Genomic DNA, 230,686 nt, shown 5'->3' with positions numbered 1-230,686 from the left:
GTAGAGATGAGAAAGATGACGAGAAAGCTCGGGGAGCTCGCCGCCGCGGTGACGGTCGGTGCACTGGCTCTGAGCGGCTGTGGTGCGTCGAACTCGAACTCCGACAGCGGCTCCGACGGAACCAGCAGCGCCACCAACGATCTCGCGTCGAAGTACGCGAACTGTTCGCTGACGCAGGGCAAGGCACCCGCGGGCAGCCTCGGCGCCGGCAGCGACACCAACGTCACCATCGGTGCGTTCAGCGGATGGGACGAGTCGACGGCCACCGCCTACCTGATGAAGAACATCCTGCAACGCAACGGCTACACCGCCGACGTCAAAACCCTCGACGCGGCAGCCGCTTTCACCGCGGCGTCCAAGGGCGACGTCGACGTGCTGACCGACGTGTGGTTGCCGAGCACGCACAAGACCTACATCGACCGCTACGGCGATCAGCTCGAACCGCTCGGCTGCTGGTACGACAACGCGAAACTGACCATCGCCGTCAACGATTCGTCGCCCGCGCAGTCGATCGGCGACCTGAAATCGATGGCGTCGCAGTACAACAACACCCTCGTCGGCATCGAGCCCGGCGCCGGTGAGACCGCGATCGTCAAGGACAAGGTGATCCCGGCGTACGGTCTGCAGGATCTCACCTTCACCACCTCATCGACCGCGGCGATGCTCGCCTCGATCCGCAAGGCCGAAGCCGACAACACCAACGTCGCGGTCACCCTGTGGAAGCCGCATTGGGCGTACTCCGCGTTCAAGATCCGCGACCTGCAGGACCCGAAGGGTGCGCTCGGCGGCAAGGAGGGCCTGTGGAACTTCGCGACCAAGGGCTTCGGTGAGAAGGACCCCAAGGCCGCGCAACTGTTCAAGAACCTCGTCCTTCCCGACGCCGACCTGTCGGAGCTGGAGAATCTGATGACCCAGAAGTACGGCGGCACCAATCCCGACGGTGCGGTGACCGAATGGTTGTCCACGCATCCGCAGTTCGAGAGCCAGATCGTGGCCGGCCAACTCGGCTGAGCACACCGACCGATCGACGAGCACGCCCCCGGCCCGGGGTCGGGGGCGTGCTCGTGCCCAATCCGCAACCTGTCTGCCAGGCAATCCTCACGATGTCGTCAGCCGCCCACCAGACCAGAGGCGCACCGTAGATGCTGGTGAGCCACTCCCGGGCCCACCGACGTTCCACCGGCGTCTGCGGAGGTTGATCATGAGTGTGGTTGTCGGACTTCATCTCCAATCCGATCACGTGCGCGTTGCGGTCATCCGCGACCCGGTTCCCGGCGGCCGAACGGCCTCCGCCGACCGATCTGTCGGTTCGGTCCGGATCGACTCGCAGTACACCTTTCCGGCCGCGCTTCGCTGGCCCGCGCACACAGCCGCCGCCCTGCCCGATCGGCGTCACGTCGATGCCACCTACCGCCACTTCGTCGACCACCTCGGTGATCCACGCGCGCTGAGCGCACCCGGCGGTCCGGACCGGCTCGCCGACGACCTCGCCGCCCGGCTGCTCGTCGTCGTGGTCGCTCAGATCGAGGCCGCTGTCGGCGAACATGTCACTCGGCTGCTCATCGCGCACCCGACCTATTGGACCGTCCCGCAGGTGTCGCTGTTCCATCGCGGTCTCGTCGACGCCGGACTCGCCGACCATTGGGCGCTGCTGCTCGTCCCCGACACCGACGCCGCACTGGAATGGGTGGATCACTGCGACGGTCTCGACCGGGCGCACGGCGTGACCATCTGCGACCTGCGCGACGACAGCGCCGTCGTCGGCTATGCGCGCCGGCCACGCTCGGGACACCTGACGACCATCACCGCGCACCGCTTTCCCGGATTGGGGGTGTGCCACCTCGACGACCGCCTCGAGCATCGTGTCCTGGCCAAGGCCGCCCATGCCGGACATCCAGTACCGCCGCATCCGGCGCTGCTCGCCCAGGTGCGAGCGCACTGCGCGGAAGTCCGAACCACGTTGCGCACCATGTCGACCCGGATGGAAGTTGTCACACCGGGCATTCGCGGACTCGAACAGCACGGTGTGACGCTCACCCTCGACGACCTCTACGGCCTCGCCCGCCCGCAGGCGGCCGAGATCGTTCGTGCCCTGCAGCGCTGCGGTGACACCGATCCCGACCACGTCGTACTCATCGGCGCCGCCCCGACGTTCCCGCTGCTCGCCGACAGTGTTGCCGCCCGGTTCGACTGTCCCGTCGTCATCCCCGCCGACGCCGAGTTCGTCTGTGCGCGAGGCGCAGCGCTGCTTGCCGCCACCTCACCGGTGGTGGCACCGATGACGCAGGCGTGAGGAAGCGCCCCCCTCGCCTGAGCCGGGTTCCCGCCGCAGATGTGCGTCACCCAGTAGCGTTGGCGTCGTGCAGAACACGGTGCATCTGATTGCGTACGCGGATCGGTTCGGCGGCAGCCTCGCCGGACTCACCGCACTCTTGCGAGGCCCCTTCGACGGTGTGTTCGGCGGCGTCCATGTGCTGCCGTTCTTCACCCCATTCGACGGTGCCGACGCCGGATTCGATCCCGTCGACCACACCCGCGTCGACCCCCGTCTGGGGAGCTGGGCCGACATCACCGAGCTCGCGACCACACACGAGGTGATGGCCGATCAGATCATCAACCACGTGTCGGCGGACTCGGCGCAGTTCCGTGACGTCGTAGCCCACGGCGATGAGTCAGACTATGCGCCAATGTTTCTCACGCTGTCGTCGGTGTTCCCGAACGGTGTCACCGAGGACCAGCTGACGGCCATCTACCGGCCGCGGCCCGGGTTGCCGTTCACGGCCATCGCGCTCGGCGGGCGTGTGCGGTACGTGTGGACCACCTTCACCGCCGCCCAGATCGACATCGACGTGCGGTCGGCGCCGGGCCGGGCTTACCTCGACTCGATCCTCGACGCGGCCACCGATGCCGGAGTGAGCGCGCTACGTCTCGACGCCGTCGGATACGCGATCAAAACACCGGGCACCTCGTGTTTCATGACACCCGAGACCATCGCCTTCATCGACGAGTTCGCGGCGAAAGCGCACACGCGCGGCGTCGAGGTCCTCGTCGAGGTGCACTCGCATTTCGCGCGGCAGATCGCCATCGCGCGCTCGGTCGACCGCGTCTACGACTTCGCTCTGCCCGCATTGGTGTTGCACACCCTCTACACCGCCGATGCGCGTGCACTGGTGCGATGGCTGCAGATCCGCCCCGACAATGCCGTCACCGTGCTCGACACCCACGACGGCATCGGGGTCATCGACGTCGGGCCCGACCCGGTCGAGGGTCCCGGCCTGCTCACCCCCGAGGAAGTCGACGAGCTCGTCGAGGAAATCCACCGGCGCACCGGCAGCACGAGTCGCCTCGCCACGGGCACGTCGGCAGCAAATGTCGATATCTACCAGGTCAATTCGACGTTCTACGATGCTCTCGGGCGTGACGACGAGCGCTATCTGAGCGCCCGCGCGCTGCAGTTGTTCGTGCCGGGCATCCCGCAGGTCTACTACGTCGGGCTGCTGGCCGGCGGCAACGACATGGAGTTGCTCGACCGGACCGGCGTCGGCCGCGACATCAATCGCCACCACTACACGCATGCCGAGATCGCCGAGGACCTGCGCCGCCCGGTGGTCGGCGCGCTGCTGGCGTTGTGCCGGTTCCGCAACACCCATCCGGCGTTCGACGGGCCGTGTGAGACCACACTCGCCGACGGGCATCTGCGGTTGCTGCGGCGCGGGCGGGCAGTGGCGCAGGCATGGGCGCGCGCCGACGTCGATCTCGCGACCGGTGTCACCGAGTTGGCGTGGGGTGACGGCGAGCGCGAGTGGTCGGCGCCCGCGGCCGAGCTCGCGAGCAGGTGGGGCGTGTCGTCCGAGGTGAGCTGACGGCGACCGTCGGCCGTTCCGAAAGTGTCGTACCCCTGCCCTATCGTCATCGGTGAAGGGAACGTTCCCTTCGCGACCGGAGGGAGAAACGATGCGCACCAATGATTTCGATGCATCCATCGACGACGCCTGGCAGGAGTTCCGCACCGAACTCGCTGCATTCCTCCGTGAGCTGACCGCCGCCGATCTCACCTGGATCGAACAGGACCCCAGCATCCCGGAGGGCCCGCACGGGCGGATCGACATCCGGTACACGCGGGCGCATCGGGTGCGGCTCACCCTGGACCCGTTCACCTTGCACACCTCCGTCGACTGCTACCGGGTCCAGGTCGGGCAGCTGCGCGCACTCGGCTGGCGCCGGCTGGCGGACGGTTCCTACATTCTCGAGGGTGGACATGCCCGCGCCGACGAGATGGCCGCTGCCATCGTCGACACCTTCCGTCAGGTGTGGGAGACGGTGCATCCGACATTCCTGCGCGCGCCCTTCCTCGCCGACGAACCACCACGCGTCGAGCCCACACTGCGCGCCGGGGTCGTCCCGCACGGTCCGGAACATCTGCGGACTCTCGTCGTCTCCATGCTCGAGGAGGTCACCGGTCAGCACATCGAGGTCGACGACGACGGAGACGTCGTGTTGCCCACCGAGCCACCGTCGTGGTTGCGGGTGCACGAGGATCTGCCGCGGTTGGTGGCGTTCGCGATGCTCACCGATTCCGTCTCCGATCCCCTCGTCGCGGCACCCTACATCGCAGCGCAACCGACCTCGCGCGACGGTATCCGGGTGATGCTGCGTCAACGGCAGGTGTTCGCGCACCGCGTCATCGACGTCACCGTGTTCTCCGGCGACAACCTGCGGGCCGGCCTGGCCGACTGGTTCGGCTTCATCGACGACGACGCCCCGCGCATCGTCGCACGCGTGCGCGCAGGCTCCGATACCGTTGGTGTGGAAGCGAATTCGCCGGTCGAAGCCGAGGATGCGGATCCGTTGCCGGACACCCTGCTGGCAGTGCTGCAACTCGACACCGACAACGCTGTGCTCAGTCCTCGCGAGATCGCCAAGATCTGCGGGTACGACCGCGCGGAGATGCTGCAGTTGATCCGCACGTGTGAGGAGCAGTATCTGTCGTGGGCGCAGTCCGCCGAGGAGGCCGACGATCCGGAGGAGGCGCAGGCGTGCCGCCACGAGGAGGGTGACCACCGACAAGTTCCGTGCCGCGCTGCGGGTGGTGGTCCTGCCCGACGACGAGCCGCGGCCCCGGATGCGTCCGGCTGGATGAGCCGTAGGCCTCTCCTTATTCTCATTTAGCGGATAAGTGAGGGTATGGTGGGCACATGCTCTCAGTTATTTCGTTCAGATAGGTGAACGTCGCGAATGTGGCCGGCCATCGACTACGAGTACCTTGACTGGACACCGACAATTCCGGCCGAGTTGCTCACGCGTGCGCAGCGGGACCGTCATCGCGGACCCTACCGCGCCGCCGTCGTGCCGCTCATCGCCGACAAGACTCCGGCTGTCCCGGCGCCGCTGGCGACACTGGTATCCGAGGCAAGTGCGATGATCGCCCGTTTCGACGCCGAGTTCGGCAGCGAGATAGCGTCGTTCGCCACCATCCTGCTCCGCTCCGAGTCTGCCTCGTCATCCCAGATCGAAAACCTCTCGTCCGGCGCAAAACAGATAGCCCTCGCACAGCTCGGGAGCACCGAGAAGCGCAACGCGACCGCCATCGTCGGCAACGTCGCTGCGATGAGCGCGGCGATAGCGCTGGCCGACCGATTGGACGCCGACACCATTCTTGCCATGCATCGCGCACTGCTCGAGAACCACGATCCGGCGATCGCCGGCGCCTGGCGCACCGATCAGGTATGGATCGGTGGCTCGGGAGTGGGTCCACACGGCGCCGACTTCGTAGCACCCGCCGCGCGATACGTGCCCCAACTCATCGATGATCTGTTGACTTTCGCGCGCCGCACAGATCTGCCGCCACTGCTCGCCACCGCAATCGCACATGCCCAGTTCGAGACGATCCACCCCTTTCCGGACGGGAACGGACGCACCGGTCGGGCGCTGGTGCAGTCCATGTTTCGCCACCACGGAATGACCCACACCGTCACGATTCCGGTCTCGGCAGGACTACTCGCCGACACCGGACACTATTTCGCCACCCTCGATGCGTATCGCGGAGGCGATGTCGTCCCCATCATCGAGACGATGGCCAACGCAGCGATGTCTGCGATCGCGCAAGCAACCGACCTGGTGTCGGAGCTTCGGCGAATCCGCAGTCACTGGAGCGATATCGTCCGGGTTCGTGGTGGGTCCTCGGCTCAACGGCTTCTCGATGTTGTTCTGCGCCAACCGGTCGTGGACACCAAGACGGTGGCCGGCGAGCTCGGCATCTTGCCGGCAAATGCCGGCCGGGCCATCGCCCCGCTCGTGGAGGCCGGTGTCCTGGTGGAATTCACCGGCTTCCGGCGTAACCGGATGTGGCAAGCCGTCGAGGTGACAGCAGCACTCGATGACTTCGCGGCGCGGGCGATGCGACGCCGCCTGCCGTAAAGCTGCAAGTACCTTGCGGCGACCACTACTCCCTCTTCGTCAGCGACGACTCCTTGTGTGCGGCTTTTGCTCCGGTCTTGTCGGATTCGACGATCCAGTAGGGCTCGTCATCGGACGCGTTGAACTTCTGGCCCTCGAATGTGAACGGGGAGGTGCGTTTCTCGCGAGCCGTACCGTGAGTGGTGCCCTGCGAGGTGTTCCATTCGACGGTGTCGTTGGTGGTGATGGACATGAGCCGAGGATGGTCCGCTCATCGGGCGCCGTCACCGGAGAGGCTGAGGTTGATGCGCAGTCGACACCCCGGCGAGCACGTGGTCACGCGCCGGTCACGTCAGGTGCGAAGTCCGCGGCCACCTCGGCGGCGCGGTGCAGCTGGTCGGGGTCGGCGCTGGTGGGAATCAGCTGGACCTCGTCGGTTCCGATGTCGGCGAACGCCGACAGCACTGTCCGCAACTCGTCCTCGGTCCCGGCCCAGCCGGTGGTCGGGGCCATCGCGTCGACGAACTCCGACGGTATCCAGTTCATGTAGCGACGCAGGTGTCGGTGGATCTGCGCACGCGGCACGTCACCGTCGCCGAAGGCGAACCAGAACGAGGTGGCCAGGTGCGGCGCCGGCCGCCCGGCGTCGGCCCACGCGGCGCGTGCGATGTCGAAGAGTTCGCGTTGCCGCGTGAGATCGAGGTCGAGGGTCACCCCGGCGACGCCGGACGCCCAGGCGGCGGCGCTGCGGATGGTGGCCGGACCCGTTGTCCCGACGTGTAATTCGGGACCGCCGGCCTGGACGGGCGACGGCCCGACCGGTCGGGTGGCGCCGGTGAGGTTCTCACCCGCCCACACCCGGCGCATGATCTGGGCACGTTCACCGAGGACGCGCAAACGTTGGGTGGCGAGGTCGGCGCCGACGGCGCGATAGTCCTCGTGGCGGCCGCCGATACCCAGGCCCACGGTGAGCCGGCCGCCGCTGAGCATGTCGCCGGTGGCCAGAGCCTTGGCCAGCATCACCGGATCGTGCAACTGCGGGACGACGACCGTGGTCACCAGCCGCACGCGGCGCGTCCAGGCGGCGAGTGCGCCGAGCAGCGTCAGGGTGTCGGGGTTGTCGAAAGCGATTCGCTCACCCCAGCACAGTGACGAGAACGGTCCGTCGTCGATGGCCGTGGCCCAGGACCGCAAGACGTCGGCGTCCAGGTCGGGCTCCATCACGGGCAGCGTCATTCCGATGCGCACGAGAGGGATCGTGACACGGCCGACTCGCCTGCTCGCCTGTTTTCAGTCATTGCCGTGGGTAGCGATCGACCGCTACCTGGGGTTTTGCCGAATCTCTATTTCGAAATGACTGAAAACAGGCGAGGGCAACCGAAGATGGGGTGCGGCGGCGCCTGTTGAGGCCGAAGGACGCCGATGTGAGACAGTCCTCGATATGGATTCGTGGACCGCTGCCGCCCTGGACACCGCCGACACGTGCTGGACCGGCATGGTCGCTGTGCTCGAGGAACTCACCGACTCCGAGGTCCACCGACGGCTCGCCGTCGACGGGTCGAACTCGCCGTATGCGGTGGCCCACCACTGCGTGGAGATGACGCGATGGTGGCTCGGAACCTTCGGATGCGGTCTCGCTCTGCCGCGGGATCGGGCCGCGGAGTTCGAGGCGACCGGCTCGCTCCCCGAGCTTCTCGCACGTATCCGAAGCACCCGCACCGACATGGTGACGTGGACCGAACAGATCCTTCGTGACGGCATCGCCGCTCGGGATGCGACGGGTACGACCTCCAACGTCGACCTCGCGACCGTCTCACCGCAGTGGGTGATCCTGCACGTGGTGCACGAACTCGCCCAGCATCTCGGTCAGATGCAGGTCACCCGGGATGTGTTGCGGGCCTCAGGCCGTCGGCCCTGAGGCTCCTCGCCTTACTCGGCGTGCTCGTCCAACTTCCCGGACAGACGCAGGACCCCTCGCAACAGCGCACTGTGGTCCAGGCCTCCGTCGCCGTTGGCGCGGGCTGAGGCCATCAGCGTCGCCACGAGTGACCCGACCGGGGTGACCACACCGGCATCGCGGGCTGCGGCCGTGACGATCCCGAGGTCCTTGTGGTGCAACTCGATCCGACCGCCCGGCGCGAAGTCACGCTCGATCATGCGGTGCGCCTTGTGGTCGAGGACGGTGGAGCCGGCCAGTCCGCCGGCGAGAACATTAACGGCGGCGGAGGTGTCGACGTCGTGGGCTTCGAGGAAGACCACCGCCTCGGCGAGTGCCTGGATGTTCGCGGCGACGATGAGCTGGTTGGCCGCCTTCACGATCTGACCGCTGCCACTCGGCCCGACGTGGGCGATGGTGTCACCGACCGCGTCGAGGACCGGCAGTGCGCGCTGGTAGGTGTCGTCGTTGCCGCCGACCATGATCGACAGGCTGCCGGCGACCGCGCCCTCCTGCCCGCCCGACACCGGGGCGTCGAGGAACGAACAGCCTTGTGCTGCCGCTGTTTCGGCCATGCGGATCGCGGTCGCGGGATCGATGGTGGAGAAGTCGATGACCACGGTGCCCGGCGCGGCGTGGGCGAGGACTCCGTCGGGGCCGGTGAGGACCTCCTCGACGTCGGCGGACGCCGGGACGTTGAGTGCGACGAACTCGGCGCCGATGACGGCCGCGGCGATCGACTCGGCGGCGTCACCGCCGGCTGCGATGAGGTCGGCGGCCTTGGCCGGGGTCCGGTTGTAGCCGACGACGGTGTGACCGGCACGGACCAGGTTGATGGCCATCGGGCTACCCATCACGCCGAGTCCGATGAATCCTATTGTCGCCATGGGGTTTCCTCCATCATTTGCTCCCTCACCAGACCCTCTCTGCGTCACCGAAATGCGGGAAAGTCCGGTACCCAGTCGAAGGTATCGGAACGGGTGGGTGTGTACTCCAGGCTGATCCATCCCGCATAGCCGCGGGCGGCGAGCGCGGCCAGTGGTCGGGACAGATCCAGACTCCCGGTGCCGGGTTCACCGCGGCCCGGGACGTCGGCGATCTGAATATGGCCGATCCGGTCGGCGACGGTGTCGATCACGTCGTCGAGGTTCTCTCCGTTGACCGCAAGGTGGTACAGGTCTGCCAGCAGTGCCGCGTTGTCAACGCCGTGGTCGCGGGCGAGTCTGTCGCAGACGTCGATCGCGTGCGCCGCCCGCGTCAGCGGATAGGAGGGTATGCCACTGAGCGGTTCGAGGAGGATGCCGGCGCCGACGGTCGCGGCCGCGCGGGCGGCGAACGCGAGATTCTCGGCGGCGAGATCGTCCTGGACCGCGACGGCCAGATCGTCGATGCGGTTGCCGTACAGCGCATTGAAGCCGACGACACCGAGCCGAGATCCGATACCGGTCGCGACATCGACGCTGTCGCGGAACTCGGCGCCGGCGGCCGGGTGCGACAGCAGTCCACGGTCACCTGCCGACAGATCCCCGGCGGCGAAGTTCAGATGTGTCAGGCGCACTCCGGCATCCTCGACCGCGGTGACGAAGGCGTCGACGTCACGGTCGGCGGGGACGGCGGCGGCGAACGGCCACCAGTACTCGACGGCGTCGAATCCGGCGTCGCGCGCGGCCTGCGGCCGGTGCAGCAGCGGCAGGTCGGTGAGCAGGATCGAGCAGTTCACCGTGATCCGTGAGGTGTCCACCACCTCATCTTCCCGTGTCCGGCGCCAGGGCGTGGACGGGGCCCGGCGAGACTGTGCGCAGCCGCGGATCAGCAGATGCGTGGCAGTTGCTCGCCGAGGTCGCGTTCGATGACCCGCGTGGTACCGAAGGCGGTGCGGCCCAGAACTATTCCCGGGTGTGCGGCGACCACCCGACCGATGACGGTCGCGCCCTGCCCCTCCCGGCGGGCGTGCATGGCGGCGACCACCGCGTCGGCGTCGTCGGCGGCGACCACGGCGATCATCTTGCCCTAGTTGGCGATCTGCAGCGGATCGAGTCCGAGGAAACCGCACGCCGATGCGACCGCTTCGGGGACCGGGATCCGGGATTCGTCGAGTTCGATGCCGACGCCGGCGGCTGCGGCTGCGGCGAGTTCGGTGGTCGCGGCGACCACCCCGCCGCGTGTCGGATCACGCAGCGCGTGCACGTCACCGGCGGCCAGCGCGTCACGGACGAGATAACACAGGGCGGCACTGTCGGATACGACAGGTGACCCGCAGTCGATGGCCCTCCCGGACGCTGAGGATCGCGACGCCGTGCTCACCGATCGGCCCCGACACGATGACCACATCGTCGGGCCGGATGCGTTCCGGCGACACGTCGACGCCGGCGGGGACGACCCCGACACCCGCGGTGTTCACGAACAACTGATCGGCCGATCCGCGACCGACGACCTTGGTGTCGCCGGTCTCGACCCGCACGCCCGCGAGACGTGCGGCGGCGCCCATCGCCTCCACCACCGGCCCGAGTACCGAGAGTTCGAGTCCTTCCTCGAGGATGAACCCGGCACTGAGCGCCACCGGCATGGCCCCGCTGCAGGCGAGGTCGTTGACGGTGCCGTTGACCGCGAGGTCGCCGATGCAGCCGCCGGGAAAGAAGAGTGGTTGCACCACATAGGAATCCGTCGTGAAGGCGATCCGGCCGCCGTCGACGGGCAGCACCGCCGAGTCGCGGGCGGGACCGTGACGTCCGCCGAAGGCGGGCACGAAGTGGTTCTCGATGAGTTCTTCGGAGAGGATGCCGCCGCCACCGTGGCCGAGTACGATCCGCTCGGTGTCGCGCAACGGCAGTGGGCGCGACCAGGATTCGGGGTCGATGGTTGCCGGCGACTCAGACATGCGCCGCACCCGTCGCGGCGAGCGACAGCCGCCGGAAGTGATAGTAGGCGGCACACGCTCCCTCACTGGACACCATCGTCGCCCCCAGCGGTGTGCGCGGTATGCACAGCGTGCCGAACGCCGGGCACTCGTTCGGTTTGAGCAAGCCCTGCAGCACCTCTCCGGCGTGGCAGTCGGCCGACTCGTCGACCGTCACCTCGCCGACGCCGAAGCGCACCTCGGCGTCGAACTGTGCGTATCGGCGCGACAGCTTCCAGCCGGACTGCGGGATCATCCCGATGCCACGCCATTGCCGGTCGGTCACCTCGAACACATCGGCCAGGATCTCTTGGGCCACAACGTTACCGGCCGGACTGACCGCACGCTGGTAGGCGTTGTGCAACGCGGGGGTTCCCGATTCGAGGAGGTCGACGGCCTGGCGCACACCTTCGAGCAGATTGAGGGGTTCGAATCCGGTGACGAGGTCACGAGAAACTCTTCGCCGGCCCTCGGCGTCACCGCACCCGTCGACGACGGGCCTGCCCGTACTCACGAAAGAGGTTGACCATGGGCCGTTTTCATCGACATGACACCGAGCACATGCACGCGGATGGAACGGAGCACTCGCACGGGGTCGGCACGGTGCATTCACATGATCCGCATACACATGAACACAGCTACGACCTCGCTGCGGTGGAGACGACGCAGCGCGCGTCCGGCGAAGTGAGCGGCAGTGAGTTCGGGGACATGAGCGCATATGACACCGGTTCGGAACGGATCGACGTCCTCGAGGCCATCTTCACCGAAAACGACCGTCGGGCCGACATCAATCGCAGCCTGTTCACCGAGAACGGCGTGGTGGCGGTGAATCTGATGAGCTCACCCGGATCGGGAAAGACCTCGATCCTCAAGGCGACACTCGACGCTCTCGACGGGGAGGTGCCGGTAGGGATCATCGAGGGCGACATCGCCACCGATCTCGACGCGGCTCAGCTCGCCGGCCGCGGAGCGCAGGTCTCCCTACTCAACACCAACAATGGCTTGGGCGGGGAGTGTCATCTCGATGCACCCATGGTGAACCGGGCGTTGCAAGGCCTCGATCTCTCGCAGATTGATATGGTGGTCATCGAGAGTGTCGGAAACCTGGTGTATCCGGCGGAATTCGATATGGGTGAGCACGCGAACGCCATGGTTTACGCCGTCACCGATGGCGAGGGCAAGCCCTTCAAGTACCCCGTCGTGTTCCGGTCGGTCGACGTGGTCCTGCTCAACAAGTTCGATCTGCTCCCGCATCTTGATGTCTCACCCGATGCGTACCGCGACGCGATACGACAGGTCAATCCGGCCGCGCGCGTGATTCCGGTGAGCGCGAAGACCGGGGAGGGCATGGACGCATGGATCGAGTGGCTTCCAACGATATCGAGCCCAACGTGACATGGGGGTTGAATGGGGGATGCCCCGCAACACGGTGTGTTGCGGGGCATCCCGGTAAGTAATGTTCGGCGGTGTCCTACTCTCCCACACTGATTAGGGTGCAGTACCATTGGCGCTGGTGGGCTTAGCTTCCGGGTTCGGAATGGGACCGGGCGTTTCCCCACCGCTATAGCCGCCGAAACTCTGTGAAACTCGCACCAGACGAGTCTATTTTTATCTCTTCTGGTGTTGTTTCAGAAGTACATAGTGGATGCGATACATCTTCTACTCTATGCGAGTACGAAAGAATATAAGGATGTTGTTGTAAGTCCTCGGCCGATTAGTACCAGTCACCTACACCCATTACTGGGCTTCCAGTTCTGGCCTATCAACCCCATGGTCTGTGGGGGGCCTTAACCACTCAAAGGTGGTGAGAAACCTCATCTTGGAACAGGCTTCCCGCTTAGATGCTTTCAGCGGTTATCCCTTCCGAACGTAGCCAACCAGCAATGCTCCTGGCGGAACAACTGGCACACCAGAGGTTCGTCCGTCCCGGTCCTCTCGTACTAGGGACAGGTTTCCTCAAGTTTCTAACGCGCGCGGCGGATAGAGACCGAACTGTCTCACGACGTTCTAAACCCAGCTCGCGTGCCGCTTTAATGGGCGAACAGCCCAACCCTTGGGACCTACTCCAGCCCCAGGATGCGACGAGCCGACATCGAGGTGCCAAACCATCCCGTCGATATGGACTCTTGGGGAAGATCAGCCTGTTATCCCCGGGGTACCTTTTATCCGTTGAGCGACACCACTTCCACACGTTGGTGCCGGATCACTAGTCCCGACTTTCGTCCCTGCTCGACATGTACGTCTCACAGTCAAGCTCCCTTGTGCACTTACACTCACCACCTGATTGCCAACCAGGCTGAGGGAACCTTTGGGCGCCTCCGTTACCTTTTAGGAGGCAACCGCCCCAGTTAAACTACCCACCAGGCACTGTCCCTGAACCCGATCAGGGTCCGAGGTTAGAAGTCCAATACGATCAGAGTGGTATTTCAACAACGACTCCACAACCACTGGCGTGGCCACTTCACAGTCTCCCACCTATCCTACACAAACCGAACCGAACACCAATACCAAGCTATAGTGAAGGTCCCGGGGTCTTTTCGTCCTGCCGCGCGTAACGAGCATCTTTACTCGTACTGCAATTTCGCCGAGTCTGTGGTTGAGACAGCAGAGAAGTCGTTACGCCATTCGTGCAGGTCGGAACTTACCCGACAAGGAATTTCGCTACCTTAGGATGGTTATAGTTACCACCGCCGTTTACTGGGGCTTAAATTCTCAGCTTCACACCCCGAAGGGCATTAACCGGTCCTCTTAACCTTCCAGCACCGGGCAGGCGTCAGTCCGTATACATCGTCTTACGACTTCGCACGGACCTGTGTTTTTAGTAAACAGTCGCTTCTCTCTGGTCTCTGCGACCCACACCAGCTCAAACAGTAAATGTCGTCACCAGGATGGGTCCCCCTTCTCCCGAAGTTACGGGGGCATTTTGCCGAGTTCCTTAACCACAGTTCTCTCGATCGCCTTAGTATTCTCTACCTGACCACCTGTGTTGGTTTGGGGTACGGGCCGTGTACCAACTCACTAGAGGCTTTTCTCGGCAGCATAGGATCATGGAATTCACCACAACGGTTACGCATCACCTCTCAGACTATATGGGGCACGGATTTACCAATGCCCCGTCCTACAGGCTTACACCAGGACAACCATCGCCTGGCCCCACTACCTTCCTGCGTCACCCCATCGCTTGCCTACTACCACCCAAGGTCCCATGCAGCCCCCTCACGTACTCCGAAGAGTATCGATCAGGATTTGGATGGTTAGTACAGATGATTCAGCATGGACGCGGATACACGGGTACGGGAATATCAACCCGTTGTCCATCGACTACGCCTGTCGGCCTCGCCTTAGGTCCCGACTCACCCTGGGCGGATTAGCCTAGCCCAGGAACCCTTGGTCATCCGGCGGCAGAGTTTCTCACTCTGCTTTCGCTACTCATGCCTGCATTCTCACTCCCACACCCTCCACACCTAGATCACTCCGGCGCTTCCACGGATGCAGGACGCTCCCCTACCCACCCACACACCTAGACACACCCCCGCAAGGGCAAGCCAGACTAACGTGTGAGTGCCGCGGCTTCGGCGGTGTACTTGAGCCCCGCTACATTGTCGGCGCAGGATCACTTGACCAGTGAGCTATTACGCACTCTTTCAAGGGTGGCTGCTTCTAAGCCAACCTCCTGGTTGTCTTCGCGACCCCACATCCTTTTCCACTTAGTACACGCTTAGGGGCCTTAGCCGGCGATCTGGGCTGTTTCCCTCTCGACTACGAACCTTATCGCCCGCAGTCTCACTGCAGTGCTCTCACTTACCGGCATTCGGAGTTTGGCTGACGTCAGTAACCTAGTAGGGCCCATCGGCCATCCAGTAGCTCTACCTCCGGCAAGAAACACACCACGCTGCACCTAAATGCATTTCGGGGAGAACCAGCTATCACGGAGTTTGATTGGCCTTTCACCCCTACCCACAACTCATCCCCTCCATTTTCAACTGAAGTGGGTTCGGGCCTCCACGCGGTCTTACCCGCGCTTCACCCTGGCCATGGGTAGATCACTCCGCTTCGGGTCTAGACCCGGCGACTACCGTCGCAAGACAAATGTCTCCGACATTGCGCCCTATTCAGACTCGCTTTCGCTACGGCTACCCCACACGGGTTAACCTCGCCACCGAGCACTAACTCGCAGGCTCATTCTTCAAAAGGCACGCCATCACCCACGATTCACCAAAGAATCCACAGGCTTTGACGGATTGTAAGCGTCCGGTTTCAGGTACTCTTTCACTCCCCTCCCGGGGTACTTTTCACCTTTCCCTCACGGTACTAGTCCGCTATCGGTCACCAGGAAGTATTCAGGCTTACCGGGTGGTCCCGGCAGATTCACAGCAGATTCCACGAGCCCGCTGCTACTTGGGGACACCATCACGCAAGACCACACGCTTTCAGCTACCGGACTCTCACCGCCTACGGCAGACCATTCCAGGCCACTTCACCTAGCATGCAGCTTTCTCACTCACGCCCCGACAGGTAGATCGAGGAAGACAGACCCCACAACACCACACACACAACCCCTACCCGGTATCACATGCGCATGGTTTAGCCATCCTCCGCTTTCGCTCGCCACTACTCACGGAATCACAATTGTTTTCTCTTCCTATGGGTACTGAGATGTTTCACTTCCCCACGTTCCCCCCACACAGCCTATACATTCAGCTGGTGGTAACACGACATCACTCGTGCTGGGTTTCCCCATTCGGACACCCTCGGATCACAGCTCGTTTGACAACTCCCCGAGGACTATCGCGGCCTACCACGTCCTTCATCGGCCCCTGGTGCCAAGGCATCCACCGAACGCCCTCAAACACTTACAACAACACCTAAACCCACAGACGCCCCCAAAACAACAGAGCCGCCCACCAGTTTAGCCATTTGCCTTACAAACATTTTCTTTCAACTCGAACAAAACACACAAACCAAAAACATTGATTCGATATGCATTGCAAAAATAAAGATGCTCGCATCCACTATGCACTTCTCAAACAACACACACCCACAACATCACCGCATCTCCGCGCCCCACCACAGGACACCTCACCAACACGACAACCATTGCAAGCACCAAGACAACACACGAGTGTGTTCCCTCAGAACCCCGACAGTGTATTAGCAGCACCGCACCAGTCACCCAGCACGATCACCCGCAACCAACCGCACATACGATCAGCCACATGGCGTGTTTGATGTTTCACCCTATGAACACACACCCACCCAACGGACAGACGCCGCCGGCCTGGGAATGTTGCATGCTCCTTAGAAAGGAGGTGATCCAGCCGCACCTTCCGGTACGGCTACCTTGTTACGACTTCGTCCCAATCGCCGATCCCACCTTCGACAGCTCCCTCCCACAAGGGGTTAGGCCACCGGCTTCGGGTGTTACCGACTTTCATGACGTGACGGGCGGTGTGTACAAGGCCCGGGAACGTATTCACCGCAGCGTTGCTGATCTGCGATTACTAGCGACTCCGACTTCACGGGGTCGAGTTGCAGACCCCGATCCGAACTGAGACCGGCTTTAAGGGATTCGCTCCACCTCACGGTATCGCAGCCCTCTGTACCGGCCATTGTAGCATGTGTGAAGCCCTGGACATAAGGGGCATGATGACTTGACGTCATCCCCACCTTCCTCCGAGTTGACCCCGGCAGTCTCCTGCAAGTCCCCGGCATAACCCGCTGGCAATACAGGACAAGGGTTGCGCTCGTTGCGGGACTTAACCCAACATCTCACGACACGAGCTGACGACAGCCATGCACCACCTGTACACCAACCACAAGGGAACCAACATCTCTGCTGGCGTCTGGTGTATGTCAAACCCAGGTAAGGTTCTTCGCGTTGCATCGAATTAATCCACATGCTCCGCCGCTTGTGCGGGCCCCCGTCAATTCCTTTGAGTTTTAGCCTTGCGGCCGTACTCCCCAGGCGGGGTACTTAATGCGTTAGCTACGGCACGGATCCCGTGAAATGGAACCCACACCTAGTACCCACCGTTTACGGCGTGGACTACCAGGGTATCTAATCCTGTTCGCTACCCACGCTTTCGCTCCTCAGCGTCAGTTACTACCCAGAGACCCGCCTTCGCCACCGGTGTTCCTCCTGATATCTGCGCATTTCACCGCTACACCAGGAATTCCAGTCTCCCCTGTAGTACTCAAGTCTGCCCGTATCGCCTGCACGCCTGCAGTTAAGCTGCAGAATTTCACAGACGACGCGACAAACCGCCTACGAGCTCTTTACGCCCAGTAATTCCGGACAACGCTCGCACCCTACGTATTACCGCGGCTGCTGGCACGTAGTTGGCCGGTGCTTCTTCTGCAGGTACCGTCACCCGAAAGCTTCGTCCCTGCTGAAAGAGGTTTACAACCCGAAGGCCGTCATCCCTCACGCGGCGTCGCTGCATCAGGCTTGCGCCCATTGTGCAATATTCCCCACTGCTGCCTCCCGTAGGAGTCTGGGCCGTGTCTCAGTCCCAGTGTGGCCGATCACCCTCTCAGGTCGGCTACCCGTCGTCGCCTTGGTAGGCCATTACCCCACCAACAAGCTGATAGGCCGCGGGCCCATCCCCAACCGCAAAAGCTTTCCACCACAGAACATGCATCCCATGGTCATATCCGGTATTAGACCCAGTTTCCCAGGCTTATCCCAAAGTCAGGGGCAGATCACCCACGTGTTACTCACCCGTTCGCCACTCGAGCACCCTGCAAGCAGGGCCTTTCCGTTCGACTTGCATGTGTTAAGCACGCCGCCAGCGTTCGTCCTGAGCCAGGATCAAACTCTCCATGAAAAAACATCGAAACCAAACAGTTTCAACACAAACCAGGAAAGCAAAACCTGACAAAAACAATCCAAAAAACTGGCAAAAAAATCCACACCACACCCCACAACAAGGGTGCAATGCACAAACTCTAATGCCACAAAACAAATGTCATCAAACAATCCACCAATACACTATCGAGTTCTCAAAGAACACACACCCACCAACACCACCCCACACAAGGGCGAACTCCAGCGAGTTGTCGTTCAGGATTCGCCACCCAATCACGGGCAACTCGTCCAGTGTGCCAGATCCTCGCGGTGTTCGCAACTCGCTGGTCGCGGCCGTTTGGTTCTGGCGACCCCGGGCCCTCGTCCTGGCACATGACTGTGCCCTGATCGATTTCTCGGGGGCGGTCAACGTCTACCCGGTTTCCTCTCCCCTACCGAACTCCTCTCGGAGCCCTCCGGGGCGGCGCCGCGGCGCGCTGACTTGGAATAAGTTACGCATCACGCTGCGAAGTTCCAAATCGGCTGGTCAACGGCCTGGCGGCTCGGCGTTCACGACTCTGCTGCGGTCGGATTGGTTGTTGATCCCGAACGGTTCGGGCGCTGAGCGATTCGGTACGGACGTACCCGTCGTCGAGCGACGAGTGCATCCGCACGGAACAGTTCAGTCCGAGCCGGTCAGTCCGAGCCGGCCGGAGCGGGCGGCGTGTGTCCGACCGTCGGCGGTGTGGTCGCACTGCCACTTGGATACCCGGGCGTCAGCGGCGATTGCGGTCCTCCCAAGTCGATGGCGCCGGGATATCCGGTAGCAGGGCCGGTGGCCGGCATCGGCACGTTCTCGAAGTCGGTGTGTTCCCACTTCCATCGAGCGATGCGGGGTCCCACCCAGAACGAGTAGATGCCCAGGGTGACCATGCACAGGAGGAGCCACTTGACCCAGTTACCGAACAGACCCCATGCCGATCCGGTGAAGACGAGTCGGCGGCCGTCGATGTACGAGTGCTTGGCGCGCCAACGTTCTCGGAGTACCAACGCAAACGGGTAGCCGAAGCCGATTCGCTCGATGTCCCTCCGAGCGGACGACACGCAGAGCGGACAAGGAATCCCGTTGCGATTGGCTCGCAGTGGGGCTCGGCCGGCGTCCCACGCGATAGCGTATGAAGGACCAGCGTCCGGTTCGCCCGGATGCACTGGTCAACCGGGAGCACAGTCGCCTCGAGACCGCGGGCCGCTCTTGGTCGTCATCCCGGTCGTGCGTACGCGCGACCGGACATCCACAGAGAGGTGGACACCATGCTCTGGACAATCATCAGCGCAATCGTCGTCGGTCTGATCGTCGGCGCACTCGCGCGACTGCTCATGCCGGGCAAGCAGGACATCGGCGTGATCATGACCATCGTGCTCGGCATCGTTGGGTCACTGGTCGGATCGTGGCTGACCTACCAGCTTGGCTACAACAACAGCAACGGGGGCTGGGAGGTCATCCCGTTCATCGTGGGCATCGTCGTGGCGATCGTGTTGATCGCCGGCTACCTGGCGATCCGCGGGCGTGCAGTGCGGCAATAGCTCCCACAGACCAGTAGGCGTCCACAGCGCTGGACGTCCGACAACACAGATGACCGCGTCCGGCCGACGAGGCTGACGCGGTCATCTGTCTGTCCTGAGGTGTTTGACGTGGGCTTGTTGCCCCACGCACAACTACTTGAAGACGTCGAGCTTGCCGAACTTGTCGGCGAGCAGGTAGTACACCGCCAGGCGAGGATTGGACTTGCCGTCCTTCATGCCGGCCAGGACGTCGGCGATGGCCTTGTCGAGTTCGGCGTCACTCTGGGTGAGTCCGAGCTTCTTCTTCAGGAAGTTCTCGCGGACCGTCTTGAGTTCCGCGGGGTCACTGGCCGAGACCAGCGCGGCGTCGCGGTTACGCAGCGCGAGGGCGTAGGTCGACGCCATCTTGTCGATCACCGCGGTATCGGCGTTCGGTGCGTAAGCGAGAACGGTGTCACGTGCATCGGACATCGGGAGCCTCCATTGGTTGATGTCGGATTTCTTCACGGCCGTGGGTCACGTTACGCGCGTGAGCCTCCCCGGGAGGCCGACTCGAAATGAATTCTCACCTGCGTGCGTAGCATCGACGGTGATGCTGTACATCGGTACCTCCAGCTGGCAATACCGGGATTGGCGCGGACATTTCTATCCGCGTCGAATCACGCAGCGAGAGTGGTTGGCATACTTCGCTTCCCAGTTCTGCAGCGTCGAGGTCAACAACACCTTCTACCGACTGCCCGACAGGGCGACATTCGAGTCGTGGCGCGACCAGCTGCCGCCCGGATTCCGCATGTCGGTCAAGATGAGCCGCTATCTGACCCACGTGAAGCGCCTCAAGGAGCCTGCGGAACCGATTCAGCGTTTTCTCGATCGCGCTGCGGGCCTGGGCTCCCGGCTCGGACCGGTGCTCTTGCAGCTACCGCCGAACCTGCACGCCGAGCCGACCCAACTCGACGAGGTCCTGGGCCTCATCGGGAACCGAGCGCGCATCGTCGTCGAACCTCGCCACGACTCGTGGTGGTGCGACGAGGTTCGTGACGTGCTGAGGAAACACGACGCCGCGCTGTGCTGGGCGGATCGGCGCAGCATCACTCTCACACCGCTCTGGGCAACAACCGATTTCGGGTATCTGCGCCTGCACGAAGGTCGGTCGTCGCGGTCGGTCGCCTACGGGCAGGGCGCCATCGACTCCTGGCTGCGGCGAATCGCGGAGAACTTCGACGACTCCCACGATGTGTACGTGTACTACAACAACGACACCGGCGGCGCGGCAGTCGACAACGCGCTGACCATGATCCGCTACTCCCTCAGCTGTCGCTACTCCCTCAGCTGTGCGCGGGGCTCACTTCGAGGAGGTGCGGCGCAAACGGGTGTTGACGAATTCGCCCATCCCCCACCGGCCGAGCTCACGCCCGAAGCCGGACCGCTTGACCCCGCCGAAGGGCAGACCCGGCAGCGTCGTCCCGTGTTCGTTGACATAGGCCATGCCGACGTCGAGCCGGTCGGCGACCTGCGCGGCCTTCTCGAGATCGGTGCCCCAGACCGAACCACTGAGCCCGAACTCGACATCGTTGGCCAGGGTCACCGCCTCGTCCACCGACCGGTAGCGGTAAACCATCGCGACCGGGCCGAAGATCTCCTCGGAGTAGGCGTCCATGTCGGGGGTGATGTCGGTGAGCACGGCGGGCTGCAGGAATGCACCATCCCGATCGAGCGGAGTGCCCCCGGTGCGCAGCGTCGCGCCCTGGCTGACCGCGGTCTGCACTTGTTCGGCGACGGTATCGCGCGCCTCGACCGACGACAGCGGCCCGACACGGGTATCGGTATCGGTCGGATCACCGACCACCGCGTCATCGAATGCCGTGACCAGCCCGTTGACGAAGTCGTCGTAGAGCGCATCGGGCACGATGAATCGCTTGGGCGAATTACATGCCTGTCCGGTATTCGACAGTCGCGCACGGGAGGCCACCTTGATGGTGCGGCCCAGGTCGGCGGTGTCGAGGAGGATGAACGGGTCTGATCCGCCGAGTTCGAGGACCGATTTCTTCAGGTTCTTCGCCGCCACCTCGGCCACGGCCGCACCGGCCTTCTCGCTCCCGGTCAGGGAGACACCGCGAATCGCGTTGTGCTCCAGGAGCTTCGCCACCTGGTCACTGTTGGCGCAGGCGTTGATGTAGGCATCGTCGAGAACCCCCGCCTCGTGCAGGATCTCGGCCATAAGTGCCGAGGAGGCCGCGCAGATCGAGGCGTGCTTGAGGATGATGCTGTTGCCCAGCATCAGGTTCGGCGCGACGAAACGCGCCACCTGGTAGTAGGGATAGTTCCAGGGCATCACACCCACGAGCGGGCCGATCGGCTTGTGCTGCACCAGGGATTCGGCGGCACCCTGCGGGTCCAGTGGTTCGTCGACGAGCAGGTCGGGGCCGTGCTCGGCGTACCAGCGGTAGATGTCGGCGGCGAGTTGGACCTCTCCTGCGGCTTCCTTGGTGACCTTGCCCATCTCGGTCGTGATGGCAGCGGCGAGTTCGTCGGACCGCTTCTCGTACAGATCCGCGGTGCGGGCCAACGCTTCTGCGCGATCGCTGACGGGCACGTCGCGCCAGCGTTCGTATCCGCCGAGGCTGCGTCGGGCGAGTTCGTCGATCTGATCATCGGAGAGCATCGCGAACTCGCGTTCGGTGATTCCCGTTGTCGGGTTGGTCGTCACATATGCACTCATGACCCGACGCTACGCGCGCCGACCGCGACCCTGTGGGCGATATGTCCGCTTTGTGGTTGCCGTGGCCCGCAGGGGCCGGAGGGGCGCGCGTCGACGATGCACAGATTTCTCCGTGTCCACAGGTCGGGTGCCTCATCGGTCACCGGGGCGCGCAGCGGTCGGCACTCCGCCTACCGTGCGAAGCGAGCCGGCCGGAGTCGGCGCCGCCACCGATGAAGGGAAACCGCATGTACGACAGCATCTTCGGGGAGTCCGAACGACACGGCCACGGCGACATCCCTTCACCGCCGCCACCCGAGGCGGTCATCGACGGGGCCGAACGAACGAGGAGCGCAGCGCACCTGCGGGCGCTGGTGATCGGGTCGCTCGAGGTCCTCGGTTCACTCGACGAGGAGACCGGCCCAATCTTCGAGTTCGATCCCGAGGGCGTGCTGACCATCCCCACCGAACCCTTCTCCCTCCGACTCATGGTCGATCCGTCGGTGCCGGTGATCGAACTGTCGGCGACGCTCGCCGACGGCATCCGCCCCTCGAGTGCTGTGGGCGAACTGATCTGCCGCCCGCTGTCGAATCCGTTCGTGAGCCTGACGCTGCACGAACAGACCGTCCGGGCGCGATTGTCGCTGGAGTCCACGGTCTTCCACATCGAGAACTTCGAGTCCGCGCTGGGTAATTGGGCGGTATTCCTGCGAGAGGAGGCACCCGCGTTGGCAGAGGCGCTCGCGGCGTACTCGACCCCACACTCGGATCGGGTCGCGTCGGCCCCACCCATGCCCCGGGCCTCATGACAAAATGGTCGGTCATGGACCACCGGGCGTTGACGGCCTTGCCGAAGGCCGAGTTGCACGTGCACATCGAGGGCACGCTCGAACCCGAGATGGTGTTCGCGCTCGCCCAACGTAACTCGGTGACACTGCCGTACGCCGACGTCGCCGCACTGCGGGCGGCACACGCGTTCACCGATCTGCCGCACTTTCTCGATCTGTACTACGCGTGCATGGCCGTGTTGCGAACCGAGCAGGACTTCGCCGACCTCGCGCAGGCCTACATACGCACGGCGGCGTCGCAGGGTGTGCGCCACGCCGAGGTCTTCTTCGATCCGCAGGCTCACATCGTGCGCAGGGTGCCGGTGGACGTCGTGGTCACCGGGTTGCGGCGCGGGCTGGACGCCGGCGAGGCCGAGACCGGCCTGCACGCCGACCTCATCGCGTGCTTCCTGCGCGACCGCCCGGTCCGGGAGGCGCACGAGACACTCGACGCGCTGACCCCGCATCTCGGTTCGATCATCGGGGTGGGCCTCGACTCGGCCGAAGTGGGTTTCCCGCCCGGCCAGTTCGCTCCGGTCTTCGACCGCGCCCGTGAGGCCGGACTGCATGTGGTCGCGCACGCCGGGGAGGAAGGACCTCCGGACTACATCTGGGAGGCGCTGGACACGCTCGGCATCGAACGAGTCGATCACGGCATCCGCGCCCTGGAGAGTCCCGAACTCGTTCGGCGCCTGTGCGCCGATCGCATGCCGTTGACCGCCTGTCCGCTGTCGAACGTGCGCTTGCGGTGCGTGCCGACACTTGCCGAGCATCCGCTGCCGCGAATGCTGGCCGAAGGTCTGACCGTCACGATCAATTCCGACGATCCGGCGTATTTCGGCGGGTATGCCGGAGATACGTTCATCGCAATCGCCGATGCATTGGATCTCTCGAACGCCGATCTGATCACCCTGGCTCGCAACTCTTTTGCCGCCTCGTTCATCAGCGAGGAGGACCGGAATCGCTGGTCGGACGAGCTGGCGGACCCGCCGGCCTGACGCGTCCTACCCTGGAGGTCATGCATGTGGTGATCTATGGCGCGGGCGCGATCGGTGGGGTCATCGGCGCACACCTGCATGCGAACCGAACCCCGACGACGTTGGTCGCGCGGGGTGCGCATCTGGCGGCGATGCGCGAGCACGGACTCGTCCTCGACACCGCCGACGGACGTCAGGTGCATCGGATTCCGGTGGCCGCCAACGCCGGTGAGATCGAATGGACCGACGACACGGTGGTGTTGCTGTGTGTCAAGAGTCAGCAGACCGCCGACGCCCTCGACGACCTTCGGGCGCATGCGCCTGCGGACACACCGATCGCGTCGGCGCAGAACGGGGTTGCCAATGAGCCGGCGATTCTGCGTCGGTTCGCCCGGACGTACTCGGTGTGCGTGATGCTGCCGGCGTTGCACCTCGAACCGGGCGTGGTGGTGCAGGGGTCGGCGGCGCGTCCCGGCATCCTCGATGTGGGCCGCTTTCCGGCCGGCACCGATGAGGTGTCCGAGCAGATGGCGGAGCGTTTCCGCGCGGCCGGATTCCCCTCCGAACCCCGCGCGCAGATCATGGCGTGGAAGTACCGCAAATTGATCATGAACCTCGTGAACGGGATCGACGCCTGCTATCGCAATGACGGTGCAGCACATCGGGAGTTGGTGACACGCGCACGCGCCGAGGGCGAGGCGGCACTCGCTGCGGCGGGGATCGAGGCGGTCAGTGTCGAGACCGATCGCGAGCGCCGCGCCGACCACATCGTGCGCCGCGAGACCGGGGAGGACAGCTATGGAAGCTCGACGTGGCAGAGCATCGCGCGTGGTGTCGGCAACGTCGAAATCGATTACCTGGCAGGAGAGATCGTCCTGCTGGGGCGCCTGCACGGTGTGGCGACCGCGGTCAACGAACTCGTGCAGGCGGCCACGACGCGACTGGCCCGCGAACGCCTGCCGGCCGGAAGCCTGGACCCGGTGGAGGCGTTGGCGGGGCTACCCCCAGGCTAAGCCCCGGACTGAGCCGTGCCCGTCGACGAGTGCAGGTGATCGAACTCGTTGACCGACAGGATCTCCCGATATCCGTCGGGCTCGGCAAGCACCCGGGTGACCGAGGTGTAGTGCGGTTGGACGAACACCAATTGCGCCAGTCCGAGCACGTGGGTGAGGTAGGCGTTGATGACCCCGCCGTGGCACACGACGACCACTCTGGATTGCGGCTGCCGACTTCGAGCTCACCCCCTCGATATCCGGCTGGTCTCGGGCACCGTCGACCACGGGAACGGCATCGCGCTCGCATCCGAGGACATCGACGACGGCTACCTCCTGGCGTGTCAGGCAACGCCTCGATCGCCCGAGGTGGAGATCGAGATCGAGTAATCGGCGTCAGCCGTTGTAGGCCCAGACCGAAACCCAGTCGACCTGCAGGTGCCCGGAGCTGGTGCCGTTGCCGTTGGTCTCGGCCTGCAGTTGCCAGCGCATCGGGCCCGACGGCACCCAGGCGGTGGTGTCGAGGACGACGGTGTTGTCGAGCAGGTAGCGGATGCGGCCGGGACTCCATTCCATCGTGTAGGTGTGCCAGTTGGTGAACGTGGCCCCGATGTCGGTGGCGACGGCCTGACAGCTGACACACGACCCGAGACCGGAGTAGTGGTGATAGCCCTTGGCGGTGCCCGCGAGGGATCCCTCGGGGAAGTCGAACTCACCGCCGGCGGGCCATTGTTCGGACTGTGGCCAGAGCAGGAAGGCCACATAGTATTCGGAGAGTCCCGGACGGTCGACGCGCATTCGCACGGAATAGCGGCCGTAGGTCTGGTACTGGCTCGATCCGGTGATCAGCGGCGACGGATTCGCACCGGCGGGTTTTCCGTCGACCTGATGGAGAAAGAAATCGAGCATGCCGCCGTCAACCGAGAGCACCGCGTCGGGGCGATAGGGGCGTTTCTGGTAGGTGTCGAGATAGCATTGGGGATAGGTGCGCCATTTCTGGCCCTGCGCGCCGGTGTAGACGATCTTGTCGGGCTCACACGAATTGGCCCACGAGCCGAGTGCCGCGTTCTTGGTGAATTCGTCGGCGAAGATGTGGCGCCATCCGGGGAGGCTCGCCGTGGGGGCCGCCTGGCCGGAGGGACTGGTGACCGCTGCCGGGGTGGTCGGCGTGGTCGTGGGTGGCGTGGTCGTGGGTGGCGTGGTGGTGGCAGGAGTGGTTGTGGTCGGCGTGGTGGTGGGTGCAGCCGCGGCCGAGGTGAGTGTCCATCGTTGTGCCGTCGTCCCTGCGCAGGTCCGCAGCGAGACCGCGCCGTTTGCGGCGGTCAGACAGTAGTTGCCGTAGTTGGGTCGTAGCGAGTCGTTGGCGCCTTGACCCCAGACCTGGGACGGCGAGGTCGAGCAGGTCGCGATCTCGAGGTTGCGGCCGTTGGCGATGACCGCCCCGACCGGTTGCAGGCAGAGACCCTGCACACGGGCCCGGCCGTCGGCGCCAACCGTCCACCGCTGGTTGGCCCCGTCGTGGCATTGGTAGAGCAGTACCCGGTTGCCGGGGCGGGCCGCGGCATCGGAGTTGTCGAGGCATTGGCCGTTCAGCACGGATTTGACCGCGAATGTCGAATCAGCGGCCGATGCGGGTCCGTTGGCGAGCACCATTCCCGCAATGCCGAGAATGCTGCAGACAACAACGCACACCGCTTTTCGCACTGGTCCGCTCCTGATTCCTTGTTTCATACCTGATGATTATTTGGCATTGCTGCCGTGGGAATGATTGCATTTGGGAAAACAGTACGAAACCGACAGAATGCGCGAGCCGCCCCGGCGACGCGTGTGTCGTGCTGCCGGTGGGCCGAGGCGGTGTCGGCGAGAGCCCGTCGGACCCATGCCCTACCGTGGTGGCGTGACTGGGGCACGTCAGCCGCTCCGTGCGGGACAGATCATCGTCGGCGACACCGGGTATCGCTACCGGATCGACGGGCTCCTCGACGGCGGCGGCTTCGGCCACGTCTATCGCGCATCACGGCTGGCGTCGTCGAGCGATCGGGTGACGCGCAAGGTCTGCGTCAAGGTGTGTGCGAGCGCCGCGGACTGGCACGGTGAGGCGCACATGGGGCATCTGCTCGCCGGCCGGCGGGAGGTGGTCGCGCTGCTCGACGCCTTCGCCTTCGGTTCCGGTCCCGGACGCATGACGCGCTATGTCATCGTCACCGAGTGGGTGCGCGAGGGTACGGTCGGCGATCTCGTGGCCGACGGTGTGTGGGCGGGATGGCGTCCGGCACGGGTCCGTCGTGAGATCCGCGGCCTGCTCGGTCTGATCACCGTGATGCACGCGGCCGGCGTCACCCACCGCGACATCAAGCCCGACAACGTCTTCCTGCGCGACGGCCGGCTCGCTCTCGGAGATTTCGGGATCGCCAAACATGCACTGACACCGCGGCATTCACCGCTGGACGCCTACACACCGGCATACATGCCCGCCGATGTCGACGACTACCGTCACTGGGCGACGTGGTTCGACATCTATCAGCTCGGCCTGCTCACCTGCACCCTGTTGACCGGGGCGGACTGGACCAACGACGACGTCTCCCGCATCCGCGACCTCGACGCGCCCGAGGATCTCAAGTGCTGGATCTGGCACGCGACCGCGGCCAAGGGCACCCGCTACGTCGACGGCACGCAGGCCCTGCGCGCACTGACGGATCTGCACAAGGTCGACATGAGTCCCGCGCGGGGACCGGCACGGCTGGCCGGGCACCGCGTGGTGATCACCGGCCGGTTCAGTACCGGCACCCAGCAGGAGCTGACCACGTTGATCGAGGAATCCGGGGCGGCCGTGCAGTCGATGGTCGGCGACGACACCACCGTGCTCGTGCGCGCCCATCAGATCGACGGCGGCCTCGGGGCACACGAGGGCCGCAAGTTGTTCGCCGCACGGGAACGCAAACGGCGCGGCCAGGCACTGCACGTGATCGACGAGGACCGGCTGTGCCGGCTGATCGGGCTCACCCCCGTCTGAGCCCCCGTCTGTCTCCTCCTGCCTGTGTCCTGTAACGCGCAACGGTGTAGGGCCGATCACACCGGCACCGAACTGTGTCGGGTCGGGCTGAACGATGGGTCGCGCTGAACAACGGGTGACGCGATGGCGACGGGCATTCGACATCGTGGTGCCGGCAGGACGGTTGGCCCTGGGTCCTACGAATGGGGGGATCCTCGTGCGCGATGCGGCACTCGGTGGTGGGGAACCGTAACCTCGCAACCAGGTCTCGATGCAATCAGGGTCACGATGCAGTCCGGGTCATGATGCAGCCAGATCACGATGCGGCCGGGCGTCGAGCAGCCGGATCGTCGAGCGCCGGCCGGACGAGGGTTTTCACCCGGATGAGAGGTGTGCCATGGGTGCAGACGACATGCGTGCAGACGACATGCGCGGGAACGTCGACTTCGACACGGCCGTCAGCGATGCCTGGGCCCGATACCGTCACCTGCTCGCCGCACTTCTGGCCGACCTCGACGACGGAGCGACACTCGTCGTCGAACAGAACCTCGAGATCCCCGAGGGATCGCACGGCGTGCTGAACTTCTGCGCCCACGAGGACCGCATCGTGTGCACGATCGTCGAGGGTGACCTGCATCCACATCCCGACGTGCTGCGCGAGAACATCGCCGATCTCGAACTCCTCGGCTGGGATCGCGACGACGGTGACGGATCGTTGACCTCCGAGGCCGATCGAGCCCAGGTCGACGCTCTCGCCGCGCTGGCCGCCACCACCCTGATCGAGATCTGGGGAGTCGGACATCCGGCCTTCCTGACCGGGGACGCGCCGGCCCGTCACGAGCCGGCGCTCGAGGTGATCGCCCTGCCCGCACGGCACAGTGACCTACGGGCGATGGTGCTCGAGGCGCTCGAGACCATGTCGGGGCATCCGGTGGTGGTCGACGACGACGGCGACATCCCGTTGCCGACCGGTGAGGTGAAGTCGTGGCTGCGAATCCTGCCCACGCGCCCGACACTGGAGTTCTTCGGCACCGTCGTCGAGCACGTCACGGATCGGCCTGCGGCCTACCGCTTCGTGGCGACCGAGACGCTGCCCTACACCGGGATCAAGCTCGTCGTGCACGACACCTGCATCGTCGCCGTGCTGACGGTGGAGGCCACCGCGTTCTCCCGGCACAACGTCGCGGCCGGTATCGGCCAGTGGTTACAGTTCGTCGAGGAGGTGCGCCCGGAGATCGTCGCGGCGCTCACCCACGACGCCTGCGGGCCGGATCTCTGAGGCCGTCCCGACCTACCGCGCCCACTGCAGGGTGTCGGCCCACTTGAGTGCCGCGGTCTCGGAGTAGGCGCCGAGTCCGTGCTGGTCGTTGTAGGTCTGGTAATCGATCTCGGCGCCGTTGGCGCGGGCACGGTCGACCCATGCCGAGGTCAGTGGAGCCGGCGCGACCACGTCGAGCGTGCCCTGCTGGATGAGCATCGGAGCGCGGTAGCCGGTGTCGGGGACGGCGGAGAGCTCGTGCACCACGCCGATCAGCGGCCCCTCGGCCAGTGGTTTGGTCACCATCTGGCCGACGTTGTACTGCCGCGTCGACGGACTGAACTCCGGATAGCACTGTGTCGCAGCATCTTCGACGAGTTTCTTACCCAGCGACGTGAGGTAGGAGTCGACGTCGACGTCGGGGCGCGCGGCCTTCACACCGGCAAGCACGTAGGACACGTACGTCACGTAGTCGGGAATCGCGACGGGCGGGACGCCGGGCGCGACGACCTTCAGTAGCTGAGAGGTGTCGACGGGCACCGAGCTGGCGGCCACACCCACGTTGTGGAGTTCGGGTGCGTAGGTGGGTGCGAGATGTCCGGCCCAGACGGCGCTCTGGCCGCCCTGGGAACCACCGGAGGTGAGATAGTCGGTGCCGGCTCGGGTGTCGGTGTACTGCGCGACGACGGTCCGCGCGGCGCGTACCGAGTCGATCACGTTCTTGCCCTGCATCTCTCCGTCGGCGTAGGGGTGTACGCCCGGTCCGCCGACGCCCGCGTATTCGGTGGCGGTGATGACGTAGCCGTCGTCGAGCCAGGGGCCCATCCAGTCGCGCCAGCGTTCCTTGCCGTCGACGCGGACGCCCATCCGGTCGGTGACCGTGCAGCCGTCGCCGAGTCCGGCGGTACCGTGCGCCCAGGCGAAGATGCGGTAGTCGCCGCCGTGCGAGTTCTTCTCGGGGATCGAGACGGTGGCGCGGACCGGGATCAGCGTGCCCTGCGCGTTCTCCGACAGGTAGGTCATCGCGATCACCTGGCGGGCGCCGGTCATGCGGGCGTCCTTCTCGTCGGTGATGTCGGTGGAACTGAGCACCGTGCCCGCGCCGGCCTTGGACGTGAGACTCGGCGTCGCCTGTGCAGTTGGTGACCCGGGCAGAGGCGACCACAACAGGCCGACCACCCCGATCAGTAGTGCACCCAGCACCAGTCCTCGTCGACGCACTGCAGCGGTCCCCTCTCCCTCATCGGCTGCGGGCTGCGGCCCCGCAGCACACCGGACTTCCCCAATGTCGGTTAGGTTAACCTAAGCGGCCGAGGGTCCGGTCGGGCGGGATCGTCGAGGGCAGGTTGTTGCAGATGAGAGCGCTTCCCCGGCCGGTCGGGGGTGACTGCGCCCCCTCGATCCGGCACCCTGGGTGCTGTGCCGGACGACCTGCTGATCGCGCGTAACCCCGAGGAGGGCACATCGCTGCCCTACCTCGTGCGACTGCCCTTGGGCGCCGACGGGATCGTGTTGAAGACCCGGGAGACGTGGCCGCGCACCACCAAGGTGTATTGCCAGCGGGTCGCCGAGTGGCCGGAGGACCCCGAGATCGTCGAATGCCTGGCGGTGCGTTCGATCAGCCGTCGCGGCGCGGCCATCGATCTGGTGCTCGAACGCGGACGGGAGAACCGCTCGCAGTTCGTGCTCACCCGCGCCCGCGGACGCGAGATGGTGTTCTGGCAGTCGCGACGCACCGCCAAACAGGCCCGACCGAACGTGACGGTTCCCAAGGCGCGAGCGCACGGTCGCGTGGTCGACATCGTCGTCGACACCCGAGAACGCTACGGCTACAAGTTCTCTGCGCAACAGGCGCAGACCAGCAAGCGGGGCCTACCGGTCGGCGACTACGCGGTCTTCGACGGCGACGACCTGGTGGCCACCGCCGAACGCAAGAGCATCGAGGACCTCGCGTCGAGCCTGTTGTCGGGAAAGATGACCTACCTGCTGGCCGATCTCGCCGCACAGCCGCGCGGGGCGGTCATCGTCGACTCCGGGTACTCGAAACTGTTCAAACTCGACCACGCCCCGGCCTCCTCGGTGGCCGACGCCGTCGCCGAGGCGCAGGCCCGGTTCCCGACGGTGCCGATCGTGTTCTGCGAGACACGCGCACTCGCACAGGAATGGCTGTACCGCTGGTTCGGCGCCTGCCTGGCCGAGTGGGATCTCGACCGGGCGGGAAAGAGTTCGCCGACGCAGCTCAGCGGTGGGGATGCGGGTGCGCCGGCGTCGATCGAATGAATCCCGGTCGGACATTTGCCGCAAACCGGTTCGATTGATCGCCGCGCGCCGCGCACGCGGCTAGATTGGCCACAGATCCTCGCCGCTTCTTTCATCCCGAAGTGGCCGCAAACCGTTGCTGCGCAACCGTCATCGCGTAGATTGACTGCCAGCCACGATGGCCCGACGCCGCGCGGCTCGCATGATCGAGGGGGACATGGTGAACACTCCGAATCCGCCCTACGGGCAGCCCGGCCCGTACGGGCAACAGCAGCCGGGCCAACCCCGGTACGGCCAGCCCCAGCACGGGCAGCCGCCCGGCCCGGGTCAACCGTCGTACGGCCAACAGCCCCACTACGGGCAAACCCCGTACGGGCAACCCGGCCCGGGATACGGCGCTCCCCCGGCAGGCTCACCCCGGTACGGTGCTCCCCCATCTGCTCCGCCCCAGCCACCCCACTACAGTCGGCCACCGGCGCCACAGCCCCCGAATCCTGCCCCACTGCAGAAGAATCCGGCTCCGGGTGCCTATCATCCGGGCGGTGGGCAGGGCGCGCCGCCGGTGCAAGCGGGTCAGCAGCAGGGTGTCGCCATCGACGCGAAGTTCTTCCCGTTGATGTGGTTGCTGTTCTTCATCAAGCCGAAGATCGTCGTCGACGGCCACGAGCTTCCCGGCACGTGGGGCCGCAACGAGATCCCGCTGCCGCCGGGACAGCATCACGTACACGTCCACGTTCCGTACTTCCTGCCCCCGCGGATCGGGCCCGCCGATTTCCCGGTGCTCGTGCAGCCCGGACAGGGCGTCGAGCTGGAGTATCGCGCGCCGGTGTGGGCGTACTCCCGCGGTTCGCTCGGCCCTGCGCCACAGCAGTACAACGGCGTCGGTCTGGCGATCGCGATCTCGGTCATCCCGGTCGTGCTGATCGTGCTCATCGTCATCCTGAACGTGGCGATCGCCACGAGTTGATCGCGCCCGCAGACACACACGAACAACCCCGCCCGGCGTCCTCGGGCGGGGTTGTTCGTGTCGCGCACGGGTCAGCGCGCAGAGCGCTGTCTCACTGCCACACCCAGAGCCACCGACGCGAACGCGGGTCGTAGCGACGGACGCGGCGGCGACGCTGGACCGGGGCGGGGTTGTTGTTGCGACGGGGTTCGGCCATGATCGGCTCCTCTTTCGTTGACACTTCCGAGATCCGCTGTGTGCGTTTCTCTCTGACATGTTCCACGATGCACGGTCAGGCTTGACGCACGATGCCCGTCGCCTTGGGAGTTGCTGTTCTCGCGAAATGTGGCGTGGGTCACCGTGATCGGAGTGTCGGCGAGCCGACGCGCGGATCTTGACGACATCTTGGCGCCGGAATGCCTGTTGCTGAGCCATAGAGCCGGGTAAACCGAAGAGGTGAGCTTATTCGAGCTGCTGCCCTCTCTGAAAGGCGTTCTGGTGTCCCGATCTTTCGATCCCACGCTCTGGCCGGTCCCCATTCACTCGTCGGGGACGGATCTCTTCATCGGTGAGACCGACCTGCGCGCCGAATCACTGCGTCACACAACGGGATTCTTCATCGACGCGACGGGTGAGCCGCGCTGCCCGTCGACCGACGGGTGCGATGCAGCTCACCCGGTTCTGGTCACCAGGATCACTGCAGCGCACGTCGCGGGTGGACGCGCGGTGGTGCGTGTCGATGCAGCGTTGCCGCTGACCACGGCGATCGCCGACGTGGCGTTCGTCGGCGTCGGCCTGGCCGGAGCGACCATGGCCGACATCACCGTCGTCGACGCCGCTGGGCATCGGCGGACGGTGCATGCCGAGTTGCCGGCCGGCGTCATCGCCACCGGGACACTGGTGATCGCGTTGCGTCCGGTCCCCGACCGGGCAGCCGTCGTCGCCCGATAGCCGGCCGACCGGGACCGCCGTCAGACCGCCGAATCTGGGAACGCGATGACCGACAGGAAGCGGATCGGCAGTTCGATGAGGGCGACCGGCCCGTGCGGGGCCTCCCCGTCGAGCTGCATGGAATCGCCGGGCGCGAGGCGATACACGCTGCGCCCGTGCGCGTAGTCCATGACGCCGTCGAGCATGTAGAGGAACTCGGTGCCGGGGTGCTGGAACAGCGGCTGGGTGATCGAGTCCTCGTTGAGCGTCACGAGAAGGCATTCGAGACGTTTGTGCTCGCCGCGCAACGACCCGAGCAACTCATACTCGTGGCCCTCCTTGGACCCCGAGCGCACGATCCGCGAACCCTCCCCCGCCTTGACGTACACCGCCGATCGCTCGACGTCGGCGCCGCGGAACAGCGAGGTCACGGCGACGTCGAAGGCCGTCGCCAGCCGCGCGAGAGTGCTGAGACTGCACGAGGTCTGGGCGTTCTCGATCTTCGAGAGCATCGCCTTGGAGATGCCGACGCGTACCGCCATGTCGCCGACGGTCAGACCCTGCTGCTGACGCAGGCGCCGGACGTTGGCGGCGATCGCGGTCTCGAGCTCGAGTTCCTCGACGGACTGGTCGGTGGGCCGGTCACGGGCGATGCCGGACTGGTTACGGATCAGCGGTTCGTCACCGGCACCTGCCGTCTGTACCGCCACTGCCTGATCGATCCCGGTCGATTCGTCGGACTCCGCCACCGGCACAGCATATCGGGAGACGTCGTCCACTGTGGGGAACCGTGGCAGCTCGGCGATGAGTCCCGACCGCCGGTCCTCGGGCAGCTCGGAGATGCGGACCCCGCCGTTCAGGGCGCACATGCCGCGCCCCGCACGACAGGCCTCACCGCATCTCCCCCGCGCCCACGTAGGGGAAGCGGGTCTTGAGCAGGTCGCCCTCGGCGAACCGGGACAACCGGAAGTCCGACTCCGGGATACGCGGATCGTTGCTGCGACCGTCGACGACGAGGTCGGCGACGAGCCGTCCGACCGCCGGTGAGATCTTGAACCCGTGCCCGCTGAAGCCCGCGGCGATCACCAGTCCGTCGAGCGGACCGGTGGAGATGATCGGATTCCAGTCCGGGGTGACGTCGTAGCACCCGGCGTAGCTGCTGGTGATGGCCGCGTCGGTGAACTGCGGGAAGCGGGTGCCGACCTTGTCGACCGTCAGATCCAGGAACGACTCGTCGGCACGATTGAGGTAATTGTCGGGGTCGGCGATCTCCAGCTCGGCGAGATCGCTGTTACCGAACAAGATCTCACCGCGCACGTCGGGCCGCACGTACTGCAGCGAGACGAGGTCGGAGAACACCGGCACCTTGCCGAGGTCCATCCCGGGGTGGATCATCACGATCTGCTCGCGGTGGACCTCGATGGGGACCTCGATGCCGTGGGCGGCGAGGAACTGTCGGGTCCATGCGCCGGTCGCAACGACGACGGTTTCGGCCGAGATCGTCGATCCGTCAACCAGTCTCACGCCGGTGACGGCGTCGCCGTCGACGATGAGGCCGGCGACGGGCGTGCTCTGGCGAATGCGGATGCCACCGGCGCGCGCCGATGCGGCGAAGGCCTGCGCGGTCTGATACGCATCGCCGTACCCGCCGCGTTCCTCCCAGCCGAACGCCGCGAACGGCTCGAGATCGGCGGCCGGCCACATCGCGGCGACCTCATCGACACCGATCTCCTCGGTCTGTACGCCGACCTCACGTTGCGCGGCAAGGCTTTTGCGGAGATTACCCACATTGGCCTCGCCGACGCCGACGACGTAGCCGGTCTGACGGAACCCGATGTCGGTGCCGAAGATCTCCTCGGCCTTCTCGAACACCTCGAGCCCGACGGCCGCCATCGCCGCCAGCGAACTGACGCCGTAGTGGCAGCGGACGATGCCCGATGACTTGCCCGTCATGCCCGCGCCCACGGTATCGCGTTCGCAGACAACCACATCGGTGACGCCGCGTTGCGCCAGCGCCCACGCGGTGGCCGCGCCCTCCAGGCCGCCACCGATGATGACGATGGATGCGGTCTCGGTACTCACAACACCGCCCCTGCTCCGGGAATCCAGCTGGTGCCGGCCAGCGGGACGCGCGCCATCGCTGCGGCCTCGATCGAGATCGCCACCAGGTCTTCGGGTTCGAGGTGCTGCAGGTGTGCCTTGCCGCAGGCGCGGGCGATGGTCTGGGCTTCCATCGTCGTCACCCGCAGGAAGTTGGCCAGGCGCTTGCCGCCGACGATCGGATCGAACCGGGCGGACAGTTCGGGATCCTGGGTGCTGATGCCGGCCGGGTCGCGGCCGTCCTGGAAGTCGTCGTAGAAGCCGGCCGCCGAGCCGATCTTCTCGTACTCGTCGGCATACCGGGGATCGTTGTCGCCCAGGGCGATCAGCGCGGCGGTACCGATGGCGACGGCGTCGGCACCGAGCGCCATGGCCTTGGCCACGTCGGCACCGTTGCGAATCCCACCGGACACGATGAGCTGGACCTCGCGGTGCACGCCGAGCTCCTGAAGTGCTTGCACGGCTTGCGGAATCGCGGCGAGCGTCGGGATGCCGACGTGTTCGATGAACACTTCCTGGGTGGCCGCGGTGCCACCCTGCATGCCGTCGACGACCACCACGTCGGCACCGGAGTGCACGGCGAGCTTGACGTCGTAGTAGGTGCGAGTGGCGCCGACCTTGACGTAGATCGGCTTCTCCCAGTCGGTGATCTCGCGCAACTCGTTGATCTTGATGGCGAGGTCGTCGGGGCCGGTCCAGTCGGGGTGGCGGCAGGCGCTGCGCTGATCGATACCCTCCGGCAGGGTGCGCATGTGAGCGACCCGCTCGGAGATCTTCTGCCCCAGCAGCATTCCGCCGCCGCCGGGCTTGGCGCCCTGCCCGAGGACGATCTCGATGGCGTCGGCCTTGCGCAGGTCGTCGGGGTTCATGCCATAGCGCGACGGCAGGTACTGGTAGACCAGGTTCTTCGACTGGCCGCGCTCCTCCGGTGTCATTCCGCCATCGCCGGTGGTGGTGGAGGTACCGACCTCCGACGCACCGCGCCCGAGTGCCTCCTTGGCGCCGGCCGACAGCGCGCCGAAGCTCATGCCCGCGATGGTGACCGGGGTGTCGAGGTGCAAGGGATACTTAGCATTTCGGCTGCCGAGCACGACGTCGGTGTCGCAGCGCTCGCGGTAGCCCTCCAGGGGGTACCGCGACATCGACGCACCCAGGAAGAGCAGGTCGTCGAAATGCGGCAGCTTGCGCTTGGCGCCCCACCCACGGATGTCGTAGACGCCGGTGTCGGCGGCACGCTGGATGGCGGCGATGGTGGTGCGGTCGAAGGTCGCGGATTCGCGTAGACCGCGCTGTTCATTGCTGAGGTTCATGATGTCTCCGGGTGCGGCGCTGGGTCGTCGGACGAGGGGCCGAGCGGTGGGTTCGCCGGGGGTCAGTATGCCGACGTGTTGTCGACGTGGAAGTGGTAGAGCTCGCGGGCCGATCCGTATCGCGAGTACTCGGTCGGGTCGTCATCCTTGAAACCCGCGGCCTTGAGCAGGCCGGCGAGCTCGTCGAGGTGCTCGGCGCGCATGGGTTTCGCGATGCAGTCGGCGCCGAGGGAGGCAACCTCGCCGCGGACGTAGAGACGGGTCTCGTAGATCGAGTCACCCAGGCCTGCACCGGCGTTGCCGCGGATCACCATGCGGCCCGCCTGGGCCATGAAAGCGCTGTTGTGACCGACGTTTCCGCCGACGACGATGTCGATGCCCTTCATCGAGATCCCGCAGCGCGCGGCGGCGTCGCCCTCGATGACGAGCAGGCCGCCGTGTGCGGTGGCACCGGCCGACTGGGAGGCGTTGCCCTTGACGACGACGGTGCCGCTCATCATGTTCTCGGCGACACCGGTACCGGCGTTGCCGTTGATGGTGATCTCGGCCTGCTGGTTCATGCCGGCGGCGTAGTAGCCGACGTGACCGTTGACGGTGATCTTCACCGGTGCGTTGACCCCGGCGGCAACGCTGTGCGCGCCCGCCGGTGAGTTGATCTCGATCTCTCCGGTGATCTCGCCGTGCAGTGCCGAATTGACTTCGCGCAGCGAGGTTTCGGACAGATCGAAGACGGTGCGATCGGTGTTCAGCGGGTCCATGCGTAGACCACCTCCGGTTCTGGTTCCCAGATTCGTGCGTTCTCCACGCCCGGCAGGTGCGCCAGGGCTCGGTATTCACTGGCCATCGCCACCCAGTCGTCGGTCTCGGCGATCACGGCGGGCTTGCAGGCGATGGCGTCGCGGACCACCGCGAACGAGTCGCGGTTGGACACGACGAGGGTGTAGAAGCCGTCGAAGGTGGCACAGACCTCTTTGAGTGCGGTCTCGACGTCCTTGCCCTGCGCGAGCTGGTGGGCGACGAAGCGTGCGCCGACCTCGGTGTCGTTCTCGGAATCGAATTCGACTCCCTCCGCGCGCAATTCACGGCGGATGGTGGCGTGGTTGGAGAACGATCCGTTGTGCACCAGGCACTGCTCGGGTCCGACGGCGTACGGGTGCGCGCCGGCCGAGGTCACCGCGGACTCGGTCGCCATGCGCGTGTGCCCGACGCCCTGCCAGCCCTGTGCGGCGGCCAGGCCCCACTGGTCGGTCAGATCTCGCGGTGCACCAACACCTTTGAGTACGGTCAGGTCGCTACCGAATCCGGCGACCAGGGCGCCGGGGTAGGTGGCGCGGGCGGCACCGAGCAGCTCCTCGGCAGGTACGGGTGCCGACAGCACGAGGGTGGCGTCGACGTACTGGGCGGCGACCGCACTGCCGAGCGCCTCGGTAACGGCGGCCTGCGCGTCGTCGGCGTCGACGTCGATCTCGAGCAGGGAGACGCAGGCGTGGTCGGCGGGCACCCAGCTGGGGTTGCCGTAGACGGCGATGCCGGCCGAATCGGCGCCGCGGTCCTGCATTTCGCCGAGCATGCCGGTGAGCAGTTCCCCGAGGCGGGGATACAGATCGGGGTTGCGTAGATGCAACCCGACGATTCCGCACATGGTGTGGGCCTTTCGTGGTTCAGGGGGTGGACGGATCAGGGATGTGACGGGAATCTGTGGTCAGAAAGCGGTGAGATACTGATCGACCTCCCACGGGGAGACGGCCGAATGCCAGGCGAAGAACTCCTCGCGCTTGAGCTTGCTGAAGTAGTCCGAGACCGACTGCTTGTCGGCGGGCCACTCCTCGGTCATCGCGGCATCGAGGGTGCCGGCCACGACCGGGTCGGCCTCGAGCGCGTCGACCGCGTGCAGCAGCGTCAGCGGCAGGGTGCCGACGTGCTCGGGGCAGGTACCCAGCGCACCCGGGTCGAGGCTGCGCTTGATGCCGTCGAGGCCGGCGCCGAGGGCGGCGGCGATCGCGAGGTACGGGTTGGCCGATCCGTCGCCGCCGCGCAGCTCGACGCGCTGGTCGTCGGGGATGCGGATGTAGTGGGTGCGGTCGTTGCCGCCATAGGTGGGCACGCGCGGTGCCCAGGAGGCGCCCGAGCGGGTGGCGGTGGCGCCGGTCCGCTTGTAGGAGTTGACCGTCGGAGCCATCACCGACTGCAGCGCGCAGGCGTGCTCGAGGACGCCCGCGACGAATCCGTACGCGGTCGGCGAGATGCCGAGCCCGCGGTCGTCACCGAACTCGGTCGGGAAAACCGGCTGGCCGTTGGAAGTCAACGAAAGGTGCAGGTGCAGGCCACTTCCGGTGCGCTCGGCGAACGGCTTGGGCATGAAGGTGGCGACCATGCCGCGTTCGGCGGCGATCGTGGAAAGCAGATAGCGCAGGGTGATGACGCGGTCGGCGGTGGTGAGCGCGTCGGAGTAGGCGAAGTTCTGCTCGAACTGGCCGTTGCCGTCCTCGTGGTCGTTGGCGTAGTTGCTCCAGCCCAGCTGATTCATCGCAGCGGACACCGCGGTGAGGTGCTCATACATACGGGTGAGGCCGCGGACGTCGTAGCAGGGCTGATCGGAGTCATCGGCGTCGTCGGCGGTCACGAGCGAACCGTCGGCGGCGCGCTTGAGCAGGAAGTACTCGACCTCTGCGCCCACCCACGGCTCGAAGCCCGCGTCCTCGGCCTGCGCGATGAGAGCCCGCAGGATGTTGCGTGGGGCGAACGGCCACGGCTTGCCCTCCACATGCGGGTCGCAATGCACGATCGCCAGCCCTTCCTTGATGAAGGGGATCGGCAGGAACGACGAGGTGTCGGGGATCGCCATCAGATCGGGGTCGCGGGGCTCCTGCCCGATTGCACCGACCGCGTAACCGGCGAAACCCACACCGTTGGTGGCGAGTTCGTCGACAGCCTCGACGGGGACGAGCTTGGCGCAGGGCTTGCCACGCAAGTCGACGAACATGGCGAGGATGAACTTGGTCCCCGACTTCGCGCAGAGTTCGGCGAGATCGTTGGTGGTGTCAGTCATGGCAGTGCTCCGGTGGTTGTGTTGGCTCTAGTATGTCCACTCCGATGAACTTTTGTCTACCTGTAGTAGACCCTCGTTGTGTTGCGATTACGTTTCGGGGCTGTGAGGTGCAGGTATCGGGTTGGGTGGGGCGGTCGTCGGTGGTCGAGGTATGCCCACCGGTGGCCGCACTGCCTACTCCTGCGCCACCCCACCCGATGGTCGAGGTGTACTCACCGGCGGCCGCACCACCTACTCTTGCGCCACCCCACCCGATGGTCGAGGTGTGACGAGCCCCCTGGGGCGAGGAGCCTCGAGACCCCCGCAGGCGACGCTGGAACCCGAAACCAGCACCGGTGCAGGGGGTCTCGAGGCTCGGCGCCTGGGGCGCCGAGCACCTCGACCATCGATCAAAAAGGGGCCCGGCCATCGAAAGAAGCGCTCGGCGATCGATCAAGAAGGGGGACCGACCATCGATCAAGAAGGGGGCCCGGCCATCGAAAGAAGCGCTCGACCATCGATCAAAAAGGGGCCCGGCCATCGAAAGAAGCGCTCGGCGATCGATCACTAGGGGCTCGACCATCGGGGGAAGCGGCCCGAAATGGCACCGGGGGCGCACCACGATGTGGTGCGCCCCCGGTGTCGTGCACAGCGATCAAGTGCGAACGGGCTGAGCGGTCTCGGAGAGTCCGTGCTCGACGCTCTGGGTGGCCAGTGCGGGCGACATACCCGAGAGGCCGCCGTGACCGACGCCGGCCGCCGGGATCTCGTAGGCGGTTTCCGCGTGGATCGAGGAGTCGAGCCCCTGGGTCTCGGTCTCGGCGTCGACGCGCAGGCCGATCGTCTTGTCGAGAGCCTTGGCGATCAGCCACGTCATCACGAACGAGAAGGTGCAGGTGATGACGATGCCGGCGAGTTCGCGCCACAGGATGTCGATCGGGCCACCGAAGAGCAGACCGGTCACACCGGCCGGGGCACTGCCCGCGGCGAACAGCACGACGCACAGGGTGCCGACGATGCCGCCGATGCCGTGGACGATGAAGGCGTCGAGACTGTCGTCGACCTTGAACTTGGGCTTGAAGCTCAGGAAGAACGCGACAACGCCCGCGGCGAGGATGCCGACCATCAGGGCTCCGATCGGCGTCATGGTGTTGGCCGACGGGGTGATGCCGACGAGTCCGGCGATCGCGCCGGTGATCGAACCCAGCGCGGTGACGTGACCTTCACGCCACTTCTCGATCGCCCAGAACCCGAGCATCCCGGCGCCGCCGGCGAGAAGGGTGTTGAGGACGACGAACTGGGTGACGAAATTGGCTCCGCCGGCACAACTTCCGTTGAATCCGAACCAGCCGAACCAGAGGATGCCGCCTCCGAGGAGCACGATCGGTACGTTGTGCGGGCGCTCGGCACGGCGACGCCGGGCGCCGAGGACCAGTGCCAGGGCGAGTGCGGCCACACCGGAGTTCATGTGCACCGCGGTACCACCGGCGAAGTCGTGGATGTGGATCTTGTTGAGCAGGAAGCCTCCTGCGCCCTCGTCGGAATCGGCAGCGAACACCCAGTGCGCGACCGGGAAGTACACCAGGGTGAGCCAGATCGGAACGAACACCAGCCACGCGCTGAACTTCATCCGACCGGCCGCGCCGCTGGCCACGATCGCCACGGTGATCGCGGCGAACAGGATGAACCACGCCGCGATGTAGAGCACCTGAATACCGCCGGACTGATCGTCGGTGAGGTGCTCACCGAGCCCGAGGTAGTGCGCGGGATTACCGATGATCCCCCAGCCGTGCACCGACGGCCCCGACACCAGGCCATAACCGTAGAGAACATAGATGACACAGGTGATTCCGAGGGTGGCGAACACCATCGACATCATGTTGAGGACGTTGCGTCCGCCCAGCATGCCCCCGTAGTACAGACCCAGGCCGGGGATCATGAGTACCAGAAAGGCGAATGCGGCCAGCATCCATGACAGATCCGCTTGTGCGGCAACTACTTCCATGACAGTCCTTGGTAGAGAGGGATAGTGAGGGTGAAGAGGCGGTCAGTGCCCGCGGAGGTAGGCGACGACGTTGTCGCGGTAGTCGAGGAAGCCCTTGTATGCGGCGATACGCTCGTCGAGGGTTTCGATGACGGTGGCCAACTGCTCGGCCCACGCCGGGATGCGCCGGACCTCGTCGAGCGAGGCCATGAACGTGCGGATATTGAACGTCACCGCACCGGAGGTCGGCAACCGGACGAAGTGCTCGAGTTCGATCCGAAGCCGCGCGCGACCGTAGTCGCCGTCGGCGATCATCGTCGGTATGTCGCGACCCCACTCGGGGAGTTGTTCGAGGCTGACGTCGAGCTTGTGCGAATCCGATGCGGACAGCGTCCAGTTGACCCGCCGATAGACCGCGTCGGCGGGAAGCCCGCGCAGGAACTGTTCGGCGCGCGCAACGATCCCGTCACGGATCAAACCCGGTACCGGAGCGTGGATTTCATACATGTCCATGCCGACGTCGAAGGCCACCGACCAGGCGGCGGCGAACGTGACGATCCCGGCGTCGAAGTAGAGCCGGCCGTCACGTTCGACGACGAGGAGCAGGTCGTCGGGAACCTCGCGCGCGAGGAACTCCAGTGGATGGCACGGCAGACTGTCGAGGTCGCCGAGAACGAATTCGGCGTCGGTGCCGAGTAACTCGTTGCGCCAGTGGAACCGCCGGTCGGCGCCTTCGGTGAGATGCATTACGGTGGGGTACGCCAGTGCCAGATCGCGCAGGTAGTACAACAGCAGATCCCAACAGGCGACGTCCATGCCGGGCATGATCCGCACACGCGACGGATCCTCGTCGAGGATGCGCCGCCGCTCGCGCATGTAGTCGAGATACTCGGCACCACCGAGGTCGACGAGGTGACGGCCCCACTCCCCGCCCCGGGTGCGCCGCGGGACGCGTGCAGGCTCGACGTTGACGGTGTAGGAGAACTCGGAAGCGTCGTCGGGAAACGGCCACGGGATGTTGGCGCAGTGATCGACGGGTTGCGAAAGATATTCGCGGGCAGCGGGAGTCAGCGAGTGTGTGTTCAGCTGATCAGGGACCGGCGCAGTGGTGGTCGGTGCGGTCAGGGGCGGGGTGAGGGTCACAGGTCCACCTCGATCTCAGGGCTGTCGGGGAGGGCGCGCGAGACACAGCACATCATCGCGGTGTTCGCGGATTTTTCCTCGTCGTCGAGGACGAAGTCACGGTGCAGCACGGCACCAGCTCGCACCGGGATGCGGCATTCGCCGCACACTCCTTGCCGGCACAGGTTGGGCACCGCGACGCCGTGGTCGAGCAGGCGCTCGAGCAGTGAGACCCCGGAGGGGACGTCGAGGCGCTCGCCGGTGGAGGCGAGCCGGACCGAGAACGGGTCGCCCGGGTCTTGTTCGGGTGCGGCGAATCGCTCGAGATGGACACGCGCCGCCGTCCAACCGGCGTCGGCGGCCAGCTGGGTGTAGGTGTCGACAAGCGCCGCGGGCCCGCAGGCATAGGCGTGGGTACCCAACGGTTGCACAGCCATTCGCGATCGGATGGTGGCGATGGTCTCCTCCACCCCGCAGGCCTCATGGACGGTGATGCCGTCGTGGGACGCCACCGCACGCAGGTCGTCGAGGTGCGCGCCGTGCCCTGGCCGATAGGAGTAGATGACCTCGGCAGTCACCCGAGAATCGCGCGCCAGCGCCCGGACATGAGAGAGGATGGGAGTGATCCCGATGCCCCCGGCGATCAGCAGCGCGTGCCGCTGGTCGAGGACGGGCGCGAACATCGAACGTGGGCCTTCGATCTCGACCGTCGATCCCTCGGCGACGTTCTCGTGCAACCACTCCGACCCGCCACCCTCGCCGCGTCGCAGGACCGAGATGCCGTAGCTGGTCGGCCACAGACCATCGTCGACGAGGGAATAGGCGTTGCGCACAGCACTTCCGGGCGCGCCTATCGTGACGATGAGGTGACTGCCCGGCTGATACGGCACCAGTGACGGACCGGCATCGTCGGCCGGCACGAACCGGAAGTGGGTGACCGACTCGGTGAGTGCGCGTTTCTCGACGACGCGCATCAGTCGGGGTCCGGTCCGATAGCCCGGGTGCAGATGCGTGCCCGCCGCCGATGCGTCGGTGTTGTCGACCCCGTTCACAGCAGCTCGGGTCACCACAGCTCCGGTCATGACAGCTCCCCGGCATCGGCGGCGGAGGCGAGAAAGCTCCCGCGGGTGGCCGAATGATGTTCGTGGATCTCGATTCTCATCGAACATCCCGGGCATTGCACGATCTCGCCGGGGCGAGCGAGGATGCGGTTGGTGGTGTGGCAGTGTGCGCAGTAGACCGGCAGATCGTCGGTGGAGGTGACATGGGCGGACAGTTCCTCGGCGATCGCTCCGGCCGCTCGTGCGACGGCGAGTGCGGTCATCACATCGAACTGACCGCCGGTGATCATCACCCTGGTGCCGGTGACGGATTCGCCGAGTGCGCGCCGCAGTGTCGCGACGTCGTCGGCGTCGGTGAGGGTGTCGAGGACCAACAGTCGGGTGGCCCCGGATTCGCTGGCTTTGGCGACCCAGGCGCGCGCGGTCTGTGCGGCCGACGGATCGCCGCCGATCGATACGATGAGGAAGGCGGCGGCCTCGACGTTCACCTCGGGTGGGGTGGCCGGCCACCGCGGCAGTCCGGGGTGCGGCTCTAGATTCGGTGGCGTGGGCGCGGCGTCGCGCAGCCATTGGGCGGCGCGGTCCCTGTACTTGATGATGCCCTTGTAGTCGGCCATGTCTGCAGGCAGTTCGACGAGCACGTCGGCGGCGCGCCGACGCCAGGGCTCGACGCCGGCGAGTTGTTCCAGCGGGAGCATGTAGGTGCGGATGAGGAACATCAGCGCACCCGAGTCGGGCAGCCGGATGAGGTGCTGGACCTCGACCCGAAGGTGCACCAGGGCGCCGAATTCGGTGTCGTCGACGTGCGCGATCGTCTCGCGGTCGGGACCCCATTCGGGGTAGATCTCGGTGGAGACGTCGAGTCGGCGGCCGATGGTCAGCGTCCAGTTGGTCCGACGGTAGGGCTGATGTGGCTGAAGGCGTTTGAGGAATTCATGGGCCCGGGTGATGACGCCCATCTTCTTCACACGCGGGACCGGCCCGTGGATCTCCAGGAAGCTCATGCCGACGTCGAATCCGAAGCTCCAGTCGGCGGCAAAGGTGATGACACCGGCGTCGACGAAGAGTTGTTCGTCGCGCTGATCGAGCAAGGCCACATCCTCTTGGACCTGAGAGGTGATGTAGCGCAACGGTTCCTCACCCAGCGTGGCCGCGTCGCCATAGCGGAAATCGACCTCGATGTCGAGCAGGTCGTTGCGCCACTGCCAGGTGTCGGGGCCGGTGGCGGTCAGGTGCATGTGGTCGGGGTAGGCGATGGCGAGCTCGCGCATCAGGGTGAGCATCGCATCCCAGGCGGCCGGCGCCATGTGCGGCAGGACGGCATGGCGGGATGGATCGGACGCGAGAACCGCAGCGCGAGCGTCAAGTTCGTGGTGGTATTCGGCGTCGATGTCGACGACGGCGGCTCCCCATTGGCCGGCCGCGGTCACCGTGGGGGTGCCCGCCGGCTCGACATTGGTGCTGTAGCGGTAGCGGTCCTCGGGGAAGGGGAACGGGAATCCGGTGACGAGGTCACCGGCGGCGTCCGGGGCCGGGGCAGGTGGCAGATCGATGGTCACAGTGGTATCTCCAGGGTGCATCCGTCGGCGGCGCGGGAAACGCAGGGCATCACTGCATCTCCCGCGTTCTTCTCCTCGGCACTGAGGTAGAGGTCTCGGTGGATCGGGGTGCCTGCGGTGACGGGGATGCGGCATTCGCCGCACACACCCTGACGGCACCGGTTGGGTACGGCCACGCCGGCCGCTTCGATCGCCTCGAGCATGCTGGTGCCCGACGGGACATCGAGTGTGGTCTCGCTGCCGGTCAGGTGCACCCGGAAGGGATCACCGGCATCGAGGGCGTCGATCCCGAAGCGCTCGAAGTGGATTCGTGACTCCGGCCAGCCTGCGGTCTTCGCGGAGTCGACGACGTGGTCGATGAGCCCGCCGGGTCCGCACACGTACAAATGGGTTCCCAGCGGTTGCGTGGTCAGGACCTCGGCCAGCCGCGCCACGAAATCGGCTCGCACGGTGTAGAGCTCGGCCCGGCCGTCGGTGAGAGTGGTGACCTCGTCGACGTGCGCGGCATTCTCCGGCCGAAAGGTGTAGAGCACCTGGGTGTCACGGTGCCAGCGACGGGCCGCCCGCAGGTGCGAGAGGATCGGCGTGACACCGATACCACCGGCGATCAGCAGGTGTTTGGTGGCGCGAGCAATCGGCGCAAAGTCGCTGCGCGGCAACCATACCCGTATCTCGTCACCCACTTGGAGCCGGCTGTGCATCCAGCGTGAACCGCCCGCGCCGTCGGCGACGCGCAGGACCGAGATCGAATACTCGGTGGGCGCGGTGCCGTCGGACACGAGACTGTAGGCGTTGGTGTGCGGGCCGGCCTGCACCACCAGATGACTACCCGGGACGAAACCGGGTAGCGGCGCACCATCGGCGAGGGTGATGGTGCGGATGTCGCGGCCGCTCTTCACGATCGAGGTGACGCGCAACGTCATCGTGCCGTCCTCGGTGACAGAACGGGCGGGCCGACCGGTCGTGAGGGTCATGCGTTGTCCTCTCGATTCGGGGTCTCGGCGTCGGCCATGAACCCGAGGAAGGCGCCACGCCTGCGGGAGACGTGGTAGTACACGAGAAGTCCACGGCCGCAACCGGTGCAGTCGACGATGTCGTCGATATCGGCAAGCGCCGTGGTGACCGTCCGACAGTGTGAGCAGAACACGTCGATTGGGCCGGCACCGACGGGCTCGACCACGAGTTCGTCGTCCTCGATCCCGGCGGTGACCGCCGCCGCTCGGACCGTCAGGCAGGCACCGACCGGTCCGGCGATGTGCACGCGTACCCCGACCGTCGCGGAGGCGAGCGCATCGCGCAGGGCGTCGGTGGCCTCGGCGGGCGTTTCGACGCAGATCAGTGTGCTCGGCCGGCCCGTCGGCAGGGTGGCGACCCGCCCGGTGGCCCACGCGTGCGCGGGCTCACCGATGCCGACGACGAGGTATGAAGTGCCGTCGGGGGTGGGGTCGGCGGTCGGCGGGGTGACGCCACCGACCCCGGCGGGACGCGCCCACTCCGGGATGCTGCTGAACGGGATCTGGGCTGCGGTCTCCGCCGAGATCTCAGAGGTGGTCATGGCAGAACTGGTCCGTTCTGTATGTCGGGGCGATTCAGAGCAGGGTGGAGTCGCGATGCCCGGCGTAGAAGGCAAGTGCGTAGCTCGGGGTGCTGAAGTAGATCTTGGAGCCCTTCGGGAAGAAGATCGCGTCCTTGGCCTTGGCCACCGTCTTCTGTCCGGTCTCCTTGTTCTCCAGCAGGAACTCGCCCTCGAGGACGACCTTCATCTCGTCGTAGGCGTACTCGTAGTACAGCGGCTCGTCGGTGTGGCGAAGCTCGAAGTAGCCCGAGCACATCTCGCTGCCGTCGGGGTTTTCATAGACGTCACCGATGAAGCCCTCGGTTCCGGGATACTCGGACTCGGGCATCTTCGGGAGGTTCTCCCAGGCTCCGCTGGTAACCCGGAACTCGAGTGCGTTGCTGGTTTCGACGGTCATGTCCACTCTTTCTGTTCGGTCGGCTCTCCAGGGATTTGGATCACCGTAGGAAACTTGTTGCCTGTGATTAGACTCTCGGACTGTTTCGAGAGTGTGACGACTGTGTTGAATGACATGCAACATGTCCAGCGGTGGGAAATTCGGGGGCTTCAACCCGTCACCTCGACGCCTGCGAACACGCGGAGTGTCGCGACGCGCCCGATTCCCCGACCCAGCCTTTTCCCAGATTTGTCGCCTAGCCTCGGGCACATGAGTGTCCTGGCAACGACGCCTCCCGGCGACGTGACGCCGCGACGAGAGGTTCGTCGGCCGACGGGCCTCGGCGCGGCGGTTGTCACCGCTGTCGTCGCTCTACTGCTCGCGGCAGCGGTCTATGGCGTCGCGGTCCGGACGTCATGGGGTCAGCTCGTCGACCAGTACGTCCTCGATGCGGCGCGGCGCGCCTCCGCCGTCGCCCATGTGCCCCACATCCTCACCGTGCAGGCGGTCACCGATCCGCGAATCTGGGTGATCGCTGCGATGCTCGCCGTCGGCGGGTCGGTGATCCCGGCGGTGACCGGTCGTACCCCGGTGGGCGTCGCACTCGTCAAAACGACTGCGCTGCTGGTATTTCCGGTGATCATCGTGGTGCTCACCCGCTACTTACGCGATGGTGTACTCGTCCGCCCACAGTTGCATTCCTGGATCGCCGAGACTTCCAATTCGGCGCCGTCGGGTCATGCCGCAGCGGTCACATCGTGCGTGGTGGTGTTGATCGCCGCGTCGCCGAAGTGGCTGCGCCCGATCGTCGTCGCCCTCGGTGCGACGTGGGCGTCGGTGATCGAATTCGGCCTGATCGCTGACGGCTGGCACCGACCCAGTGATGTGGTGATCTCGGTGCTCATCGTCATCGGCCTCGGCGCGCTGCTGCCCGATCCATGGGCGGACTCACCGACCCCCCGGGGTTCGTTCCTGATGCGCAGCCTCGCGTTTCTCGTCATCGTCATCGCCACACCGCTGATCGTCGGCACGTCCTATGGCGACCCGCGACAGATCGCGACGGCGGTCGGTGTCGCCGTGGTCATGGGCATCGCGCTGGGTGGGTATCGCCCCTGTGCGTATCACTCGCGGCTGGGCTGATTGCGGGTCGACGTCTCCGTCGCGTTGGGCGTGAACCGCCGAAGTTGCCATTGACTACTGTCACGGTTGGTGCTGTCATGGACTCATGACCGTGGCACCCCTCACATCCACCGTCGACTCGGGTCCCGACGAGGTCTCGGCCCGTCTCCTCGAATCCGCGGCACGCCTGTCCCGCAACGCCATGACCGAGATCGATTGGGACGCCCCGATGGATCCGACGAAGTACGGGTGCAGCCCCGAATGGTCCACGCTCTACGGCACTCCGTACTGGGAGGAGATGACCGAGGAGCAACGGATCACGCTGACCCGGCACGAATTCGCGTCGATCATGTGCATCGGGATCTGGTTCGAGATGATGCTGCAGGGCGTGGTCATCCGCGACCAGTACCTCGCCGACTATCACCGCCCCGAATTCCAGTTCGCGCTCACCGAGATCGCCGACGAGTGCCGCCACTCCATCATGTTCGCCAAGGCCAGCGAGAAGATGGTCGGCACGTCGTACAAGCCGCATCCGCGGCTCGGGCGCTTCGGCAAATTCTTCATGGCCACGGTCAAGGACGAGGTGGCCTACGCGGGCATCCTCGTCGCCGAGGAGATCCTCGACGTGTTCCAGCGCGGCTGTATGCGTGACGAGCGGGTGCTGCCGTTCATCCGCACCGTCAACGAAATCCACGTCCTCGAGGAATCACGACACATGAAGTTCGCCCGCGAGGAAGTGCGGAAGTCGGTGCGCGACATCGGCTTCATCAAGCGACAGTGGAGCGCCTTCTACCTCGCGACCGCCGCCTCGTACATCTTCACCAGCCTCGTACGCCCGCAGGCCTACATCGACGCCGGACTCGATCACCACCGGGCCATCGGCGAGATGCGGCGCAACCATCACTTCCAGTCGATGGTGCGCACCGGGTGCGCACATCTCATGGAGTTCCTCGACGACGTGGGACTGCTCACCCCCGCCGCCGCCCGCGTGTACCGCAAGGTGCACATGCTCTGAGTGGTGATGGGGTTGGGATCGTCTGCGGCTCAGGGCGTCTCGAGGCGACGATCGGTCGAAGATCACCGGCCGACGTCAACACTCCAGCGGGCGGGCGCGACCACCCGTCGGTGATGGAACGCGAAACGGCGGGAGATACCAATATAACTTCCACCGATCCGGAGCGACACGCCGTGAAATCTCGGTCGGCGGCCCGCTCACGTGGAATCTGTATTCGCATCCCACGTGAGGGCCGGCTACGCGGGCTGGACGGGCGCCTGTTTGAGTTCACGAAGCGCGCGGTACGCACACCTCGGCATCTGAGTGACCGTGGGATTGGGACCGCTTGTGGCTCAGGGGGTCTCGAGGCTCCTCGCCCCAGGGGGCTCGCCGCACCTCGACCATCGGTCGAAGAAGACTCAGCGTGGCAAACCAGACCAACGATCAAAGAACACCCGCGGGGGGCGGGCGCGACCACCGGTTGAAGAAGAACCCAGCGAGGACGGACCCGACCACCGGTCTGCAAGCTAGCCGGCGGGCGGTCCGATCGACGATCAAAGATCTCAGCCAGCGGGGGCGGACCGACCAACGGTTGACGAAGAGACACAGCGAGGCAAAGCCGACCAACGACCGGCGAAACCCCGACCCGCGGGAGATACGAATACAACTTCCACGGATCCGGGGCGACACGCCGTGAAATCTCGGTCGGCGGCCCACTCACGTGGAAGCTGTATTCGTATTCCGCGGAAACGACGGCTACGCGGGCTGGACGGGCGCCTTCTTCAGTTCGCGTAGTGCCGTGCGCAGGCCACGGCGTTTCCCGGTGTCCGGGTCGACGCCGAAGTGGTTCGACATACCGCCACGGATGGCGAACCGCAGTTCCGACGCGGTCTCCGGGGCGTCATCGGAGGTCGCCTTCAAGAGCGCATTGGGTAGGGCCAGCTTGAGGATCGTGCGGAACGACTGCGCGTACTGATTCAGGATGCTGCCGGTGGTGTAGGGCAGGTCGTACTTGTCGCACAGTTCGCGGACGCGGACGCCGATCTCCTCGTACCGGTTGCTGGGCAGGTCCGGGAACAGGTGGTGCTCGATCTGGTGACTGAGATTGCCGCTCATGAAACGCATGATCGGTCCGGCCCGGAAGTTGGCCGATCCCAGCATCTGTCGCAGATACCAGCGTGGCTGGTCCTCTTCCTCGTACTCGGCGACGGTGAACTTCTCGGCGCCGTCGGGGAAGTGACCGCAGAAGATCACCATGTAGGACCAGTAGTTGCGGATGAAGTTGGCGGTCAGGTTCGCGGTGATCGTGGTGCGCCAGTTGGGACCCGAGAGCGCCGGGAAGATGAGGTAGTCCTTGGCGGCCTGCTTGCCGACCTTGCGCCCGATGATCTGCAGGTCTTTTGCCGCCTGCCGGTAGGTCTTCTCCTTCTTGCGCAGCTTCTCGGTCTCGAGATGGTGCAGCGCCACACCGTATTCGAAGAACGTGCCGAGCGTCAGGTTGTAGATCGGGTTACCGACGTTCCACCATTCCCACGGCTGGTCACGGGTGACGCGCAGGATGCCGTAGCCCACGTCGTCGTCCATCCCGACGATGTTGGTGTACTTGTGGTGCACGAAGTTGTGCGAGTGCTTCCACTGCACGCTCGGACAGGTGGTGTCCCACTCCCACGACGACGAATGGACCTCGGGATCGTTCATCCAATCCCACTGGCCGTGCATCACGTTGTGGCCGAGTTCCATGTTCTCGATGATCTTGGCCGCGCCGAGCAGGCCGGCGCCGAGCAACCACGCGGGCTTGCGATTGCTGAACAGCAGTACTGCCCGCCCACCGGCGGCCAGTGCGCGCTGAAAGGTGATGGTGCGCTTGATGTATCGCGCGTCATCCGCTCCGCGCGATTCCTCGATGTCGCGACGGATGGCGTCGAGTTCGGCGCCGAGTGCCTCGACGTCGGCTTCGGTCAGATGGGCATAGGTGTCGATGTCGGTGATCGCCATGAGCATCGTCCTCCCGATGATCGGACTGGTGTGCGGCGAGGTGTGCCGCGTGATCGGATGCGGCCGCGGGCTGGACCGGCATCGCTGACTTCTACAGGTCGAGTGTGCATTCCCCGGACACGGCGCTGATACACGTCTGGATACGTTCGCCCTCGCGACGTTCCTCACCGGTGCGCAGATCACGCGCGTACCCCTGGACCAGCGGGACCACGCAGGTCTGGCAGATACCCATCCGACACCCGAAGGGCATCTGGATTCCGAGGTTCTCGCCGGCCTCGAGAAGCGTGGTGGCACCGTCGAGTTCTGCGGTCTTCTGGGATTTGGCGAAGGTCACGGTGCCGCCCTCGCCGCCGACGTCGGTCCGCGCGATGGCGAAACGCTCGATGTGCAGTTGATCGCGAAGGTCGGCCGCCGAATACGCCGACTCGATGTCGTCCAGGAAGGCGACCGGCCCGCACGCCCAGCAGGACCGTTCCCGCCAATCGGGAACCTGCGCGTCGATGTCGTCGATGGAGAACTTGCCGTCGGACCGAGTCAGTTGCAGCGCAAGCGAATACGTCGGCACCTGCTCGTCGAGTGACTCGAGTTCGTCGAGGAAGATCACCTCGTCGCGGGTGGGTGCGGAGTGCACGTGCACCGTGTCGGGGATCTCGCCGTGCGCGCTCATCGAACGCAACATGCCCATGACCGGGGTGATCCCGCTGCCCGCGGTGAGGAACAGGATCGACTCGGGCAACGGCTCGGGCAGATGGAAATCGCCCTTGGGGGCGGCGAGGCGGATCACCGTGCCCGGGGCGACACCGTCGACGAGGTGCGTCGACAGGAAACCGTCGGGGTTGGCCTTGACGGTGATGGAGATGGTGTCGTCGGTGTTCTCCCCGAACGACGTCAGCGAGTACGAGCGCCAGTGCCAGCGTCCGTCGACCTGCAGACCGATACCGACGTACTGGCCCGCTTTGTAGTTCGAGGGGAATCCCCAACCCGTCTTGATGACGACCGTCGCCGAGACGTCGGTCTCCTTGCGGACCTCGACGATACGTCCGCGCAGCTCGCGCGCCGACCACAGCGGGTTGATCAGGTGCAGGTAGTCGTCGGGCAGTAGGGGTGTGGTGGCCCGTGCGACGAGTCCGCGCACGACGTTGGCCTGCGGGTTCTTCGCGTTGACCCCCGCGGCTGGGCGTTTGCTCCAGCGGAGAAGATTCATCGGCCTCCCTCCGGCAATGTGTGTGCACGACTGTACACCCACTTGGTGGTGCGCATCACAGACTCCAGGCGGCCCGCATCACGGATGGATGTGGACATCCAGCAGATGTGCGCCCCATCCGGGCAGCATGACGAAGATGTACTCGTCGGGGTCGGCCGGACGGTGATGGTCGATGCCGGTGAGCAGGTCGGTGAGAGTGGCGGTGGACCCGGTGAGCTGCGGCCATGGGGTCTGCACACGACCGGCGGCCGCGGCGTCGTCGAGGTTGACCACGATCAGGTGACGGCACCCGCCGCCGGAGGCGTCACGCGCATCGGTCCACGCCCACGCCACCAGTCCCCCGGTGGGCCGGTCCGGCCAGCCGTGAATATGCAAGGGATCGAAAGTACCTGTGCGCATCGGACTTTCACTGATCGCGCCCAGAAGGATGCGATAGAAGTCGCGGAGGTCGGGGTCCACCGGTTCAACAGGTTCGCGCCGCAGTTGCACCGGCAGGCGGGTGGTCCGACCGTCGGCCTGGCCGTCGTGGACGAGGCGGGCGCCCGGCTGGGTGAGTGCGGTCAGCGCGGCCGTCCGGTGGCGGTGACCGAACACCGATTGCGCGCGCGGCTCGTCGTGATTCTCGACAAAGCGCACCTTGCCGGCGGGGTCGGCATCGTGGTGGATGAGGCGGGCGACCTCGTGCGGATGGTGCTCGAGGGCGTCGGTGAACGCCTTGTCGTAACAGTGGTCGAAGCCCTGGGAACGTAGCAACTGTTCTGTGCCCCAATAGGCTTCGGCCACGAAGCGGAAGCCGGGGTACTGCTCGCGGACCGCGGGGATAACCCGCGTCCAGTAGTCCTGCGCCGGTGCCGGACCGACCCGGTCGCCCCAGGTCCGGGTGAAGATGTCGGTGGTCATGAGCATCGCCATGTCGCAACGCACGCCGTCGCAGCGCTCGGCGATCCCGCGCAGTTCGTCGATCGCGGCGTCCACGGTCTCCGGGTGAAAGGCGTTGAGCTGAAGAACATCTCGCCATGGCGGAAAGTGGGGGTCGCGGCCGTTGGCCAGGACCCGATCACCAACCCCGACGAACTCGGTCGGGCGGGCGGCGAGGTCTTCGGCGGTTCCGGCGACGAAACGTTCGGGGTGCGCGGTGACCCACGGGTGGTCCGTCGCGAGATGGTTGGGGACGTAGTCGAGGATCAGTCCGATCCCGCGGGCGCCGAGGGCGGCGCGGGCGGTGGCCAGCCCGTCGCACCCGCCCAGGTGCTCGTCGACGACATAGTCGCGGATGCAGTAGGGCGAGCCGACGACGTCGTCGGAGGTGTAGTCGGGCAACGCGGAGCGGAAGGTCTCGACGAGCGGGCCGTCGGCCAACGCGATCTCCACGCCGGCGGGACTGCGCTGCCACACGCCCATGAGCCAGACGGCGTCGACGGGTCCGACGGCGATGCTGTCCCACACGTCCTCGGGCACCGTGGCGAGGGTGACGGGGTGGCCGAGCCGCCGGCCGAGCCGCTCCAACCACGGCCAGGTGTTGATCTCGTAGATGACCGGGTGGGGCTGCACAGCGTTACTGTGCCAGATCTCTGGCCGTCAGCCACCTCGGCGGTCGGGTTCGGCGACCCCGCGGATCGCGGTCCTTACCCTGAGGGGGTGGTGGACCTGAGGTGGCGGTACTGGCAGTTACTCGATCCGGCGGACGAGAGTCTGCGCTGGCTCGCGATCACCCGGCCCAAGGCGCATGCGCGGATCGACCGGACCAAGATGTGGACTCTGCTCGCCGACAAGGCGGTGTTGGTGGCCAATTGGTTCGTTGCGGAGGATCACCAGCGCCCCGAGGCGCAGCGGCAGTGGATCCACGACAGCATCACCGGATGGGACTTCTGCGAGCGGCCGTCGAGGTGGGCCTCCCGACGGCCGACGAGCTGGCGCGGATCGCTCGGCCGGAGGCGATGCTGACCGTCGATCAGATCGATCGCATCCCGCTGGTCGGTGTCGTCGGCAAGCGGGAGGCGGAGCGGATCTGGGTGGCGCGGCGGGTTTAAGCCTGTCCGCCCGCTCCGGTCAGCCTCCACCGGCCCGCGGCGCTCTGATGCTCCCAGAATCGGGTGAAACGTCCACCCGCAGTGAGCAATTCGTCGGGACTACCGTCCTCGACGATGCGTCCCCGGTCGAGCACGATGACCCGGTCGGCGCGCCGGACCCCGGCCTGCCGGTGGGCGACGATGACGCGGGTGCGTGGGCGGTCCTGCGCCGACAGGGCATCGACGATGGCGCGCTCGTTGCTGTTGTCGAGGGCACTCGTTGCCTCGTCGATGAGCAGCACGGGCGCCGGTTTCACCAGGGCGCGGGCGATGCTGACGCGTTGGCGCTCCCCACCGGAGAGGACCGAACCTCCTTCTCCCACAGCCGAATCAAGGCCATCGGTGAGGCGTTCGGTGATCTCGTCGACCCGGGCGAGTGCAGTGGCGCTGCGCAGGCGCTCGGGTGTTGCCGACGGATCGCCGGCAGCGACGTTGTCGGCAATGCTGCCCTCGATGAGATAGGGCTGCTGGAACACCACACTGGTCAGCGCGCGGCGGGATTCGTGATCGAGGTCGGCGGCATCGACGCCGTCGAACAGGATGCGCCCCGACGTCGGTTGATGCAAACCGGCGATGAGTCCGAGGATCGTCGACTTCCCCGATCCGGACGGGCCGACGATGGCGGTGGTGGAGCCGGGTTCGATGACGAGGTCGAGGTCGTCGAGGACGGGGTGTTCGGGGTCGTCGTAGTCGAATCGGACGCCCTCGAACGTGATTCGCGGTGCCGTCGTCGGAGCCGGACTCGACGTCGGTCCGTCGATGAGCGTTGGGGCGTCGAGGACGGTGCGGATGCGCCGCAGGGTCAGACGCACACTTTCCAGTCCGCCGGCGAGTTCGCCGAGCGCGGTGAACGGTTCGAGGTAGCGGACGGCCACCACGATCAGCGCGACGGCCTGCGCTGTCGACAGATCACCGCGCACGGTGAGCCATGCGGCGGTGCCGGCGAGCGCGAACAGTGCGATCTGCGCTGCGAGACCGAACAGCAGCTGACCGGGGACCTGCAGCAACAGCAGCCGCAGCGTCGCGCCGTGTTGGCGGGCGAGTGCGTCGCCGGAGAGGCTGCGCTCCGGATCGGCACGACGCGCGACGCGCAACGCCGGTTGCGTGCGGGCGAACTCGACGACACGCTCGGTCAGGGCGGCATTCGCGGCGTCGGCCGCGTGGTCGGCGCGCCGGCTGATGGCCCCGCTGGCCCACAGTGCGCCCAGGAGCAGCGGGACACCGGCCAGCGCGACCAGCGCGAGTTGCCACGAGATCGCCAGCAGCGCAAGGCCGATGACCACCGGCAGCAGGATCGCGCCGAGTAGCGGCACCACCAGATAGACGACAACACCGACCAGATCCGGTCCGGTCGCGGCGATGGCCTGCCGGGCGGTGGCGGTGTTCTCCGCGCCGAACCACGTCGGCCGGATGCGCGACAGTCGCTCGGCGAGCGCATGTTGGCCGCTGCCCAGCAGGGTGAATCCGAGGTCGTAGGCCACCCGCGAGCCGACCCAGTCGGTGAGCCAGCCGGCCACGGTGGCCGCAGTCAGTGCGGCGAGCCAGGCCAGTGCGTCGCCGTGGCGGCCGTCGAGCAGCGCCGATACGAGCGGCACGAGCAACACGACGCCGACCGCACGCAGCAGCACCGAGAGCACACTCAGCGCGACAAACTTCCGCACATCCGGACGGGACCGATCCGGCAGCAGCGAGATCAAGGTGGTGATCATCGGCGGGCTCCCTCGGTCGGTGCTTCCTGCTCGGTCGGTGCTTCCCGCTGGACGGGTTCGGTCGCGGCCCACAGTGTCGCGTAGGTCCCGCGCTCGGCGAGAAGCTCACGGTGCGTTCCGGTTTCGACGATCCGTCCGCCGTCGAGGACGACGATGGCATCGGCGTCGGCGATGGTGTGCAGCCGGTGCGCGATGACCAGCACGGTACGGCCGGCGGCCAGGCGGCTCAGCGATTGCTGGACGAGGAACTCCGACTCCGGGTCGGCGAAGGCGGTGGCCTCGTCGAGGATCAGCACCGGGGCGTCGGCGAGGATGGCGCGGGCGATCGTCAACCTCTGACGCTCACCACCCGACAGTGCGGCGTCGGGTCCGAGTGGGGTGTCGTAGCCGTAGGGCATAGCGAGAATCCGCTCGTGGATGTTGGCGTCGCGAGCGGCCTGCTCGATGTGCGTGCGACTCGCGTCGGGGACCGCGAGCGCAATGTTCTCGGCAACGGTCCCGGTGACGAGTTGGGTGTCCTGCAGAACGAATCCGAGTTGGCGGTACAGCTCGTCGGCGTCCATGGTGGCGATGTCGCGACCGCCGATCCGGATCGCTCCGGCGTCGGGGTCGTGGAAGCGGGCCAGCAGCGCCGCGAGAGTGGACTTGCCCGAACCGGACGGGCCGACGAGTGCGGTGACGGTCCCCGGCGCCAGATGCAGTGAGATGTCGTGCAGGACAGGCACTGCGGGGCGGTAGCCGAAGGTGACCCGATCGAAGACGACGCCGGAGCAGTCCGATCGCGGCGTGGTCGCGTCACGAGTGACGAGTTCGGGCTCGTCGAGGGTGATCTGGATGTCGCGGGCGGCGAGCATGCCTGCCTTGAGCCCGCTCAGACCGTAGCCGATGCCGAGGAGTCGTGCGCCGAAGGTGGTGCCCAACAACAGGAACGGGATGAGGTCGATCGGCTCGATCCAGCCCCAGATGACGAATCCCGTGCCCACCAGCGCGATCAGCCACAGGAAGGTGGTGGGCCGGGTGACGAGGTCCATGACGGTCTTGGTCCGGACGAAGGGCCGTTGCCACTCTTCGAGGAAGTCGATGTACTCCTCGAGCCGGGCCCGGAACCGCGAATCCATCGAGCCGCCGAACACCCGGATCACCGGTTGCGCATCGAGATACGACGCCGCCTCGCCGTTCATCCGTTCTTCCCACGCGTGCGCGACCGGGATCTTGGAGCCGGACGCGATGATCATGCGGTACATGGTGAACACGTAACCGAGGACGGGTAACAGCAGAAACAGTGCCACCCCCCAATCGACGACGAACAGGTAGATCAGCACCGAGATCGGCGCGACGACGGCCGACACCGCGTCGAGTACCGCGTGGGTGACCAGATAGTGCAGCGAGAGGGTGTTGTCCTGGACGAGGGACTTGATGCCGCCAGAGCTTCGGGAGTCGAACCAGCCCAAAGGAAGTCGTGCGAGCTTTCGCAGTAGCCGGCTGCGCAGATCGCGAGAGAAGCGGGCGTCGACGGTGTGCAGCCAGAAGAGCAATGCCGACTCCAGCAGGATGCCGAGCCCGATCAGGGTGACCGCGAGTGTGCCCACGAACCACAGCTGTCCGGAGTCGGCGCCGGCCAGCAGGCGGCGGGACAGTTCGACGAGAAGCACGTACGGAGCGAGCTGGAGCAGGGTGACGACCGCCTGCAGGACACCGGCGATGGTCAGGGTCGGCTTCAGCGGGGCGAGCAGTTTGCCCGCGGCGTTGGCCCGCCACTGGCCCTGTGGGGCGGCGTCGGCGGGAGCGGCCGCACCGGTGGCGGCGGGCGGCTCGATCGTCTCGACCACCGGAGCCTCCTCGGTGGAGGATCCGTCGGGGGACTCCGCGTCGGGGTCGCGCTCTTTACCCATCGCCTTGCCCTGCGCCCAGTAGGCCTGGACGTGGGTTTCGGACTTGGGGAATCCGAACTCTTTGAGTCGTTTGCGGATCTCTTTGAGCGAGTTCGATTCCGGGCCGGCCCACGCGTACCAGTCCGACCAGTCGCGGGACTCCAGGGCGGACGCGAGTGCGGTGGCGTCGGTGCGTGGGACCCAGTGCAGCCGCATCCGCGGGTGGCCGTTGAGCGGGATCTCGCGGTCGGCGGGCTCGTGCTGCTCGAGGTAGGCCTCGATCGGGATGTCGTGCGGCACGGCGTCGATGATCGAGTTGATCGCCGGGATGGACGCCGAGTCGCCGATGACCAGGTAGCCGGCGGGCGGATTCTCGTCGGGCACCTCGAACGGCACCGAACTCATGTACATCGCCGAGATGGACTGTCCCGGTTGTGCCTGTCGCGCCCATTGCGAAGCCGGGCCGGACGGCTCGTGGAGCACGAAGTCGAGAGCGAAGGTCCCCGCGTCGGCGTCAGCCTCGGCAAAGGTGTAGCCGCGCTGGTGCTCACGACCGTTGTCGTCGGGGAACCAACCCCGAATCCACGACGTCGGCCCGGTCAGCGCCTCGGAGAACAGGGTGTCGGAGTGGAACCGCACACGAACGAGGTGTGGGGCGCGTTGCTCGACGCTCGTGACCGTCGCCAGGTGATCACGCGCGCCGAACGCGCGCATGACCGCTCCCCCGAAACCACGGGACATCTGCCCACCCCCATCGTCGTTGCGTTCTCATCGCGACCGGCTCGTATCGGGCGAGTGTCCGAAATGCCGCGCAGCTTAGGCAACGCTAACAAACGAGGAGTGGGGTGCACAGGGTTCTGGGTCGGTCGTTCAGGTTCGCTTGACGATCGCAGCGACTCCCGCGAGCGACATCACGATCCCGGCGAGAAGGGTCAGCCACAAACCGATGCCGACGGTGATGCCGAGTGCGGAGAGGTCCCCGACGCTCGAGATGTCGGCGGCGGCGATCAGCACCGTGACGGCGCCGAGAAGCAGCGCGCCGATGCCGGCGGTCAGGTGCAGGGCCGACCTCCTGCCGAGAAGTGCGCTGACCGTGCCGACGACGAGCGCGATCCCGCCGAGCACGACGGTGATGACGCCGTCGGTGGCGCCGACCTCGGAGTTGCCGACGCCGGTGACCGTCACGAATCCGCTGACCCACGGAAGGAACGCGGAGAGCACGGTGAGTGCCCCGGCCGTAGCGATCAGCGCGGCGATGATGCGGACCGCGGGTGAGACCCCGACGGCGCCGGCCGCCGGCGCCATCGGCATCGGCATCGGCATTGCGGAACGCCACCCGTACCCGCCGGGTACGGGTGGCGCGGCCGGGGTGATCACCGTCGGGGCGTCGGGACCGTACGAGAATGATTGCGGCCCATGGGCATGCGCGGGATGGGGTGGATGGGCGGTGAAAGCGGAGCGCTGCGCGCGAGGATCGGGGTAGGACATGGGTGCTCTCTCGGGTCGGGGGCGGTCCCCTCAACCTTCGGACACCCCCGTCCGATTCGCACCACTCGGTCATCTCGAGGGACTACGGGCGCCGGCGAGCGCGAAACGCAGGTAGTGCACTACTCGTGCCGTGCCGGCGGCTCGGTGTGCTTCCCCTTTCACCATACGACTGCAGGTGGGGCTTGCGGCAAGGGCCGGTGGTGGGTGCACACTCGGTGCGCTGACACAGACCCACCACCAACCCGCCCGCGGAAGGCCATTGATGACCGCTGCTCCGACACCCTTCGAAGTACACGAGTCCGGCGCCTACCTGCACGGCACCAAGGCCGCGCTGAACGCCGGTGACCTCCTGGTGCCGGGATATGGCTCGAACTACGAGGAGGGGCGCATCGCCAACCACATCTACTTCACGCGGACTCTCGACGCCGCGGCGTGGGGTGCCGAGCTGGCTCTCGGCGACGGACCGGGCCGCATCTACCTCGTCGAGCCGACCGGACCCGTCGAGGACGATCCGAACGTGACCGACAAGAAGTTCCCCGGCAACCCGACCCGCTCGTTCCGCTCGCGTGACGCGGTGCGGGTGGTCGGCGAACTGACCGACTGGGAGGGGCACTCTCCCGAGCTGATCGAGGCCCGGCGCGCCGGGCTGGCCGACTTGCGCCGACGTGGCGCGGCGGTGATCTACGACTGATCGGTGCAGGTGCGCACCGCGGCGACAGCGTCGGCGGCTAGACTCGTACCAGGCCGCCGACAGCCCGAAACCGGTTGGGCTGCAAATGGTGTGCCCGGAGAATGAGGCACCGTATGGTCCGGTTTGTCGCAGTAGCCGTCCTCGTTGTCGCGGCGGTGGCCGGGGTGATCGCGGCCGTCGAATGGTCGTGGGCGTGGATCGTCGCCGCGGTGGTCCTGGTGCCCCTCGCCATGGTGGCCGTCTACGACATCACGCAGCGCCGGCATTCGATCCTGCGGAATTATCCGGTGCTCGGCCACATGCGGTTCTTGCTCGAGGCGTTGCGCCCGGAGATGCAGCAGTACTTCGTCGAGCGGAACTTCGACGGCCGGCCCTATGATCGCGACACCCGCTCGCTGATCTACGAACGCGCCAAAGGCACTACCGCCGAGCTCGCCTTCGGCACCGAGCGTGACATCGACCGGCCCGGCTACGAGTACCTCGTCCACTCGACCGCCCCGATCGAGAATCCGCCCGAGCCGTTTCGCATCCGTATCGGCGGGCCCGACTGCACCCGCCCGTACGACATGGCGCTGCTGAACGTGTCGTCGATGAGCTTCGGCGCGCTCTCGGCGAATGCGCTGCGCGCCTTGAACAAAGGTGCGATGAAGGGCGGGTTCGTCCACGAGACCGGCGAAGGTGGTCTGACGCCGTTTCACCTCCAGGGCGCCGACGTCGTCTGGGAGATCGGCTCCGGCTACTTCGGAACCCGCACCGCCGACGGGCATTTCGATCCCGACACGTTCGCGGAGAAAGCCGCCGACGACCGTGTCAAGGCCATCAACATCAAACTGAGCCAGGGTGCCAAGCCGGGTATCGGCGGCGTCCTGCCGGCGGCGAAGGTGACCGCCGAGATCGCCCGCTATCGCGGTGTGCCGCAAGGACAGAAGTGCGTGAGTCCGGCCGCACACTCGGCGTTCTCGACGCCGCGTGAGTTGATCCGCTTCGTCGTGAGACTGCGAGAGTTGTCGGGCGGCAAACCCGTGGGTTTCAAGTTCTGCCTGGGCTCGCGGATCGACGTCCTCGCAATGTGCAAGGCGATGCTCGCCGAGGACACCACCCCTGACTTCATCGTCGTCGACGGTGCTGAGGGTGGAACCGCCGCTGCGCCTTTGGAATACGAGGATCACGTCGGTCTGCCCCTGACCGACGGGTTGATGACGGTGCACAACGCGCTGGTCGGTGTGGGGCTGCGCGACCGCATCCGGATCGGTGCGAGCGGAAAGGTGGCCTCCGGCAACGACATCGTCAAACGGCTGATCCAGGGTGCGGACTACACGAATGCCGCCCGCGCGATGATGATGGCCGTCGGGTGCATCCAGTCGCAGCGCTGCCACACCAATCACTGCCCCGTCGGCGTCGCCACCCAGGACCCGCGGCGGGCCCGCGCCCTCGACGTCGCCGACAAGAGCGAACGCGTCTACAACTATCAGAAGGCCACTGTCGCCCAGGCCATGCGGATCATGGCGTCGATGGGCGTCGACAACCCGGCTCAACTGAGCCCGCACCTGCTCCGAAAGCGGTTGTCGGCGACCGATCAGCGCTCCTACGCCGAGATCTTCGAATGGCTCGACGAGGGTGTCCTGCTGACTGATCCGCCGGCGTCGTGGCAGGCGGACTGGGAGCGCGCGGATGCGGACTCGTTTCGGCCGTATGTGGGCAGCCGTATGTGGACCTCGGCGTGCGTCCCGGATGAAAAAATCGATCAGTATGACGTAGTCACCGGATTCCGGAGGAAACGTCATACTGATCGAACGTGTCGATCCGTGGTGGGCGAAGGGGGACTTGAACCCCCACGTCCCGAAGGACACTGGCACCTGAAGCCAGCGCGTCTGCCATTCCGCCACTCGCCCGTGGCCGCCGCCGAGTTCTCGGCGGGCATGACCGTGAATCGATGGGTTCGATCAACGGCCTGGACGACGATAGCACGCACCTCACCGCAAGTGAAAAACGATAACTTTGACCCGTCGGACAACCCGCGTCATTCAGCTGCGCGCCATCTAGGGGGTGGACGCCAAAGCGCTGGTCAGGGATGATTTCAGGGGTAGGCGCACACCACATGACGGTGGTGATGCGTATGTTGCAGACGGTACAGCAGTTGCTTCATGGCAGCCTGGGCCGTCAGTATCGGTATCATCTGTAAAGGCCACACGCACGGCGACACGCCACACAAGCCGCGAAGGGAGGTCGACGGTGGGGATTTTGCAACGCATCGAGCGCAAGCTCGAGGGTGCTGTCGATGACGGCTTCGCGCGCGTTTTCGGCGGCGAGGTCGCCCCGCAGGAGATCGAGAACGGCCTGCAGCGAGAAGCCGAGGAATCCTTGGAGAATCTCGGTGACGGTACAATCCTGGCCGCGAACAGCTACACGTTGCTCTTCAGTCCGACCGACCACGATCAGATCGCGGCTGAGTACGAACTGAACCGCAAGAGGTTCTCCAAACACCTGGAGAACTTCATCAAGGACAACGGGTGGCAGACATACGGTCAGGTCGTCGTCGAATTCGACCAGTCTCCGTCCCTGCACACGGGTATGTTCCGTGCGCGCGGCGCGGTCAACCCGGACGCCCAGCCGCGACCGGTGCGTGACGGAGGCGTACCCCGACCACAGTCACAGCCGCATCCACACGATGCGGCCAAACAAGTAGGAGCCCCAGAGATGACGCAGAACCCCGGATACGACCAGCGCAGGGCACCGGAACCTGCGTACGACCAGGGCTACGGCCAGCAAGGTGGGTACGACTACCAGCAGGGGTACGGCCAGCCGGGACATGAGCAGGCCGGCTACGGACAGCCCGCCCACGAGCAGAACGGTTACGGACAGCCCGGATACGACCAGGGCTACGGCCAGCAGGGGTACGGCCAGCAAGGCTACGAGCAAGGCGGCTATGGCCAACAGGGCTACGAGCAGGGCTATGCCCAGCCCGGCCAGGGTTACGAGCAGGGCGGCTACGGTCAGCCGGGCTACGACCAGGGTTACGGTCAGCAGGGTTATGACCAGGGTTACGGTCAGCAGGGCGGATACGACTACCAGCAGGGCTACGGCCAGCAGGGGTACGACCAGGGCGGCTACGGCCAGCCGGGTGGTTACGACTACCAGCAGGGCTACGGCCGTCCGGCAGCCGGCTACGCGCCGACCGCGATCACGCTGATCCTCGAGGACGGCAGCAACCGCACCTTCCAGCTGCGTGAGGGCTCCAACGTCATCGGCCGCGGCCAGGACGCGCAGTTCCGCCTCCCCGATACCGGCGTCTCGCGTCGTCATCTGGAGATCCGCTGGGACGGCAGCACCGCGATGCTCACCGACCTGAACTCCACCAACGGCACCACCGTCAACGACGTGCAGGTCAACAGCTGGGAGCTCGCCGACGGCGACCGCATTCGCGTCGGTCACTCCGACATCACCGTCCGCTTCCAGTAGGGCGTCGGGCTCGGCCTGCATGACGCGCCATCGTGGCTGCGGCGCGTGCAGACACCGACGCGCTCGTACGCAGGCACGACACCCGTTGATGCAGAACTGACACATCTGAATGACGGGCGTACCGGGTTGAGCCCATAAGATGCACCTCGGGTCTTATCGTCCCGGACCCGCCCGGGTGGGGCTCCTCCGTATCGTCGGAGACCGACTCGTTCGATCGACGACCGTTGAGATGCGCTGGAGGTGGATGACGACATGCAGGGGTTGGTGCTGCAGCTGACCCGGTTGGGTTTCTTGCTGCTGCTCTGGCTGTTCGTCTATGCCGTGATCCGGACCGTGCGCGCCGACATCGTCACCGCCTCGGGATCCCGGCTGCCGCGCTTTCGTGGCACGGCCGAGAAGGGACGGGCGAAGCCGAGCACCAAGGGGTCCGCGCGGTACCTGGTGGTGACCGCGGGCGCGCTCGCGAACACCCGCATCACGTTGGGTACGCAACCGGTGCTCCTCGGGCGCGCCGACGATTCGACGCTGGTGCTCACCGACGACTACGCCTCCGAGCGGCATGCGCGGCTGTCTCGTCGCGGAGATGACTGGTACGTCGAGGATCTCGGGTCCACCAACGGCACCTACCTCGACCGATCCAAGGTGACCACGGCGGTGAAGGTCCCGCTGTCCACGCCGATCCGCATCGGCAAGACCGTGATCGAGCTGCGCCCGTGACACTCGTACTGCGCTACATCGCGCGTAGTGACCAGGGTCTGGTCCGATCGAACAACGAGGATTCGGCGTACGCCGGGCCGCGGCTACTCGCCCTCGCCGACGGCATGGGCGGCCACGCGGCGGGCGAGGTGGCCAGCCGGCTGGTCATCGAATCCATGCGCACCCTCGACGAGGACGACGCGACCGGAGACCTGCTCGACGCGCTCAATCACGCCACCCAGGCCGGCAACCACGCGATCGCCGCCCAGGTCGAGGCGAAACCCGAACTCGACGGGATGGGCACCACCCTCACCGCGATACTGTTCGCCGGCTCGCGAATCGGCTTGTGCCACATCGGTGATTCCCGCGGATACCTGTATCGCGACGGTGAGCTCACCCAGATCACCCGTGATGACACCTTCGTTCAAACGCTCGTCGACGAGGGACGCATCACCCCCGAGCAGGCCCACACCCATCCGCAACGGTCGCTGATCATGAGGGCGCTGACCGGCACCGAGGTCGAGCCGACCCTGACCGTGCGCGAGGCACGCCCGGGTGACCGGTATCTGTTGTGCAGCGACGGGCTCTCCGACGTGGTCAGCGAGGAGACCCTCGCCGAAACACTCGGCTCGATCAGCGACTACAAGGAATGCGCCGACCGGCTCATCGAACTCGCCTTGCGCGGCGGCGGACCCGACAATGTGACCGTCGTACTCGCCGACGTCGTCGACACCGACTACGGCGAATCACGGCCCATCGTCGGCGGCGCCGCGGGCACCGGCGAGGACGCCTACACCCCGGACCCGAAGACCGCGGCCGGGCGTGCCGCAGCGCTGCGCCCACCGCTCGAGGCGCCGCAGCAGCCGACGATCCTGCCCGACGACGACGAGCCGGTGCGGACCGGACACAAGGGCCGATGGTTCACCATCGGGTTCATCATCCTGGTGATCGTGGCCATCCTCGCGGGCTTCCTCGGGTTGCGCTACTACCTGCACCGCACCTACTACATCGGCGAGCAGAACTCGAAAGTCGTTGTCTACCAAGGGTCTCCCGACGCCGTGCTGTTCTACTCGGTGAGCAACCTGGTGCAGAAGGGCTGCATCGTCGACGCCGACAAGGAGTCCGCGCGCATCACCTTCGCGCCCGCGGACGCCGCCGACTGCACCGCCCTCAACGTCGCCGACCTCCAGCCGTTCTCGCAGTCGGCGGTCCGCGAACACCGGATCTCCGGCAAGCCGCTCAACGACATCCTCGGCACCAGCAGCGAACTCGAGTTGCTGCCGCTGTGCAAGGCGACGATGCCCGGCGTCAACGACCGGTCGATGCCGTCGGAATCCCCCGCGCCGGCCCCGCCGTCATCCAGCCCGGCGCCCGCACCCGCGCCGGCCACGCCGGTGCCCGCGACCTTCGGACCCGGCGGTGTCCACATCGCCCCGGTGACCGAGGCGCCCGCGCCCCCCACATCGGGTGCCCCGAACAGCTCGGCGCCCGGCAGCGCCACATCCCCCGGTTCGACACCTTCCGGCTCGGCAGGGTCATCGACGTCTCCCTCGGCTGACCAGCCCGGAACGAACTGCCGGGAACCGTAGATGACGCAAGCCGCCGCTCCGAGCCACGCACGGCCCACCCAGCCCGAACACACCGGACGCACCGCCGAACTGGCGCTGCTGGTGTGTGCCATCGGGGTGGTCACCGTCGCACTGCTGATCGTGCAGAGCGCCCAGGATCAGTCGTTGACGTGGGACATCGCGAAGTACGTCGCCGCCTACATCGTGTTGTTCGCGATCGGGCATCTGGTGGTGCGCCGCTTCGCCCCGCACGCCGACCCCGTCTTCTTGCCGGTGGTCGCGATGCTCAATGGCCTGGGCCTCGTTCTCATCCACCGCCTCGACCTCGGGTCGGGAAACACCGGGGAATCGATCAACCCGACGACCAAGACCGACAACGCCGACCAACAACTGTTGTGGGCGTTCCTCGGGATGGCCGCCTTCGCCGCGATCCTGATCTTCATCCGCGATCACCGCACCCTGTCGCGCTACGCGTACACGTTGGGCCTGGGCGGTCTGATCTTCTTGGCAATCCCGGCGATCCTTCCGGCATCGTTGTCGGAGATCAACGGCTCCAAGAACTGGATCCGCACGCCGCTGTTCAACATCCAGCCCGGTGAGTTCTCGAAGATCCTGCTGATCATCTTCACCGCAGCCCTGCTGGTCTCCAAGCGAGACCTGTTCACCACCGCGGGCAAGCACTTCCTCGGGATGGACCTGCCGCGCGCCCGTGACCTCGGGCCGCTGCTCATCGCATGGGTCGTCGCGATCGGCATCTTCGCCCTCGAGAACGATCTCGGTGGCCCGTTGCTGATCTTCACCACGATCCTGGCGATGCTCTACGTGGCCACCGAACGGGTGGGCTGGGTGGTCATCGGCCTGACCATGTTCGCGGTCGGCGCGATCCTCGCCTACCAGCTGTTCCCGCATCTGCAGGTCCGCGTGTCGGTGTGGCTCGATCCGTTCGGCGACTTCTACAACACCGGTTATCAGGTGGGCCAGAGTCTGTTCGGCCTGGCCACCGGCGGTCTGTTCGGCACCGGCTTGGGCTCGGGGCGACCCAACGCGGTGCCGTTCGCCAACACCGACTTCATCATCGCGACCATCGGTGAGGAGCTCGGGCTCGTCGGCCTGGCCGCGGTGCTGATGCTCTACATGATCTTCGTCGTGCGCGGCCTGCGGACCGCGGTGACTGTGCGCGACAGCTTCGGCAAGCTGCTGGCCACCGGGTTGTCGGTGACCATGGCGGTGCAGGTCTTCGTCGTCGTCGGCGGCGTCACGAAGCTGATCCCGCTGACCGGTCTGACCACCCCGTTCATCTCCTACGGTGGCTCGTCGCTGCTCGCGAATTACGTGTTGGTGGCGTTGCTGATCCGCGTGTCCAACGCCGCCCGCGAGCCGGATCCGACGAAGCGCCGGCCCACCCCCAAGCCCGTGGAGTCGCTGCCCACGCAGGCGGTGAAGCGCACGTGAACACTCCGATCCGACGGGTGTCGGTTGCGGTGATCGCGTTGATCGTCATCCTGCTCGCCAACGCGACGTATGTGCAGGTGATCAAGGCCGACAAGCTGCGCTCGGACCCGAGAAACGACCGGGTGCTGCTCGACGAGTACTCCCGACAGCGCGGTTCGATCATCGCCGGCGGTGAGGTCATCGCGATGTCGCAGGCGACCGACAGCCGCTACAAGTACCTGCGCCGCTATCCGGTGAACCCGCGCGCCTTCGCGCCGATCACCGGCTACTACTCGATCCAGTACGGGTCGGCGGGCCTCGAGCAGTACGAGAACTCGATCCTCTCCGGCAACGACGACCGCCTGTTCGGTCAGCGTTTCACCGACATGTTCTCCGGTCGGGATCCACGCGGCGGCAACGTCGTCACGACGATCGATCCGAGGCTGCAGCAGATCGCCTACGACCAGCTGAACTCCGGTGCCACCTGCGATGGGCCGTGCGTCGGCGCGGTCGTCGCGATGGACCCGAGTACCGGCAAGATCCTCGCGATGGCCTCGACGCCCAGCTACGACCCGAATCTGCTCAGCAGCCACGACCAGAACGTGCGGGAAGCGGCGTGGGGCGCCGACACCGGCGCGGACAAGCGCCTGCAGAACCGTGCGACCGACGAGATCTATCCGCCCGGATCGACGTTCAAGATCATCACGTCGTCGGCGGCGTTGCGCGACGGACTCAACGCGTCGACGCAGCTGACCGCGGCGTCGACCTTCCAGCTGCCCGACAGCACCGCGAAGCTGCCCAACTACGGCGACGAGACCTGCCCGGGCGGAAGCGGCACCGTCAGCCTCGCCGATGCGGTGAAGTACTCGTGCAACACCGCCTTCGCCGACCTCGTGCTCAACAAGATGCCCGACGCCACCGACAAGCTCAAGGAAACCGCTCGGCTCTACGGCCTCGACTCTCCGGCGCCGAACATCCCGATGCCGGTGGCGCGGTCGACGGTCGGCACGATCCCCGACCGCGCGTCGCTCGCGCTCAGTGCGATCGGACAGAAGGACGTCGCGATGTCGACCCTGCAGAACGCGATGGTCGCCGCGACCGTCGCCAACGCCGGTGTGCGCATGCAGCCGTATCTGGTCGACAAACTGCAGTCGGCGGACCTGCGCACCCTGTACACGACGCCACCGACCACCATCAACTCGCCGATCACGTCGGAGCAGGCGGCTAGCCTGACATCGATGATGGTCGGGGTGGAGAATGCATCGAACCCGTCCGGCGGGCCGGTGCAGATCGCGTCGAAGACCGGTACCGCCGAGCACGGCGACGAGAACTCCGCCACCCCGTATTCCTGGTACATCGCGTTCGGGCCGTCGACGGACGCGAAGATCGCCGTCGCGGTGGTGGTGGAGAATGGGAAGTTCGGTGTGCAATCAGTCGGTAACACCGTGGCCGGACCCATTGGCCGGGCAGTGATCAATGCTTATGTAGGAGGTGGACGATGACGTTGCAGAACGGCACCATCATCGCCGACCGCTATCGGCTGATGCGTCTCATCGCCACCGGCGGTATGGGACAGGTATGGGAAGCGCTCGACACCCGGCTGGGTCGCCGGGTCGCGGTCAAGGTGCTCAAGGCGGAGTACTCCGACGATCCCGAGTTCGCGGCGCGGTTCCGCACCGAGGCGCAGACCACCGCGAAGCTCAACAACCCGGGCATCGCGAACGTCTTCGACTACGGCGAGACCGGCGATCGCGGCGGCGGCACGCTGGCGTACCTGGTGATGGAACTCGTCGACGGAGAGCCGCTGAACTCCGTGATCTCGCGGATGGGGCGGTTGTCGGTGGCCAACACCCTCGACATGCTCGAGCAGACCGGCCGCGCGTTGCAGGCCGCGCACAGCCAGGGGCTGGTGCACCGCGACGTCAAACCCGGCAACATCCTGATCACGCCGACAGGTCAGGTCAAGATCACCGACTTCGGTATCGCCAAGGCCGTCGACGCCGCGCCGGTCACCCAGACCGGCATGGTGATGGGCACCGCCCAGTACATCTCCCCCGAGCAGGCCACCGGCGACGACGCGACCGCGGCATCGGACGTGTATTCGCTCGGCGTCGTCGGCTACGAGGCGCTCATCGGTCGCCGGCCGTTCCTGGGTGACGGCGCGATCACGGTCGCGATGAAGCACATTCGCGAGACCCCGCCGCCGCTGCCGGACACCATCCCGCCGAACGTGCGTGAACTGATCGACATCACCATGTCGAAGGACCCCAAACAGCGCTACCCCAACGGTGGCGCGTTCGCCGACGCCGTCGCCTCCGTGCGTGCGGGGCGGCGCCCACCGCGGCCCGGAGTCGCCGGGGCTGCGGCGGCGGGTGCCGTCGTCGGCGCCGGAGCCGGAGCGGCCGCCGCGCGGGCCAATGCGACCCGAGCGATGACCGACTCGACCCCGCCGCCGACCTCCGCGCGTCCGCCCACCACATCCGCCGCGGCTGCCGCCGGGAACGGCGGGGGCGGCTGGACGACCGGGCAGAAAGTGTTGGCCGGTGTCGCGACGGCGCTACTCGTCGGGGCGATCGCCCTGATCGGGTACTACCTGGCCAGCGCCGACGACAACACACCCCCGCCGGCTCCATCGTCGACGACGACCACCCAGACCGAGACGGTCACCACCACCGACGACCAGACGACCACCCAGGAGACCACGACCACACGGTCGCGGCCGCCGACCACGACGACCACCACCGAGGACACCACCACGCCGGAGACCACGACCCCCGAGGAGACGACACCGCAGACCACCGACCCGGGCGCGACCACACGGTCGTGCAACATCGGGCCGCTTCAGGTGCCGTGCTGATGCCATGATGTCGACCCCGCACCACCTCTCCGACCGCTACGAGCTGGGCGAAACGCTCGGCTTCGGCGGCATGTCCGAGGTTCACTACGCCCGTGATCTCCTGCTGAACCGGGACGTCGCGGTGAAGGTGCTGCGCGCCGACCTGGCCCGGGATCCGTCGTTCTATCTGCGCTTCCGCCGGGAGGCACAGAACGCCGCCAAACTCAATCACCCGACGATCGTGCAGGTCTTCGACACCGGCGAGGCCGAGACCGACGAGGGGCCGCTGCCCTTCATCGTGATGGAGTACGTCGACGGCGAGACGCTGCGAGATGTGTTGCGGCGCAACGGTCCTGTCGCACCGCGGCAGGCCATGACATGGATGGCAGACGTGGCCGCGGCGATGGATTTCTCGCACCGCAACGGCATCGTGCACCGTGACATGAAACCGGCGAACGTGATGATCGACTCGTCGGGCGCGGTCAAGGTGATGGACTTCGGCATCGCGCGCGCGATGAACGACTCGACGTCGACGATGACGCAGACCAGCGCGGTGATGGGCACCGCGCAGTACCTCTCGCCCGAGCAGGCACGCGGGATCAAGGTCGATCCGCGCAGTGACATCTACTCGATGGGCTGCGTGCTGTTCGAACTGATCACCGGCGAGCCGCCGTTCACCGGTGATTCGCCGGTCGCCGTCGCCCATCAGCATGTGCACGAGGATCCGCGGTGGCCGTCGGCGGTGCGCCCGGACATCCCGCCGGAGCTCGACTCCATCGTCATGAAGGCGATGAGCAAGAACAAGGAGAACCGCTACCAGTCGGCGGCCGAATTGCGGTCGGATCTGATCAAGGTCCTCGCCGGCGGGAAGCCGTCGGCGCCGCTGCTGATGAGCGAGGAGGACCGGACCGCCTGGCTCGACACCGGCTCGGGTCCGCGTCGCGCATTGCGTGCCGACACCGGCGGTCAGCCGGCCGCGGGCAAGGACGACGACACCCCGACCCGACGCCGTCCCCCATGGGTGGTGGCCGGGTCGGTGGCGGCCGTGGTGTTGCTGCTCGTCGGGTTGCTGGTGTGGTGGTCACCGTGGTCGTCCGGGTCGGCGCGCAAGGTGGCGGTGCCCGCGGTCGCCGGGCTGTCGGCCGCCGACGCCCGCAACACTCTGGAGAAGGCGGGCTTCGAGGTCAAACAGCTCGATGAGTCGAGCGAGACCGTCGATGCCGGGAAGGCGACCCGCTCGGCGCCGGGCGAGAACGTCCCGACCCCCGAGGGGTCGACGGTCACGCTGTTCATCTCCAGCGGACGCGAGCGCCAACGAATTCCCGACGTACGCAACAAGACCCAGGCCGACGCGACGTCCGAGCTGCAGAACGCGGGTTTCACCAATATCAAGGTGCAACAGGTCGATTCGGTCAACGTCGAGGTCGGTGACGTGGTGGACACCAACCCCGCCGTCGGCACCGACACACCTGTACGGGACCCGTTGATCATCCGGATCAGCACCGGCCCCAAGGACGTCACGGTGCCCAACCTGGTGGGTCAGTTCGAGTCGGCCGCACGCGCCCAGCTCACGGAGCTCGGCCTCAAGATCGCTGTGGTGCCCGGCGATTCGGATCTGCCGCAAGGACAGGTCGTCAGCTCCAGCCCGACTGCCGGGGACTCCATCAAGCAGGGCAGCACGGTGCAGCTGACGATCTCCCGCGGCAACATGATCGTGGTACCCGATCTGACCGGTCAGACCGCCGACCAGGCGTTCGCGACGCTGCAGCGGTCGGGATGGAACGGCGCACTGAACCAGACACCCCGCAATGTGCCGATCGGCAGCCCCGACGACGGGAAGATCCTGTCGCAGAGCCCTGGGGACGGATCGAAGCTGGCCAAGAACGGGGCGATCAACGTCGTCGTCGGGCGCGCGAGCCTGCTGCCCGGCTGAACACTGACGGATCGTCCGGGCCGGCGAGTCAGGACTGGGCGGCCAGCGCCGGACCGATCGCCTCGGCCATCTCCTGTTCGAGGACGGCGACGGCGGACTCGTCGATGTCGATGCCGCAGACGCCCAACCAGTTGGCCAGCATCCGGTGGCCACCCTGGGTGAGCACACTCTCGGGATGGAACTGCACGCCGTGGATCGGCAGCTCCCGATGCTGCATGCCCATCACGATGCCCGACTCGGTGCGACCGGTGACCACGAGCTCGTCCGGAATGGTCTCCGGCAGCACCGTCAGCGAGTGGTAGCGGGTCGCGGTAAACGGATCCGGCAGCCCACGCAGCACGCCGACCTGATCGTGGTGGACCAGAGAGGTCTTGCCGTGCAGCAGTTCCGGGGCGCGGTCGACGGTGCCGCCGAACGCCGCACCGATGGCCTGATGACCGAGACACACCCCGAGCAGCGGTACACCGTCGGCGGCGGCAACACCGACGAGCGGCAACGTGGCCCCGGCGCGTTGCGGCGTACCCGGTCCCGGGGATAGCAAGACGCCGGCGAAACCGGATCCGTCGGGTCCGCGTAACGCGGCGCGCAGCGACTCGTCGGTGAACTCGCCGTCGGGTGTCGTCAGCCGGGGATCATCGTTGCGCCACACGGTTGCCTCGACACCGAGCTGGCCCAGGTACTGGACCAGGTTATAGACGAAGCTGTCGTAGTTGTCGATGACGAGGATGCGGGCCGCGTGGTTCGCGGAGCCGGTCGCCTCCGGTGCTGCGCTGGTCATCATGTCAGGTTACCCGGGGACTCGCGGGGCGCTCGTGGCGGCGACCTGGTGCGATACCGTAGAGGTGATGCGCCGGGCGTGTCGCGCTCAACACACCGCGCCACGACACCGCCGCCGTACGCGAAACGAGAAGATGCAAGGGGGTCATCGCCCGCCGATGTCCCGCTCGCTGCACAACAGAGGAAGTCATGCCGAAGTCAAAAGTCCGGAAGAAGACCGACTACACCATCAACCCGGCGAGCCGGACGCCGGTGAAGGTGAAGGCCGGTCCCTCCAGCTCGATCTACGTCGGCGTGATGCTCGGCCTCATGCTGCTGGGTCTGGCCTGGCTGATCGTCTATTACCTCGCTGCCGGTGAGACCACCTACGGTGGCCCCGGTCAGGCGCTGCACTGGATGAACAACCTGGGTGCGTGGAACTTCCTCATCGGCTTCTCGATGATGGTCGTGGGCCTGCTGATGACCATGAAATGGCGCTGAAGATCACCGTTGATGCTGGTCAAAGACCTGCACGCGGTTATCCACAGTGTGGAAATTACATGTGTGTAAGTCATCCCCACTGTGAGTAAGTCCTGTGGATAACTCGGCCGATCTGTCCACACAGCAATGGGCGACGCCGCGACTCGCGGCGGGCGCGCTGCTGGCCGCGGGCGTCGTGCTCCTGCTGTGCGCGGTGTTCGTCGCGTCCGACGCCGTCGGATCGGTGATCATCGGTGTCGCCGGGTTGATGCTGCTCGGGTTCGGGGCGTACGCGTCGCTCATCCGGCCGCGTCTCGAACTCTCGGCCGGCCCACGACTGACCATTCGTCGTATCGGCGGGGCCGTGACACTGGCACCCGCCGACGTCGAACGCGTCCGGCTTCTCACGATGCGCCGCATCGGACGCCGATCCGGTCAACTCGAGATCGACTACCTGCCGGCGGGTACCACCCATGACACCGAACGCGAGGGCACCGAACGCGAGGAATCGATGCTGGTGGTGTTCAGTCGATGGGATCTCGGTGCTGATCTACTCGACGTCGTCGAGGCGCTCGATCGCGCCGGGTTCCCGGTGGAGGACTCGCGGCGCTGAGCACGAGTGCTCCAGTTGTCGCTGAGCACCTGTCCTCTCCGGTTGTCGCTGAGCGTCACTCAGTGCACGTAGACGAGTACCGGCCCGGTGTAGGTCACCGCGACGACGACGCTGATGGCGACCGCCACGATGAGCAAGGCACTGACGGCCACCCAGCCGATGAGGATGGCGTTGCGCTCGGTGCGCAGCGACTGCGGCAGGAGTCGGGGCGACCAGATGAGTGCGGCGGTGGCGGCTGCGCCGAGCACCAGGCCGCCGACGTGTGCGGCGAGGGAGATACCGGGGATCGAGAACGACATCACGAGGTTGATGGCGATGATCGTCAGCACCGGCGCCGGTGAGACACGCAGGCGCAGGACGACGATGAGCATGGCGCCCATCAGCCCGTAGATGGCTCCCGACGCACCGGCGGAGCGGGCCTCGTTGGATTGCGCGATCATCACCGCGGCGCTGCCACCGAGCAGCGCGGTCATGTAGACCATCACGAAACGTCCGATGCCGAGGGCGATTTCGAGGTCGCGGCCGAGGATGTAGAGCGAGATCATGTTCACCGCAAGGTGTATCAGGCTGTAGTGCAAGAAGCCCGCGGTGAGCAAGCGCCAGTACTGGCCGAGAAAGACGTTGCCGCGCACCAACTCTCCGTGCAGAAGTGGCGCGGAGACTTCGACGTTGAAGGAGTGTGCGGCGTAGACGGTGTAGGCGAAGACGACGACGTTGATCGCGATCAGCGTGTAGGTGGCCAGCGGGCGGCGAGCGCGTACGGGTCGCGTGACCACCGACCGGATACCCCGGTCGCCGAAGTCGGGGCGGCGGATGTCCTGGCGGCCGGAGGCCTGTGCGCCGTGGCCGCGCACGCACTCGTCGCAGTGCTGCCCGACCGCGGCCGGGTGCAGACATCCCGGACAAGCCGGCCGCCCGCACCGCGTGCAGGACAGCGCGGTGGGGCGGTCGGGATGTCGGTAACACACCGCCGGCGGACCAGCGGGGCCGATGGTCAGTTGACCTCGATCTTTTCGATGCGGACCTCGTCGAGCGGACGGTCGCCGCGATCGGTGGAGGTGGTCGCAATCGCGTCGACGACCTGCTGCGAGGCCGGATCGGTGACCTCACCGAAGATGGTGTGACGGCGGTTCAGGTGCGGGGTGGGGCCGACGGTGATGAAGAACTGCGACCCGTTGGTGCCCGGCCCGGCGTTGGCCATGGCGAGGAGGTAGGGGCGGTCGAACTGCAGCTCCGGGTGGAACTCGTCCTTGAACTTGTAGCCGGGTCCGCCGCGGCCGGTGCCGGTCGGGTCGCCGCCCTGGATCATGAAGCCCTCGATGACGCGGTGGAACACCGAGCCGTCGTAGAACGGACCGGAGTCGCCTCCGGAGGCGTTCGGCTCGCTGTAGTCCTTGCTGCCGGCGGCAAGGCCGACGAAGTTGGCGACGGTCTCGGGCGCATGGTTGCCGAAGAGATCGACCTTGATGTCGCCGCGGTTGGTGTGGATGGTCACGGTCTGCGTTGATGTGCTCACCACTCCATCCAACCAAATCGGCGGCGACATCCCCACGAGTCCGCCGACAACATCCCTCGCGACTCCCTCGACGGCGGTGCCCGTACAGCCCATAACCACGCGAGTAGCACCGGCAAAGCGGACCTGGCACGCTGTGGGGCATGCCGAAGAAGTATCTCCTGCTGATCGCCGCTGCCTCGGCGGCAGCATTGTCGGCCGTCGCCGCGGTGTTCGTCGTGCGACGCTCCCGCACCGAGATCCCGCCGGTCTCGCCGACGGTGCCCCGTATCGAGAATCTCCGCTCCGCCGAGGGGGCCGACGATCTCGGCTCCACCGAGGGTGATGTGGCTCTCTGATCTTGGTCGTGGGTATCCCCACAAGTCGGGCAACCGTTGCCGTTGCGGGACGCACCATGCATCGCCCGGCGGGTCCGGAAGGTAATTTGGACCGGTGACCTCCGACGAGAACAGGCCGGGCGGGGAGCTTCGCCGCGGCGACGCGCCCGACGGAGTGCCGCCCGTCCCCCGTGACGACGCGCCCGAGGCGGGCACCGGAACGGCGTCGGCGCCCTGGGAACGACCGCCCACCGCGCCGGTCAGCGGGCGTAACCCCGACCTGACACCCGGCGACGTGCGCTCGGACTCCGGCGTCGGCCCCCGGCCGCCGGCCACACCGTCGAACCCGCGTGTTCCGATCACCGGTACCGGTCCCGGACCACGACCACCCTCGGGTCCGCCCATCGGACCGGTCGCGCCCGGTGCACCCGCATCGCGTGGCGGGTCGAATACCGGATCCGGTCCTCGACCGCCACAACCGGGTCCGGCGTCGCGACCTCCCGGTATGTCCTCGACAGGCCAGGGTCCCGGGCCGGTACCGCCGACCTCGGGTGCGCCCGCCGGTCCGAGCACGACTGCCGGTGGTCCGCCCGCCGGCAGCCCTCCGGTCGGCACTCCCGGAACCACCGGTCAGGGAGCTCGTCCCGGCTGGCGCGGCGGACCACCTCCTGGTGCCCGATCGGGCCCGGGCACCCGGATGCCACCTCCGCCGGGCCGTCGACGCCCCGGCGCACCGATACCGCCGGGTGCTCGGCCTCCGGGCCCCCCACCGGCACCGCAAGGCGGGCCGCAGGGCAACGGACCACAGGGAGCTCCACCCCGCGGCGGTATTCCGGCCGGAGCCGACGCAGCCGACGCGACGGTCCGGTCCGATGAACAGTCCTCGGGTCCTCCCCGTGCCTATTCGGCCGTGGATGCCGCGCCGACCAGGACCACGCCCGCCGGAAACCCACCCGTCGGAACATCACCCGTCGGGGCATCACCCGTCGGGGCATCACCGAGGTCCGCCGACAAGAGTTCACCACCGACCACCGCCGTACCCGCGACGGAAGCAACATCGGAGTCCAAGGAGGCGCCCGTGGGCGGGCAGAGTGCCGCCACCGCGGCCCGGTCGTCGCGATCCACGGCCAAGACGAGCACACTCGCCATCTGGGCGATGGTGCTGTCCGTGATCGGCTGCACCTCGCCGATCGGGCTGTACCTGGGGTATCGGGCGCGTAACCAGATCCGGCGCACGCGTGAGTACGGAGAACCGTTCGCCACCGTCGCGATCGTGGTCGGTTGGGCCTACATGCTTGCCTTGATCGTGGCAATCGTGGCCTACGTCATCGTGCTCGTCCTGCGGTGACGTGGTCGGTGATGGTGCTGGTCGGGACGGACGCCACCTAAAGTGAACCTTGTTCGCGTACCATTCGACGAATGAAGCGTCCACTTCTGATCCTGTTCGGATTCACCGTGCTCGCGGCCGGGTTGCTTGCCTCTCCGGCACCCCGCGCCGCCGCCGCTCCCCCGTGCGCCGACGTCGAGGTGGTGTTCGCGCGCGGGACCGTGGAGACGGCTCCACCCGTCGGCGTCACCGGCCTGTCCTTCGAGCAGGCCCTGCGCAATCAGCTGCCCGGTAAGTCGGTCAACGTCTACGGCGTGAACTATCCGGCCGGTAGCAACTTCAACAACCGGATGGCCTTCGTCGAGGGCGTTGTCAAGGGCGTCAACGACACCCAGCGCCGCGTCAAGTATCTGGCCGCACAGTGCCCCGGATCCCACATCGTGGTCGGTGGGTACTCGCAAGGTGCGGTCGTCGCGTCCTACGCGTTGAGCAACAAGATCCAGATCGACCCGCAGTACCGGCAGTACCAGGACCGGGTGCCGCAGCCGCTGGCCGACAACGCCGCCTCGCACGTGACCGCCGCGATCCTGTTCGCGCCGCCGTCGTCGAACTGGATCAAGCAGGTCGGTGCTCCCCCGATGAACGTCGGACCCCTCTATGAGGGCAAGACCAAGCGCTACTGCATCGCCGGTGACGTCGTCTGCGACGGTGCCCCGGTCGGGCAGCCCAACGGTCTGCATGTGCTCTACGCCGTCAACGGCATGACCGTTGATGCCGCCCAGTATGTGAGAGCTCGTCTGTAGCACTCACCTCATCCGCACTAGCCTCAACCGGCCGGACGCCCTGTGACGGGACGTCCGGCCGGTTCTTTCGTTCGACGTGGCGAAACGCCCAGCCGATCAGCATGAGGATCGTCACCGTCAGCGGAAGGCCGGTGGCGATCCGTCCGACGGCCAGCCACCCGACGCTGCCGTGCTGATAGATCACGTACTGGACCACGAAGCGGGTCAGGAACGCCGATGCGGCGGCGAGGGTGACCGCGCCGAACAGTCGTCGCGCCGACGGGTCGCGCCGCCAACCGGTCCCTCGCCCGGTGACCGCACCGAATACCAGACCGATCACCGGATAACCGACGAGGCACGAAATGATCAGCGCGACAGCCACTATCGGCGGATACCAGAGATCGGGCAGAAAGAAGTCGCGGGCTCGACCGCTGTGGAGTGCGAACCCCGCAGAGCTACTGACGCCGACGCAGGTACCGATGACCGGTCGCACCGTCCGCCACCGCCAGACGGTGAACGCCCCGATCGCGACGGTGGTGGCCGCTGCCGCTCGTCCGCCGACGAGCCGGCCCGCGTCGACGCGGCCCACCTGGTGGCCGTCGCCGCCGACTTGCTGGCCGAACACGGACCGTCGGCGTTGACCGCACGACGCATCGCCGACGCCGCGGGTACGTCGACGATGGCGATCTACAGCCGATTCGGGGGCGCCGGGGCCCTGCTTGCGGCGCTGCGAGCCGACGGATTCGCCCATCTCGCCTCCCTCACCGACGCGGCGGCCACCGAGGTGGACGATCCCGTGACCGCGCTCACGGCAGCATCGTTGGCATATCTCGATTTCGTTGTGGCACAACCGCATCGGTACCGTTTCATGTTCGTCGAACCGGCTCCGGGCGACGAGCCGGGACGCACGGCATTCGCGGCGCTGCGATCATCGATCGAGAAGTGCCTTGCGGCCGGCCGATTCCGGCCGGACCCCGGGCATGCCGACTCCGACGCCGCGGACCCTCCCACGATCTGGGCCGCCCAGCTCTGGGCGATCACGCACGGGGTCACGAGTCTGGTGCTCACCGGCACGGTGCCCGCTGCGGCCGCCCGCCACGTTCTGTGCGACGGTCTGACACGCCTGTTCATCGGATACGGCGACGATGCCGAGCGTGCGGAACAGTCGGTTGCCGACACATGACCGACGAGGACGACGGCGTTGTGCCAGTGTGTCACCGCGAGTGCGGTTCGAAGAGAAAAGAGTGGAGCCTAGGAGATTCGAACTCCTGACATCTGCCTTGCAAAGGCAGCGCTCTACCAACTGAGCTAAGGCCCCGGGTTCGGGTGGTGGGCCTAGGAGGACTTGAACCTCCGACCTCTTCGTTATCAGCGAAGCGCTCTAACCGCCTGAGCTATAGGCCCCTGAACCGAGGACTGAGATTACCCGACGGGGTGGCGAGAAACCAAAACGGTTCCCAACGGCACCCGTGAGCTGCGCAGATGAGCCTCGGCGCCCGAACTAGTCGAGGTCGGCCAGCGTGATCTCGAGACCGCCGACGAGGTCGGCGACCAGGTTGTAGATGTAGGAGCCGATGGTGCCCAGCGCGGTGATCAGCACGGCGTTGACCACACCGAGTACAGCCGCGTAGAAGAACACGCTGCCGGCGCCGATGATGTCGCTTTCCGACGTCGAGCCGTCGGTGGTCACCAACGTGCCGAAGGAGCTGTTGACCTGCTCCCAGACACCCATCCCGTCGAGCACCAGATACAGCACGGCGACGGCGATCATCCAGATGACGAAGCCGACGATCGAGAGCACGCCGGCCACCTTGAAGGTCGCCCAGGGGTCGAGTCGACGGATCTGCACGGCAGCGCGCAGACCACGCCCCGAGGAGCCGACCTGCGCCGGCGCCGAGCGTGCGGCGGAGCCGACGACCGTGGCGGGTTCGGCGGCCGCGGCTCGGGCGGTCTCGGTGTTGGTGTGGTGGATCTCGTCGAGATCGGGCAACTCGGACTCCAGGGAGGGGTCCCGCGCGATGTTGCGGGTGGGGGTCTCTGTGAAGCGACCACGCGGTACCTCGGCGGTCGCGGTGGACGCACCCGCCGGCGAATCGAGCTTCTTCACCGGGGCCTGCTGGCCACTCATGCTGGCTGCGGCGGTGCCGCTACCGGTCACCACGCCGCGCGGAGGGGGCCCGCCGGGACGACCTCCGGTGGGGATCTGCTCGGTGGTTCCGCTATCGGGCACAGGAGCCTGAGCGCTGCCGGTGGCCTCGGGTCCGGCCACTCCGCCCGGGCCGCGCTGCCACGGAGGAACCAGCCCGCCGCCCCGAGGCGGACCCGACTGGGCTGCCGGGCCACCGGAAGCGGTCGACGGCGTGGACGGGGTCTTGTTGTCCGGGTCGTTCGGTTGGCTCACTGGTGTCATTTCCTCCGGTTGCGCACGTTGGGTCCACCCTAACGGTTGTGGCCGTCACACAAGACGAGCCACGACGCTGCAATGGCGTCGTGGCTCGTGCGTGTGTCCGGAATGCCTGTCCGGGCGTCGGATCAGGCGGTCGGTTCCGGATCCGGCTCGTCGGCGTTGCGGGCGATGGCCAGCAGCGTCGTGCCCTCGTCGAGGTTCATCAGGCGCACACCCTTGGTCTGGCGTCCGGCCTTGCGAACCTGACGGGCCGCGGTGCGGATGACACCGCCGCCGGAGGTGATCGCGTAGAGCTCGGAATCGTCGTCAACGATGAGCGCGCCGATCAGCGTGCCGCGGCGCTTGTCGTGCTGGATGGTCAGCACGCCCTTGCCGCCACGCCCCTGCACCGGGTAGTCCTCCATGCCGGTGCGCTTGGCGTAACCGCCCGAGGTCGCCACCAGCAGGTAGGTGCCCTCGCGCACGACATTCAACGACAGCAACTCGTCGTCGGCGTTGAACCGCATGCCCTGCACGCCCGATGTCTGCCGGCCCATCGGGCGCAGCGCCTCGTCGTCGGCGTGGAAGCGGATCGACTGCCCCTTGCGGCTGACGAGCAACAGATCGTCGTCGGCACTGCACAATTGGGCGCCGACGAGCTCGTCCTCGCCGCGCAGGTTGATCGCGGCGATTCCGCCGGACCGGTTGGAATCGAAGTCCTCGAGCTTGGACTTCTTCACCAGGCCGTTGCGGGTGGCGAGCACGAGATACGGTGCGTCGGTGTAGGTCTTGATCTGGATGACCTGGGCGATGCGCTCTTCCGGTTGGAACGCAAGGAGATTCGCGACATGCTGGCCGCGTGCGGTGCGGTTGGCCTCGGGGAGCTCATAGGCCTTGGCGCGGTAGACCCGACCCTTGGTCGTGAAGAACAGGATCCAGTCATGCGTCGAGCACACGAAGAAGTGCGCGACGATGTCGTCCTGCTTGAGCCCTGCCCCCTGCACACCCTTGCCGCCGCGTCGCTGACTGCGATACAGGTCGGTTTTGGTGCGCTTGGCGTAGCCGGTCTCGGTGATGGTGACGACGACGTCCTCGCGGGCGATCAGATCCTCGTCGGCGACGTCACCGTCGGCAGCGATGATCTGGGTCCGACGCTCGTCGCCGAACTTCTCGACGACCTCCCGGAGCTCATCCCGCACGATCGAACGCTGACGCTCGGGCTTGTCGAGAATGTCCTTGTAGTCGGCGATCTCGCGTTCGATCTCGTCCAACTCGTCGATGATCTTCTGCCGCTCCAGCGCCGACAGTCGACGCAGCTGCATGGCGAGGATGGCGTCGGCCTGGATCTCGTCGATCTCGAGTAAGTCCATCAACCCGGTGCGGGCCTCGTCGGTGTTGGCCGACGCACGGATCAACGCGATCACTTCATCAAGGGCGTCAAGGGCTTTCACCAGACCGCGCAAGATGTGGGCGCGCTCCTCTGCCTTGCGCAACAGGTAGCGGGTGCGCCGCACGATGACGTCGATCTGGTGGGCGACGTAGTAGCGGATCATCTGATCGAGGCGCAGGGTGCGGGGCACCCCGTCGACGATCGAGAGCATGTTGGCACCGAAGCTGGTCTGCAGCTGGCTGTGCTTGTACAGGTTGTTCAGGACGACCTTGGCCACCGCGTCACGACGCAGGGTGACCACGATCCGCAGGCCGACACGATCGGAGGAGTGATCCTCGATCTTGCTGATGCCCTTGAGTTTTCCCTCGTTGACCTGCTCGGCGATGGACTGGATCATGTTGTCCGGGTTGACCTGGTAGGGCAACTCGGTGATCACGATCTGCGTGGCACCGCCCTTGGCCTCCTCGATCGCGGTCACCCCGCGCATGCGGATCGACCCGCGGCCGGTGGTGTAGGCATCCTTGATGCCCTGACCACCGACGATGAGGCCGGCCGTCGGGAAATCCGGGCCCTTGATCCGCTCCATGCAGGCGTCGAGGGTGGTCTCGTCGTCGGCCTCGTGGTTCTCCAGCGCCCAGAAGATCGCCTCGGCCACCTCGGTGAGGTTGTGCGGCGGGATGTTGGTGGCCATACCGACGGCGATACCGCCGGAACCGTTGATCAGCAGGTTCGGGATCCGCGCGGGCAAGACCGTCGGCTCGTTGGTCTTGCCGTCGTAGTTGGGCGTGAAATCGACGGTGTCCTTGTCGATGTCGCGCAACATCTCCATGGCCAACGGGGTGAGCCGGGCCTCGGTGTAGCGCATGGCGGCCGGGCCGTCGTTGCCGCGGGAACCGAAGTTGCCCTGGCCGTCGATCAGCGGGTAGCGCATCGACCACGGCTGAGCCAGACGCACCAACGCGTCGTAGATCGCCGAGTCGCCGTGCGGGTGATAGTTACCCATGGTCTCGGCAACGGGTTTCGCCGACTTCACATAGCTGCGGTCGGGGCGGAAACCGGCGTCGAAGGACGCGTAGAGCAGGCGACGATGCACCGGCTTGAGGCCGTCACGGACCTCGGGCAGCGCGCGGCCGACGATCACGCTCATCGCGTAATCGATGTAGCTGTTCTGCATCTCCTGGCCGAGATCGACCGGTTCGACGCGATCGCCTTCCCCGCCGGCGGGCGGGAGGGTGGTGTCAGTCATGAAAAGTCCTCACAGATGTGGTGTCCGGTCAGGCATGGTGCGTGACGTCAGACATCAAGGAAGCGAACGTCTTTCGCGTTACGGGCGATGAAGCTGCGGCGCGCGACGACGTCCTCGCCCATCAGCACCGAGAACAACTCGTCGGCTGCGGCGGCGTCGTCGAGGGTCACCTGGCGCAGTGTGCGAGTGGCCGGATCCATGGTGGTCTCCCACAGCTCGCTGGGGTTCATCTCACCGAGACCCTTGTAGCGCTGGATGCCGTCGTCGGTGTTGATCTTCTTTCCGCCCTCGAGTCCGGCCTGGATCATGGCGTCACGCTCACGGTCGGTGTAGGCGTACTCGGCCTCGGCGCCCTTCTGCCACTTGAGTTTGTAGAGCGGCGGCTGGGCCAGATAGACGTGCCCGTGTTCGATGAGCGGGCGCATGAACCGGAACAGCAGGGTCAACAGCAGCGTCGAGATGTGCTGTCCGTCGACGTCGGCGTCGGCCATCAGCACGATCTTGTGATAGCGCAGCTTGGCCAGGTCGAACTCGTCGTGGATGCCGGTGCCGAAGGCGGTGATGATCGACTGGACCTCGGCGTTCTTGAGGACGCGGTCGATGCGGGCCTTCTCGACGTTGATGATCTTGCCGCGCAACGGCAGGATCGCCTGATACATCGAGTCGCGTCCGGTCTTCGCCGAACCGCCGGCCGAGTCGCCCTCCACGAGGTAGATCTCGCACTTGGACGGGTCGTTGCTGCGGCAGTCGGCGAGCTTGCCGGGCAGTCCACCGATGTCGGTGGCGCTCTTGCGGCGCACCAGGTCTCGTGCCTTGCGGGCGGCCATACGCGCATGAGCGGAATCGACGGCCTTGTTGATGATGATCTTGGCCTCGGCCGGATTGGCCTCGAACCAGTGCTCAAGGTGTTCACCGGAAGCCTTCTGGACGAAGCTCTTCACCTCGGTGTTGCCGAGCTTGGTCTTGGTCTGGCCCTCGAACTGTGGGTCGGAGACCTTGACCGAGATCACCGCCGCCAGACCCTCGCGGATGTCGTCGCCGGTGAGGTTGGAATCCTTTTCCTTCAGCAACTTCTTGTCTCGCGCATAGGAATTCACCACTCGTGTCAGCGCCGCGCGGAAGCCCTCTTCATGCGTACCGCCCTCGTGGGTGTTGATGGTGTTGGCGAAGGTGTGCACCGACTCGGAGTAACCGTCGTTCCACTGCATCGCGACCTCGACCTCGTGGCCGGTGCCCTTGCCGGTGAAACCGACGACGGACTTGTGGATCGGATGCTTGGTGCGGTTGAGGTGCTTGATGTAATCGACCAGGCCATCCGGGTAATGGTAGGTCCGGGTCTTGGGTTTCCCTGCGGCAGCGGCCTTTTCCTCGTCGGACTTCACCTGTTCGGCGGTCTCGGTGGTGCCCTCCTCGCCCTCGGCGTTCGGGTCACCGGGCGCCTCGACGGCCTTGGGTCGCCGGTCGGTGAGGGTGATCGTCAGGCCCTTGTTGAGGAAGGCCATCTCCTGCAGTCGACGCGCGACCGTCTCGGCGTTGAACGAGGTCGTCTCGGTGAAGATCGACGCGTCCGGCCAGAACCGCACCGTGGTGCCCGTCTTGCGGGTGGGTTCACCCTTGATCAGGCCGTCCGGCTTGGAATCGGTGAAGGTCTCCGACCAGTGGAAACCGTCAACGTCGATCTCGACCTCGACCTTGGTCGACAGCGCATTCACCACGGAGATACCGACACCGTGCAGACCACCGGAGACGGCATAGGAATCCGAGTCGAACTTGCCGCCGGCGTGCAGCTGGGTCAGGACGACCTCGACGGTGGGTACACCGGTTGCGTGCATGCCGACCGGGATGCCTCGACCGTCATCGACCACCTCGACGCCACCGTCCTCGAGCAGGGTGACGTCGACCTTGCTGGCGAATCCGGCCATCGCCTCGTCGACGGAGTTGTCGACGACCTCCCAGATGAGGTGATGAAGGCCACGTTCGCCGGTGGACCCAATGTACATACCGGGCCGCTTGCGCACCGCCTCGAGACCCTCGAGAATGCTGATCGATTCGGCACCGTACTCGGACGGCTTCTTCCGGGGCTTCTTCGATCCCGAACCACCGGTCTTGTCACTGCTGTCGGCCACGAGGTGCGTCCGCTCCTGTTCTGATCGATTTCGACCCGACGGTCATGAGATGACCAGCACAAAAGTGCCCGCACGACATGCTGTGGTCGGACGTGATCGTCCGCTGTCACCGCTGCCATCGCGGGCGGCTGATCCCCCTGTCGGGACAACTCTCAATTCATTGTACTGCCTCAGTCAGTCAGAAACCCACATCTGGTACCGCTGATTTGCACACAGACCGATTTTCTCCGGCATCTGCCGGTCCGGTCGTGGTCTGAGGATGAAATATGCCTCAGAGTCGACGTGACGCGGAAAACTGTCGGTGGGGTGGAGTAGCGCGTCACGCCGCGGCCCGACGAGGTCCCCGAGCCGCCGAGATCACCGGGTCATCCGTAGGTGTCGCGGGGTCCACGCCCACGCACGTGCCGCTCCCCCTTGCGCCACGACGGACCCTTGGGTCCGGTGATCTTCAGTGACGTGACCATTCCGTCGCCGATCGCCGCGGCGATCTTGGCGAGGATCTGTGCCTGCACGTACCGCAGCTGCGTCGCCCACGCCGTGGACTCGGCCTGGACGTATAAGACATTGTCGCGCAACGATATCGGTGTGGCATGGGCGGAGATGTCGGCACCGACGATCTGCTCCCACATGCCGAACAAGGTGCCCTCGGCGATGCGCGGTTGCCAACCGCGTTCACGGGCCAGTCCACCGACGAGCCGTCCGAAGGGCTGCGGATCCCGCGCGTCCGGACCGGATCCCGACCACCGCCGACGACCACCCTGACGCACACCGGATCGTCGACGCGGTGGCGACGCGCGACCCTGACCGACCGACTTGCCGGCGGCGCGGGCCGAGGCCCTCGCCTCCTCCAAGGCGCGCCGCGCACGCTCGTAGCCGGTGAGTCCGTCGGCCGGCGCCACGGAACCGGTCGCCGGTGGCCGCGTGTCGGGTGCTCCTGCGTCAGGTGCTCCTGCGTCAGGTGCTCCTGCGTCAGGCTGATCGGTCATGACGTCAGTCTCCCCGGCGGGTCCGACACCTCAGGCTCTGACACCTCAAGTCCTGATACCTCGGCTTCCGAGACGAGCGGATCCGGAACGACGACCGAGTGCCGGACCCCGTCCTCCTCGATCATGTTCACCGCGATCCGCCGACCGCCCACTCCGTCGGGAATGTCCTCGGCGACGGCCGCGGTGATGATCAGTTGTTCCGCACCCTCGGTGAACTCGGCAAGTTTGCGACGTCGGGCAGCGTCGAGTTCGGCGAACACGTCGTCGAGCATGATCACCGGTTCGATCCCCTCGGCCCTGGCGAGCTCCACCGATCCGAGGCGCAGCGCGAGGGCGATCGACCACGATTCCCCGTGGCTGGCAAAGCCTTTCGCCACATCGGTACCGAGAACGAGATCGACGTCGTCACGGTGCGGTCCCACCAGGGACAACCCGCGCTCGATCTCCTTGCCGCGGATCTGGCCGAGCCGGGTCAACAGCGCCGCCTCGATGGCCTCCGGATCGGCGGATTCTCCTGCCGCAGGCACGATCTCGTCGCCGACACTGGGCCGATACCGCAGCGTCGCCGGCCGCGAGTGCGGCGCGATCGCCGAATACGATCCGGCGAAATGTGGTTCGAGATCACCGAGAACGTCGATCCGTGCGGCGGTCACCTGTCCGCCGAGAGCCGCGAGCTGGGCATCCCAGACGTCGAGCGTCGAGATCACCGAGTCGGCGTCGGATCCACCACGCCGCATGGCCGCGCCGGCGGTCTTCAACAGCGCAGAACGTTGCCGCAACACCTTGTCGTAATCCGAACGCGCCGCGGCGAATCGTGGACCACGTTGTGCGACAAGCTCATCGACGAAGCGACGGCGGTCACCGGGATCTCCGCGCACGAGGAGCAGATCCTCGGGAGCGAACAACACCGCACGCAGGACGCCGAGGATGTCGCGCGGCCTGCGCTGGGGTGCGGTGTTGAGCCACGCCTTGTTGGAGCCCTCGGCGTTGATCTGCAAGGACGCGGTCAGTTCACGGCCGGCGTTCTCGACGGTGGCGGTCACCAGCGCCGACGCCGCCGACGAACGCACCAGCGGTGCGTCGGTGCTGACCCGATGCGATCGCAGGGTGGCCAGATAGAACAGCGCCTCGATCAGATTGGTCTTACCGAAACCGTTGCGGCCGGTGATGATCACCGATCCCGGCCCGAGTTCCACATCCACCCGCGGCCACGAGCGAAAGTCACGCAGATGCAGTTCGCGAACGAACACGACTAGCCCGCCGAGGTGTCCGGCGGCGAGCCGGTCTCCCCCACCGAGCGGCCCGTGGTGTCGCGAACTGCGTGCCCGCCGAACTGATTTCGCAGAGCCGAGACCGCCTTGAGTGCCGGGGATCCGTCCTGGCGGGAGGCGAACCGGGCGAACAGTGCGGCCGAGATGACATTGGCCGGAACCGAGTGGCGAATTGCCTCCTCGACGGTCCAGCGACCCTCGCCCGAATCGGTGGTGTAATCCGAGATCTCCTGCAACCCCGGATCTTCCTGTAGCGCACGAACCAGCAGGTCGAGCAGCCACGAGCGGATCACCGTGCCATGGGTCCAGGCCCGCAGGGTGCCTTCGACATCGGTGATCAAGGGTTCGGCCGAGAGCAGCTCATAACCCTCGCCGTAGGCGTGCATCAGGCCGTACTCGATACCGTTGTGCACCATTTTCGCGTAGTGACCGGCGCCCACCGGTCCGGCGTGCACGAAGCCGTCGGCGCGTTCGCCCTCCGGTCGCAGGGCGTCGAAGATCGGCATGACGCGTGCGACATCGGCGTCGGCACCGCCGGCCATCAGACCGTAGCCGTTCTCCAGACCCCACACGCCGCCGGACACACCGCAGTCGATATATCCGATTCCCTTGGCTTGCAATAGTTTTGCGTGCTCGAAGTCGTCGGTGTAGCGCGAGTTACCTCCGTCGATGACGATGTCACCGGCCGACAACTCCTCGGCCAGTGACGCGACGGTGGTCCGCGTCGGGTCACCGGAGGGCACCATCACCCAGATCACGCGGGGCGCGTCGAGTGCGCCCACCAGATCGGCGAGGGTCTTGACGTCGGAGACCTCGGGTCGCGGGTCGTAGCCGATCACCTCGTGCCCGGCGCCGACGATACGGGTGCGCATGTTGGCACCCATCTTCCCCAGACCGACAAGTCCCAGCTGCATCGCGATCCTCTCGAAGGTGGTGGTGGCGATCCGCTTCTGATGTGGAAACCGCTGTGTAGGAACGTCTTCTGAGAAGGCGAACCGGTCAGCCCGGCAGGCGGACCGGCATCAGCAGATAGCTGAAGGCGCTGTCCGGAGCGACGAAGGCCCCGGACTCGTCAGCGACCGGCTCATCTCCCGTCGACACCCGCAGCACCGCCGGACGGCTGGGCGTGGTGAACCCGAAATCGACCGACTTGGCGTTGATCGCCGACAAGCCGTCCTGCAGATATCCGGGGTTGAACGCGATCGTCAGCGGCTCACCGCGAAACTCGACGGGGAGCTCTTCCTCCGCCTTGCCCGCCTCGTCGCCGCCGGCGGTCAGCAGCACCGATCCCTCGGTGAATTCCATCCGCACCTGTGCTCCGCGCTCGGCCACCAGGGCAACGCGTTTGATCGCCTCGATGAGAGGTCCGCTCTCGACGGTGGCGACCGCGGTGTGTGCGGCGGGCAGCAGCTGACGGAACTTGGGGAACTCGGCATCGAGCAGGCGCGTCGTGGTCTGCTTCGACTCGCCGAGGATGCCCAGGATGCCCTCGGATCCGATGGCGTCGCCGGATCCGAAGGCCAGGCGCACCGCTCCGGTGCCCTCGGCACCTGCGGTCTTCGCGCTCTCCGAGAGAGTCTTGGCGGGCACCAGAACCGCTCCGCTGACATCGGGTTGAGTGGGATCCCACTCCAGCTCGCGCACGGCCAGTCGGAATCTGTCGGTGGCGGCGAGTACGACGGTGTTGCCCTCGATCTCGACGCGGACGCCGGTGAGCATGGGCAGCGTGTCGTCACGGCCGGCGGCGATCGCGACCTGCGACACCGCCTCGGCGAACCGGTCGGCCGGGATGGATCCGGTGACCGCGGGCACGTCGGGCAACTGCGGGTAATCCTCGACCGGCATCGTCGGCAGCGAGAACTTCGCGCTACCGCAGGCGATGGCCACCCGTGATCCGTCGAGCGTGACATCGACGGGCTTGTTGGGCAGCGCCCGGGTGATGTCGGCGAGCAGGCGGCCCGAGACCAGGACCTTGCCCGGTTCGGCGATCTCCGCGGCGATCGATTCCTGCGCGGAGACCTCGTAGTCGAAACCGGAGATCGTCAGACCGGCGTTGGCGTCGGATCCGGTTTCATCGGGAGCCTCCAGGACGACGCAGCCGAGAACCGGCACCGGCGGGCGGGACGGCAGGCTTCGGGCAACCCAGGCAACCGAATCGGAGAATTCGTCGCGCGCGACACGAAACTTCATAACTGGGGATGCGCCCTTCTCTCGTCTGCCTTGGTTGCTTGCGGGGTCGGTGTTCGGGCCGGCATGGATGCGCTCGAGCGGCGTGCGCGCTTCGGAGCGAATCGGGAATTCCCACTCTAGAACGACGAGGCGTGTGGGTGGGCGGTTGGGGTCAAGTCGCCACGCCGCGAATCGGCGATGTCCACGCGGACCCCGCAGTGGGTGTGTACACACATCCTTCTTCAAAAGAGATTTCTTTAAAGAGAGATCAACAATAGTCATAGGCGCTGTGGATCCTGTGGAGATCGTGCTGTTTGACCAGGCCATGTACCTGATCGGGGTGTGCACAGCCATGGGATGAGCCGTGGAGGTGCGGTGCGGTTGATGTGGATGACGAGTGTTGTTCGATTTCTGTCCACCTTCGATGCACATATCTGCGCGGTCGATCCCAAGGTCCATCCACAGGGTGACGGGCACGGATTTCCGACGTCGAGAGCTCGGAGATCCGTGGGTGAGGACGGCGCGTCGGAACCACAGAAGGCTCGCGTGTGAGTTGAGAGTTGGCGCGGATACGTCATCGGTGTGGCCCGGCGCCCGACGCGTGCGTGCCTGTCAATTGAAGACCGGTGACTGAAGATCGGCGACCGGGTACAGCGACTGGGTTCCGGCGGCCGGGGTCAGCGGTCGGCGCGCTGTTTGATGCGTGCGGTGAGTTCCTGCACGTGGTCATAGACCTTGCGCCGCTCGGCCATCTCCTTACGGATCTTGCGTTCGGCGTACATGACCGTGGTGTGGTCGCGGTCGAAGGTCTCACCGATCTTCGGCAGGGAGAGGTCGGTGAGCTCACGGCACAGATACATCGAGATCTGCCGCGCCTGGGCGATTGCTCGCGTCTTGCCCGGGCCACGGAGTTCGTCGACGGAGATGTCGAAGTACTCGGCGGTGATCGCGAGGATGCCCGCGGCGCTGATCTCGATGGTTCCGGAGTTCGGCAACAACGCCTGCAGCACGACGTCGGCCAAGGATTTGTCCAGCTCGGTGTTGTTCAGCGACGCGAACGCCGTGACCCGGATGAGGGCACCCTCGAGCTCGCGGATGTTGCGTTCGATCTTCGACGCGATCAGCTCGAGCACGTCGTCGGGGACCGCGATGTTGTCCATCTGGGCCTTCTTGCGAAGGATCGCGATCCGGGTCTCCAGATCCGGCGGCTGCACATCGGTGATCAAGCCCCACTCGAATCGAGTGCGGAGTCGATCCTCAAGCGTTGCAAGCTGTTTCGGCGGGCGATCGGACGAGATGACGATCTGCTTGCTGGTGTTGTGCAGGGTGTTGAAGGTATGGAAGAACTCTTCCTGGATACCTTCCTTGCCGATCAGGAACTGGATGTCGTCGACGAGAAGGACGTCGACATCGCGATAGCGGCGTTTGAACGCGACCCGACGATCGTCACGCAGGGAGTTGATGAAGTCGTTGGTGAATTCCTCGGTCGAGACGTACTTGACGCGCATACCCGGGAACAGACGCTGGGCGTAGTGGCCCGCGGCATGCAGCAGGTGAGTCTTGCCGAGTCCCGACTCGCCCCAGATGAACAACGGGTTGTAGGCGCGAGCGGGTGCCTCGGCGACGGCGACGGCCGAGGCGTGCGCGAAACGGTTGGACGCGCCGATCACGAACGTGTCGAAGGTGTACTTCGGGTTCAGACTGACCGGCGTTCCCGACGTGGACGCGGTGGAGGTGGTGGGTCGCTCGGCGAAATACGACGACCACTCGGCGCCGGGGTTCGCGTTCGGCGCCCCCTGACCGGTCGAATCGGCGGCGCCGGAGTAGCCGGCGCCCATCGGTGTCGGGTGGGGGAACGAATCCGACGGTGCTCGGTGCTCTCGGCCTGCGAAACCCTGCCCCGGCAACGGCCCCGACCCGTCGGGTGACGGCCGGCCGGGCATGGACGGGTCGAACGTACGAACGGGTCCGGAATCATCGAATGCCGTGGGAGACAAGGGAACCGGATCGGTGGAGGGACCGGGGCCGACCGAATCGGCGGTGGCCGGATCCGGTGTTTCCTCGAGTGGCGCAGGCGTGGCGGTCCGCACCCCGAGGTCAACGGGCTGGCCGAGATGACGACTCAACGTCGTGCGGATCGTGTCACGCAGATTGCGTTCGATCTGTTCCTGGACCAGTGGTGTCGGAACTGCCAACAGGGCGAACCCCTCGGCCAGCGTCAGCGGCTGAACCAGTGACAACCATGCCTTCTGCTGGCGGCTGAGCGGTTCGTGATGGGCGGCATCATCGTTGAGTTCGGCGACAACCTGCTTCCAGACCTCGCCGAAGGAGTCGCGATCCGAAGTCACTCTGACCCTCCTGCTCGACGCCTGCTCACCATCGACGCCTGCTTTTTCGTCGACGACCGCTCCCCATCAGAGCTGCGAAGGCCGGCGGCGTGCCCTACCGGCTTCCGCCCCGACGAAACTACCAGCATCGGCAGGTGCCGGTCGGGGGTGGACGGATACCACCTTGGCGGGGTCGGGCGGACTTGTCCACACACTTATCCACATCTGTGAATAAAAGGAGATGGAGGAGCGGCGCCGCGGGTCGTGGTCACCGCGTACCGTCGATGTGACGTGACTGGCGGCAATGTGACGTGACTGGCGAAACCGTAACAGACCGGATCGGGCGTCGACAAAGGAAAGCAGGCGACGATCCTCCGATCGGGGGAACGTGTGGGGCTGGCCTGGGGGATCGGCGCTCGTTTGATTTGGCCGGGTCCACTCCCGTACTCTCGACTGGTCATCCAGGTTGCGGATTTGCGGTGGATCACGTCATCAGCAGCGTCGTCGAGTACTCGGCGTCGGTGAGGGGGGCGCCACCCCGGCACTAGTCCGGCACCGCGTCAGGATAAGCAGAGACCACCACAGGATGTGGGAACGCGAGTCATCGGCGTGCCCATGTCACCGAGCACAAGGAGTCACCGTGGCCAAGGGAAAGCGGACTTTCCAGCCCAACAATCGTCGTCGCGCACGCGTGCACGGCTTCCGGCTGCGTATGCGCACCCGTGCGGGTCGTGCCATCGTCAACAGCCGTCGCAGCAAGGGCCGCGCGAAGCTCACGGCCTGATCTCGATCTGCGCTGCCGGTCGTGACCACAAGTCCGGCCGGCTTCGTGTTGTTCGATGATGTCGGCCCAACATGGGATCTCTCGTGGATCCGACTTCTCCCGCACGCTGAAACGCGGTGTGCGGACCTCGACGCGTGATCTTGTGGTCAGCGTCGCCGTGGTGCCGTCGGTGTGGCCGGATCCGTCCGGACGTCGTACCCAGGTCGCGATGACCGGTGGGCCATGGCTGGGTCTGATCGTCAGCAAGTCCGTCGGTCCCGCAGTTGTCCGGCATCGTGTGGCCCGACGACTACGTGCCGCCTTCCGCGACAGCCGCGTCAGAGTTCCCGCCACCGAGACCTTCGTCGTCGTCCGCGCACTCCCGGGCGCCGCACATCGCTCCAGTGACGAACTCGCCGATCAGTTGCGAGAAGTGATGGGACGCAAGCGTGTTCGCGAGCTTGCAGCGCGTTCCGCAGAGGTCCAGGTCGCCGGCACCGGGGTGTCGGCATGACCGATGTCGAGACCCTCCCCCACTCCTCCTCGCCCACCGACATCGAGGACTCGCGGTCAACTCGGGTCATGCGATGGATCCATCTGTTCCCGCGGCGCGCGCTCATCTTTGTCATCGAGCTGTATCGCACCTGGGTGTCGCCGATGCGACTGCCGACATGCCGGTTCGAGCCGACCTGCTCGGCCTACGCTGTCGAGGCATTGACCCGGCACGGGTTCTTCCACGGCGGTGCGCTGGCGGTGCTCCGGCTGCTGAAGTGCGGACCGTGGCACAAGCCCGGCTACGACCCTGTTCCCGAACGCGGTTTCCGGCATCCGCCGGTCGCCCCGCAGGCGGCCCGGGGTGATGGCGCTCAGAGCGACGTCGCCCCCGGAGACCTTTCTCAATCGGACCTTTCTCAATCGGACGCGGTGGAAACGCCGTATCGCATCGCCGACGACGGCGTACGCGCATCTATGGAAGTGAGGGATAGCTGACCCGTGCTGAACTTCATCTATTGGCCGGTATCCGCGATCATGTGGTTCTGGCACTGGCTGTTCGACTTCATCACGCCGAACTCTCCCGGAGGTAACGGTGTCGCCTGGGCACTGTCGGTGGTGTTCCTGGTGTTCACCCTGCGTGCCATTCTCTACAAGCCCTTCGTGAAGCAGATCCGCACCACGAAGAAGATGCAGGAGATCAACCCTCAGCTGCAGGCGATCCGGAAGAAGTACGCCAAGGACCGGGTCAAGATGACCGAGGAGATGCAGAAGCTGCAGAAGGAGCACGGGTTCAATCCCCTGCTCGGCTGCCTCCCGATGCTTCTGCAGGTCCCGGTGTTCATCGGCCTGTTCCACGTGCTGCGGTCGTTCAACCGGACTGCGCACGGCATGGGCCAACTCGGTATGTCGCCCGAAGAGACACGGTCGGTCGGCAACTACATCTTCAACGTCGATCAGGTGCAGAACTTCCTCGACGCCCGTCTGTTCGGGGTGCCGCTGTCGTCGTTCATCACCGAGCCCAAGACCGAGTGGGCGGCGTTCGTCCAGCCGGGGCAGCCGATCGACTTCACTCGAGTCGATATCGCCATCGTCGTCATCCCGATGATGATCATCGCGTCCATCGCCACCCACATGAACTCTCGTGCGTCGGTCGCACGCCAACCAGAAGCCGCGCTCGAGAACCCGCAGACCCGCATGATGAACATGCTTGCCCTGTACATCTTCCCGCTCGGCATCTTGGTCACCGGCGCCTTCTTCCCCGTCGCGATCCTCCTGTACTGGATGAGTAACAACGTCTGGACCTACGGACAGCAGCACCTCGTCTTCGGCCGCATCGCCCAAGAAGAAGAAGAGGCCCGACTGGCCAAGCAGGAGAAGCTCAAGGCCAACGCTCCCAAACCCGGGGCCAAGCCGGACCGCAGCAAGAAACTCGGCGACGGCCAAGGGTCGGACAACGGTGTGGACCTCGAGAAGACCGAGCTCGAGAAGACCGAGGCCGTGGACGAACAGTCCGCGAGTACGGCGGACAGCACCAAGAGCGCATCGCTGATGGATCGACTCACCAAGGGGCTCGGGATCGGTGGTGCCGGCACTGCGAAGGCGAGTAGTGCGAAGGCGAATAGTGCTGCGGCATCCCCCGCTACCGCCGAGTCCGAGTCGAGTGAGTCGGGTGGCGTTTCCCCGTCCGCGACGAACGGGTCCGCACCAGCCAAACCGAAGCCGGGACAGAAACCTGCGGCACAGACTTCCGGAGGCTCCGGAGCCAGACCAAAGAATCAGGGGTCGAAGAAAGGCGGAAAGCGCGGCGGCCGCAAAGGCGGCCGTCGCTGAACCGTCAGGAGTAACCCCCATGCGGGCCGGGTCTACCGGCGACCGCGCCAGACATCACAAGTACGAGTAAGAAGGTGGAACCGAGATGACAGCTGAGACCGCGACGCATGGCGAATCAGATGTGACGGAACCCGAAGTGACAGAGTCTTCTGCGACCGAACCCGACGTCACGGAAGCAGATGTCACGGAAGCAGACGTGGCGGGATCCGAGGTCACCGAGTCGGAAGCGACGACTGGTGATGATTCGGCAGACGAGGTTGCAGAAGATGACGGTGCTGAAGATGAGAGCGCTGAGGACGAGGGTGCTGAAGACGAGGGCGACCGTCTCTTCGAAGAAGGCGAGATCGCCGGTGATTATCTCGAGCAGCTTCTGGACGTGTTGGACTTCGACGGCGACATCGATCTCGACGTCGACGGCGACCGCGCGGTCGTGAGTATCGATGGCGGTGACGATCTCGCCAAGCTCGTCGGCCGCAAGGGTGAGGTTCTCGACGCGCTGCAGGAGTTGACGCGTCTCGCGGTCCAGCAGGTGACCGGTGACCGTAGTCGGCTCATGCTCGACATCGCGCGGTGGCGCGCCGACCGCCGCGATCGGCTTGCGCGCCTCGGCACCGAGGTCGCCGAGCGAGTTCGTGACAGTGGCGGCCGCGAGGCGCTGGAACCGATGACCCCGTTCGAGCGGAAGATTGTGCATGACGCTGTCGCGGCTGTGGATGGCGTCATCAGCGAGAGTGAGGGCGTTGAGCCCAAGCGTAAGGTCGTCGTCATCAAGGTCGACTGACGATCGGCCGAGGCGCCCGGCGCCCTCGGCGTTCATGTGGTCGACCATGAGGTCGGTACGAACGAAGTCCCGGTTGCCGCCGGGACTTTGTCATTTCTGGGCCGTCGAATTACATACGTGTAGTTCTTGCAGCCTGACCTCTGTGCGGACGTAGGGCTGTGTTTCACGTGGAACATCCGCGCGGGGCACACAAACGGAAGGATCACGTTTCACGTGAAACATGCGAGCGACAGTGCAGCACCCGACGGCGGCGCGGACCCCTCCCCTCCCCCATCGGCCCACGCGGTGTTCAAGGAGCGGCTCGAACTCGCGATCCGGTATCGGAGGATGCTCGCGACCGACGGCATTACACGGGGCCTGATCGGGCCGCGGGAACTACCGCGCTTGTGGGATCGACACATCGTGAATTGTGGGGTTCTCGGTGAGGTGATCGCCGACGGTGAGTACGTCATCGATATCGGCAGCGGCGCCGGGCTACCGGGCATCCCACTGGCGTTGGCGCGACCTGATCTCCGCATCACGCTCGTCGAGCCTTTATTGCGGCGAACGACATTTCTGGAAGAAGTGGTCGCATCCCTCGGACTGGAAGTCACTGTCGTCAGGGGTCGCGCGGAGGAACGAGCAGTACGTGACGAGGTGGGGCTTGCCGACGTGGTGACGTCGCGCGCAGTCGCGCCGCTCGACCGTTTGGCGGCATGGTCAGCTCCGCTGATCCGGCCCGGTGGCCGGCTGGTGGCGATCAAGGGGTCGTCAGCGCCCGACGAGATCGACCGGGACCGCACGTCTGTGGCACGGCGGGGTCTGATGGATCTCGAGGTGCGCCAGTGTGGTGTTGGCGTGATCGAACCACCGACTACGGTTGTCGTAGGCGTCCGAAATGATCGTGTCAGCGGGTCGCAGTCATCCAAGAAGAAACGGGTTGATCGGCGCAGCCGATCGGACTCTCGTGGGTCAGGGAGGTAGTTGGTGCGGATCGGTCGCAGGGCGCAGAATAGAAGGGCGTCATCAAGTGGCTCGGAGATCTCTGGTGATGACACCCCATTGGACGGTCGAAGGAGTCCTCGCGTGGTCCAGCAAGATCGCAACGTTTCACGTGAAACCGTCTCTCCGAGCAAGAGCGCCTCGGGCCCTCGCATTCCCTCGCCCGCTACTTCGACGGCCTTGGAGGCATCGTTGGACGACACACCCATCGCCGCCGCGGCCGCCCGAGCCAGCCAGGTGCTGACCCCCGGTGCGGCAGGACGGCTCCCCCGCCCGCGGGAGACCCGAGTCCTGACGGTTGCCAATCAGAAGGGCGGTGTCGGAAAAACGACGACCGCGGTCAACCTCGCAGCGGGTCTGGCTGTCCACGGGCTCCGTGTACTTGTCGTAGATCTCGATCCCCAGGGCAACGCCAGTACCGCGCTCGGAATCGATCATCGTGCGCCTGATATCGCCTCGGTGTACGAGCTCCTCCTCGGAGAAGTCGGGGTCCGAGAGGCGATCAAACAGAGCCCGAGCAACGAGAACCTCTTCTGTGTCCCCGCAACACTCGACCTCGCCGGTGCCGAGATCGAGTTGGTGTCACTCGTCGCACGAGAGAACCGCCTTCGGAATGCGCTGAACGACGAGGCGATGGCGGACTTCGGCTTCGACTACGTCTTCATCGACTGCCCGCCGTCACTCGGTCTGCTGACCGTCAACGCGATGGTCGCGGCGCGCGAAGTGCTCATCCCCATCCAGTGCGAGTACTACGCACTCGAGGGTGTCGGGCAGCTGCTCCGCAACATCGAGTTGGTGCAGGCGCATCTCAACAAAGAGCTCCACGTGTCCACGATTCTTCTCACCATGTATGACGGCCGCACGAAGCTTGCCGACCAGGTGGCAGAGGAGGTCCGCCGCCACTTCGGCGAGAAGGTCTTGTCCACGATCATCCCGAGAAGCGTCAAGGTCTCCGAGGCACCCGGATACGGCATGACGATCATCGAATACGACCCGGGTTCACGTGGATCAATGAGCTACCTCGACGCTGCTCGTGAGCTCGCGATGCGCGCCGACACGGCGCCCTGATCCCCGCCTGATACAGACCGATACTGAACAGCCAGCCAAGATTTTCGGCCCGCCTTGCCCGAGAGGAATCCAGTGAGTCAGAAAGAGACCGCACACCGACGTGGTGGACTCGGCCGCGGTTTGGCGGCGTTGATCCCGACCGGTCCCACCGACGAGGATCCGACCGCTCCGAAACTCGGAGCTGCTGCTGCAGACGTCGTGATCGGCACCGGAAATGGTGGGGGTTCGGCAGCGTCGTCGGTTCGCACGCCGGGCGCGCAGAGCGCTGCGGCGACAGGCAACGGTGCCGGCACGCGGGGCGCATCCGCTCCCCCGGCTCCGATCGGTACACCCGACGAAGTAGGCGCGGTGTACCGAGAGATCCCACCGAAGCTCATCCAGCCCAACCCGCATCAGCCGCGAACCGTCTTCGACGAGGATGCGCTCAACGAGCTGATTCACTCGATCCGCGAGTTCGGCCTCATGCAGCCGATCGTGGTTCGCAAGTTGCCCGCACCCACCACTGACGGTGTCGAGTTCCAGATCGTCATGGGTGAACGTCGGTGGCGAGCCAGCCAAGAGGCCGGCCTCGATGCGATCCCGGCGATCGTTCGGGAGACGCCCGATGGTGACATGCTCCGAGACGCACTTCTGGAGAACATTCACCGCGCGCAGTTGAATCCGCTCGAAGAGGCGGCCGCGTATCAACAGCTTCTCGAAGAGTTCGACGTGACACACGAGGAGTTGGCCGCCCGACTCGGCCGCTCGCGACCGGTGATCACCAACATGATTCGGCTGCTGAAGCTACCCATTCCGGTCCAGAGACGCGTCGCGGCCGGGGTTCTGTCGGCCGGACATGCTCGCGCCCTGTTGTCCCTGGAGACGGGAAGCGACGCTCAGGAAGCGTTGGCGGCGCGCATCGTGGCCGAGGGACTGTCGGTGCGCGCAACCGAAGAAGCGGTCACCCTCGAGAACCGCGACGGCGGATCGGCGACGCCCTCGCCGACCACCAAGCGCAAACCGATGCAGATGCCGGGCCTCCAAGACCTTGCCGAACGCCTGTCGGATCGACTGGACACACGTGTGACGGTCAGCTTGGGTAAGCGAAAAGGCAAGATCGTCGTCGAATTCGGTTCGGTGGACGACCTTCAACGAATCGTCGGAGTGATCGATCCGGGTAAGTGATTTCGCCGACGATTTTCCACGACCAACCACCCTCGGGAGTAACGTCACTGTGACGCAACAACGTGAACGCTCATCGATGAGCATCGAATCTCGTTACAGCACAAGTGGTTTCGAATTTTCTGCGTTTTCCGACGGCAGTGTGGCAATGGGACGGATGAGCTGACATGGAACCGGTGGTCTCGCGGCTGACTCTCGAGTCGTTCGAGTCACTACCTCCGCATGCGCGTCGGTGCGTGTTCTGGGAAGTCGAACCCAGTATGGCCGGCCCGCTGGATCGGCCCGAGTCGGTGGGGCCTGCCGGAGCTGAGGGTCGCGGCGAGATCATGGGTCGCAGTGTGGCGCGCGCTCCCTTCGAGAGCGAGTTCGACAAGGAAGCGTGGATCTCCTCGGTACTCCTGGAGTGGGGAGCGTGCGGGCAGCTCGCCACCGATCCGGCAACCGGGGTGATCGTCGGCACGGCGTTCTATGCCCCGCCCGGTCGTGTTCCGCGATCTCGACTGTTCCCGACGTCGCCGGTGAGCGCGGACGCCATCCTCCTCACCTCCATCCAGGTGGAGCCCGGTTACGAAGAGGTGGCCACTCCCCTACTCGATGCGGTGCTCGTCGACCTCATGCGTCGCGGTGTTCGCGCGGTCGAGGCATTCGGATTGGTCCGCGGTGACACTGCGCGACGGAACCCGACGCCTGACGCGACTCCGGGGATGCGCGACATCAGTGAATGGTCGGACGAAGAGATCGTCAGCGTCGCACGTGAGATTCTCGATAACCCGCAGCCCGACCTGTGCACTCGATGTCTTCTCGACGCCGCCTTTTTGAAAGCCTCGGGATTCGACGTCGTTGCGTCCCATGCCCGCTTCCCCCGCCTGCGGTTGGAACTCGACGAAGGCTTGGGGTGGAAGTCGGAGGTCGAGGGAGCTCTGGAGAAACTGGTGGTGATGGCGGCGATCGACATGACGGGGAGGGAACGCACCTTCGCCCCGGTTGGCCGGCGACTCTAGACTCTAGGCTCGAGACCGCCGCGAAAAGCCAAGTGCCGCGGTGATTTACCGCGACGTATCAGGAGATCTCTTCGGCGGCAAGAAGATCCGCGAAGGTGTAGGTCCCGGTCGGGCGATCGTCGTCGCCGAGCAGATAGAGTCGCTTGACCGCGACGAGGATGGCCTCCGCGATGACGTTGCGGTAATCGGCGTCCTCGAGGACCCGAGCATCGTCCGGATTGGTGATGTATCCGACGTCGAGGATGATGACCGGCATTCTGGTGAGTCGCAGCAATTCCCACGTGCGTTCGTGAGTGCGGCAATCGGTCAACGGGGTGCGCGCGGCGACCTCGCGTTGGACGAAGCCGGCCAGGTTGCGCCCGATCGTGGAGAAGGACCCGTGACTGTTGCCGAAGTAGAAGGCGGCCACGCCGTTTGCCGCCGGGTTCGGGTAGTGCCCGACTCTCAGCGAGATCATGACGTCGGCGTCGATCATATTCGCGACCCGGGCGCGTTCCTCGTCGGTGGGCCGTCCTTTGCCGTCATGTGACAAAAAGGTCTCCATGCCTGCGGCCGCCATCCGCCCCTCGAGGCGGGCAGCGAGATCCCACAGCAGGCGACTCTCGGTGTCGGCGAGATCACCGGTCGAAAGGTCGTGCAGCCCACCGGATCCCGGATCGATCACAATGCGCTTGCCGGACAGTCGGGGACCCGAACGACGAACGTGCTCTTCTTCGCGGATGGCGAGCGGCGATCCGCCGGTCACCCGGGTGCCGAGGCGTTCGAGAGAACGAAGGGTGGCGGGACCGCAGATTCCGTCGGCGAAGAGCCCGTATTCGCTCTGGTAGAGGCAGACCGCGTTGTGGGTGGTTTCGCCGAAGACCCCGTCGACCAGCGCAGTGTAATAGCCGAGATTCTGTAGGCGGTTCTGTAGCTGAGCGACGTCGTCGCCGACCATCGGCGCGGAGAACCGGAACGCGAGAACCCGTGCACCGAGCTGATAAGAGGCCTCGCGCAGGGCGCGGTACGTGGCGGGTCCCACGATGCCGTCCACGATGAGGCCGCGCTGCTGCTGGAAAGCGCGCACAGCCTGGTCGGTGTCGGCGTCGAAAGTGTCACCCTGCGTGTCGGCCTCGGCGGCGTGCCGGCCGTGAGAAGTGCTGAGGAGACCTTGTCCGGCGAGGATCGAACGGATTTCGGCGACTGCCGAGCCCTGATCACCCAGTCGGAATTGTGGCATCTTCAGACTCCTTGGTCGCGACGAACAGTCAGTGTCCGTGCGGATCGCGATTCGACGCCGGTACTCACGGAAACGCACTCGGCAGAACCACGAGCATTCTTTCAGTTCGGCCGATGTGGGCCAAACCGGATCAGGTCACAATGTAGCGACAGGCACCGTCACCAGCGGGAACGTCGGTGACGATACCTGTCATACGCCATCTGATCGGTGTCAGGCGTTGGTGCCGACCACCGAATCGAGCTCACGCAGCAATGCGGCCTTGCCCTTTGCGCCGACGATGGTCTTGGTGGGCTTTCCGTCCTCGAACAGGATCAGCGTCGGGATCGACATGATCTGGAAGTCACGGGCGGTCGCCGGGTTCGCATCGACGTCGAGCTTCGCGACGGTCAGCTTGTCGCCGTGTGCGTCGGCGATCTCTTCGAGGACCGGCGCCACCATGCGGCACGGTCCGCACCAGGTGGCCCAGAAGTCGACGAGCACCGGCTTGTCGGAGCCGAGTACGGCGTCCTTGAACGTGGCGTCGGTGACGGCGACGGTATTTGCTCCCATGGTGATTTCCTCCTGTGATGAGTCCGGGTATGTATGAGGGTTCGCACACCGAGGTGGTGAGTGCGGCCGATCAGCTGTGCGCGTCGACGACCAGCACGTCGGCCTCGACGGGTGTGGGGTCGATGTCGCCCTGTTCGGCCAGCCACCGCTCGGCGTCGATCGCCGCCGAGCATCCGCTGCCCGCTGCGGTGATGGCCTGCCGATAGGTGTGGTCGACGAGGTCGCCCGCCGCGAACACCCCGGGCAGCGACGTGTAGGTGGTCCGGCCCTGGACCTGGACGTACCCGTCCGAATCGAGGTCGACCTGCCCGCGAACGAGTTCGCTACGCGGGTCGTGACCGATGGCGACGAACATGCCGGTCACGTCGACGGTCTGGGTGTCACCGCTACGGGTGTCGATCAGTTCGAGGCCCGTGACCGACCCGTCGCCGATGACGGACTTGACCGCCGAATTGGTGACGAAGCGGATCTTGTCGTTGTTGCGGGCGCGGTCGAGCATGATGCGCGAGGCCCGGAATTCCTCTCGGCGGTGGATCAGCGTCACCGAGCGTGCGAACTTGGTGAGGAATGTGGCCTCCTCCATCGCCGAGTCACCGCCGCCGATGACCGCGATGTCCTGGTCCTTGAAGAAGAAGCCGTCGCAGGTCGCGCACGCCGAGACGCCGCGCCCGAGCAACTCCTGCTCGCCTTCGATACCGAGGTACCGCGCGGCGGCACCCATCGCGAGGATGACCGCGCGAGCGCGGTGGGTCTCACCGGAGGCCACGACCTCCTTGATCTCGCCGTCGAGCCGGAGTTCGTCGACGTCCTCCATGCGGAGATCGGCGCCGAAGCGGATCGCCTGTTCGCGCATCTCGTCCATCAGCGCCGGACCCTGGATGCCGTTCTGGAAGCCCGGGAAGTTCTCCACCTCGGTGGTCGTCATCAGAGCGCCGCCGAACTGTGTTCCCTCGAAGACGAGCGGGGCGAGTTCGGCGCGAGCCGCATACACCGCCGCGGTGTAACCGGCAGGCCCGGATCCGACGATGATCAGCTCGTGGATCTGCTGGTTGTCTGACTGGGTCAATTCGTCCTCCGTGTCATCGACGCGCCGGCTCGGTGAGCGGCGCGTACCTGGCATTCAACACAAGGGTATGCGGACATGTTCCCCGACGTGTCGGCCCCACGACGCACGATCCGGGGATTGCGCCGCATGGTTGACGAACGATATACCGAGGTCATCTCGCCAGGCTCATCCCCCGATGATCGTGCGGGAGATCGTGGCCGGATTGTCCGAATCACACTCGGGGCCGACGACGAGGGCCAGGAATCGGCCGGCGCTCCCGGTACCCAGCAGGATCACCACCTGTCCGACGCCGTTGATGGTCACCGGCCCGGACCCTAGTACCGGGGTGTCGGCGGAGACACCATTGGCCGCAGTGCACCGGCGTAGCGCGGCCATCGAGGCGAATGGTGCACCGTCGGTTCGGCCGAGCACCGACAGCGCCGCAGCTGCACCCGCTGCGCCGGACGCAACGGACGAACTCGCGGGGGTGCCGTCGGCCTGCACACGGTTCGAGGGGGCGTCGGGACGGGCCGAGTGGCTCACCAGGACGACCCCCACGATGACGGCAACCAGGACCGCTGCGGCGACCGAGAGCAGCGCCACCGCCTGTGGGGCCGAGCGCAGCGGCCGTCGACGCGCGAGTGGTGTGACGTCACTTCCGCCACCGACCTCGGCGGCGATTCGGGCGAGCGTCTGCTGCGTGCGCGCGTCGACCCACTCGGGCACGGGTTCCCGGGGTACCGGGAGGTCGCGCAGATCGGTGCGCAGACTCTCCAGTGCCGCGAGGACCTCTCGAGCGCCGGGGTCGTCGGCGAGCCGGGAACGGATGTGTGCGGCAACATCGGGCTCGAGCACGCCGGCATCGAGATCGGACAGCAGATCCACGGAATAGGGAGGATCCGGAAAGCGTGGTGTGTCTGCAGAGCGCGCGTGGTCGTCGGTCATCGGCGCTCCGCTCGTGTCGTGTCGCTTGCCTGCGTCGCGTCGTGGGACGCGAAGATCATGTCGTTCTCCCCGATCGAATCGTCACCGGCCGGTGCGGCGAGCCCGTGCCCGGTGGGAACCCGGTGGTGATGGGACCCATGAAGTATTGGACGCAGCAGGACCTCCGGGGGTTCCACTGCGTTCGCAGCAATGTTCACGGCCGGTCTCACTCCGACCCGTCCTGCAGTGACTCGTGACGCAGATGCCCGAGCAGCTTGGCCAGGCGCAGCCGTCCCCGTGAGCTCCGACTCTTGATCGTGCCCTCGGGCACGCCGAGTAATTGTGCCGCCTCCGAGATGGAGTACCCCTCGACGTCGAGTGCGAGGACCGCCGCCCGCTGACCGGACGGCAGCTCATCGAGCGCTCGAGAGATCGTCTCGGTCAGGTCGACGCGCTGATAGTCGTCGGTGTGATCGGTGAGCACCGCCGTGTCGAACTCCGGTAGCGGCACCGTGCGGCGAGCTGCGTTGCGCCGCAACCGATCCAGCGACGCATTGACCACGATGCGATGCAACCAGCTCGATACGCGTGCCTCGGCGCGAAAGGAACCTGCGGTGCGGTGAGCCGACAGCAGTGCCTCTTGCAGGGCGTCGGCGGCATCGTCGGGGTTTCGGGTGGTGCGTAGGGCGACATTCCACAGGTAGGTGTGGTGCCGGGTGATGAGTGTGGTGAAGGCGGTGGGATCGCCATGGGTGTGCGCAGCGAGCAGTTGCTCGTCGCTGCGTGTGTCGCCGTGTGGCGAGTGGGTCCCCCCGGACATGGGATCGAGCGTAGTGGGCGCGCGTGTGCCGGGATAGTCGTAATGCGGTGCTTGTGGACAACCCGCACAGCGGTGGGGAGACCTGGCTCAACCGCGGCGATGGTATCGATTTCTACTTGCCGACGATTCCCACACGCCGGCGCGGATCGATCGAGTAGCAGATCTCGCCCCGCTCGCCTGGTTCATCGGTCCCCGTGACCGAATGCAACACCGTGGGCGGTGTCATCGAGGGCGGTGTCCTCGAGTTGATTCACCTGGTGCACAACCGACGGGAGTGCCTGCGGCGCAGCCCAAGCGGTCGAGACGGAGACTCACCCGAGATGGCTACCGGGACGATGTCGTCCACTGAATCGTTGACGCACCGTCATGACCATGGACGGCCTCGACGTCGGCGATCCCGTCCCACACCGCGGTCGAGCGGTGTTCGGCGGCCACCCCGTGGATCGCGACGCTTCCGTCGGTGAATTCCACGCCCTCGGCGACCACACCGGTACCGGTCACCCCGGATACGTCCACGTGACGGTAGAGAAAGAAAGTCCGCATTTGTGCTCCCCCCAGAGTGCAGACCAAAGCCCGTTGCTCGATCATGCGCTCCGATTGGGATTTAGTATCACATAGGCGGACTTCACTACTACATTTTTACAGGCGTGAGCAAGATCACCACGCCCAACCCGGTCACGGAGTGACCGTGCGGCGTCCACGCCAAGTGCGCGCGCTTTTCGGAAATCGCTGTGCGCCAGCGCTTTCACACCGTTCGCGGCTACAGTCAGGAGGTGTCCCACGCTTGCCTGCGCCTCCTCGACGATGTCGAAGTACGACGGCTGCGCGCCGCGGAACTCACTTATTCGGAAGTCGGCGCGACGACCGGAGTGACACCCACCGGCTATCGACACGTCCGTCTGCGGACGCAACTGGGCAGCGGCCGAGATCATTTCGAGGTGGCTCGCGAGGCCATGATGTCCTGGCAGATCCAATTGCGCGCGAATATCGCGGTCGCCTCGTCGCATCCCACCGTCACCGACGATGCGGTGGCGATATTGGCCTTACGGATCGGGAGGGTAACCGCGGTGCGGGCGCCCGTGGCGATCGTCGCGGTGGAGTCCGGTGAGAACGTGGCCGGGTTCACGTATGGGACGCTGCCCGGTCACCCCGAAATGGGTGAGGAACGATTCGAACTGCGTCTGACCTCTGACGAGTCGGTTCAGTTGTCGATCAACGCCTTTTCGAGGCCGGCCACTCTCATGGCCAGGCTCGGCCGACCTGTTGCCGGCGTGCTGCAGGATGCGATCACCCGGAGATACGGTCGCGCATTACAGGCGTGACCGCATCCATCGGAGCAAGAAATGACCCGGTACCCCGACGTCGGTCGACGTCGCGAATCGGGTACCGGGTCAGTTCGATAATCGGGGGATTTGGGGTGCAGGTCAGTTTGCCGCGTCGTAAGCCTCGAGGATTTCCTTCGGGAGTCGGCCACGCAGCGGCACCTCATAACCCGCTTCCTGCGCCCACTCGCGAATCACCTTGGTGGACGGACGTGCTGAACTCGACGAGGATTCCGAGCTCGCCGCGGGGGTACTGACCTTCGGCGCGGTCGACTGCTTACGGCCACCGACCCGGGTCGACACCTCGAGAAGTTTGGCGACCGGCACCCGACCGTTCTCGATCTTGTCGAGATTCGCCGACGACACATCGATCTGGTAGTCGACACCCGACCACGACCACGAAATGGTGTGAGCATCGTCGATATCGAGTTCACGGCCGTCGAGATCATCTATGAACGACACAACTTGTCTTTTAGCCACGCCACGAGAATAACGTACGCCGTGGTCCGCACGTCGCATATGTGTGCGGTGGCCGCGTGGAGGGATGCCGACGGACGCCACCGGCACGCCGTCCTCAGATGGCGGCGGCGACGTCTATGGGCACCTCAGCCCGGCGGTAAGGCAACTCGCAAATAACTCGGAATATTCCAATCACGTTGCTGTGCAACAGATTGAGAAAACTCTGAGACGGTGAGCAGAAAATGGAAGTCCGCTCGTATTCCGCCCGCAAGGGCAGAGAATTGTCGACCAGGTCGTGCCCTACCGAATGACGGGTCCGGGAGATTCGGACTCCCGATCAGTCGGCGATGTCGAATACCGCGTTCACCTTGGTGGGCGTGACGCGGACGACGAGCTCGCCGGGCACCGCGTTGCGCTTGCCATATGCCTCGGCGAGGTCCGGCCCCATATATCGGGCGGCGATACGCGTTGCGGTATCGAGGAGATCCTCCGGATCCTCACCGATCTCCGCAGTGCCCTGGACCTGGACGAAGGAGAAGGGCGGGCGCTCGTCGTCGACGAGTATTGTCAGGCGCCGATCGCGACTGAGCGCACGCCCTTTTGCGGTGTCGGCGCCGGTATTGAACACAAGGACACCGTTATCCACGATGAACCAGATGGGCGCGACGAGCGCTCGTCCGGATGCGGAGACGAATGCCACCTTTCCGGTGCGAGTGCCTTCGGTGAGAAATGCGACAACCCGGTCGTCGAGTTCGGTATGTGCCATGACCCCATCATGGCCGACGATCCGAGGAAATACTTGGTCCTGGGAGTCCTGCGACCGAACCTCAGCGCATCAGCTGATCGTAGGTGGCACCGAACATATCGACACAGACCTCGAGCATGACGTCGAGGTCGGTGGGTTCGGCGCCGATATCCACGGGATCGGGCGCGACATTCGTGAAATACCAATCGACGAGCAATTGCGTGACCGCGCCGACGAGTCCGACCGCGGCGAGGCGTTGCGCCGCCGACACCTCGCGCTCCCCCATCGACAGCGCGAGAATGAGATTCGCCCAATCGTGGATGGCTCGTAGCCGCGTCGATTCGACCGCCGGATCCACCCCGACGACCTCGACGAGCATCACCCGTGCGCGTCGCGGATCACCGGTCAGCGTTGCGAGGAACGCCCCGAGGGTGTCACGGGCGGCTGCGCGCACCGCGCCGGGTGCGACGCCGGCCGGATCGAGCAGATACCCCGCGGCGGCACCCACGGTTGCGGCTCGGGTGACCTCGACGCAGTGCTCGTAGACCGCGATCAGCAACGCGGGCCGGTCGGCGAACGACTCGTAGAAGTAGCGCTGGGTCAGACCGGCCTCGTCGCAGAGCCGTTTGACGGTCACCGCGGGGTAGCCGAGCTCCCCGAACAACTGCAAACCGGCGTCGATGAAGGCATGTCGCCGGCGTGCGCGGCGTTCCTCGGCTTCTGCGCCCCCGTACCGGCGTCCCTCCGCGGACTCGGGGTTCACCGAGGAGCGCTGCTGCTGGGACGGCACTGCTTCTCCCCTTTCGGCGTGCGCGATCTGACGGCACCGTGGACAACCCGTCATCTGACACGCTACCGTGTCACACACAGATCTGACACGGCGCCGTGTCAGATAAATCGACGATCACCGGAGACCGACGCCGTGCTCGACCTACTCCCCGACCCGATGCATGAGCCGACGGTGCTCGCGATCCCGTTCTTCTTGGCGCTGCTGGTGCTGGAATGGATCGCGGCCTGGAAGCTCGAGGACCGGGCCACCGATGCCGAGGACACCGGGCCCGCCGCCGAGCGTCGGGCGTCGGTCGGTGCCTACGAGAAGCGTGACGCGCGGGCCAGCATCTCGATGGGACTGGTGTCCATAGCCACGAGCGCAGTGTGGAAGCTCGCGGGGCTGCTGGTCTACACGGCGATCTTCGTCTACGTCGCACCGTGGCAGTTGCCGATCGGCGCCTGGTACACGTGGGTGATCGGATTCGTCGCCGTCGACGTTCTCTACTACTGGAATCACCGCATCTCCCACCGGGTCCGATTGGTGTGGGCGACCCATCAGGCCCACCACTCGAGCGAGTACTTCAACTTCGCGACCGCGCTGCGGCAGAAGTGGAATATCAGTGCGGCGCTGGTGATGTGGCTACCGTTGCCGTTCCTGGGTATCCCGCCGGCGGTGGTGTTCGCCTGCTATGGCGTTAATCTGGTGTACCAGTTCTGGATTCACACCGAACACATCGACCGCATGTGGCGGCCCGTCGAATTCGTCTTCAACACCCCGTCGCACCATCGGGTGCATCACGGTAGCGACCCGGAATACCTCGACCGCAACTATGCCGGCGTCTTCATCCTGTGGGACCGGATGTTCGGGTCGTTTCGCGCCGAGGCACATCGGCCGCACTATGGACTCACCAAACCTGTTGGCACCTACAACATCTGGACGCTGCAGACACATGAGTACGTCTCCATCGCCCGTGACGTGCGGGCGGCGGCGGGATGGCGGGCCAAGCTCGGCTACATCTTCGGACCACCCGGATGGAGTCCTACGAACGGGGACGCCCCATCGGCGAGCGGCGCGGTCAGCTCGTCGCGCTGATCTTGGAGATCTGCACCTGATAGCTGCCCCCCGTGCCGGGCAGCGAGGTGACCCACACCAGCAGATACCGCGACTGTGTGGGGTTGGCGATCGACAGCGTGGTGTCGGGCTGATCGACGGTGCCCTGGGCGAGCTGGGTCGTCTGGGCCAGGGTGGCGTCGGCGCTCTGCGCGCCGCGTAGCGATACCGCGAATCCCGGGGTGGTGGTGGTGATCGAGACGGCCTTGACCGCCTGCGGCGATCCGAGATCCAGCATCAGGCCGAGTCCCTGCTTGAGGCTGCCGAAGTCGGCGGTGCGGTAGGTGTCGCTGCGCCAACCGGATCCGGCTCCGGAGATCACGTTACGGGCCAGGTCGGGATTGTCACCGGACTGTCCGGAATAGTCGACGAGGGTCGCCGAGCGCAGCGTGATCGGTCCACCAGCGGGCGCAGCGGCGCCGGGTGCCGGTGCAGGCGCCGACGTGGTCGACGACAGGAACTTGTTGATGTCGGTCTGTTGGTCACCCCCGCCGAAGACACCGGTCAGCCACACCACCAGGGCGATGACCACGAACAGTACGAGCAGAGCCGCGCCGACGAGCAGCGCGACGGTCCGGTTGCTGCGCGCGGGCTCGTCGGACCCGATCCGACCCGACCCACCGATCGACACCGGTGGCTCGTCGGAGTCACCGAGCGCGGGGATCATGTCGGTCTTGAGGTCGACGACGGTGGCCTGATCCAGAACGTGCTGAACCGTTGCGGCAGTACGGATTCCACGACTACCCGACAAGGCGCGGGCGGCGACGGCAGAGATCTCGAACGGGATCTCCGGGTCGACCTCGCGTGGTTCTACGGGACCCTCACCGTCGGCGGCGGGCGAGGCGATCGCCAGACCACCCACCGGGGTGGTCGTGTCGATGGTGGTCACCAGCTCGGAACCGGTGGCGCCATCGAGCGGCCACCGCTGCAGCAGCAGTGCGTAGAGCACCGCTCCGAGCCCGCGGACGTCGGAGGTGGCGTCGTCGCCGGCAAGGGTGCCCGGGAAGGCGAGTACCGCATTGCCCTCGGCGGAGATACGGATGCGATCCGGATGGTCGATGGACAGCGCGCCGCCGGAGCGGTGTGCGGCCTCGGCCGCGGCGGCCAGCGCGCGGACCGCACGTGCGGCACCGATCGGTGACGGATGCGTGGCGGCGACCTCCGACAGCGAGGAACCCTGAACCCATTCGGCCACAACGATGCCGCCCGAGGAACCGCGGACCACGTCGAGCACGCGGGCGACGCCCGACGAGCTGATTTGGCCGAGACGCAACGTCCGGGTGAGCACGGCCTGCGGTCCGGTGTCGCCGGCTCTGCTCGGCGCTCCCTTGTCCGGAGGGGGTGCGAGCTGTTCGGCGTCGACGAAGGTCAGCCCGACCTCGCGGTCGAGGTTGATGTCCTGGGCCTTCCAGAACTGCAGACCCCGTGTGCCACCGTGATGTTCGAGCAGGCGGTACCGGCCGCCGGCGACCGCGGCGCCGGGCACGAGGCGGGGTCCGCGACGACGCGCCGGGCGGATCGGTTCGGCGCGATCGGGGTCCACGGGAGTGGCGCGGACCGCGTCGGACGGCTGGGCGCCACCCGAGCCAACGGTCGAATTCGGCTGTGCGACTGGCCTTTCCGAAGCCGAGGAGGTAGCGGAAGCCGACGCGGCAGCGGGCTCTGCCGGACTGATCGGGGATTCCGGTGTGGCGTCGATTCCGCTCTCGTTCACGCGGCGAACTCCTCTCCTCCGATAGCGCATATCCGGGGGTCGTTGGGGCGGGGTCCACGGCGCCACACCGGCGCCGCCCGCGGCGCCACCGGTGTGCACCGCATACGACTGCCACGTCGCGGAACCGCGATCGAACCGTCGAACGACCTGTACCTGACCAGAGTACGGTAGCGACTCGTCGCTGGTGACCCGCGGAAACTGAACCGTGATCGTTGCCGATGGTTGTTGTTGCGGTTCGCCGTTCGGCGCAAGTGCCGGGATGAACCGACCGGCCACGCGTCGCACCGACATCAGGACGGACACCACGTCGGGAAGACCGGCCGCCGCCAGGCCCGCATAGATCACGCCGAGCACCACGATCGCGGTCAGCAGCAGATAGGCGATCGACCCGATCTTGCCGTGCTGTGTCGCCAGATGCAGGCCGGAGATCTCGGCGATCAACCACACCGCGAGGGCGCTGCCGACGGAGATCGCAAGCGTCACCACCGTCGTGCGGGTGACGTTGGTCAGCCGGGCGTCACGCGGATCGCGGGCGTCGGCGCGCAATCGGCTGCGCAACAGATAATGTCCGACGATCGCGCCGACGAGATAGCCCAGACCGTTGGACAGTGCCAGCCAGCGCACCACGAGGTCGGGATCGGAGAACAGCACCGGGCCGAGATAGGACGCGGCGATCTTGACGATGGTGATACCCAGGACCATGAAGGTCGGCGTCCAGGCGTCCTCCCGGGCGTAGAACACTCGCAACTGCACCAGGGTCATCGCATACGGGATGAGCGTGAAGGCACCCCAGGCGAGCGTCGAACCCAACTGCGTGGCCACATGGGCGTCGAAGCGGCCGAAGTTGAACACCGCGACACCGATGGCCGGACCGAAGAAGGTCATGTAGGCGACGACGGGCACCAACGCGACCATCGTGAGCCGGGTGGCCAGCGACATGTCGTCGACGACGGCCTTGGTGTCGTCGCCGGCGGCATTGCGCGAGAGCCGCGGCATGATCGCGGTCAGGATCGTCACCCCGAGCACACCGTAGGGCAGCTGCAACAGCTGCCAGTGCGTGACGTAGACGCTGATGCCGGTCTCGGTGGCGGCCGACGCGATGCGATAGGTGACGATGAGACCGACCTGCAGGATCGCCACGTAGGAGACGATCGCCAGCGCCATGTTGCCGAACTTGCGCAGGCGCGCGTCGAGTCCCCACTCGATGCGGAGCCGGATACCGGCGCGACGCAGATACGGCAACAGCACCAGCGCCTGCAACACCACGCCCATCGCGCACCCGATACCGAGGACGAGCAATTGCGGATCGCTCATCCGGAACGGGTTGAGCGTCAACTGCCCCGGCATCAGCCAGTACGCGACGAGTGCGCTGATCTGGATGACGTTGTTGAGGACCGGCGCCCACGCGCCGGGCTTGAAATAGCCCCGCAGATTCAGGATCGCGGTGAACAGTGCGGTCAGACCATAGAAGAGGATCTCGATGAGCAGGAAGTAGGCCAGCCCGGTCGCCAGTGGGCGCAGTTGCGCGTTGTCGATGTTGAGGCTGGTCAGCAGGGGTGCCGCGGCGATCGCGGCGATCGTGCCGATGCCCAGTACGACGACGGTCAGCGTGAAGATCTTGTTGATGAACGACGCGCCGCCGTCGGGGTCCTCGGCTTCGGCGCGGGCCAGCAGCGGGATGACGATGGCGGTGAGGACCGCGCCGAGCAGGATCTCGGCGATCATGTTCGGCAGGACGTCGGCCGCCTGGAAGGCCGATGCCACCGAGGCGCCGAGCAGGGCCAGGATGAGCACGGTCCGGACGAATCCGGTGATGCGACTGGCCAGGGTGGCGATCGCGATGGACCCGCTGGTCCGCAGGATGCTCGAGTCGGAGTCGCGTGCCAGTCCGGTGGCGGAGTCGTCGGACGGGGCGTCCTCCGGCCGGGTTTCCTCGGCGCGGGAGTTGCGTTCGAGCGTCGGGGTCGGGGTGGATGCCGGGGCGCGGCCCGCGCTCACGCGTCGCGTCTCGGGGGCGACGGGTGCTCCCGAGAGTGGCGGGGCGTCGGCGAGCGGGCCGGCCAGCGGCGGTGGTCCCGATCGCGCGGGACCCCGACGTGTGGGCTCGCCCTGTGGCCGGGGTTGGTTCGGGCGGGGCTCGTTCGGGCGGAGGGGTCCCTGTCGGAACTGGGTCCGACGGGGGGGGTTCTGGCGGTCGGGGGTCTGCCGTTCCGGGGTGGGGGGAATGCGACGGGGTGCGGCGCGACGCGGTGGGTCGCCCGGTCCTCGTTCGCTCATTCGCCTGCCTCGTCCGTCGTCGCCTTGCCGATCGTCGCCTTGACGCTGATCACCTCGTCGGTCACCTCGGTGGGGTACTGCTGTGTTCTGCCGGTGTCGTCGTATTCTCCGTCGCTACCGGCTCGTCGGGCTCCGGACCGGGATCCGGTCCGGTGGCGGACCCGGGGTCGGTGTCCTGGTGGCCCGGGTTCTCCGATCCGTGGTCACCCGGCGAGGGCCGCGCCGACCCGGTGGCGCCGGCCGGCTCGGGGTCCGGTGGCCACGAGTACCCCACGTCGTCCTGCCACGCACCGGAATGGACTTCTTCGATGTGCAGCGTACGTCGTCGTTGCTGATAGGTTGCCGCGGCGAGCAAACGCTCCTGCTCGTCGGGCTCGGGGCGGTCGGCGTCGGCCGGATCGGGTTCGCCGCGGAAGCGGTGCCAGAGGCGACGCGCGGTCAGCAGCACGAGGGCCGCGCCGGCGATGATCGTGATGATGAACAACGCCTTGCCGTAGGCGTTGGAATGCACCGACAGCCGGATGTCGGAGCCCATCGGCAGACCCGTCACCGTCGCGATCGAGATGGTGACGGTGATCGCCTCGGAGGTCTCCGCCTTCGTAGGCAGCTGTAGCTGACGCGTGCCGCGTGCCGGGATCTCGATCGTCCCGACGTCGCCGATGTCGAGGTCGTGCGGCGCGCTGGTCCTGATGTCCACCCGGATGGGCAGCGCCAGATCGTTGCGCACCACCAGCAGCAGCGGGCTGCGTTCGGAGGCGAGTGTGTAGCGACCGCCCGGGTCGAGGATGGTCACCGCCGCCCGCATGCGATCCAGCGTCGAGGTGACCGCGCGAATCGTCTGCGCTCGGGTGTCGGCGAGTCGGGTGCGTGTTTGCGCGCCGGCCTCGGCCGGCACGGTCAGCGAACGCAGCATGTCCTCGCGCAGCGGCGCGAGGTAGCGCTCCGGAGTGGTCTCCACGTCCGCCGAACTCACCAGCGAACCCTGCAGCTGATAGCTGAGGTCGGCCTGCTCACGCATCGCGGTCGCCGTCTGCTCCGGCAGGGGCACCGACACCGACGACACCGGTCCGACCCCGGGAGGCGGGGCCAGCCGGGCGGCGGTCCGGGCCCCGTCCGCCGAGCCGACGACGCTGGTCAACGGGGTGGGGGTGGCGACGCGAGAACCCAACAGCACCTCGGCGGTGGAGATGAGCGCGTTGGCGTCGTCGGTGGTCGGCGACCAGTACAGCGACGGAAGAACCACCTGCGAGCGGCCGGTGGTCGGCAGCTGCGCTGCCGAGGTCTGCCCGGCGGAGCCCTGTCCCGAGTCCGCGCGCTCATCGTCGGGTGTGTCCACCGCGGCGAACGCCAGCGCGCCGATGCCGGCCTGACGTCTGCTCAGCGGCGACTCCGCGGAGAGGTCGACCATCTGGTCGGCAGGTGTGATCGCCGGTGTCGTCGGGTTGGTCCCGAGCGCCGCGAGTGCGGCCGTGACCGGCTCGTCGTAGGACTGTGCGGCCAGCGGGCCGACGCGGTAGGCGCCGCTGCTCTGCGGCTGCTCGGTCGACAGATTGCCCGCCGAGGTCAGCACGGTGGAGTGATTGGTGTCCTCGAGCAGCCGCGCGCCCGCCTGATTGATCGCACCGAGGGCCGGAATGGTCAGTCCGCGAACACTTTTCACGCCGAGTACAGAGTCGACGACGTCGGCGGGGGAGTCCAGGGCGGTCGCGGTCAGGCCGGAATTGTCGATCTCGGCGAGAGCGGAGAGGTCCACCCCGGCAAACGGCAGAGCCACGACGCACAGTCGCGAGGCGACGTCGCGCAACTCGTTCAGCCAAGAGGTCGCCGTGTCCTGACCGGTGCCCGGCACCGTCGACGACGTCGGGTCGGATGGATCGGAGGACACCACATAGCCCAGTGACATCGCGCGCACCGTGACGAGCAGATTGGGATCCACGGCCAGGCACATGCTGCGCGCGAGGTCCGATGTCTGACCGGACTGCGCTCCCGGGGCGGGTGGCGCCGGCGACGCCGAGCCGGGGTCGGGCGCCGATGCAGGCGCGGCGTCGGCGATCGCCCGCAATGGGGCGAGCACCGAATCGAGCCGTCCGCCCGGCGACAGTGAGCGGGCCATGTCCTCGCTGATCAGACGTACTGGCTCGGTGTTGCCGCCGAGGGCGCCCGGAGCGAGTTGCGGGGGTGCGGCAATCGGCCACAACAGGGTGAATTGCGACGGACTGGAGGTGTCGGCGGACACCGAACCGTCGGCACCGAGACCGGGTGTCGTCGACGATGCGTCGCCGCTGCCCGGATCGGTGTAGGCGGCCGCCCGGCTGCGGTCCGGCGGCAATGACAGCACCGGCAGCAGCGTGCGCGATCCGGCCACCTGGGCGACGCCACCGTAGTCGGGGAGGCCATTGACGTTGAGCTGCAGCGGATAGACGCCGCGTTGCGAGATCTGCAGACCACCCGCGCCCGACAACGGCACCGTCAACGAGAAGCTCGCCTGCGCACTCGGCGCCAGGGTGTCCGAGGACAGATCGCTGAAGTCGGTGGCGGCGGCGATCGGTGGGTGCTCACCGGCCAGCGCCGACCTCAATTGGGAGGCACCGGTCAGCGCGTCGCCACGTTCGAGCCGGATACCGAGATCACGCAGCGTCCGGCTGCTGGTGTTGATCACATGCCCGGAGATCGCCACCGTAGGACCCGAACTGCTGGTGACCATCGATGGCGTCATCGAGTCGATGACGATCTGCGCAAACCGATCCGGCTGGGCGGTGGCGGTGTCGCCGGGTGCCGCAGCGGCCGGGGCCGCCGACAACACCATCAGCACCGCCACCGCGACGACCGTGAGGAACCGAGCCCACCGTGCGCGCCCCGACGAGGGGTCAGCCATCACCGGCCGCGGGGCGGCGGGGACGCCTCCGGCGCCGACGCGAGGGCGCCGCAGGCGGAGGCTCGTTTCGGCGCTGGTTGCGGGCGGCTGCGGCTCTCTCATAGGCGTTGGGTTCTGTGCGACTGCTCTCGGCCTCGGACTGGGCCAACCGCTGGGGGTCGGCGGCCAGGTCGGCGATGACACCGCGGGCCATTCGGGCCAGTCGTCGCTCGTCAGAGTACGTCAGTCGGCGGGGTAGCTCGTGCAACGGCACCCACGCCACCTCGCTGACCTCATAGTCTTCATCGGAGAGCTCACCGCCGACACTGCGCAGCAGATAGTGATGCACGGTCTTGTGGATGCGACGACCCTCGCTGACGAACCAGTAGTCGATCTTGCCCAGCGGCGCGACCACCAGACCCTGGATGCCGGTCTCCTCGGCCACCTCGCGGACCGCAGTCTGCTCGGCGGTCTCCCCGGTCTCGATGTGGCCCTTCGGCAACGACCACATCATGCGCCCTCGGCGGTCGACGCGGCCGATCAGGGCCGCCGACAATTCCTCGACCGGCAGGTCGAGATCGGAGATCACCAATCCGCCCGCCGACGTCTCCCGCACCGTGCGCAGACGCTCCGCGCGTTCCGGACGACGGTTGCCGCGTCTGCGCCGAGTCGGCGCAGGCGTCGCCGCCGCGTCCTGGGTGAGGCCGGTTTTGGTGATCTTGGCCGACATCACGGCCATATCCGACGGCTTGGGTGCGCTCACCCGCGTGCCCTTGCCGGTCGGTGTGGCGGCGGCCACGGACGCCGGTGACGGATGGCGGGTTCCGCCGGGCTTGGGCCCGTGTGCTGGTGCCCCGTGTCCTGCTGCCCCGTTGACGCCGGTTGCGTTCACCCCGGTCCCGTTCACCGGAGCCGCAGACCCGTTCACCGGGCCGGGCTTGGCTGTCCCGTTCTTCTCTGCGCCGTTCTTACTCGACCCGTTCTTGTTCGGACTGCCGGTGGTGCCGTTTCTGGTGCCGCCGGCACGATCGGCCAGATCTGCCGGAGAAGGCCGTTTCGGGCGTGGCGTCGGATGTTCGGCGCTGGTCGGAGGCGTTTCCGGCCGAGGATGGAACTCCGCGTCAGACCGCGACTCCGGGGTGCCCCGGCGCCTGCGCCGGCCCCGACGACCGCGTCGCCGACCCTGCCCAGCGACACCACGCGCATCACCCGACCCGGCCTCCGCGGCCTGGCGCCCACCCGTGCTGACGTCGTCGGAGACGTCTGTGGGGTCGGTTGACGGGTCGGTGGGCACGCCTTCGATGCTAGCTGCTGGTCACCGGCCGTTTGCCCACATGGTGCTGGCAGCAGCGCATACAGCTGCATCCGGCCCGCTCGCTTCGCTCCCGGCGCCGGGCCCCATACGGCCCGCTCGCTTCGCTCCCGGCGCCGGTAGGCTGTCGTGCCGTGACAGAGCAGCCCCACCCCACCACCACCGCCGAGCGCCGCACCCGGCTCCTCGCCGCGGCGGCGGTGTCGCTTCGCGCGCTCTCCGACATCACCGAACCGCTCGGCGTGCTGTTCGCCGACGCCGGCCACGACCTCTACCTCGTCGGCGGCTCGGTCCGCGACGCCGTCCTCGGCCGCCTGGGCACCGACCTCGACTTCACCACCGACGCCCGGCCCGAGAAGGTCCAGGAACTACTGTCGGGCTGGGCCGACGCCATCTGGGACACCGGCATCGAGTTCGGCACGATCAGCGCCCGCCGCAAGGACCTGATCCTCGAGATCACCACCTACCGCGCCGAGAAGTACGACGGCGTCGGTCGCAACCCCGAGGTCACCTTCGGCGAGTCCATCGACGACGACCTGGTACGCCGCGACTTCACGATCAATGCGATGGCCGTACGCATCGGCCGCAAGGGTGCCGAGGAATTCCACGACCCCCTCGACGGACTCTCGGCCGCACTCGCCGGGATCATCGACACCCCCGCGACGCCGCAGGAGTCCTTCGGCGACGACCCGCTGCGCATGCTGCGTGCGGTGCGCTTCGTCTCCCAGCTCGGCTTCGAGGTCGCACCCCGCGTCGCCGCGGCGATCACCGAGATGGCCGACCAGATCGATCGCATCACCCCCGAACGTGTCCGCGTCGAACTCGACAAGATGATCACCGGCGCACACCCCATCGAGGCCATCGAGCTGATGGTGGACACCGGACTGGCCGATCGCGTCCTGCCCGAGGTGCCGGGGATGCGGCTGACCATCGACGAGCACCACCAACACAAAGACGTCTATCAACACTCGCTGACCGTCCTGCGGCAGGCCATCGACCTCGAGAACGGCGACCCCGATCTCGTCCTGCGCTGGGCGGCGCTGCTGCACGACATCGGCAAACCGGCCACCCGGCGCCACGAACCCGCCGGCGGGGTGAGCTTTCACCACCACGAGGTGGTCGGGGCCAAGATGGTCCGAAAGCGTATGCGCGCGTTGAAGTATCCGAAGGCCGTCGTCGAAGACGTTGCGACGCTGGTCTTTCTGCACCTGCGCTTTCACGGATACGGCGACGGTGCCTGGACCGATTCCGCGGTCCGCCGCTACATCACCGATGCCGGACCACTGCTCGACCGCTTGCACAAACTCGTGCGCGCCGACTGCACCACCCGTAACAAGCGACGAGCCCGACGCCTGCAACAGAACTACGACGACCTCGAACGCCGCATCGACGAACTCCGCGCCGCCGAGGACCTCGCCCGGGTCCGGCCCGACCTCGACGGCAACGCGATCATGGAGCTGCTCGGTGTGCCGCCGGGGCCCTTGGTCGGCAAGGCCTGGCGTCACCTCAAAGAGCTACGTCTCGACCGCGGGCCGCTCTCGCGCGACGAGGCGGAGGAGGCACTTCGGCAATGGTGGGCCGAGCAGGGCGGGACAGGGCCCGCGTAAACGCGTGAGGTCGGTACAAGTACTGCGTTCGCACCAGCACCGCGTCAGTACCCCATCGTTCGCAGGGCATCGGCGAGCCGGTCGAGGTCCTCGCGGCGCACATCCAGGTGAGGGCTGATCCGCAGCACCCCCTGGTCCCCGGCCAGCGGTGCCCGCCACGATTCGGCGGCGGTGACCAGGATGCCGAGCTCGTCGAACAACCGATCGCGAGCGGCCCGGAGGTCGGAGTCCTGCCAGCCCGGCGGCGGTGCGAGGGTGACCAGCGCCGACGGCTCGTCGACGGGCTCGCACACCACCCAGCTGCCGATCCCGTCGAGGCGTTCGCGGGTCGCGCGGCCGATCGCCGCGAGCTCGCGGAAGACCCGTTGCTGGCCGATCTGCTGCAGTTCGGCGACCGCGACACCAAGCCCCAACCGGCCCGCGAGGAAGGCCTCCGAACTCTCGATCTCGACGGTCCGCAACGAGTCCCGGCGCACCGCGAGAAAGCCGACGCCGCGGGGCCCGGTCAGCCACTTGCGGCTGGTGCCGTAGACGATGTCGGCGCCGGTGACGGTGGGGACATGGCCCACCGACTGCGCCATGTCGACGACGACGGGCACCTGTGCCGCATGGGCGATCTCGACGATCCGCGCCACCGGCTGCACCACCCCCGACATGGACCCGATGTGGCAGATGTGGATGAAGTCGGGCTGCTCGAACTGCAGCATGTTCTCGAGCGCATCGAGGTCGATGTGCCCGTTGAGGTCGCCGTCGGGCAGTGGGCGCACCGCATAGCCGCGACGTTCGAATTCGACGAGGTTGGGCCCGAACTCGTTCTTGGCCACCCACACCGTGGTCGAGACCGGCAGGCTCCACCCGTTGAGCAGTGCCCGCAACGCCGCCCGCGCACTCTCGCGAAAGGTGATCTCCTCGGCGGTGTGTCCGATCAGTGACGCGAGATCCCTTGTGTCCCTGGCGAATTCTTCGGCACGGTCGTCGGCGGCCACATAGGATCCACGCTCGGCCTCACGCCACAGGTGCGCCGAGATGGTCCCGATGACGGCGTTGGACGACCGACCCGCCGACGCCGAATCGAGATGGGTGATCGCCGGCGACAGTCGCGCCCGGTGGAACTGCTCGCCGAGAACGCTGACGTACATAGCCGTTGAACCTACCGTGTGGGTCGTCGCCGCGACCATCGACCGTCGAGGGAACCGTGGCGCCGGCCCGTGCGTCCAATACCCCATGGATCCTGTCCTGGAGTACGTGTTCGGCAATGGCGACTCAGAGCCCACGCACTGGCACACCCCCGCCGACACCGATACCGACGCCGACGGTGTGCTCGACGCGATCGCGCTCGACTTCGACGGCGACGGTCGTCGCGACGATCTGCTCATCGACACCGACGCCGACGGCATCGCCGACCTCGCGGCTCTCGACCTCGACGACGACGGCACCGTGGAACACCACTATCGCGACTCGGGGAACGGGATCTGGGGTGTCGCCGTGCCGACACGGGAGGCGCCCGTGCCGCCGACAGCCCGGACGCCCAGTACTCAAACCCCCGGCACCCGAACCCCGGCGGATCCCGCCCCCACTGACACCCGGGTTCAGGCGCACGACCTCGACGGCAACGGCACCCCCGACATCGAGATCCTCCTCGACTCGGGGGCGATTCGGCGGCTCTACGTCGATACCGACTCCGACGGCCGCCCCGACCAGGTGCTCGTCGACTCCGACGGTGACGGCACCGCCGATGCCGCCTACGCCGAGGGGGAGCCGGGTTTCGGCAGGTGATCGTCGGGGACGGGCGGCGGTGAGTAGTCGTGGCGGGCGGGATGCAGTCCGCGGACCACGACGATCCCGATGAGATAGAGCGCGCACCCGATCAGCACGAGCGGCACCGAACGTCCGTCCGGGGAGATGATCACCGCGGTGACGACCATCGCGATGACGTAGGCCATGTTGAACAGGGCGTCCTGCACGGAGAAGACCTGTCCGCGCACGGAGTCGGAGATGTCGACCTGCATGGCCACGTCGCCGCACAACTTGGTGGTCTGCCCGACCAATCCGAGCACGACGGCGGCCACGCAGAAGCCGGGAATCGTGAACGTCAGCAGCAGCACTTGGGCCAGCGCGCCGAGCAGCAGCATGAGCATGATCGTGGCGCGTCGGCCGTAGCGCTCGACGAGGATCGGCGTGTTCACCGCGGCGGCAAAGGCCCCGGTCGCCACACATCCGAGGACCAGGCTGATCCGGCTCAGTCCGTCACCGCCGCCGTGCACGTGCCGGGCGAAGACGAACAGCATCAGGGTGTTGAGGCCGAAGACCAGCCGGTGTATCCCGATCGCCGAGAGCGCCGCCGACGCGGGCCGGCATCGGGCAATCGCCCGCGCACCGTGCAGAAAGCCGACGGCCACGGCGTGTGCAGCCGAGTGCCCGATGTCGTCGGGACGGTCGGGCCCGAGCTGGCGGGCCGGAAAGCCGTGCGCGAGCACGCCGGCGATGAGGGCCAGCACCACACCGATCAGCGTGGTCTCCGCGCTGCCCACGTTGTCGTTGCCGACCAGGGCGCGCATCCCGAGCGCGAGGCCCGCGCCCACCGACAACATCGCCCCGCCGAGTGTGGTGAACAGGGCGTTCGTCGCGACGATGACCTCGCGATGAGCGACGTGCGGCAACGCCGCGGACAGCCCCGACGCCACGAACCGACTGGCCCCGGTGACCGCGAGCGCGCTGATCAGCACCAGGGTGTCGGAACTGCCGGTACTGATCGCGATCGCCACCATCACGATCAGCAGCGCGCGCAACACGTTGGCCCACAGCAGGACGCTGCGCCGATCCCATCGGTCGAGCAGCGCTCCGGCGAACGGGCCGATCACCGAATAGGGCACCAGCAGCACCGCGAAACCGAGCGCCGCGGCGAGCGGATCGGCATGACGTTCGGGGTTGAACAGAACCCCACCGATGAGCGCGGCCTGGAAGACACCGTCGGTGAGTTGACTGGTCAACCGCACCGCGAGCAGCCGGCCCAGGCCGGGTGAGTGGCGCAGTGAGTGGGTAAAGATCTTCCACGAGGACGTACCTTCGGTCACCGCGGAATTCACGTACCTACATTACCGACCGAGCCGACTTCTCATGCGATGATGGATGTCGTGGACGGCGGTGACAGCGCAGACGATCTCACCCCCGACCGGCCCGAACGCGGCGTCGGCGGTGGCGGCGGTGCCGCGGATGCGGCACGAGACATCGAGTCGGCCAACAGTATTCGGGCCGGCACGCTTCTGCTCGCGTCGACCGATCTGCTCGAGCCCACCTTTGCGCGCACCGTGATCTATGTGATCGAGCACAATGACGCGGGCAGCCTCGGAGTGGTCCTCAATCGGGTGAGCCAGACCGCGGTTCACAACGTGATGCCGTCGTGGACCGATCTGGCCGCGCAGCCGCGGGCGCTGTTCGTCGGCGGTCCGGTCAAACAGGATTCGGCCCTGTGTCTCGGCGTTGTCCGGCACGGCGCCGACATCTCCGGGATCGAACAGATCCGGCCGGTCAGCGGCCGTGTCGCTCTCATCGACCTCGACGCCGATCCCGAGCTGATCGGGCCGGTGCTCGAGGGACTCCGCATCTTCGCCGGGTACGCGGGCTGGGGTATCGGGCAGCTCGACGCGGAGATGGCCCAGGACAGCTGGATGCTGGCCTCGGCGCTCCCCCGCGACATCCTCGCCCCGTCGACCACCGACATCTGGGCCGACGTGCTGCGCCGCCAACCATGGCCGTTGCCGTTGTTGGCCACCCACCCCGTCGACGTCACCGGCAACTGAACCTGGGCACTGGGTCAGGCGATCCCGCACGCCCAGTGACATGACTCACAGGTCATGCTAGGCTCTCGTCCGGTCACATCTCACCGGGGGGACGGCGATGCGGGTGCGGGAAATTCGGGTACGGGGAGTCGTCGTTGCGGCGGTCATCGCGATCGTCGCGTTGCTGGCCGGCCCGACTCTGGGAGCGGCAGGAACGGCGCATGCGGCCACCGGCCCCGACGGCGGAGCCCCGGCCAAGCGGTGGCTCGCCTCGCACGACGGCCCGCAGCCCTACGCCGACGTCAACACCCAGTGGGACGTCCCGATCCGGATGGGCGACGGCACCATCCTGCGCGCCAACGTCTACCGCCCGGCCAACGCGGCCCGGATACCGACGACGGCCAGGACGCCGGTCATCGTGACCATGACGCCCTACACCAAACTCGTCTCCGCGATCACCGCGGCTGCGTTGGCCAACCCGGTGCTGGCGCCGCTGGCCGTCCAGGTGGCCTCGGCGATCAACTTGTCGGGCACCCCGATCGACGGCATCAACGACGTCGCGCACCTGATCCGTGATCAGGGACTGCGCAACTTCTCCGTGGACTTCGATCTCGTGCGCAGCGGTTATACGGTGGTGGTCGTCGACGTCCGCGGAACCGGCTTTTCCCAAGGGGATTGGGACGTCTTCCAGCAACGGGAGCAGCAGGACTCCGTCGAGGTCATCGACTGGGCCGCCAAGCAGAAATGGTCCAACGGGAAGGTCGGCATGTCCGGCGTCTCGTACTCGGCGATCAACCAGATCCAGGCCGCCAACAAACATCCCGAAGCCCTCAAGGCGATCTTCCCGGTCGAACCGGGCGGCGATCTGATCCGTGACATCGTCGCACCGGGTGGCGCGCTCGGCGTCGGATTCCTGCCGCTGTGGCTGACCCTGGTCAATTCCACCAAGCTGGTCCCGAGCGTCGCGTCGATGCTCAACGGCACCTTCGACTGGACGTGGCTGGCCGACCGCCTGCGGGACCCGTTCACCTTTTTCCCGCAACTCATCCAGGCGCTGACCGTCCCGAACATCGCGTCGATCCCACCCCAGCTACGCGATCTGCTGAGCCCGAATTCCGGTCCGCGTACGGCCTGGCAGGACCACGCCGACACGATCACCACCCCGACGCTCATCTACGGCGGATGGTTCGATCTGTTCACCAACTCCGAGGTCGCGATGTACAACAAGATTCCGCTCGCGCCCGGACGTAAGCAGTTGATCATGGGCGACGGTTACCACCTCACGATCGGCGGTGGGCAGGGCCGGCCGGGTACGCCACCACGTCTCGACGTGCTGCAGAAGGCGTGGTTCGACAAGTGGCTCAAGGGAATCGACAACGGGATCGACCGCTATGGCCCGGTGAACCTCAAGCAGGTCGGCGACCGGTGGATCACCGCCTCCCAGTTCCCCCGCGCGGGCATGACCCGTCAGCGCCTCTACCTCGGTGATCGGCGCTCGGGCACGGCCCCGTATGCGCTGGGCGACGGCAGCCTGGGCACCGGGGTCCCGGCGACCCGCGCCCGGATGACCGTGGCGCCGGGACTGGCGACACTGTGTTCGCGCGACTCCGCACAGCAGATGGCCGGCCTGACCGCGATCTTCCCCGACTGCGCCGACGACGCACGGATCTCCGAACGCAACGCGCTGAGCTTCACCAGCGCACCGATGACCGCCACCCGCAGCGTCAGCGGCTACAGCAACGTGCATCTGAACATGGTGCTCGACGCGCCCGACGGCTACTGGACCGCGACACTCAACGACGTTGCCCCGGACGGCACGTCCAAGGTCATCAGCTCCGGGCAGGTGGTTGCGTCTTTGCGCGAATATGACCGTAGCCGTTCACAATTCGCGCCCAACGGGGATGTGATCGATCCGTTCTACACGCTCACCCTCGACACCCGCCACCCCGTGACGCCGGGTAAGTCGGTGGGCATCGACATCGGACTCCTACCGACGGAGGCGCTGATCGGCAAGGGTCACCGGCTGCGGATCGACGTGTTCGCGATGAACCTGCCGCGCGGGCTCCCGCTGCGGCCGCTGCTCAACGATTCCGGGCTTCGACCCCAGCACATCGAGCTGGATCCGAGTAACCCCAGCTTCGTGAACCTGCCCCTGTCGGCACCCCTGTGAGAAACCCCCTGGACGGTTCATCGTTACGGTGAACTGGTGCACGCCTTCGCCGACTGGCTCATCGGGGTCATCGAGTCGGTTCCCTCCTGGGCGGTCTACCTGATCGCGGCGGGCATCGTCTACCTCGAGACGGCCCTGCTGATCGCCGGTCTGGTGATGCCGAGCGAGGCGGTGCTGCTCGCGGCCGGGGTCGCGGCAGCGGTCGGCTCCACCAACATCGCCTGGCTGGTGGTCATCGTGGTGTTGTGCGCGGTCGCCGGGGATGCGACCGGGTATTGGCTGGGCCGGGTCGGTGGGCAGCGGCTCAAGGAGTCGGGGCTCGGGCGCCGATTCGGCGAGCAACGCTGGGACAGCGCCCAGCAGCGTTTGGAACGATCCGGCCTGCTCGTCGTCGGCACCGGCCGCTGGGTCGGGTACGTGCGGACGATCGTGCCGCGGATGGCGGGCATCAGTCGGATGAGCTTCGTGCGGTTCGGCATCGCCGATGCGATCGGCGCACTGACGTGGGCGTCTGCTGTGCTGCTGGCCGGCTATTTCGCCGGGGCGGTGCTCGGTGCGACGATCCTGCTCTACGCCGTGATCGCCCTCGTCGGTGTGGTCGCGGTCTTCTACGGCGTCAGCTGGGCGGTGCACCGCTGGCATCGCGGTGACATCGGCTGAGAGCCGACCCCGCGGGGCGAAGGCGAATACAGATTCCACCGATCCGGCGCGACACGCCGTGGAATCCGGGTCGGTGGCCCGCTCCGGTGGAAGCTGTATTCGTATGCGAGGCCCTCAGCCGGGTTCCGACCCGGAGTCGGCGGCTTCGAGGGCCGCGGCCTGGCGACCGTAGCGGGTGGCCAACCACGAGCACATGATCAGCTGGATCTGGTGGAAGATCATGAGCGGCAACACGATCAGACCGACCACCGACCCGCTGAACAACACCGTCGCCATCGGTAGACCGGTCGCGAGGCTCTTCTTGGTTCCGCAGAACTGGATGGCGATGGCGTCCTCACGGTTGAAGCCGAGCCGTCGTGGCAGCCATCCGGTCAGCCACAGCATGAATGCGACGAGCACGATCGCGACCACCGCCATCGCCACCACCTGCCACACCCCGACGATCGACCAGATGCCGTTGCGCACACCCTCGCTGAACGCGGCGTAGACGACGAGCACGATCGACCCGCGATCCACGTACTTCGTCGGCTCGGCGAATCGCTTCAGGATCGGTGTGACCAGTGGTCGGCAGAGCTGGCCGAGGATGAACGGCACCAGGATCTCCAGCAGGATCTCGAGGACCTGCGAGCCGGTGATGTGCACACCGTTGGTGCTCGACATGAGCACCACGACCAGCACCGGGGTGAGGACGACACCGAGCAGGTTCGACGCCGACGCACTCACGATCGCGCCCGCGACGTTGCCCCGGGCCATCGAGGTGAACGCGATCGAGGACTGCACCGTCGACGGCACCAGGCACAGATACAGCAACCCCGATGTGAGGTCGTCACCGATCACCGGCCGCAGCAGCGGGTGCAGCGCGAGCCCGATCAGGGGGAACACCACGAAGGTGAAGGCCAGGATGATCAGGTGCAGGCGCCAGTGCGTCAGCCCTTCGAGTGCCTGCCGGGGATGAAGTCGGGCGCCGTAGAGGAAGAACAGGAAGCCGATGGCGACCACGACGACCCAGTCGAGGACGTCGGCGAATTCGCCACGGGCGGGCAGGAAGGCCGCGACGACGACCGCTGTGAGGATCGCCAGGATGAATCCGTCGATCGGCGAGCGGCTCAGCAGGGAGCGCATGCGAATCTCTCAGCGCTGGGCGGTGTCGGCTGCAGGTTCGGACGCGCATACTCCGCGCAGCGTGCACGATGCGCAGCTCGACTCGCCACACTCGTCGGCCGGGCCCTGCGCGTCGGTTTTCGCCGCATCCGCCGCGGGGGCGGTGTGGTCATGGGAGCCGGCATCGGCCGAGCAGCACGAGCAACCCGAGTCCTCGTCGGGGTCGACCGCCCAGCGTGCCGCGCGCACCCCGTAACCACTGACGACGCCGACCACCACGAGCGCGGCCAGCAGGGCGCCGACGGCGAACAGGAACGACCACGTGCCGCCGACACCGAGCGTCAGCAGCCCGCCGGCGATCACGATCGCCGCGGCGCCGAGGGTGCCGGGGGCGGCCACCTTGTTGGCCAGCGCGAAGGCTTCGTCGGAGACCAGTGTCTCCGGTGCGCGGACGCCGAGCCACCGGTTGCGTCGCAGCCTGCCGCGCAGACCGGCGACCCCGACCACGACCCACACGAGGGCCAGGACGAACACGCAGATGGCGACGACGACGGACAGAACGCTCACCCGACCACCATACGAGCTGGGGCGGGCGGTGGCGAAACGCGACCACGGACTGCGCGCGCGAGCGGGGCGAGTGCCGCTGCAATGTGCCTCGGGCCACCATTTACGCTGGTGGGGTGACTTCAGCGGATACCTCGACCCCACCGGCCCAGGGCACCCATCGCTACACGGCCGAACTCGCGGGCCAGATCGAGCAGCGCTGGCAGCGGAACTGGTCCGACCGGCACGCCTTCGAGGCGCCGAACCCGGTCGGACCGCTCGCCGGTGACCTCAGCGCCTTCGGTGGCGGCGCTCCCGACTCGCCCGAGAAGGTCTTCGTCCAGGACATGTTCCCGTATCCCTCGGGTGCGGGTCTGCACGTCGGACATCCCTTGGGGTTCATCGCCAGCGACGTGTTCGCCCGGTATCAGCGGATGATCGGCCGCAACGTCCTGCACACGATGGGTTTCGACTCCTTCGGCCTGCCCGCCGAGCAGTACGCGGTGCAGACCGGTACCCATCCGCGTACCACCACCGAGGCCAACATCGAGCGCTACCTCGGGCAGATCCGTCGGCTCGGACTCGGCCACGACGAACGACGACGCGTGGCCACCACCGACGTGGACTTCTATCGCTGGACGCAGTGGATCTTTCTGCAGATCTACAACGCCTTCTACGACACCGAGCAGCGCAAGGCGCGGCCGGTCTCCGAGCTGATCGCCGAATTCGATTCGGGTGCACGCACTCTCGATGGTCACGACAAGTTCGACGGACGGGACTGGGCCGACCTGTCAACGGCCGAGCGCAACGAGGTCGTCGACTCCTATCGTCTGGTGTATCAGAGTGATTCGCTGGTGAACTGGTGTCCCGGGCTGGGTACAGTGCTCGCCAACGAGGAGGTCACCGCCGACGGTCGCAGCGACCGCGGCAACTTTCCGGTGTTCCGTAAGCACTTGCGGCAGTGGATGATGCGCATCACCGCCTACTCCGACCGCCTGCTCGATGACCTCGACGACCTGGATTGGCCGGAGAAGGTCAAGACGATGCAGCGCAACTGGATCGGGCGTTCGCGGGGTGCGCAGGTCCGCTTTGCCGCCGGCGGCGCGACGATCGAGGTCTTCACCACCCGCCCCGACACGCTGTTCGGCGCCACCTACATGGTGCTCTCGCCCGAGCATCCGCTGGTCGACGAGCTCACCGCCGACGCCTGGCCCGACGGCACCGATCCCCGATGGACCGGTGGCGGTGCCGACACCCCGGCCGCCGCCATCGCGGCCTACCGCGCCGCGATCGCCGCCAAGTCGGATCTCGAGCGGCAGGAGAACAAGGAGAAGACCGGCGTCTTCACCGGCACCTACGCCACCAATCCCGTGGACGGGCGCGAGATCCCGGTGTTCATCGCCGACTACGTGCTGATGGGCTACGGCACCGGGGCGATCATGGCGGTGCCCGCTCACGACGGTCGTGACCATGAGTTCGCCACCGTCTTCGGCCTGCCCATCCTGGAGGTCATCGGATCCGAGCAGGGGGTGGCCACCGAGCCGTTCGTCGGCGATGGTCCGCTGGTCAATTCCGGTTTCCTCGACGGTTTGCGCGTCGACGAGGCCAAGGCCGCGATCATCGCGTGGCTCGAGGAGCGCCGCGCCGGCGAGGGTACCATCCAGTACAAGCTGCGCGACTGGCTCTTCGCTCGCCAGCGGTATTGGGGCGAACCGTTCCCGATCGTCTACGACGCCGACGGTCAGGCCCACGCGTTGCCGGAATCGATGCTGCCGGTGGAACTCCCGGAAGTCGACGACTACGCGCCGGTGTCCTTCGACCCGGAGGATTCCGGGTCCGAGCCGTCGCCGCCGCTGGCCAAGGCGACCGAGTGGATGACCGTCGAACTCGATCTCGGTGACGGTCTGCAGACCTACACCCGTGACGCCAACGTGATGCCGCAGTGGGCGGGCAGCTCGTGGTATCAGCTGCGCTACATCGATCCCACCAACGACGAGACGTTGTGCGCCAAGGAGAACGAGGCCTATTGGATGGGCCCGCGGCCGGCGCTGCACGGGCCGAACGATCCCGGCGGCCTCGACCTCTACATCGGTGGCGTCGAGCATGCCGTGCTGCACCTGCTGTATTCGCGCTTCTGGCACAAGGTCCTCTTCGATCTCGGTTATGTGACCAGCCGGGAGCCGTACCGAAAGCTGTTCAATCAGGGCATGATCCAGGCCTACGCCTACACCGACTCGCGCGGCATCTACGTGCCCGCCGAGGAGGTGACCGAGCGTGACGGGAAGTTCTTCTACAACGGCGACGAGGTCTCCCAGGAATACGGGAAGATGGGGAAGTCGCTGAAGAATTCGGTGACCCCCGATGACATCGCCGCCGACTACGGCGCCGACACCCTGCGTCTCTACGAGATGTACATGGGGCCGCTCGACCAGTCTCGCCCGTGGGCCACCAAAGATGTTGTGGGACTGCAACGATTCCTGCAGCGGGTGTGGCGTCTGGTGGTCGACGAGGAGACCGGCACGGTGCGGGTCACCGACGCCGAGCTCGACGACGTGACGAAGCGGTTGCTGCACACGACGATCGCCGAGGTGCGCGAGGAGTTCGCCGGTCTGCGCTTCAACATCGCGGTCGCGGCGCTGATCAAACTCACCAATCACCTCACCAAGCAGTTCGAGGGTGGTGCCCCGCGCGCCGCCGTGGAGCCGCTGGTCACCATGCTCGCCCCGCTGGCCCCGCACATCGCCGAGGAACTCTGGCACCGCCTGGGTCACGGTGAACTGCTGGTGCGCGGGCCCTTCCCGGACGCCGACCAGCAGTGGCTCGTCGCCGACACCGTCGAGATCGCCGTGCAGGTGAAGGGAAAGGTCAAGAGCCGCATCACCGTTGCCGCCGATGCCGACGATGCGACGCTGCGCGAGGTGGCGCTGGCCGACGAGAAGATCGTCGCCCTGCTCGACGGGGAACCCCGCAAGGTGATCATCGTACCGGGACGATTGGTCAACATCGTTCCGTAGTACGGCGGTGCGAGCCCTTCTCGGCTGTGAGGCGCTGCGCCCGAGCTCGGAGCAGAAGGTAGGCGGGCAGGCCGGCCGAGGCCCCCAACAGCGACACGACGCCGACGAGGATCCGGGACCTGCGCGGCAACCGGTCATCGAGCACCGCGGCAGTGACGAGGATCAGCACCGCGATGATGACATCCACGGCGAAGTAGCTGCTGACGCCCGTTGCGAAGAGCTCGCGGACAAACAGCGGTAGGTCCAGACCGTTGTGTGCGACCCACGGTGCGAGCGCGACCAGTGGGCCGACTATTCCACCGGCGAGGGCCAGCAAGTAGACACGTTCAGTTCTCGACCACTGCATGTGCACCTCATCCTCCGTTGTGTAGCGATCGCTACATAGGGCGGACTGTAGCATCTGCTACATGAGGGAAGCCAGTGCTGGCGGGCGTGGGCGCCCTGAGCAGCGGGACCGATTGATCGCAGGCGCAGTGGAGTACGCCTCCATCCACGGGCTCGGGGCTCTGTCGTTGCGTCCGCTTGCTGCTCACCTGGACACCAGCGATCGAATGCTGCTGTACTACTTCGGTTCTCGCGATGAGATCATCCGGTCGATCTGTGATCACCTCACAGCCGACCTTCAGGCTCTGCTCACGACCACAGTCGTGTCCCGACGGCTGTCACCGGCGGAACTACTCGAGCGCGCCTGGGCAGTCATGTCAGATCAGCGGCTGCGTCCATCTCTGGTGATCTATCTCGAGATCGATGTCTATGCCGCCCGCGGCACGGAGCCGTTCGTCGCGGCCGCTCATGCCGCTACCGCCGCGTGGCTCGAGTGGTTGACGTGTCACCTGGATACCCCAATCGATGAAAGGGATGCCGCCGCGGCAGCACTGCTCGCCATCGTCGACGGCCTACTGCTGCAGGCCGCGGTCGCCCCGACCGCCCCGACCGCTGATGCCCACCAGTGGCTTGCTCGGCTGCTCGCCGGGCGGTGGGAATCGGAGAGCACTGGTTCCGGGCCTCGGAGGCCGTCTCGCTAAAAGTGGGTGGGTTGCGATCCGGAACGCTGGCTCCGGCGAGGCCCGGGGTGCTCGTGCCGACGCGGGTCGTCCTCTGCCGCCTTCACCGCGACCCGAGTGTCAGATGATCTCGGGCAGAAGTTGATTGAGGCGTGCGAGGGCATCCTCATTGCGTCGATAGTGTGACCACTGGCCGATCTTGGTGCAGTGCACGAGGTCTGCGCGCTGCAAGACCGCCACATATTGCGAGACGGTCGACTGGGATGCGCCCATCCGAGCTTGAATGTGCTTGAGGCACACGCCCACTTCGCTTGCGGGTTCGAGTTGCGGCGGGAAACTCTCCGGGTCGCGCAGCCACCGCATGATGGCCAGCCGCTGTGGATGTGCGATCGCCTTGAGGGCGGTGACCACCCACTCGTCGGTGTCGACCGACTCACTGCTGCTCATCGCTCCAGCATATCTGCTCATCGCGATCTTGTGATATACATTCATCGTAAAATCACGATCTAACGATGGAGGCTTCATGTCGATATGTGGGAACGCTCTGGTCATCGGTGCACGAGGGGTCATCGGAGGCAACCTGGCCGAGCACCTGGCAGGCACGGGCAACTGGGATGTGGTCGGGATATCACGACGTGGCGGAGAGGATGGGCCGCGCGTACGCCACGAGCGCGCAGATCTCCTCGATCTCGACTCCACGCGGGCCGCGATCGGTCGTGCCGCGGAGACGACGCATCTGTTCTACGCCGCCTACCAGGACCGTCCGAACTGGTCGGACCTCGTCGAACCGAACGTGACGATGCTGCGCAACGTCCTGGATTCGGCGGATCTCCTACCCGCCTTGGAGCACGTCAGCCTGATGCAGGGCTACAAGGTCTACGGGGCCCATCTCGGTCCGTTCGCGACCCCGGCCAGGGAGAGCGATCCGCCGCACATGCCGCCCGAGTTCAATGTCGATCAGCAACAATTGCTCGAGCGACGGCAGCGGGGACAGAGCTGGTCGTGGTCGGCGATCCGCCCGTCGGTCGTTGCGGGAGTCACCGTGGGCAATCCGATGAATATCGCGATGGTGCTCGCCGTGTACGCGTCGATCAGCAAGGAACTCGGAATCCCACTGCGCTTTCCCGGCAAGCCGGGTGCCTACTCCAGCCTCATCGAAATGACCGACGCGGGCCTGCTCGCGCGCGCCACCGAATGGGCGGCGACGACTCCGTCGGCCGCCAACGAGGCCTTCAACATCACCAACGGCGACATGTTCCGGTGGCAGCGCATGTGGTCGGTGGTCGCCGACTTCTTCGACATCCCGGTCGCGGATCCGTTGCCCATGTCGTTGTCCGAGGTGATGGCCGACAAGCAGCAGGTATGGGACGCGATGGTCGCCGAGTACGAACTCGAGCCCACCCCCTACGAGGACGTCTCCTCCTGGCAATTCGGCGATTTCGTGTTCGGCTGGGACTACGACGTGATCGCTGATACCTCCAAGAGCCGACGCGCCGGTTTCCACGACTACGTCGAGACCGACGCGATGTTCACCAGGATCTTCGAGCAACTCCGGGAGCGCAGGCTCATCCCCTAGTTCTTCGGCGCTTCAGTTCCTCGGCACTCCGGTGGGTCAGTACTTCGCCGGGAGTTTGCGGGCGTAATCCGATCCTAGGGTCACCCATCGGCTCAACTGGCGCTCGGTGCGCACGCCCTCGCCGCCGACGCGGAGCCAGCCGCGTGTCTCGCGGCCGGACATGATCATCGGCTCGGTGTGCGGATACTCCAGGAGTACCTCGGTCTGCTCGGGCGGGACCCGCACCATGAGTCCACCGCGGGAACTCGCCGCCAACGCCATGTTGCCGTTGATGAGGAACGCGAGACCGCCGAACATCGGCTTCTCGTCCACGTTGCTCTCACCGCTGAGCAATGCGCGGATCCGAAACGCGAGTTCATCGTCGTAGGCCACCACTCGAGGGTAGGCATCGCGCTCGGGAAGGTGGGCTGGACAGCAACTTACTTCTGAGTAAGATAGCCCGCATGGCGATCAATCTGGAGCTCCCGAAGAAGTTCGATTCGGCGGTCGAGCAAGCCCACCTCGCGGCCGAGCACATCTTCCGACCGGTCTCGCGCAAGTACGACAAGGCCGAGCACGAATACCCCAAGGAACTCGACGACCTCGGCGCACTCGCCAAGAAGGCGCGCGAGGCGGCCAAGGAGTCGGACAAGTCGGGTGGAACCGATGCCGATGCGGGCACCGTCAACGGCGCCAACATCCGTGGCGTGCTGCACGGCGTCGAGATGGGTTGGGGCGACGTCGCCCTGATGCTGTCCATCCCGTACCAGGGATTGGGCAACGCCGCGATCTCCGCGGTGGCCACGCCGGAACAACTCGAGAAGTTCTCCGGTGTCTGGGCGGCGATGGCGATCACCGAACCGAGCTTCGGCTCCGACTCGGCGGCCGTGTCGACGACGGCCACACGCGACGGCGACGACTACGTCATCAACGGCGAGAAGATCTTCGTCACCGCCGGCTCCCGCGCCGACCATGTGGTCGTCTGGGCGACCGTCGACAAGAGTGCCGGCCGCGCCGCGATCAAGAGCTTCGTCGTGCCCCTCGACGCCGACGGCGTGAGCGTGGTGCGTCTCGAGCACAAGCTGGGCATCAAGGCCTCCGACACCGCGGTCCTGCGGTTCGAGAACGCGCGTGTGCCCGCCGAAAACCTGCTCGGCTCACGGGAAGTGGAGACCAAGAAGGCCTTCGCCGGGGTCATGCAGACCTTCGACAACACCCGCCCGGTGGTCGCCGCGATGGCCGTGGGACTCGGCCGGGCCGCGCTCGAAGAACTGCGCAGCCTGCTCGGCGACGCCGGCCACACCATCGACTACGACGCCCCCGCGGCCACCCAGCATGCTGCGGTCGCCGAGTTCATCCGGCTCGAATCCGATTGGGAGGCTTCCTGGTTGCTCGCGGTCCGGGCGGCCTGGATGGCCGACAACAAGGAGCCCAACTCCACCGAGGCGTCGATGTCGAAGGCCAAGGCGGGCCGCACCGTCACCGACATCACCAACAAGGCGGTGGAACTCGGTGCGACCGCGGCATTCTCGGAGACCATGCTGCTCGAGAAGTGGGCTCGCGACGCCAAGATCCTCGACATCTTCGAGGGCACGCAGCAGATCCAGCAGCTGATCATCGCCCGCCGCATCCTCGGAAAGTCCAGCGCCGACCTCAAATGACCGACGGGTCCATCGGCCGCCGAGGCGGATGACCGGAAAGCTCAGCGCAGCAAACGTGTTCGCAGCCGGTCCTCGCGGGCCAGCCGTGCGGTGTCGCGTTCGCGTCGTGCTGCCATGACTGCGGCGAGGACATCCTCGGCCGGCGCCTGCGGCGGAGGAGCGGGCGCGACGTACGGCGCGATCGCGAAGATCAGACGCTCCGCGAGAGCCGAGCGCGCCGCCGGATTGTAGCCCTCACGACGATTCAGGAACTGCCGTACCGACACCGCCAACGGGTCCGGGAGAGCGGCGATGTCGGCTGTGCTCGCCCACGGGGCCAGTGGCGGCGGCATCGGGATCGGTTCGGGCAGCGTGATCTTGAATCGTTCGCGGATCACGTATGTGCCGGCGACGAGGTCGCCGATGCGTTTGTTGCGGCGGTTCACCGCCGCGCAGATCATCGCCGGGACACCGAAGAACGTGTAGATCTCGACCACGCCGATCATCGCCCGGGTCAGGGCGTGGCGGAATCGGATCGGGCCGGCGTCGTCGCGCACGGTCCGCAACCCGAGTATCACGTGCCCGAGGGTTTTCCCACGCGTCAGTGTCTCCCACGTCGTCGGCACCGCGGCGAATGCGATCACCGTCGACACCGTGAGGCAGGCGCCGAACAACGCGTCGTCGACGTCATAGGCCAGCTTGAACGACAGGTAGATGCCGAGGATCAACACGAGGTAACCGAGGATCAGATCGATCACCCCGGACAGAATCCGCAGCCCGAACGAGGCGGCAGGCAAGTCGAGGGCGACGGCCTCACCCGACACCTGGTCGTCGCGACCGACGCCGACCGTGCCGACCGCGCCCCGACCCCAGGTGACCGGCGGATACGGCCGCACCGGATAGGTCATCTGCTGCGGATACATGCGCCACACTCTAGGCCACCACGCCGAGAGCGGCGTCGATCAAACGGAACACATCGCCACTCCTCGATCCTCTCGCGTTCTAAGCTGTCGAGGTGGATCTCGATGCCTACGTGAGCGACAAGCGACCGACCTGGGAGCGGCTCGAGCAGCTCACCAAGCGCCGCAGGCTCTCCGGGGCGGAGGCCGACGAACTGATCGACACCTACCAGCGGGTGGCCACGCATCTCTCGGTCATCCGGTCCACCGCTCCCGACGCCTCCCTCGTCGGCTACCTCTCTGCGTTGTTGGCCAAGGCCCGGACCCGGTCTGCCGGTGTCAAGGAGAGCAGTTGGGCGATCGTCGGCCGCTACTTCGGTCGGACGTTCCCCGCGGCGTTGTATGCGATGCGCTGGTGGTGGCTCAGCGTTCTGATCGTGTCGTTCGTCGGGATGTTCGCGATGACGTGGTGGTTCCTGGACCATCCCAGCACCGAGACCGCGTTCGGCAGCCCGGCCGACATCCAACGACTCGTCGACAACGATTTCGCGAACTACTACACCGAGAACGCCGCGACGTCGTTCGCGTTGCGGGTGTGGACCAACAACTTCTGGCTCGCCGCCACCTGTATCGCATTCGGCGTCTTCGGTTTTCCGATTGTCATGGTGGTGTGGAGCAACATTCTCAACGTCGCGGTCACCGCGTCGATCATGATCCGGCACGGCCGCGCCGACGTGTTCTTCGGCTTGATCACCCCGCACGGACTGCTGGAGATGACCTGTCTGTTCGTCTCCGCCGGGGTGGGTCTACGGGTCTTCTGGTCATGGATCGCGCCCGGCCCGAAAACACGGATGCAGTCACTGGCCGAGCAGGGTCGCGCGGCGATCGGCATCGCGCTGGGATTGGTGGTCCTACTGCTGATCACCGGGCTCATCGAGGCGTTCGTGACGCCGTCGGGGTTACCCACCTGGGCACGTATCGGGATCGGCGTGTTCGTCTGGGTGGGTTTCTTCGTCTACGTGTTCACCGCAGGCCGGTGGGCCTACAACGACGGTGAGCGCGGCGACATCCCCGATCCCGATCGCGGGGACGCTGTGCCGGTCGCGGCCTGAGCGGAGTCCTGCCCGGAGGAGTCCTGCCCAGAGGAGTCCTGCCCGGCGGTGGAGTCCGGCGCTCGGTGCCGTCCGACGTAGCCGCCGGACTCCGGTGTCGCGGTGACTGATTCCTCCGGTGTTGGTGTCGGCACCGACGGAGTAGTCGTGGTGGCAGCGGGAGCCGATGTCGGGGTGGGTGTTCCGAGGGCCGAGGATGCGCTTGACGTCACGGCGTACCCGGTCGCCGCCGGTGCCGCGACGCTCTGACGGGCCGCGGCGCGGGATGCGGTGTTCTCGGCGGATCTCGCGGTGTTCGCGGTGGCAGAGGTCCCGAAGACGCTGCCGATCGTCTGCTGCGCGGCCGGATCGTCGCCGAGGGTGGTGTAGCCGGTCCGGTTGTATCCCTGATCGACGATCGTCTTGAGCGGACCATTGAGCTGGTCGGCCACACTGCTCAGGCCGATCATCCGGAGTGGTTCGAGCAGAGGGAGATTCGTGGTCGGCACCAGGACGTAGGTGGTGCCGCCGACGGTCTGGACCAAATTGTTCGGGTCGTCGACGTCGACCCCGGTGTAGTCGGTGTGCACCAGGAAGTAGCCTGCGATCGCGTTGGCCACGGCGAGCCCGTTGAGCGGGTTGTTCGGCCAGTCCGATTCGGCGTCGTACTCGCGGGAGATGTCGATGACGGTATATCCGGTGTCGGTGGGGGTGGCCGACCCGGCACCGGAAGTCGGTGCCAGACCGTTGAGCCCGCGCTGCGGATTGCCGAGGAGCACGAAGGTGAGATCCGATGCCGGCGGCGCCGACGGTGAGGAGGCGGTGTCCTGCAGCCACGACGTGGTGATCATGCCGCCCTGCGAGTAGGCGAAGACGATCTTCTTGCCCGGCGTGGTCGCGATATCCGAGGTGAGGGCCGTGACCCCCACTTGCAGTGCGGCACCGCCGATTGCACCGGACGGATAGACCACCACCTGACACGTATTGGGGGAGTGGCAGAGTTCGCCTCGGAGCTCCTGTGGCATGGGCGTGCTCACGATGGAGGTGTTGCCGGCGACCGTCAGCACGGTCGAGGCCAGGCGAACGTTCGCCGGCGACAACGCTGCCGGGGACACGGTCGCGGCATTGGTCCCATGCCCGGCCGCGAGCGCCGCGGCGATCAGCGAAAGGGCGGCCACCGAGGCCGGGGCGTTGAGGTGAGTCGGGCGCAACGGATTTCCCCTCCTGACACGGTCCCCAGCCCGCTCCGACGCTACACGACGACGATGTGCAGGTGGCGAGTAGCGATGGTTGTCAACCAGATTGGGGCGTCTGACAACCAATGGGAGAGTGAACAGACCGGGTCGGGGAGCACACCGACTGGGTCAGAGCAGACCGCGCGACTTGAGGGTGAGGTAGTGATCGGCGAGAGCCGCCGGCAGACCTGCCGGGTCGGCGTCGACGACGTCGACGCCCAGGCGTGACACCGCCGATTCGGTGCGTCCGCGCAGCGCCAGGGTGCGGGCGGCAGCGGCGGCGTCGTAGATGTCTGCCGCGTCGTCGCGCAGCGCCGCCATCGCGGCGAGCTGCGGGTCACGGACCGATCCGATCACCACCTTGTAGCGCTGCGCCAGCACCGACAGTGGTGCCAGCATCGACTCCTCGATCGCCGCCGGCTCCAGGGGTGTCAACAACACGAGCAGCGCCCGTTGCCGGGTCAGTTTGCTCGCCTCGGCGGCCAGCAGCGGCCAATCTGCTTCCAGTAGAGCCGGTTCCAACGCGGTCATCGCGTTGACCAGATCGCCGAGCACGGTGGTGCGCGATGCGCCGACCACGCGCCGGTGGACGACGCGATCACCGGCGATCAGATCGACGCGATCACCGGCGTGCGCGGCGAGGGCGGCGAGCAGCAACGCCGCGTCCATCGCCGCGTCGAGACGCGGGGCATCACCGATGCGGCCCGCGGAGGTGCGCGAGGTGTCCAGCACGATCACGATGTGCCGGTCCTTCTCGGGCTGCCAGGTCCGCACCACCGTCGACCGTCGCCGGGCGGTGGCGCGCCAGTCGATGCTGCGCACGTCGTCGCCGTCGACGTAGTCACGCAGGGAGTCGAACTCGGTGCCCTGTCCACGAATCCGGACCGCCGAGCGGCCGTCGAGCTGACGGAGGCGGGCGAGCCTGGACGGCAACAACTTTCGGGAGTCGAACGGCGGCAGCGCCCGGATGGAGCCGGGCACGACGTAACCCGATTGCCGCCCGGCCAGTCCGAGGGGACCCATCCGCCGTACCGTCACCCGATGTGTGAGCCGATCGCCACGGCGGGTGGGCTGCAGGGACGTCACCAGCTGTTGCTGCTCGCCAGGAGCCAGCGACACCGCGTGCACGGCGTTCGACGCGCCCGCCGACGGCTGCCACGAATCGTTGATCCGCGCCCGGAACCGGCGGGCGGTCACGTTGTGCGCCATCAGAACCGAGCTCCCGGTCTCACCGAGGCGGATGGGTGCCGACGGAAGCCGGTAGAGCCGAGGGGTTCTCGTCGATCCGGCGGCGACGACGTCGGCGACCATGAGGATCACACATCCCAGAACCCACAGCAGGGCCACCCAATAGCGCGGGTAGGCGATCACCGGGATCGCGCCCGCCACCACGAGCGCGAAGAAGCGGCCGGTGAGCACCATCAGCGCGGCACGGGCACCGAGGCGATCGCGGCGTCGAGGACCGCCGCCACCGACACGCCTTCGAGTTCCGCCTCCGGTCGCAGCGAAAGACGATGTGCCAGCGTCGATTGGGCCAACGCCTTGACGTCGTCGGGCGTGACGAAGTCGCGTCCACCCAGCCACGCCCACGCCCGGCTGGTGGACAACAGGGCGGTGGCGCCGCGCGGGCTGACCCCGAGTGCCAGTGACGGTGAGGTCCGGGTGGCCCGGGCGATGTCGACGATGTACGCCGCCACCTGCGGGGCCACCGCAACGTGGCGGACGGCATCGGCGGCGGCGACGATGTCGGCCGAGGAGGCCACCGGCCGCAATCCGGCCGCGCCGAGATCCTTCGGGTCGAATCCCGCGGCATGCCGTGCGAGCACGGTGATCTCGTCGTCACGGGGTGGTACCGGCAGGGTCACCTTGAGCAGAAACCGGTCGAGCTGGGCCTCCGGCAGTGGATAGGTGCCCTCGTACTCGACGGGATTCTGGGTCGCGGCCACCAGAAACGGGTCGGGGAGCGGGCGGGGCACACCGTCGACCGAGACCTGCCGCTCCTCCATCGCCTCGAGCAGCGACGCCTGCGTCTTCGGCGGTGTCCGGTTGATCTCGTCTGCCAGAAGGAGATTGGTGAACACCGGTCCGGGGCGGAAGGTGAACTCGGAGGTGGCGTTGTCGAAGATCAGCGAGCCGGTGACGTCACCGGGCATCAGATCGGGAGTGAACTGCACGCGTTTGGTGTCCACGGACAACGCCGACGCGACCGACCGCACCAGCAACGTCTTCGCCACGCCCGGAACACCTTCGAGAAGGATGTGGCCACGGCACAGCAGGGCGATGAGGATGCCGGCGACCGCCGGGTCCTGACCCACGACGGCTTTGGCGACCTCTGCGCGCACCGCGCTCAGCGCGGCGCGCAGATCTCGCGGCGGGGTGTCGACGGGGGAGTATGTGGCCGAAGCGGGTGTCTCGGGATTCATGGTCTGCGGAGGACTTCCTTGTCGAGGGCGGTCAGGGCGTCGGTGAACCGAACCAGGTCGGGATCGGTGGTCGGCAGCGGGCCGGCGAGTAGGTTTTTCACCTGCGCCGGGTCCCGGCCGGTGGCATCGGCGACGGCCGAGATGATCGCAGCCAGAGCGGGATCGGTCGAGGACGTATGGACATCCGGCTCGTCGAGGGCGTCGAGAGCATGGCCGGGGTCGTACGGCAGTCCCAGATAGCCGGCGATCCCGGCGATGGTGTGCACCCGCAGCACGGCCGCCGCGCGATCGGCGGCCCCGGCCCTGCGGTACATGCGGCCGCGTGACCGGGTGGTCTCGATGGCCTTGACGACGGCAGGCAACGGCTCGGTCGCCAGCGGTCCGAAGCGGCGTCCCCGCCAGAGGATCAGCGCCAGCACCGCGAAGAACGCCAGCAGGAACAGCGGCCCGACGGCGCGCGGGAACACCGATTGAGAGCTGTGCTGGTCGGAGTTCGAACTCTGATCCGGCACCGTGTCGTCGCGTTGCGGGACGTACCAGAGGACGTGGTCGGTGGTGGCAATGGTGCGTACCGCGACACCGGAGTTGTCGTAGCGCGCCAGATTCTGGTTGAGGGTCATCGGGGCGGTCATCGCCACCACCGGTGGGCCGCCCAGCTCTGCGGCAACGCTGACCAGATTGGCGCCGCCGCCCTGACCGCGTGAGAAGCATTGGGTCACACCCGTCGTGGTATCCAGCCCGCCGGTGAAGCCGTTCGACGAATCGGAGGTGACGAGGTCGGAGGGCGATATGCCGTCGAGGGTGCAGTCGGCCTTGCTCACCGGTAAAAGGCTTTCGCCGTAGGAGGTGCTGACCTGCGAGGTGAAGGCCGCGAGCAGCGGGTACGACGGATCGATCAGGACGACCCGATGCGCCGACCGCACCCGGTCGAAGATGGCTTCGGCGACATCGGTGGAGATCACCGTCTGGCCGCTGATGACCACGGTGGTGTCGGAACCCGGGGTCGAAGTCGTCCGCAGGCTGTCGAGACCACGGACGACCGAGACGTTCACGCCGTGGTCGTCGATGATGGACGCGAGCGCGCTCGTTCCGTCGGAGCCACGATTGCCGGGATCGAGCGGGGTGGTATTCGACGAGCGGCTACCGGCCGCCGACACCAGTGCGAGCACGGCGAGTACGAGGACCACCGCGACGGCGACACCGCCGAGCACCCACCACACCCAGCGGTGTGATCGCGTGCGTCCGGGTCCCGGAGTGCCCGAGCTCGAATTCGCTTGTCCACCGGTCTTCTCGAGTGCCGACGTGATGTTCGGTGCGCTCATCGTGGCACCGCATACGTTGCGCCGGAATCGTTGCCCCGCGCCGCAGACGGCCGCGCCGAATCCAGTTCGGTCTCGAGGGCCAACAGTCGTCGGGCCTCGTCGGCGGTCGCCGATGCATGACCGTACGCGACCCTGTCGAACAGGTCGGCGGCCGCGCCCAGATCGGTTGCGTGGTCGGCGAACACCGGGCGCAGCCGGGTCGCGACCTCGTGTGCGGTCAGCGACGGCAGATCGTCGAGCACGGTGCGCTCGATGCTGCGTCGGGTCAGAGCGCGCATCGCGAAGACGACGGCGCCGTTCGTGTCCCCTTCTGCGAGCAGCGATTCGGCGCGGGCTCGCAGAGTGCGCGCCGATGACGGGTCATCGGACAACACACTGTGATCGACGTCGGCAACAGCACGCGGGGTACGGCGCATGAATCGGATGCCGTAGATCAGCAGGGCGACCACCACGAGTGCCGCGATGATCGCGATGATGCCCGGCACGGTCTTGCCCGCACCCACCACATCGAGTAGGCGATCGGTGATCCAGCGTCCGATGTCGTCGCCGAGCCGGTCGGCGGCGCTGGGCCCCGATCCGCGAGAATCCGACCACGCATCGCGGGCCCACTCGCGGGCCTCGTCGTTGCCCGGCGTCAAGCCGTCGGCCAGCACGGTCAACGTGGCGCCCACGGCACACCTCCTCCGGACGACGACTGGTTCAGCTCGATATCGAAGCCCTCCTTGCGGATTCGGGCATCGACATGCATCAGTGCCGACGCCACCGCGATCAACGGCTGCACGAGCGCTGCGACGATCACAGCCAGCACGATGGCGACGACATCGCCGAACACACCACCACCGATTCTGGTCACTGAGTCGACCATGTACGACACTACGACCTCGATGACCACGCTGATGAGGTTCAGTAAGAGGACCACGGCAAAGTAGCGGCCGAACGAGCGTCGGGTGAGTGAGACCGAACGTGCCAGGGCGGCAACGGGACCCAGCCCCTCGACGGCAGCCGCGGGCACCGACAGCGACATCCGGATGTAGAGCCACGAGTATCCGAGCACCAACACCGCGGTGACCATCAGCACCGCGACGAGCGTACCGACGTCCGCCGAATCGAGACCGAGCTCGATCAGAACCAGGGCAGGAACGAAGCACACGAGGGTCACCAGCCCGAGAAGCGCTGTGCTGCCCAGGATTCGCCACATCGAACCGCGCGCGAACCGCCACGACTCGACCCAACCCGAGCGGGCACCCATGACATCGCGCGCGACCGGGTAGGCCACCAAGCCGGCAAGTATCCATCGCCCGACCCACGCGGCGTCCGATATCGCGTCGGGCCCGCCGGCCAGCCATGCTGCCGCATCGAAGAGTCCCGAGTCGCTCACCATCCGGACAACCACCAGGACCAGCAGGCCGCAGACCGTGACGATCGCACTCACCACCGCCGACCACCCGAAGTAGACGCGCGGATTACCGAAGATCGCCGCGAACGTGCCGCTGATCAGATCGCCGACGTTCAGCGGACGCAGCGGGATGATGCCCGGCTTGTGCGTCGGCGGCGGACCGAAGTGACCCGGCACGTACCCGGGATTCTGCGACGCGGCACCCGGCTGCCCACCGACCGCAGCCCCCCACAGCGGGCCGGTGATCGGCGGAGGCGGTGGCGTCGGCGTCCACTCGTCGACCGGGCCCGCTCGCTCCGCTCCCGGCGCCACCGCATCGTGGCCCGCTCGCTCCGCTCCCGGCGCCACCCACCCCTGATCCCGAGAGCCGTCTCCCGGTGGCTGGGTCATGGGGCTCCCTCGACGAACCGATGATCGCGTCCGCGCCGTCGTCGGACACACAGTGTGTGCGCGAACCTATCAAATTCGGGATGTCCGATGCTGTGCGGACAGCTGTGGGTATCGGTTGTCCGGATGACCGAAGAACCTATTCCGGGTGCTACGTGCCGCTGCTATCGTCAAACGAGAACACGTTCTAATTCTTGAGCAGAGGGGACACTCGATGAGCGTCGAGCAGGACAGCAGTGCGCAGGACACCGACAGGACGCAGGCCCGGATCACCGAGGTCGTCGAGAACTACATCGACTTCCTGACCAACGGCACCGCCGAGCAGATCGCCGACCTCTACGCACCCGACGCGACCGTCGAGGACCCGATCGGCGCCGACGTCCGCAACACCCGCGAGCAACTCGTCGAGTTCTACTCGATCATCACCAACATGGACGAGCGCACCGCGACGCTGAAGTGGAAGAAGATCGCCGGCGACACCGCGGTCTTCGAGTTCACCCTCGTCACCGGCACCTCCGGCATGCGCTTCGAGATCACCCCGGTCGACATCATGGTCTTCGACGCCGACGGCAAGATCGCCTCGATGCGAGCGGTGTGGCAACCCGCCGATCTCGTCCAGCTCTGAGACACCATCCCGTGTGACGTTGAGCCCGGAAACCGGGCACAACGTCACACCGATCGGCGGTCATCGCCCCGTCGGCCGCAGCACGATCTCGGCGGGATGGGCATCGGCAGGCGTATGGATGGCATGTACGACGGCCGCCGCGACGGTCTCCGGCTTGAGGAACTGACCCGGGTCGTACTCCTTGCCCTCGATCGCGATCAGGTCGCGCTGCATGTCGGTGTCGATCCGACCGGGGAAGACCGACGTGACCCGCAACGACGGTTCCTCGAGCCGCAACGCGTCGGCGAGCGCGCGCAACCCGAACTTGCTCGCCGCATAGGCGGCCCAGCCCGGATTGGCGCGCAGGCCCGCACCCGAGTTGATGAAGACGACGTGACCGCGCGCCGCACGCAGCGCCGGGAGCAGGACGCGGGTCAGCTCCGCCGCCGCGACGAGATTGACCTCGAGGACGTGACGCCATTCTTCGACGGGAGTCTCCCCGACCGGCAACAGACTGCTCCCGACACCCGCGTTGTGCACGAGCACATCCAGCGACGAGATGGCCTCCGCGGCCGCCGCCACCTCCTCGTGATCGGTCAACTCGACCGCAAACGTTGATGCGCGGTTGGCATGCGGCCCGCTCGCTCCGCTCCCGGCGCCGTGACTATTCGGCCCGCTCGCTTCGCTCCCGGCGCCGTCCAATTCGATGGCCAGCGCGTCGAGCTCAGCCGATGGTCGTCCGCCCAACAGCAGATCGTGGGTCGGGGCAAGCTGACGGGCGATGGCGGCGCCGAGGCCGCGACTGGCCCCGGTGATCAATGCGGTGGGCATGAGCCGAGCTTAGAACCCGGCGTCGCGTTGTCCGCCGATCCTCATCCGGCGCCGATGAGCACGGCGGGGCAGAATCTCCGCATGGCGCGCAACGGTTTCACCCCCACCCAGCTCGCGGCACGCGCCGCGTACCTGTTGCGCGGCAACGACCTGGGCACGATGACCAGCGCCGCCCCCCGCCTGTACCCGCACATGTGGAGTTGGGATGCGGCGTTCGTCACCGTGGGACTGGCGCCGCTGTCGGTGGAACGCGCGGTCATCGAGATGGACACGTTGCTCTCGGCGCAGTGGTCCAACGGGATGATCCCGCACATCGTGTTCGCCAATGGCCGCGACGGCTACTTCCCCGGACCCCGACGCTGGGAGTGCGCGCGCCTGGCCGAGTGCGCGCCCGACTACCCCGACACCTCCGGGATCACCCAGCCGCCCGTGCACGCGATCGCCGTGCAACGCATCCTCGACCACTCGCGACGCCACGGTCGCACCACCCGCTCGATGGCCAACGAGTTCATCGACCGGCGGTGGGGCGCCCTGGTGCGCTGGCACCGCTGGCTCGCGCACGCCCGTGACCCCAACGGTCGTGGACGCATCACGATCTATCACGGGTGGGAGTCAGGGATGGACAACTCCCCACGCTGGGACAAGCCCTACGCGGGCGTGACCCCCGGCGACGATCTCCCCCCGTACCAGCGCGCCGACCTCGACCACGTCACCGACCTGTCGATGCGACCCACCGACCACGAGTACGACCGCTATATCTGGCTGGTCGAGGAGATGAAGCGCGCCAACTACGACGACGAGTTGCTCCCCAAGGTGATGAGTTTCGCCGTGGAGGACGTCTTCGTCAGCGCCATCTTCTCTCTCGCCTGCGACGTGCTGGCGACCATCGGGGAGGACTACTCCAAACCGCGGTCCGACGTCCGGGACCTTCGGGCCTGGGCTGATCGTTACCGGACCGGTGTGGCCGCGGCGTCCAACGAACGTAACGGCGCAGCAAGGGATTTCGACCTCCGGGCCGACAGGTGGATCACCACCGAGACGATCGCGCAGTTCGCACCGCTGCTGTGCGGCGGGTTGTCGCGCGAGCAGGAACGGGCACTGCTCCGCCTGTTCGACGGACCGCGGTTCTGCGGACATCCGGACCTGCGTTACGCCGTACCCCCGTCGACGTCGCCGATCTCCGCGGACTTCCGGTCGCGCGAGTACTGGCGCGGCCCGGTCTGGCCGGTGATGACGTGGTTGTTCAGTTGGGCGTTCGCGCGTAGGGGCTGGCCCGAGCGGTCGGCGCGACTGCGCGAGGAAGGTCTGCGTCAGGCCACCGACGGCGCCTTCGCCGAGTACTACGAACCCTTCACCGGCGAACCGCTGGGCAGCATGCAGCAGAGTTGGACCGCCGCGTCGGTGCTGGATTGGTTGGACTGACACACCAGCGACACGACGACCGCCCACCCGGTGGGTGAGCGGTCGTGGATGGGAACAGTCCCAGCACTCCCGACCTCAGTACTCCTCGGCCCCGACGAGCACCGCTTCTTCGGCCACCTCGTGGGATTCGGCGCTGGTGGTGCGGACGAAGCACACCGCGATGACCGCGACGACGCAGTACGCGGCGGCGAACCACCACGGGGCGGCCGTCGAGGAGAACCACTCGGCGAGATGCGCGACGAGGACGGCGGCCACCGCCGCACCGGCCCACCGCAGGAACGAGTAGCCGGCGCTCGAGACCGACCGCGGCGTCGAGCCGTCACCGGATCCCATCGCGACACCGGTGAACAGCGTGTTGAGCACACCGGACGGAATACCCGACAGGACGACGGCGAGGCCGATCAGCCACACGTGACCGGTGAACGTGCCGACGCCGGCCAGCGCCATCACCACGGCGTACGCGGCGATCGCCGACATCACTCCACCACGCTGACCGAGTGCCTCGGCGATGCGCGGCGCGACGAAGACACCGGCGAGTGCGGTGAGCAGACCCCAACCGAAGAAGATCAGTCCGGCCCAGATGGGCTTGAGCCCCATGGCAATCGGCGCCCAGGCGATGACGGTGAACAGAGCACCGGTGTAGAAGGCGGAGCCGATCGAGGTGATCAGCAACGTACGGTTGCGCAGCGCCTTGATGGGATCGAGAATGGCCACCGGCTCGCGACTGGTGCGCGGCCCGTCGGCGGGGAGCATCACCGCGCACAGGATGGCGCCGATCAGCATGAGGATCGCGGTGCCACCGAACGGTGCACGCCAGGTCCACGAGCCGAGGATCGCCCCGAGCAATGGTCCGACGGCCAGGCCGACGCCCAGTGCGGCCTCGTACAGCATGATCGCGCCGTGCGTGGGGCCCTTGGCCGAGCTCACGATGAAGGCGAGTGCGGTGGCGATGAACAGCGCGTTGCCCAGTCCCCAGATCACCCGGTAGGCGATCAACTGGTCGATGCCGCCGGCGAACGCGGATATGGCCGCGGCGATGACGATCAGTGAAAGCCCTACGGTCAGAGTGCGTTTCGGGCCGAATCGGTAGGCAGACCACCCGGTGATCAGCATGGCGACGCACTGCACGCCGACGTACACGCCGAAGAGCAGCGTCAGCTTGTCCGGCGGCGCGTTGAGCGCCTCGGCGATGCTGTTGAGGATCGGGTCGACCAGGCCGATCCCCATGAACGCGATGACCGCGGCGAACGCGGTCACCCAGACGGTACGGGGTTGTGCGGCGAAGGTGGCGAGCAGTGAGTGGTCGTCGGATGTGGCTGTGGCAGCCGGTGTTCGGGTGGTCATTGATCTCCTCGCTGACGTGTCGGAACGGTGCCGTCGAGCACTTCGTGCAGCGCTCGCAGGGCCGGTGCGGCGGCGGCCAGCGCGGCGCGGTCGTCGTCGGAGAGTTCGGCGATGGCGTGGGCGAGCACGTCATCGCGCTGTTCGCGAACCCGTTGGAGTACCGCCCGGCCGTGGTCGGTCAGTGAGACCAGCACGGCGCGGCGATCGGTGGGATCGGGTTCGCGTAGGACCAGCCCGTTGCGGATGAGACCGTCGACGAGGCTGGTGGCGGTGGGCATGCGGATGGATTCGCGTGCGGCGAAGTCACCCATGCGCATCGGTCCGTGGTCGAGCAGGGTCGCCAGGCCGGAGGCTTGGGCCGACGAATACTCGGGAATTGGTGTGTGGCGTCGCAACATCAGGTACAGACGGGTCAGGGCCGGGCGAATGGCCCGGGCTATGGAGGCGGTGTCCTGATGTGTGGTGGTCACGCTTCGTGAGTCTAATACTTAGAGATACGAAATAAAAGCGGTGGGTACTGTGACCTTTGTGACCCGACGCAAAAAGAAGTTCTCCGAACTGTCCCCACGGTCGCGGACCGCGATCCGCGTCGGCGCGTTCGCGCAGGTCGCGCTGCAGGCGGCGGCACTGTGGGATCTGTCCCGCCGCCCGGCAGCCGAGATCCGCGGCACCAAGCGGGCGTGGGTGGCCGCGTCCTTCGTGAATTTCTTCGGCCCCATCGCGTACTTCGTCTGGGGCCGCGACGTCAGGCGTTGACGCCGATCGCGCCTCCGTCGCGCCACACCGCCACCACCGAGGGCCGCGGTTGCGAGTTTCCCCCGTCGGGCCAGTGCGACATCGGATTGTCCGCGGAGTGGTCGTCATCCTCGCCGGGGTGCTGCACGCACACCACGACGCGGTCGTCGGTGATGATCGGTCCGCACGTCTCACCGCCGGCCGGCACGGTGAGGAACTGTTTGGTCTCGCCGCGTCGAGGTCCGTCGAGCGCGACCGCGAAGAGACCGTCGTTGCTGTCGAGGGCGTTGCCGTCGGTGGAGATCCACAGGTTGCCGTGCGGATCGAAGGCCACGTTGTCCGGGCACGAGATCGGGCTCACCGCGGTTTTGTCGAAGCCCGCGTAGTAGGTGTCGGCCTCGGCCGGATCCCCGCACACCAGAAGCAGATTCCAGGTGAACTCGGTTCCCGCATGGTCGTCGTCGATCTCGATGATCTGACCGTTCTTGTTCTCGTTGCGCGGATTGGCGGTGTCGGCGGCGGCCTTGCCCTTGGTGCCGCGTTTGGTGTTGTTGGTCAGCGCGCAATACACCTTGCCGGTCTGCGGATGCGGCTCGATGTCCTCGGGACGGTCCATCTTGGTGGCACCGGCCTTGTCGGCGGCGACCCGGGTGAACACCGCCACCTGCTGCGGCGTCATGCCCTCGACATGAGAAGTGGCCGAACCGTTCTCGTCGACGGTCAGCAGCTTGTGCCAGCGACCGGTGCCGGTGAACCCGCCGTCGGGTACCCGGCCGCTGCCGTCGATCTGCTCGGGATGATCGCCGGTGAAGCTCGCGACGTAGAGGGTGCCCTCGTCGAGGATGCGTAGGTTCGCCGCACGCGCGGTCTTCGAGCGTCCCTCGGTGACCTTGCGGCTCGAGACAAACTTGTAGATGTACTCGAAGCGTTCGTCGTCGCCGCTGTAGGCGACTACGGTGCCGGCATTCGAACCACCCTGCACCACATGGATTGTCGCCGACTCGTGCTTGAGCCGGCCCAGCGCGCTGTGCTTGATCGGCGTCGACGCCGGGTCCTGCGGATCGACCTCGACGACATAGCCGAACCTGTTGGCCTCGTTGGGTTCCTGCGCGAGATCGAAGCGTGTCTCGTAGCGACCCCACTGGTGATAGTCGGCGTCGTCGGCGAACGAGTAGCGTTCGAGATTCTCGACGGCGGCGGGTTCGGTCACCCGACTCGCGTTGGAGAAGTAGTTGTTGAAGTTCTCCTCACCGGAGAGCATCGTGCCCCACGGCGTGATGCCACCGGAGCAGTTGCCGATCGTGCCGAGCACGGTCGTCCCCGCCGGATCCGCCGACGTGCGAACGTATTCGCTGGCCGCCGCCGGCCCGGTCAACCGGAATGGGGTTGACGCGGTGATACGCCGATTGTGTTCCCCCACAACCGGAGTCAACGCACCCGAGCGGGGGACCGCGGCCACCTCGACGACGGTGATCCCGTGCGCGGCCATCGAGATGCGGGCCTGTTGCTCGGTTGGCTCCTTGGGCACGTACCCGCGGAACATGAACTCCTCGGTGGTGTACTCCTGGTTCACCACCAGATAGAAGTGGTCGGGCGCGCCGGCACCACCGTTGACGCCGTCGATCGGGATCAGCCCGGCGAAGTCGTTGTTGAAGCCGAACTGCATGGACTGCGCCTGCGGTGTCTGGTTGTCGAAGTCGAAGGCGGGTGCACCGGGCAGCACCGGGTCACCCCACCGGATCACCACCTGCTGGCGATACCCGTCCGGGATCACCACCGCGTCGGTGGTGTTCGGGGCCACCGGGGTGAAATCCATGCCGGGCCGTGGTGTCGCCGACGCGGTGCTCGCCGCGTCGTCACCACAGGCCGCGAGTAGAGAGGTGGCCGCCACGCTGCCCGCCACCACGGCCGACCCCTTGAGGAATCCGCGTCGAGACACCCCGGCGCGCACGATGTCTCGGAAGTAGGCGTTGTCGCTGGTGTTGCCGGGCTCGTGCCAGCAGGCCTCGCCGCACTTGTATCGGCAGGTGATCCGGGCGCGCGCAGAGGTGCCGACGCCGGCATTGCGGGCGGCATCGTCTGCGGAGGTGAACAGCTGCAACGGAATACGCACGAGGAAGACCTCCGGAACTGGGGTGGACGACGAGTGTCCGCAAAGGGCTGTTTGCGAACCTTGTCAGAGAAGTAGGGAGGCCGGTGGAACCGGCGGCGATCTCCGGGTGAACACGGGGCGAACAGCCGGTGCGCGCTCGCACGGCGAGGTGCGCCGCACCGGACTATCGTGACGCGCATGAGCGGCGAACCGGGCATCTTCACACCCGACCAGACCACCGAACTCGCGCACTTCTATCACGCGAACGGGTACGCGACGCTGCGCGGACTACTCGACGCCGAGGGAATCGCCGCGATCGAACGCGAGTGTGTTTCGGCTCAGGACAAGGTGATTCGTGGTGAGCTCGACGACCGCTACGGTTCGACGGTGTTCCTCGACGACGCATCGAAGGCGCAACGATTCGCCAACTACGTCGAGTACGTCAACGAACTAGCCCCGTCGGTGCCCGCGCTCCTGGCCGACGAGGCATTGCTCGCCGCGGTCCGGGCGGCGATCGGTGAGAACGCGTGGCTGCGTTCCGACGACGGCTTCGGCGTGGTCTATCAAGACGCCCGCCCGGGCCGGGAGTCGGGGTACTCGCGGATCGGCTGGCATTCGGACTGGCAGGCCAGCCCCAGCATGGACATCTGGCCGTCGGCGGCCTTCACCATCCACATCGACGCCACTTCGCCGGCCAACGGCTTCCTCCGCGTGGTGCCCGGCAGTCACCGATGGGCCACACCCGCACCGTTCCGCAACATCAACAACGTCGAGGTGCCGCCGACCGCGGTGCCCGCCCGCGGATGGACCGACACCGCACCGCCGTTCGCGATGCCGCTCGGTTTCGAGAAGGTGCCCGGCGAGATCGGTGTCTACCTCGAGCGCGGAGACGTCCTGCTGCACGACGGATACCTGTGGCATTCCGCAGCGCGCGCCACCGACGACGACACCACCCGCCGGCATGTGCGCGGCGGGTTCTTCGCCGGGACCCGGCCACCCGTCGGTGCCCCGGCCGAGTTCGTCAAGAACGCCGCCCGCTGAAACCCCGTGCCGCTGAAGCCCTGTGCTGCTGAAGCCCTGTGCTGCTGAACCGCTGAACCGCACGACGTCACCGATGGGTCGCCGGGCTCAGAACCGACCGCCGACCCCGATCCGGCCGGAACTCGACGACCCGCCGAACGACCCGGGACTGCGCCCACCACTGGTGTAGCCGCCCCCGAAACCACCTCCACCGAAACCGCCACCGCCGCGCATCGTCCCGCGCAAGAAGCTGTCGACCAGAATGCCACCGAGAACCGCTCCGGCCGTCGATGATCCGTGCGCGCGCGGTTGCTGACCCTGCTGCCACCCGACGACGTCACCCTGTGCGGCAATCAGCGCCTGATCGGCCAGCGAGCCCGCGCGCCGCGCCGCATCGGCGGCCGCGAGAGGATCGGTGGCGCCGATGTCCTGCGCGCTGCCCAGCAATCGCTCGGCCTCGGAGAGGCGGGTCCTCGCGACCGACTGCACCGCGCCGCGTCGGGTGCCGATGAAATCGCGTGCCGCCGACACCTTGGCCTGCGCCGATGTCAGTGCGGCACCGAGCATCTCGGACCGTCTGGTGCGTTCGGCGGCAGCGCCGCGCGCGGTGTCGAGAGCCTTGTCCAGCGCGGCGTCGGCGTCGACGAGCGCGGTGAACGCGCCGAGCGGGTCGGCGTCGAATCCGGTGCGCGCGGACTGCAGGGCCGTGGTCGCCGTCGCGACCGCCGACGCCAGCTCCGGCCCGCCGTCGGCACCGAGCTGCGTGGCCTCGGCCAGCTCTCCCTCGACCTCGGTGATCAGTGCCGGCATCCGGGAGTGCGCGGCGGCGATGTTGCCCTCGGCGTTGTCGATGGCGTCGAGCAGGTGGGTCGCCTGGGTGATCGCGCCCTCGGCGGCGCGGATGTCGGCGACCGCCGGACCCTGTTCGCCGGCCGGCCGGGCGATCGCCTCGCGACCCTGATCGGCGCTGCGCTCGGCGAATCCGATCTCCTGACGCGCCAGCTCCACGTTGTGCAGGATCGAGGCGCACTGCTGCGCACCGTGGCGAGCGACGAGTGCCTCGAGCTGCCGGGCCGAGGCGTCGGCGCGGGTACGCAGATCGACCAGCCGCCGGGTGATCTCGTCGAACCGGGCGTCGGCGTTGATCAGCAGGTTGCGCATCTCGTCGAACGCGGCCACCTGCGCGTCGAGCGCGCCGTCGGCGTCGGTGCAGGCGGTGATGATCTGCAGCAGCATCGACCGTTGCTCGTCGGGGGTCTCGGGGATGTTGTCGTCGAGACGCTGCCGCACCGTGAACGACGCCGCCAGCGCCTCACGCGCTCGCGCCACCGCGGCGGTGAACGGAGCGGTCTGCGCCTCACCGAACTCGCCGACCGCGAGCCGCAATTCCTCCTCGCTGGTGCGGATTGCGTTGTCGGTGTCGGTGAGCACCTCCCGCGACCACGGGTCGAGCACATCGAGCGGTTGCGCGGCCAACTGGTCGACGGTCAGTTCTTGCTCCCGCAGCGTCTCGAGCCCGCTGTCGAGGGCGCGGCGCTTGCGTCGACGGGAGTAAACCCACATCCCACCCGCCCCGACGACGGCGACACCGGCCACCGAGCCGGCGACGATCAGCCCGGTGTGCGACGGGGTGAGGGCATCGGAGAGGCCGTCGGCGGCAGCGACGCCGGCGCCCGGAAAGTTGCCCTTCTTGAGAGCGGGGACGACGTCGCCGGTTGCGATGTCGGACAGGTTCGACTGGGTTACCCCGTCAACGGAACCGATGGTGCCGAGCCAGTAGGCGCGATCCTCGGTGGCGACGGCGAGCAACACCTCGTGATCGTCGAGCCCGCTGAGTTCGGCGGCCTTGCGACCCCACTGCTCCGGGGTCTGACCGTCGAAATTCTTGACGTAGACCACCCACAGCTGAACGCTGTGATCGTTGTACAGGTTGTCGGTCGCGGTCTGGATCTGGGTGCGCTGATCGACCGACAAGACGCCGGCCGGGTCGGAGATCGGCTCGGGCAGCCGGCTCGGCGGCTCGGCGTGAGCGGCGCCCGTCCCGAGCAGAAGCGGCCCGAACAGGACGGCAGCGAGAAGCATCACCGCCGCAAACCCGAAGGTGGTCGGCGAGACACGCCCCGATGATCGCATCGCGTGCCGGGTCTGCCCCGGCGATCCCGAACACAGCATGACACTCAATCTAGGGCATCAGTGCGCAGGTTACGGCGAGGTGAGGTGCGTCGGGCGACGACCGACTTGCCCGTAATGCGGCCCACCGCCGGTGGCAGGTCGCCGGTATTGCCGGGGTCGGCGGGTCCGGGCTTGCGCGCAGCGCGCTTCGGTGCCAACCTTGCTTCGCAAGGTGCGCTTGTTCGCTGAGGCTCCTTCGCGGAAACAGGCCAGCGACCCCGAACGTCGAGAGACGCCAAGGGTCAGGACAGATTCATTCGGATCAAGGGTGAGTCCCGATTGGCTCCCGTCGTCGTACGGGTGACGCCGCGAAGTGCCAAAGGTCTGACGAGGAGACGTAGGAGGTGGGCACATGAGTGACGGCCCGTCTATATCCGGTACCCGGCGCTGACACGGGTACCACCCCCCATTGATCAACTGACTCTTCCGGCTGCCCGCCGGTTCGTTGTCGTGCCCGCGTAGCCGCACGACCGATCCGACGCGGCCGTTCACTGCTGTGCCATCGGGTGGCTGACGCCCGAGGAGTCCACTGTGCCAACGGCACTGGCCCGCCAATGACACTGTCCGCGAAAGGCTTTCAGACATGACCACAGTATTGCGTCGGGGTGCGCCGCCGACCGCCGGGCGCCCCGAGCGGGTGCGTCCGCGCGCCTGGCCCGCCGACATCCTGGTACTCGTCGGGGCCGCGGCCCTGATCTGGTGCATCATCACCCTGGCCCACGCCATGGGCGCACCCGCCGACTTGGCCGGTGCCCCTTCGTCGATCGACACCGATCCCGCGAAACTTCCCTACTACGCGGCACGTTCGCTTCTCCGGATGTTCATCGGCCTGGGGCTGTCGATCGTGTTCACCCTCGTGTACGCGACGCTGGCGGCCCGGTCGCGGCGCGCGCGGACGGTGCTGTTGCCGATTCTCGATATCCTGCAATCGGTTCCGATCCTCGGCTTCCTGTCGGTGACCGTGACGTTCTTCGTCGCCCTGTTCCCCGGATCGGAGCTCGGCCTGGAGTGCGCGTCGATCTTCGCGATCTTCACCTCGATGGCCTGGAACATCACGTTCGCGTTCTACCAGTCGCTCGTCAGCCAGCCCCGCGATCTCACCGAGGCCGCGGTGAACCTGAGAATGACTCGCTGGCAACGATTCTGGCGGCTCGACGTGCCCAGCGGCCTGATCCCGATGGTGTGGAACGCGATGATGAGCTTCGGTGGTGCGTGGTTCTTCCTCACCGCGTCGGAGGCGGTCACCGTCGGCGGCAAGTCCTACGCGCTGCCGGGGATCGGCGCCTATGTCGCCTCGGCGTCGGATGCCGGTCAGCTGTCCCGGATCTGGTGGGCGATCCTGACGATGGTGATCGTCGTCGTCGCCCTCAACGCGGTGTTCTGGAGCCCGCTGACCGCCTGGGTCGAGCGGTTCCGCATCGAGAACTCGGCATCGGGCGTGGAACCCAAGTCGGTGATGCTCTCGCTGCTGCGCCGATCGAACGCCGGCCGGGCCGCGGGCATCGTGTTCGCGCCGGTGTCCGCGTTCCTCGATCGGGTTTGCGGTTTCCTCGGTGGCCGCACGCAACCGGTGACCACGACCACCGTGACCCGCCGCCGCACCGGTGACGTCATCTTCGTCGTCGCGGTGCTCGCGGTCCTGGTCTACACGACGTGGCGGGTGGTCGAATCGATCGCGGCCTGGGCTGATCTCAGCACCGTCGGCAGCGTGTTCGCCATGGGTCTGGCGACCATGGCGCGCGTGGTGGTGCTGATGATCGTCGCCAGCGCGATCTGGGTGCCGATCGGTGTGATCATCGGACTCAACCCCAGGCTGACCCGGATGCTGCAGCCGGTGGTGCAGGTGTGTGCCAGCTTCCCGGCGAACTTCTTGTTCCCCATGGTGATGGCCGTGTTCATCGCCTGGCACATTCCGCTGAACATCGGCGGCATCGTCCTGATGGCCCTCGGCACGCAGTGGTACATCCTGTTCAACGTGATCGCCGGGGCGGGCGCGATCCCCAACGATCTGCTCGAGGCGTCCCGTGACATGCGGCTGACCCGGGTGTTGCGTTGGCGATATGTGTTGCTGCCGGGCATCTTCGCCAGTTTCGTCACCGGCGGCATCACCGCGGCCGGCGGGGCGTGGAACGCCTCCATCGTCGCCGAATTCGTCAGTTACAACGGCACCGACCACCATGCCTACGGGCTGGGCAACTACATCGCCGAACAGACCGCGTCGTCGGCGCCGGGACACACCGCGCTGCTGTTGCTGGGCATCGTCGTGATGTGTCTGTTCGTCGTCGCCACCAACGCCGCCTTCTGGCGCCGGCTCTATGCCCTTGCCGAGCGCCGCTACTCACTGTGAAACTGCTTGCGAAAGAGGAATTCCCATGACCGTCACCATCACCGACGAGAAGACCCGAGGTGGCACCGTGCCCGCGCCCCTGATCGAGATCAGCGGACTGACCAAGAGTTTCGACGGCCCGCGCGGCGACGTGCTGACCGTGCTCGACGGCATCGACCTCCGTATCGAACCGGGTGAGATCGTCGCACTGCTCGGACGTTCCGGCTCGGGTAAGTCGACGCTGCTGCGTATCATCGCCGGGCTGATCCCGGCCAGCACCGGATCGGTACTCGCCAACGGCAAGGAGTTGTCGGGGGCCAACGCGTCGACGGCCATGGTTTTCCAGTCGTTCGCGCTGATGCCGTGGCTGACGGTGCAGGCCAACGTCGAGCTCGGGCTGGCCGCGCTCGGTGTGAGCCCCGACGAGCGGCGCCGGCGGGCCTTGGTCGCCATCGACACCATCGGACTCGACGGCTTCGAATCCGCCTACCCGCGTGAGCTTTCCGGTGGCATGCGGCAACGCGTCGGATTCGCGCGGGCGCTCGTACTGCAGCCGGACCTACTGCTGATGGACGAGCCGTTCTCCGCCCTCGACGTGCTGACCGCGGAGAACCTGCGCAACGAGTTGATCGATCTGTGGACCGGATCGGACTTCCCGACCAAGAGCATCTGCATCGTGACCCACAACATCGAGGAAGCGGTGCTGCTCGCCGACCGCGTCGTCGTCCTCGGTTCCAAGCCCGGCCGCATCATCCACGAGGCACGAGTGCCGATGCCCCGGCCCCGGGATCGGGAGTCGCCGCAGTTCGTGTCGTTGGTCGACGAGCTGTACGGGGTGCTCACCGGGCGGTTCGACCCCAACGGGTCGGTTCCGGTGACCGAGCCGAATGCCGTTGCCGTCGAGGCGACCCCGGTGAACCGGCCGCTGCCCGCCGCGTCGGTCGGCGGGATCGCCGGACTCATCGAGATCCTCGTCGCGCAAGGTGGTGACGCCGATCTGCCCGACCTCGCCACCACCCTCAACTTCGAGATCGACGACCTCCTCCCGCTCGTCGACGCCGCGGTGCTGCTCGGCCTGATGGAGGCCCGGGACGGTGACCTGCACATCACCGACGTCGGCACGCGGTTCGACGGCGCCAGCATCCAGGACAGCAAGGAGATCTTCGCCACCCAGGCCAGCACGCGGGCGCCGTTGGTACGCACCATCATCCGCGCCCTGCGCAGCAGTGCCGACGGCAGATTGCGGGCCGGGTTCTTCCTCGACCTGCTCAGCCGCGGCTTCGGCACCGCCGACGCCGAACGGCAGTTCGCGATCGCCGTGGACTGGGGACGCTACGGGGAGATGTTCGACTACGACTCGGACTCCGACCAGGTCTCGCTCGATCCGGCGTTCAAGGGGTGAGTGCCCATTGCGCCCGAAGGATGAGCCCAGCGCTCGGCGTCACGACGTGGCGCCGAGCGTGCGGTGCCGCGGTGGCATCGGCACGAAGCCGGCCGTGCGGCGCTGATAGTCGGCGTACTCCGGGTACTTGCCCAGGGTGATTGACTCGGTGAACTTCGTCGACCCGACGAACAACAGGGTCAGGAGCACGGCGCCGAGGATGGTCGGCTGCAGCACCGAGCCAGCGGCCGTCGCGCCGAACGCGAAGATCATCCACCACTGCGCCTGTTCGCAGAAGTAGTTGGGGTGACGGCAGTAGCGGAACAGGCCCTCGGTGAGGAAGCGCGACGGCGGCGTGGCGCCCTGCGCCAGCGTCTCCGCTTTGCGCCGGTGGAACTCCCATTGCTGCTGATCGGCAACGGTTTCACCGGCGAGGAACGCCACGAACAGCAGGGTGAGGATCACGTCGAGCACACCGAAACCGCCGGGATGGCGCAGCGCGGTGTAACCCGGCAGGGAGATCAGCACCAGCAGCAGGTTCTGGTAGATGACGATGAAGAACAGGTTGAACAGGGCGAATTGCCATCCGCTCATCTTCGATCGGAGGATCTGCCATCGGTAGTCCTCCATGCCGGTGTAGCCACCGCGTCGGGCGAAGTTGAACGTCAATCGTGCGCCCCACGCGGTGACCAGTACCGTCATCACCCACAGCCGTGGGTCGTCGAAACCGGCTGCGCCGCAGAAGATCCACATGTAGACCACCGGGGTGATCGACCAGATCCGATCCACCCACGAGGTGTCGCCGGTGATCAGCGACGCCACCCAGCATCCTGTACAGACGACTGCCGCGACTATTCCGACGACCCACAGCACCGACATGGCGTCAGCTCATCCGCGCCAGCGGCACAGTGCCTCGACGGCGGTCATGTCGTAGTCGGGGCCGGTGATGCCCACAGTCAGCAGGGTCACGCCTTCGGCGCTGATGGCGTCGGCGTCGCGGAGCAGGGCATCGACGTCGTCCTTGTATTGCACGCCCGCGGACCGCTCGATGGTCTCTGGGTCGCGGCCGGCGGCGGCGCAGTGCTCGGCGAGCACGGTGGACTTGTGGCGGTAGGTCTCGACGTCGTTGAAGCCGTGCCACGCGTCGCCGTACTGCGCGACGAGGGGCAGCGTCTTGCGCTCGCCGCTGCCGCCGATTAGCACCGGAATATGGCGGGTGGGTGCCGGATTGAGCTTCTTCAGCCGCGAGTCGATACGCGGCAACGCCTCTGCCAGGTCGGCGAGTCGCGAACCCGCGGTCCCGAACTCGTAGCCGTATTCGTCGTAGTCCTTCTGGAACCAGCCGGCGCCGATCCCGAGGATCAGCCGGCCGCCGGAGATGTGGTCGACGGTGCGTGCCATGTCGGCGAGCAGTTCAGGGTTGCGGTAGGAGTTGCAGGTGACCAGCGCGCCGATCTCCACGCGCTCGGTCTGCTCGGCCCAGGCGCCGAGCATCGTCCAGCACTCGAAGTGGGCGCCCTCGGGATCGCCGTAGAGCGGATAAAAGTGATCCCAGTTGAAGATGACGTCGACGCCGGCATCCTCGGCGCGCAGGACCGCGTCGCGGATGAGGGAATAGTCGGGAGCGTGCTGGGGCTGGATCTGGACACCGATGCGAATGGGGAATGCCATGGGTCCCAGTCTGCCCCCACGGGCCGGGTGTGCGCACCCCCCGGTTCTCAGTGGTTCACTTCGTCGCCCTGGGCGCCACTTCTTGCCGCTGGGGCAAGGGGCGTCGACGTTCGGGTGCGGTCGTGCCAGAGTCGAGGCATGAGCACTACAGACCGCAATCCCCACACCGCGGACGAATGGGATGCGCGGTATCGCGATACCGACAGGTTGTGGACGAGCGACGTCAATCCCGCACTACCGATCGAGGTTTCGGACCTGACGCCGGGTACCGCGCTGGAGGTGGGTTCCGGTGAGGGAGCAGACGCCCGGTGGCTCGCCGACCACGGCTGGCAGGTCACGGCGCTCGACATCTCCCAGGTCGCCGTCGACCGCGCGCGGGAGATCGATACGCGTGCGGCGATCACCTGGCTGCAGGCCGATCTCGTCGCCGACGATGTCCCGGGTCGCGATTTCGCACTGGTCACCGCCCACTACTTTCCGATTGCAGCGGCCGATGTGGCGGTGGCGCGCAAGCTCATCGATGCGGTCGGACCAGGCGGAACGCTGCTGGTGGTGGCACACGCCCCCGAGGGTGTGCGAGCCCACGGCTTCGATCCGGCCGACTACGTTCAGCCCGACGACATCGCCGAGATGCTGGGCGACGGTTGGCAGGTGATCACGCACGAGATCCGTGAACGGGGGCGCCCTGCCGGCGGCGGTCACCACATCAACGATGTGGTGCTGCGGGTGCGGCGCACGTAGGTGCTAGTTCTGGCCGTGAGCGTCGACGACGCGCGCAATCCGTTCGATCGCTTCGGTCAGTACCTCGGGTGAGCACGCGACGTTGATTCGCGCGAATCCGTTGCCCTGATCGCCGAAGGCGGGACCCCGGTGGAGGGCGACGCGCCCTTCGTCGAGGATCGGTTCGGCCGGGTCGTCCCCGAGGCCGGTGTCGCCGAAGTCGAGCCAGGCGAGGTAGGACGCGTGCGGTCGGGTGTAGCGGACCTGTGGAAGATGTTGCGCGAGAAGCTGCTCCAGCAGGTCGAGGCTGTCGCCGATGGTGTTGTGCGTCGCTGCGAGGTAGTCGTCGCCGTGGGTGTAGGCGGCCGCGGAGGCTGCACGGCCGAGAATGCTGGTCCGGAAGGCGACCTCGTGCGGTTGGCGTCGAACGACGGCGCGCATGAGGTCGCTGCCGACTACGGTGAGCGCGCACTTGGTGCCGGCGATGTTGAACGCCTTGCTCGCGGAATGGGCGGCGATGCCGACCTTGCGAGCGGCACCGCTGACGGACAGGAACGGCACGAAGGGTGGAGCCTCCGGCGTGATGTCCGGCGGGTGCACCAGCGGGGCGTGGATCTCGTCGCTGACGACGACAGCACCGTGATCGTCGGCCATCTCGGCCAGGGCGACGAGGTCCTCGCGCGGATGCACGAGGCCGAGCGGATTGTGCGGATGGCACAGCAGGATTGCGCGCGCGCCAGCAGCGAATTCCGCGCCGATCGCGTCGAGATCGAGGCGGTAGCCGGTGGGACGCGCGGGGTCTGCGACGAGGGGAGTCTCGACGAGTGTTCCGCCGGCTTCCGGGATGAGTTCGAAGAACGGCGGGTACACCGGTGGCGTGATGATCACGCGGTCGCCGGGTGAGATCGCGGCCCGGAGTGCTTCGACGATCACCACGCTGACGTCGGTGGTGAGGTGCACGTCGTCGGGGTCGACCTGCCAGCCCCAGTGCCGTTCGGCGAATCCGGAGAACGCCGGTCCCACGTTGCCGGTGGTGCCGGCGTACCCGAGGTCGGAGGTCTCGATCTGGGTGCGCATGGCGTTGGCCACGACCGGCGCGATCGGATAGTCCATCTCCGCCACGAACAACGGCAACACGTCGTCGGGGTAGCTGCGCCACTTCTCGCTGTTGCGCCGACGCAGCTCCGCCAGCGACGGCGCCGTCGGTCTCGGCAGCTCTCGACCGGTCATGTCCTCTTGTCTATCACCGCTGTGGGGTTTCCGATGTCGGCTGTCGGCGGTCTCGAGGCCTCGACCATCGGGAGGGGGAGTCGCCGGCGATCACAGAAGACGCCGGGAAATCTCATCCTCGGTGGTCGAGGTGCCGAGGAGCGATAGCGGCGTTCCCCTTCTTCCGGTGGTCGAGGTGCCGAGGAGCGTTAGCGACGAGCCTCGAGACCTGTTGCACCGCTGCTGGTTTCCAACCCCGAACGGAAGTGCGCCCCGGGTCTAGAACGCGCGGTCGCCGAGGAGTTGGGCGAGTCGGTTCTCGACCGGCGAGTCTGACGTGGGGTCAGGGTGGAGGATTTCGACGAGGTCGTAGTATCCGTGTCCGATCGGGACCTGGCTGCGCCGGATTCGGTTGGTGGGCAGCATCGAGTCCCGGTCGTCGCTTGTGGCGAGATCGGTATCGGCACCACTTGGTGGTGGGTCGGGTGGTGGATGCAACTCCGCCCGGACGCGAGCCAACGCCGCAGCGTAGGTGGCCCCGACGTCGGGGAGCGCGTTGGTGCGTTTCGGGTTCGGTTCGGCTGCGCCGACGGGGGTGTTTGTGCGCCACCAGCATCGTCCGGCCCACGGCCCGTCGCGATAGATGCCGGTCGTGAATTGTCCGGGTTTGTCGCCGACCATCCGGTTGTGTTTGCCGCAGGCGGGGGCGAGGTCACCGATGTTGGTGAGTCCGCCTTTCGCGTGGTCTTTGGTGGCGTGATGAATTTCGACGTGCGCGGCGGGTTGGGTACATCCGGGAAACGAGCAGTACTCACCGCCGTCTTTGGCGAACAGGGCGATCCGCTGCCCTTGACTCGCTAACCTCGCCCGACCCAAATACAGGGGAAGACTGGTGTGGTCGTCGAACACCGCCAACCACGGCTGACTGTGGGCCGCCAAAGCGATCACATCCCGGATTGGGAGGAGGGTGCCGGTCGCCGTGACGCCCATCCCGGTTTGCGCGATCAACTCCGACAGCGACGTTTTGATGATCAGGTGCGGTGGCAGGCCGCGATGGGAGTGCGGGCCGAGTCCGACATCGAGTCCGGCACGTAGGACCGCTTCCAACGCGTCGTGGTTGCGTTGCACCTGATCCCGGTGATCGCGGGCTGCGGCAGCCGCCACCTGGTCGGGGTCGGCATCCTCGCGACTACCGGTCGGGGACTCCGGGTCGGCGGGGTTGTTCATTCCAGGCGCCGCCCACGCGGCGAGTACTGCTTCGAGGTGCGCGGTCAGAGTGGGAGTCATCTGCCCCGATAGCCCACTCATTTTTTGGGCGTCTTGACGGCCGATGCGGATCTGGCGGTGGCGTTGCCGATCAGCATCGTCGGTCAACTCACCGTCGGGGTCGAGGTGCGCCAACACCCGTGCCCCCAGGATCCGGAGATCGGAGGGGGTGTGGGTGCGGGCGAACCCGGCCATCGTGGCGTCGGCCGACATTTTTTCGTCGAACGGCACTGTCGTAGGTATGCGGTCCAACACGTCGATGACGACTGCGGCGTGGGAGGGGCCGGCCGCCCCGGAGGCCATCGCCTCGGCCAACGCCGGATATTTCGGCGCAGCAACCTCGCCGGTGACGGTGTGGAAGGTGGCGGTCGCTTTGAGTTGTTTCCACCGCCGCCACGGTTCCGACACACGCAACAAGCCGATCATGGCGTCGATGATCGACCCGAACCCGTACTCCCGCGCCAGATGGCGGTCGGAGAACTCGACGATCTGCCGATCGCCTTGGACGGTGACGCGGGTGATCAACCGTTCGGTGGACTGAGCGACCGACACCAGGTCATCGTTGGACAGGCCGGTCAAATCATCGGTGGCCAACTCGTCCATCAGCGTGTGGGCGAGGGCGATTTTCTGGGTGGTCGACAACCCAGACACGTCAGGGAGTGCGGTGTCGACCATGATTGTCACCCCCGGCGATAAGCGCACATGTGTTTGTGTGCTGTTGTGTTCGATCATATGCCGGGTTTGTCGGGTTGGCAAGCGGTTGTCGAAAGTTTCTTCGAGTAGGTTTAGTGGTGGGGTTCCAGCCTGGGGTTCGGCAGGGTCTCGAGGCTCGCCGCCTGGGGCGCCTCGCGCCTCGACCACCGATCGGGGAAGGACCTCGACCACCGATCGGAAAGGGCTCGGCGGAGCACCTCGACGACCGATCCGGGAAGGGCCGGGGCGCCTCGCACCTCGACCATTGGTCGAAGAGCTGAGGTAGTATTCGCCCATACGTTCGATGCGCATACGCGCCGGATAGAAGGGCTCGACCGATGCGCATCGACAGCGGGACGAGACGGGAGGCATCGATACTCCACGCCGACCTGGACTCCTTCTATGCCTCCGTCGAGCAGCGTGACGATCCGGCGCTGCGGGGTCGGCCGGTTATCGTCGGTGGTGGAGTGGTGTTGGCCGCCAGTTACGAGGCGAAGGCGCGCGGTGTCCGGACGCCGATGCCCGGCCGGGAGGCGCGGGCACTGTGTCCCGATGCGATCGAGGTACGTCCGCGGTTCGAGGCGTACATGGAGGCCAGTCGAGCGGTCTTCGAGATCTTCCGCGACACAACGCCTCTCGTCGAGGGGATCTCCGTGGATGAGGCATTCCTCGATGTGGCCGGACTCCGGCGTCTCGTCGGCGATCCGGTCGCCATCGCCGAGACCCTGCGGTCCCGCGTACGCACCGAGGTCGGCTTACCGATCACGGTCGGCCTCGCGCGCACGAAGTTCCTCGCCAAGGTGGCAAGCGCCGTCGGCAAGCCCGATGGCTTGCTCGAGGTCGCGCCGGGTACCGAACTGGCGTTTCTGCACCCGCTTCCGGTCCGCCGGCTCTGGGGTGTCGGTCCCGTGACGGAGGCCAAACTCGCCGACGCGGGGGTCGCGACGGTCGGTGACATGGCGCGTCTGGGCCAGAAGGCGTTGTGCCACATCGTCGGTCCCGGCGCCGGCCGACACCTGTTCGCGCTGTCGCTCGCGCAAGACCCGCGCCGTGTCGAGACCGGCAAGCGGCGCAGCTCGATCGGCTCACAGCGGGCCCTCGGCCGCAGGCCCCGGCCCGAGGCCGAGATCGAGGCGACGATCATCGCCATCGTCGAACGGCTCGGCAAGCGACTGCGCGGCGCCGATCGTGTCTGTCGAACCGTGGTGCTGCGCTTGCGTTTCGACGACTTCTCCCGCGCCACGCGCTCACGCACCCTGCCCGAGGCCACCGACCGCACCCAGGTACTGATGGGTTGTGCCCGGGCGTTGTTCGATGACGCCCTGCCCCTCATCCGGGAACGCGGGTGCACGCTGATCGGGCTGTCGCTGGCCAACCTCGACGACTCCGACTCGCTGCAGATGACCCTGCCCTTCGACGACGATCATCAGCCGGAACTCGACGCCACGATGGACGAACTCCGTAACCGCTTCGGCCGGGACTCCGTCACCCGAGCAGTGCTCGTCGGACGCGACCATGGCGACGACGCCCCGATGCTGCCCGACTGAACCGGACGACACGGTGCGCAAAATGCGCAAAACACGACTTACGAGCACAACAGTGACTGTGATCCGCATTACCCACAGACTCCTCGTGTAGCCGACGACACCGCAGAGTCGTCGGGAAACACGGCAGAAAGTTCAGGCAATGTTGGTAGCACTCGGGTTGGCGATGGTCGCCACCTTCATGTTCCTCATCATCACCAAACGCGCGACACCCGTTGTCGCACTGATCCTGGTTCCCGTCGCCTTCGGCCTCTTCGCCGGCGCGGGCCTCGGGATCAGCGACATGATCAAGGACGGCATCAAGGAGCTCGCCCCCACCGCGGCGATGCTGTTCTTCGCGATCATCTTCTTCGGCATCATGATCGACGTGGGCCTGTTCGACCCGATCATCCGCTTCATCGTCCGCATGGTGCGCAACGATCCGGCCCGGCTCGTCGTCGGTACCGCGGTCCTCGCGGCCGTGGTGTCACTCGACGGCGACGGATCGACCACCTTCATCATCACCACCGCGGCACTCTTGCCGCTGTACCTGAAACTCGGTGTCTCCCCGGTGGTTCTGACCGTCGTCGCCGGCCTGGCCAACGGCACCATGAACATCCTCCCCTGGGGCGGGCCGACAGCCCGCGCGGCCAGTGCGCTCAAGATCGACACCAACGACGTCTTTCTCCCGATGGTTCCCGCGCTCGCGATCGGCATGCTCGTCGTTCTGGCGTTCGCCTACCACCTCGGCGTGCTCGAGCGTCGTCGCATCGGCCGTATGGAAATCAAGGAGTCGATGCTGGCCCCGAGCGAGGAACTCGTCCTCGCCGGAGCAGGCGGTGGCAGTGGCACCGACACGCCCACCGGCCGTCGACGCTTCCGCGGTCGCGGAACCAGCAGCGCGGCAACCGGTTCCGGCGCCGGTGGCGACTCGGCCGGCCCCGCCGCGACCGGCGACCTGCCCGCCCAACCCCACGACGATGCTGCCCACGACGACTCCGACGCCACGGCCTCCTTCACCGGCGTGCTCGACCCGAACCGGAAGTCGCTGCGGCCCAAACTGTTCTGGATCAACGCCGCACTCACCGTGGCGCTGCTGGCGATCCTCGGCATGGACGTCGTCGCCATCCCCGTGCTGTTCATGATCTTCGCCGGAATCGCTCTCGCGGTGAACTTCCCGCACATCAAGGATCAGCAGGAGGCCATCACCCGGCACAGCTCGAGCATCGTCTCGGTGGTCGCGATGGTGCTCGCCGCCGCGGTGTTGACCGGCGTGTTCAGCGGAACCGGCATGGTCGATGCGATCGCGCACTGGATGGCCGACGGCATCCCGACCTGGATGGGCCCGCACATGGCCGTGGTCATCGGCGTGCTGTCGATCCCGCTGACCTTCCTGATGTCCAACGACGCCTTCTACTTCGGTGTGCTGCCCGTGCTTTCGGAGACCGCGACGCGCTACGGCATCGACCCCGCCGAGATGGCGCGCGCATCGATCACCGGTCAGACCTTCCATATGCAGAGCCCGCTGGTTCCGGCGATCCTGTTGCTCGTCGCGCTCGCCGGCGTCGGACTGGCCGATCACCACAAGAAGGTGCTGTGGCGTGCGGCGGTGGTCTCGCTGGTGATGCTCCTCGCCGGCTGCCTATTCGGCGCCATCCCCTTCTGAGGAGTCCCCGACCGGGTCGCCGCAAACAGGATCTCCCTGTCGGCCGATCCCTCCCACGCCTAGGCTGACCGCATGCGATTGCGAACGCAGGTACTGCTCCTGCAACTCGCCGTCATCGCGGTCAGCCTCGGCGTGGGTTTCGGCGTCGTGGTCTACGGATCCGACGACCGGGTCCGCGACGAATACGCCCAACGGGCCCTGGCCATCGCCCAGACCATGGCCGACGATCCCGACGTCGTCGCCTCCGTCGCCGCACATCAGGGCACCGACCTCGACCGAGCTGAACTCGTGAACTCGTCCCTGCAACGCCAGGCGACCGCCGTGGCCCGCAGCACCGGTGCGCTCTTCGTGGTCATCGCCAACGCCGACGGAATCCGGTTGGCCCACCCCGACGTCGACGAGGTCGGAGTGCACGTCTCCACCGATCCGTCCCGGGCGCTGTCCGGTCAGATCGACATCACCACCGATCGGGGAACACTCGGCGACTCGGTCCGCGCAAAGGTGCCCATCCTGCAGCCCGGGCTCACCCGTCCGATCGGCCTGGTCAGTGTCGGCGTCTCGACGCAGAAACTCACCCGCGACACCCGCCGCGACATCCTCGCCACCGGGCTCATCGCGCTCGTGGCCCTCGCTGTCGGTGCGGTGGGGTCGGTGCTGCTCGCCCGCCGATGGCGGCGTCTGACTCTCGGACTGGAGCCCGACGACCTCGCCGAACTCGTGCGTGAGCAACGGGCCGTGCTGCACTCGCTCGATGACGGTGTCCTCGCCGTCGACAGCGCGAACGTGCTGCGGGTCGCCAACGAACGCGCCCGCCGACTGCTGGAGGTGTCCGCGCCGGTGGGCACGCCCGTCGACGCGCTCGGGCTGACGCCCCGGGTGCGTGGTGTGGTCGAAACGCCGAGGCCTGAGCCGGTCGCCGCCACCGTCGGGGATCGGATCGTGCTCGTGTCGTCGCATCGGGTCACCGCCGACGGACGTGACCTGGGCATGGTGCTGTCGGTGGTGGATCGCACCGACGTCGAGGAACTCACCCGCGAGGTCGACGCCGTCCGGGCGATGAGCGTGGCCCTGCGCGCGCAACGTCACGAGACCGCCAACCGCATGCACGTGCTCGCGGGATTGCTGCGGCACAACAACGTCGACGAGGCGCGCGCCTACCTCGACGACCTCACCGGACCGCACGCCCGCACCGTCGACGGCATCGAGAACGTCGACGAACCGCACCTGCAGGCATTCCTCGAGGCCAAGGCCAGCCACGCACGAGAGCGGGGTGTCACGCTGCGCCTCGGACCACAGACGTGGGTGGCGGGCGCGCTCACCGATGCGGTCACGGTGACCGCGGTGGTCGGCAACCTCGTCGACAATGCGATCGACGCCGCGGCCGGCAGCGCCGATGCCGAGGTGGAGGTGGAGCTGTTGACCGATCCGGGCCCCACTGCCGACGACGGTAGGACACACTCGACACTGTTGGTGACGGTGGCCGATTCGGGACCCGGCATCGCTTTTGACGACCCGGCGGAGATCTTCACCGAGGGCGTCACCACCAAGACCGACCCGGCCGTCCCCGGCGGCCGCGGGATGGGCATGTCGATCGTCCGGCAACTCGCGCGGCGAATCGGCGGTGACGTGACCATCGCCGAGCCGGGCGGAACCGGGCGCGGAGGTGCGGTACTCGTGGCGCGGCTACCGGGCGTGATCGAGGAGGGAGGCCGGTCATGACCGGCGAGACGCCAAGCACCGACGGCCACGGCGTGCTGATCGTCGACGACGACTTCCGGGTTGCCGCATTGCATTCCGCGATCGTCACGGCGGTCCGCGGATTCCGGGTGGTCGCCCGCGCCGGGACACTGGCGCAGGCGCGTACGGCGCTCGCCGAGCACCCCGACATCGAGCTGGTGTTGCTCGATGTCTACCTGCCCGACGGTTCCGGCATCGACCTGCTTGCCGAATTGCGTTGTGACTGTTTCATCGTCGGCGCCGAGACCGACGCGCGGGCGGTGCGCGCGGCCACCCGCGGGGGTGCGCTGGCCTATCTGATCAAACCCTTCGCCGACACCGAGCTGGCGCGTCGTCTCGCCGGTTACGCGCACTATCGGCGGGTGCTCGACGCGCCTCGGGTCGATCAGACCCAGGTCGATGCGGCGTTGTCGGGCCTGCGGTTCGGGACGGCGCCCGCCGAGCGGTCCTCGGGCGCCTCGCCGACCGAGCAGCGGATCCTCGAATTGTTCGACGACACCGACGAGGGATTGTTCGCCGACCAGGTCTCCGACGCCATCGGCATCTCGGCGGCCACCGCCCGCCGGCACCTCGCGGCGCTGGTGTCGGCGGGACGGTTGATCATGTCATTGCAGTACGGCGGCACCGGACGCCCACGGCAGGAGTATCGCAAGCCGCGCAACTGATCAGCTCGTTTGCAACCTCACACACGCGATGATGGCTTCGTGCGAAGGTTTCGGGAGTCGAGTGCGTTGTCGGCGTTTCAGATGTCGGACGCCCCGCTGGACACGGCGGGTGCGCTACGCGCGCTCGCGGCGGGCGGCGCCCTCCTGATACTCGGTGTGCTGCTCGGCGACTGGGCCAGGCTGGGGGTCGCCTATCTCGGCGCCGCGTGTTCGGTGGCGTTCGTGCTCGGCGAAAGTTACCGGGTCCGGTTCACCGTGCTCGCGGCGGCGTCTGCCGGCGCCGCGGTGGGGATCGTCGTCGGTGGCTCGACGACCGGCCACGGCGTGCTGCCGATCATCGTCGGCGCGGTGGTGGCCGCAGCGGTGTCGGGGCTGGTCGGCGTCGTCGGGCCAGGCGGACCCGCCTTCGGGATGATGCTCAGTATCGGTGTCGCCTACGGCCAGTTCGGTGGTTCGGGGCTGAGCCCGCTGAACCAGGCGGTGTGGTACCTCGTCGGCGCATTGGTGGTCGGCGTGGCCCACTTCGTCGAGTGGCCGTTCCGGGCCGACCTCCGACGATCTCCGCTCGCCACGACGACCGACACGCAGCCGCACTCGATCAGAGGCGATGCCGTTCGGGTCCTGAACAGGATGCGCACCCCGGCAGCGGTCCACAACAGTGTTCGGACGGCGCTGTGCCTCGGTGTTGCCACCGCGATCACCGTCGCTGCACACGCCCCGCAGCACGGGTTCTGGTTGCCGCTGACAGTGGCTGTCATCGTCCGGCCCGAGTACGGATCGGTGGTCGGGCGAACGGTGAACCGGGTGGCGGGCACGGTGATCGGTGCGGCGGTGGCCGCCGCGGTGGTCGCGATCTGGCCCAGCGGCATCGTGGTCGCGGTGGCGGCGTCGGTCGGGCTGGCCTTCGCCGTGCTCACCGGACCCAAGTTGTACGGGCTCCGAGTCGTCGGCATCACCCTCTCGGCACTGTTGTCCGCGTCGGTGGGCGCCCCGGATGCCCTCGGTCCGGAGATCCGGCTGCTCGACACCCTCGCCGGCGCGGTGATCGCCGTCGTCTTCGGTTATCTGATCTGGGCAGGCAGCAAGGACAACGCCTGACCCAGGCAGCAGGGACAACGCCTGACCCAGGCAGCAAGGACAACGCGTGACCCGACGCCGCGGGCCGGCCACCACGACTTGACCTTGACACAGTGACAAGGTGTGGAGTGGACGGGGAAAGGAGGTGGTGGACGATGTGGCAAGCACTCGAGCACCCCGATCAGTCGGTACGTCTGCGCGCAGCGATGGCGGTGGGTACGGCCGGAGCCGATCTCGACGCCGAGGAGGTGACCGACCGTCTGATCGCGCGGAGTGCGATCGAGCCGGACTTCTTCGTCCGCGACATGCTGACGTGGGCGCTGTGCCGCCAGCCCGCCGACGTCACGGTGCCGAAGCTGCTCAAGGAACTCGACTCCGACGTCGTCCAGGCGAGAAGCCAAGCACTGCACACTCTTTCGAAGATCGGGGATGGCCGGGCATGGCCGTTCGTGTCGACCATGCTGCATGAGGACGACGACGAGGTGGCGCGAACCGCGTGGCGTGCGGCCGTCGCGCTCGTTCCCGCCGACGCCGTTGACAGCCTTGCCGCGGATCTGGCCACCGAGTTCGGACGGCGCACCGACGAGGTACGCCGGAGTCTGAGCCGGGCTCTCATCGGGCTCGGACAGCCCGGGCGCGACGTCGCGCAAGCGCGGCTGACGCATCCGGTCGCCGCCGTCGCCGACCACGCCGCGGCGACGATCCGGTTGTTCGACGATCCCGACTCGGGGTTCGCCGATGCTCATCGGTGAACTCGCCCGCCGTTCGGGGGTCTCCACCCGCATGCTGCGTCACTACGACCGACTCGGGCTGGTGACCCCCACCGGGCGGACATCGGGCGGCTACCGCGAGTACTCCGACGCCGACGTTCGCCGGTTGTTCGAGGTGGAGAGTCTGCGCACGCTGGGCCTCACACTGCCGGAGGTCGGCGCCGCGCTCGACGAGGCGGCCTACGAGCCGATGCAGGTGGTGGAGGACCTCATCGACCGGACCCGGGACCGGATCGCCGCCGAGCAGGAACTGCTGGCCCGACTGCAGCGCGTCGCCGCCACCGCGCCCACGCAGTGGGCCGACGTGCTCGACGCGGTCGCGATGCTGCGCGCGTTGCAGTCACCGTCCGGCGCGCAACGCATCCGGGCCGCACTCAGTGGCGACGACACCCGTCTGCCTGTCCCGGAGTTGGCGAAAGCTGCTCTGGCCGAGGATGATCCGAATGTGTTCGGGGCACTACGGTGGTCGTTGGCGCGTGCCGGCGACGCCGCACTCGACCACCTCGCCGACGGCCTGGCCGCAACCGATCCGCGGGTACGGCTGCGCGCCGTCGAGGCCGTCACCGCCATCGACTCCGAGCGGACCGCCACGATCCTTCTGCCCGCACTCGCCGATGCCGACGACGACGTGCGCGATCGTGCCGCGACGGCGTTGGCCGCGCGGGGTTCGGCGGAGTCGATCGATCCGCTGGTCGCGATGATCGTCGCCGGGCGGCGCGACGTCGAGGCCGCCGAGTACCTCGGCGCCCTCGCCGAGCGAGGAGGCTCGGGCCGCGTCCTGGCCCGGCTCCGTCATCATCTCGACGCCGCCGATCCGGCTGTGCGATTGCGAATTGTCCAGGCACTCGCCGAGATTCCCGGCGTGGACGGGCAGCGTCTGCTGGAAGAGATGGCCGCCGACGACGACCCCACCGTCGCGGCCACGGCCACGGCGGTGCTGCGCGCCAGGGATGTGGGCCCAAGGGTTATCGGTCGGTGACCACCCGGTGACCGAATGGGTCGTGTCTCGGCGTTTTGTCGTTTCCGGCTGACGCGGGTCGCTCCCGGCACGTATGAATGGAGGAGGAACTGCGGAAATCACCCAACGCCCGTGAGAGGCCCCACGATGTCCCACAGCACCGGAATTGCCCACCGTCCCCAGGACGAAAGCAGCTACGACGACGCCGACATCGACGCAGACCTGCGCTGGTGGGCCGCCGCCAACTACCTCAACATCGCGCAGATCTACTTGCAGGACAACGTTTTACTGACCGAGCCGCTGACCGTCGACCACATCAAACCACGGTTGCTGGGCCATTGGGGCACCAGCCCGGGATTGTCGGCGATTTACACGGTGCTCAATCGAATCATCAATGACACCGGGTCGGAATGGTTGTATATCACCGGACCCGGGCATGGCGGTCCGGCATTGGTGGCCAACACATATCTCGAGGGCACCTATACCGAGATCTATCCGCACATTTCCCTCGATGCCGCCGGCGTACGCGCACTGTGCAGGCAGTTCTCGACGCCCGGTGGCATCCCCAGCCACGTCAGCGTGCAGACGCCGGGGAGCATCCACGAGGGCGGCGAGCTCGGCTACGCGCTCGTGCACGCCGCAGGTGCGGCCTACGACCATCCCGACCTGATCGTCGCCGCGGTGGTCGGTGACGGTGAGGCCGAAACGGGTCCGTTGTCGGGGTCGTGGAAGATACCTGCCTTCCTCAACCCGGCCCGCGACGGTGCGGTGTTGCCGATCCTGCATCTCAACGGGGCGAAGATCGCCGGGCCCACCGTCCTCGGTCGCAGCACCGACGCCGAGATCAGCGATTACCTCAGTGGGCAGGGGTGGCGTCCGGTGTTCGTGGAGGGCGAGGACCCGCGGGAGGTGTTCCCCGCCTTGCACACGGCGCTGGTGGACTCCTATCGCACGATCCGGGAGATCCAGGCCGCCGCGCGCGGCGACGGCCCGCGCCCGGACACCGCATGGCCGGCGATCGTGTTGCGGACGCCGAAGGGCTGGACCGGCCCGAAGTTCGTGGACGGCAAGAAGATCGAGGGCACGCACTGGGCGCATCAGGTGCCGCTGTCGGGGGTCCGGGAGAACCCGGAACATCTGGCGATCCTCTCCGACTGGCTACGGTCCTACAAGCCCGAGGAGCTGTTCAACGAGGACGGCGGCGTCGTCGACTCCATCCGCGCGCTCGCACCGAAGGGCGATCTGCGGATGGGCGCCACCCCGTACGCCAACGGGGGCCGCCTGCTCCGCCCCCTCCGTCTGCCACCGATCTCGTCCTACGCCCTCGACATCGACTCGCCGGGCGTGGTCCTGCACGAGACCACGCGCGTGCTCGGCGAGTTCATGCGCGACATCTACCGGGAGAACGGGACTCCCGACGACGGCGGCAACTTCCGGTTGTTCTGTCCGGACGAGACGTCGAGCAACCGCCTCGGCGCGGTCTTCGAGGCCACCGACCGGTGCTGGCAACTCCCGACCACCGAGTTCGACGACGGGCTCTCGGCGTCCGGGCGGGTGATGGAGGTTCTCAGCGAGCACCTGTGTCAGGGCTGGCTCGAGGGCTACACGCTGTCGGGGCGGCACGGATTGTTCGCGACCTACGAGGCGTTCGCGATGGTGAGTGCGTCGATGGTCGTGCAGCACACCAAGTGGCTCCAACACGCCGCCGAACTACCGTGGCGCGAGCCGGTCGCCTCGCTCAACATCCTGCTGACGTCCACGTGCTGGCGCAACGACCACAACGGCTTCTCCCATCAGGGTCCCGGCCTCATCGACCTGGTGTTGCCGCTGTCGCCGGGGGTCGTGCGGGTGTGGTTGCCGCCGGACTCCAACTCGCTGCTGTCGATCGCCGATCACTGCTTCCGCAGCCGCGATCACGTCAACGTCCTCGTCGTCGACAAACAGCCGCATCTGCAATACCTGACGCTCGAGGAGGCCAACGAGCAGGCCGCGGCGGGCGCCTCGATCTGGGAGTGGGCCGGCACCGAGTCCGCCGACGACGGGTTCGACGACGCCGCACCGCCGGACGTGGTACTCGCCGCCGCCGGGGACGTCCCGACCCAGGAGATTCTCGCGGCCGCGCAGTTGCTCCGGGAGTGGGTGCCTTATCTGCGCACGCGGGTGGTCAACGTGATGGACCTGATGGTGCTGCTGCCGCAGAACGATCATCCGCACGGCTTGTCCGAGGAGAAATTCATCGACCTGTTCACCCGCGACACCGACGTCGTCTTCGCCTTCCACGGCTACCCGCGCGCGGTCCATCAACTCGTGCACGGCCGCACCCATCCCGGACGGTTCCACGTCCGCGGATTCTCCGAACAGGGCACCACGACAACGCCGTTCGACATGGTGGTGCTCAACAAGATGAGTCGCTATCACCTGGTTCTCGAGGCGCTGCGCCGCTCGCGACGCGCCCCGGAGAAGAGCGCCGAACTCGTCGAGTACTGCCGCACACAACTGGCCCGGCACGCCGACTATGTGCGCGAGCACTTCGAAGACCTCCCCGAGGTCCGGGACTGGACCTGGAGCTGATCTGGGGCTCCTCGGAGACGATAACGGCACCCGGCGAACGTCTCGCCGGGTGCCGTTGCCCGTCAGTGGATCAGCACGTCACCGGATCAGAACTCGGTCCACAAGGTCAGCGGCTTGGGCAGTGTCTTGTTGTACGACACCCAGACTCGGCCGTTGGGGTGGCTTGCGGCCTCCCTCACCATCGCCTGGGCGCTGGTGTAGACGACGTAGCCCTTACCGGGGACGTAGAACGTCTTGTACCGGGAGTCGCGGTCCGGGTTGGCGTACCAGTACGGGCGCAGCTGCGGTGTGTCGAAGATCGACTCAACGCCGCTGGCCGCGATCTGCTTGGTTTCGGCGGGGGTGAAACCCACCCACACTTTTGTCGGTGTGTCCCGAACGTCGGCCGCACTCGCGTGCCCGCCCCCGATGAAAAGCAGCCCGGTCACGGCAGCCAGCGCCACCAGGAGACCTACGAGTTTCTTGCGCACTTCAACAACCTCCCCTTGTCGTGAGTACTCCCTGTGCGAGTACCAATGATTGAGTATTAAACATAGCAAACTCTCCGCAATGTCGCAGACTCCCGGACCGCCGACCCGGCAACTTGCCGTGCGCGGGCCCGCTACAGTTGTCAGCCATGACGACGCACGTGGACGCCACCAGCCCGGATCTGATCACCGTGGACGTGCCGACGCACTGGTACAACCTGGCAGCCGAGCTCGACGAGCCTATTCCGCCGCATCTACACCCGGGCACCAAGGAGCCGGTCGGTCCCGACGATCTCGCCGCGCTCTTCCCCGCGGGGTTGATCGCTCAAGAGGTATCGACCGAGCCCTACATCGAGATCCCCGAGCCGGTCCGGGAGATCTACCGGATGTGGCGGCCTTCGCCGCTGATCCGGGCGCGACGATTCGAGGAGTCGCTGAACACCGGTGCGCGGATCTACGTCAAGTACGAGGGCGTCAGCCCGGTCGGCAGTCACAAGACCAATTCGGCTGTCGCGCAGGCCTATTACAACTGCGTCGACGGAGTGCGCAAACTGACGACAGAAACCGGGGCGGGCCAGTGGGGTAGCGCGCTGGCCTTCGCCGGAGCGCAGTTCGGCATCGACGTCGAGGTGTGGCAGGTGCGCGCGTCCTACGATTCCAAGCCGTACCGCGGATATCTGATGCGGACCTACGGAGGGACGGTGCACCCGAGTCCGTCCGACCTCACCGATGCCGGCCGCGCGATGCTCGCCAAGGACCCGAACACCACCGGGAGCCTGGGGATGGCGGTCAGCGAGGCCGTCGAGGTCGCCGCGACTCACGACGACACCCGGTATGCGCTCGGTAGCGTCCTCAATCACGTTGTGCTCCACCAGAGTGTCATCGGCCAGGAGGCCGTCGAGCAGCTCGCCGGCGTCGAGCCGGGCGGCGCTGACGTCGTCTTCGGGTGCGCCGGAGGCGGATCGAACCTCGCCGGTCTCTCGTTCCCGTTCCTGCGGGAGAAGCTGGCCGGACGGTCGAATCCGCGGATCGTTGCCGCCGAACCCGCCGCCTGCCCGTCGATCACGCAGGGTGAGTACCGGTACGACCACGGTGACGTCGCCGGACTGACCCCGCTGCTCAAGATGCACACGCTCGGAATGGATTTCGTGCCGGACCCGATCCACGCCGGTGGCCTGCGCTACCACGGCATGGCGCCCGCGCTGAGCCACACCGTCGAACTCGGACTCGTGCAGGGCATCGCCATCGCCCAGCGCAAGGCCTTCGAGGCCGGTGTCCAGTTCGCGCGGACGCAGGGCATCGTGCCCGCGCCGGAGTCGACGCATGCCATCGCCGCAGCCGCGGCCCACGTCGCCGACGATCCCACCGAGCAGGTCGTCGTCATCGGATTGTCGGGCCACGGTCAGCTCGATCTGCCCGCCTACGCGGAGTTCCTCGACGGCGCGATGGCCTGAGTGCCTCTCGACCGGTCACGCGGGTGACACGCACTGCCGGAGTCGATCTCGCGGCTGCACCGGCATCGACCGCGGTCGCGGTGATCGACTGGTCGGCAGGCATTGCGCGGCTGGTCGAGCTGGTGACCCCCGCTGGCGATGCGACGATCCGGGCCCTGGTGGCCGGGTCTGCGCGGGTGGGGATCGATTCGCCGTTCGGGTGGCCGGAGGAGTTCGTCGACTTCGTCGTCGCCCACCACCGAGGATCGACGCCGACCGGCAGCGGGCTCGACGCCATCGACCGCCGACGTCCCTTGGCATTTCGGCGCACCGACCGGTTTCTCGTCGAGCACGGACTGGGGCGACCGTTGAGCGTGTCCGCCGATCAGATCGCCCATGTCGCGTTCCGCTGCGCCGGGCTACTGGCCGACCTCGGCGTCGTCGATCGTGTGGACGGCTGGGCGGTGGAGGCGTATCCCGCAGGCGCTCTGCGGCATTGGGGCCTGCGATCCCGCGGCTACAAGCGGGCGGGTAACCGGGAGTCGCTGGCTGATCTCGTGTCGGCGCTGCAGGACGCGGCCGGGTGGCTCGACCTCGGCGATCATTACGCGCTCATGTGCCGTGACGACAACGCCTTCGACGCCGTCGTCACCGCACTCATCGCTCGAGCCGCGCAGCTGGGGCACACTCGTCTACCGGACGAGGCCGACAGGTCGGTGGCGCTGCGGGAGGGCTGGATTCACGTTCCCGACTGCTCGCTGGATGCGCTGCGCTGGTCGCGGTGAGCTGGAACCAGCACCGTGGCAAGCGGTCTCGAGGCTCGCCGCACGCGGCTCGCACCTCGACCATCGGGGAAACGGGCACGGGACCGACAGGACGGGTGGCTGTCCTCCCGGTGGTCGAGGTGCGTAGGAGCGATAGCGACGGAGCCTCGAGACCCCTTGTGCCGAAAAGTATCCGGGCCAGCGCGCACCCTCACCCCAGCGGCAACCGCATGATGATCCGCGGAAAGCCGTTGAGCACCGACGTCGTGTCGGAAGCCTTGACGAACCCGGCGGTCTCGAACATGGCGCGGGTGCCGACGTAGGCCATCGTGAGATCGACACGTTCGCCGCGGTTGTCCACGGGGTACGCCTCGACAGCGGGTGCTCCCCGATCCCGTGCGAACTCGACGGCACCGGCGATGAGGGGGTGCACGAGCCCGGTCTTGCGGTGACCCGGCCGGATTCGTATACACCACAGTGACCAGACGTCGAGGTCGTCGACGTGGGGGATCCTGCGGTTCGTCGCGAAGGTGGTCTCCGCGCGAGGTGCGATAGCGGCCCAGCCGACCACCTCGTCGTCGAGGTAGGCAAGAACACCCGGCGGGGGATCGGCGGCACAGAGTTTCCGGACGTATCGTCCCCGCTCCTGCTTCGCCAAAGTGCGGTTCAGGGCGTTGGGGATTCGATAGCTCAGGCACCAGCAGACGTTGGCGTCGGGACGCTTCGGCCCGACCATGGTGGCGACGTCGTCGAAATGCGTCGCCGGGCGTACCTTCACGGTCATGACAACCAGCCTCACCCACTTGGCGTGCAGGAGCAACGGCTGGCATACCTGCGCTTGTATATTTCTGAATCTGAATCTAGCATCAGAAAAGTCGAGCCGAACTCGCGCGCCCAATCCCCTCACCCCGAAAGAGGCCTCACATGGCGATGATGACCAGGGACTCCTACGTCGCGTCCCTCGATGACGGTCGCCGGATCTTCGCCGAGGGAGAGCAGGTCAAGGACCTCTCCCGGCACCCGCAATTCGCCACCGCGATCGAACTCGTGGGCCAGGGTTACGCCGACCACTACCGGCCGGGCGATGATGCGAGCGGTCCGTACTTCGACATCCCGCGCAGCCCTGTCCAACTCAAGGAATTGCTGTCGGACCTGCTGCACTGGGACATGGTCACCGTCACCACCAGCCAGGGCCTGCTCGCGCTGCTGACCGCGGCCGCCCGCATGCGCGCCGATCACCCCGAGGCGTCCGCACGCATCGAGGACTACTTCTACTACTGCCGGCGCAGCGACCTGCGCTGCGTGCAGGCCATCACCGACGCCAAGGGCGACCGTCGGCTGCCGCCGGGGGCGCAGGACGATCCCGACGTCTACACGCGGATCGTCGAGCGCCGCCCCGACGGGGTCGTCATCCGTGGCGCCAAACTGCACATCTCGTCGGCGGCGGTCTGTCACGAACTCGTCGTCATGCCGACCAAGAACATGAAACCGGGCGAAGAGGACTACGCGATCGCGTGCGCGGTGCCGGTCAACGCGCCGGGCGTGCGCATCGTGAACACCAGCTACGCGCCCCGTGAGCGCGAGGGCGACTTCCCGGTCAGCGCGAAACACAATATGCCCGAGGGCTTCATCATCTTCGACGACGTCTTCGTCCCCGCCGAGCGGGTCTTCCTCGACGGTCAGGTCGGCCATTCGGCGACCTTCGCCCACGCCCTCGGACTGTGGGAGCGTCTCGGCGGAACCGCCCACATGTCGGAGTTCGCCGATCAACTCGTCGGGCTGGCGCAGCTGATCGCCGAGGCCAACGGCACCGAACGCATCAACCACATCCGCGAGAAGATCGCCGAAATGATCATCTACGCCACCATGGTCCGGTCCGGCCTCGAGGCGGCGATCGCCAACGCCGAGGAGAGCCCGGAGGGCTGGTACTTCCCGAGCGAGCTCTACACCAATGCCGCGAAGCATTACGCCGCAGCCGATTACAGCCTGATGGTCCGACATCTCCATGACATCGGCGGCGGCTCGATTCTCACCGCACCGTCGACCGCCGACCTCGACAACGACGAGGTGGGCCCGCTGATCAAGAAGTACATGCGCACCAAGGACGGCGTCGACGGCGATTACCGCACCAGACTGTTCCACGCCATCCGCGACTTCACCGCAGACGCCTACGGTGGCTGGCAGCTGGTGACGATGCTGCAGTCCGGCGGCGGGCTGTACGCGCAACGTCTGGTGGCACGCAAACACTACGACATGGACAAGGCCAAGCGCGCGGCTCTGGAGCTCGCGGGATTGGCATGACGCTCACCGGGATTCCCACGGGGCTCGACGCCTTCGCCCGATATCTGCGGCGTCGTCTCGCAGGCCTGACCGGTGAGTTCTGCTCTGCCGCAGAAGCTCCCGCCACCGACGATTTCAGAGGCGACCGGATCGCGGCGGTAGAAGAGCTTCGTGCGGGTCACGAGGAGGTGGTCGCGCGGATGCGCCGACTGCAGGGCGCGCTGTTCGACGCGGGTGTCGCGTGGCCCGGCGGTCCGGTCGAACTCGGCGGCCTCGGGCTGTCCGCGGCACACGACGAGGTCTTGGAGAACGTCCTCGACGAGCTCGGATTCCCGTCCAGGGAGGCACTTTTCGTCGGATTGAACATCGTCGCGCCGGCCCTGCTCCGACACGCGCCCGCGCACTTGCGTGACTCCGTGCTGCCCGCGCTGTTCCGGGGCGATCTGATCGGCTGCCAGCTGTTCAGCGAGCCCGGCGCCGGATCGGACCTCGCGTCGGTGACCACCCGTGGGGTGCGTGACGGTGACGACTGGGTGATCACCGGTCAGAAGGTGTGGACCTCGATGGGTCATCTCGCCGACGTCGGCGAGGCCCTGGTGCGCACCGATCCCGAGGCGCCCAAACACGCCGGCCTCACCATGTTCCTGCTCGACATGCATGCGCCCGGCATCACGGTGCGCCCGATCCGGCAGATGACCGGTGGTGCGGCGTTCAACGAGGTCTTTCTCGACGGCGTCCGGGTCTCCGACAGCCGCCGGATCGGCGGGATCGGTGAGGGCTGGGCGGTGGCGTCGACGAGCCTGGGTAGCGAGCGGTCGACGATGAGCGGACCCGGTGGCCCGCTGACGCCGGTCGTGATGGCGCGGCTCGTCGAGTTGGTGCGCCGCCTCGACGCCGAGTCGGATCCGGTCCATCGGCCGCAGATCGCGCGTACCGTAACCGCCGTGACCGCCATGCGTGCCGCGGCCGGGCTCAGCCCCGGATCGTGGAGCCACCGGATGGCGCCGGTCAGCGGATCGGTGCTCAAGTTGCTGATGGTCCGCGCCGCCGATGAGATCGCCCGTCTGGCAACCGAAGTGCTCGGGGAACGGGCATTCGTCGACAACGGTGACCCCGACACCTTCGCGTGGTCGGAATTCATCCTCGGCGTCCCCGCCCTGCACCTGGCCGGCGGCACCGACGAGATCCAGCTCTCCGTGATCGCCCAACGCGGACTCGGGTTGCCCCGCCGATAATTTCCGGCACGACCGTGCCGCACCACCCACGAAGGAGTGTCGAGATGGAGTCGTTCATCACCCACCGTAAGGGCCGGACGCCTCGTCAGGTTCACCGCGACGTCGAGGACCTCAAGGACGACGAGCTCGGCCGCTACGGGTTCACCGGGCGAACCGCACACCTGTACCGCCGCAACGACCCGACGCAGTACAGTGTCGTCGGAGATCTCGCCGGGGTGGACCGCGCGACAACGGATCTGACGCCGACCGATCAGATTGATCCGGCCGGTGAGCCGCTGCTCATGTTCCACAACGCCGATTGTCGGATCTCGTTGTCGCGTCGAGACACCGTGGCGCCCTTCTACACACGCAACGTCGATGGCGACGAGTTGATCTTCGTCCACGACGGCACCGGTCACTTCGAGACCGAGTTCGGGCGATTGGCCTACCGCCCGGGCGACTGGGTCTACCTCCCGAAGGGCACCACCTTCCGACAGATCCCCGACGATCGCTGCCACTTCCTGATCATCGAGGCCGCCGAGGAGTACCGGGTCCCCGACGCCGGCGTGCTGGGACGTTTCTTCCCGTTCGACCCGTCGTTGGTGGTCGTGCCCGAGGCGGAGGTGTTCCCCGACGACGGGCGCGAGGAGTACGAGGTGCGCTTCCGGCAGCGTGAGGGCGCCACGTCGCTCTTCTACCCGTTCAACCCGCTCGACGTCGAAGGCTGGCGCGGAGACAACTTCGCATTCACCTTCAACATCGAGGACTACGACGTCATCACCTCCGAGACAGTGCATCTGCCACCGACGGTGCATCTGTTCATGCAGGCCACCGGCGTGTACGTCATGAACTTCCTACCCCGGCCCGTCGAAGGCCGCCTGGGCACCGAACGGTTGCCCTGGTATCACCGCAACACCGACTTCGACGAGATCGCCTTCTACCACGGCGGCAGCGTCTTCGGGATCGACATGCCGCCCGGTCTGATTTCGCATGCGCCACAAGGAATCCACCACGGAATTCCCGAACGCGCTCGGGAACGAGCCCGGCGCCGATTCGAGGTCGACCAACGCGTCGAATGGCAGGTCATCGCGATCGACACCCGTCTTCGACTCACCGCCACCCCGGTGATGACGGCCGCCGCTGCCACCGAGGTCGCCGCGGAGGCACAGGTATGAGCCCCACGGATTCGACGGCGCGCAAATTCGACTACGACCGCATCCCCTATCTCGTCGTCTTCGACGACACCTCGGCCTACCGGGACACCTACGGCGGTGTCACCGAGAGCGTGGTGCTCGAGAGTTATCTGTTGCAGCCCAAGGGAATCAGCTCGGACACCGTCATCGTGTTCATGCACCCCATCGGCGGTGGAGCCTACCTACCGATGACCAATGCACTGGCCCGCGCCGGCCACCACGTCATCTACTGCAACAGCCGCTACCGAGGTGTCGACAGCGCGTTGATCATGGAGAAGGTCGTCCAGGATCTCGGCGCATGCGTGAAGGACGCGCGCGATCGGCTCGGGTACCGCAATGTCGTTCTCGCCGGATGGAGTGGCGGCGGAGCGTTGTCGCTGTACTACCAGCAGCAGGCGCAACAGGCGACGGTCACCGCGACCCCCGCCGGCGAGCCGCCCGATCTGACGCAGCTCGATCTGCCTGCGGCGGACGGGATGATGTTGCTCGCCGCGCACGTCAGCAGACACGGCACGCTCACCGAATGGATGGACCCGTCGATCCTCGACGAGACCGATCCCGACAAGCGTGATCCCGAACTCGATCTCTACAACCCGAACAACCCGAATCAGCCGCCGTACACCGACGAGTTCCTCACCCGATACCGTGCGGCCCAGATCGACCGGAACCGGCGCATCACGGCGTGGGTGCTTGAGCAGCTCGAGGATCTGCGGGCCAAGGGGGAACCGTTGATGGAGCGGGGATTCGTTGTGCACGGCACGATGGCTGACCCCCGGTGGCTCGACCTCACCCAGGACCCCAACGACCGTGAACCGGGTTGCTACCTCGGCGACCCGCGAATCGTCAACATGGGACCGGTGGGCCTGGCACGTTTCACGACACTGCGGAGTTGGCTGTCGCAGTGGAGTTTCGACGACGCCAACGGCGATGGTCCGCGGTGTGCCGCCGATCTGTCCGTGCCGACGCTGGTGCTCGGTAACAGTGCCGACAATGCGTGCACGCCGAGCCACACCCAACGTCTCTACGACGCCGTCGGCCACCCGGACAAGCAGATGCACACGATAGTCGGTGCCACCCACTATTATTCGGGTCGTGCTCAGCTGCCGTACCTGAAGAAGGCGGTCGACACCATCACCGAGTGGCTGGGCGAGCGGTCATGGACGAGTCTCTGAGCAGCACCCGTCCGACCGGCACCACACCCGACATCTCGCCGGACGAGGTGCGTGCCGCCCTGCGCGATTACTTCGCGACCCGACCCGGTCTCGACGAGGTACGCCGCACCAGGGATGGCCGGCAGCCGAGTGGATTCGACGAGAGCAGCTGGCGGGCGCTCGCCACGGACGTCGGGCTGTGCAGCTTGGGTATGCCGCCGCGGTGGGGTGGTCTGGGTTTGGGTCTGGATTGCTTGGTGGCCGCCGTCGAGGAGTGTGGAGCCGCCCTGTATCCCGGACCGGTGCGGGCCGCCGTCCTCGCGGCGGGGGCGCTGGGTGAGGGAGCCCTGGGTGAGGGGGCGCTGGGTGGCCTCAATGATGCTGTCGACCTCACCGGGACCATCGACGGTCTGCTCGCTGGTATGGCCGTCCCCGGGTCGACTCTCGACACCGAAATCGCAGAGCCGCAATCTCTTCCGCTCTGGCGTGCCGGCGTGGCGACCGGTGTGCTCGTGGCACTGTCGCACGGTGTTGTTGCCGGGCTCGCCGTCACCGAGGTGCGCACCGCCGACGGCGTTGCCGCCGCGCTGGTGGTACTCGACGACTCCGCCGACCGGAGATCCCGAACCACCGTCGACTTCGCACTGCCGCGCGCCGATGTGACCGTCACCGATGCGCCGGCCCTGCTCGTCACCGAGCCGGGCGATCATACTGCGCTGCAACGATTCCGCGATGCGTCGACGCTCCTGCGGGCCGCTGAGCAGGTCGGCGGCGCTCAAGGATGTGTGTCGTTGATGGTCGAATACGCCGGAGTCCGAGAGCAATTCGGTCACCCGATCGGCAGCTATCAGGCCATTGCGCACCGGTGCGCGCAGACCGCGGTCGACGTGGCCGGTGCCCGCGGACTGGTGACCGCGGGCGCCGCGGCGCTGGATCGCACGACGTTTACCGACCCCGATACCGCGGTGCACCTCGCATCACTGGCCCATGCCGCGGCCGGCGAGACCTATCTCGCGGCGTCGAGCTCACTCATCCAGGTCAGCGGTGGCATCGGATTCACCTGGGAACACGACGCGCACCTCCACTTTCGGCACGCTCGAACTCTCGCGGTGGCGGGCGGAACCCCGGCGGAGTACTACGATCGCGCGGTGTTGGACGGGTGCCTGGACCTCGTGATCTCAGGAGTGGGAGGCAACGAAGCCGTGAATCCAGTCCAGATGGCGAGCGGGTAAGCCGGGTGCTCCCAGACGGGCGTTGCGCCCGTAAAGAAGTGGCGAGTCATTCGGGAGGTGGAGCACGTCGGCGGTGGTGATCGAGGCGTACTGCACCCGCCGGGTGCGGTCTCGACGGAGGTCCTCGTAGCCGGCGCGCGCGGCGTCGAGATCGGTGCCCGCGGCGAGTTGGTCGGCGAGGACGATGGCGTCCTCGATGGACTGGTTGGCGCCCTGACCGTGGTGCGGGACGAGGGCGTGCGCGGCGTCGCCGAGCAGCGTGACGCGGCCATGGTTCCATCGCGCGAGCGGCGGGCGGTGGAACAACGCCCAGCGATCCCCGACGGGGGCCGCCTCCACCATCTCCGTCACCGCCGGATGCCAGCCCGAGAAGTGCTTCATCCGTTCATGATCAGTGGCCGGCGCAGTCCAGGCAGGGTAGGGCCACGGTGCCGGGCCCCGTTCGACGAGTAAGAAGTTATGTGCGCCGGACCCGATCGGGTAGTGCAGCAGGTGACCACCCGGCCCCATCCAGAACTGAATGGCCTCCGGGTCGGGTAGTGACCGTAGGTGCGACGGGTCGACGATGCCGCGAAAGCCGGAGCAGCCCGAGTAGAGGGCGTCGTCGTAGCCGAGCACGAGTCGTCGCACGGTGGAGCGGGCGCCGTCGGCACCGATGACGAGATCGGCTGCGGCGGTGGAGCCGTCGTGGAAGGTCAGAATCGCCTCGGTGCCGCTGTCGTCGATGTCGATGAGCGTGCGGCCCAGATGCAGGGTGTCGGGACCCACTGCCTCCGACAGGATGGCCTGCAGATCGGCCCGGTGCACGCCGGCGTAGGGCGCGCCGTAACGGCGGCGGTACTCCTCGCCGCCGTAGTGCCGGCCGATGACCTCGCCGGAGCGGCCGTCGCGGAAGATCAGTTCGGGAATCTCGGCCCACACCTTCGCGAATTGGTCACCGAGTTCGAGCCGACCCTCATAGAAGCGCATCGCGTTCGCCGACAGCGCGACGGCTGCACCGACCTCCCGGAGTTCCTCGGTGCGTTCGTAGATCTCACTGGCGATGCCATGGCGACGAAGCGCGAGTGACAGCGTCAGGCCGCCGATTCCTGCGCCGATGATCGCGATGCGTGGGCTGTGCACGTCTCACTCCTCCGCCTCGGCTACTGCCGAGCAGCGGACACCTTCGGTTGCAGTGGCACCGTCGCCGCCTCGACAAAGCTCGAAGCGAGTGTGGCGGGCGACGACAGTTGTGCTTCGTGGCTACCGGGGGTCCGCAGCATCGGCGAGCCTGCGGGGAGGCGCTCGGCGAAGCGTTCCCAGCCGTATTCGCCTGGCGGCAGCGCCAAGTCGTCGTCGGCGAGTAGATACACCGCGGGAAGTGCGAGCCGCGCCCAGTCGTCGAGGTCGAGCGAGTCGTTCATGGTGTGGAAGGGCTGGCGTTCGAGGAGCGGGTGGATCACCCGCTGGACCTCGGCACCGACGTCCTGCATGAACGCTCCTGCGAAGACCTCGAAGGGGAACATCACCGAGTTGTCCTGCGACGACTGGGCCGAGGCCCGGAACATGTCACCGTAAGCGGGAGGGCACAGATCGATGAGCGATTCGCCCGTGAGCGGGACGAACGCGCTCCAGTAGATGAGGCGCTCGATCCGATCGGCGATCGCCGCGGCGGCGCCGGACACGGGGAACCCGCCCCAGCTGTGTCCCACGAGAACGATATCGTGCAAGTCCCGAGCCTCGACGTAATCAACCAGTGCTGCAACGGAGTCCGACAATCTGACCTCGGCGCGTGCGTCTTCGGCGCCGAGTCCCGGCAACGTCGGCGTGTAGACGGTGTGACCCTGCTCGCGCAGGATCTCGGCGACCGGTCGCCAGGACCACCCGCCATGGCAAGCACCGTGGACGAGAACGAATGTGGACATGTGCGACCTCTCAGCTGTGATCCACCCCATACCTTTGCCACGCTAGGTTTGCCATCCATGGAAGACAAGGACGGAATATCGGCGTATTCATACGATCCGGCGATCAATGCCGAGTGCCTTTGGGCGACACGGGCTGTCGAAGCCATGGGCCGCGATCTTTCCCGCACGGTGCGGGACGGGTTGTCACGTGACCGTCGTGGGCGATGATTGCCACGCAAGGACAGAAATTCAGAAGAGAAGCAAGGGGATAAATGGCGGCCACCACTGTGGCACCCCTTCAGGACACGCAGGCGATAGTGCCGGGTAGCTGTCATATTGGCTGAAACAGAATGTCAAGAAGAGCCAGATGCTCAGCAGCAGAGCGACCGTCATCGACACGAAATACACGGGGTTGCTTGCCCTCATGAGGGCCCCTGAGGTTAGGAAAAGCGTGACCAGGCCGATCATGTACGCAACCGGGGTGTACATGGCCAGCCCAACGGTCGAGGCGAGGGGAAGTTGATTGATATCGCACGTCGACCACTGTTGTGCAAGTACGTATATGCCCACCAGCATCACGCCGAATGCACCGACGAACGGTGTGAGGGTCGTACGGAGCACCGGGAACTTCCGGGGCGCCGAGCTGGAGTCCGATACGCCGGCACGTTCCGCCGGTGAGCCCGCGTTGCGTCGACGTTGCAGATCAGGGCCGTCATCCGAGGCCATCTCGGACCCTTCGATTCCGTGGATATTTCCCGTCAACCGAAATGGTCGAGGCGAAGTCTCGCCCCGTGTGGTCATGCATAGTACCCATAGGTGAAGACTGCCAGCGCCGTGCCCAACGCGACGTATGCAATAAGAAATGCGGCCACCGGTACTCGTACGGTCTGGTTACCGACAATTGTCGTCAGCACGGCGGCAATTGCGGCGGCGAACATGGGTGAAATCGCGCACAACCACCATGACCCGGTCCCGGGTAGGGCGCTCACACCCAGTACATCGGCGGCGGTCCACCGCAAGATCGTGTACGTGAGTGCGCAGGAAACCGCGCCGATCACTGCGCCGAGCACCGCTTTCATGACCTGGTTGCTCTCAGCTGACTCAGCAAGCTCGTCTCCTTCGCCGCCACCGTGATCAGGTAATCCCGGTGATGCCCATCAGTCCAGTGCCGCGCCAAATACGTGCGCTCCCGCCTCCGCTCGACGAACCATGAGCTGCGGGCCGACGTTGCGGGCGTCATGTGTGAGTGACCAAACCACAATCTCGTCGATTTGACAACATGAAAGACTGCCGCGCTGGCGTGAAGTGGAAGCCCCGGTGTCGGGCCTGCTCGCAGACCGGGGCATCGGCAGCAAGGGGCTCTCAAGCAACTCCGTCGACATCAAAAGGCAAGCGGTGGTGATAGTTTTTCGCGAAGACCGAACCCTTGGGGTCGCGCGCGAGTGCGGCTGATATCCGCAGGACGCTTGCGGGTTCGAGTTGTCCGTGAGGTGCGTTACATCAACGCCGACCTCTTGACCTTCCCGGTCGCCGTGCGGGGCAGTTCGTCGAGGAGTACCACCGACTTGGGTACCTGAAAACGTCCGAGACGCTCAGTGCACCAGGCGATCACGTCGGCATCGCTGATCGGTTCCGTGGCGACCACCGCCGCGCACACCCGTTGGCCCCAATGCGGGTCGGGTGCGCCGAACACCGCGCATTCCTCGACACCGGGCATCGCAGCGAGGACCTCCTCGACGACCTGCGGATGGACGTTTTCCCCACCGGTGCAGATCATGTCGTCCGAACGGCCCTGCACATACAGGTAGCCGTCGTCGTCGAGAAAGCCGATGTCACGGGTGTTGAACCAGCAGTCGACGAGCACCCGCGCGGTCGCATCGGGATTGTCGAGATAGCCACGGGTCACACAGGGCGAGCGAAACCACAGTTCGCCGGACTCGCCGGCCCCGAGTACCGACCCGTCCGGAGCGCGGACCTCGACATCGATACCGACACCCGGCTTTCCGGCGGACGACAGTCGCTCGGGGTGATCGCCCCGGTGATCCTCGACCTCCAGAAAGGCCACGCCGCCACCGGTTTCGGAGAGGCCGTAGACCTGTGCGAACTCGCAGCCGAGGAGTCCGATGGCCTCACCGAGCAGTTGCTGGGTGATCGACGAGGCGCCGTAGCCGACGTGTTGCAGCGACGGAAGCGCACGGGGGTGCTCGCGGAGTTCGCCGAGAAGCGAGTGGATCAGGGTGGGCACCATCAGCGTGTGCGTGATGCCGTGCTCCACGATGGCATCGGCGATACCGGCCGGAGAGGTGTCGGCGATGTAGACCAGCCGCATCCCGATGAACATGCCGTAGTTGGCCCAGGTTGCCCCGGCGGCATGGAAGTTCGGTGGGATCACCAGCGCTCGGGAGTTCTCGTCGAAGCGGTGGACGGCCGCATAGGGCAGCGTCGCCTCGATCGCGCCGCGGGTCAACGGCACCGCCTTCGGATGTCCGGTCGATCCCGAGGTGAAGTAGATCAGCGCCTCGTCGTCGGCGTCGGTATCGATCGCCGCACGATCGACGCCGGCATCACCCGCCGACACAATGGTCGGCCATACCTCGTCGTCGGGAGCCGCCACGGTTCGGCTCGGAACATCCAGGGCGGCAGCAAGTTCCGAATGGTGAGCGTCGTAGACCAGATGGGTGGGACGCACCGCCTGCGTCATCGCGTCGAGATCCGTCGCAGGCAGACGGAGATTGAGCCCGACGATGGACGCGCCTTGGCGCCACGCGGCCAGCACGGTGATCGGATACGCGGCGACATTCGGTCCCAACCACGCCACCCGATCACCGCGCCCGACGCCCTGTGCCGACAGCGTGGCGGCCAGCCGGTCGGCGGCCGCATCGAGGTCGCTCCACGTGAGGTGGCGATATGGGTCGACGACGGCGATGTCGTCGGCGTGCTCGCGGGCGCGCCGACGGACCGCGGCATCGATGCTGTCGTGGATGATGGCCTGTGCGGTCATGGCGGAACCTCCGAACATGCTGATTCTGAAACTGAGTCTAGATTTAGAAACAGTTCCGCGTTCGGTTACGGTCAGATCGGCCGGTCCCGTAATCTCCAATCCGGACTCACGCGCGGCGTGGCCACCGGCATGAACGGACACAGAGAGAGCGGCGATGGCGACCAAGCGCAAGGGTGAGCGCACCGAGGGGGCGCTGCTCGACGCCGCCCGCGAGGTGTTTGCCGAGCAGGGCTATTTCAACGCCAAGATCGCCGACATCACGCGCGCAGCCGGTCGCTCGCCGGGATCGTTCTACAACTATTACGAGAACAAGGCGCAGTTACTCGACGCCCTCCTCGACCAGTTCACCGGTGAGGTGATGGAGCAGTCGATGGCCGCGATGTCCGACGACCCGTACCAGAGTGTGCGCGGTGCGGTCACCGCCTACTGGACGACGTCGCGCCAGCATCTGCCGGAGATGATCGGGCTGACGCAGATGGCGATGACCGACGAGAGGTACGCGCAACGTGCGCGCGAGATGCGCGCGGTCGGGATGCGCGGGGTCATGACGCACCTCAAGCGCGCCCGCAAGGCCGGCCACCTGGCCGGCGTCGATCTGCCGACGATGGCGTCGGCGATCATCTCGATGCTCGAATCCTTTTGCTGGACATGGCTGGCGGGCAAGGGCGATATCGGTGTCGAGGCGCCCGACGACGAGACGGCGATCGCCACCATGACCGCGCTGTGGTACGGCGCGATGTACGGCCCGACGGACTGACGTCAGGCCGAACCGCGTGCGTCAGGCCAGATGGCGTGCCGCGTGCGGCACCGCATCGCGCGGGGTTTTGCCCTGGAATCCGTCACCGATCGCGCGCAGCTTCCACTCCCCGTTCTCACGGCAGATGACCGCCATCGTCACCCCGGTGAACGCCATCCCGCCGGCAAGCGTGAACCGGGCCAGCTCGGCGCCCGTGGTCTCGTCGACGAGGCGGCAGTAGGCGTTGTCGACCTCCTGGAAGGTCTGCCCCTGATATGAGGTGACGGTGAAGACGAGATTGTCGATGGCCGGGTGAATCGCGGTCAGATCGACGTTGATGACCTCGTCGTCGCCCTCGCCCTGACCGGTCAGATTGTCGCCGGAGTGCACGATCGAGTTGTCGTCGCTGCGCAGGCTGCCGTAGTAGACGACGTCGGCGACCTGCCCGCGGCTGAACATGAGCACTGAGGCGTCGAGGTCGATGTCGCGTTGACGTCCGCCGAAGAACCCACCGCGCTTGATCGGGTCCCATCCGAGGCCCATCCGGATGCGGGTGAGTGCGACGCCACCGTCCTTGCGCAGCGACACCTTCTGTCCCTTGGACAGATCCACGCGCCGGTTCTTGGTCAGGCTGACCTCGCCGGGCACGCTGGGTGGTGCCGGTGCCGGTGCCGGGGGTGCCGGAGGCGGCGGGGCGAATCCCTGCGGCGCGCGAGCCTGCGGAGTGAATCCCGGTGGTGGCGGGGCATATCCGGATGTCGGCGCGGGTGGCGGTGGCGGGGGTGGGGTCACCGGGACGGTCGGCGTCGGGGCCGCCGGTGTCGGGGTCACAGTGGCGGCCGGCGCATCGTCGACCGAGACGCCGTGATCACGCACGAGGTCGGCGAATCCGCCCGCGTAACCCTGACCGACCGCGCGGACCTTCCAGCCGCCGCCGCGCCGGTACAACTCGAGCGCCACGACCACCGATTCGGAGGAGAGCCCGTCGATCGTGTACGTGAACAGCTCGACGCCGCGGGCGTCGGTCACGTGGGCGACCGGAGCCCCGAGTCGGCCGAAGCTCGACGACGCGTCGTCGAGGGTGATCACCGCGCGTACGGCGTGGATGTCGGTGGGCACCGCGTCGGTCCGGACCCGCAGCACGGGTCGGTTCGTCGGATTCTGCAGGTCCACGCCCGGTCCGGTGGGCTGGTTGTAGAACACGAAGTCGGCGTCGGTGCGAACCGTCATCGCGTCGGTCACCAGCAGCGCCGACAGATCGGCGGGAGCTCCCACATCGACGGAGACGAGGACCTCGCTTCCCGGCAGTGGTGCGTTCTGGCCCTTGGTCAGTACGGTCATGTCCCCATCCTGGCATCCGCGCCGACACGGGCGAGGAACCATTCGACGATCTGCTCCCCGCCCAGCGCCCCGGGATCGGCGGTGATCGTCAGATCGGGGCGCGTCCAACCGATCTGGTCGAGTTCGCCGTGGCACGGTCGGACGGCCGCGTCGGCGTAGGTGAGCAGGTCGATGTCGAGCCGACCGTCGCCGGCGGCGTAGACCTCGTTCGCGGTGGCCAGCGTGCCGTCGTCGACGAGCCGCTCGCGGACGTGGGCCAGGGCCGCAGACTTGGTGACCTCTCGCGGCAGCGCATAGATCTTGCGGCCCTGCTGCGAGACCGTCCACCCTCGGGTCGCGCACCACGCGCGCCAGTCGTCGAGGAAGCCCGCGGGCTGGGCGTCGAGGTCGACGACGATGTAGCAGAACAAATCGTCGGCGGTGCGCAGCGAGCGCACCCAGCCGTCGTCGATGCGGGCCGCCAGCCCGGCCGTCACCTCGGCCAGCGGTGCCGACGTGGCGGCAACACGTCGCTCGATCCGGGCCCGCCACGCCGCGTCGTCGGCGCCGTCGCACAGCACACGACCGCCGCTGGAGACGACCGCATGGCGAAACGGACTGCCGGGCAATGTGATCCGCGCGAACTGCGCCGGGGTTCGGGTCGTCACCGGGACCACGGGCACCAGCTCGGTGAGCCGCGACAGCAGACCGTGCGCCCGGCGGGTCATGTAGGAGAGCGGCGCGTCCTGATAGATCTCCACGCACACCGGATCGACGTCGGCAAACTGGCTCTCGCCCATCGCCGTTCGGGAGTAGATCAGGGTGCGATCCAGGTCGGTGGCGACCAGACCGGTGGCGAACTGTCCCGGGGTGGCAGGGTCGCTCACGCATCCTCCTTGACGAGCCCGACGCAGGAGTAGGCCAGATCGGAGCGCACCTCGACGGGAACGCCGCGTTCGGCGGCGAGCATCCGGATGTGGTGGTGTTCGGGCAGATCCGGCTCGCGGACGAGAACCATCCAGGGCACGCGCCGCAGGAGCACGCGGGTGGTCTCGCCGACACCGGGTTTGACGAAGTTCACCGACGACACCCCGTACTCGTCGCGTAGGCGCTCCATCGACGCCCAGCCGGACCACCGCGGCTCTCGATCACTGTCGAGGATGCGCTCGATGCTCCTCCGGACGTCGGGCTCCACTTCGGCGAAACGCTCGGACACGGTGTCCAGGAACAGGTTCGACACGTCGAACTCCCGGAGGTGTTGGTAGAACTTGGCGCCGTGGAACTCCCCGGGGCCGATGTGGTCGGCGTTGAGCACCGTGCGCGACACCAATCCCGACACCGTCGAGTTCAGGCACGCCGAGGCGATGAGGAAATCGTCGCGGGTGCCGTAGGTGCGGGTACACGACCCGGGATCGGCGAGGACCGCGAGCTCGTCGGCCAGCCGCGCGCCGCCGGCACGGGCGTAGGCGTCGAGGGCGTCGGTGAGTTCGCGTTGGATTGCGCCCTTACCGGTCCACCCGTCGACGAAGACCACCGACTCGGGTCGGTGCCGTGCGGTGATGTGGTCGAGGGCGACGGTGTCGATGCCGCGGTCCCGCACGATGGACATCGTGTAGTGCGGTGCGTCGACGCCGTGTGCGAAACGTATCCACCGCCGCATCAGGATGCCGACGGGCGTGCCGGCGCGCGCCAGTGACACCAGCGTGGGCTGCCGGTCACGTTCGGCGACAACGAGTTCGCTGACCACTGCGGTGGCGTGTGCGAGTCGGGCAGCGGAATCCCGCAGAGCCGTATGGAACAGCTCCTGGTACTGCGCGCCCGGCTGGTACTCGATCGGCAGGGACTCGGCGTAGTGTGCGGCACCGGACTGGATGCGACGCTCACGCTCGGCCAGCTCTCCTTCGAGCGCCACGTGTGAGAGGTCCTTCAGCAGCCAGGTGACCTCGTCGGGGCCGTATGACCCGAATGCCGGTCCGCGTAACGGCGGTGGTGCCGGTGTGGTCATCGGGGCCCCTTGCCGGTCGGGAGGATCGCCAGGCACACGTCGTGGCCCGCGGCGGTCACCACGTCGAGCAGCCCGCCCGGCGCGCGCAGCAGGTCGGTGTCGGCGGGGGTGTCGATGACCATCACCACTGGTGCACCCGGCACCAGGTTGTAGACGAAACGAGGTGTCCCGGGGTCGGATTCGGGCGCGGTGAAGGTGAATCCGCGACGCAATGGATAACCGTCGACGTCGCGGACGTGCGCCGGCGAGCGGGTGGTCGTCTGATATCGCGTCGGGATGCCACGCCGGTCGAGTTCCTCGGCCAGACACAGTGGCAGGTACATGAGCTCCTCGTGACCGACGACCACCACCTCGAGCGCCGGGTCGAGGTGGTCGGCCACTGCCGCGGCGGCGTCGGCGACCGCATGAGCGAAAGCCTCGGAGTCGCTGTGCGCAAACCCATGTCGGCCACCGTCGGGTACGCCCGACGGCCACCGCAGAGCGATCTCGGTGACGTGGCCGCGTCGGTCATCGACCGGGTTGAGCGGGTCGGCGACGCTGTCCCACACGGCGTCGACGAGCCCCTCGGGTAGCTCGATGCTGCCGTCGGCGAGTGCGACGTGATCGATCCGGACACCGAGTTCGGCTGCGACACGCGCGGATTCGGTGCGATGGGCATCGGTGCGCATGTCCACCAGGGAGGCCACCACATACCGGTCGCGGGGGGTGATCCGCTGTAGCGCGGTGATCGCGCGCAAGGCGGTCGAGCCGGTGGAGATCTCGTCGTCGACGAGTATTACCGGTGCCGCCGGGTCGAGCGCCAACAACTCAGGTGAATGTGGTTGCAGGAGATGGGTGGTGGCGTGCGAGTGGCCCTCCTCGAAGGTCCCCGACACCCGAACACCGGCGATGTGTCGCCGCGTGGAGTGCAGATACAGGCGCGCCGAACAGCGGTGAGCCACACAATGTCCGAGGCCGGTCGCGGTCTCGGCGAACCCGAGCACCGTGGCCCGCGCCGCGAGGTCGGCACCGACAAGCTCGATCACGGCGTCGCCGAGGGCGTCGGCGGCACCACGCACCCGGGCAGGCCGGGTGGGGATGTGCTTGCCCAGCACCGTCGACACCAACAGGTGCGCCCGACGACGATTGCGCCGCAGCCCGAGGATCACCAGATCATCGGTACCGGTCATCGACACCCCGAACTGCTCGGTCACCCAGTCCGCGGGCCGCTCGGCGGTGCTGACGTGGCTCGATGAACTCACGCGGCATCCATCGCGGTGAGCAGGTCGACGAAGTTGATGCCGGGGGCGGTGACGCCGAATGCGGCGGCCCGGTCCATCACCCGCTCGGCCCACTTGCGGTGCGGTTTCATCTCATTCATCTTGTTGCGGTACGCCGATGCGGCCACCCCGCCGGTCGTGCCGGCCAGGATGTCGACGGCGTCGTGGTACTCCTCGTGGGTGACCACGCTCAACGCGTGCACCGGTGCCACGTGTGCGGGGTGGATGACGGTCTTGCCGTGCATGCCGTTGGCGCGGTCGAGAGCGATCTCGCGGAGGAGACCGTCGATGTCGCGGCTGACGAGCTGCTGGCGGAACCACACCGCGTCGTGATCGCGGAACGGGGTGGTGCGCAGTTGTGGGGCGAAAAGTCGCTCGTGATCGGCGAAGTACTCCCACACCGGCCCGGTGATGACGTGACCGGTCCCGTCCGCGCGGCCGAGGATGTTGACCACGCAGGCGATCGCGTCGGCCGCCACCCGTACGTCGTAGATCGTCAGATCGCGGTCGCGCCGGATGCCGAACAACCCGCACATGTCGGTGGCGCCGATCCTCACCGCCAGCACCTGATCGCGGTGATCATCGAGAGCTGTTGCGATGGTGGCCAATTCGTCATCACGCGACTCCCGGTGCACCAGCGCCGCCGATTCGAGCACCGGCATCGCCCACAGGTGACCGCCCAGACGTCGCGCGGACCGATTGATCTCCCGCAACGCCGTATCTGCTTCGTCGCCAATGAATTTAGGGATGACGAACCCGGAGAGCGCCCCGGCGGATTCGAGCTTGGAGGTGATGGAGGAGATCTGGGAGACCTCCCGGACCCGCACGAACAACAACATCTGCCCGGCCGCGGACCCGTCGAGTTGGCGCAGGGCGGCGACGGTCGCGTCGATGGCCTCGTCGGAATGCTCGTCGGCGACGGCGTCCTCGAGGTCGATGACCATGGAGATGACGCCCTCACGATGACGTCGTGCGATGACCTCGGCCAGGTCGGGGCGGGTGGCCGGAACGTAGAGCGTCGCACCCAGGGCGACGGCGGTGCGTTGTGTGGACCACTGGGCCGTGATCGGCTCGGGCCGACGCAGGAACAGCCGGTCGAGGACGTCGGGAGCGAGCTGGTGAAAATGCCTCGGTCCGGTGACTTCGGCCGTCGAGTCGGTGAATTGATTCGTCGAGTCGACACCCCGCGGCGCGGTCGTGGTCATCGTGCGGCCACCTGTCCTCTCATGCGGTCAACGATCTCGACGATGCGCTGGTCCACGGCACGCAGCTGTGTCAGATACGACCAGTAATCGGGGTGAACTCGGTCGAGCACCCCCCGCGCCCTCGAGATCCGGTCGGCCTGAGCATCGAGCACCGAGCCCCATTCGTCAACCAGAGCGTTGTTGACCGCGAAGTGTTGTGCGTCTCGTAACCGGAACCGCACCCGCTGCTCGGTGGCCGCCGGATCGGCGCGCACCTCACGCAGCAGTCGTAGCCGGTCACCGACGGCGTCGACGGCCTGCTCGGCGGCGTCGAGATCGTCGCGGGCGGCCTCCGCATCGTCAATGGCCTGGTCGGGCATAGTGCGCAAAGCGGTCCGCGCCGCTTCGAGGTGGGCGTCGGCGGCCCGCAGGTGCTCGCGGATGACGGCGTCGGAGTTCTGCAGATCCTGCGAGCAGTCCCCACTGAACTCGCGTCGCAGGGCCGAGAGTTGGTCGGGGATCTGAGCCTGGCGGGTCTCGATCGCGCTGCGGCGGGTGTCGACCGACCGGATGACGCGCAGGGCGCGGTCGGCGAAGCCGGGAGCGTCCGACAACGCCGACCCGACGCGTTCGGCGGCGGCGAGCACTGCTGTCGCCGCCGACTTCCGGGAGCGGATGCCCTCGGCGTTGCCGAACGAGATCGTCGCGTCGCGCAACGCGTCGGCGGCGCGGGAGACGGTACGCAGCCCGAGGAGTCCGGGTGGGGCCTCATCGAGTGCGGCCGCCGACGTCGTCGCCGCGACCCGTGCGCGTTGCTCGAGCACGCCGAGTTCGGTGATCGAATGCCGGGCACGGTCGAGTTCGGCGGCGTGGGTCTGCCCGAAGCGGCTCATCTCCTCGGTCATCGCTTCCAGCGCGTCGGTACAGCGTGTGAGCTCCTCGACGCCCGGGCGCGGTCCTTCGGGCGCGCCCGCCGCGGCCGAGAGTCGGAGATACTCGGCGGTCACCTCGGCGTAGCGTTCGCGGACCGAGATCCACTGGTCTCGGACGCGGGATCGGGGATCGAGATCGTGTGCGGTCTGCACCGCGGAGTCGATGTCGGAGAGTGCGGATTCGGAGGCGAGGAACGCCGACGTCATTCGAGTTGTGTACGCACTGAGATCGGCTTGTGCGCGTGAGCTGGCCCCGAACCATCTACTCGCAAACTTCCTGGGCACGCCACCGATGCTATCGACTAGGTTCTTCGGCAGGCGTGTCGTATCGGACGAACGGCACAATCGCGAAGGGGTGGCGTATGCAGCTCGTACAGCGTTCCAAACGGGTGGTGGAGGCCCGGCTCAACAACACTGCGGTCCGGGCACTGTCGGGGTCGATGGTCGCCTATGAGGGTCAGGTCAACTTCAAGTCCGCCGGCTTCGGCGGTGGCGACGGGCTCCTCGCCGGGATGAAGCAACGTGCGACCGGTGAGGGGCTGTCGTTGATGGAGGCCTCCGGCAGTGGCGTGGTGTACTTCGCCCACAACGCCGCCGAGACCACCATCATCGAGATGAACGGTGAGACCCTGCAGGTCGAATCCCAACAGTTGATGGTGCTGAACGGGAATCTGCAGACCAACGTCACCTTCGCCGGGGTGCGCGGCGCGACGGCCGGGCAGGGGCTGTTCACCACGACCGTCACCGGCCACGGTCAGATCGCGTTGCTCTCGCAGGGCGGCCCACTGATCCACCTCGAGGTGAGCCCGCAGTATCCGCTCGTCGTCGACCCCGACGCCTTCGTCTGTGCGCGCGGTGCGTTGAGTCAGTCTTTCGTCACCGACGTCAGTTGGCGCAGTGCCCTGGGACAGGGTGGCGGAGAGGCGTTCTCGCTGCGCTGGGACGGTACCGGCGTGGTCTCGATCCAACCGGCCGAGCGATAGGGGAGCACCGACATGTTCGAGAAGGTCAACAGCAAGGTCGTCTCGGTCGACATCAGCCGCAGCGGGCCCGTCGTCGCGCGGCGTGGGGCGATGCTCTTCTACACCGGCAACGTCTTCTTCCAACCGCACCAGGTCGCGGGTGCCCCCGGCGGGATGGGCGGCATGGGCGGAGTCGCCGGCATGGCCGGGCGGATGATGTCCGGTGAACACGAGTCGACGATGGTCGCCCAGGGACAAGGTGTGGTGCACTACGGCTTTCGTGGGATCGAAGTACAGATCATCGACGTCGGCGCGGTTGGCGGGATGATCCGCGTGGAGGCCTCACGCACACTCGCCTACACCTCGAATCTGCAGGCGTCCATCGTGTCGGTGACCTCGCAGGGAGGTGGCGGCGGTGGTGGCGGAGGACTGCTGCGTTCGATGCGGTCGGCGGCCGCCGGCGCGATGACCGGGCAGGGCATGTTCACCACACAGCTGTCCGGACCCGGCCAGGTCGTGATCCTCGGCCATGGAGGGGTTTTCGAGCTCCCCGTGTCACCGGACCGGCCGCCGGTGACCGTCGACCCCCAGGCCTACGTCGGTGCGGCCGGACAGGTCAACACCACCCTGCGGTCCACCGTCAGCTGGCGCAACGTCGGCCGAACCGGCGGTGAGGCAATGCAACTGGAGTGCGCCGGCCAAGGCGTCGTCTATGTACAGGCTTCGGAGGAGAAGTTGTGAGCCAGCTCAACACCATCTGGAATCCGGCAACCCTGCCGAGCGACGACAACATCCCCGACAACGACTACTCGTTCTGCATCGATCTCAACCAGCCGTGGTTCATGTCCAAGGGGGCGATGATCGCCTACTACGGGCAGATGAACTTCACGGCGCTGACCCACGGCCTTTCCGGACAGTTGCTGCACATGGTGGCACAACAGTTCTCGGCTCCGCTGCACCTGGGTGACTTCGTGGTGGCCGAGGGGCAGGGCAAGCTCGTCGTCGGCGACCGCGGCTACAACATCAACGCCTACGACCTCGACGACGGCAACCTCACCATCCGGGCCGCCAATCTCCTTGCCTTCCAGCCACAGTTGTCGCTGCAGCAGTCGATCGTGCCCGGCTTCCTGACGCTCATCGGCACCGGGAAGTTCCTCGCGTCGTCCAACGGGCCGGTGATGTTCGCTGAACCGCCGGTGCGCGTCGACCCCGAAGCACTCGTCGGGTGGGCCGACTGCCCGTCGCCGAGCCACCACTTCGACGAGGCGTGGGTGAACTCCTTCATCGCCGCTGCGGGCCGGCGCTTCGGCATCAACTCCGGCGAGGAGCGTCAGTTCGACTTCACCGGCAGCGGAACGGTTCTCATCCAGTCGAGCGAGAAGGTTCGCAACGACACCTCCATCGTCCGGACCATCCAAGGCCACCTGCCCGGGCTGTCGGTGCCCGGACTGCAGCAGATCAATCAGGAGATCACCCAGCAGCTGGGGCAACAGCAGTAGGAGACAGGTAGAACGCCAACGCGGCACGAACTCGCGGACGCGCCCCGTGCAGAGGGGGGCGCCCACGAGTTCGTGCCGCGTTGGTGTATCTGGTGGTGCGAACTCAGATCTCGATGTGATCCTTGGCGTCCGCCGGCTCCTTGCGCCGCCGCAGGACGCTGGAGACGAAGGCCGCCACGATCAGCACGACACCGACGAGGCCGGTGACGACCTCGGGAACATGGGTGCCGATCGAGTAGAACAGGATCAACGCGAGAGCGCCGATGGCCCAGTGCGCTCCGTGCTCGAGGTAGACGTACTCGCTCAGCGTGCCCTGGCGGACCAGATAGACGGTCAGCGAGCGGACGAACATCGCGCCGATCAGGCCGAGGCCCAACGCGATGATGATCGGGTCCGCGGTGATCGCGAATGCGCCGATGACACCGTCGAAGGAGAACGACGCGTCGAGGACCTCGAGGTAGAGGAACAAGAAGAAGCCGGCCTTGCCGGTGGCCTTGGCCAGATCACTCGGTCCGGAACGGCGGCGTACCTCGGCGTCCGCAACCGCCGCGGCGTCGTCGACCCCGGGCGTGCGCTGCGCTTGTGCGCGTTCGTCATCGGACTCGTCGGGATCGTCGTCATCGGTGTTGAACAGCTCACCGAGACCGTTCACGGCGAGGTAGGTGATCATGCCGAGGAGGCCGGCGAACAGGACCGTCGACCGCTCCTCGTCGGGTGCGATGAACTCGGCGGTGATGATGAGCAGGACCGCCGCGACGACCACCTCGAGCTGGTCGAGCTTGCCGATCTTCTCCAGCGGCCGTTCGATCCAGCTGAGCCAGGTGATCTCTTTCTCCTCGAAGATGAAGCCCAGGAACAACATCAGCAGGAACATGCCACCGAACGCCGCGATCTGCGGGTGGGCGTCGGTGATGTAGGTCTCGTAGCTCGGCGAGCCGTCGGGGAAGTACGCGGCCCCATCGGCCGGCGGGTTCAGCGCCAGTCGCATCGCCTCGACCGGGTTCAGGCCCGAGGCCAACCACACGATGACGAGCGGGAACACCAGGCGCATACCGAACACGGCGATGATGACGCCGATGGTGAGGAAGATCTTCTGCCAGAACTCGCTCATCCGCCGCAGCACGGTGGCGTTGATGACGGCGTTGTCGAAGGACAGCGAGACCTCGAGGATGCCGAGGATGAGGGTCAGGAACAGGGCCGTCGTGCCGCCGTAGAAGAAGGCGGCGATCAGCGAGAGGACCGTGACGACGATGGAGAGACCGAATATTCGGAGTACCACGGGGATGTGGCCTTTCTACATGTGGACGAGCGGCAGGAGTCGAAACGACATGTGTACCGGCGGTGTGTGTACGACGAATGCCGCACCCGTCGCCATGAGCGGGTGCGGCATTCGCGCGATGTGTCGGTTTCTCAGACGTTGACGCCGTAGTCGCGGGCGATGCCCGCGAGGCCGGAGGCGTAACCCTGGCCGACGGCACGGAACTTCCACTCCGCACCGTTGCGGTAGAGCTCGCCGAACACCATGGCGGTTTCGGTGGAGGCGTCCTCGGACAGGTCGTAACGGGCGATCTCGGCGCCGCCGGCACGGTTCACAACGCGGATGTAGGCGTTGCGGACCTGGCCGAACGACTGGCTGCGGGCGTCGGCGTCGTAGATCGAGACGGGGAAGACGATGCTGTCGACCTCCGGCGGGACACCCGCGAGATCGACGTTGATGACCTCGTCGTCGCCTTCGCCCTCACCGGTCAGGTTGTCGCCGGTGTGCTCGATCGATCCGTCCGGCGAGCGCAGGTTGTTGAAGAAGATGAAGTGCTGATCGGAGAGCACCTTCTTGTTGGCGCCGAGCGCGATCGCGCTGGCGTCGAGGTCGAAATCGGTACCGGTGGTGCTGCGAGCATCCCAGCCGAGACCCACGGCGACCGCGGTCAGACCCGGGGCCTCCTTGGTCAGCGAGACATTTCCGCCCTTGCTCAGGCTCACGCCCATGTCCGTATGCCTTTCTTTCGTTGAACGGCCAACCGCAACTCTACGTGCGATGCCACACACCTTATGCGAAGAGTTTGGGATCGGACAGGAATGCGTCAGCCGACCGAACGAACTGTGGATGACGAGGAAACCGCATGAGGAGAGGCGGTGGCCGGACGGTCACCGCTGCTCAGCCCAACAGCTTCTTCTGCACCTTCCCCATTGCGTTGCGCGGCAACGACTCCACCCGACGGATCTCGCGCGGACGCTTGTGCGCCGAGAGTTCGGCGCTGACGAACGCGATGAGGTCCTCGTCGCTGCCGGAACCGTCGGCGGCATGCTCATCGGCCTGCTCGCCGACGACGTAGGCAACGATGCGCTGACCGAGATCGTCGTCGGGGACGCCGATGACGGCCACCTCGGCGATCGACGGATGGGCGAGCAGGACGGTCTCGATCTCGCCTGCGCCGATCCGGTACCCGCCGGACTTGATCAGATCGGTGGCGCGGCGTCCGACGATGCGATGCATGCCGTCCCCGTCGATGACGGCGACGTCGCCGGTGGCGAACCAGCCGTCGTCGAGCCAGCTCTGTGCGGTCGCCTCGGGCCGGTTGAGATATCCCGATGCCAGCATGGGGCCGCGGACGTGCAGGTCGCCGACGGATTCGCCGTCGTGCGGCAGCACGGCATCGCCCTCGACCAGCCGCGTCTGCACGCCGTCGAGCGGAAGCCCGACCCAGCCGGGCCGGCGTTCGCCGTCGGCGCGGGTGCTCACGGTGATCATCGTCTCGGTCATGCCGTAGCGTTCGACGATCTCGTGGCCGGTGGCCGCGCGAATCCGATCGAAGACCGGCACCGGTAAGGGAGCGCTTCCCGACACCAGCAGCCGCGCCCCCGACAGCCGGCGGGCCGACTCGGGCTCGGCGCCGATCCTCGACCACACCGTCGGCACCCCGAAGAACATCGACGCACCCGCGTCGGCGGCGCGGGCGTAGTGGTCGGGAGTCGGTTTGACGGTGTGGATCAATCGGCCGCCCCGACGCAGCGGTCCCAGCACACCCAGGATCAGGCCATGCACGTGGAACAGCGGAAGGCCATGGGCGAGAGTGTCTTCCGACGTCCACGCCCAGGCGTCGGCGAGGGCGTCGAGGCCCGCGGCGATCGCGCGACGGGTGATCGGGACGCCCTTGGGCAGGCCGGTGGTGCCCGAGGTGTAGAGAATCAGTGCCGTCGAGTCGGCGGGCGGTTCGGGATGGGAATGCCACGACTTGGCATAGCGCCGAACCGGGATGGCGGGCAGCGACGTGTCGGCGGGGGCTTCACCCAACCAGGCCTGGGCGCCGGAATCCTGCAGGATGTGGTCGAGTTCTCGGCGCCCGGAATCCGGCGGTACCGGCACGATCGCGACCCCGGCGATCAGTCCGCCGACGACGGCGAGCACCGTCGAGGCCGTCGGGCGGGCGAGGACGGCGAGCGTGTGCGCCCCGCGAATACGTTCGGCCACCGCGGTCGCGGCACCGACGAGGTCTTCGCGCGACAAGCGATCGTCACCGACGACGACGGCATCGGACAGGTCGGGCTCGTGGGGGATCAGCGACGGCAGCAGCACAGTCCCATGCTGCCACCCGCCCCTGTGCTGCGAGCCGACTCACCCTGCCGCGTGCAGGATTTCCCGGGGACGCACCCATCCGTCACTCATCAGCCGCAGCAACAGCTGTGCCTTGTTGCCGATGGGCTTGCCGGCGTCGGCGTACCGCTGGGTCACGCGGCGATAGTGCTCACGCACTGTGCTCTCCGCGATGTGATGGAGTTTGGCAGTTTCGGGCATCGTTGCGCCCAGCGCGTAGGTGGTGAGGATCTGCCGTTCGCGATCGGTCAGTCGGACGCGGACCGACTGGTGGGGAAGGCGATCGGCGACGCTGGTCAGGAATGCGGCGAGCTCGGCCGGGGCGCGCCCGGTGTTCGCGAGATCGATGCCGCGCGGATCGTCGGCGCGCACGCCGATCCCGACGATGACCGCCTTACGCAGACGCAGATGCTGCCGGACCTCCATCAATCGCCGCGTCGAGCGGACGACGATGACCGTCCAGGACTCGTCGGCGGTCCGTCCGGAGCGCGAGTGGTCGGCGTCGGGGCGCAGAATGCCGGCCCGATGACCCCAGGCCTCCACGAGGGTGCACAGGGCGGTGTCGAGGATGTCGTCCTCGGCGGCGACCGCGACGGACAGGGGCGCGGCCTCCGTGACGATGGCGTCGGAGTCGGGAACGACGGTCGGGACGGGGCGATCTGAGGGGTCGTGCGGCATGGAGTCAACGATGTTCGGTTTGCGAGGGCAGGTCACCATTTCGTGCGACACAAATGATCGGGATTCAGGTGTAAAAGGCCCCCAAACCGCGATCGTCATGCGTGATTACGCATGAACGTCGTTAGCGAGGCACAATAGAGGCCATGTCCGAGGGCTTACGTGTACTGGTGGCCTCCCCGTTGGGCGAGGTGGTCGCGGCGCCGTTGCGGTCGCGATTTGCCGACTGGACGGTGGAGGTGGCCACGGATGATTCCGAGTTCATTCGCCGGGTCGCCGGCCGGGTGCGGTTCGATGTGGTGACCGCCGACCTGGTGTGGAACCGGCCGGACACCGAGTGGGCGTTCGACGGTCTCGACGTGATCGAGTCGTTGCGCAATCACGATCGGCTGGCGCCGGTCCTGCTGACCGCGCAGGGCCACAGCATGGAGACCGACCTCATCGAGGAGGCGCGCCGCCGCGAAGAGGTGGTCGGGGTGGTCGCCAAATCCGATGGCTTCGCCGCGTTCGCCGACGCCATCAGCGTGGCCGCACTGGGCCGCCGGCTCCCCCAGACTCCCGCGGCCAATCGTCGGCCCAGCCTCTACGAACTGTTCACCGGACGCCGCGGGCAGACCGCGGGTCGGATGGCCGGCGCCATCGCCGCCGGCCACGTCTCCGACACCGCGACGCTGGCGCGGGTGGCCAAGGTGTCGCCCAACACCGCCAACAAGATCACCAGTCACTACATCGGGCCGATGATCGTCCAGCGCGGCGAACACGACGAGGATCTGCCGATGACCCAGGCGTCGGTGTACCGATGGTGCGGACTGCACGCCCGCTACCTGATGAGCTGGTGTCGCCGGAACGGTCACGCCGACGTACTGGCGGCGTGACCGGCAGCCCGCGTCACGCCGCCAGCGCTCCGTCGACCGCGAAACGGTAACGGCCCGAAGGTAGTTCGCCCTCGCACACGATGGTGCGGGCGGCGAAGGCGCCGACCACCCCGGCCAGGCTTGCCGCGGTGCCCAACTGCGGCCACGACGGAATGGTCCGGCCCACCTCGGCGAGCGCCTGCGAGAGCCGTGGTGCCACGTCGTCACCGACGATGGCACCGGCCAGCCGGACCCGATTCGCCGGATCACGCAGGGCGGCGGTGTCGAGGTCGGTGACCTCCCCGGCGCTGCCGTGGAAGAGGGGATAGTCGGGGGTGAGGTCGTAACGCTCGACGTCGAGGATCACGTTGTCGCCGTCGTCGGTGACCATGATCAGCGGCAACCCGGCCCGTCGGGTGTGCACCCGCAGCGCGACCTTCATGGCGAGGTCGTCCATCTCTTCGATCACGATGTCGACCGCGCGGCCGTCGGGTGACCGCAAGAACTCCGGTGCCATGGCCGGCTCGAAACCCTGCGCCCACGTGGTGACCTCCGCGTACGGGTCGGCCTCGAGGAGGCGCCGAGCAGCCAGGGTCGTCTTCTCGACGCCGAGATCGCACACCGAACCCGACAGCCGGTTCAGGTTGGTCGGCCCGAGGGTGTCGGGGTCGGCGAGATGGAATCGGCGGGCGCCGGTCAATCCCGCGACGCCGACAACGGAGGCGCCGACGCTCAGCCCGGCCACCGCCAGTCGCGCGGCCGACCAGGCGGCCTGCTCGTCGTCGGTGATCAGAAAGCGATTGCGTGCGGTGCGCAGTCCGTGGAAGACCGGGTCGATCGGTGTGCGCACCACGGTGTGCCGCCAGGGGTAGACGACGTAGCGGCTCCACTCGTCGAGGTCGCCGTCATCGGGGACGGGTTCGCCGGTGAACGCGGCGAGTGCGGTCAGCTCGGGCAGTGCGGTGGTCCACGCGTCGACCAGTCGATACTCGCCTGCGGTGCACAGGGTGTCGATGTGGTCGCGGTCGCGGGTGGGGTGAAGAATCTCGATCATCGTGCTGCTCCTCGGATGTAGACGTCCTTTGCGCCGGAACCGAATCCCGCCGAGTGGTACTCGTACAGGGAGACGGTGGGGCGGGCGGTTTTCCCCAATGACGCACTCAGCGCCCGGAACTCGGAGTTGGTGGTCACCAACGACTCGTGGCAGCGCTCGCGCAGCGCACGGGCCAGACCTGCATCGGCGGCGGTGTTCTTGGCCAGTTCGGCCCGGATGTGCAGGGTCTGATGATGCTGTTCGCTCTCGAGGACCTCGACGACGAATCGTCCGGTGAGGTCGGCGGCGAACGCGGGGTCCTCGAATGCCGGCCGCAGGTTGGCCGGATACACGTTGAGCGAGTGGAAGATCGCCGCGATGTCGGTGCGGCCGTGCAGCACCAGGAAATGATCGTGCGGCTCCACCTCGCCGGCGAGGTCGTCGTGTCCGTGCGCGCGCAGGATCTCGTCGAGCTGCGCGCCGTCGAGGATCCGTCCGCGGTCGTTGATCCGGTAGCGGATCAACGGCATGGCCGAATCGACCGTGAACAGCAGATGCCCCTCGGCGTCGCACTCGGTGTAGCGGTATTCGGGGTGATAGCGGACGAACGTCGGCTGTGCGGTGATGCCGGGACCGAACAACTCCTCCGACAGAGCGGCGTCGGCGAGGGCGGCCCGACGGACGGCGATACTCGCCGGGGTCTCGTAGCCCATCAGCCCGGCGTCGGCGGTGCCGTACTTGAGGCAGATCCGCTCGGGCTCGGAGTGTCGATGCAGCAGATCGAGTACGTGGTCGCGCCACTTCTCGGTGATCGCCTCGCCGGCCAGCAGCAGCTTGATGTCCATCGCGAGCAGATTGGCCGGGGTGTTGTCGAGGAGGTCCTTGATCAGCGGCGGATATCCGGCGAGGACGACGTGGTCGTAGAACGGGCCGAGCTCGGCGAGGGTGGCGACGGCGACGTCGAGATCGATCCCCGGGGTGGCGACGCTGATTCGGTGACCGCGGTTGTTCAGTTCGCTCACGCCGGCCATCGTGTACGTGCCGCCGATCCAAGTGCCCATCGCAAAACAGTTGATCAGCAACGTGGTTCGCGGTTGTGAGGCGAAGGAGTCGGTGAAGATCCGGTCGTACATCGCGGCACTCTGCTCGAGGGCCAGCGCTCCACGCCCGAACTGGGTGGGCACTCCGCTGGAGGAGCCCGACGTCGACGACCACACCATCGCCTCGGTGATCCGGCCGTCCCAGTACCGGGCCGGCTGCGGGTAACTGGTGATGTAGCCGGCCTTCGTCATCACGGGCAGCTGTGTGAAGGCCTCGGCATCGACACGTTCGCCGGGATCGATGCCGTTGCGGCGCAGGAAGTCTGCGTAGGCAGGGACCCTGCGGCGCGCACGGTCGGTCATCGCCACGGCCAGGTCCAGATCGCTGATGGTGAGCACGGCGCTCCTCCTCGGGAAGAAGTGGCCGACGTGAGATCGATTATCTCACTCGCATTTCCGAGAGTGAGACGGTTGTCGGCGCCCACTCAGTCTGACCCCGCACATGGTCATGACGCGAGCCTCACGCGTCCGATTCGGCCGATCACCCGACCGCTGAGCGAACAGTAGGACGGGTGAATGACCTTCGATGAAAACAACTGTTGTGCAACAGTTTACGGATTTCTGGTGGCCGAATTCAGGCCGTGAAAAGGCCCGTCGGGGCCTCCCGGACTGCTCATTTCTGTCGTACCCCTGTTAGCTCGACGGGTCACCGGTCGGTACGGAGGACGACCTTCCCGCCGGCATGCCCGTCGGAGACCAGGCGCAGAGCCTCCCGGGCCTGTTGGAGACCGAAGACCGCACCAATGGGGACGACGAGATCGCCGTCGGAGGCGAGACGAATAAGATTGGTGCGCACCGTATCCCGGAAATCTGCGCTCTCCGGCTGGCGGCCGCCGAGGGCGAGGAACCCGTCGGCGGCCGCGCGCCGTGGCGCGGCGATCGTGACGATCCGCGGGCGGTCGGCGACGAGATCGAGTGAGGCGTCGACCGCCTCGTCGGTGCCGACGGCGTCGAGCGCGGCGGCGATCGGTCGACCGTCGGCGGCAGCCCGGATGCGGTCGAGCACGCCCGGACCGTACGTGACGGGCAGGCCACCGAAGTCGCGTACGCGCTCGCCCGATCGGGGACCCGCGGTGCCGATGACCCGGATACCCCGCAGACGTGCCAGCTGCAGCACCGCAACCCCGACGGCTCCCGACGCACCGTGCAGCACGATCAGCTCGTCCCGCGCGGTACGGGCCGCACGAAGCATGTCGGCGGCGGTCGTACCCGCCAGCAGTAGCCCGGCCGCCTCGTCGACACCCAGGGTCTCCGGCCGCGCGAACACCTTCTCCGCAGGCACCGTGAGCGCCGTCGCGTACCCGCCCCTGACCCGGAAGGCGAGCACCTCGTCGCCGACTGCTGCAGCACCTGAACCGATCTCGGTGTCGGGACCCAGCGCGACGATCCGGCCCGCGACCTCGTAACCGATGGGGAGCGGGAAATCCGTCGCGGCACGCGCGTGCTTGAGGTCGGCCGGATTCACCCCGGCGGCGGTCACCTCGATCGTCACCTCACCACGTGCGGGCGACGGCACGTCGACGTCGGTGAAGGCGAAATCATCGAGGCCGCCGGGGCCGAGGGCGACCCAGCGGCGTGCGGGGGTCATGTGGGGATCCGAGTTCGAGCGCCCATGACGTCAAGGCTACGGCCCTCACGGTTACGGCCTCCGGACTGCGGGCCTCAGGCTCAGGGCTGAGCGGAGCACGTACCGAGGATGCGCGCCAGCGCATCCCGCTCGGCCGAGGTCACCCACAGGTGGTAGGCGGTCTTGACGGCGATCTGCCGGGATGCGTACGTGCACCGATAGGCACGGTTCGGGGGTAGCCAGGTCGCGGCGTCGCCGTCGCGCTTCTTCTGATTGGTGGGCCCGTCGGTGGCCTGCAAGTTGCGCGGGTCGTTGGCGAAGTCGACGCGCTGTTGCGGTGTCAGCTGCTGCGCGCCCTTCTGCCAGGCGTCCGACAACGCCACGACGTGGTCGATCTGTACGGCCGACGACGTGGCCGCGCCGCGCGTGAAACCAATGGTCTTGTCGGTATAGGGATCGTGCAGCGTCCCCGAGAGGACCACGCATCCGCGCGAGCCGGGCTTGACGACGATGTCGATGAGATCGCGACGCAGAATGTCGTTGCGGGTGTCGCAGCCGTTGTGACCGTCGTCGACGTTCACGTCATCCGACCACGCCTGACCGAACTGTGCGCGGCTGTAACCCGTCTTGGGTGCGCGTCCCTTGACCGGCAGAGCCTGCAGCTGCGACCACGCCAGCGCCGCTTCGGGGGAGAGCGCGGTGGGCGCGGCTGTCCCGACCGAGGACGATGACGTCGCGGAGCTCGGTGGGATGTCATTCACCGAGGTCGCGCCGGGTGAGGTGACCGTCACCGACTCCCCGGGTGCGGCACAGCCGGCGATCGCGGCGATCGCAACCACGGACGCCCCGAGCGCCAGACGTCGTCGCATGCGCCGATTGTGCCCGATCGTCCCGACAGTCCTTCTCACCGCGGGTGGCGGCCCAGATCACCGTTGTTCCACGGGAAACACTCGCGACTGCATCGTGCTCGCCATCGATCCTCCCGATGACCTCGCCGAGACCGATCCGACTTCGTAGGCTCGAGACATGTCCGATGACATCACCGCACAGCGCGAACGTGAGGCGCGACGCGTAGAACTGGTCGACGAATACCGCCTGTGGGCGCTTGCCGAGGTGCCCGAGATCGACTTCGACGAGTCGATGCTGCTGAGCCGCTACCTCCACGCCGCATTCCGGGTGGTGGACAAAGCGAACCCGGACTTCGACCCGACCGCCTGGACGTCCACCGACGCCGACATTCTCACCGAGGTGGGGCTCGCCTTCCGGGCCGCACTCGACACCTTGGTGCCGGGTGAGAAGCTCGGCTTCGCCCTGCACACGTACCTGATCTTCACCGAATCCAGCGGAAGATGGAGCGGCACGCCCGCGGCGTTGCGGGCCGCGCGCACCGTAGTGGACTCCGCGATCGACGGCCTGCGCCTCGATGACTTCGACGCCGAACGGCAGGCACTGCTGTCCGTCGAACCCATGCGCAGCCTGCTGGGAATCCTGAAGTGGATCGGGAAGGGAAAACCGACCGCTCCGGGCGGTCAGCTGCCGGCGGGCCTGGACGCGTGCGCGAAGAAGCTCGGCATCTCCGCAGGGCTCGCCTCGCGACTCATCCACTACGCGGGTGACCTCGACCACGCCTTGATCTCCTACGGCGGCGACGGCGTGATCCACCGCGGCCCCGGTGCCAAGGACTGGCGCGATGGGCGCCCGCCGATCGATCAGGTACGGGACACCTTCTCGGAGTGGGTGGTTCGTCTCCTCCACGACCAACGATCGATGAGCAACCGTGGCTCGAACGAGGAGTTCTGCGCGTTCATCGACGCCGGCTCGTCACCCACCCCGCGCGGCGTCGACTGGTTTGACTCCCTCTGGGACGACGGGGACGAGGATGACGACGAGATGGACAACGAGGCTGCCGAGGAACTCGTGCTCCGCATTCACGACGACCCCTTCTTCGTGTACAAACCGGCGATCCGCGAGGCCCTCGACGAGATGATCGCCTACGGGTGGATGCGTCTGGAGGACGGCAAATACGTTGTGCCCCAAGGTCTTGAGGGACCGCTCAGTGTTGCAATGAAGGAGTTCGAGCACCAGCAGTATCTTCGTCGAGAAGAGCATCGGCGGCGCAAGAGCAATTCGCGGAGGCGAGGGCGGGGGCGGTGGTGATCTGAGGTCTGTCGGACTTGTCGGTACCCACCGATATCGTCACCGGCATGGGGAGACAATCGATCGACAAGTCCGCACGACGCGCTCGGCGGAAGGCCCGACGCGGTACCGCCGGCAGAGCGCAGAACATGCGTCGGCACAACCACATTCCGACTCCACTGTCGTCGCATCATCTCGACGAGGACCGCTTTCTGGCATGGGACGCCGACAGCGAGGGCGACCTCTATCCCGATGACGGGGAGTACCTGGACGACGAGTATCCGGTGCTCACCCTTCGCGTCGAGCTCGTCGAGAACTCCCGGGTGGTCCGGTGGCGGAGAGTGGTGATGCCGGGTGAGGTGCTGCTGTCCGAACTGGCTGAGTGCATCCAGTTGATCTTCGACGGACGGCCCGTGGCCGACTTCGAATTCGCCGATGGGACGCGTCGATATCGACGGTATGACATCCCGTCAGAGTTCGTGGAGCAGACGGCTCGGAACGTGCACCCGGCGCAGATCTTCGATATCGGCTGGATCCTGAAGCCTCTCGGTACGCAACTGCACTATGCCCACGCGACTCCGGGCGAACACCAGCAGGGCTCTGCAGCAAGAACATTCACGATCACGACCGAGGGGGTCGAGTGGTGTACCGGTGAGAGTGAGCTGATCGACATCGTCGCCGGCGGCCCCGACCACTGCGATCCCGACGTCGAGTACGGGCGGCTCCTGGAGTCGCTGGACGAGTTCGGGTGACACCGAAACGACCGTGGCGGTCCTCCCTTTCGGGAGAACCGCCACGGAAACGCTGGGTCGGACGATCAGGCGTCAGCCCTCGATGAACTCCTCGAGCTGCTTGCGCGCGATGTCATCGGCGACCTGCTCCGGCGGGCTCTTCATAAGGTAGGCCGACGCGGGCAGGATCGGGCCGCCGATGCCGCGGTCCTTGGCGATCTTGGCGGCGCGCACGGCGTCGATGATGATGCCGGCCGAGTTGGGGGAGTCCCAGACCTCGAGCTTGTACTCGAGGTTCAGCGGCACGTCACCGAAGGCACGGCCTTCGAGGCGGACGTAGGCCCACTTGCGGTCGTCGAGCCACTCGACGTGGTCCGACGGTCCGATGTGGACGTTCTTGTCCTCGACCTTGCCGGCGAGCGAGCCGGTCAGGTTGGAGGTCACGGCCTGGGTCTTGGAGACCTTCTTCGACTCCAGACGCTCACGCTCGAGCATGTTCTTGAAGTCCATGTTGCCGCCGACGTTGAGCTGGTAGGTGCGGTCGAGGGCGACGCCGCGGTCCTCGAACAGCTTGGCCATCACGCGGTGGGTGATGGTCGCGCCGACCTGGCTCTTGATGTCGTCGCCGACGATCGGGACACCGGCGTCGGTGAACTTCTTGGCCCACTCGGGGTCCGAGGCGATGAACACCGGCAGCGCGTTGACGAAGGCGACCTTCGCGTCGATCGCGCACTGCGCGTAGAACTTGTCGGCCTGATCCGATCCGACGGGCAGGTAGCTGACGAGGACGTCGACCTCGTTGTCCTTGAGGGTCTGCACCACGTCGACGCCGTCGCCGTCGGCCTCGGTGATGGTCTCGCGGTAGTACTTGCCGAGACCGTCGAGGGTGTGGCCGCGCTGGACGGTGACGCCGGTCGGCGCCACGTCGGCGATCTTGATGGTGTTGTTCTCGCTCGCGAAGATCGCATCGGACAGGTCGAAGCCGACCTTCTTGGCGTCGACGTCGAACGCGGCGACGAACTCGACGTCGCGCACGTGGTAGGGGCCGAACTTCACGTGCATCAGGCCGGGCACGGTCGCGTTCTCGTCGGCGTCCTGGTAGTACTGCACGCCCTGGACCAGGGATGAAGCGCAGTTTCCTACGCCCACAATGGCCACGCGCACCTTATTGGGCTCACCCATGGTCGGGTTCTCCTTTTTCTTGTCGGGCCGCAGCACTGGGCTGCGACACGGGGGTTCGACCGAGCGGTTCGTCCTGCTCGGTTTCTTCCTGCTCCTCGGCACCGGTCGTCGGTGACGTACCTGACGTCGGTGACGTGGTGGCCGGGAAATCTGTGGGGGCTGACGCCGCCGATGACGAAGCCGCCGATGACGACGCTTCCGAGGCCTCGGCGGCGATGAGCTCGTTGAGCCAGCGGACCTCGCGCTCGCTCGATTCCAGGCTCAACTCGTGCATCTGGCGGGTGTAGCGGTCGGAGGCGCCGGTGGCGCGACCGACGAGCTCGCGCAGGCCTTCACGGCGCTCCTCGACCTGACGACGCCGGCCCTCGAGGATGCGCATCCGGGCGATCGCCGGGGTGCGGCTGAAGAAGGCAAGGTGCACGCCGAATCCGTCGTCGGTGTAGTTCTGCGGCCCGGTGTCGGCGACGAGTTCGGTGAAGCGTTCGCGTCCGGCGTCGGTGAGCTGATAGACGCGACGTCCGCGACGCACCTTCACTCCCGACGGCGCGCTGGTCTCGTCGATGAGTCCGTCGGCCTGCATCCGACGCAGCGTCGGGTACAGCGAACCGTAGGAGAACGCGCGGAATGCGCCAAGCAGCCCGGTGAGCCGTTTGCGCAGCTCATAGCCGTGCATGGGGGATTCGAGCAGGAGGCCGAGGATCGCCATTTCGAGCACTGCTGACCCCCCTCTCCGATGGTTCGTCGTGCCGATGCTTTCGCCCAATGTATCGCACCGATATAAACGCTGTCGATATCGGCCACGCCTTGCCGGTCGCGATCGTGGTCTCGACAGGCCTGAAACGGCGGGCAGGTCACACCGACAACGCCGATATCGACCACGTACGCTGGTTCACGTGCAACGCCAGATCGTCGACTACGCCCTTCAGCGGCGATCGCGGCTGTCGCAGGTCCATTCCGGGCGGGTCGGTGTGGCCGAGGTCTGCGACGCGAGTCCTTATCTGCTGCGCGCCGCGAAGTTCCACGGTCGCCCCAGTTCGACGCTCTGCCCGATCTGCCGCAAAGAGCACGTGACGTTGGTCTCCTGGGTGTTCGGCGAGCGACTCGGTCAGGTGTCGGGGTCGGCGCGCACCACCGAGGAGATCTCCCGCCTCGACACGACCGCCGAGGAATTCTCCGTGCACGTCGTCGAGGTGTGCCGGACCTGCAGCTGGAACCATCTCGTGCAGTCATACGTTGCCGGGCTGCCTCCGCGCTCTGCCCGTCGTCGTCGGGTGGCCGAGTAAGCGGCCCGCGGCCACCACATCGATGTCCGGCTTTTGGCTGCGGCTCGACGGTGCGTCAGAGTGGTGGGCGGCAAACAAGCCGACAGGCGGCAATCATGCCGACAAGTAGTGTGAGGAACGTCGAGCCGATGGTGTATGCGGTTCATTGGGAGGTCCGACGATGAGCGAGTCACGCGATACGACGTCGCGGCGCACCACATCCACCAACTCCAAGACCGGTCAGGACCCGAAACGTTCGCGGTTTCGGCTGGTCGCCTGGATCGTGGGTGCGCTCGGTCTGATCGTCCCGGTTGTCGCGTTGGTCGCGATCGTGGGCTTCCTGATCGCCTACGCGACGGTCACCGTGCCGCGCCCGGGCGACATCAAGCAGAACCAGGTCGCCACGATCGTCGACACCAAGGGCAACACCCTGGCCAAGATCGTGCCACCGGAGGGCAACCGCACCGACGTCAGCATCAACGACATCCCCAAGTCGATGCAGGACGCCGTCATCGCCGCCGAGGACCGCGAGTTCCGCACCAACGACGGCTTCTCCATCCGTGGCCTGTCGCGCGCGGTGTGGGGTCGGATCACCGACAACGACCTCGCGGGTGGCGGATCAACCATCACCCAGCAATACGTGAAGAATGCGCTGGTCGGCGACGAACACAGCTACGAGCGCAAGCTGCGTGAGCTGGTGATCGCCACCAAGATGTCGAGCGAGTGGTCCAAGGACGACATCATGGCGGCCTACCTCAACACCATCTACTTCGGCCGGGGCGCGTACGGTGTCGGGGCCGCGGCGCAGGCGTACTTCCGCAAGGACGTCAAGGATCTGACACCCGCCGAGTCGGCGGTGCTCGCCGCGGCGATCCGCTCGCCCTCCTACTACGACCCGGCGGTCAATCAGGACGCGGCGACGGCCCGATGGAACTACGTGCTCGACGGCATGGTGGGGATCGGTTCGATCACCCAGGCCGACCGCGCGGCCATCCAGTATCCGAAGGTGGCGCCGCCGCCGACGGCGACCGGTGAGACCGTCGGACCCAATGGCCTCATCAAGCGGCAGGTGCTCGCCGAACTCGCCGATCTCGGAATCTCCGAGCAGCAGGTCCGCACCGAGGGTCTGAAGATCACCACGACGATCGATCCGCAGGTGCAGAACGGCCTCGTGCAGGCGGCGTGCCGCGACAACGACATCTACAAGTGCCCCAACGGGATTCTCGTCGGCGAGCCGGCGCAGATCCGCGACGCCGCTGTGTCGATCGATCCCCGAACCGGTGGGGTCGCCGGCTATTACGGCGGCGACGACGCCCAGGGCTGGGACTACGCACAGGCGGGTCTGCAGACCGGATCGTCGTTCAAGGTGTTCGCCCTCGCCGCGGCGCTCGAGCAGGACATCCCGCTGTCCAAGGTGTACAGCTCGGCGCCGTACACCACCTCGAGCGGGCTGACCGTCGAGAACTCCGACGGGGAGAGCTGCGGCTCGTGCAACCTCGCGACCGCGATGAAGATGTCGCTGAACACCGTGTACTACCGGTTGATGATGGACCTCAAGAACCAGGCGCAGGACGTGGCCGATGCCGCGCATGCCGCCGGCGTCGCGGAGTCCTTCGGCGACATCGCGAAGACGTTGCAGGAGTCCAACGGCAGCGTGCAGGGCGGTGTGGTGCTCGGGCAGTACCCGTCCCGCGTCATCGACATGGCCTCGGCGTACGCCACCTTCGCCGCATCCGGTATCTACCGTGCTCCGCACTTCGTGCAGAAGGTGGAGACCTCCACCGGCGACGTGCTCTACGAGCGTCAGCCCGACCCGGGCAAGCGGGTGTTCCCGGCCAAGGTCGCCGACAACGTGACCGCGGCGCTCGAGCCGATCGCGGCGTATTCGAACAACAACAACCTCTACGACGACGAGCTGGGATCGCGTCCGTCGGCCGCCAAGACCGGCACCGCGCAGCTGGGTAACACCGGCCAGAACAAGGACGCGTGGATGGTCGGCTACACCCCGCAGCTCTCGACCGCGGTGTGGGTGGGTACCGACAAGGGCACCGCCTTGGTCAACGCCAGTGGGTCGATGGTCTACGGCAGCGGTCTGTCGGCACAGATCTGGAAGCGCGGCATGGACGACGCGCTCGAGGGCCAACCCATCGAGCAGTTCCCCGAACCCGCAGCGGTCGGTGGCCAGGCCGGCGTTCCCTACGAGCCGCCGCCCACCTCGTACAACAACTCTCCGTCGACACGGCCGAACCGGACTCCGACCCCGGACTATCCGGGTGGGGGAGCGATCACCATCGCGCCCGGCATCACCATCCCGGTCCCCGGTGGCGCGGAGCGCGGTGATGGCGGAACCAGCGGCGGTACCGGCGACGGCGGGACCGGTGGTGGCACCGGCACCGGCGGAACCGGAGGCGGCACCCGCGGCGAGGGCGGCACCGGTGACGAAGGAGCGGTCCCTGCGCCCGGTGGCTGACGGGACTCCGCCGCCGACCGACGAGGTCGATGACAGTCCCGCGCCGCTCGCCGCCGATCTTCGTACCGACACGCGTCGGCTGATCCCGAGTCACCAAGATCCGGTGGTCGCCGAGGCCTCTCGGGTCGTCGGTGGTCCCCTCGGTGCGCACGCAGCGGTGGGACGCAGCCGTCACTGGACGCCGATCCGGGTGCTGTTCCTGCTCGCGTTGTGCACGTTGGCGCTGAGCTGGTTCGGCAAGGCCGGCTGCCTGCAGCAGGAAGTGGTGGTGAACCCGGGCCAGGGACAGCCCGCGGTGAAACTCGACCGCGACGATCAGCGCCAATTCACCGACCTCTGCTACTCCGACGTCATCTCGCTCTTCGGTGCCGAACAACTCGACAGGGGCGAATTCCCGTACAAGACCTTCTGGTTCGAGAAGAACGGTGACGGCCAGGAGATCAAGCGGTACATGGAATATCCGGTGATCACCGGGATGTACATGTACGCCACGGCCTGGCTGGGGCGTGAATGGGCGTCGGCGTCGGACCGCTGGGGTCTCCCGGGTGCGTTGCCGGCGGTGCTCTATTTCGACCTCGCCGCGCTGGGTTTGGCGCTGTTCTGGCTCGTCACCGTCTGGGCCACCGCGCTGACCGCACGGACGCGCATCTGGGCGGCCTGGCTCGCGGCCCTGTCGCCGCTGGTGATCGTGCATGCCTTCACCAATTTCGACGCCATCGCCACCGCCGCCCTGGCCGTGGCCCTGCTGTGCTGGGCGCGTAAGAAGCCTTGGCTCGCAGGCATGTTCATCGGTCTGGGGACCGCCGCCAAGTTCTATCCGCTGCTGGTGCTGGTGGTGCTGTTCTTCCTGTGCCTGCGGTCGGGCAAGCTGCGCGACTGGTGCGCGGCGGCCGCGGCTGCGGTGATCGCGTGGACCGCGGTGAACCTGCCGATCCTCATCCTGTACCCACACGGGTGGTACGAGTTCTTCCGGCTCAACTCCGACCGCGGCGCCGACGCCGACACCTTGCTGCGTCTTGCCGCCAAGGCGGTCGGAGTCACGTGGAGAGTCGACGTCCTCAACATCGTCTCGTTGGGGCTGATGATCCTTGTCGTGCTGGGCATCGGATGGTTGTGTATGGTCGCGCCGCGCCGACCGCGAGTCGCGCAGGTCGCCTTCCTGATCGTCGCCGGGTTCCTACTGGTTAACAAGGTGTGGAGCCCGCAGTACTCGCTGTGGCTGGTGCCGCTGGCGGTGCTGGCCATCCCGCACACGCGTCTGCTGCTCGCGTGGATGACCATCGATGCTCTCGTATGGATTCCGCGGATGTCGCTGTTCATCGATCCCAGCCGAAAGTGGTTGCCGCAGGAGTGGTTCACCACGATCATCGTGATCCGTGCACTGTTCGTGATCGCGCTCTGCGTCATCGTCATCTGGCAGATCCTGCGGCCCGAGAACGACCTGATGCGCCGTGACAACGAGGGCAACGAACTCGACGACCCGGCGGGTGGGGTGCTCGACGGTGCGGCGGATCGGCTGTCGTGGGGGCGGGCGCGACGCACCCAGAGGGCTGGGGCCGAGGAGACCGTGATCGAGGAGGCCGGGGCGTACCCTTAGCCCCGAATCCGTTCCTGCAACTCGGCTTTCGCTTCCGGCCAATCCTCGTCGATCATCGCGAACTGCGCGGTGGTGCGCCAGCCGTCACCGAAGCGGCGGTGTTTGCGGAGCAGCCCCTCGAAGGTGGCGCCCAATTTGGCGATGGCAGCCCGGGATTGGGTGTTGCTCTCGTGGGTGTGCCAGACCAGCCGGACGGCGCCGCACTGCTCGAAGGCGTGGTGCATCAACAGGTATTTGGCAGTCGGGTTCACCGCGGTGCCCTGGACGTCCTCGGCGTAGAACGTGTAGCCGATGGAAACCGACAGGTTGGCCGGGTCGATGTCGTAGAAACTCGTGGAGCCGACGAGCCGGCCGTCGGTGTTGTCGATGACGGCGAAGGCCACGCGGCGCTGCGGATCGGCGAGCGCCGCCGAGATCCATCCGGCCGCGGAGTCGGCGTCGGTCGGGACACCGGGCACCCAACGGAATCGGGCCGGATCGCCGACGACCCGTGCGAGTGCGTCGGCGTCGTCGATGGTGAACGGCCGCAACGTCACCCGGTCCCCGACGAGCGGGCCGGTGCCGAGCCAGTCGCTCATGCCCCGGCGGGCACGCGCTGCCCGGGTGGTGCGTCGTCGGGTTCGGACGGGGCCGCGTCGGTGGGGTCTGCACGTCGGCCGATCGAGGCGAGGGGTTCGCGCAGCCCGGCGCTGACGAAGGCGCCGATGAGATAGACGAGCAGCACCGCGTGGACCCACACGCCGACGTTGACGCCGGTCATCACCCACCACTTCATCGGCTCGCCCGACACGTAGATGCCGAACAACCGGAAGATGGTGGTGTCGAGGATGAAATCGGCGATCAGATACGCCACGATGACCGGCCAGCGCACCCGCAGCAGCACGAAGAACGGCAGAATCCACAGCGTGTACTGCGGCGAATGCACCTTGTGGAACACCATGAATCCGGCGAGCATCGCCGCGCTGACGCCGATCCACGGGTAGAGCCCGGTCCGGTTGTACTGCCGCCAACCGAAATACACCGCGACGACGAAGGCGCACACGATCAGCGTCGGCGAGAGTACGCCGACGATCGAGTTGTAGGTGCCGTTCTGGCCGTCGGTGAAATGACGTAGGCCCCAGTACCAGATGGAGTTGGTGTCCACGTCGGCGCGACGTTTGCCCTGGAAGGTCAGCGCCGCGCGCCACCCGTCGTAGCCCAGCACCATGAAGGGCAACTGGATGACGACGACGGTGAGCGCAGCCGTGACGGCCACCCACGCGGCGCCGACCCAGTCGAGTGCGCGGCGCCCGCCGGCTCCGCCGGTCAGCACGTAGATCGCCAGGGGCAGCACGAAGAATCCGGGGTAGAGCTTAAGGCAGAAGCCGATGGCCAGCAGGATCGACGCGAGAATTGCGCTGGTACGCAAACTCATTCGCCGTTCGCCCGTCGACGGCTTGATGCTCGCCCCCCACGCCATGACGGCGACGGCACCGACAGCAGTCGCCACCACCGGCAGTTCCCAGTTGTGGAAGGCGTAGAGGATCAGCGGCGGGGTCATCGCCCACCACAACACATTCCAGCGGGTGAGCACGGCGAGCATCGCGGTGATCACCACACCGAACGGCGCGAGCAGCGCCGCCGAATGGCGGAAGAAGTCGACGTCGGTGTGCGCGCCGATCGCACCGAGCCACATCAGGATTCCCGAGAGCACCGGGTACTCCACCGAACCACCGAAGAGTTGGCCGTTGGCGCCGATACCGCCGTGGATGTACGGGAAGACGTGGTTGTTGATGTCGCGACCCACCCACAGGTACGCCAGATCCGAGTAGCAGGGGATGATCGCATGCGGATCGCCGACCGGCCACTTGTGGCTGCGCCCGTCCGGAAAGAACGGTGGACCGACGCACTTGATCTTGACCTCGTAGCTCCAATACATGAACAGCAAGGTCAACAGCAGGGACACGGTCAGGATCAGGATCAGATCCCCGCGACGCGACAGGGTGACGCGCCCGTAGCGGAACGTCGTGCTCAGGCGGTCGGACATGCGCTACAGGGTAAGCGGAACGCCCCGCGCACCATGAAATCGACCGGCGAACGGTGACCTGGCTCACTCCCAATCCTGGCGGACCTGTCAGCCGGGATCGGGGCCGCTTTCGATGCGAGGTCAGTCCCGGTCGGCGAGAGGCGCGTAGAAGTTCACGAGGTTTCCGTCGGGATCGCGCAGGAGCAACGAGCGATTGCCCCACGGCATATCGGTGGGGCCGTCATTGACGAATCCGTCGACGACGTCGGTCAGATGCCCGCTGGTGAGACGTCGGTGCACCTCGTCGACATCGCCGACGAGGAAATCGAGGATCATCGAACGGTTCGACGCGGCGGTGAGTACGTCGTCGCCCATTGCCGTGATGGTCGTCGACGACGCGATGGCCAGGGTGCCGTAATCGGTGGTGAACTCGGCGAACAACGGATGCAGGCGGTTCGCGCGCAGGCCGGTGACCGTCTCGTAAAAGCCGACCAGACCGTCGACGTCGTCGGTGAGGATGCGGGTGGCTGCGAAGTACATGAGGGTGCGCCCTTTCTCGGATGTGATGCCGCCAGCGTGCAGCCGATAGCGGCCAGATCCTGTCCGCGATTGGCTGTGGAACGCGATTTCGCTGGTCAGGGGTACCTCGTGTATCTTGGAACGGTTGCCGACGCAGGCGACCCTCCTGCCACGGACAGTCCGTGGCCGATGAGCCCATAGGAGGTGATGTGGTCACATGCGTCATTACGAATTGATGGTCATCCTCGACCCGAGTCTCGACGAGCGCACCGTTGCTCCGTCCCTGGACACGTTCCTGAACGTGGTCCGCAAGGACGGCGGCAAGGTCGACAACGTCGACATCTGGGGCAAGCGCCGTCTCGCCTACGAGATCGCCAAGCACAGTGAGGGCATCTACGCCGTCATCGACCTGAACGCCGAGCCGGGCACCGTCAGCGAGCTGGATCGTCAGCTGAAGCTGAACGAGTCGGTGCTCCGCACCAAGGTTCTCCGGAAGTAGTACACAGGCTTTCTCCGATGTCCCGAGATAGTCGGTACCGGACCCTAGGGTGAATCACTAGTCCGGTGCACATCGACCATCGAGTGCCCAACCACGACCAAGGGGAGACACATGGCAGGCGAAACCGTCATCACCGTTGTAGGCAATCTGACTGCTGAGCCCGAACTGCGGTTCACCCCCTCGGGTGCTGCGGTCGCCAGCTTCACGGTGGCCTCCACTCCGCGCACCTTCGATCGTCAGTCCAATGAATGGAAAGACGGCGAGGCACTGTTCCTGCGGTGCAGTATCTGGCGCGAAGCTGCGGAGAACGTGACCGAGAGCCTGACCAAGGGCACCCGCGTCATCGTGCAGGGTCGTCTCAAGCAGCGTTCCTACGAAACCCGCGAGGGTGAGAAGCGCACGGTTGTGGAACTCGATGTCGAAGAGATCGGTCCCTCGCTGAAATTCGCCACCGCATCGGTCAATCGCGCCTCGCGCGGCGGATCGTCCGGCGGCGGAAACTTCGGTTCGTCCGGCGGTGGCGCAAGCCGCGGCGGCGGATCGAGCCAGTCCGCACCCGAGGATCCGTGGGGCAGCGCCCCTGCGAGCGGCTCCTCGTTCGGTGGCGGCGGCGGGGACGACGAACCACCTTTCTAAGAAACATTTTTGACTGGAGCATCACATGGCTAAGCAAAAGAGCAGCCGGAAGGTGCGCGTCGAAAAGGTCACCAAGACCAAGGCGTGCTCCTTCTGCAAGGACAAGAACACCAGCACCATCGACTACAAGGACACCGCGCTGCTGCGCCGCTTCCTGTCCGACCGCGGCAAGATCCGTTCGCGTCGCGTGACCGGCAACTGCGTCCAGCACCAGCGCGACGTCGCTGTGGCCGTCAAGAACTCGCGTGAGGTGGCGCTTCTGCCGTTCACCTCGACCAGCCGATAAGCCGAAGGGAGAGAACACGATATGAAGCTCATCCTGACTGCTGCCGTGGAAAACCTCGGTGAAGCCGGCGATTCCGTCGAGGTCAAGGACGGCTACGGCCGTAACTACCTGTTGCCCCGCGGTCTGGCCATCAAGGCCACCCGTGGCGCCGAGAAGCAGGTCGAGACCATACGTCGGGCGCAGGCCGCCCGCGAGGTCCGCGGCCTCGAGCACGCCAACGAGCTCAAGCAGGCACTCGAGAACCTCTCCGAGGTCTCGCTGTCGGTGAAGACCCACGACTCGGGCAAGCTGTTCGGTTCGGTCACCGCCGCCGACATCGCCGGTGCCATCCGCTCGGCCGGCGGCCCCGTCGTCGACAAGCGCAACGTGGAGCTGCCCAAGGGCCACATCAAGGCCACCGGTAGCTTCCCGATCGTGGTGAACCTGCACCCCGACGTCGCCGCGACCGTGTCGCTGGCCGTCGTCGCCGGCTGATCAGGCTCGCACGCAACAACTTTCGGCCCGCCGATCACGCACATGATGCGTGGCCGGCGGGCCGAAGTGTTTTTGATCGATGGTCGTTCCTTGATCGGTGGTCGAGGTGCGAGGCGCCCCAGGCGACGAGCCTCGAGACGGTGAGAATATGGGTAGGGCTTGACCGGGTGTTCTGACTTACCTCGAGACTGACCTCGAATTGGGTGTCTTCAAGTGGACCTGTCGGCATTCGGTGAAGCCCGGAATTGACACCTGGATTCGTGATGACTGGGCCGGGTGAGGTTATGACTTCATAGGAACCTGTCGGCTGCGGTTGGTCCGACTCTTCACCGTCCTGTCTGCCTCACCCGGCGTAGTCATCCTCCACCGAAGTGAAGGAGACAGGAACCGCAATGTCGAGCATGACTGTAGAGGGGGTGTCGACGCAACCGGTGTATGCCGGGGTCGATACCCACAAAGACACCCACCACGCCGGGATCGTTGACGATGATGGCCGGCAGATCAGTGACGCGCAGTTCGGTACTGATCGGGCCGGGAACGAGGCGATGCTGGAGTGGTTGGCCCAGTGGTGGGTGCATCGGGTCGCGGTGGAACAGACCGGTAGTTACGGGTTGGGGTTGACCACGGTGCTGCGCGAGCATGGTTACACCGTCAAAGAACTCAACCGCCCGGATCCGACGGTGCGGGCCACGGTCGGCAAGTCCGATCCGGTTGATGCCTACACCGCGGCGCAGGCGGCGCGGACCGGGCGCGCCGATATCACTCCGAAGGATCACTCCGGGATCGTTGAGTCGATCCGAATGCTGTCCACGGCAAGGGCTTCGGCGGTCAAAGCGCGTAGTGTCGCGTTGAATCAGATCCGGGATCTGGTGATCACCGCACCGGTGTTACGGGAGAAGCTGGCGGGGTTGACGACCCGGAAAATGGTGGCGGTCATCTGGTCGTGGCGACCCAATCGTGGCGAGTTGGGTGACCCGGTACAGGGTGCGAAACTCGCGTTACGGGGAATCGCCGGACGGGTCCGTGACCTCGATACCGAGATCAAGGCCTACGACACCCAACTCAACACGCTGACCCGCCGGGCCGCGCCGCGGTTGCGGGCCCGCCCGCAGGTCGGTCCGATGATCGCCGCGCAGTTGTTGGTGACCGTCGGGCAATGCCCGGACCGTATCGGTAGTGATGCGCAGTTCGCGCGGCTGGCCGGGATCGCGCCGATCCCCGCGTCCTCGGGGAAGACCAGCCGGATGCGGCTGCACCGCGGTGGGGACCGCCACGCCAACTCCGCGGTCCACCTCGTGGTCATCGGCCGGTTACGTAAACACGAGAAAGCACTCGCCTACCGCGAAAAACGACGAGCCGAGGGAATGGCCGATAAAGACATCATCCGCGCCATGAAACGCCTCGTCGCCCGCGAACTGTTCTACGCCCTCAAAGCCGATCTCAAAGACCTCGACCACACCACAAAAAACGTCTCCCAGACCCCTTGACACGTTATAGGAACGTCCGCGCAACCCTTACGCTGCAACGCACCTCACGCCGGCGCCACAGGCGTCGCCGGCAGTTGACTCGAACCCCGAAGCGCTGCAGGGAGATACTGCGGCGCCGGATTGCCGTCGTGTGCCTGATCCCATGCGGGATAGAAGAACTTGTGCCATCCGGGTGCGAAGATCAGTGCGCGAGAACCGGTTCGGCAGGCGACCTCGTTCGGCATCGGCACCGTACAGGTGACCCCTGCAATCGTCACCCGCTGCCCGACGTGCAGGATGGGCGGGCGGAACCCGGTCGTGGAGCCGAATCGATAGGTCGGCGCGAACGGCCAGTTGGTGCGCACCCAGAACGGGCCCTGCTGATCGCCGGCAATGGTCGCGCCGAGTGTCCGTGACGTCGGGGTGTCGGCGGGCGCGGTGGCCGGGCTGCCCGTACAACCGACGTAGCGGTACTGCGGGCCGATCTGGCACATGTAGCGGCCGGTGGTGAAGAACGACCGCCCGTTGTCCTCGTAGGCCAACGAGCGGAACGCGTCGGGGTTCACCGGGGTGTAGCGGCTCAGGTCGAATTCTGCGGGCAACGGGGGTGGCGGAGCGGCCGACGCATCCGATGCCAGTATGGCGGGCGCGACGACGGCCATGGCCGCGGCAACGCCGACGGTGGCGAGCGCGCGCGAGAACGTACCGAACGTGCGAATCCTGGACACGGGCTTCATTGCATCACAGTCGTGCGGAGGCGGGAGAGCGTTTGATCCTCGTAGTGGCCGATGCTCCGCTCCGAGCGATTCGAGAGCGTCCCAACGCGGTGTCATCGCCGGCTCACGGACTGTTCACGAGCTGGTAAACGCCCAGTGGTTGCCGTCACACGCAACACGCCCGACCGCCACATTCAAGCGACACGCCGAGGAAGTAAAGAACTCGGCTCTGTGGAATTCGTGCACATAGCCTGACCTGCAGTGATGGGACAAATCGCGTCAACATTCCCCATCTTGTCCACAGGCCGTCGCCAGCGACCCACAGGCCGGACGCGAAGCGTCCACAATTGGTGCACAGCTCGGTCCACAGGCGCGTTTGAACGTGCGCCGGTCTCCTCCTAGGGTCACCTCTCAGGGTGAATCGGCACCGGTGTCGGCGACGTGATCGCGGGTTCTGTCGGTGGCCGCGGGTATTGAGTACGTCGGGTACTGAGTACGTCAGAAGCAGGGGTGGATCCGCGTTGCGGATCTGCCGTGATCGGCGCGAGAGGTTGGGGCATCGGTGGCGGTTGTCGACGATCGCGGGCACGGCGCCCGGCGTGATTCCGGACGTGGGGGGTCCGGGGGCTTCGACGACGAACCGCCGATCCCGACCGAGGAGTTCGGCCGCCAACCACCGCAGGACATGGCTGCCGAGCAATCGGTCCTCGGCGGCATGCTGTTGTCCAAGGACGCCATCGCCGACGTCGTCGAGAAGATCCGGCCGGCCGATTTCTACCGGCCCGCACATCAGGCCGTCTACGACGCCATCCTGGAGCTCTACGGTAAGGGTGAGCCTGCCGACGCCGTGACCGTCTCTGCCGAGCTGGAACGCGCCGGAGAGCTGCGCCGCGTGGGCGGTGCACCCTATCTGCACACCCTCATCTCCACGGTGCCCACAGCCGCGAACGCCGGCTACTACGCCGAGATCGTCGCCGAGAAGGCCATCCTGCGGCGACTCGTGGAGGCAGGGACCCGCATCGTGCAGTTCGGCTACTCCGGGGCCGACGGCCAGGACGTCGCCGAGGTCGTCGACCGCGCGCAGGCCGAGGTGTACGAGGTCACCGAGCGCCGCACCGCCGAGGATTATGTCCCCCTCGAGGAACTCCTGCAGCCGACGATGGACGAGATCGACTCGATCGCCTCGCGAGGCGGGCTGTCGCTCGGTGTGCCAACGGGTTTCGCCGATCTCGACAAGCTCACCAATGGTTTACATCCGGGGCAGATGATCATCGTGGCGGCACGTCCTGGTGTCGGCAAGGCGCTGTCGCTGGACACGCCGCTACCCACGCCCACGGGCTGGACCACGATGGGCCGCGTCGCCGTCGGCGACAAACTGCTCGACGCCCACGGCCGCCCCACCACTGTCGTGGCTGCGACCGATGTCATGACCGAACGACCGTGCTACGAGGTCGAATTCGCCGACGGCAACACCATCCTCGCCGACGCTTGGCACGAGTGGGCCATCGAGGTCGACGGCAGCAGTCAGGTCGTCACCACCGAGGGCATGTGTGCCCACGTCGGCAGCGCGTTCATTCGCAATACCAAGCCACTTGAATTGCCCCGCAAGCGATTTGCCTACGGGCCGTATACGGTCGCCGCGTTGGCCGGTATGGCTTTCGATGATCCCGAGATCGGGATGCGCATCGACGCCGAGGGGCCCGTCGACGTGATGACGTTGATGGCCGACCTCGGCGGGCGCATCCCCTACGAGTACTTGCGCGGGTCCATCGCTCAGCGCCGCGCCCTGCTCGCGGGGTTGCTGGACGCACGCGCGACCGTCGACGACGACGGCTGGATCACGGTGCCCGCCGCCACCCGGCACATGACCGCCGTGGTGGCCGACCTCGTCGCCGGGCTCGGTTACACCTACCGTCGTTCGGCCACCGGCTGGCTCCGCGTCGACGCCGACGACGACGTGTTCACCGTTCACCACAAAGCGTTGCGGCACAAGGAACTCCGACGGCCGGCAGGCGTGCGGCGCATCGTTGCGGTGCGTCCCGTCGACAGCGTCCCGGTGCGGTGCGTGCAGGTCGACAACGATGATCACCTGTTCCTCGCGGGCGAGGCGATGGTACCCACCCACAATTCGACGCTCGCGATGGACTTCCTACGGTCGTGCTCGATTCACCACCACATGACCGGCGCCATGTTCTCCCTGGAGATGAGCAAGGTCGAGATCGTCATGCGACTGCTCTCGGCCGAGGCGAAGGTGAAACTCGGTGATATGCGCGGCGGTTCGATGACCGACGACGACTGGACCCGCCTGGCTCGACGTATGGGGGAGATCTCCGAGGCGCCGCTGTTCATCGACGACTCGCCCAACCTCACCATGATGGAGATCCGCGCCAAAGCCCGACGGCTCAAACAGCGCAACGACCTCAAACTCGTTGTCGTGGACTACATGCAGCTGATGACCTCCGGCAAGAAGGTCGAGTCACGTCAGCAAGAGGTTTCGGAGTTCTCCCGTCAATTGAAGCTTCTCGCAAAGGAACTCGAGGTTCCGGTGGTCGCGATCAGCCAGCTGAACCGTGGTCCGGAGCAGCGAACCGACAAGAAGCCGCAGGTGTCGGATCTGCGCGAATCGGGTTCACTGGAACAAGATGCGGACATGGTTATCCTGCTTCATCGGCCCGACGCATTCGAGCGCGACGACCCTCGCGCTGGTGAGGCCGATATCATCGTCGGTAAGCACCGTAACGGGCCGACCGCCACCATTACCGTTGCGCACCAACTACATCTGAGCAAGTTCGTGGATATGGCGAGGGGCTGACTACAACAACCACAACGGCTACTACTACTACTACTACTACTATTACGATGGCGGTGGATGATGATGACCGCGCGAGCTTCGATGGTGGCACTCACTGGCGATTTCGTTGTAACGGTTGCATGTTGAGCCGACGCGTTCCGCTTGCCACATGACGTTGGGAATGGCGACGGGCCGCCGACGACTCCGCCGCGTACTCGGAATGGTGTCAGCCCATTGCTTCGCGACTCGTGTCTGTACTTTGGCGGCGGCACTCGCGCTTGTCACAGCATGCGTATCAGAGGAGAAGCCCGTGTCGGCTGAATCGGACGCCGGGCGTGGCATCTCGGCAGCACTCGATCGATATCAGCAGGCGAAGTCGGCTGGTTCAAGGCGGGACATCCTGGCGACGCTGACAGCCAACTCTCCGCAACGCGCCCTCCTCGCTGGTTCGGACGAGGATTTTGCTGCTACACGGGCCATGCTGGACGACGCGCAGTATCGCGAAGAGTTCATCAACCGACGTGACTATGAGATCGCCGGCGACACAGCCACACTGAGATCGGACCACGCTGTGACCCGCAGTGATCGAACTGACGATCGGATCCCAAGCACTGCGGTCACGAAAGACATTCTGATAGAGGCAGAGAACGTCGACGGAGCGTGGCTCATCCATGACGTGGTGAGTCCTCAGCGACAGATTATGCGGGAGATCGAGGGCCGCTAGCAATTCGTTTCTGACATTGTTCGACGATTGGAGTCTTCACGATGTCGTCCACGGTCCAGCTCCTAGCCAAAGGCCGCTTGTGGTCCTTCCGGTCGTGAAGGAATCGTCAGATCGCGGCTTCGTCTCGATAGAGGAGAAACGAGTGGCAGAAAAAGCAGAGTCTCCCAGCATCGAAGAGTTGGTTGGGCGGGCAGTAGCCGCCGGAGCCGGCGTGGGTCTCGGAGCTGCGCCGGAACAGATTACCGCAGCCGAACAGCGCCTCGGAGTGCGGTTCGACCATTACTACCGGCAGCTGATGAGCATGTGCAATGGCATTGAGCGACTCGGCCCGATCAGCCTCTTCACCCTTGACGAGCTCGGAACGTCACAGCGGTGGCGAGATGCCCATCAGTTCATGTACTTCGAGTACTTTCTGCATTACACGCCGACCTTCGAGATGCGCGGAGAGACGATGGTCGAGCCGGAGTTCTATCCGCCACCGGAGCGGCGGCGCCCGGTGGTGATCGGATACGACGAAGCGTCACCGTCACAAGTGCTGTGCAACTTCTCCGTCGACGACCCCGACGCTGTACCCGGCGAGGTAGCCATGTGCCGCTACGAACCCTGGCTGATGGGCCAACTCGACCACTGCCTGGCCTCCTGGGTGGACGACGCCGAGAGTTGGTTTCGTGACGACGGTGCGCTGGCATCAGACCCCTTGCATGACACCATCATCACCCTCCAGCAGGCAGTAACCCTCGACAATGTCGTCGCAGCCAGCCGCTGTCTCTCCGCACGCTGGCGCGCCACTTACGACCACCACGCGCCGATCGAAATGCTCGACGACATCCGCACCCAGCTGTGGCCCCATGGCTCGCGCCCAGCACCCACCGCCCCGGTGCCCGAACCACAGAGTCCCGAAGCAACGATCACCGTCGAGTTCAGCCGTTCCGGCTGGGTCGAGCCCATCATCACAGCAAGTATCGGCGCCATCGTCGAAAACCACGTGTGGCGCATCGATTCGTGGACATGGCAGACACCGTGAACCGGGGCTCGCTCCGGGCCATTCACCCGGCTCGCCGGTATCGCAGGAAGGCGCTGAAATTGATGGACAGGGAAAAGCTTTCAGGAGAAAGAGACGGCCGATGAGCTACGACCTCTACGTCTTGCCGTCGCGTTTGGCCACCGACGCCGAGTCGGCGGCACGGGTCATGCAGCAGGACTTGGAAGCGGGTCCACCAACCACTCAGCCCCCGGATGATTCGCCCGTCCAAGCGTTGATCAGCCACATCGTCGACAGCCAGCGCCGGCGCGGAATCGAACACGAGACACCCGAACCGCTGAGATCCGGGACCTACATCACTGCGTCGTGGCCTGACGCCGAGCAGAGTCGTGAGATCGTGATACCGCTCGCTGCCACTTGTGGTTTCGATGTGTACGACCCGCAGGAGAACATCTACATCGACACCGAGCATGCGGTTCCGATCGCCGTCTTGCACGGCAGCCTCGGCCGGTTGCCGATGCTCAGCCCGCAAATGCTCGATGCTCTGGTCGACCGGTTGGAAGAGCCCGACCCGTTTCTCGTCATCGAACGCGACAGCGAGGTCTACGTGCAGACCCGCGCCAGAGACGAGGGGACGTTCGATCTGGAGTACCGCGACGGTTCTTCAGATCGACACTTCGCGACCGTCACTGATGCCGGCTCGCTTGCCGGGCAGTTGTGGGCCTGGGTTGTCGGAGGAGCCGCATCGCTGTCCGGGATGACGTGGACCAAGGTCGAACTGTGAAACCCGCACGGGGGGTGGACAACACAACGGCGGACCGCTGTCGCGGCCTCATGGCAGCGGTGGCCCCGTTGGCCTCACACCAACGACGCCGTGAGCCCACCGTCGAGGACGTAGCTGCTGCCGGTCACCCACGACGCACGGTCGGAGGCCAGGAACGCCGCCACCTCGGCGATGTCCTCGGGTGTGCCCAGGCGGCCCTGTTTGGCGGCCACCAGGTCTCCGAACGGGACCTGGGTGGCGGCCTCGAAATCCGGGATCAGTCGTTCGACCATGCTGGTGTCGGCGAATCCGGGGCAGACGGCGTTGACGCGCACTCCTGCGGGACGCATCTCCACCGCGGCCACCCGGGTCATCTGGATGAGCGCAGCCTTTGTCGCGCAATATGATCCGAGGAGCGGACTACCGCCGATGCCGGCGATCGAGGAAATGTTGACGATGTTGCCGCCGGACTCGACGAGATGCCCGATGGCCGCCTTCATCGCGACGAACGGACCCCGGACATTGACGGCGAAGATCTCGTCGAAGCTGCTGGTGGATTGCTGGAGTAGTGGGGTCGAGATCTCGATGCCGGCGTTGTTGACCAACACGTCGAGGCCGCCGAGGACGCCGACGGCTTCGGCGATCGCCGACTGTACCTGTGCCTCGTCGGTGACGTCGCAGTTGGCCACTCCCGCGGCTCCGAGTTCGGTTGCGGCGCTGTTGGCGGCGGTCTTGTCGCGGTCGCTGATGATGACCCTGGCGCCGCGCTCGATGAACAGCGCGGCGATGGCCTTGCCGATGCCGGTCGCAGAGCCGGTCACGAAGACCCGCTTGTCTTTCAGTTCGGTCATGAGGGGTTCCTTTTCGAGTGGAGAATTCCGATGTCTGGGCGATCAGTTCTGCATGGTGGCACGGACCTCGTTCTTGAGGATCTTGCCGACTTCGAGCGCGGCAGATCGTCCCAGATCTCGATCTGCTTGGGTGCCTTGACACTTCCGATGCGGTCCTTGACGAACTGGATGAGTTCGGCCGGCGAGCCATCGCGGCCGTCACGCAATTGCACAGCGGCGACGACCCGTTCACCCCATTTGTCGTCAGGCAGACCGATCACCGCGCTCTCCTTGACCGCGGGGTGGGCCAGCAGGGCCTGCTCGACCTCGGCGGAGTACACGTTGAAGCCGCCGGTGATGATCATGTCCTTGGCGCGATCGACCACGTAGAGGAAGTTGTCGTCGTCGAGGTAGCCGATATCTCCGGTGTGGTGCCAGCCGAACGCGCTGACCTCGGCAGTCGCTTCGGGATTCTCGTGGTATCCGTCCATGACGAGCGGGCCGCGTACGACGATCTCGCCGCGTTGGCCGCGGGCCACCAGTTCCCCCGAGGAATCCATGATGGCGACAGTCGTGAGTGGTGTGGGACGCCCCGCCGACGTCAATCGTTCGGTCGCCACCGAGCCGTCGGCCCGGAAATGCTCGGCGGGTGCGAGGGTCGCGATCATGTTGGGTGCCTCGGTCTGTCCGAACAGCTGACCCAGCACCGGCCCGATGCGCTCGAGTGCCTCGGTGAGTCGAGTGGGTGACATCGGTGCGGCGCCGTACCAGAGGCACCGCAACGAAGAGAGATCGGTGGCGTCGAGATCGGGATGATCGAGGACACCGTAGATCACCGTGGGCGGCAAGAATGCGTGGGTGATCCGGTGATGCGCAATGAGTCTCAGGAACTCGCCGATGTCGGGACGCGCCATGATGACGATGTGTCCGCCGAGACTGAGGATGGGAAAGGTCAGCACACCCGCCGAATGGGTGAGCGGGGCCAGCGCGAGGTAGCGCGGCCGGTCCCCGAACGGATAGCTCATCAACGCCAACGCCAACGCCAACGCCAACGCCGTCGAGGTCATCATGTTGTCCTCGGTCAGCCGCACGCCCTTGGGTGTACCGGTGGTGCCGCCGGTTCCTGCGAGCATGCACAGGCCTCCGTCCGGGCGGCGGTCGGTCTCCACCTCGGCATGGTGGTCGGCCAGCCAGTCGTCGAAGGTGAGAGCCCCGTCCACCGCACCGTCGAGGCAGACCAGCCATTCGAGGTCGGGGAGCCGATCCCGAATCCTTGCAACCAGGGCGGCGAATGCGCTCTGGAAGAACAGGAATCGACAACCGAACAGCGCGAACAGCTGCCGGTTCTCCTCGGCCTCGTTGCGTGGGTTCACCGGGCACCACACCGCTCCGGCCCGGGAGATCCCGAACACACAGGTGAGCGCGCGCGGATCGTTTCCGGAGAGGACAGCGACGCGGTCTCCAGTATGAATCCC

At 66.6% G+C, this 230,686-nt stretch carries 199 protein-coding genes, 3 tRNA genes, 3 rRNA genes, 5 pseudogenes and 1 riboswitch (1 of these 211 cut by a window edge); of the genes and pseudogenes, 97 read left to right on the top strand and 113 right to left on the bottom strand.

Going from position 1 to position 230,686, the window contains the following annotated elements; translation table 11 throughout:
* Positions 1 to 15: 15 nt before the first annotated feature.
* The 5 genes from J6U32_RS02965 to J6U32_RS02945 all read left to right on the top strand — a co-directional run bounded on the left by J6U32_RS02965 (position 16) and on the right by J6U32_RS02945 (position 6,417).
* Positions 16 to 1,011 carry a glycine betaine ABC transporter substrate-binding protein gene (locus J6U32_RS02965; protein WP_244332533.1) on the top strand — a complete coding sequence of 332 codons (996 nt, stop codon included), beginning with the start codon at positions 16 to 18 and terminating at the stop codon, positions 1,009 to 1,011.
* A 190-nt stretch (positions 1,012 to 1,201) separates the two neighbouring features.
* A complete protein-coding gene (locus J6U32_RS02960; protein ID WP_208793476.1) occupies positions 1,202 to 2,293 on the top strand; it encodes an FGGY-family carbohydrate kinase in 1,092 nt (363 codons plus the stop codon).
* Positions 2,294 to 2,360: 67 nt separating this feature from the next.
* Positions 2,361 to 3,863 carry a sucrose phosphorylase gene (gene gtfA / locus J6U32_RS02955; RefSeq protein ID WP_208793475.1) on the top strand — a complete coding sequence of 501 codons (1,503 nt, stop codon included), beginning with the start codon at positions 2,361 to 2,363 and terminating at the stop codon, positions 3,861 to 3,863.
* 91 nt (positions 3,864 to 3,954) lie between these two features.
* Positions 3,955 to 5,169, top strand: coding sequence for a TY-Chap domain-containing protein (locus J6U32_RS02950; protein WP_244332531.1), 1,215 nt, complete (start codon positions 3,955 to 3,957; stop codon positions 5,167 to 5,169).
* A 66-nt stretch (positions 5,170 to 5,235) separates the two neighbouring features.
* Positions 5,236 to 6,417: a Fic family protein gene (locus J6U32_RS02945; RefSeq protein WP_208793474.1), complete on the top strand. Its 1,182-nt coding sequence runs from the start codon at positions 5,236 to 5,238 to the stop codon at positions 6,415 to 6,417.
* A 25-nt stretch (positions 6,418 to 6,442) separates the two neighbouring features.
* Here J6U32_RS02945 and J6U32_RS02940 read toward each other — a convergent pair whose 3' ends face one another.
* Positions 6,443 to 6,649 (bottom strand): DUF2945 domain-containing protein, encoded by a 207-nt coding sequence (locus J6U32_RS02940; RefSeq protein ID WP_208793473.1) that lies wholly within the window; start codon positions 6,647 to 6,649, stop codon positions 6,443 to 6,445.
* An 83-nt stretch (positions 6,650 to 6,732) separates the two neighbouring features.
* A complete protein-coding gene (locus J6U32_RS02935; RefSeq protein WP_208795928.1) occupies positions 6,733 to 7,632 on the bottom strand; it encodes an LLM class flavin-dependent oxidoreductase in 900 nt (299 codons plus the stop codon).
* A gap of 205 nt (positions 7,633 to 7,837) precedes the next feature.
* Between J6U32_RS02935 and J6U32_RS02930 the strand changes: the two genes are divergently transcribed.
* Positions 7,838 to 8,314: a DinB family protein gene (locus J6U32_RS02930; RefSeq protein WP_208793472.1), complete on the top strand. Its 477-nt coding sequence runs from the start codon at positions 7,838 to 7,840 to the stop codon at positions 8,312 to 8,314.
* Between the two features lie 11 nt (positions 8,315 to 8,325).
* Here the strand turns inward: J6U32_RS02930 and J6U32_RS02925 are convergent, their stop codons facing one another.
* From J6U32_RS02925 to J6U32_RS02910, 4 genes and pseudogenes are all read right to left on the bottom strand, one after another.
* The gene (locus tag J6U32_RS02925; protein ID WP_208793471.1) at positions 8,326 to 9,219 is read right to left on the bottom strand and encodes an NAD(P)-dependent oxidoreductase; all 894 of its coding nucleotides are present in this window, start codon (positions 9,217 to 9,219) and stop codon (positions 8,326 to 8,328) included.
* Positions 9,220 to 9,263: 44 nt separating this feature from the next.
* A complete protein-coding gene (locus J6U32_RS02920; protein ID WP_432276979.1) occupies positions 9,264 to 10,073 on the bottom strand; it encodes a hydroxypyruvate isomerase family protein in 810 nt (269 codons plus the stop codon).
* A 68-nt stretch (positions 10,074 to 10,141) separates the two neighbouring features.
* A pseudogene (hypE, locus tag J6U32_RS02915) lies at positions 10,142 to 11,210 on the bottom strand (hydrogenase expression/formation protein HypE).
* Positions 11,203 to 11,673: pseudogene (locus J6U32_RS02910) on the bottom strand (hydrogenase formation protein HypD); the annotation flags it as partial. The pseudogenes hypE and J6U32_RS02910, both read right to left, overlap by 8 nt.
* An 83-nt stretch (positions 11,674 to 11,756) precedes the next feature.
* Between J6U32_RS02910 and hypB the strand changes: the two are divergent.
* Positions 11,757 to 12,623 (top strand): hydrogenase nickel incorporation protein HypB, encoded by an 867-nt coding sequence (gene hypB / locus J6U32_RS02905; RefSeq protein ID WP_208793469.1) that lies wholly within the window; start codon positions 11,757 to 11,759, stop codon positions 12,621 to 12,623.
* Positions 12,624 to 12,686: 63 nt separating this feature from the next.
* Here hypB and rrf read toward each other — a convergent pair.
* The 4 genes from rrf to J6U32_RS02885 all read right to left on the bottom strand — a co-directional run bounded on the left by rrf (position 12,687) and on the right by J6U32_RS02885 (position 19,119).
* Positions 12,687 to 12,803, bottom strand: a 5S ribosomal RNA gene (gene rrf / locus J6U32_RS02900).
* 119 nt (positions 12,804 to 12,922) lie between these two features.
* Positions 12,923 to 16,087, bottom strand: a 23S ribosomal RNA gene (locus J6U32_RS02895).
* A 443-nt stretch (positions 16,088 to 16,530) separates the two neighbouring features.
* Positions 16,531 to 18,055, bottom strand: a 16S ribosomal RNA gene (locus J6U32_RS02890).
* Together the 16S, 23S and 5S rRNA genes form the textbook arrangement of a ribosomal RNA operon.
* A gap of 656 nt (positions 18,056 to 18,711) precedes the next feature.
* On the bottom strand, positions 18,712 to 19,119 hold the full coding sequence (locus J6U32_RS02885; protein WP_244332528.1) for a DUF898 family protein: 408 nt from the start codon (positions 19,117 to 19,119) through the stop codon (positions 18,712 to 18,714).
* A gap of 207 nt (positions 19,120 to 19,326) precedes the next feature.
* On the opposite strand from J6U32_RS02885, the gene J6U32_RS02880 reads away from it, so the two are divergent.
* A complete protein-coding gene (locus J6U32_RS02880; RefSeq protein ID WP_006368925.1) occupies positions 19,327 to 19,599 on the top strand; it encodes a GlsB/YeaQ/YmgE family stress response membrane protein in 273 nt (90 codons plus the stop codon).
* A 132-nt stretch (positions 19,600 to 19,731) separates the two neighbouring features.
* Here the strand turns inward: J6U32_RS02880 and J6U32_RS02875 are convergent, their stop codons facing one another.
* On the bottom strand, positions 19,732 to 20,049 hold the full coding sequence (locus tag J6U32_RS02875) for a DUF2853 family protein (RefSeq protein WP_014358214.1): 318 nt from the start codon (positions 20,047 to 20,049) through the stop codon (positions 19,732 to 19,734).
* 121 nt (positions 20,050 to 20,170) lie between these two features.
* Here J6U32_RS02875 and J6U32_RS02870 point away from each other — a divergent pair.
* Positions 20,171 to 20,908 (top strand): annotated as a pseudogene (locus tag J6U32_RS02870) (DUF72 domain-containing protein); the annotation flags it as partial.
* 12 nt (positions 20,909 to 20,920) lie between these two features.
* Here J6U32_RS02870 and J6U32_RS02865 read toward each other — a convergent pair.
* A complete protein-coding gene (locus J6U32_RS02865) occupies positions 20,921 to 22,297 on the bottom strand; it encodes an NAD-dependent succinate-semialdehyde dehydrogenase (protein ID WP_208793468.1) in 1,377 nt (458 codons plus the stop codon).
* Between the two features lie 227 nt (positions 22,298 to 22,524).
* Here J6U32_RS02865 and J6U32_RS02860 point away from each other — a divergent pair, with 227 nt between their 5' ends.
* Genes J6U32_RS02860 through J6U32_RS02850 form a run of 3 tightly spaced genes read left to right on the top strand, consistent with a single transcriptional unit; the run spans position 22,525 to position 25,093 of the window.
* Positions 22,525 to 23,085 carry a hypothetical protein gene (locus J6U32_RS02860; protein ID WP_208793467.1) on the top strand — a complete coding sequence of 187 codons (561 nt, stop codon included), beginning with the start codon at positions 22,525 to 22,527 and terminating at the stop codon, positions 23,083 to 23,085.
* Positions 23,086 to 23,099: 14 nt separating this feature from the next.
* Positions 23,100 to 24,101, top strand: a complete 1,002-nt coding sequence (locus tag J6U32_RS02855; protein ID WP_208793466.1) for an adenosine deaminase — start codon at positions 23,100 to 23,102, stop codon at positions 24,099 to 24,101.
* A gap of 20 nt (positions 24,102 to 24,121) precedes the next feature.
* The gene (locus J6U32_RS02850; RefSeq protein ID WP_208793465.1) at positions 24,122 to 25,093 is read left to right on the top strand and encodes a ketopantoate reductase family protein; all 972 of its coding nucleotides are present in this window, start codon (positions 24,122 to 24,124) and stop codon (positions 25,091 to 25,093) included.
* Here the strand turns inward: J6U32_RS02850 and J6U32_RS02845 are convergent.
* Together J6U32_RS02845 and J6U32_RS02840 are read right to left on the bottom strand one after the other, a co-directional pair.
* A complete protein-coding gene (locus J6U32_RS02845) occupies positions 25,090 to 25,281 on the bottom strand; it encodes a histidine phosphatase family protein (RefSeq protein WP_244332527.1) in 192 nt (63 codons plus the stop codon). The two genes, J6U32_RS02850 and J6U32_RS02845, sit on opposite strands and share 4 nt — an antisense overlap.
* A gap of 187 nt (positions 25,282 to 25,468) precedes the next feature.
* Positions 25,469 to 26,776: a ricin-type beta-trefoil lectin domain protein gene (locus J6U32_RS02840; protein WP_208793464.1), complete on the bottom strand. Its 1,308-nt coding sequence runs from the start codon at positions 26,774 to 26,776 to the stop codon at positions 25,469 to 25,471.
* Between the two features lie 193 nt (positions 26,777 to 26,969).
* Between J6U32_RS02840 and J6U32_RS02835 the strand changes: the two genes are divergently transcribed.
* Both J6U32_RS02835 and J6U32_RS02830 read left to right on the top strand, forming a co-directional pair.
* Complete coding sequence (locus J6U32_RS02835; protein WP_244332525.1) at positions 26,970 to 28,085, top strand: protein kinase domain-containing protein; 1,116 nt, start codon at positions 26,970 to 26,972, stop codon at positions 28,083 to 28,085.
* A 376-nt stretch (positions 28,086 to 28,461) separates the two neighbouring features.
* Positions 28,462 to 29,343: a TY-Chap domain-containing protein gene (locus tag J6U32_RS02830; protein WP_208793462.1), complete on the top strand. Its 882-nt coding sequence runs from the start codon at positions 28,462 to 28,464 to the stop codon at positions 29,341 to 29,343.
* Positions 29,344 to 29,355: 12 nt separating this feature from the next.
* Here J6U32_RS02830 and J6U32_RS02825 read toward each other — a convergent pair whose 3' ends face one another.
* Positions 29,356 to 30,543 (bottom strand): lipase family protein, encoded by a 1,188-nt coding sequence (locus J6U32_RS02825; RefSeq protein ID WP_432276978.1) that lies wholly within the window; start codon positions 30,541 to 30,543, stop codon positions 29,356 to 29,358.
* Positions 30,544 to 30,741: 198 nt separating this feature from the next.
* Between J6U32_RS02825 and J6U32_RS02820 the strand changes: the two genes are divergently transcribed.
* From J6U32_RS02820 to J6U32_RS02810, 3 genes are all read left to right on the top strand, one after another.
* Positions 30,742 to 31,602, top strand: coding sequence for an ERCC4 domain-containing protein (locus J6U32_RS02820; RefSeq protein WP_208793461.1), 861 nt, complete (start codon positions 30,742 to 30,744; stop codon positions 31,600 to 31,602).
* A gap of 196 nt (positions 31,603 to 31,798) precedes the next feature.
* Positions 31,799 to 32,548 (top strand): hypothetical protein, encoded by a 750-nt coding sequence (locus J6U32_RS27625; protein ID WP_280118971.1) that lies wholly within the window; start codon positions 31,799 to 31,801, stop codon positions 32,546 to 32,548.
* A 435-nt stretch (positions 32,549 to 32,983) separates the two neighbouring features.
* A complete protein-coding gene (locus J6U32_RS02810) occupies positions 32,984 to 33,478 on the top strand; it encodes a hypothetical protein (protein ID WP_208793460.1) in 495 nt (164 codons plus the stop codon).
* Between the two features lie 20 nt (positions 33,479 to 33,498).
* Here the strand turns inward: J6U32_RS02810 and J6U32_RS02805 are convergent, their stop codons facing one another.
* The 13 genes from J6U32_RS02805 to J6U32_RS02745 form a co-directional block, all read right to left on the bottom strand.
* On the bottom strand, positions 33,499 to 34,326 hold the full coding sequence (locus J6U32_RS02805; protein ID WP_244332523.1) for a helix-turn-helix domain-containing protein: 828 nt from the start codon (positions 34,324 to 34,326) through the stop codon (positions 33,499 to 33,501).
* 22 nt (positions 34,327 to 34,348) lie between these two features.
* Positions 34,349 to 35,539, bottom strand: coding sequence for an NAD(P)/FAD-dependent oxidoreductase (locus J6U32_RS02800; protein WP_208793459.1), 1,191 nt, complete (start codon positions 35,537 to 35,539; stop codon positions 34,349 to 34,351).
* Positions 35,536 to 36,867, bottom strand: a complete 1,332-nt coding sequence (locus J6U32_RS02795) for an FMN-binding glutamate synthase family protein (protein WP_014358171.1) — start codon at positions 36,865 to 36,867, stop codon at positions 35,536 to 35,538. Before J6U32_RS02795 ends, J6U32_RS02800 begins: the two co-directional genes overlap by 4 nt.
* A 62-nt stretch (positions 36,868 to 36,929) precedes the next feature.
* A complete protein-coding gene (locus J6U32_RS02790; protein WP_006368887.1) occupies positions 36,930 to 37,625 on the bottom strand; it encodes a protein glxC in 696 nt (231 codons plus the stop codon).
* Positions 37,613 to 38,509, bottom strand: a complete 897-nt coding sequence (locus J6U32_RS02785) for a glutamine amidotransferase (protein ID WP_208793458.1) — start codon at positions 38,507 to 38,509, stop codon at positions 37,613 to 37,615. Before J6U32_RS02785 ends, J6U32_RS02790 begins: the two co-directional genes overlap by 13 nt.
* A gap of 60 nt (positions 38,510 to 38,569) precedes the next feature.
* Positions 38,570 to 39,916, bottom strand: coding sequence for a type III glutamate--ammonia ligase (glnT, locus tag J6U32_RS02780; protein ID WP_208793457.1), 1,347 nt, complete (start codon positions 39,914 to 39,916; stop codon positions 38,570 to 38,572).
* A gap of 634 nt (positions 39,917 to 40,550) precedes the next feature.
* Complete coding sequence (locus tag J6U32_RS02775; protein ID WP_208793456.1) at positions 40,551 to 41,900, bottom strand: ammonium transporter; 1,350 nt, start codon at positions 41,898 to 41,900, stop codon at positions 40,551 to 40,553.
* Positions 41,901 to 41,942: 42 nt separating this feature from the next.
* Entirely contained in the window at positions 41,943 to 42,965 is a 1,023-nt protein-coding gene (locus J6U32_RS02770) for a heme-dependent oxidative N-demethylase family protein (RefSeq protein ID WP_208795924.1), read from the bottom strand.
* 53 nt (positions 42,966 to 43,018) lie between these two features.
* A complete protein-coding gene (locus J6U32_RS02765) occupies positions 43,019 to 44,083 on the bottom strand; it encodes a PDR/VanB family oxidoreductase (protein ID WP_208793455.1) in 1,065 nt (354 codons plus the stop codon).
* Complete coding sequence (locus tag J6U32_RS02760) at positions 44,080 to 45,621, bottom strand: heme-dependent oxidative N-demethylase family protein (RefSeq protein WP_208793454.1); 1,542 nt, start codon at positions 45,619 to 45,621, stop codon at positions 44,080 to 44,082. Before J6U32_RS02760 ends, J6U32_RS02765 begins: the two co-directional genes overlap by 4 nt.
* Positions 45,618 to 46,595 carry a PDR/VanB family oxidoreductase gene (locus tag J6U32_RS02755; protein ID WP_208793453.1) on the bottom strand — a complete coding sequence of 326 codons (978 nt, stop codon included), beginning with the start codon at positions 46,593 to 46,595 and terminating at the stop codon, positions 45,618 to 45,620. The genes J6U32_RS02760 and J6U32_RS02755 overlap by 4 nt, the downstream gene beginning before the upstream one ends.
* The gene (locus J6U32_RS02750; protein ID WP_208793452.1) at positions 46,592 to 47,176 is read right to left on the bottom strand and encodes a dimethylamine monooxygenase subunit DmmA family protein; all 585 of its coding nucleotides are present in this window, start codon (positions 47,174 to 47,176) and stop codon (positions 46,592 to 46,594) included. Before J6U32_RS02750 ends, J6U32_RS02755 begins: the two co-directional genes overlap by 4 nt.
* Before the next feature lie 34 nt (positions 47,177 to 47,210).
* Complete coding sequence (locus J6U32_RS02745) at positions 47,211 to 47,594, bottom strand: cupin domain-containing protein (RefSeq protein WP_208793451.1); 384 nt, start codon at positions 47,592 to 47,594, stop codon at positions 47,211 to 47,213.
* Between the two features lie 249 nt (positions 47,595 to 47,843).
* On the opposite strand from J6U32_RS02745, the gene J6U32_RS02740 reads away from it, so the two are divergent.
* Both J6U32_RS02740 and J6U32_RS02735 read left to right on the top strand, forming a co-directional pair.
* A complete protein-coding gene (locus J6U32_RS02740) occupies positions 47,844 to 48,713 on the top strand; it encodes a phosphatase PAP2 family protein (protein ID WP_208793450.1) in 870 nt (289 codons plus the stop codon).
* A gap of 85 nt (positions 48,714 to 48,798) precedes the next feature.
* Positions 48,799 to 49,707, top strand: a complete 909-nt coding sequence (locus J6U32_RS02735) for an AurF N-oxygenase family protein (RefSeq protein ID WP_208793449.1) — start codon at positions 48,799 to 48,801, stop codon at positions 49,705 to 49,707.
* 735 nt (positions 49,708 to 50,442) lie between these two features.
* Here J6U32_RS02735 and J6U32_RS02730 read toward each other — a convergent pair.
* The 3 genes from J6U32_RS02730 to J6U32_RS02720 form a co-directional block, all read right to left on the bottom strand.
* Positions 50,443 to 51,681, bottom strand: coding sequence for a fatty acid desaturase family protein (locus J6U32_RS02730; RefSeq protein WP_208793448.1), 1,239 nt, complete (start codon positions 51,679 to 51,681; stop codon positions 50,443 to 50,445).
* Positions 51,682 to 51,772: 91 nt separating this feature from the next.
* Positions 51,773 to 52,885, bottom strand: a complete 1,113-nt coding sequence (locus J6U32_RS02725) for a ferredoxin reductase (RefSeq protein WP_208793447.1) — start codon at positions 52,883 to 52,885, stop codon at positions 51,773 to 51,775.
* A 78-nt stretch (positions 52,886 to 52,963) separates the two neighbouring features.
* Entirely contained in the window at positions 52,964 to 54,436 is a 1,473-nt protein-coding gene (locus J6U32_RS02720; RefSeq protein ID WP_208793446.1) for an alpha-amylase family glycosyl hydrolase, read from the bottom strand.
* Between the two features lie 87 nt (positions 54,437 to 54,523).
* On the opposite strand from J6U32_RS02720, the gene J6U32_RS02715 reads away from it, so the two are divergent.
* On the top strand, positions 54,524 to 54,829 hold the full coding sequence (locus J6U32_RS02715; protein WP_244332521.1) for a hypothetical protein: 306 nt from the start codon (positions 54,524 to 54,526) through the stop codon (positions 54,827 to 54,829).
* Positions 54,830 to 54,911: 82 nt separating this feature from the next.
* On the opposite strand, the gene J6U32_RS02710 is transcribed toward J6U32_RS02715, so the two are convergent.
* The 3 genes from J6U32_RS02710 to J6U32_RS02700 all read right to left on the bottom strand — a co-directional run bounded on the left by J6U32_RS02710 (position 54,912) and on the right by J6U32_RS02700 (position 60,022).
* Complete coding sequence (locus J6U32_RS02710) at positions 54,912 to 56,663, bottom strand: ABC transporter ATP-binding protein (protein WP_208793445.1); 1,752 nt, start codon at positions 56,661 to 56,663, stop codon at positions 54,912 to 54,914.
* Positions 56,660 to 59,275 (bottom strand): ABC transporter ATP-binding protein/permease, encoded by a 2,616-nt coding sequence (locus J6U32_RS02705; protein ID WP_208793444.1) that lies wholly within the window; start codon positions 59,273 to 59,275, stop codon positions 56,660 to 56,662. Before J6U32_RS02705 ends, J6U32_RS02710 begins: the two co-directional genes overlap by 4 nt.
* Positions 59,276 to 59,404: 129 nt before the next feature.
* Positions 59,405 to 60,022, bottom strand: coding sequence for a hypothetical protein (locus tag J6U32_RS02700; RefSeq protein ID WP_208793443.1), 618 nt, complete (start codon positions 60,020 to 60,022; stop codon positions 59,405 to 59,407).
* A 262-nt stretch (positions 60,023 to 60,284) separates the two neighbouring features.
* Between J6U32_RS02700 and arr the strand changes: the two genes are divergently transcribed.
* Both arr and J6U32_RS27760 read left to right on the top strand, forming a co-directional pair.
* The gene (gene arr, locus J6U32_RS02695; protein WP_208793442.1) at positions 60,285 to 60,713 is read left to right on the top strand and encodes an NAD(+)--rifampin ADP-ribosyltransferase; all 429 of its coding nucleotides are present in this window, start codon (positions 60,285 to 60,287) and stop codon (positions 60,711 to 60,713) included.
* A 101-nt stretch (positions 60,714 to 60,814) separates the two neighbouring features.
* A pseudogene (locus tag J6U32_RS27760) lies at positions 60,815 to 62,173 on the top strand (FMN-binding glutamate synthase family protein); the annotation flags it as partial.
* A 346-nt stretch (positions 62,174 to 62,519) separates the two neighbouring features.
* Here J6U32_RS27760 and J6U32_RS02685 read toward each other — a convergent pair.
* A tRNA-Leu gene (locus tag J6U32_RS02685) sits at positions 62,520 to 62,605 on the bottom strand.
* A gap of 340 nt (positions 62,606 to 62,945) precedes the next feature.
* Here J6U32_RS02685 and J6U32_RS02680 point away from each other — a divergent pair.
* The 7 genes from J6U32_RS02680 to pknB all read left to right on the top strand — a co-directional run bounded on the left by J6U32_RS02680 (position 62,946) and on the right by pknB (position 72,636).
* Positions 62,946 to 64,172, top strand: coding sequence for a DUF3662 and FHA domain-containing protein (locus tag J6U32_RS02680; RefSeq protein WP_208793441.1), 1,227 nt, complete (start codon positions 62,946 to 62,948; stop codon positions 64,170 to 64,172).
* A gap of 252 nt (positions 64,173 to 64,424) precedes the next feature.
* Positions 64,425 to 64,889, top strand: coding sequence for an FHA domain-containing protein FhaB/FipA (locus J6U32_RS02675; RefSeq protein WP_006368640.1), 465 nt, complete (start codon positions 64,425 to 64,427; stop codon positions 64,887 to 64,889).
* Positions 64,886 to 66,457 carry a PP2C family protein-serine/threonine phosphatase gene (locus J6U32_RS02670; protein WP_208793440.1) on the top strand — a complete coding sequence of 524 codons (1,572 nt, stop codon included), beginning with the start codon at positions 64,886 to 64,888 and terminating at the stop codon, positions 66,455 to 66,457. The genes J6U32_RS02675 and J6U32_RS02670 overlap by 4 nt, the downstream gene beginning before the upstream one ends.
* The gene (locus J6U32_RS02665) at positions 66,458 to 67,888 is read left to right on the top strand and encodes an FtsW/RodA/SpoVE family cell cycle protein (protein WP_208793439.1); all 1,431 of its coding nucleotides are present in this window, start codon (positions 66,458 to 66,460) and stop codon (positions 67,886 to 67,888) included.
* Entirely contained in the window at positions 67,885 to 69,369 is a 1,485-nt protein-coding gene (locus J6U32_RS02660) for a peptidoglycan D,D-transpeptidase FtsI family protein (RefSeq protein ID WP_208793438.1), read from the top strand. Before J6U32_RS02665 ends, J6U32_RS02660 begins: the two co-directional genes overlap by 4 nt.
* A complete protein-coding gene (locus tag J6U32_RS02655; RefSeq protein WP_208793437.1) occupies positions 69,366 to 70,724 on the top strand; it encodes a protein kinase domain-containing protein in 1,359 nt (452 codons plus the stop codon). Before J6U32_RS02660 ends, J6U32_RS02655 begins: the two co-directional genes overlap by 4 nt.
* 4 nt (positions 70,725 to 70,728) lie before the next feature.
* The gene (pknB, locus tag J6U32_RS02650; protein WP_208793436.1) at positions 70,729 to 72,636 is read left to right on the top strand and encodes a Stk1 family PASTA domain-containing Ser/Thr kinase; all 1,908 of its coding nucleotides are present in this window, start codon (positions 70,729 to 70,731) and stop codon (positions 72,634 to 72,636) included.
* Between the two features lie 28 nt (positions 72,637 to 72,664).
* On the opposite strand, the gene J6U32_RS02645 is transcribed toward pknB, so the two are convergent.
* Positions 72,665 to 73,414 carry an aminodeoxychorismate/anthranilate synthase component II gene (locus J6U32_RS02645; protein ID WP_208793435.1) on the bottom strand — a complete coding sequence of 250 codons (750 nt, stop codon included), beginning with the start codon at positions 73,412 to 73,414 and terminating at the stop codon, positions 72,665 to 72,667.
* A 188-nt stretch (positions 73,415 to 73,602) separates the two neighbouring features.
* Between J6U32_RS02645 and crgA the strand changes: the two genes are divergently transcribed.
* Together crgA and J6U32_RS02635 are read left to right on the top strand one after the other, a co-directional pair.
* Positions 73,603 to 73,893, top strand: coding sequence for a cell division protein CrgA (gene crgA / locus J6U32_RS02640; protein ID WP_006368633.1), 291 nt, complete (start codon positions 73,603 to 73,605; stop codon positions 73,891 to 73,893).
* Between the two features lie 94 nt (positions 73,894 to 73,987).
* Positions 73,988 to 74,485 (top strand): PH domain-containing protein, encoded by a 498-nt coding sequence (locus J6U32_RS02635; protein WP_208793434.1) that lies wholly within the window; start codon positions 73,988 to 73,990, stop codon positions 74,483 to 74,485.
* A gap of 59 nt (positions 74,486 to 74,544) precedes the next feature.
* Here the strand turns inward: J6U32_RS02635 and J6U32_RS02630 are convergent, their stop codons facing one another.
* Both J6U32_RS02630 and J6U32_RS02625 read right to left on the bottom strand, forming a co-directional pair.
* Complete coding sequence (locus tag J6U32_RS02630; RefSeq protein WP_208793433.1) at positions 74,545 to 75,453, bottom strand: rhomboid family intramembrane serine protease; 909 nt, start codon at positions 75,451 to 75,453, stop codon at positions 74,545 to 74,547.
* Between the two features lie 26 nt (positions 75,454 to 75,479).
* Positions 75,480 to 76,031 (bottom strand): peptidylprolyl isomerase, encoded by a 552-nt coding sequence (locus J6U32_RS02625; RefSeq protein WP_208793432.1) that lies wholly within the window; start codon positions 76,029 to 76,031, stop codon positions 75,480 to 75,482.
* Between the two features lie 110 nt (positions 76,032 to 76,141).
* Between J6U32_RS02625 and J6U32_RS02620 the strand changes: the two genes are divergently transcribed.
* The 3 genes from J6U32_RS02620 (at position 76,142) to J6U32_RS02610 (ending at position 78,445) form a co-directional block, all read left to right on the top strand.
* Positions 76,142 to 76,336 (top strand): hypothetical protein, encoded by a 195-nt coding sequence (locus J6U32_RS02620; RefSeq protein WP_208793431.1) that lies wholly within the window; start codon positions 76,142 to 76,144, stop codon positions 76,334 to 76,336.
* A 1,057-nt stretch (positions 76,337 to 77,393) separates the two neighbouring features.
* On the top strand, positions 77,394 to 77,663 hold the full coding sequence (locus tag J6U32_RS02615) for a DUF4190 domain-containing protein (protein WP_244332517.1): 270 nt from the start codon (positions 77,394 to 77,396) through the stop codon (positions 77,661 to 77,663).
* 71 nt (positions 77,664 to 77,734) lie between these two features.
* Positions 77,735 to 78,445 carry a cutinase family protein gene (locus J6U32_RS02610; protein ID WP_208793430.1) on the top strand — a complete coding sequence of 237 codons (711 nt, stop codon included), beginning with the start codon at positions 77,735 to 77,737 and terminating at the stop codon, positions 78,443 to 78,445.
* Here J6U32_RS02610 and J6U32_RS02605 read toward each other — a convergent pair.
* Positions 78,396 to 79,049 (bottom strand): DUF3159 domain-containing protein, encoded by a 654-nt coding sequence (locus tag J6U32_RS02605; protein WP_244332515.1) that lies wholly within the window; start codon positions 79,047 to 79,049, stop codon positions 78,396 to 78,398. The two genes, J6U32_RS02610 and J6U32_RS02605, sit on opposite strands and share 50 nt — an antisense overlap.
* Here J6U32_RS02605 and J6U32_RS02600 point away from each other — a divergent pair.
* Positions 79,017 to 79,607: a TetR/AcrR family transcriptional regulator gene (locus tag J6U32_RS02600; protein ID WP_244332513.1), complete on the top strand. Its 591-nt coding sequence runs from the start codon at positions 79,017 to 79,019 to the stop codon at positions 79,605 to 79,607. The two genes, J6U32_RS02605 and J6U32_RS02600, sit on opposite strands and share 33 nt — an antisense overlap.
* A 62-nt stretch (positions 79,608 to 79,669) precedes the next feature.
* On the opposite strand, the gene J6U32_RS02595 is transcribed toward J6U32_RS02600, so the two are convergent.
* From J6U32_RS02595 to dnaA, 10 genes are all read right to left on the bottom strand, one after another.
* Positions 79,670 to 79,742 (bottom strand) — tRNA-Ala (locus J6U32_RS02595).
* Between the two features lie 9 nt (positions 79,743 to 79,751).
* Positions 79,752 to 79,828 (bottom strand) — tRNA-Ile (locus J6U32_RS02590).
* A 97-nt stretch (positions 79,829 to 79,925) separates the two neighbouring features.
* Positions 79,926 to 80,834: a DUF3566 domain-containing protein gene (locus tag J6U32_RS02585; RefSeq protein ID WP_208793428.1), complete on the bottom strand. Its 909-nt coding sequence runs from the start codon at positions 80,832 to 80,834 to the stop codon at positions 79,926 to 79,928.
* A gap of 122 nt (positions 80,835 to 80,956) precedes the next feature.
* The gene (gene gyrA / locus J6U32_RS02580) at positions 80,957 to 83,446 is read right to left on the bottom strand and encodes a DNA gyrase subunit A (protein ID WP_006368622.1); all 2,490 of its coding nucleotides are present in this window, start codon (positions 83,444 to 83,446) and stop codon (positions 80,957 to 80,959) included.
* A gap of 47 nt (positions 83,447 to 83,493) precedes the next feature.
* A complete protein-coding gene (gyrB, locus tag J6U32_RS02575; RefSeq protein WP_208793427.1) occupies positions 83,494 to 85,572 on the bottom strand; it encodes a DNA topoisomerase (ATP-hydrolyzing) subunit B in 2,079 nt (692 codons plus the stop codon).
* A gap of 365 nt (positions 85,573 to 85,937) precedes the next feature.
* Positions 85,938 to 86,558, bottom strand: a complete 621-nt coding sequence (locus J6U32_RS02570; RefSeq protein ID WP_208793426.1) for a DUF721 family protein — start codon at positions 86,556 to 86,558, stop codon at positions 85,938 to 85,940.
* Positions 86,555 to 87,808, bottom strand: coding sequence for a DNA replication/repair protein RecF (gene recF, locus J6U32_RS02565; protein WP_208793425.1), 1,254 nt, complete (start codon positions 87,806 to 87,808; stop codon positions 86,555 to 86,557). Before recF ends, J6U32_RS02570 begins: the two co-directional genes overlap by 4 nt.
* A gap of 2 nt (positions 87,809 to 87,810) precedes the next feature.
* Positions 87,811 to 88,743, bottom strand: coding sequence for a phosphogluconate dehydrogenase (NAD(+)-dependent, decarboxylating) (gnd, locus tag J6U32_RS02560; protein ID WP_244332511.1), 933 nt, complete (start codon positions 88,741 to 88,743; stop codon positions 87,811 to 87,813).
* 85 nt (positions 88,744 to 88,828) lie between these two features.
* Positions 88,829 to 90,019: a DNA polymerase III subunit beta gene (gene dnaN / locus J6U32_RS02555; RefSeq protein WP_208793424.1), complete on the bottom strand. Its 1,191-nt coding sequence runs from the start codon at positions 90,017 to 90,019 to the stop codon at positions 88,829 to 88,831.
* A 656-nt stretch (positions 90,020 to 90,675) separates the two neighbouring features.
* Positions 90,676 to 92,346 carry a chromosomal replication initiator protein DnaA gene (gene dnaA / locus J6U32_RS02550; RefSeq protein WP_208793423.1) on the bottom strand — a complete coding sequence of 557 codons (1,671 nt, stop codon included), beginning with the start codon at positions 92,344 to 92,346 and terminating at the stop codon, positions 90,676 to 90,678.
* Between the two features lie 619 nt (positions 92,347 to 92,965).
* On the opposite strand from dnaA, the gene rpmH reads away from it, so the two are divergent.
* From rpmH to J6U32_RS02505, 9 genes are all read left to right on the top strand, one after another.
* Positions 92,966 to 93,109, top strand: coding sequence for a 50S ribosomal protein L34 (gene rpmH / locus J6U32_RS02545; RefSeq protein ID WP_006368615.1), 144 nt, complete (start codon positions 92,966 to 92,968; stop codon positions 93,107 to 93,109).
* A 55-nt stretch (positions 93,110 to 93,164) separates the two neighbouring features.
* Positions 93,165 to 93,602, top strand: coding sequence for a ribonuclease P protein component (gene rnpA / locus J6U32_RS02540; protein WP_208793422.1), 438 nt, complete (start codon positions 93,165 to 93,167; stop codon positions 93,600 to 93,602).
* Complete coding sequence (yidD, locus tag J6U32_RS02535) at positions 93,599 to 94,078, top strand: membrane protein insertion efficiency factor YidD (protein WP_208793421.1); 480 nt, start codon at positions 93,599 to 93,601, stop codon at positions 94,076 to 94,078. The genes rnpA and yidD overlap by 4 nt, the downstream gene beginning before the upstream one ends.
* A 3-nt stretch (positions 94,079 to 94,081) precedes the next feature.
* Positions 94,082 to 95,413, top strand: coding sequence for a membrane protein insertase YidC (gene yidC / locus J6U32_RS02530; RefSeq protein ID WP_208793420.1), 1,332 nt, complete (start codon positions 94,082 to 94,084; stop codon positions 95,411 to 95,413).
* Between the two features lie 85 nt (positions 95,414 to 95,498).
* On the top strand, positions 95,499 to 96,194 hold the full coding sequence (locus J6U32_RS02525) for a protein jag (RefSeq protein WP_208793419.1): 696 nt from the start codon (positions 95,499 to 95,501) through the stop codon (positions 96,192 to 96,194).
* Positions 96,195 to 96,407: 213 nt separating this feature from the next.
* Complete coding sequence (rsmG, locus tag J6U32_RS02520) at positions 96,408 to 97,157, top strand: 16S rRNA (guanine(527)-N(7))-methyltransferase RsmG (RefSeq protein WP_208793418.1); 750 nt, start codon at positions 96,408 to 96,410, stop codon at positions 97,155 to 97,157.
* 171 nt (positions 97,158 to 97,328) lie between these two features.
* A complete protein-coding gene (locus tag J6U32_RS02515; protein WP_244332875.1) occupies positions 97,329 to 98,243 on the top strand; it encodes a ParA family protein in 915 nt (304 codons plus the stop codon).
* 72 nt (positions 98,244 to 98,315) lie between these two features.
* On the top strand, positions 98,316 to 99,407 hold the full coding sequence (locus J6U32_RS02510; protein ID WP_208793417.1) for a ParB/RepB/Spo0J family partition protein: 1,092 nt from the start codon (positions 98,316 to 98,318) through the stop codon (positions 99,405 to 99,407).
* 164 nt (positions 99,408 to 99,571) lie between these two features.
* Positions 99,572 to 100,405 carry a hypothetical protein gene (locus J6U32_RS02505; RefSeq protein ID WP_208793416.1) on the top strand — a complete coding sequence of 278 codons (834 nt, stop codon included), beginning with the start codon at positions 99,572 to 99,574 and terminating at the stop codon, positions 100,403 to 100,405.
* Between the two features lie 58 nt (positions 100,406 to 100,463).
* Here the strand turns inward: J6U32_RS02505 and J6U32_RS02500 are convergent, their stop codons facing one another.
* The 6 genes from J6U32_RS02500 to J6U32_RS02475 all read right to left on the bottom strand — a co-directional run bounded on the left by J6U32_RS02500 (position 100,464) and on the right by J6U32_RS02475 (position 105,505).
* On the bottom strand, positions 100,464 to 101,624 hold the full coding sequence (locus tag J6U32_RS02500) for an N-acetylmuramoyl-L-alanine amidase (RefSeq protein ID WP_208793415.1): 1,161 nt from the start codon (positions 101,622 to 101,624) through the stop codon (positions 100,464 to 100,466).
* Between the two features lie 210 nt (positions 101,625 to 101,834).
* Complete coding sequence (trxA, locus tag J6U32_RS02495; protein ID WP_208793414.1) at positions 101,835 to 102,173, bottom strand: thioredoxin; 339 nt, start codon at positions 102,171 to 102,173, stop codon at positions 101,835 to 101,837.
* Positions 102,174 to 102,243: 70 nt separating this feature from the next.
* A complete protein-coding gene (gene trxB / locus J6U32_RS02490) occupies positions 102,244 to 103,239 on the bottom strand; it encodes a thioredoxin-disulfide reductase (RefSeq protein WP_208793413.1) in 996 nt (331 codons plus the stop codon).
* Between the two features lie 165 nt (positions 103,240 to 103,404).
* Complete coding sequence (locus J6U32_RS02485) at positions 103,405 to 104,163, bottom strand: hypothetical protein (RefSeq protein ID WP_208793412.1); 759 nt, start codon at positions 104,161 to 104,163, stop codon at positions 103,405 to 103,407.
* A 205-nt stretch (positions 104,164 to 104,368) separates the two neighbouring features.
* Positions 104,369 to 104,962 carry an RNA polymerase sigma factor SigM gene (sigM, locus tag J6U32_RS02480; protein WP_208793411.1) on the bottom strand — a complete coding sequence of 198 codons (594 nt, stop codon included), beginning with the start codon at positions 104,960 to 104,962 and terminating at the stop codon, positions 104,369 to 104,371.
* A 324-nt stretch (positions 104,963 to 105,286) separates the two neighbouring features.
* A complete protein-coding gene (locus J6U32_RS02475) occupies positions 105,287 to 105,505 on the bottom strand; it encodes a hypothetical protein (protein ID WP_208793410.1) in 219 nt (72 codons plus the stop codon).
* A gap of 230 nt (positions 105,506 to 105,735) precedes the next feature.
* Here J6U32_RS02475 and J6U32_RS02470 point away from each other — a divergent pair, with 230 nt between their 5' ends.
* Positions 105,736 to 106,284, top strand: coding sequence for a DUF1990 domain-containing protein (locus tag J6U32_RS02470; RefSeq protein WP_244332509.1), 549 nt, complete (start codon positions 105,736 to 105,738; stop codon positions 106,282 to 106,284).
* 102 nt (positions 106,285 to 106,386) lie between these two features.
* On the opposite strand, the gene J6U32_RS02465 is transcribed toward J6U32_RS02470, so the two are convergent.
* From J6U32_RS02465 to J6U32_RS02455, 3 genes are all read right to left on the bottom strand, one after another.
* On the bottom strand, positions 106,387 to 106,803 hold the full coding sequence (locus J6U32_RS02465) for a histone-like nucleoid-structuring protein Lsr2 (RefSeq protein WP_425324165.1): 417 nt from the start codon (positions 106,801 to 106,803) through the stop codon (positions 106,387 to 106,389).
* 277 nt (positions 106,804 to 107,080) lie between these two features.
* Entirely contained in the window at positions 107,081 to 107,509 is a 429-nt protein-coding gene (locus tag J6U32_RS02460) for a PPOX class F420-dependent oxidoreductase (RefSeq protein ID WP_208793408.1), read from the bottom strand.
* A gap of 61 nt (positions 107,510 to 107,570) precedes the next feature.
* Positions 107,571 to 108,158 (bottom strand): TetR/AcrR family transcriptional regulator, encoded by a 588-nt coding sequence (locus tag J6U32_RS02455; RefSeq protein ID WP_208795920.1) that lies wholly within the window; start codon positions 108,156 to 108,158, stop codon positions 107,571 to 107,573.
* 252 nt (positions 108,159 to 108,410) lie between these two features.
* On the opposite strand from J6U32_RS02455, the gene J6U32_RS02450 reads away from it, so the two are divergent.
* Positions 108,411 to 109,352 (top strand): sterol desaturase family protein, encoded by a 942-nt coding sequence (locus J6U32_RS02450; protein ID WP_208793407.1) that lies wholly within the window; start codon positions 108,411 to 108,413, stop codon positions 109,350 to 109,352.
* On the opposite strand, the gene J6U32_RS02445 is transcribed toward J6U32_RS02450, so the two are convergent.
* The 3 genes from J6U32_RS02445 to J6U32_RS02435 form a co-directional block, all read right to left on the bottom strand.
* Positions 109,336 to 113,361, bottom strand: a complete 4,026-nt coding sequence (locus J6U32_RS02445; protein ID WP_208793406.1) for a murein biosynthesis integral membrane protein MurJ — start codon at positions 113,359 to 113,361, stop codon at positions 109,336 to 109,338. The genes J6U32_RS02450 and J6U32_RS02445 overlap by 17 nt on opposite strands.
* 61 nt (positions 113,362 to 113,422) lie before the next feature.
* Complete coding sequence (locus J6U32_RS02440; protein ID WP_244332507.1) at positions 113,423 to 116,236, bottom strand: DUF6049 family protein; 2,814 nt, start codon at positions 116,234 to 116,236, stop codon at positions 113,423 to 113,425.
* Complete coding sequence (locus tag J6U32_RS02435) at positions 116,229 to 117,509, bottom strand: NUDIX hydrolase (RefSeq protein ID WP_208793405.1); 1,281 nt, start codon at positions 117,507 to 117,509, stop codon at positions 116,229 to 116,231. The genes J6U32_RS02440 and J6U32_RS02435 overlap by 8 nt, the downstream gene beginning before the upstream one ends.
* 152 nt (positions 117,510 to 117,661) lie before the next feature.
* On the opposite strand from J6U32_RS02435, the gene J6U32_RS02430 reads away from it, so the two are divergent.
* Positions 117,662 to 119,134, top strand: coding sequence for a CCA tRNA nucleotidyltransferase (locus tag J6U32_RS02430; RefSeq protein ID WP_208793404.1), 1,473 nt, complete (start codon positions 117,662 to 117,664; stop codon positions 119,132 to 119,134).
* A gap of 44 nt (positions 119,135 to 119,178) precedes the next feature.
* On the opposite strand, the gene J6U32_RS02425 is transcribed toward J6U32_RS02430, so the two are convergent.
* Positions 119,179 to 120,273 (bottom strand): aminotransferase class V-fold PLP-dependent enzyme, encoded by a 1,095-nt coding sequence (locus J6U32_RS02425; protein WP_208793403.1) that lies wholly within the window; start codon positions 120,271 to 120,273, stop codon positions 119,179 to 119,181.
* An 85-nt stretch (positions 120,274 to 120,358) separates the two neighbouring features.
* Between J6U32_RS02425 and J6U32_RS02420 the strand changes: the two genes are divergently transcribed.
* Positions 120,359 to 120,910 carry a hypothetical protein gene (locus J6U32_RS02420; protein WP_208793402.1) on the top strand — a complete coding sequence of 184 codons (552 nt, stop codon included), beginning with the start codon at positions 120,359 to 120,361 and terminating at the stop codon, positions 120,908 to 120,910.
* Here the strand turns inward: J6U32_RS02420 and J6U32_RS02415 are convergent.
* A complete protein-coding gene (locus tag J6U32_RS02415; protein WP_208793401.1) occupies positions 120,877 to 122,220 on the bottom strand; it encodes an MFS transporter in 1,344 nt (447 codons plus the stop codon). The two genes, J6U32_RS02420 and J6U32_RS02415, sit on opposite strands and share 34 nt — an antisense overlap.
* Before the next feature lie 36 nt (positions 122,221 to 122,256).
* Between J6U32_RS02415 and J6U32_RS02410 the strand changes: the two genes are divergently transcribed.
* The 3 genes from J6U32_RS02410 (at position 122,257) to J6U32_RS02400 (ending at position 125,743) form a co-directional block, all read left to right on the top strand.
* Positions 122,257 to 122,934 carry a YqgE/AlgH family protein gene (locus J6U32_RS02410; protein WP_006368588.1) on the top strand — a complete coding sequence of 226 codons (678 nt, stop codon included), beginning with the start codon at positions 122,257 to 122,259 and terminating at the stop codon, positions 122,932 to 122,934.
* 97 nt (positions 122,935 to 123,031) lie between these two features.
* Positions 123,032 to 125,083 (top strand): CocE/NonD family hydrolase, encoded by a 2,052-nt coding sequence (locus tag J6U32_RS02405; RefSeq protein ID WP_208793400.1) that lies wholly within the window; start codon positions 123,032 to 123,034, stop codon positions 125,081 to 125,083.
* Between the two features lie 36 nt (positions 125,084 to 125,119).
* Entirely contained in the window at positions 125,120 to 125,743 is a 624-nt protein-coding gene (locus J6U32_RS02400; RefSeq protein WP_208793399.1) for a DedA family protein, read from the top strand.
* Positions 125,744 to 125,857: 114 nt separating this feature from the next.
* Here J6U32_RS02400 and J6U32_RS02395 read toward each other — a convergent pair whose 3' ends face one another.
* Positions 125,858 to 126,865 carry a bile acid:sodium symporter family protein gene (locus J6U32_RS02395; protein ID WP_208793398.1) on the bottom strand — a complete coding sequence of 336 codons (1,008 nt, stop codon included), beginning with the start codon at positions 126,863 to 126,865 and terminating at the stop codon, positions 125,858 to 125,860.
* A 9-nt stretch (positions 126,866 to 126,874) separates the two neighbouring features.
* A complete protein-coding gene (locus J6U32_RS02390) occupies positions 126,875 to 127,411 on the bottom strand; it encodes an SdpI family protein (RefSeq protein ID WP_208793397.1) in 537 nt (178 codons plus the stop codon).
* A 113-nt stretch (positions 127,412 to 127,524) separates the two neighbouring features.
* Here J6U32_RS02390 and leuS point away from each other — a divergent pair, with 113 nt between their 5' ends.
* Positions 127,525 to 130,401, top strand: coding sequence for a leucine--tRNA ligase (gene leuS / locus J6U32_RS02385; RefSeq protein ID WP_208793396.1), 2,877 nt, complete (start codon positions 127,525 to 127,527; stop codon positions 130,399 to 130,401).
* Here leuS and J6U32_RS02380 read toward each other — a convergent pair.
* Positions 130,385 to 130,747: a DUF2834 domain-containing protein gene (locus tag J6U32_RS02380; RefSeq protein WP_208793395.1), complete on the bottom strand. Its 363-nt coding sequence runs from the start codon at positions 130,745 to 130,747 to the stop codon at positions 130,385 to 130,387. The genes leuS and J6U32_RS02380 overlap by 17 nt on opposite strands.
* A gap of 61 nt (positions 130,748 to 130,808) precedes the next feature.
* Here J6U32_RS02380 and J6U32_RS02375 point away from each other — a divergent pair, with 61 nt between their 5' ends.
* Positions 130,809 to 131,426 (top strand): TetR family transcriptional regulator, encoded by a 618-nt coding sequence (locus tag J6U32_RS02375; RefSeq protein WP_208793394.1) that lies wholly within the window; start codon positions 130,809 to 130,811, stop codon positions 131,424 to 131,426.
* 99 nt (positions 131,427 to 131,525) lie between these two features.
* On the opposite strand, the gene J6U32_RS02370 is transcribed toward J6U32_RS02375, so the two are convergent.
* Complete coding sequence (locus J6U32_RS02370) at positions 131,526 to 131,852, bottom strand: ArsR/SmtB family transcription factor (protein ID WP_208793393.1); 327 nt, start codon at positions 131,850 to 131,852, stop codon at positions 131,526 to 131,528.
* A 76-nt stretch (positions 131,853 to 131,928) separates the two neighbouring features.
* Between J6U32_RS02370 and J6U32_RS02365 the strand changes: the two genes are divergently transcribed.
* Positions 131,929 to 132,981, top strand: coding sequence for an SDR family oxidoreductase (locus J6U32_RS02365; RefSeq protein ID WP_208793392.1), 1,053 nt, complete (start codon positions 131,929 to 131,931; stop codon positions 132,979 to 132,981).
* Between the two features lie 36 nt (positions 132,982 to 133,017).
* Here J6U32_RS02365 and J6U32_RS02360 read toward each other — a convergent pair whose 3' ends face one another.
* Positions 133,018 to 133,353 carry a TfoX/Sxy family protein gene (locus tag J6U32_RS02360; RefSeq protein ID WP_208793391.1) on the bottom strand — a complete coding sequence of 112 codons (336 nt, stop codon included), beginning with the start codon at positions 133,351 to 133,353 and terminating at the stop codon, positions 133,018 to 133,020.
* Between the two features lie 71 nt (positions 133,354 to 133,424).
* Here J6U32_RS02360 and J6U32_RS02355 point away from each other — a divergent pair, with 71 nt between their 5' ends.
* On the top strand, positions 133,425 to 134,621 hold the full coding sequence (locus J6U32_RS02355) for an acyl-CoA dehydrogenase family protein (protein ID WP_208793390.1): 1,197 nt from the start codon (positions 133,425 to 133,427) through the stop codon (positions 134,619 to 134,621).
* Positions 134,622 to 134,662: 41 nt separating this feature from the next.
* Here J6U32_RS02355 and J6U32_RS02350 read toward each other — a convergent pair whose 3' ends face one another.
* Positions 134,663 to 135,532 (bottom strand): RDD family protein, encoded by an 870-nt coding sequence (locus tag J6U32_RS02350; protein ID WP_208793389.1) that lies wholly within the window; start codon positions 135,530 to 135,532, stop codon positions 134,663 to 134,665.
* A gap of 83 nt (positions 135,533 to 135,615) precedes the next feature.
* Between J6U32_RS02350 and J6U32_RS02345 the strand changes: the two genes are divergently transcribed.
* Positions 135,616 to 136,611, top strand: coding sequence for a stage II sporulation protein M (locus J6U32_RS02345; RefSeq protein WP_208793388.1), 996 nt, complete (start codon positions 135,616 to 135,618; stop codon positions 136,609 to 136,611).
* Here the strand turns inward: J6U32_RS02345 and J6U32_RS02340 are convergent.
* The 6 genes from J6U32_RS02340 to J6U32_RS02315 all read right to left on the bottom strand — a co-directional run bounded on the left by J6U32_RS02340 (position 136,542) and on the right by J6U32_RS02315 (position 143,356).
* Positions 136,542 to 137,801 carry a PE-PPE domain-containing protein gene (locus J6U32_RS02340; protein WP_208793387.1) on the bottom strand — a complete coding sequence of 420 codons (1,260 nt, stop codon included), beginning with the start codon at positions 137,799 to 137,801 and terminating at the stop codon, positions 136,542 to 136,544. The two genes, J6U32_RS02345 and J6U32_RS02340, sit on opposite strands and share 70 nt — an antisense overlap.
* 153 nt (positions 137,802 to 137,954) lie before the next feature.
* The gene (locus J6U32_RS02335) at positions 137,955 to 139,247 is read right to left on the bottom strand and encodes a DUF58 domain-containing protein (protein ID WP_208793386.1); all 1,293 of its coding nucleotides are present in this window, start codon (positions 139,245 to 139,247) and stop codon (positions 137,955 to 137,957) included.
* The gene (locus J6U32_RS02330) at positions 139,247 to 140,248 is read right to left on the bottom strand and encodes an AAA family ATPase (protein ID WP_208793385.1); all 1,002 of its coding nucleotides are present in this window, start codon (positions 140,246 to 140,248) and stop codon (positions 139,247 to 139,249) included. Before J6U32_RS02330 ends, J6U32_RS02335 begins: the two co-directional genes overlap by 1 nt.
* Positions 140,245 to 141,570 (bottom strand): DUF4350 domain-containing protein, encoded by a 1,326-nt coding sequence (locus J6U32_RS02325; protein WP_244332505.1) that lies wholly within the window; start codon positions 141,568 to 141,570, stop codon positions 140,245 to 140,247. The genes J6U32_RS02330 and J6U32_RS02325 overlap by 4 nt, the downstream gene beginning before the upstream one ends.
* A complete protein-coding gene (locus J6U32_RS02320) occupies positions 141,567 to 142,241 on the bottom strand; it encodes a DUF4129 domain-containing protein (protein WP_208793384.1) in 675 nt (224 codons plus the stop codon). The genes J6U32_RS02325 and J6U32_RS02320 overlap by 4 nt, the downstream gene beginning before the upstream one ends.
* Positions 142,226 to 143,356, bottom strand: a complete 1,131-nt coding sequence (locus J6U32_RS02315) for a hypothetical protein (protein ID WP_244332503.1) — start codon at positions 143,354 to 143,356, stop codon at positions 142,226 to 142,228. Before J6U32_RS02315 ends, J6U32_RS02320 begins: the two co-directional genes overlap by 16 nt.
* Before the next feature lie 211 nt (positions 143,357 to 143,567).
* On the opposite strand from J6U32_RS02315, the gene J6U32_RS02310 reads away from it, so the two are divergent.
* On the top strand, positions 143,568 to 143,978 hold the full coding sequence (locus J6U32_RS02310) for a nuclear transport factor 2 family protein (RefSeq protein WP_208793383.1): 411 nt from the start codon (positions 143,568 to 143,570) through the stop codon (positions 143,976 to 143,978).
* Positions 143,979 to 144,038: 60 nt separating this feature from the next.
* Here the strand turns inward: J6U32_RS02310 and J6U32_RS02305 are convergent, their stop codons facing one another.
* Positions 144,039 to 144,788, bottom strand: a complete 750-nt coding sequence (locus J6U32_RS02305; protein ID WP_208793382.1) for an SDR family oxidoreductase — start codon at positions 144,786 to 144,788, stop codon at positions 144,039 to 144,041.
* A gap of 81 nt (positions 144,789 to 144,869) precedes the next feature.
* On the opposite strand from J6U32_RS02305, the gene ggh reads away from it, so the two are divergent.
* On the top strand, positions 144,870 to 146,210 hold the full coding sequence (gene ggh, locus J6U32_RS02300; protein ID WP_006368013.1) for a glucosylglycerate hydrolase: 1,341 nt from the start codon (positions 144,870 to 144,872) through the stop codon (positions 146,208 to 146,210).
* Positions 146,211 to 146,285: 75 nt separating this feature from the next.
* On the opposite strand, the gene J6U32_RS02295 is transcribed toward ggh, so the two are convergent.
* On the bottom strand, positions 146,286 to 147,554 hold the full coding sequence (locus J6U32_RS02295) for an MFS transporter (protein ID WP_208793381.1): 1,269 nt from the start codon (positions 147,552 to 147,554) through the stop codon (positions 146,286 to 146,288).
* Positions 147,551 to 148,024 (bottom strand): MarR family winged helix-turn-helix transcriptional regulator, encoded by a 474-nt coding sequence (locus J6U32_RS02290; RefSeq protein ID WP_208793380.1) that lies wholly within the window; start codon positions 148,022 to 148,024, stop codon positions 147,551 to 147,553. The genes J6U32_RS02295 and J6U32_RS02290 overlap by 4 nt, the downstream gene beginning before the upstream one ends.
* 58 nt (positions 148,025 to 148,082) lie before the next feature.
* On the opposite strand from J6U32_RS02290, the gene J6U32_RS02285 reads away from it, so the two are divergent.
* Positions 148,083 to 148,310, top strand: a complete 228-nt coding sequence (locus J6U32_RS02285) for a PLDc N-terminal domain-containing protein (RefSeq protein ID WP_014362078.1) — start codon at positions 148,083 to 148,085, stop codon at positions 148,308 to 148,310.
* Here J6U32_RS02285 and J6U32_RS02280 read toward each other — a convergent pair.
* On the bottom strand, positions 148,300 to 150,402 hold the full coding sequence (locus J6U32_RS02280; protein WP_208793379.1) for a PhoX family protein: 2,103 nt from the start codon (positions 150,400 to 150,402) through the stop codon (positions 148,300 to 148,302). The genes J6U32_RS02285 and J6U32_RS02280 overlap by 11 nt on opposite strands.
* Before the next feature lie 177 nt (positions 150,403 to 150,579).
* Between J6U32_RS02280 and J6U32_RS02275 the strand changes: the two genes are divergently transcribed.
* Positions 150,580 to 151,422: a phytanoyl-CoA dioxygenase family protein gene (locus J6U32_RS02275; RefSeq protein ID WP_208793378.1), complete on the top strand. Its 843-nt coding sequence runs from the start codon at positions 150,580 to 150,582 to the stop codon at positions 151,420 to 151,422.
* Between the two features lie 87 nt (positions 151,423 to 151,509).
* Here the strand turns inward: J6U32_RS02275 and J6U32_RS02270 are convergent, their stop codons facing one another.
* Positions 151,510 to 153,573: a TPM domain-containing protein gene (locus J6U32_RS02270; protein WP_208793377.1), complete on the bottom strand. Its 2,064-nt coding sequence runs from the start codon at positions 153,571 to 153,573 to the stop codon at positions 151,510 to 151,512.
* A 170-nt stretch (positions 153,574 to 153,743) separates the two neighbouring features.
* A riboswitch (M-box (ykoK) riboswitch) is annotated at positions 153,744 to 153,916 on the top strand.
* A gap of 240 nt (positions 153,917 to 154,156) precedes the next feature.
* Here J6U32_RS02270 and J6U32_RS02265 point away from each other — a divergent pair.
* Together J6U32_RS02265 and J6U32_RS02260 are read left to right on the top strand one after the other, a co-directional pair.
* Positions 154,157 to 155,920, top strand: coding sequence for an ABC transporter permease (locus tag J6U32_RS02265; RefSeq protein ID WP_208793376.1), 1,764 nt, complete (start codon positions 154,157 to 154,159; stop codon positions 155,918 to 155,920).
* Between the two features lie 25 nt (positions 155,921 to 155,945).
* Positions 155,946 to 157,301 carry an ABC transporter ATP-binding protein gene (locus tag J6U32_RS02260; protein ID WP_208793375.1) on the top strand — a complete coding sequence of 452 codons (1,356 nt, stop codon included), beginning with the start codon at positions 155,946 to 155,948 and terminating at the stop codon, positions 157,299 to 157,301.
* A gap of 39 nt (positions 157,302 to 157,340) precedes the next feature.
* Here J6U32_RS02260 and J6U32_RS02255 read toward each other — a convergent pair whose 3' ends face one another.
* Positions 157,341 to 158,159, bottom strand: a complete 819-nt coding sequence (locus J6U32_RS02255) for a DUF1295 domain-containing protein (protein ID WP_208793374.1) — start codon at positions 158,157 to 158,159, stop codon at positions 157,341 to 157,343.
* 9 nt (positions 158,160 to 158,168) lie between these two features.
* Positions 158,169 to 158,951, bottom strand: coding sequence for an LLM class F420-dependent oxidoreductase (locus J6U32_RS02250; protein WP_208793373.1), 783 nt, complete (start codon positions 158,949 to 158,951; stop codon positions 158,169 to 158,171).
* Between the two features lie 138 nt (positions 158,952 to 159,089).
* Here J6U32_RS02250 and J6U32_RS02245 point away from each other — a divergent pair, with 138 nt between their 5' ends.
* A complete protein-coding gene (locus J6U32_RS02245; RefSeq protein WP_208793372.1) occupies positions 159,090 to 159,692 on the top strand; it encodes a class I SAM-dependent methyltransferase in 603 nt (200 codons plus the stop codon).
* A 3-nt stretch (positions 159,693 to 159,695) separates the two neighbouring features.
* Here the strand turns inward: J6U32_RS02245 and J6U32_RS02240 are convergent, their stop codons facing one another.
* Positions 159,696 to 160,901: a MalY/PatB family protein gene (locus J6U32_RS02240; protein WP_208793371.1), complete on the bottom strand. Its 1,206-nt coding sequence runs from the start codon at positions 160,899 to 160,901 to the stop codon at positions 159,696 to 159,698.
* A 258-nt stretch (positions 160,902 to 161,159) separates the two neighbouring features.
* Entirely contained in the window at positions 161,160 to 162,821 is a 1,662-nt protein-coding gene (locus tag J6U32_RS02235) for an HNH endonuclease signature motif containing protein (RefSeq protein ID WP_208793370.1), read from the bottom strand.
* 356 nt (positions 162,822 to 163,177) lie between these two features.
* Here J6U32_RS02235 and dinB point away from each other — a divergent pair, with 356 nt between their 5' ends.
* From dinB to J6U32_RS02195, 8 genes are all read left to right on the top strand, one after another.
* A complete protein-coding gene (gene dinB, locus J6U32_RS02230; RefSeq protein ID WP_208793369.1) occupies positions 163,178 to 164,386 on the top strand; it encodes a DNA polymerase IV in 1,209 nt (402 codons plus the stop codon).
* Positions 164,387 to 164,525: 139 nt separating this feature from the next.
* Positions 164,526 to 166,028, top strand: coding sequence for a CitMHS family transporter (locus J6U32_RS02225; protein WP_208793368.1), 1,503 nt, complete (start codon positions 164,526 to 164,528; stop codon positions 166,026 to 166,028).
* 72 nt (positions 166,029 to 166,100) lie between these two features.
* A complete protein-coding gene (locus J6U32_RS02220) occupies positions 166,101 to 167,747 on the top strand; it encodes an ATP-binding protein (RefSeq protein ID WP_208793367.1) in 1,647 nt (548 codons plus the stop codon).
* A complete protein-coding gene (locus J6U32_RS02215) occupies positions 167,744 to 168,430 on the top strand; it encodes a response regulator (RefSeq protein WP_208793366.1) in 687 nt (228 codons plus the stop codon). The genes J6U32_RS02220 and J6U32_RS02215 overlap by 4 nt, the downstream gene beginning before the upstream one ends.
* Before the next feature lie 39 nt (positions 168,431 to 168,469).
* Positions 168,470 to 169,528 (top strand): FUSC family protein, encoded by a 1,059-nt coding sequence (locus J6U32_RS02210; RefSeq protein WP_208793365.1) that lies wholly within the window; start codon positions 168,470 to 168,472, stop codon positions 169,526 to 169,528.
* Positions 169,529 to 169,662: 134 nt separating this feature from the next.
* Positions 169,663 to 170,259 (top strand): HEAT repeat domain-containing protein, encoded by a 597-nt coding sequence (locus tag J6U32_RS02205; protein ID WP_208793364.1) that lies wholly within the window; start codon positions 169,663 to 169,665, stop codon positions 170,257 to 170,259.
* Positions 170,246 to 171,256: a HEAT repeat domain-containing protein gene (locus J6U32_RS02200; protein ID WP_208793363.1), complete on the top strand. Its 1,011-nt coding sequence runs from the start codon at positions 170,246 to 170,248 to the stop codon at positions 171,254 to 171,256. Before J6U32_RS02205 ends, J6U32_RS02200 begins: the two co-directional genes overlap by 14 nt.
* A 126-nt stretch (positions 171,257 to 171,382) precedes the next feature.
* Positions 171,383 to 173,806, top strand: a complete 2,424-nt coding sequence (locus J6U32_RS02195; RefSeq protein WP_208793362.1) for a phosphoketolase family protein — start codon at positions 171,383 to 171,385, stop codon at positions 173,804 to 173,806.
* A gap of 86 nt (positions 173,807 to 173,892) precedes the next feature.
* Here the strand turns inward: J6U32_RS02195 and J6U32_RS02190 are convergent, their stop codons facing one another.
* Positions 173,893 to 174,276, bottom strand: coding sequence for a hypothetical protein (locus tag J6U32_RS02190; RefSeq protein WP_208793361.1), 384 nt, complete (start codon positions 174,274 to 174,276; stop codon positions 173,893 to 173,895).
* A 146-nt stretch (positions 174,277 to 174,422) separates the two neighbouring features.
* On the opposite strand from J6U32_RS02190, the gene J6U32_RS02185 reads away from it, so the two are divergent.
* On the top strand, positions 174,423 to 175,727 hold the full coding sequence (locus J6U32_RS02185; protein WP_208793360.1) for a TrpB-like pyridoxal phosphate-dependent enzyme: 1,305 nt from the start codon (positions 174,423 to 174,425) through the stop codon (positions 175,725 to 175,727).
* Between the two features lie 23 nt (positions 175,728 to 175,750).
* Positions 175,751 to 176,491, top strand: a complete 741-nt coding sequence (locus J6U32_RS02180) for a DUF429 domain-containing protein (RefSeq protein WP_208793359.1) — start codon at positions 175,751 to 175,753, stop codon at positions 176,489 to 176,491.
* 190 nt (positions 176,492 to 176,681) lie between these two features.
* On the opposite strand, the gene J6U32_RS02175 is transcribed toward J6U32_RS02180, so the two are convergent.
* On the bottom strand, positions 176,682 to 177,254 hold the full coding sequence (locus J6U32_RS02175; RefSeq protein WP_208793358.1) for a GNAT family N-acetyltransferase: 573 nt from the start codon (positions 177,252 to 177,254) through the stop codon (positions 176,682 to 176,684).
* 140 nt (positions 177,255 to 177,394) lie between these two features.
* Here J6U32_RS02175 and J6U32_RS02170 point away from each other — a divergent pair, with 140 nt between their 5' ends.
* The 5 genes from J6U32_RS02170 to J6U32_RS02150 are packed head-to-tail and all read left to right on the top strand — an operon-like array spanning position 177,395 to position 183,540.
* Complete coding sequence (locus J6U32_RS02170) at positions 177,395 to 178,771, top strand: 4-hydroxyphenylacetate 3-hydroxylase N-terminal domain-containing protein (RefSeq protein ID WP_208793357.1); 1,377 nt, start codon at positions 177,395 to 177,397, stop codon at positions 178,769 to 178,771.
* Positions 178,768 to 179,985, top strand: a complete 1,218-nt coding sequence (locus J6U32_RS02165) for an acyl-CoA dehydrogenase family protein (protein ID WP_208793356.1) — start codon at positions 178,768 to 178,770, stop codon at positions 179,983 to 179,985. Before J6U32_RS02170 ends, J6U32_RS02165 begins: the two co-directional genes overlap by 4 nt.
* Positions 179,986 to 180,029: 44 nt before the next feature.
* Entirely contained in the window at positions 180,030 to 181,139 is a 1,110-nt protein-coding gene (locus J6U32_RS02160; protein WP_208793355.1) for a homogentisate 1,2-dioxygenase, read from the top strand.
* Positions 181,136 to 182,329 (top strand): alpha/beta hydrolase family protein, encoded by a 1,194-nt coding sequence (locus J6U32_RS02155; RefSeq protein WP_208793354.1) that lies wholly within the window; start codon positions 181,136 to 181,138, stop codon positions 182,327 to 182,329. Before J6U32_RS02160 ends, J6U32_RS02155 begins: the two co-directional genes overlap by 4 nt.
* Positions 182,314 to 183,540 (top strand): acyl-CoA dehydrogenase family protein, encoded by a 1,227-nt coding sequence (locus J6U32_RS02150; protein WP_208793353.1) that lies wholly within the window; start codon positions 182,314 to 182,316, stop codon positions 183,538 to 183,540. Before J6U32_RS02155 ends, J6U32_RS02150 begins: the two co-directional genes overlap by 16 nt.
* Here the strand turns inward: J6U32_RS02150 and J6U32_RS02145 are convergent.
* The 5 genes from J6U32_RS02145 to J6U32_RS02125 form a co-directional block, all read right to left on the bottom strand.
* Complete coding sequence (locus tag J6U32_RS02145; RefSeq protein ID WP_208793352.1) at positions 183,487 to 184,662, bottom strand: FAD-dependent monooxygenase; 1,176 nt, start codon at positions 184,660 to 184,662, stop codon at positions 183,487 to 183,489. The two genes, J6U32_RS02150 and J6U32_RS02145, sit on opposite strands and share 54 nt — an antisense overlap.
* A gap of 20 nt (positions 184,663 to 184,682) precedes the next feature.
* Positions 184,683 to 185,444, bottom strand: coding sequence for an alpha/beta fold hydrolase (locus J6U32_RS02140; RefSeq protein ID WP_208793351.1), 762 nt, complete (start codon positions 185,442 to 185,444; stop codon positions 184,683 to 184,685).
* 228 nt (positions 185,445 to 185,672) lie between these two features.
* Positions 185,673 to 186,149, bottom strand: a complete 477-nt coding sequence (locus tag J6U32_RS02135) for a hypothetical protein (RefSeq protein ID WP_208793350.1) — start codon at positions 186,147 to 186,149, stop codon at positions 185,673 to 185,675.
* 71 nt (positions 186,150 to 186,220) lie between these two features.
* Positions 186,221 to 186,502 (bottom strand): hypothetical protein, encoded by a 282-nt coding sequence (locus tag J6U32_RS02130; protein ID WP_208793349.1) that lies wholly within the window; start codon positions 186,500 to 186,502, stop codon positions 186,221 to 186,223.
* A 416-nt stretch (positions 186,503 to 186,918) separates the two neighbouring features.
* A complete protein-coding gene (locus J6U32_RS02125) occupies positions 186,919 to 188,424 on the bottom strand; it encodes a class I adenylate-forming enzyme family protein (RefSeq protein WP_244332501.1) in 1,506 nt (501 codons plus the stop codon).
* 154 nt (positions 188,425 to 188,578) lie between these two features.
* Between J6U32_RS02125 and J6U32_RS02120 the strand changes: the two genes are divergently transcribed.
* On the top strand, positions 188,579 to 189,181 hold the full coding sequence (locus tag J6U32_RS02120) for a TetR/AcrR family transcriptional regulator (protein WP_208793347.1): 603 nt from the start codon (positions 188,579 to 188,581) through the stop codon (positions 189,179 to 189,181).
* Between the two features lie 21 nt (positions 189,182 to 189,202).
* Here J6U32_RS02120 and J6U32_RS02115 read toward each other — a convergent pair whose 3' ends face one another.
* From J6U32_RS02115 to J6U32_RS02090, 6 genes are read right to left on the bottom strand one after another with little or no spacing between them, the layout of a single operon-like run.
* On the bottom strand, positions 189,203 to 190,501 hold the full coding sequence (locus J6U32_RS02115; RefSeq protein WP_208793346.1) for a TerD family protein: 1,299 nt from the start codon (positions 190,499 to 190,501) through the stop codon (positions 189,203 to 189,205).
* A complete protein-coding gene (locus tag J6U32_RS02110; protein ID WP_208793345.1) occupies positions 190,498 to 191,367 on the bottom strand; it encodes an HAD family hydrolase in 870 nt (289 codons plus the stop codon). Before J6U32_RS02110 ends, J6U32_RS02115 begins: the two co-directional genes overlap by 4 nt.
* Positions 191,364 to 192,485: a cysteine protease StiP family protein gene (locus J6U32_RS02105; protein ID WP_208793344.1), complete on the bottom strand. Its 1,122-nt coding sequence runs from the start codon at positions 192,483 to 192,485 to the stop codon at positions 191,364 to 191,366. Before J6U32_RS02105 ends, J6U32_RS02110 begins: the two co-directional genes overlap by 4 nt.
* The gene (locus J6U32_RS02100; protein WP_208793343.1) at positions 192,482 to 193,726 is read right to left on the bottom strand and encodes a phosphoribosyltransferase family protein; all 1,245 of its coding nucleotides are present in this window, start codon (positions 193,724 to 193,726) and stop codon (positions 192,482 to 192,484) included. The genes J6U32_RS02105 and J6U32_RS02100 overlap by 4 nt, the downstream gene beginning before the upstream one ends.
* Complete coding sequence (locus J6U32_RS02095) at positions 193,723 to 194,949, bottom strand: HpcH/HpaI aldolase/citrate lyase family protein (protein ID WP_208793342.1); 1,227 nt, start codon at positions 194,947 to 194,949, stop codon at positions 193,723 to 193,725. Before J6U32_RS02095 ends, J6U32_RS02100 begins: the two co-directional genes overlap by 4 nt.
* Positions 194,946 to 196,067: a hypothetical protein gene (locus J6U32_RS02090; RefSeq protein WP_208793341.1), complete on the bottom strand. Its 1,122-nt coding sequence runs from the start codon at positions 196,065 to 196,067 to the stop codon at positions 194,946 to 194,948. Before J6U32_RS02090 ends, J6U32_RS02095 begins: the two co-directional genes overlap by 4 nt.
* 155 nt (positions 196,068 to 196,222) lie before the next feature.
* Here J6U32_RS02090 and J6U32_RS02085 point away from each other — a divergent pair, with 155 nt between their 5' ends.
* The 3 genes from J6U32_RS02085 to J6U32_RS02075 are packed head-to-tail and all read left to right on the top strand — an operon-like array spanning position 196,223 to position 198,321.
* A complete protein-coding gene (locus tag J6U32_RS02085; protein WP_006373186.1) occupies positions 196,223 to 196,843 on the top strand; it encodes an AIM24 family protein in 621 nt (206 codons plus the stop codon).
* A gap of 12 nt (positions 196,844 to 196,855) precedes the next feature.
* Positions 196,856 to 197,563, top strand: coding sequence for an AIM24 family protein (locus tag J6U32_RS02080; RefSeq protein ID WP_208793340.1), 708 nt, complete (start codon positions 196,856 to 196,858; stop codon positions 197,561 to 197,563).
* Positions 197,560 to 198,321: an AIM24 family protein gene (locus tag J6U32_RS02075; protein WP_208793339.1), complete on the top strand. Its 762-nt coding sequence runs from the start codon at positions 197,560 to 197,562 to the stop codon at positions 198,319 to 198,321. The genes J6U32_RS02080 and J6U32_RS02075 overlap by 4 nt, the downstream gene beginning before the upstream one ends.
* Before the next feature lie 103 nt (positions 198,322 to 198,424).
* Here J6U32_RS02075 and J6U32_RS02070 read toward each other — a convergent pair whose 3' ends face one another.
* The 4 genes from J6U32_RS02070 to J6U32_RS02055 form a co-directional block, all read right to left on the bottom strand.
* Positions 198,425 to 199,600, bottom strand: coding sequence for a DUF475 domain-containing protein (locus J6U32_RS02070; protein ID WP_208793338.1), 1,176 nt, complete (start codon positions 199,598 to 199,600; stop codon positions 198,425 to 198,427).
* A 131-nt stretch (positions 199,601 to 199,731) separates the two neighbouring features.
* Positions 199,732 to 200,307, bottom strand: coding sequence for a TerD family protein (locus J6U32_RS02065; protein WP_208793337.1), 576 nt, complete (start codon positions 200,305 to 200,307; stop codon positions 199,732 to 199,734).
* 169 nt (positions 200,308 to 200,476) lie between these two features.
* The gene (locus tag J6U32_RS02060) at positions 200,477 to 201,895 is read right to left on the bottom strand and encodes an acyl-CoA synthetase (protein WP_208793336.1); all 1,419 of its coding nucleotides are present in this window, start codon (positions 201,893 to 201,895) and stop codon (positions 200,477 to 200,479) included.
* Positions 201,896 to 201,934: 39 nt separating this feature from the next.
* Positions 201,935 to 202,591 (bottom strand): helix-turn-helix transcriptional regulator, encoded by a 657-nt coding sequence (locus tag J6U32_RS02055; protein ID WP_244332499.1) that lies wholly within the window; start codon positions 202,589 to 202,591, stop codon positions 201,935 to 201,937.
* A 143-nt stretch (positions 202,592 to 202,734) separates the two neighbouring features.
* Here J6U32_RS02055 and J6U32_RS02050 point away from each other — a divergent pair, with 143 nt between their 5' ends.
* Positions 202,735 to 203,463 (top strand): response regulator, encoded by a 729-nt coding sequence (locus J6U32_RS02050; protein WP_208793334.1) that lies wholly within the window; start codon positions 202,735 to 202,737, stop codon positions 203,461 to 203,463.
* Between the two features lie 13 nt (positions 203,464 to 203,476).
* Here J6U32_RS02050 and J6U32_RS02045 read toward each other — a convergent pair whose 3' ends face one another.
* The 4 genes from J6U32_RS02045 to J6U32_RS02030 form a co-directional block, all read right to left on the bottom strand.
* On the bottom strand, positions 203,477 to 204,496 hold the full coding sequence (locus J6U32_RS02045) for a ThiF family adenylyltransferase (RefSeq protein WP_208793333.1): 1,020 nt from the start codon (positions 204,494 to 204,496) through the stop codon (positions 203,477 to 203,479).
* Positions 204,493 to 205,914: a hypothetical protein gene (locus J6U32_RS02040; protein WP_208793332.1), complete on the bottom strand. Its 1,422-nt coding sequence runs from the start codon at positions 205,912 to 205,914 to the stop codon at positions 204,493 to 204,495. The genes J6U32_RS02045 and J6U32_RS02040 overlap by 4 nt, the downstream gene beginning before the upstream one ends.
* Positions 205,915 to 206,221: 307 nt before the next feature.
* Positions 206,222 to 207,163, bottom strand: a complete 942-nt coding sequence (locus J6U32_RS02035) for a quinone oxidoreductase family protein (RefSeq protein WP_208793331.1) — start codon at positions 207,161 to 207,163, stop codon at positions 206,222 to 206,224.
* An 80-nt stretch (positions 207,164 to 207,243) separates the two neighbouring features.
* A complete protein-coding gene (locus J6U32_RS02030; protein ID WP_208793330.1) occupies positions 207,244 to 208,011 on the bottom strand; it encodes an HNH endonuclease family protein in 768 nt (255 codons plus the stop codon).
* A gap of 157 nt (positions 208,012 to 208,168) precedes the next feature.
* Here J6U32_RS02030 and J6U32_RS02025 point away from each other — a divergent pair, with 157 nt between their 5' ends.
* Together J6U32_RS02025 and J6U32_RS02020 are read left to right on the top strand one after the other, a co-directional pair.
* Positions 208,169 to 209,299 carry a hypothetical protein gene (locus J6U32_RS02025; protein ID WP_208793329.1) on the top strand — a complete coding sequence of 377 codons (1,131 nt, stop codon included), beginning with the start codon at positions 208,169 to 208,171 and terminating at the stop codon, positions 209,297 to 209,299.
* A 47-nt stretch (positions 209,300 to 209,346) separates the two neighbouring features.
* Positions 209,347 to 210,030: a hypothetical protein gene (locus J6U32_RS02020; protein ID WP_244332497.1), complete on the top strand. Its 684-nt coding sequence runs from the start codon at positions 209,347 to 209,349 to the stop codon at positions 210,028 to 210,030.
* 72 nt (positions 210,031 to 210,102) lie between these two features.
* Here the strand turns inward: J6U32_RS02020 and J6U32_RS02015 are convergent, their stop codons facing one another.
* Together J6U32_RS02015 and J6U32_RS02010 are read right to left on the bottom strand one after the other, a co-directional pair.
* Positions 210,103 to 211,191, bottom strand: a complete 1,089-nt coding sequence (locus J6U32_RS02015; RefSeq protein ID WP_006373172.1) for an inositol-3-phosphate synthase — start codon at positions 211,189 to 211,191, stop codon at positions 210,103 to 210,105.
* A complete protein-coding gene (locus J6U32_RS02010) occupies positions 211,184 to 211,906 on the bottom strand; it encodes a PadR family transcriptional regulator (protein ID WP_208793327.1) in 723 nt (240 codons plus the stop codon). The genes J6U32_RS02015 and J6U32_RS02010 overlap by 8 nt, the downstream gene beginning before the upstream one ends.
* Before the next feature lie 178 nt (positions 211,907 to 212,084).
* Between J6U32_RS02010 and J6U32_RS02005 the strand changes: the two genes are divergently transcribed.
* The 3 genes from J6U32_RS02005 to J6U32_RS01995 all read left to right on the top strand — a co-directional run bounded on the left by J6U32_RS02005 (position 212,085) and on the right by J6U32_RS01995 (position 216,520).
* Positions 212,085 to 212,474, top strand: a complete 390-nt coding sequence (locus J6U32_RS02005) for a DUF5318 family protein (protein ID WP_006373170.1) — start codon at positions 212,085 to 212,087, stop codon at positions 212,472 to 212,474.
* A 160-nt stretch (positions 212,475 to 212,634) separates the two neighbouring features.
* Positions 212,635 to 214,923 (top strand): transglycosylase domain-containing protein, encoded by a 2,289-nt coding sequence (locus J6U32_RS02000; RefSeq protein ID WP_208793326.1) that lies wholly within the window; start codon positions 212,635 to 212,637, stop codon positions 214,921 to 214,923.
* Positions 214,916 to 216,520, top strand: coding sequence for a glycosyltransferase family 87 protein (locus J6U32_RS01995; protein ID WP_208793325.1), 1,605 nt, complete (start codon positions 214,916 to 214,918; stop codon positions 216,518 to 216,520). The genes J6U32_RS02000 and J6U32_RS01995 overlap by 8 nt, the downstream gene beginning before the upstream one ends.
* Here the strand turns inward: J6U32_RS01995 and J6U32_RS01990 are convergent.
* The 3 genes from J6U32_RS01990 to J6U32_RS01980 form a co-directional block, all read right to left on the bottom strand.
* Entirely contained in the window at positions 216,517 to 217,098 is a 582-nt protein-coding gene (locus tag J6U32_RS01990; RefSeq protein ID WP_208793324.1) for a GNAT family N-acetyltransferase, read from the bottom strand. The two genes, J6U32_RS01995 and J6U32_RS01990, sit on opposite strands and share 4 nt — an antisense overlap.
* Complete coding sequence (locus J6U32_RS01985) at positions 217,095 to 218,546, bottom strand: hypothetical protein (RefSeq protein WP_208793323.1); 1,452 nt, start codon at positions 218,544 to 218,546, stop codon at positions 217,095 to 217,097. Before J6U32_RS01985 ends, J6U32_RS01990 begins: the two co-directional genes overlap by 4 nt.
* Positions 218,547 to 218,666: 120 nt before the next feature.
* Entirely contained in the window at positions 218,667 to 219,065 is a 399-nt protein-coding gene (locus J6U32_RS01980; protein ID WP_208793322.1) for a VOC family protein, read from the bottom strand.
* 196 nt (positions 219,066 to 219,261) lie between these two features.
* Here J6U32_RS01980 and rpsF point away from each other — a divergent pair, with 196 nt between their 5' ends.
* From rpsF to J6U32_RS01955, 5 genes are all read left to right on the top strand, one after another.
* Positions 219,262 to 219,543 carry a 30S ribosomal protein S6 gene (gene rpsF / locus J6U32_RS01975; protein ID WP_079931851.1) on the top strand — a complete coding sequence of 94 codons (282 nt, stop codon included), beginning with the start codon at positions 219,262 to 219,264 and terminating at the stop codon, positions 219,541 to 219,543.
* Positions 219,544 to 219,654: 111 nt separating this feature from the next.
* Positions 219,655 to 220,179: a single-stranded DNA-binding protein gene (locus J6U32_RS01970; RefSeq protein WP_079931850.1), complete on the top strand. Its 525-nt coding sequence runs from the start codon at positions 219,655 to 219,657 to the stop codon at positions 220,177 to 220,179.
* 25 nt (positions 220,180 to 220,204) lie between these two features.
* Positions 220,205 to 220,465 carry a 30S ribosomal protein S18 gene (gene rpsR / locus J6U32_RS01965; RefSeq protein ID WP_006373162.1) on the top strand — a complete coding sequence of 87 codons (261 nt, stop codon included), beginning with the start codon at positions 220,205 to 220,207 and terminating at the stop codon, positions 220,463 to 220,465.
* Positions 220,466 to 220,486: 21 nt separating this feature from the next.
* Complete coding sequence (rplI, locus tag J6U32_RS01960; protein ID WP_208793321.1) at positions 220,487 to 220,939, top strand: 50S ribosomal protein L9; 453 nt, start codon at positions 220,487 to 220,489, stop codon at positions 220,937 to 220,939.
* A gap of 392 nt (positions 220,940 to 221,331) precedes the next feature.
* The gene (locus J6U32_RS01955) at positions 221,332 to 222,426 is read left to right on the top strand and encodes an IS110 family transposase (RefSeq protein ID WP_208793320.1); all 1,095 of its coding nucleotides are present in this window, start codon (positions 221,332 to 221,334) and stop codon (positions 222,424 to 222,426) included.
* Between the two features lie 44 nt (positions 222,427 to 222,470).
* On the opposite strand, the gene J6U32_RS01950 is transcribed toward J6U32_RS01955, so the two are convergent.
* Positions 222,471 to 223,142 carry a hypothetical protein gene (locus tag J6U32_RS01950; protein ID WP_208793319.1) on the bottom strand — a complete coding sequence of 224 codons (672 nt, stop codon included), beginning with the start codon at positions 223,140 to 223,142 and terminating at the stop codon, positions 222,471 to 222,473.
* A 541-nt stretch (positions 223,143 to 223,683) separates the two neighbouring features.
* Between J6U32_RS01950 and dnaB the strand changes: the two genes are divergently transcribed.
* The 4 genes from dnaB to J6U32_RS01930 all read left to right on the top strand — a co-directional run bounded on the left by dnaB (position 223,684) and on the right by J6U32_RS01930 (position 228,402).
* Positions 223,684 to 225,933 (top strand): replicative DNA helicase, encoded by a 2,250-nt coding sequence (dnaB, locus tag J6U32_RS01945; RefSeq protein WP_208793318.1) that lies wholly within the window; start codon positions 223,684 to 223,686, stop codon positions 225,931 to 225,933.
* A 289-nt stretch (positions 225,934 to 226,222) separates the two neighbouring features.
* Positions 226,223 to 226,636, top strand: coding sequence for a hypothetical protein (locus J6U32_RS01940; RefSeq protein ID WP_208793317.1), 414 nt, complete (start codon positions 226,223 to 226,225; stop codon positions 226,634 to 226,636).
* A gap of 79 nt (positions 226,637 to 226,715) precedes the next feature.
* Positions 226,716 to 227,660 carry an SMI1/KNR4 family protein gene (locus J6U32_RS01935; RefSeq protein WP_244332492.1) on the top strand — a complete coding sequence of 315 codons (945 nt, stop codon included), beginning with the start codon at positions 226,716 to 226,718 and terminating at the stop codon, positions 227,658 to 227,660.
* A gap of 100 nt (positions 227,661 to 227,760) precedes the next feature.
* A complete protein-coding gene (locus J6U32_RS01930; protein ID WP_208793316.1) occupies positions 227,761 to 228,402 on the top strand; it encodes a hypothetical protein in 642 nt (213 codons plus the stop codon).
* 74 nt (positions 228,403 to 228,476) lie between these two features.
* Here J6U32_RS01930 and J6U32_RS01925 read toward each other — a convergent pair whose 3' ends face one another.
* The gene (locus J6U32_RS01925) at positions 228,477 to 229,232 is read right to left on the bottom strand and encodes an SDR family NAD(P)-dependent oxidoreductase (RefSeq protein ID WP_208793315.1); all 756 of its coding nucleotides are present in this window, start codon (positions 229,230 to 229,232) and stop codon (positions 228,477 to 228,479) included.
* A gap of 42 nt (positions 229,233 to 229,274) precedes the next feature.
* Positions 229,275 to 230,686: pseudogene (locus tag J6U32_RS01920) on the bottom strand (AMP-binding protein); it runs 138 nt beyond the window's last position.

Origin of the sequence: Gordonia polyisoprenivorans, assembly GCF_017654315.1 — a bacterium.
In the GTDB taxonomy this organism is placed as follows: domain Bacteria; phylum Actinomycetota; class Actinomycetes; order Mycobacteriales; family Mycobacteriaceae; genus Gordonia; species Gordonia polyisoprenivorans_A.
The sequence above is the reverse complement of the archived record's forward strand: the minus strand, read 5'-3'. Positions and strand labels throughout refer to the sequence as shown.

Bases quoted from the DNA above. Each gene is read 5' to 3' on its own strand.
- J6U32_RS02160 (WP_208793355.1), top strand. From the start codon at position 180,030: ATGGAGTCGTTCATCACCCACCGTAAGGGCCGGACGCCTCGTCAGGTT.
- J6U32_RS01985 (WP_208793323.1), bottom strand. From the start codon at position 218,546: ATGTCCGACCGCCTGAGCACGACGTTCCGCTACGGGCGCGTCACCCTG.
- J6U32_RS02065 (WP_208793337.1), bottom strand. From the start codon at position 200,307: ATGGGCGTGAGCCTGAGCAAGGGCGGAAATGTCTCGCTGACCAAGGAG.
- J6U32_RS02165 (WP_208793356.1), top strand. From the start codon at position 178,768: ATGACGCTCACCGGGATTCCCACGGGGCTCGACGCCTTCGCCCGATAT.
- J6U32_RS02170 (WP_208793357.1), top strand. From the start codon at position 177,395: ATGGCGATGATGACCAGGGACTCCTACGTCGCGTCCCTCGATGACGGT.
- J6U32_RS02250 (WP_208793373.1), bottom strand. From the start codon at position 158,951: ATGGCATTCCCCATTCGCATCGGTGTCCAGATCCAGCCCCAGCACGCT.
- J6U32_RS02090 (WP_208793341.1), bottom strand. From the start codon at position 196,067: ATGACGTCGGCGTTCCTCGCCTCCGAATCCGCACTCTCCGACATCGAC.
- J6U32_RS02785 (WP_208793458.1), bottom strand. From the start codon at position 38,509: ATGTGCGGAATCGTCGGGTTGCATCTACGCAACCCCGATCTGTATCCC.
- J6U32_RS02790 (WP_006368887.1), bottom strand. From the start codon at position 37,625: ATGGACCCGCTGAACACCGATCGCACCGTCTTCGATCTGTCCGAAACC.
- J6U32_RS02445 (WP_208793406.1), bottom strand. From the start codon at position 113,361: ATGAGCGAACGAGGACCGGGCGACCCACCGCGTCGCGCCGCACCCCGT.
- J6U32_RS02355 (WP_208793390.1), top strand. From the start codon at position 133,425: ATGGCGATCAATCTGGAGCTCCCGAAGAAGTTCGATTCGGCGGTCGAG.
- J6U32_RS02830 (WP_208793462.1), top strand. From the start codon at position 28,462: ATGGGTGCAGACGACATGCGTGCAGACGACATGCGCGGGAACGTCGAC.
- J6U32_RS02310 (WP_208793383.1), top strand. From the start codon at position 143,568: ATGAGCGTCGAGCAGGACAGCAGTGCGCAGGACACCGACAGGACGCAG.
- J6U32_RS01930 (WP_208793316.1), top strand. From the start codon at position 227,761: ATGAGCTACGACCTCTACGTCTTGCCGTCGCGTTTGGCCACCGACGCC.
- J6U32_RS02205 (WP_208793364.1), top strand. From the start codon at position 169,663: ATGTGGCAAGCACTCGAGCACCCCGATCAGTCGGTACGTCTGCGCGCA.
- J6U32_RS02610 (WP_208793430.1), top strand. From the start codon at position 77,735: ATGAAGCGTCCACTTCTGATCCTGTTCGGATTCACCGTGCTCGCGGCC.
- J6U32_RS01950 (WP_208793319.1), bottom strand. From the start codon at position 223,142: ATGAAGCCCGTGTCCAGGATTCGCACGTTCGGTACGTTCTCGCGCGCG.
- J6U32_RS02095 (WP_208793342.1), bottom strand. From the start codon at position 194,949: ATGACCACGACCGCGCCGCGGGGTGTCGACTCGACGAATCAATTCACC.
- J6U32_RS02765 (WP_208793455.1), bottom strand. From the start codon at position 44,083: ATGACCGGAGCTGTGGTGACCCGAGCTGCTGTGAACGGGGTCGACAAC.
- J6U32_RS02370 (WP_208793393.1), bottom strand. From the start codon at position 131,852: ATGAGCAGCAGTGAGTCGGTCGACACCGACGAGTGGGTGGTCACCGCC.
- J6U32_RS02120 (WP_208793347.1), top strand. From the start codon at position 188,579: ATGGCGACCAAGCGCAAGGGTGAGCGCACCGAGGGGGCGCTGCTCGAC.
- ggh (WP_006368013.1), top strand. From the start codon at position 144,870: ATGGCGCGCAACGGTTTCACCCCCACCCAGCTCGCGGCACGCGCCGCG.
- J6U32_RS02925 (WP_208793471.1), bottom strand. From the start codon at position 9,219: ATGGCGACAATAGGATTCATCGGACTCGGCGTGATGGGTAGCCCGATG.
- rplI (WP_208793321.1), top strand. From the start codon at position 220,487: ATGAAGCTCATCCTGACTGCTGCCGTGGAAAACCTCGGTGAAGCCGGC.
- J6U32_RS02465 (WP_425324165.1), bottom strand. From the start codon at position 106,803: ATGCGACGTGCGGACCACGGCGTACGTTATTCTCGTGGCGTGGCTAAA.
- J6U32_RS02705 (WP_208793444.1), bottom strand. From the start codon at position 59,275: ATGTCCCGTGGTTTCGGGGGAGCGGTCATGCGCGCGTTCGGCGCGCGT.
- J6U32_RS01990 (WP_208793324.1), bottom strand. From the start codon at position 217,098: ATGAGCGACTGGCTCGGCACCGGCCCGCTCGTCGGGGACCGGGTGACG.
- J6U32_RS02625 (WP_208793432.1), bottom strand. From the start codon at position 76,031: ATGTCGCCGCCGATTTGGTTGGATGGAGTGGTGAGCACATCAACGCAG.
- yidD (WP_208793421.1), top strand. From the start codon at position 93,599: ATGACCGATGTCGAGACCCTCCCCCACTCCTCCTCGCCCACCGACATC.
- J6U32_RS02500 (WP_208793415.1), bottom strand. From the start codon at position 101,624: ATGCCACAATTCCGACTGGGTGATCAGGGCTCGGCAGTCGCCGAAATC.
- rpsR (WP_006373162.1), top strand. From the start codon at position 220,205: ATGGCTAAGCAAAAGAGCAGCCGGAAGGTGCGCGTCGAAAAGGTCACC.
- pknB (WP_208793436.1), top strand. From the start codon at position 70,729: ATGATGTCGACCCCGCACCACCTCTCCGACCGCTACGAGCTGGGCGAA.
- J6U32_RS02125 (WP_244332501.1), bottom strand. From the start codon at position 188,424: ATGACCGCACAGGCCATCATCCACGACAGCATCGATGCCGCGGTCCGT.
- gnd (WP_244332511.1), bottom strand. From the start codon at position 88,743: ATGCAGCTGGGACTTGTCGGTCTGGGGAAGATGGGTGCCAACATGCGC.
- J6U32_RS02200 (WP_208793363.1), top strand. From the start codon at position 170,246: ATGCTCATCGGTGAACTCGCCCGCCGTTCGGGGGTCTCCACCCGCATG.
- J6U32_RS02255 (WP_208793374.1), bottom strand. From the start codon at position 158,159: ATGTCGGTGCTGTGGGTCGTCGGAATAGTCGCGGCAGTCGTCTGTACA.
- J6U32_RS02420 (WP_208793402.1), top strand. From the start codon at position 120,359: ATGGATCCTGTCCTGGAGTACGTGTTCGGCAATGGCGACTCAGAGCCC.
- J6U32_RS02195 (WP_208793362.1), top strand. From the start codon at position 171,383: ATGTCCCACAGCACCGGAATTGCCCACCGTCCCCAGGACGAAAGCAGC.
- gyrA (WP_006368622.1), bottom strand. From the start codon at position 83,446: ATGACTGACACCACCCTCCCGCCCGCCGGCGGGGAAGGCGATCGCGTC.
- J6U32_RS02135 (WP_208793350.1), bottom strand. From the start codon at position 186,149: ATGGCCTCGGATGACGGCCCTGATCTGCAACGTCGACGCAACGCGGGC.
- J6U32_RS02115 (WP_208793346.1), bottom strand. From the start codon at position 190,501: ATGACCGTACTGACCAAGGGCCAGAACGCACCACTGCCGGGAAGCGAG.
- trxA (WP_208793414.1), bottom strand. From the start codon at position 102,173: ATGGGAGCAAATACCGTCGCCGTCACCGACGCCACGTTCAAGGACGCC.
- J6U32_RS02710 (WP_208793445.1), bottom strand. From the start codon at position 56,663: ATGATCACCACCTTGATCTCGCTGCTGCCGGATCGGTCCCGTCCGGAT.
- J6U32_RS02035 (WP_208793331.1), bottom strand. From the start codon at position 207,163: ATGACCCCCGCACGCCGCTGGGTCGCCCTCGGCCCCGGCGGCCTCGAT.
- J6U32_RS02440 (WP_244332507.1), bottom strand. From the start codon at position 116,236: ATGGCTGACCCCTCGTCGGGGCGCGCACGGTGGGCTCGGTTCCTCACG.
- J6U32_RS02755 (WP_208793453.1), bottom strand. From the start codon at position 46,595: ATGACCCTCACGACCGGTCGGCCCGCCCGTTCTGTCACCGAGGACGGC.
- J6U32_RS02735 (WP_208793449.1), top strand. From the start codon at position 48,799: ATGACCGTGGCACCCCTCACATCCACCGTCGACTCGGGTCCCGACGAG.
- J6U32_RS02275 (WP_208793378.1), top strand. From the start codon at position 150,580: ATGAGCGGCGAACCGGGCATCTTCACACCCGACCAGACCACCGAACTC.
- J6U32_RS02460 (WP_208793408.1), bottom strand. From the start codon at position 107,509: ATGGCACATACCGAACTCGACGACCGGGTTGTCGCATTTCTCACCGAA.
- J6U32_RS02525 (WP_208793419.1), top strand. From the start codon at position 95,499: ATGACAGCTGAGACCGCGACGCATGGCGAATCAGATGTGACGGAACCC.
- J6U32_RS02475 (WP_208793410.1), bottom strand. From the start codon at position 105,505: ATGCGGACTTTCTTTCTCTACCGTCACGTGGACGTATCCGGGGTGACC.
- J6U32_RS02240 (WP_208793371.1), bottom strand. From the start codon at position 160,901: ATGACCGGTCGAGAGCTGCCGAGACCGACGGCGCCGTCGCTGGCGGAG.
- J6U32_RS02505 (WP_208793416.1), top strand. From the start codon at position 99,572: ATGGAACCGGTGGTCTCGCGGCTGACTCTCGAGTCGTTCGAGTCACTA.
- J6U32_RS02260 (WP_208793375.1), top strand. From the start codon at position 155,946: ATGACCGTCACCATCACCGACGAGAAGACCCGAGGTGGCACCGTGCCC.
- J6U32_RS02295 (WP_208793381.1), bottom strand. From the start codon at position 147,554: ATGACCACCCGAACACCGGCTGCCACAGCCACATCCGACGACCACTCA.
- J6U32_RS02585 (WP_208793428.1), bottom strand. From the start codon at position 80,834: ATGACACCAGTGAGCCAACCGAACGACCCGGACAACAAGACCCCGTCC.
- J6U32_RS02140 (WP_208793351.1), bottom strand. From the start codon at position 185,444: ATGTCCACATTCGTTCTCGTCCACGGTGCTTGCCATGGCGGGTGGTCC.
- J6U32_RS02105 (WP_208793344.1), bottom strand. From the start codon at position 192,485: ATGACCACACCGGCACCACCGCCGTTACGCGGACCGGCATTCGGGTCA.
- J6U32_RS02805 (WP_244332523.1), bottom strand. From the start codon at position 34,326: ATGTGCGCCCTGAACGGCGGGGTCCGCATCTCCGAGCTGCCCGAGGAC.
- J6U32_RS02000 (WP_208793326.1), top strand. From the start codon at position 212,635: ATGAGCGAGTCACGCGATACGACGTCGCGGCGCACCACATCCACCAAC.
- J6U32_RS02085 (WP_006373186.1), top strand. From the start codon at position 196,223: ATGCAGCTCGTACAGCGTTCCAAACGGGTGGTGGAGGCCCGGCTCAAC.
- J6U32_RS02365 (WP_208793392.1), top strand. From the start codon at position 131,929: ATGTCGATATGTGGGAACGCTCTGGTCATCGGTGCACGAGGGGTCATC.
- J6U32_RS02950 (WP_244332531.1), top strand. From the start codon at position 3,955: ATGCGCACCAATGATTTCGATGCATCCATCGACGACGCCTGGCAGGAG.
- J6U32_RS02215 (WP_208793366.1), top strand. From the start codon at position 167,744: ATGACCGGCGAGACGCCAAGCACCGACGGCCACGGCGTGCTGATCGTC.
- J6U32_RS01925 (WP_208793315.1), bottom strand. From the start codon at position 229,232: ATGACCGAACTGAAAGACAAGCGGGTCTTCGTGACCGGCTCTGCGACC.
- J6U32_RS01970 (WP_079931850.1), top strand. From the start codon at position 219,655: ATGGCAGGCGAAACCGTCATCACCGTTGTAGGCAATCTGACTGCTGAG.
- J6U32_RS02025 (WP_208793329.1), top strand. From the start codon at position 208,169: ATGTCCGATGACATCACCGCACAGCGCGAACGTGAGGCGCGACGCGTA.
- J6U32_RS02675 (WP_006368640.1), top strand. From the start codon at position 64,425: ATGCAGGGGTTGGTGCTGCAGCTGACCCGGTTGGGTTTCTTGCTGCTG.
- J6U32_RS02015 (WP_006373172.1), bottom strand. From the start codon at position 211,191: ATGGGTGAGCCCAATAAGGTGCGCGTGGCCATTGTGGGCGTAGGAAAC.
- J6U32_RS02795 (WP_014358171.1), bottom strand. From the start codon at position 36,867: ATGAACCTCAGCAATGAACAGCGCGGTCTACGCGAATCCGCGACCTTC.
- J6U32_RS02265 (WP_208793376.1), top strand. From the start codon at position 154,157: ATGACCACAGTATTGCGTCGGGGTGCGCCGCCGACCGCCGGGCGCCCC.
- sigM (WP_208793411.1), bottom strand. From the start codon at position 104,962: ATGTCCGGGGGGACCCACTCGCCACACGGCGACACACGCAGCGACGAG.
- J6U32_RS02665 (WP_208793439.1), top strand. From the start codon at position 66,458: ATGACGCAAGCCGCCGCTCCGAGCCACGCACGGCCCACCCAGCCCGAA.
- J6U32_RS02185 (WP_208793360.1), top strand. From the start codon at position 174,423: ATGACGACGCACGTGGACGCCACCAGCCCGGATCTGATCACCGTGGAC.
- J6U32_RS02960 (WP_208793476.1), top strand. From the start codon at position 1,202: ATGAGTGTGGTTGTCGGACTTCATCTCCAATCCGATCACGTGCGCGTT.
- J6U32_RS02305 (WP_208793382.1), bottom strand. From the start codon at position 144,788: ATGCCCACCGCATTGATCACCGGGGCCAGTCGCGGCCTCGGCGCCGCC.
- J6U32_RS02930 (WP_208793472.1), top strand. From the start codon at position 7,838: ATGGATTCGTGGACCGCTGCCGCCCTGGACACCGCCGACACGTGCTGG.
- J6U32_RS02620 (WP_208793431.1), top strand. From the start codon at position 76,142: ATGCCGAAGAAGTATCTCCTGCTGATCGCCGCTGCCTCGGCGGCAGCA.
- J6U32_RS02965 (WP_244332533.1), top strand. From the start codon at position 16: ATGACGAGAAAGCTCGGGGAGCTCGCCGCCGCGGTGACGGTCGGTGCA.
- J6U32_RS02375 (WP_208793394.1), top strand. From the start codon at position 130,809: ATGAGGGAAGCCAGTGCTGGCGGGCGTGGGCGCCCTGAGCAGCGGGAC.
- J6U32_RS02750 (WP_208793452.1), bottom strand. From the start codon at position 47,176: ATGACCACCTCTGAGATCTCGGCGGAGACCGCAGCCCAGATCCCGTTC.
- J6U32_RS02395 (WP_208793398.1), bottom strand. From the start codon at position 126,865: ATGCGCTCCCTGCTGAGCCGCTCGCCGATCGACGGATTCATCCTGGCG.
- J6U32_RS01980 (WP_208793322.1), bottom strand. From the start codon at position 219,065: ATGTACTTCGCAGCCACCCGCATCCTCACCGACGACGTCGACGGTCTG.
- arr (WP_208793442.1), top strand. From the start codon at position 60,285: ATGACCGCTGCTCCGACACCCTTCGAAGTACACGAGTCCGGCGCCTAC.
- J6U32_RS02155 (WP_208793354.1), top strand. From the start codon at position 181,136: ATGAGCCCCACGGATTCGACGGCGCGCAAATTCGACTACGACCGCATC.
- J6U32_RS02740 (WP_208793450.1), top strand. From the start codon at position 47,844: ATGAGTGTCCTGGCAACGACGCCTCCCGGCGACGTGACGCCGCGACGA.
- J6U32_RS27625 (WP_280118971.1), top strand. From the start codon at position 31,799: ATGGTGAACACTCCGAATCCGCCCTACGGGCAGCCCGGCCCGTACGGG.
- J6U32_RS02700 (WP_208793443.1), bottom strand. From the start codon at position 60,022: ATGTCCTACCCCGATCCTCGCGCGCAGCGCTCCGCTTTCACCGCCCAT.
- J6U32_RS02055 (WP_244332499.1), bottom strand. From the start codon at position 202,591: ATGCCGCACGACCCCTCAGATCGCCCCGTCCCGACCGTCGTTCCCGAC.
- J6U32_RS02225 (WP_208793368.1), top strand. From the start codon at position 164,526: ATGTTGGTAGCACTCGGGTTGGCGATGGTCGCCACCTTCATGTTCCTC.
- J6U32_RS02045 (WP_208793333.1), bottom strand. From the start codon at position 204,496: ATGATCGAGATTCTTCACCCCACCCGCGACCGCGACCACATCGACACC.
- dnaN (WP_208793424.1), bottom strand. From the start codon at position 90,019: ATGAAGTTTCGTGTCGCGCGCGACGAATTCTCCGATTCGGTTGCCTGG.
- J6U32_RS02410 (WP_006368588.1), top strand. From the start codon at position 122,257: ATGATGGATGTCGTGGACGGCGGTGACAGCGCAGACGATCTCACCCCC.
- J6U32_RS02220 (WP_208793367.1), top strand. From the start codon at position 166,101: ATGCGATTGCGAACGCAGGTACTGCTCCTGCAACTCGCCGTCATCGCG.
- J6U32_RS02880 (WP_006368925.1), top strand. From the start codon at position 19,327: ATGCTCTGGACAATCATCAGCGCAATCGTCGTCGGTCTGATCGTCGGC.
- J6U32_RS02860 (WP_208793467.1), top strand. From the start codon at position 22,525: ATGTACGACAGCATCTTCGGGGAGTCCGAACGACACGGCCACGGCGAC.
- J6U32_RS02050 (WP_208793334.1), top strand. From the start codon at position 202,735: ATGTCCGAGGGCTTACGTGTACTGGTGGCCTCCCCGTTGGGCGAGGTG.
- J6U32_RS02725 (WP_208793447.1), bottom strand. From the start codon at position 52,885: ATGAATCTTCTCCGCTGGAGCAAACGCCCAGCCGCGGGGGTCAACGCG.
- rnpA (WP_208793422.1), top strand. From the start codon at position 93,165: ATGATGTCGGCCCAACATGGGATCTCTCGTGGATCCGACTTCTCCCGC.
- J6U32_RS02405 (WP_208793400.1), top strand. From the start codon at position 123,032: ATGCGGGTGCGGGAAATTCGGGTACGGGGAGTCGTCGTTGCGGCGGTC.
- glnT (WP_208793457.1), bottom strand. From the start codon at position 39,916: ATGACTGACACCACCAACGATCTCGCCGAACTCTGCGCGAAGTCGGGG.
- crgA (WP_006368633.1), top strand. From the start codon at position 73,603: ATGCCGAAGTCAAAAGTCCGGAAGAAGACCGACTACACCATCAACCCG.
- J6U32_RS02485 (WP_208793412.1), bottom strand. From the start codon at position 104,163: ATGACCGACGACCACGCGCGCTCTGCAGACACACCACGCTTTCCGGAT.
- J6U32_RS02850 (WP_208793465.1), top strand. From the start codon at position 24,122: ATGCATGTGGTGATCTATGGCGCGGGCGCGATCGGTGGGGTCATCGGC.
- J6U32_RS02245 (WP_208793372.1), top strand. From the start codon at position 159,090: ATGAGCACTACAGACCGCAATCCCCACACCGCGGACGAATGGGATGCG.
- J6U32_RS02425 (WP_208793403.1), bottom strand. From the start codon at position 120,273: ATGTACGTCAGCGTTCTCGGCGAGCAGTTCCACCGGGCGCGACTGTCG.
- dinB (WP_208793369.1), top strand. From the start codon at position 163,178: ATGCGCATCGACAGCGGGACGAGACGGGAGGCATCGATACTCCACGCC.
- J6U32_RS02270 (WP_208793377.1), bottom strand. From the start codon at position 153,573: ATGCTGTGTTCGGGATCGCCGGGGCAGACCCGGCACGCGATGCGATCA.
- rpsF (WP_079931851.1), top strand. From the start codon at position 219,262: ATGCGTCATTACGAATTGATGGTCATCCTCGACCCGAGTCTCGACGAG.
- hypB (WP_208793469.1), top strand. From the start codon at position 11,757: ATGGGCCGTTTTCATCGACATGACACCGAGCACATGCACGCGGATGGA.
- J6U32_RS02030 (WP_208793330.1), bottom strand. From the start codon at position 208,011: ATGCGACGACGTCTGGCGCTCGGGGCGTCCGTGGTTGCGATCGCCGCG.
- J6U32_RS02335 (WP_208793386.1), bottom strand. From the start codon at position 139,247: ATGGTGCTCACCGGCCGCTTCTTCGCGCTCGTGGTGGCGGGCGCGATC.
- J6U32_RS02235 (WP_208793370.1), bottom strand. From the start codon at position 162,821: ATGGTCGACACCGCACTCCCTGACGTGTCTGGGTTGTCGACCACCCAG.
- J6U32_RS02875 (WP_014358214.1), bottom strand. From the start codon at position 20,049: ATGTCCGATGCACGTGACACCGTTCTCGCTTACGCACCGAACGCCGAT.
- J6U32_RS02775 (WP_208793456.1), bottom strand. From the start codon at position 41,900: ATGGAAGTAGTTGCCGCACAAGCGGATCTGTCATGGATGCTGGCCGCA.
- J6U32_RS02730 (WP_208793448.1), bottom strand. From the start codon at position 51,681: ATGGCGATCACCGACATCGACACCTATGCCCATCTGACCGAAGCCGAC.
- J6U32_RS02330 (WP_208793385.1), bottom strand. From the start codon at position 140,248: ATGAATCCCGAGACACCCGCTTCGGCCACATACTCCCCCGTCGACACC.
- J6U32_RS02865 (WP_208793468.1), bottom strand. From the start codon at position 22,297: ATGAGTGCATATGTGACGACCAACCCGACAACGGGAATCACCGAACGC.
- J6U32_RS02175 (WP_208793358.1), bottom strand. From the start codon at position 177,254: ATGACCGTGAAGGTACGCCCGGCGACGCATTTCGACGACGTCGCCACC.
- J6U32_RS02855 (WP_208793466.1), top strand. From the start codon at position 23,100: ATGGACCACCGGGCGTTGACGGCCTTGCCGAAGGCCGAGTTGCACGTG.
- J6U32_RS02315 (WP_244332503.1), bottom strand. From the start codon at position 143,356: ATGACCCAGCCACCGGGAGACGGCTCTCGGGATCAGGGGTGGGTGGCG.
- J6U32_RS02745 (WP_208793451.1), bottom strand. From the start codon at position 47,594: ATGACCGTCGAAACCAGCAACGCACTCGAGTTCCGGGTTACCAGCGGA.
- J6U32_RS02940 (WP_208793473.1), bottom strand. From the start codon at position 6,649: ATGTCCATCACCACCAACGACACCGTCGAATGGAACACCTCGCAGGGC.
- J6U32_RS02150 (WP_208793353.1), top strand. From the start codon at position 182,314: ATGGACGAGTCTCTGAGCAGCACCCGTCCGACCGGCACCACACCCGAC.
- J6U32_RS02645 (WP_208793435.1), bottom strand. From the start codon at position 73,414: ATGACCAGCGCAGCACCGGAGGCGACCGGCTCCGCGAACCACGCGGCC.
- J6U32_RS02945 (WP_208793474.1), top strand. From the start codon at position 5,236: ATGTGGCCGGCCATCGACTACGAGTACCTTGACTGGACACCGACAATT.
- J6U32_RS02570 (WP_208793426.1), bottom strand. From the start codon at position 86,558: ATGACCGATCAGCCTGACGCAGGAGCACCTGACGCAGGAGCACCTGAC.
- J6U32_RS02935 (WP_208795928.1), bottom strand. From the start codon at position 7,632: ATGACGCTGCCCGTGATGGAGCCCGACCTGGACGCCGACGTCTTGCGG.
- J6U32_RS02020 (WP_244332497.1), top strand. From the start codon at position 209,347: ATGGGGAGACAATCGATCGACAAGTCCGCACGACGCGCTCGGCGGAAG.
- J6U32_RS02380 (WP_208793395.1), bottom strand. From the start codon at position 130,747: ATGCAGTGGTCGAGAACTGAACGTGTCTACTTGCTGGCCCTCGCCGGT.
- J6U32_RS02130 (WP_208793349.1), bottom strand. From the start codon at position 186,502: ATGAAAGCGGTGCTCGGCGCAGTGATCGGCGCGGTTTCCTGCGCACTC.
- J6U32_RS02655 (WP_208793437.1), top strand. From the start codon at position 69,366: ATGACGTTGCAGAACGGCACCATCATCGCCGACCGCTATCGGCTGATG.
- J6U32_RS02080 (WP_208793340.1), top strand. From the start codon at position 196,856: ATGTTCGAGAAGGTCAACAGCAAGGTCGTCTCGGTCGACATCAGCCGC.
- J6U32_RS02325 (WP_244332505.1), bottom strand. From the start codon at position 141,570: ATGAGCGCACCGAACATCACGTCGGCACTCGAGAAGACCGGTGGACAA.
- J6U32_RS01955 (WP_208793320.1), top strand. From the start codon at position 221,332: ATGTCGAGCATGACTGTAGAGGGGGTGTCGACGCAACCGGTGTATGCC.